The sequence below is a fragment of the Kordia sp. E genome (assembly GCF_056033805.1).
Map to the genome: position 1 here is coordinate 115,343 of NZ_JBRASR010000002.1, position 230,686 is coordinate 346,028.

General features: G+C 32.5%; 218 protein-coding genes and 17 tRNA genes (2 of these 235 cut by a window edge). 129 read left to right on the plus strand and 106 right to left on the minus strand.

Annotated elements, in window-relative coordinates:
• A protein-coding gene (locus tag ACUUYC_RS03290) for a helix-turn-helix domain-containing protein (protein ID WP_474263811.1) crosses the window boundary here: on the plus strand, positions 1 to 1,472 show its 3' portion. The gene continues 244 nt to the left of window position 1, outside the view; the window shows 1,472 of its 1,716 coding nt (coding positions 245–1,716); the start codon falls outside the window, past its left edge; the stop codon is at positions 1,470 to 1,472.
• A 96-nt stretch (positions 1,473 to 1,568) separates the two neighbouring features.
• Entirely contained in the window at positions 1,569 to 1,793 is a 225-nt protein-coding gene (locus tag ACUUYC_RS03295) for a hypothetical protein (RefSeq protein ID WP_474263813.1), read from the plus strand.
• A gap of 71 nt (positions 1,794 to 1,864) precedes the next feature.
• On the opposite strand, the gene ACUUYC_RS03300 is transcribed toward ACUUYC_RS03295, so the two are convergent.
• Positions 1,865 to 2,134 carry a hypothetical protein gene (locus ACUUYC_RS03300; RefSeq protein WP_474263814.1) on the minus strand — a complete coding sequence of 90 codons (270 nt, stop codon included), beginning with the start codon at positions 2,132 to 2,134 and terminating at the stop codon, positions 1,865 to 1,867.
• 206 nt (positions 2,135 to 2,340) lie between these two features.
• Between ACUUYC_RS03300 and ACUUYC_RS03305 the strand changes: the two genes are divergently transcribed.
• Positions 2,341 to 2,544: a hypothetical protein gene (locus ACUUYC_RS03305; protein ID WP_474263816.1), complete on the plus strand. Its 204-nt coding sequence runs from the start codon at positions 2,341 to 2,343 to the stop codon at positions 2,542 to 2,544.
• A gap of 22 nt (positions 2,545 to 2,566) precedes the next feature.
• Here the strand turns inward: ACUUYC_RS03305 and ACUUYC_RS03310 are convergent, their stop codons facing one another.
• Together ACUUYC_RS03310 and der are read right to left on the minus strand one after the other, a co-directional pair.
• Positions 2,567 to 3,163, minus strand: coding sequence for a hypothetical protein (locus ACUUYC_RS03310; protein WP_474263818.1), 597 nt, complete (start codon positions 3,161 to 3,163; stop codon positions 2,567 to 2,569).
• On the minus strand, positions 3,164 to 4,468 hold the full coding sequence (gene der, locus ACUUYC_RS03315; protein WP_474263819.1) for a ribosome biogenesis GTPase Der: 1,305 nt from the start codon (positions 4,466 to 4,468) through the stop codon (positions 3,164 to 3,166).
• A gap of 210 nt (positions 4,469 to 4,678) precedes the next feature.
• Here der and ACUUYC_RS03320 point away from each other — a divergent pair, with 210 nt between their 5' ends.
• Both ACUUYC_RS03320 and ACUUYC_RS03325 read left to right on the plus strand, forming a co-directional pair.
• A complete protein-coding gene (locus tag ACUUYC_RS03320) occupies positions 4,679 to 5,197 on the plus strand; it encodes a GTP-binding protein (protein ID WP_474263822.1) in 519 nt (172 codons plus the stop codon).
• A gap of 87 nt (positions 5,198 to 5,284) precedes the next feature.
• Entirely contained in the window at positions 5,285 to 6,844 is a 1,560-nt protein-coding gene (locus ACUUYC_RS03325) for a rhomboid family intramembrane serine protease (protein WP_474263824.1), read from the plus strand.
• Positions 6,845 to 6,972: 128 nt separating this feature from the next.
• On the opposite strand, the gene ACUUYC_RS03330 is transcribed toward ACUUYC_RS03325, so the two are convergent.
• On the minus strand, positions 6,973 to 8,466 hold the full coding sequence (locus ACUUYC_RS03330) for a choice-of-anchor I family protein (protein ID WP_474263826.1): 1,494 nt from the start codon (positions 8,464 to 8,466) through the stop codon (positions 6,973 to 6,975).
• Between the two features lie 6 nt (positions 8,467 to 8,472).
• Complete coding sequence (gene era / locus ACUUYC_RS03335) at positions 8,473 to 9,357, minus strand: GTPase Era (RefSeq protein WP_474263828.1); 885 nt, start codon at positions 9,355 to 9,357, stop codon at positions 8,473 to 8,475.
• A gap of 230 nt (positions 9,358 to 9,587) precedes the next feature.
• Here era and ACUUYC_RS03340 point away from each other — a divergent pair, with 230 nt between their 5' ends.
• The 8 genes from ACUUYC_RS03340 (at position 9,588) to ACUUYC_RS03375 (ending at position 15,236) form a co-directional block, all read left to right on the plus strand.
• Positions 9,588 to 10,256, plus strand: coding sequence for a TetR/AcrR family transcriptional regulator (locus ACUUYC_RS03340; protein WP_474263830.1), 669 nt, complete (start codon positions 9,588 to 9,590; stop codon positions 10,254 to 10,256).
• Positions 10,257 to 10,586: a hypothetical protein gene (locus ACUUYC_RS03345; RefSeq protein ID WP_474263833.1), complete on the plus strand. Its 330-nt coding sequence runs from the start codon at positions 10,257 to 10,259 to the stop codon at positions 10,584 to 10,586.
• 189 nt (positions 10,587 to 10,775) lie between these two features.
• Positions 10,776 to 12,335 (plus strand): SulP family inorganic anion transporter, encoded by a 1,560-nt coding sequence (locus ACUUYC_RS03350; RefSeq protein ID WP_474263834.1) that lies wholly within the window; start codon positions 10,776 to 10,778, stop codon positions 12,333 to 12,335.
• Between the two features lie 27 nt (positions 12,336 to 12,362).
• Positions 12,363 to 13,172 (plus strand): universal stress protein, encoded by an 810-nt coding sequence (locus ACUUYC_RS03355; protein WP_474263836.1) that lies wholly within the window; start codon positions 12,363 to 12,365, stop codon positions 13,170 to 13,172.
• 56 nt (positions 13,173 to 13,228) lie between these two features.
• Complete coding sequence (locus ACUUYC_RS03360; protein ID WP_474263838.1) at positions 13,229 to 13,855, plus strand: carbonic anhydrase family protein; 627 nt, start codon at positions 13,229 to 13,231, stop codon at positions 13,853 to 13,855.
• Between the two features lie 2 nt (positions 13,856 to 13,857).
• A complete protein-coding gene (locus ACUUYC_RS03365; protein WP_474263840.1) occupies positions 13,858 to 14,556 on the plus strand; it encodes a DUF2490 domain-containing protein in 699 nt (232 codons plus the stop codon).
• 223 nt (positions 14,557 to 14,779) lie between these two features.
• Positions 14,780 to 14,941: a Lacal_2735 family protein gene (locus ACUUYC_RS03370; RefSeq protein WP_474263842.1), complete on the plus strand. Its 162-nt coding sequence runs from the start codon at positions 14,780 to 14,782 to the stop codon at positions 14,939 to 14,941.
• A gap of 118 nt (positions 14,942 to 15,059) precedes the next feature.
• Positions 15,060 to 15,236, plus strand: coding sequence for a hypothetical protein (locus tag ACUUYC_RS03375; protein ID WP_474263844.1), 177 nt, complete (start codon positions 15,060 to 15,062; stop codon positions 15,234 to 15,236).
• A gap of 13 nt (positions 15,237 to 15,249) precedes the next feature.
• Here ACUUYC_RS03375 and ACUUYC_RS03380 read toward each other — a convergent pair whose 3' ends face one another.
• Positions 15,250 to 15,792 (minus strand): hypothetical protein, encoded by a 543-nt coding sequence (locus tag ACUUYC_RS03380; protein ID WP_474263846.1) that lies wholly within the window; start codon positions 15,790 to 15,792, stop codon positions 15,250 to 15,252.
• Positions 15,793 to 15,975: 183 nt separating this feature from the next.
• On the opposite strand from ACUUYC_RS03380, the gene ACUUYC_RS03385 reads away from it, so the two are divergent.
• The 4 genes from ACUUYC_RS03385 (at position 15,976) to ACUUYC_RS03400 (ending at position 19,550) form a co-directional block, all read left to right on the plus strand.
• The gene (locus ACUUYC_RS03385) at positions 15,976 to 16,611 is read left to right on the plus strand and encodes a Crp/Fnr family transcriptional regulator (protein ID WP_474263848.1); all 636 of its coding nucleotides are present in this window, start codon (positions 15,976 to 15,978) and stop codon (positions 16,609 to 16,611) included.
• 70 nt (positions 16,612 to 16,681) lie between these two features.
• Complete coding sequence (locus ACUUYC_RS03390; RefSeq protein ID WP_474263850.1) at positions 16,682 to 17,479, plus strand: sulfite exporter TauE/SafE family protein; 798 nt, start codon at positions 16,682 to 16,684, stop codon at positions 17,477 to 17,479.
• Positions 17,480 to 17,670: 191 nt separating this feature from the next.
• On the plus strand, positions 17,671 to 19,077 hold the full coding sequence (locus ACUUYC_RS03395; RefSeq protein ID WP_474263852.1) for an MBL fold metallo-hydrolase: 1,407 nt from the start codon (positions 17,671 to 17,673) through the stop codon (positions 19,075 to 19,077).
• Positions 19,078 to 19,205: 128 nt separating this feature from the next.
• Entirely contained in the window at positions 19,206 to 19,550 is a 345-nt protein-coding gene (locus tag ACUUYC_RS03400; protein ID WP_474263854.1) for a rhodanese-like domain-containing protein, read from the plus strand.
• Between the two features lie 2 nt (positions 19,551 to 19,552).
• Here ACUUYC_RS03400 and ACUUYC_RS03405 read toward each other — a convergent pair whose 3' ends face one another.
• Positions 19,553 to 20,149 (minus strand): class I SAM-dependent methyltransferase, encoded by a 597-nt coding sequence (locus tag ACUUYC_RS03405; protein WP_474263856.1) that lies wholly within the window; start codon positions 20,147 to 20,149, stop codon positions 19,553 to 19,555.
• Between the two features lie 224 nt (positions 20,150 to 20,373).
• Between ACUUYC_RS03405 and ACUUYC_RS03410 the strand changes: the two genes are divergently transcribed.
• From ACUUYC_RS03410 to ACUUYC_RS03425, 4 genes are all read left to right on the plus strand, one after another.
• Positions 20,374 to 21,759 (plus strand): cytochrome ubiquinol oxidase subunit I, encoded by a 1,386-nt coding sequence (locus tag ACUUYC_RS03410; protein WP_474263858.1) that lies wholly within the window; start codon positions 20,374 to 20,376, stop codon positions 21,757 to 21,759.
• 2 nt (positions 21,760 to 21,761) lie between these two features.
• Positions 21,762 to 22,799 (plus strand): cytochrome d ubiquinol oxidase subunit II, encoded by a 1,038-nt coding sequence (gene cydB / locus ACUUYC_RS03415; RefSeq protein WP_474263860.1) that lies wholly within the window; start codon positions 21,762 to 21,764, stop codon positions 22,797 to 22,799.
• 211 nt (positions 22,800 to 23,010) lie between these two features.
• Positions 23,011 to 23,970: a bifunctional Delta(1)-pyrroline-2-carboxylate/Delta(1)-piperideine-2-carboxylate reductase gene (lhpI, locus tag ACUUYC_RS03420; protein ID WP_474263862.1), complete on the plus strand. Its 960-nt coding sequence runs from the start codon at positions 23,011 to 23,013 to the stop codon at positions 23,968 to 23,970.
• Positions 23,963 to 25,033, plus strand: a complete 1,071-nt coding sequence (locus tag ACUUYC_RS03425) for a proline racemase family protein (protein ID WP_474263864.1) — start codon at positions 23,963 to 23,965, stop codon at positions 25,031 to 25,033. The genes lhpI and ACUUYC_RS03425 overlap by 8 nt, the downstream gene beginning before the upstream one ends.
• Here the strand turns inward: ACUUYC_RS03425 and ACUUYC_RS03430 are convergent.
• Positions 25,026 to 26,807 (minus strand): aminopeptidase P family protein, encoded by a 1,782-nt coding sequence (locus ACUUYC_RS03430; protein ID WP_474263866.1) that lies wholly within the window; start codon positions 26,805 to 26,807, stop codon positions 25,026 to 25,028. The two genes, ACUUYC_RS03425 and ACUUYC_RS03430, sit on opposite strands and share 8 nt — an antisense overlap.
• Positions 26,808 to 26,943: 136 nt before the next feature.
• Here ACUUYC_RS03430 and ACUUYC_RS03435 point away from each other — a divergent pair, with 136 nt between their 5' ends.
• From ACUUYC_RS03435 to ACUUYC_RS03445, 3 genes are all read left to right on the plus strand, one after another.
• On the plus strand, positions 26,944 to 27,501 hold the full coding sequence (locus ACUUYC_RS03435; RefSeq protein ID WP_474263868.1) for a YeeE/YedE family protein: 558 nt from the start codon (positions 26,944 to 26,946) through the stop codon (positions 27,499 to 27,501).
• 3 nt (positions 27,502 to 27,504) lie between these two features.
• A complete protein-coding gene (locus ACUUYC_RS03440) occupies positions 27,505 to 27,921 on the plus strand; it encodes a YeeE/YedE family protein (protein WP_474263870.1) in 417 nt (138 codons plus the stop codon).
• Positions 27,922 to 28,005: 84 nt separating this feature from the next.
• A complete protein-coding gene (locus ACUUYC_RS03445; protein WP_474263872.1) occupies positions 28,006 to 29,139 on the plus strand; it encodes a hypothetical protein in 1,134 nt (377 codons plus the stop codon).
• A gap of 38 nt (positions 29,140 to 29,177) precedes the next feature.
• Here ACUUYC_RS03445 and ACUUYC_RS03450 read toward each other — a convergent pair whose 3' ends face one another.
• The 7 genes from ACUUYC_RS03450 to ACUUYC_RS03480 form a co-directional block, all read right to left on the minus strand.
• The gene (locus tag ACUUYC_RS03450) at positions 29,178 to 29,828 is read right to left on the minus strand and encodes a response regulator (protein WP_474263874.1); all 651 of its coding nucleotides are present in this window, start codon (positions 29,826 to 29,828) and stop codon (positions 29,178 to 29,180) included.
• 65 nt (positions 29,829 to 29,893) lie between these two features.
• The gene (locus tag ACUUYC_RS03455; protein ID WP_474263876.1) at positions 29,894 to 31,762 is read right to left on the minus strand and encodes an ATP-binding protein; all 1,869 of its coding nucleotides are present in this window, start codon (positions 31,760 to 31,762) and stop codon (positions 29,894 to 29,896) included.
• A gap of 372 nt (positions 31,763 to 32,134) precedes the next feature.
• Positions 32,135 to 33,238: a hypothetical protein gene (locus ACUUYC_RS03460; protein ID WP_474263878.1), complete on the minus strand. Its 1,104-nt coding sequence runs from the start codon at positions 33,236 to 33,238 to the stop codon at positions 32,135 to 32,137.
• A 29-nt stretch (positions 33,239 to 33,267) separates the two neighbouring features.
• Complete coding sequence (locus ACUUYC_RS03465) at positions 33,268 to 33,885, minus strand: hypothetical protein (protein ID WP_474263880.1); 618 nt, start codon at positions 33,883 to 33,885, stop codon at positions 33,268 to 33,270.
• 27 nt (positions 33,886 to 33,912) lie between these two features.
• Positions 33,913 to 36,018, minus strand: coding sequence for an MORN repeat-containing protein (locus ACUUYC_RS03470; RefSeq protein ID WP_474263882.1), 2,106 nt, complete (start codon positions 36,016 to 36,018; stop codon positions 33,913 to 33,915).
• 15 nt (positions 36,019 to 36,033) lie between these two features.
• Positions 36,034 to 36,729: a hypothetical protein gene (locus ACUUYC_RS03475; RefSeq protein WP_474263884.1), complete on the minus strand. Its 696-nt coding sequence runs from the start codon at positions 36,727 to 36,729 to the stop codon at positions 36,034 to 36,036.
• 114 nt (positions 36,730 to 36,843) lie between these two features.
• Entirely contained in the window at positions 36,844 to 37,479 is a 636-nt protein-coding gene (locus ACUUYC_RS03480) for a tetratricopeptide repeat protein (RefSeq protein ID WP_474263886.1), read from the minus strand.
• A 116-nt stretch (positions 37,480 to 37,595) separates the two neighbouring features.
• Between ACUUYC_RS03480 and ACUUYC_RS03485 the strand changes: the two genes are divergently transcribed.
• Entirely contained in the window at positions 37,596 to 38,144 is a 549-nt protein-coding gene (locus ACUUYC_RS03485) for a hypothetical protein (protein WP_474263889.1), read from the plus strand.
• Between the two features lie 20 nt (positions 38,145 to 38,164).
• On the opposite strand, the gene ACUUYC_RS03490 is transcribed toward ACUUYC_RS03485, so the two are convergent.
• From ACUUYC_RS03490 to ACUUYC_RS03500, 3 genes are all read right to left on the minus strand, one after another.
• Entirely contained in the window at positions 38,165 to 38,869 is a 705-nt protein-coding gene (locus tag ACUUYC_RS03490) for a helix-turn-helix transcriptional regulator (RefSeq protein ID WP_474263890.1), read from the minus strand.
• A 49-nt stretch (positions 38,870 to 38,918) separates the two neighbouring features.
• Positions 38,919 to 39,296, minus strand: coding sequence for a VOC family protein (locus ACUUYC_RS03495; protein WP_474263892.1), 378 nt, complete (start codon positions 39,294 to 39,296; stop codon positions 38,919 to 38,921).
• Between the two features lie 73 nt (positions 39,297 to 39,369).
• Positions 39,370 to 40,314: an SAM-dependent methyltransferase gene (locus ACUUYC_RS03500; protein ID WP_474263894.1), complete on the minus strand. Its 945-nt coding sequence runs from the start codon at positions 40,312 to 40,314 to the stop codon at positions 39,370 to 39,372.
• A gap of 172 nt (positions 40,315 to 40,486) precedes the next feature.
• Here ACUUYC_RS03500 and ACUUYC_RS03505 point away from each other — a divergent pair, with 172 nt between their 5' ends.
• The gene (locus ACUUYC_RS03505) at positions 40,487 to 40,960 is read left to right on the plus strand and encodes a DinB family protein (RefSeq protein WP_474263896.1); all 474 of its coding nucleotides are present in this window, start codon (positions 40,487 to 40,489) and stop codon (positions 40,958 to 40,960) included.
• 65 nt (positions 40,961 to 41,025) lie between these two features.
• Complete coding sequence (locus ACUUYC_RS03510; protein WP_474263898.1) at positions 41,026 to 41,907, plus strand: DUF6268 family outer membrane beta-barrel protein; 882 nt, start codon at positions 41,026 to 41,028, stop codon at positions 41,905 to 41,907.
• A 52-nt stretch (positions 41,908 to 41,959) separates the two neighbouring features.
• On the opposite strand, the gene ACUUYC_RS03515 is transcribed toward ACUUYC_RS03510, so the two are convergent.
• Positions 41,960 to 42,187 carry a hypothetical protein gene (locus ACUUYC_RS03515; protein WP_474263901.1) on the minus strand — a complete coding sequence of 76 codons (228 nt, stop codon included), beginning with the start codon at positions 42,185 to 42,187 and terminating at the stop codon, positions 41,960 to 41,962.
• 124 nt (positions 42,188 to 42,311) lie between these two features.
• Positions 42,312 to 43,112, minus strand: coding sequence for a DNA alkylation repair protein (locus ACUUYC_RS03520; RefSeq protein WP_474263903.1), 801 nt, complete (start codon positions 43,110 to 43,112; stop codon positions 42,312 to 42,314).
• A 160-nt stretch (positions 43,113 to 43,272) separates the two neighbouring features.
• On the opposite strand from ACUUYC_RS03520, the gene ACUUYC_RS03525 reads away from it, so the two are divergent.
• The 4 genes from ACUUYC_RS03525 to ACUUYC_RS03540 all read left to right on the plus strand — a co-directional run bounded on the left by ACUUYC_RS03525 (position 43,273) and on the right by ACUUYC_RS03540 (position 47,639).
• Positions 43,273 to 44,496 (plus strand): PAS domain-containing sensor histidine kinase, encoded by a 1,224-nt coding sequence (locus ACUUYC_RS03525; protein WP_474263905.1) that lies wholly within the window; start codon positions 43,273 to 43,275, stop codon positions 44,494 to 44,496.
• Positions 44,493 to 45,548 carry a response regulator gene (locus ACUUYC_RS03530; RefSeq protein WP_474263907.1) on the plus strand — a complete coding sequence of 352 codons (1,056 nt, stop codon included), beginning with the start codon at positions 44,493 to 44,495 and terminating at the stop codon, positions 45,546 to 45,548. The genes ACUUYC_RS03525 and ACUUYC_RS03530 overlap by 4 nt, the downstream gene beginning before the upstream one ends.
• An 85-nt stretch (positions 45,549 to 45,633) precedes the next feature.
• The gene (locus ACUUYC_RS03535; protein ID WP_474263909.1) at positions 45,634 to 46,476 is read left to right on the plus strand and encodes a universal stress protein; all 843 of its coding nucleotides are present in this window, start codon (positions 45,634 to 45,636) and stop codon (positions 46,474 to 46,476) included.
• A gap of 128 nt (positions 46,477 to 46,604) precedes the next feature.
• Positions 46,605 to 47,639: an SIR2 family protein gene (locus tag ACUUYC_RS03540; RefSeq protein ID WP_474263911.1), complete on the plus strand. Its 1,035-nt coding sequence runs from the start codon at positions 46,605 to 46,607 to the stop codon at positions 47,637 to 47,639.
• 54 nt (positions 47,640 to 47,693) lie between these two features.
• Here the strand turns inward: ACUUYC_RS03540 and ACUUYC_RS03545 are convergent, their stop codons facing one another.
• The 6 genes from ACUUYC_RS03545 to ACUUYC_RS03570 all read right to left on the minus strand — a co-directional run bounded on the left by ACUUYC_RS03545 (position 47,694) and on the right by ACUUYC_RS03570 (position 52,665).
• Positions 47,694 to 47,861, minus strand: coding sequence for a hypothetical protein (locus ACUUYC_RS03545; RefSeq protein WP_474263914.1), 168 nt, complete (start codon positions 47,859 to 47,861; stop codon positions 47,694 to 47,696).
• Positions 47,862 to 48,088: 227 nt separating this feature from the next.
• The gene (locus ACUUYC_RS03550) at positions 48,089 to 48,313 is read right to left on the minus strand and encodes a hypothetical protein (RefSeq protein WP_474263916.1); all 225 of its coding nucleotides are present in this window, start codon (positions 48,311 to 48,313) and stop codon (positions 48,089 to 48,091) included.
• A gap of 180 nt (positions 48,314 to 48,493) precedes the next feature.
• Positions 48,494 to 49,225, minus strand: a complete 732-nt coding sequence (locus tag ACUUYC_RS03555) for a hypothetical protein (protein ID WP_474263917.1) — start codon at positions 49,223 to 49,225, stop codon at positions 48,494 to 48,496.
• Positions 49,226 to 49,418: 193 nt separating this feature from the next.
• Positions 49,419 to 50,453, minus strand: a complete 1,035-nt coding sequence (locus ACUUYC_RS03560; protein WP_474263919.1) for an OmpA family protein — start codon at positions 50,451 to 50,453, stop codon at positions 49,419 to 49,421.
• 39 nt (positions 50,454 to 50,492) lie between these two features.
• Positions 50,493 to 51,095, minus strand: coding sequence for a hypothetical protein (locus tag ACUUYC_RS03565; protein WP_474263921.1), 603 nt, complete (start codon positions 51,093 to 51,095; stop codon positions 50,493 to 50,495).
• 148 nt (positions 51,096 to 51,243) lie between these two features.
• Positions 51,244 to 52,665, minus strand: a complete 1,422-nt coding sequence (locus ACUUYC_RS03570) for a helix-turn-helix domain-containing protein (protein WP_474263923.1) — start codon at positions 52,663 to 52,665, stop codon at positions 51,244 to 51,246.
• 430 nt (positions 52,666 to 53,095) lie between these two features.
• On the opposite strand from ACUUYC_RS03570, the gene ACUUYC_RS03575 reads away from it, so the two are divergent.
• Positions 53,096 to 56,296, plus strand: a complete 3,201-nt coding sequence (locus ACUUYC_RS03575; protein WP_474263925.1) for an AsmA family protein — start codon at positions 53,096 to 53,098, stop codon at positions 56,294 to 56,296.
• 158 nt (positions 56,297 to 56,454) lie between these two features.
• Here the strand turns inward: ACUUYC_RS03575 and ACUUYC_RS03580 are convergent.
• The 3 genes from ACUUYC_RS03580 to abc-f all read right to left on the minus strand — a co-directional run bounded on the left by ACUUYC_RS03580 (position 56,455) and on the right by abc-f (position 58,683).
• Positions 56,455 to 56,527 (minus strand) — tRNA-Met (locus tag ACUUYC_RS03580).
• 58 nt (positions 56,528 to 56,585) lie between these two features.
• Complete coding sequence (locus ACUUYC_RS03585) at positions 56,586 to 56,768, minus strand: CPXCG motif-containing cysteine-rich protein (RefSeq protein WP_474263927.1); 183 nt, start codon at positions 56,766 to 56,768, stop codon at positions 56,586 to 56,588.
• A 1-nt stretch (position 56,769) separates the two neighbouring features.
• Positions 56,770 to 58,683 (minus strand): ribosomal protection-like ABC-F family protein, encoded by a 1,914-nt coding sequence (abc-f, locus tag ACUUYC_RS03590; protein WP_474263929.1) that lies wholly within the window; start codon positions 58,681 to 58,683, stop codon positions 56,770 to 56,772.
• Between the two features lie 81 nt (positions 58,684 to 58,764).
• Between abc-f and ACUUYC_RS03595 the strand changes: the two genes are divergently transcribed.
• On the plus strand, positions 58,765 to 59,154 hold the full coding sequence (locus tag ACUUYC_RS03595) for a DUF983 domain-containing protein (protein ID WP_474263931.1): 390 nt from the start codon (positions 58,765 to 58,767) through the stop codon (positions 59,152 to 59,154).
• On the opposite strand, the gene ACUUYC_RS03600 is transcribed toward ACUUYC_RS03595, so the two are convergent.
• The 11 genes from ACUUYC_RS03600 to ACUUYC_RS03650 form a co-directional block, all read right to left on the minus strand.
• Positions 59,151 to 60,221 (minus strand): NAD(P)/FAD-dependent oxidoreductase, encoded by a 1,071-nt coding sequence (locus ACUUYC_RS03600; RefSeq protein ID WP_474263934.1) that lies wholly within the window; start codon positions 60,219 to 60,221, stop codon positions 59,151 to 59,153. The genes ACUUYC_RS03595 and ACUUYC_RS03600 overlap by 4 nt on opposite strands.
• Before the next feature lie 148 nt (positions 60,222 to 60,369).
• On the minus strand, positions 60,370 to 61,263 hold the full coding sequence (porN, locus tag ACUUYC_RS03605) for a type IX secretion system ring subunit PorN/GldN (protein WP_474263936.1): 894 nt from the start codon (positions 61,261 to 61,263) through the stop codon (positions 60,370 to 60,372).
• A gap of 19 nt (positions 61,264 to 61,282) precedes the next feature.
• Complete coding sequence (porM, locus tag ACUUYC_RS03610; RefSeq protein ID WP_474263938.1) at positions 61,283 to 62,854, minus strand: type IX secretion system motor protein PorM/GldM; 1,572 nt, start codon at positions 62,852 to 62,854, stop codon at positions 61,283 to 61,285.
• A 49-nt stretch (positions 62,855 to 62,903) separates the two neighbouring features.
• Entirely contained in the window at positions 62,904 to 63,536 is a 633-nt protein-coding gene (porL, locus tag ACUUYC_RS03615; protein ID WP_474263940.1) for a type IX secretion system motor protein PorL/GldL, read from the minus strand.
• A gap of 81 nt (positions 63,537 to 63,617) precedes the next feature.
• Positions 63,618 to 64,991: a T9SS ring complex lipoprotein PorK/GldK gene (gene porK, locus ACUUYC_RS03620; protein ID WP_474263942.1), complete on the minus strand. Its 1,374-nt coding sequence runs from the start codon at positions 64,989 to 64,991 to the stop codon at positions 63,618 to 63,620.
• A gap of 151 nt (positions 64,992 to 65,142) precedes the next feature.
• Entirely contained in the window at positions 65,143 to 66,312 is a 1,170-nt protein-coding gene (locus ACUUYC_RS03625; protein WP_474263944.1) for a formimidoylglutamase, read from the minus strand.
• Positions 66,312 to 68,819 (minus strand): type I DNA topoisomerase, encoded by a 2,508-nt coding sequence (gene topA / locus ACUUYC_RS03630; protein ID WP_474263945.1) that lies wholly within the window; start codon positions 68,817 to 68,819, stop codon positions 66,312 to 66,314. The genes ACUUYC_RS03625 and topA overlap by 1 nt, the downstream gene beginning before the upstream one ends.
• Before the next feature lie 104 nt (positions 68,820 to 68,923).
• Positions 68,924 to 70,099, minus strand: a complete 1,176-nt coding sequence (locus ACUUYC_RS03635; protein ID WP_474263947.1) for a hypothetical protein — start codon at positions 70,097 to 70,099, stop codon at positions 68,924 to 68,926.
• Positions 70,086 to 70,682, minus strand: a complete 597-nt coding sequence (locus ACUUYC_RS03640; protein ID WP_474263949.1) for an RNA polymerase sigma factor — start codon at positions 70,680 to 70,682, stop codon at positions 70,086 to 70,088. Before ACUUYC_RS03640 ends, ACUUYC_RS03635 begins: the two co-directional genes overlap by 14 nt.
• Positions 70,676 to 71,740: a hypothetical protein gene (locus ACUUYC_RS03645; protein ID WP_474263951.1), complete on the minus strand. Its 1,065-nt coding sequence runs from the start codon at positions 71,738 to 71,740 to the stop codon at positions 70,676 to 70,678. Before ACUUYC_RS03645 ends, ACUUYC_RS03640 begins: the two co-directional genes overlap by 7 nt.
• Before the next feature lie 178 nt (positions 71,741 to 71,918).
• Positions 71,919 to 72,743 carry a hypothetical protein gene (locus ACUUYC_RS03650; protein WP_474263953.1) on the minus strand — a complete coding sequence of 275 codons (825 nt, stop codon included), beginning with the start codon at positions 72,741 to 72,743 and terminating at the stop codon, positions 71,919 to 71,921.
• Between the two features lie 171 nt (positions 72,744 to 72,914).
• Here ACUUYC_RS03650 and miaB point away from each other — a divergent pair, with 171 nt between their 5' ends.
• From miaB to ACUUYC_RS03705, 11 genes are all read left to right on the plus strand, one after another.
• Positions 72,915 to 74,360 carry a tRNA (N6-isopentenyl adenosine(37)-C2)-methylthiotransferase MiaB gene (miaB, locus tag ACUUYC_RS03655; RefSeq protein ID WP_474263956.1) on the plus strand — a complete coding sequence of 482 codons (1,446 nt, stop codon included), beginning with the start codon at positions 72,915 to 72,917 and terminating at the stop codon, positions 74,358 to 74,360.
• Between the two features lie 44 nt (positions 74,361 to 74,404).
• Positions 74,405 to 75,370, plus strand: coding sequence for a hypothetical protein (locus tag ACUUYC_RS03660; protein ID WP_474263958.1), 966 nt, complete (start codon positions 74,405 to 74,407; stop codon positions 75,368 to 75,370).
• 52 nt (positions 75,371 to 75,422) lie between these two features.
• Positions 75,423 to 76,409, plus strand: a complete 987-nt coding sequence (locus tag ACUUYC_RS03665; protein ID WP_474263960.1) for a hypothetical protein — start codon at positions 75,423 to 75,425, stop codon at positions 76,407 to 76,409.
• 18 nt (positions 76,410 to 76,427) lie between these two features.
• On the plus strand, positions 76,428 to 77,678 hold the full coding sequence (locus ACUUYC_RS03670; protein WP_474263962.1) for a sigma-54 interaction domain-containing protein: 1,251 nt from the start codon (positions 76,428 to 76,430) through the stop codon (positions 77,676 to 77,678).
• Between the two features lie 18 nt (positions 77,679 to 77,696).
• On the plus strand, positions 77,697 to 78,200 hold the full coding sequence (locus tag ACUUYC_RS03675) for an LptE family protein (protein WP_474263965.1): 504 nt from the start codon (positions 77,697 to 77,699) through the stop codon (positions 78,198 to 78,200).
• Positions 78,201 to 78,204: 4 nt separating this feature from the next.
• The gene (locus ACUUYC_RS03680; RefSeq protein ID WP_474263967.1) at positions 78,205 to 79,203 is read left to right on the plus strand and encodes a hypothetical protein; all 999 of its coding nucleotides are present in this window, start codon (positions 78,205 to 78,207) and stop codon (positions 79,201 to 79,203) included.
• A gap of 6 nt (positions 79,204 to 79,209) precedes the next feature.
• Positions 79,210 to 79,563 (plus strand): preprotein translocase subunit SecG, encoded by a 354-nt coding sequence (gene secG / locus ACUUYC_RS03685; RefSeq protein ID WP_474263969.1) that lies wholly within the window; start codon positions 79,210 to 79,212, stop codon positions 79,561 to 79,563.
• Between the two features lie 150 nt (positions 79,564 to 79,713).
• Positions 79,714 to 79,992 carry a co-chaperone GroES gene (locus ACUUYC_RS03690; RefSeq protein WP_474263971.1) on the plus strand — a complete coding sequence of 93 codons (279 nt, stop codon included), beginning with the start codon at positions 79,714 to 79,716 and terminating at the stop codon, positions 79,990 to 79,992.
• Between the two features lie 17 nt (positions 79,993 to 80,009).
• Positions 80,010 to 81,647 carry a chaperonin GroEL gene (gene groL / locus ACUUYC_RS03695; protein WP_474263973.1) on the plus strand — a complete coding sequence of 546 codons (1,638 nt, stop codon included), beginning with the start codon at positions 80,010 to 80,012 and terminating at the stop codon, positions 81,645 to 81,647.
• A gap of 126 nt (positions 81,648 to 81,773) precedes the next feature.
• The gene (locus tag ACUUYC_RS03700) at positions 81,774 to 84,185 is read left to right on the plus strand and encodes a hypothetical protein (protein WP_474263976.1); all 2,412 of its coding nucleotides are present in this window, start codon (positions 81,774 to 81,776) and stop codon (positions 84,183 to 84,185) included.
• A gap of 129 nt (positions 84,186 to 84,314) precedes the next feature.
• Positions 84,315 to 86,678, plus strand: a complete 2,364-nt coding sequence (locus tag ACUUYC_RS03705; RefSeq protein WP_474263978.1) for a hypothetical protein — start codon at positions 84,315 to 84,317, stop codon at positions 86,676 to 86,678.
• A 3-nt stretch (positions 86,679 to 86,681) separates the two neighbouring features.
• On the opposite strand, the gene ACUUYC_RS03710 is transcribed toward ACUUYC_RS03705, so the two are convergent.
• Positions 86,682 to 87,122 carry an exosortase F system-associated membrane protein gene (locus ACUUYC_RS03710; protein ID WP_474263980.1) on the minus strand — a complete coding sequence of 147 codons (441 nt, stop codon included), beginning with the start codon at positions 87,120 to 87,122 and terminating at the stop codon, positions 86,682 to 86,684.
• Positions 87,123 to 87,650 carry an exosortase family protein XrtF gene (xrtF, locus tag ACUUYC_RS03715; RefSeq protein ID WP_474263982.1) on the minus strand — a complete coding sequence of 176 codons (528 nt, stop codon included), beginning with the start codon at positions 87,648 to 87,650 and terminating at the stop codon, positions 87,123 to 87,125.
• Positions 87,651 to 87,821: 171 nt separating this feature from the next.
• Between xrtF and ACUUYC_RS03720 the strand changes: the two genes are divergently transcribed.
• From ACUUYC_RS03720 to ACUUYC_RS03765, 10 genes are all read left to right on the plus strand, one after another.
• Positions 87,822 to 88,280 (plus strand): GAF domain-containing protein, encoded by a 459-nt coding sequence (locus ACUUYC_RS03720; protein ID WP_474263984.1) that lies wholly within the window; start codon positions 87,822 to 87,824, stop codon positions 88,278 to 88,280.
• A gap of 68 nt (positions 88,281 to 88,348) precedes the next feature.
• A complete protein-coding gene (locus tag ACUUYC_RS03725) occupies positions 88,349 to 89,608 on the plus strand; it encodes a glycosyl hydrolase family 18 protein (protein ID WP_474263986.1) in 1,260 nt (419 codons plus the stop codon).
• Between the two features lie 186 nt (positions 89,609 to 89,794).
• Positions 89,795 to 91,327, plus strand: coding sequence for a bifunctional phosphoribosylaminoimidazolecarboxamide formyltransferase/IMP cyclohydrolase (purH, locus tag ACUUYC_RS03730; RefSeq protein ID WP_474263988.1), 1,533 nt, complete (start codon positions 89,795 to 89,797; stop codon positions 91,325 to 91,327).
• 67 nt (positions 91,328 to 91,394) lie between these two features.
• Positions 91,395 to 92,423 carry a rod shape-determining protein gene (locus ACUUYC_RS03735; RefSeq protein ID WP_474263991.1) on the plus strand — a complete coding sequence of 343 codons (1,029 nt, stop codon included), beginning with the start codon at positions 91,395 to 91,397 and terminating at the stop codon, positions 92,421 to 92,423.
• 15 nt (positions 92,424 to 92,438) lie between these two features.
• Entirely contained in the window at positions 92,439 to 93,260 is an 822-nt protein-coding gene (mreC, locus tag ACUUYC_RS03740; protein ID WP_474263993.1) for a rod shape-determining protein MreC, read from the plus strand.
• Positions 93,261 to 93,344: 84 nt separating this feature from the next.
• A complete protein-coding gene (locus ACUUYC_RS03745; RefSeq protein ID WP_474263995.1) occupies positions 93,345 to 93,767 on the plus strand; it encodes a rod shape-determining protein MreD in 423 nt (140 codons plus the stop codon).
• The gene (mrdA, locus tag ACUUYC_RS03750; protein ID WP_474263997.1) at positions 93,764 to 95,647 is read left to right on the plus strand and encodes a penicillin-binding protein 2; all 1,884 of its coding nucleotides are present in this window, start codon (positions 93,764 to 93,766) and stop codon (positions 95,645 to 95,647) included. The genes ACUUYC_RS03745 and mrdA overlap by 4 nt, the downstream gene beginning before the upstream one ends.
• Positions 95,640 to 96,932: a rod shape-determining protein RodA gene (rodA, locus tag ACUUYC_RS03755; protein ID WP_474264000.1), complete on the plus strand. Its 1,293-nt coding sequence runs from the start codon at positions 95,640 to 95,642 to the stop codon at positions 96,930 to 96,932. Before mrdA ends, rodA begins: the two co-directional genes overlap by 8 nt.
• 175 nt (positions 96,933 to 97,107) lie before the next feature.
• Positions 97,108 to 98,670: a vitamin K epoxide reductase family protein gene (locus ACUUYC_RS03760; protein ID WP_474264003.1), complete on the plus strand. Its 1,563-nt coding sequence runs from the start codon at positions 97,108 to 97,110 to the stop codon at positions 98,668 to 98,670.
• 30 nt (positions 98,671 to 98,700) lie between these two features.
• Positions 98,701 to 99,084 (plus strand): hypothetical protein, encoded by a 384-nt coding sequence (locus ACUUYC_RS03765; RefSeq protein ID WP_474264005.1) that lies wholly within the window; start codon positions 98,701 to 98,703, stop codon positions 99,082 to 99,084.
• A gap of 105 nt (positions 99,085 to 99,189) precedes the next feature.
• Here the strand turns inward: ACUUYC_RS03765 and ACUUYC_RS03770 are convergent, their stop codons facing one another.
• From ACUUYC_RS03770 to ACUUYC_RS03780, 3 genes are all read right to left on the minus strand, one after another.
• Positions 99,190 to 100,035 (minus strand): DNA/RNA non-specific endonuclease, encoded by an 846-nt coding sequence (locus ACUUYC_RS03770; protein WP_474264008.1) that lies wholly within the window; start codon positions 100,033 to 100,035, stop codon positions 99,190 to 99,192.
• A gap of 82 nt (positions 100,036 to 100,117) precedes the next feature.
• The gene (locus ACUUYC_RS03775) at positions 100,118 to 101,227 is read right to left on the minus strand and encodes an ABC transporter permease (protein ID WP_474264010.1); all 1,110 of its coding nucleotides are present in this window, start codon (positions 101,225 to 101,227) and stop codon (positions 100,118 to 100,120) included.
• 14 nt (positions 101,228 to 101,241) lie between these two features.
• Positions 101,242 to 103,368: a carboxy terminal-processing peptidase gene (locus ACUUYC_RS03780; protein WP_474266351.1), complete on the minus strand. Its 2,127-nt coding sequence runs from the start codon at positions 103,366 to 103,368 to the stop codon at positions 101,242 to 101,244.
• A 237-nt stretch (positions 103,369 to 103,605) separates the two neighbouring features.
• On the opposite strand from ACUUYC_RS03780, the gene surE reads away from it, so the two are divergent.
• The 5 genes from surE to ACUUYC_RS03805 all read left to right on the plus strand — a co-directional run bounded on the left by surE (position 103,606) and on the right by ACUUYC_RS03805 (position 108,546).
• Complete coding sequence (gene surE / locus ACUUYC_RS03785) at positions 103,606 to 104,385, plus strand: 5'/3'-nucleotidase SurE (protein WP_474264013.1); 780 nt, start codon at positions 103,606 to 103,608, stop codon at positions 104,383 to 104,385.
• The gene (locus ACUUYC_RS03790; RefSeq protein WP_474264016.1) at positions 104,375 to 104,668 is read left to right on the plus strand and encodes a hypothetical protein; all 294 of its coding nucleotides are present in this window, start codon (positions 104,375 to 104,377) and stop codon (positions 104,666 to 104,668) included. The genes surE and ACUUYC_RS03790 overlap by 11 nt, the downstream gene beginning before the upstream one ends.
• A 6-nt stretch (positions 104,669 to 104,674) precedes the next feature.
• Complete coding sequence (gene lpxB / locus ACUUYC_RS03795) at positions 104,675 to 105,781, plus strand: lipid-A-disaccharide synthase (RefSeq protein WP_474264018.1); 1,107 nt, start codon at positions 104,675 to 104,677, stop codon at positions 105,779 to 105,781.
• Between the two features lie 12 nt (positions 105,782 to 105,793).
• Entirely contained in the window at positions 105,794 to 106,309 is a 516-nt protein-coding gene (locus ACUUYC_RS03800) for a C40 family peptidase (RefSeq protein WP_474264021.1), read from the plus strand.
• A 188-nt stretch (positions 106,310 to 106,497) separates the two neighbouring features.
• The gene (locus ACUUYC_RS03805; RefSeq protein WP_474264023.1) at positions 106,498 to 108,546 is read left to right on the plus strand and encodes a ComEC/Rec2 family competence protein; all 2,049 of its coding nucleotides are present in this window, start codon (positions 106,498 to 106,500) and stop codon (positions 108,544 to 108,546) included.
• 2 nt (positions 108,547 to 108,548) lie between these two features.
• Here ACUUYC_RS03805 and ACUUYC_RS03810 read toward each other — a convergent pair whose 3' ends face one another.
• From ACUUYC_RS03810 to ACUUYC_RS03825, 4 genes are all read right to left on the minus strand, one after another.
• Positions 108,549 to 109,097, minus strand: coding sequence for a thioredoxin family protein (locus ACUUYC_RS03810; protein ID WP_474264025.1), 549 nt, complete (start codon positions 109,095 to 109,097; stop codon positions 108,549 to 108,551).
• A gap of 135 nt (positions 109,098 to 109,232) precedes the next feature.
• Complete coding sequence (locus ACUUYC_RS03815; RefSeq protein WP_474264027.1) at positions 109,233 to 110,828, minus strand: peptide MFS transporter; 1,596 nt, start codon at positions 110,826 to 110,828, stop codon at positions 109,233 to 109,235.
• Positions 110,829 to 110,842: 14 nt separating this feature from the next.
• Positions 110,843 to 112,252: a peptide MFS transporter gene (locus tag ACUUYC_RS03820; protein WP_474264029.1), complete on the minus strand. Its 1,410-nt coding sequence runs from the start codon at positions 112,250 to 112,252 to the stop codon at positions 110,843 to 110,845.
• Positions 112,253 to 112,288: 36 nt separating this feature from the next.
• Positions 112,289 to 114,460, minus strand: a complete 2,172-nt coding sequence (locus ACUUYC_RS03825) for a S9 family peptidase (RefSeq protein WP_474264031.1) — start codon at positions 114,458 to 114,460, stop codon at positions 112,289 to 112,291.
• A 314-nt stretch (positions 114,461 to 114,774) separates the two neighbouring features.
• Here ACUUYC_RS03825 and ACUUYC_RS03830 point away from each other — a divergent pair, with 314 nt between their 5' ends.
• Both ACUUYC_RS03830 and ACUUYC_RS03835 read left to right on the plus strand, forming a co-directional pair.
• Positions 114,775 to 116,100: a hydroxymethylglutaryl-CoA reductase, degradative gene (locus ACUUYC_RS03830; RefSeq protein WP_474264033.1), complete on the plus strand. Its 1,326-nt coding sequence runs from the start codon at positions 114,775 to 114,777 to the stop codon at positions 116,098 to 116,100.
• Positions 116,100 to 117,002 carry a GYDIA family GHMP kinase gene (locus ACUUYC_RS03835; RefSeq protein WP_474264035.1) on the plus strand — a complete coding sequence of 301 codons (903 nt, stop codon included), beginning with the start codon at positions 116,100 to 116,102 and terminating at the stop codon, positions 117,000 to 117,002. Before ACUUYC_RS03830 ends, ACUUYC_RS03835 begins: the two co-directional genes overlap by 1 nt.
• Positions 117,003 to 117,398: 396 nt before the next feature.
• Here ACUUYC_RS03835 and ACUUYC_RS03840 read toward each other — a convergent pair whose 3' ends face one another.
• The 6 genes from ACUUYC_RS03840 to ACUUYC_RS03865 form a co-directional block, all read right to left on the minus strand.
• On the minus strand, positions 117,399 to 119,510 hold the full coding sequence (locus tag ACUUYC_RS03840; protein WP_474264037.1) for a peptidylprolyl isomerase: 2,112 nt from the start codon (positions 119,508 to 119,510) through the stop codon (positions 117,399 to 117,401).
• A gap of 96 nt (positions 119,511 to 119,606) precedes the next feature.
• Positions 119,607 to 120,884 carry a hemolysin family protein gene (locus ACUUYC_RS03845; protein WP_474264039.1) on the minus strand — a complete coding sequence of 426 codons (1,278 nt, stop codon included), beginning with the start codon at positions 120,882 to 120,884 and terminating at the stop codon, positions 119,607 to 119,609.
• Positions 120,885 to 121,103: 219 nt separating this feature from the next.
• Positions 121,104 to 121,679, minus strand: a complete 576-nt coding sequence (lptC, locus tag ACUUYC_RS03850; protein ID WP_474264041.1) for an LPS export ABC transporter periplasmic protein LptC — start codon at positions 121,677 to 121,679, stop codon at positions 121,104 to 121,106.
• 5 nt (positions 121,680 to 121,684) lie between these two features.
• Positions 121,685 to 123,058, minus strand: a complete 1,374-nt coding sequence (locus ACUUYC_RS03855; RefSeq protein WP_474264043.1) for a hypothetical protein — start codon at positions 123,056 to 123,058, stop codon at positions 121,685 to 121,687.
• A gap of 18 nt (positions 123,059 to 123,076) precedes the next feature.
• On the minus strand, positions 123,077 to 124,390 hold the full coding sequence (gene bamG, locus ACUUYC_RS03860) for a BamG family beta-barrel-assembly machinery protein (protein WP_474264045.1): 1,314 nt from the start codon (positions 124,388 to 124,390) through the stop codon (positions 123,077 to 123,079).
• Positions 124,383 to 125,120: a type III pantothenate kinase gene (locus ACUUYC_RS03865; protein WP_474264047.1), complete on the minus strand. Its 738-nt coding sequence runs from the start codon at positions 125,118 to 125,120 to the stop codon at positions 124,383 to 124,385. The genes bamG and ACUUYC_RS03865 overlap by 8 nt, the downstream gene beginning before the upstream one ends.
• A 98-nt stretch (positions 125,121 to 125,218) precedes the next feature.
• Here ACUUYC_RS03865 and ACUUYC_RS03870 point away from each other — a divergent pair.
• A tRNA-Phe gene (locus ACUUYC_RS03870) sits at positions 125,219 to 125,291 on the plus strand.
• 73 nt (positions 125,292 to 125,364) lie between these two features.
• Here ACUUYC_RS03870 and ACUUYC_RS03875 read toward each other — a convergent pair.
• From ACUUYC_RS03875 to ACUUYC_RS03890, 4 genes are all read right to left on the minus strand, one after another.
• Complete coding sequence (locus ACUUYC_RS03875) at positions 125,365 to 126,444, minus strand: hypothetical protein (protein ID WP_474264049.1); 1,080 nt, start codon at positions 126,442 to 126,444, stop codon at positions 125,365 to 125,367.
• Between the two features lie 154 nt (positions 126,445 to 126,598).
• On the minus strand, positions 126,599 to 127,423 hold the full coding sequence (locus ACUUYC_RS03880) for a T9SS type A sorting domain-containing protein (protein ID WP_474264051.1): 825 nt from the start codon (positions 127,421 to 127,423) through the stop codon (positions 126,599 to 126,601).
• Positions 127,424 to 127,447: 24 nt separating this feature from the next.
• Entirely contained in the window at positions 127,448 to 129,688 is a 2,241-nt protein-coding gene (locus tag ACUUYC_RS03885; RefSeq protein ID WP_474264053.1) for an endonuclease/exonuclease/phosphatase family protein, read from the minus strand.
• A gap of 57 nt (positions 129,689 to 129,745) precedes the next feature.
• On the minus strand, positions 129,746 to 130,759 hold the full coding sequence (locus ACUUYC_RS03890; RefSeq protein WP_474264055.1) for a helix-turn-helix transcriptional regulator: 1,014 nt from the start codon (positions 130,757 to 130,759) through the stop codon (positions 129,746 to 129,748).
• A 234-nt stretch (positions 130,760 to 130,993) separates the two neighbouring features.
• Between ACUUYC_RS03890 and ACUUYC_RS03895 the strand changes: the two genes are divergently transcribed.
• The 3 genes from ACUUYC_RS03895 to ACUUYC_RS03905 all read left to right on the plus strand — a co-directional run bounded on the left by ACUUYC_RS03895 (position 130,994) and on the right by ACUUYC_RS03905 (position 132,665).
• Positions 130,994 to 131,545 carry a 3'-5' exonuclease gene (locus ACUUYC_RS03895; protein WP_474264057.1) on the plus strand — a complete coding sequence of 184 codons (552 nt, stop codon included), beginning with the start codon at positions 130,994 to 130,996 and terminating at the stop codon, positions 131,543 to 131,545.
• 118 nt (positions 131,546 to 131,663) lie between these two features.
• Positions 131,664 to 132,293 (plus strand): hypothetical protein, encoded by a 630-nt coding sequence (locus tag ACUUYC_RS03900; protein ID WP_474264059.1) that lies wholly within the window; start codon positions 131,664 to 131,666, stop codon positions 132,291 to 132,293.
• A 75-nt stretch (positions 132,294 to 132,368) separates the two neighbouring features.
• Positions 132,369 to 132,665: a hypothetical protein gene (locus ACUUYC_RS03905; RefSeq protein ID WP_474264061.1), complete on the plus strand. Its 297-nt coding sequence runs from the start codon at positions 132,369 to 132,371 to the stop codon at positions 132,663 to 132,665.
• 14 nt (positions 132,666 to 132,679) lie between these two features.
• On the opposite strand, the gene ACUUYC_RS03910 is transcribed toward ACUUYC_RS03905, so the two are convergent.
• A complete protein-coding gene (locus ACUUYC_RS03910; protein ID WP_474264063.1) occupies positions 132,680 to 133,294 on the minus strand; it encodes a rhodanese-like domain-containing protein in 615 nt (204 codons plus the stop codon).
• 229 nt (positions 133,295 to 133,523) lie between these two features.
• Here ACUUYC_RS03910 and ACUUYC_RS03915 point away from each other — a divergent pair, with 229 nt between their 5' ends.
• The 45 genes from ACUUYC_RS03915 to ACUUYC_RS04135 all read left to right on the plus strand — a co-directional run bounded on the left by ACUUYC_RS03915 (position 133,524) and on the right by ACUUYC_RS04135 (position 167,844).
• Positions 133,524 to 134,912: an RtcB family protein gene (locus ACUUYC_RS03915; protein WP_474264065.1), complete on the plus strand. Its 1,389-nt coding sequence runs from the start codon at positions 133,524 to 133,526 to the stop codon at positions 134,910 to 134,912.
• The gene (locus tag ACUUYC_RS03920; protein ID WP_474264067.1) at positions 134,909 to 135,391 is read left to right on the plus strand and encodes a hypothetical protein; all 483 of its coding nucleotides are present in this window, start codon (positions 134,909 to 134,911) and stop codon (positions 135,389 to 135,391) included. The genes ACUUYC_RS03915 and ACUUYC_RS03920 overlap by 4 nt, the downstream gene beginning before the upstream one ends.
• Before the next feature lie 28 nt (positions 135,392 to 135,419).
• Positions 135,420 to 136,295 (plus strand): hypothetical protein, encoded by an 876-nt coding sequence (locus ACUUYC_RS03925; RefSeq protein ID WP_474264069.1) that lies wholly within the window; start codon positions 135,420 to 135,422, stop codon positions 136,293 to 136,295.
• A 6-nt stretch (positions 136,296 to 136,301) separates the two neighbouring features.
• Entirely contained in the window at positions 136,302 to 137,024 is a 723-nt protein-coding gene (locus ACUUYC_RS03930) for a DUF434 domain-containing protein (RefSeq protein ID WP_474264071.1), read from the plus strand.
• Positions 137,025 to 137,224: 200 nt separating this feature from the next.
• The gene (locus ACUUYC_RS03935; RefSeq protein ID WP_474264073.1) at positions 137,225 to 137,785 is read left to right on the plus strand and encodes a 3'-5' exonuclease; all 561 of its coding nucleotides are present in this window, start codon (positions 137,225 to 137,227) and stop codon (positions 137,783 to 137,785) included.
• A 48-nt stretch (positions 137,786 to 137,833) separates the two neighbouring features.
• Positions 137,834 to 138,580, plus strand: coding sequence for a nucleotidyltransferase domain-containing protein (locus ACUUYC_RS03940; protein WP_474264075.1), 747 nt, complete (start codon positions 137,834 to 137,836; stop codon positions 138,578 to 138,580).
• Positions 138,577 to 139,635, plus strand: a complete 1,059-nt coding sequence (locus ACUUYC_RS03945) for a nucleotidyltransferase domain-containing protein (protein WP_474264077.1) — start codon at positions 138,577 to 138,579, stop codon at positions 139,633 to 139,635. Before ACUUYC_RS03940 ends, ACUUYC_RS03945 begins: the two co-directional genes overlap by 4 nt.
• A gap of 268 nt (positions 139,636 to 139,903) precedes the next feature.
• Positions 139,904 to 140,614: a hypothetical protein gene (locus ACUUYC_RS03950; RefSeq protein ID WP_474264079.1), complete on the plus strand. Its 711-nt coding sequence runs from the start codon at positions 139,904 to 139,906 to the stop codon at positions 140,612 to 140,614.
• A complete protein-coding gene (locus ACUUYC_RS03955) occupies positions 140,601 to 141,971 on the plus strand; it encodes an SDR family oxidoreductase (protein WP_474264081.1) in 1,371 nt (456 codons plus the stop codon). The genes ACUUYC_RS03950 and ACUUYC_RS03955 overlap by 14 nt, the downstream gene beginning before the upstream one ends.
• Before the next feature lie 14 nt (positions 141,972 to 141,985).
• Positions 141,986 to 142,058: transfer RNA gene (locus ACUUYC_RS03960), tRNA-Val, on the plus strand.
• A 37-nt stretch (positions 142,059 to 142,095) separates the two neighbouring features.
• Positions 142,096 to 142,167: transfer RNA gene (locus ACUUYC_RS03965), tRNA-OTHER, on the plus strand.
• Between the two features lie 13 nt (positions 142,168 to 142,180).
• A tRNA-Asp gene (locus tag ACUUYC_RS03970) sits at positions 142,181 to 142,253 on the plus strand.
• Positions 142,254 to 142,983: 730 nt separating this feature from the next.
• Positions 142,984 to 143,116: transfer RNA gene (locus ACUUYC_RS03975), tRNA-OTHER, on the plus strand.
• Between the two features lie 96 nt (positions 143,117 to 143,212).
• A tRNA-Asn gene (locus ACUUYC_RS03980) sits at positions 143,213 to 143,284 on the plus strand.
• Positions 143,285 to 143,288: 4 nt separating this feature from the next.
• Positions 143,289 to 143,361: transfer RNA gene (locus tag ACUUYC_RS03985), tRNA-Cys, on the plus strand.
• Between the two features lie 146 nt (positions 143,362 to 143,507).
• Positions 143,508 to 143,580, plus strand: a tRNA-Asp gene (locus ACUUYC_RS03990).
• 4 nt (positions 143,581 to 143,584) lie between these two features.
• Positions 143,585 to 143,657 (plus strand) — tRNA-Pro (locus ACUUYC_RS03995).
• Positions 143,658 to 143,753: 96 nt separating this feature from the next.
• Positions 143,754 to 143,825 (plus strand) — tRNA-Glu (locus tag ACUUYC_RS04000).
• A 4-nt stretch (positions 143,826 to 143,829) separates the two neighbouring features.
• Positions 143,830 to 143,903: transfer RNA gene (locus ACUUYC_RS04005), tRNA-Leu, on the plus strand.
• Positions 143,904 to 143,930: 27 nt separating this feature from the next.
• Positions 143,931 to 144,002 (plus strand) — tRNA-Arg (locus tag ACUUYC_RS04010).
• Positions 144,003 to 144,135: 133 nt separating this feature from the next.
• Positions 144,136 to 144,208 (plus strand) — tRNA-Met (locus tag ACUUYC_RS04015).
• 8 nt (positions 144,209 to 144,216) lie between these two features.
• A tRNA-Ile gene (locus ACUUYC_RS04020) sits at positions 144,217 to 144,289 on the plus strand.
• A 7-nt stretch (positions 144,290 to 144,296) separates the two neighbouring features.
• Positions 144,297 to 144,367, plus strand: a tRNA-His gene (locus ACUUYC_RS04025).
• A gap of 6 nt (positions 144,368 to 144,373) precedes the next feature.
• Positions 144,374 to 144,446: transfer RNA gene (locus ACUUYC_RS04030), tRNA-Phe, on the plus strand.
• A gap of 1,120 nt (positions 144,447 to 145,566) precedes the next feature.
• Positions 145,567 to 146,667, plus strand: a complete 1,101-nt coding sequence (locus ACUUYC_RS04035; RefSeq protein WP_474264083.1) for a slipin family protein — start codon at positions 145,567 to 145,569, stop codon at positions 146,665 to 146,667.
• Between the two features lie 120 nt (positions 146,668 to 146,787).
• Positions 146,788 to 147,225, plus strand: coding sequence for a helix-turn-helix domain-containing protein (locus tag ACUUYC_RS04040; RefSeq protein WP_474264085.1), 438 nt, complete (start codon positions 146,788 to 146,790; stop codon positions 147,223 to 147,225).
• A 285-nt stretch (positions 147,226 to 147,510) separates the two neighbouring features.
• A complete protein-coding gene (locus ACUUYC_RS04045; protein WP_474264087.1) occupies positions 147,511 to 149,043 on the plus strand; it encodes a S53 family peptidase in 1,533 nt (510 codons plus the stop codon).
• 35 nt (positions 149,044 to 149,078) lie between these two features.
• A complete protein-coding gene (locus ACUUYC_RS04050; RefSeq protein WP_474264089.1) occupies positions 149,079 to 149,492 on the plus strand; it encodes a hypothetical protein in 414 nt (137 codons plus the stop codon).
• A gap of 81 nt (positions 149,493 to 149,573) precedes the next feature.
• Positions 149,574 to 151,169 (plus strand): hypothetical protein, encoded by a 1,596-nt coding sequence (locus ACUUYC_RS04055; protein ID WP_474264091.1) that lies wholly within the window; start codon positions 149,574 to 149,576, stop codon positions 151,167 to 151,169.
• 91 nt (positions 151,170 to 151,260) lie between these two features.
• Positions 151,261 to 152,340, plus strand: a complete 1,080-nt coding sequence (locus ACUUYC_RS04060) for a phosphotransferase family protein (RefSeq protein ID WP_474264093.1) — start codon at positions 151,261 to 151,263, stop codon at positions 152,338 to 152,340.
• Between the two features lie 4 nt (positions 152,341 to 152,344).
• A complete protein-coding gene (locus tag ACUUYC_RS04065; protein ID WP_474264095.1) occupies positions 152,345 to 153,400 on the plus strand; it encodes a T3SS effector HopA1 family protein in 1,056 nt (351 codons plus the stop codon).
• On the plus strand, positions 153,393 to 154,658 hold the full coding sequence (locus ACUUYC_RS04070; protein WP_474264097.1) for a lanthionine synthetase LanC family protein: 1,266 nt from the start codon (positions 153,393 to 153,395) through the stop codon (positions 154,656 to 154,658). Before ACUUYC_RS04065 ends, ACUUYC_RS04070 begins: the two co-directional genes overlap by 8 nt.
• Positions 154,659 to 154,846: 188 nt before the next feature.
• Positions 154,847 to 156,835, plus strand: coding sequence for a NosD domain-containing protein (locus tag ACUUYC_RS04075; RefSeq protein WP_474264099.1), 1,989 nt, complete (start codon positions 154,847 to 154,849; stop codon positions 156,833 to 156,835).
• 391 nt (positions 156,836 to 157,226) lie between these two features.
• The gene (locus tag ACUUYC_RS04080; protein ID WP_474264101.1) at positions 157,227 to 157,562 is read left to right on the plus strand and encodes an arsenosugar biosynthesis-associated peroxidase-like protein; all 336 of its coding nucleotides are present in this window, start codon (positions 157,227 to 157,229) and stop codon (positions 157,560 to 157,562) included.
• Between the two features lie 135 nt (positions 157,563 to 157,697).
• Positions 157,698 to 158,753 (plus strand): arsenosugar biosynthesis radical SAM (seleno)protein ArsS, encoded by a 1,056-nt coding sequence (arsS, locus tag ACUUYC_RS04085; protein WP_474264103.1) that lies wholly within the window; start codon positions 157,698 to 157,700, stop codon positions 158,751 to 158,753.
• A gap of 292 nt (positions 158,754 to 159,045) precedes the next feature.
• Positions 159,046 to 159,567 carry a rhodanese-like domain-containing protein gene (locus ACUUYC_RS04090; RefSeq protein WP_474264105.1) on the plus strand — a complete coding sequence of 174 codons (522 nt, stop codon included), beginning with the start codon at positions 159,046 to 159,048 and terminating at the stop codon, positions 159,565 to 159,567.
• Between the two features lies 1 nt (position 159,568).
• Positions 159,569 to 160,177, plus strand: coding sequence for a TIGR04282 family arsenosugar biosynthesis glycosyltransferase (locus tag ACUUYC_RS04095; protein ID WP_474264107.1), 609 nt, complete (start codon positions 159,569 to 159,571; stop codon positions 160,175 to 160,177).
• A 272-nt stretch (positions 160,178 to 160,449) separates the two neighbouring features.
• Positions 160,450 to 161,178: a T9SS type A sorting domain-containing protein gene (locus ACUUYC_RS04100; protein WP_474264109.1), complete on the plus strand. Its 729-nt coding sequence runs from the start codon at positions 160,450 to 160,452 to the stop codon at positions 161,176 to 161,178.
• Between the two features lie 16 nt (positions 161,179 to 161,194).
• Entirely contained in the window at positions 161,195 to 162,007 is an 813-nt protein-coding gene (locus ACUUYC_RS04105) for a purine-nucleoside phosphorylase (RefSeq protein ID WP_474264111.1), read from the plus strand.
• Positions 162,008 to 162,316: 309 nt separating this feature from the next.
• Positions 162,317 to 162,730 carry a DoxX family membrane protein gene (locus ACUUYC_RS04110; protein WP_474264113.1) on the plus strand — a complete coding sequence of 138 codons (414 nt, stop codon included), beginning with the start codon at positions 162,317 to 162,319 and terminating at the stop codon, positions 162,728 to 162,730.
• A 14-nt stretch (positions 162,731 to 162,744) separates the two neighbouring features.
• A complete protein-coding gene (arsM, locus tag ACUUYC_RS04115) occupies positions 162,745 to 163,713 on the plus strand; it encodes an arsenosugar biosynthesis arsenite methyltransferase ArsM (RefSeq protein ID WP_474264115.1) in 969 nt (322 codons plus the stop codon).
• 354 nt (positions 163,714 to 164,067) lie between these two features.
• The gene (locus ACUUYC_RS04120) at positions 164,068 to 165,177 is read left to right on the plus strand and encodes an inorganic phosphate transporter (RefSeq protein WP_474264117.1); all 1,110 of its coding nucleotides are present in this window, start codon (positions 164,068 to 164,070) and stop codon (positions 165,175 to 165,177) included.
• An 81-nt stretch (positions 165,178 to 165,258) separates the two neighbouring features.
• A complete protein-coding gene (locus tag ACUUYC_RS04125; RefSeq protein WP_474264119.1) occupies positions 165,259 to 166,140 on the plus strand; it encodes a sterol desaturase family protein in 882 nt (293 codons plus the stop codon).
• Between the two features lie 5 nt (positions 166,141 to 166,145).
• Entirely contained in the window at positions 166,146 to 167,081 is a 936-nt protein-coding gene (locus ACUUYC_RS04130) for a DUF547 domain-containing protein (RefSeq protein ID WP_474264121.1), read from the plus strand.
• Complete coding sequence (locus ACUUYC_RS04135; RefSeq protein WP_474264123.1) at positions 167,074 to 167,844, plus strand: TIGR04283 family arsenosugar biosynthesis glycosyltransferase; 771 nt, start codon at positions 167,074 to 167,076, stop codon at positions 167,842 to 167,844. Before ACUUYC_RS04130 ends, ACUUYC_RS04135 begins: the two co-directional genes overlap by 8 nt.
• A gap of 130 nt (positions 167,845 to 167,974) precedes the next feature.
• On the opposite strand, the gene ACUUYC_RS04140 is transcribed toward ACUUYC_RS04135, so the two are convergent.
• From ACUUYC_RS04140 to ACUUYC_RS04175, 8 genes are all read right to left on the minus strand, one after another.
• Entirely contained in the window at positions 167,975 to 168,490 is a 516-nt protein-coding gene (locus ACUUYC_RS04140) for a DinB family protein (protein ID WP_474264125.1), read from the minus strand.
• Positions 168,491 to 168,627: 137 nt separating this feature from the next.
• Positions 168,628 to 168,837 carry a hypothetical protein gene (locus ACUUYC_RS04145; protein ID WP_474264127.1) on the minus strand — a complete coding sequence of 70 codons (210 nt, stop codon included), beginning with the start codon at positions 168,835 to 168,837 and terminating at the stop codon, positions 168,628 to 168,630.
• Positions 168,838 to 168,892: 55 nt separating this feature from the next.
• Complete coding sequence (locus tag ACUUYC_RS04150) at positions 168,893 to 169,129, minus strand: hypothetical protein (RefSeq protein ID WP_474264129.1); 237 nt, start codon at positions 169,127 to 169,129, stop codon at positions 168,893 to 168,895.
• A gap of 186 nt (positions 169,130 to 169,315) precedes the next feature.
• Complete coding sequence (gene gwsS / locus ACUUYC_RS04155) at positions 169,316 to 170,407, minus strand: grasp-with-spasm system SPASM domain peptide maturase (RefSeq protein ID WP_474264131.1); 1,092 nt, start codon at positions 170,405 to 170,407, stop codon at positions 169,316 to 169,318.
• 2 nt (positions 170,408 to 170,409) lie between these two features.
• Positions 170,410 to 170,577 (minus strand): hypothetical protein, encoded by a 168-nt coding sequence (locus ACUUYC_RS04160; RefSeq protein ID WP_430411129.1) that lies wholly within the window; start codon positions 170,575 to 170,577, stop codon positions 170,410 to 170,412.
• Entirely contained in the window at positions 170,567 to 171,496 is a 930-nt protein-coding gene (locus ACUUYC_RS04165; protein ID WP_474264133.1) for an ATP-grasp domain-containing protein, read from the minus strand. The genes ACUUYC_RS04160 and ACUUYC_RS04165 overlap by 11 nt, the downstream gene beginning before the upstream one ends.
• An 80-nt stretch (positions 171,497 to 171,576) precedes the next feature.
• Positions 171,577 to 171,816: a hypothetical protein gene (locus ACUUYC_RS04170; RefSeq protein ID WP_474264135.1), complete on the minus strand. Its 240-nt coding sequence runs from the start codon at positions 171,814 to 171,816 to the stop codon at positions 171,577 to 171,579.
• A 220-nt stretch (positions 171,817 to 172,036) separates the two neighbouring features.
• Positions 172,037 to 172,240: a hypothetical protein gene (locus ACUUYC_RS04175; protein WP_474264137.1), complete on the minus strand. Its 204-nt coding sequence runs from the start codon at positions 172,238 to 172,240 to the stop codon at positions 172,037 to 172,039.
• A 393-nt stretch (positions 172,241 to 172,633) separates the two neighbouring features.
• Here ACUUYC_RS04175 and ACUUYC_RS04180 point away from each other — a divergent pair, with 393 nt between their 5' ends.
• The 3 genes from ACUUYC_RS04180 (at position 172,634) to ACUUYC_RS04190 (ending at position 179,246) form a co-directional block, all read left to right on the plus strand.
• Positions 172,634 to 175,555, plus strand: a complete 2,922-nt coding sequence (locus tag ACUUYC_RS04180) for a sensor histidine kinase (protein WP_474264139.1) — start codon at positions 172,634 to 172,636, stop codon at positions 175,553 to 175,555.
• Positions 175,556 to 175,641: 86 nt separating this feature from the next.
• Positions 175,642 to 176,376: a LytR/AlgR family response regulator transcription factor gene (locus ACUUYC_RS04185; protein WP_474264141.1), complete on the plus strand. Its 735-nt coding sequence runs from the start codon at positions 175,642 to 175,644 to the stop codon at positions 176,374 to 176,376.
• Between the two features lie 146 nt (positions 176,377 to 176,522).
• A complete protein-coding gene (locus tag ACUUYC_RS04190; protein WP_474264143.1) occupies positions 176,523 to 179,246 on the plus strand; it encodes a T9SS type A sorting domain-containing protein in 2,724 nt (907 codons plus the stop codon).
• Positions 179,247 to 179,591: 345 nt separating this feature from the next.
• Here ACUUYC_RS04190 and ACUUYC_RS04195 read toward each other — a convergent pair whose 3' ends face one another.
• From ACUUYC_RS04195 to ACUUYC_RS04205, 3 genes are read right to left on the minus strand one after another with little or no spacing between them, the layout of a single operon-like run.
• Positions 179,592 to 180,215, minus strand: coding sequence for a hypothetical protein (locus ACUUYC_RS04195; RefSeq protein WP_474264145.1), 624 nt, complete (start codon positions 180,213 to 180,215; stop codon positions 179,592 to 179,594).
• A complete protein-coding gene (locus tag ACUUYC_RS04200; RefSeq protein WP_474264147.1) occupies positions 180,205 to 180,708 on the minus strand; it encodes an RNA polymerase sigma factor in 504 nt (167 codons plus the stop codon). Before ACUUYC_RS04200 ends, ACUUYC_RS04195 begins: the two co-directional genes overlap by 11 nt.
• Positions 180,709 to 180,719: 11 nt before the next feature.
• On the minus strand, positions 180,720 to 181,571 hold the full coding sequence (locus ACUUYC_RS04205; protein WP_474264149.1) for a TraB/GumN family protein: 852 nt from the start codon (positions 181,569 to 181,571) through the stop codon (positions 180,720 to 180,722).
• 256 nt (positions 181,572 to 181,827) lie between these two features.
• On the opposite strand from ACUUYC_RS04205, the gene ACUUYC_RS04210 reads away from it, so the two are divergent.
• Positions 181,828 to 182,034 (plus strand): hypothetical protein, encoded by a 207-nt coding sequence (locus ACUUYC_RS04210; protein ID WP_474264151.1) that lies wholly within the window; start codon positions 181,828 to 181,830, stop codon positions 182,032 to 182,034.
• 82 nt (positions 182,035 to 182,116) lie between these two features.
• On the opposite strand, the gene ACUUYC_RS04215 is transcribed toward ACUUYC_RS04210, so the two are convergent.
• The gene (locus tag ACUUYC_RS04215; protein ID WP_474264153.1) at positions 182,117 to 182,560 is read right to left on the minus strand and encodes a RidA family protein; all 444 of its coding nucleotides are present in this window, start codon (positions 182,558 to 182,560) and stop codon (positions 182,117 to 182,119) included.
• A gap of 66 nt (positions 182,561 to 182,626) precedes the next feature.
• Between ACUUYC_RS04215 and ACUUYC_RS04220 the strand changes: the two genes are divergently transcribed.
• Positions 182,627 to 183,298, plus strand: a complete 672-nt coding sequence (locus ACUUYC_RS04220; RefSeq protein ID WP_474264155.1) for a hypothetical protein — start codon at positions 182,627 to 182,629, stop codon at positions 183,296 to 183,298.
• Positions 183,299 to 183,342: 44 nt separating this feature from the next.
• Complete coding sequence (locus tag ACUUYC_RS04225) at positions 183,343 to 184,329, plus strand: NAD-dependent epimerase/dehydratase family protein (RefSeq protein ID WP_474264157.1); 987 nt, start codon at positions 183,343 to 183,345, stop codon at positions 184,327 to 184,329.
• Positions 184,330 to 184,421: 92 nt separating this feature from the next.
• Here the strand turns inward: ACUUYC_RS04225 and ACUUYC_RS04230 are convergent, their stop codons facing one another.
• The 5 genes from ACUUYC_RS04230 to ACUUYC_RS04250 all read right to left on the minus strand — a co-directional run bounded on the left by ACUUYC_RS04230 (position 184,422) and on the right by ACUUYC_RS04250 (position 189,330).
• Positions 184,422 to 185,684 (minus strand): BamA/TamA family outer membrane protein, encoded by a 1,263-nt coding sequence (locus ACUUYC_RS04230; protein ID WP_474264159.1) that lies wholly within the window; start codon positions 185,682 to 185,684, stop codon positions 184,422 to 184,424.
• 96 nt (positions 185,685 to 185,780) lie between these two features.
• Positions 185,781 to 186,539: a hypothetical protein gene (locus ACUUYC_RS04235; protein ID WP_474264161.1), complete on the minus strand. Its 759-nt coding sequence runs from the start codon at positions 186,537 to 186,539 to the stop codon at positions 185,781 to 185,783.
• Positions 186,540 to 186,549: 10 nt separating this feature from the next.
• Positions 186,550 to 187,554, minus strand: coding sequence for a glycoside hydrolase family 113 (locus tag ACUUYC_RS04240; protein ID WP_474264163.1), 1,005 nt, complete (start codon positions 187,552 to 187,554; stop codon positions 186,550 to 186,552).
• Positions 187,555 to 187,591: 37 nt separating this feature from the next.
• Positions 187,592 to 188,512, minus strand: coding sequence for a hypothetical protein (locus tag ACUUYC_RS04245; protein ID WP_474264165.1), 921 nt, complete (start codon positions 188,510 to 188,512; stop codon positions 187,592 to 187,594).
• Positions 188,513 to 188,613: 101 nt separating this feature from the next.
• Positions 188,614 to 189,330: a DUF547 domain-containing protein gene (locus tag ACUUYC_RS04250; protein WP_474264167.1), complete on the minus strand. Its 717-nt coding sequence runs from the start codon at positions 189,328 to 189,330 to the stop codon at positions 188,614 to 188,616.
• Between the two features lie 282 nt (positions 189,331 to 189,612).
• Here ACUUYC_RS04250 and ACUUYC_RS04255 point away from each other — a divergent pair, with 282 nt between their 5' ends.
• From ACUUYC_RS04255 to ACUUYC_RS04285, 7 genes are all read left to right on the plus strand, one after another.
• Entirely contained in the window at positions 189,613 to 190,953 is a 1,341-nt protein-coding gene (locus ACUUYC_RS04255; protein ID WP_474264169.1) for an NAD(P)/FAD-dependent oxidoreductase, read from the plus strand.
• A 24-nt stretch (positions 190,954 to 190,977) separates the two neighbouring features.
• Positions 190,978 to 192,831: a 4Fe-4S binding protein gene (locus ACUUYC_RS04260; protein WP_474264171.1), complete on the plus strand. Its 1,854-nt coding sequence runs from the start codon at positions 190,978 to 190,980 to the stop codon at positions 192,829 to 192,831.
• A 128-nt stretch (positions 192,832 to 192,959) separates the two neighbouring features.
• On the plus strand, positions 192,960 to 193,436 hold the full coding sequence (locus ACUUYC_RS04265; protein WP_474264173.1) for a toxin-antitoxin system YwqK family antitoxin: 477 nt from the start codon (positions 192,960 to 192,962) through the stop codon (positions 193,434 to 193,436).
• A gap of 175 nt (positions 193,437 to 193,611) precedes the next feature.
• Positions 193,612 to 194,298, plus strand: coding sequence for a glycosyltransferase family 2 protein (locus tag ACUUYC_RS04270; RefSeq protein WP_474264175.1), 687 nt, complete (start codon positions 193,612 to 193,614; stop codon positions 194,296 to 194,298).
• Positions 194,299 to 195,804, plus strand: coding sequence for a cellulose synthase family protein (locus tag ACUUYC_RS04275; protein ID WP_474264177.1), 1,506 nt, complete (start codon positions 194,299 to 194,301; stop codon positions 195,802 to 195,804).
• On the plus strand, positions 195,801 to 197,204 hold the full coding sequence (locus ACUUYC_RS04280; protein WP_474264179.1) for an MptA/MptB family glycosyltransferase: 1,404 nt from the start codon (positions 195,801 to 195,803) through the stop codon (positions 197,202 to 197,204). Before ACUUYC_RS04275 ends, ACUUYC_RS04280 begins: the two co-directional genes overlap by 4 nt.
• Before the next feature lie 88 nt (positions 197,205 to 197,292).
• Positions 197,293 to 198,018: a hypothetical protein gene (locus tag ACUUYC_RS04285; RefSeq protein ID WP_474264181.1), complete on the plus strand. Its 726-nt coding sequence runs from the start codon at positions 197,293 to 197,295 to the stop codon at positions 198,016 to 198,018.
• A 200-nt stretch (positions 198,019 to 198,218) separates the two neighbouring features.
• Here the strand turns inward: ACUUYC_RS04285 and ACUUYC_RS04290 are convergent, their stop codons facing one another.
• From ACUUYC_RS04290 to ACUUYC_RS04300, 3 genes are all read right to left on the minus strand, one after another.
• Entirely contained in the window at positions 198,219 to 198,884 is a 666-nt protein-coding gene (locus ACUUYC_RS04290) for a response regulator (RefSeq protein ID WP_474264183.1), read from the minus strand.
• A 6-nt stretch (positions 198,885 to 198,890) separates the two neighbouring features.
• Complete coding sequence (locus tag ACUUYC_RS04295; RefSeq protein WP_474264185.1) at positions 198,891 to 200,720, minus strand: sensor histidine kinase; 1,830 nt, start codon at positions 200,718 to 200,720, stop codon at positions 198,891 to 198,893.
• A 156-nt stretch (positions 200,721 to 200,876) separates the two neighbouring features.
• Positions 200,877 to 201,047, minus strand: a complete 171-nt coding sequence (locus ACUUYC_RS04300; protein WP_474264187.1) for a hypothetical protein — start codon at positions 201,045 to 201,047, stop codon at positions 200,877 to 200,879.
• A 387-nt stretch (positions 201,048 to 201,434) separates the two neighbouring features.
• On the opposite strand from ACUUYC_RS04300, the gene ACUUYC_RS04305 reads away from it, so the two are divergent.
• The gene (locus ACUUYC_RS04305) at positions 201,435 to 202,202 is read left to right on the plus strand and encodes a hypothetical protein (protein ID WP_474264189.1); all 768 of its coding nucleotides are present in this window, start codon (positions 201,435 to 201,437) and stop codon (positions 202,200 to 202,202) included.
• A gap of 36 nt (positions 202,203 to 202,238) precedes the next feature.
• Here the strand turns inward: ACUUYC_RS04305 and ACUUYC_RS04310 are convergent, their stop codons facing one another.
• The 6 genes from ACUUYC_RS04310 to ACUUYC_RS04335 all read right to left on the minus strand — a co-directional run bounded on the left by ACUUYC_RS04310 (position 202,239) and on the right by ACUUYC_RS04335 (position 208,844).
• The gene (locus tag ACUUYC_RS04310) at positions 202,239 to 203,153 is read right to left on the minus strand and encodes a pseudouridine synthase (protein WP_474264191.1); all 915 of its coding nucleotides are present in this window, start codon (positions 203,151 to 203,153) and stop codon (positions 202,239 to 202,241) included.
• A 120-nt stretch (positions 203,154 to 203,273) separates the two neighbouring features.
• A complete protein-coding gene (locus ACUUYC_RS04315; protein WP_474264193.1) occupies positions 203,274 to 204,230 on the minus strand; it encodes a carbon-nitrogen hydrolase family protein in 957 nt (318 codons plus the stop codon).
• A 91-nt stretch (positions 204,231 to 204,321) separates the two neighbouring features.
• Positions 204,322 to 205,236: a geranylgeranylglycerol-phosphate geranylgeranyltransferase gene (locus tag ACUUYC_RS04320; protein WP_474264195.1), complete on the minus strand. Its 915-nt coding sequence runs from the start codon at positions 205,234 to 205,236 to the stop codon at positions 204,322 to 204,324.
• Between the two features lie 13 nt (positions 205,237 to 205,249).
• Positions 205,250 to 206,179 (minus strand): mevalonate kinase family protein, encoded by a 930-nt coding sequence (locus tag ACUUYC_RS04325; RefSeq protein WP_474264197.1) that lies wholly within the window; start codon positions 206,177 to 206,179, stop codon positions 205,250 to 205,252.
• 35 nt (positions 206,180 to 206,214) lie between these two features.
• Entirely contained in the window at positions 206,215 to 207,297 is a 1,083-nt protein-coding gene (locus ACUUYC_RS04330) for a diphosphomevalonate decarboxylase (RefSeq protein WP_474264199.1), read from the minus strand.
• 335 nt (positions 207,298 to 207,632) lie between these two features.
• On the minus strand, positions 207,633 to 208,844 hold the full coding sequence (locus tag ACUUYC_RS04335) for a BaiN/RdsA family NAD(P)/FAD-dependent oxidoreductase (protein WP_474264201.1): 1,212 nt from the start codon (positions 208,842 to 208,844) through the stop codon (positions 207,633 to 207,635).
• A gap of 188 nt (positions 208,845 to 209,032) precedes the next feature.
• On the opposite strand from ACUUYC_RS04335, the gene ACUUYC_RS04340 reads away from it, so the two are divergent.
• The 3 genes from ACUUYC_RS04340 to rluF all read left to right on the plus strand — a co-directional run bounded on the left by ACUUYC_RS04340 (position 209,033) and on the right by rluF (position 211,418).
• Positions 209,033 to 209,890: a hypothetical protein gene (locus ACUUYC_RS04340; protein WP_474264203.1), complete on the plus strand. Its 858-nt coding sequence runs from the start codon at positions 209,033 to 209,035 to the stop codon at positions 209,888 to 209,890.
• Positions 209,891 to 209,966: 76 nt separating this feature from the next.
• On the plus strand, positions 209,967 to 210,599 hold the full coding sequence (locus ACUUYC_RS04345; RefSeq protein ID WP_474264205.1) for a glycoside hydrolase family 25 protein: 633 nt from the start codon (positions 209,967 to 209,969) through the stop codon (positions 210,597 to 210,599).
• Between the two features lie 78 nt (positions 210,600 to 210,677).
• Positions 210,678 to 211,418, plus strand: coding sequence for a 23S rRNA pseudouridine(2604) synthase RluF (rluF, locus tag ACUUYC_RS04350; RefSeq protein ID WP_474264207.1), 741 nt, complete (start codon positions 210,678 to 210,680; stop codon positions 211,416 to 211,418).
• A 45-nt stretch (positions 211,419 to 211,463) separates the two neighbouring features.
• Here rluF and ACUUYC_RS04355 read toward each other — a convergent pair whose 3' ends face one another.
• The 3 genes from ACUUYC_RS04355 to ACUUYC_RS04365 all read right to left on the minus strand — a co-directional run bounded on the left by ACUUYC_RS04355 (position 211,464) and on the right by ACUUYC_RS04365 (position 214,749).
• The gene (locus ACUUYC_RS04355) at positions 211,464 to 212,186 is read right to left on the minus strand and encodes a LytR/AlgR family response regulator transcription factor (protein ID WP_474264209.1); all 723 of its coding nucleotides are present in this window, start codon (positions 212,184 to 212,186) and stop codon (positions 211,464 to 211,466) included.
• Between the two features lie 2 nt (positions 212,187 to 212,188).
• Positions 212,189 to 213,250, minus strand: coding sequence for a sensor histidine kinase (locus tag ACUUYC_RS04360; protein ID WP_474264211.1), 1,062 nt, complete (start codon positions 213,248 to 213,250; stop codon positions 212,189 to 212,191).
• Between the two features lie 104 nt (positions 213,251 to 213,354).
• A complete protein-coding gene (locus ACUUYC_RS04365; RefSeq protein ID WP_474264213.1) occupies positions 213,355 to 214,749 on the minus strand; it encodes an alpha/beta hydrolase family protein in 1,395 nt (464 codons plus the stop codon).
• Positions 214,750 to 215,033: 284 nt separating this feature from the next.
• Between ACUUYC_RS04365 and ACUUYC_RS04370 the strand changes: the two genes are divergently transcribed.
• Positions 215,034 to 216,752 carry a helix-turn-helix domain-containing protein gene (locus ACUUYC_RS04370; protein WP_474264215.1) on the plus strand — a complete coding sequence of 573 codons (1,719 nt, stop codon included), beginning with the start codon at positions 215,034 to 215,036 and terminating at the stop codon, positions 216,750 to 216,752.
• A 116-nt stretch (positions 216,753 to 216,868) separates the two neighbouring features.
• Positions 216,869 to 217,018 (plus strand): hypothetical protein, encoded by a 150-nt coding sequence (locus ACUUYC_RS04375; RefSeq protein ID WP_474264217.1) that lies wholly within the window; start codon positions 216,869 to 216,871, stop codon positions 217,016 to 217,018.
• A gap of 351 nt (positions 217,019 to 217,369) precedes the next feature.
• Here ACUUYC_RS04375 and ACUUYC_RS04380 read toward each other — a convergent pair whose 3' ends face one another.
• The 17 genes from ACUUYC_RS04380 to ACUUYC_RS04460 form a co-directional block, all read right to left on the minus strand.
• Positions 217,370 to 218,047: a DUF6090 family protein gene (locus ACUUYC_RS04380; protein ID WP_474264219.1), complete on the minus strand. Its 678-nt coding sequence runs from the start codon at positions 218,045 to 218,047 to the stop codon at positions 217,370 to 217,372.
• Between the two features lie 44 nt (positions 218,048 to 218,091).
• Positions 218,092 to 221,781, minus strand: a complete 3,690-nt coding sequence (locus tag ACUUYC_RS04385) for a metallophosphoesterase (RefSeq protein ID WP_474264221.1) — start codon at positions 221,779 to 221,781, stop codon at positions 218,092 to 218,094.
• Between the two features lie 50 nt (positions 221,782 to 221,831).
• Positions 221,832 to 222,101: a hypothetical protein gene (locus ACUUYC_RS04390; protein WP_474264223.1), complete on the minus strand. Its 270-nt coding sequence runs from the start codon at positions 222,099 to 222,101 to the stop codon at positions 221,832 to 221,834.
• Positions 222,102 to 222,121: 20 nt separating this feature from the next.
• Positions 222,122 to 222,373 carry a peptide methionine sulfoxide reductase gene (locus ACUUYC_RS04395; protein ID WP_474264225.1) on the minus strand — a complete coding sequence of 84 codons (252 nt, stop codon included), beginning with the start codon at positions 222,371 to 222,373 and terminating at the stop codon, positions 222,122 to 222,124.
• A gap of 8 nt (positions 222,374 to 222,381) precedes the next feature.
• Positions 222,382 to 222,735, minus strand: a complete 354-nt coding sequence (locus ACUUYC_RS04400) for a DM13 domain-containing protein (protein ID WP_474264227.1) — start codon at positions 222,733 to 222,735, stop codon at positions 222,382 to 222,384.
• Between the two features lie 27 nt (positions 222,736 to 222,762).
• Positions 222,763 to 223,206 carry a heme-binding domain-containing protein gene (locus ACUUYC_RS04405; protein WP_474264229.1) on the minus strand — a complete coding sequence of 148 codons (444 nt, stop codon included), beginning with the start codon at positions 223,204 to 223,206 and terminating at the stop codon, positions 222,763 to 222,765.
• A gap of 10 nt (positions 223,207 to 223,216) precedes the next feature.
• Entirely contained in the window at positions 223,217 to 223,747 is a 531-nt protein-coding gene (locus tag ACUUYC_RS04410) for an N-acetyltransferase (protein ID WP_474264231.1), read from the minus strand.
• A complete protein-coding gene (locus ACUUYC_RS04415) occupies positions 223,740 to 224,237 on the minus strand; it encodes a peroxiredoxin family protein (RefSeq protein ID WP_474264233.1) in 498 nt (165 codons plus the stop codon). Before ACUUYC_RS04415 ends, ACUUYC_RS04410 begins: the two co-directional genes overlap by 8 nt.
• Positions 224,238 to 224,262: 25 nt before the next feature.
• A complete protein-coding gene (locus ACUUYC_RS04420; RefSeq protein ID WP_474264235.1) occupies positions 224,263 to 225,699 on the minus strand; it encodes an FAD-dependent oxidoreductase in 1,437 nt (478 codons plus the stop codon).
• A gap of 31 nt (positions 225,700 to 225,730) precedes the next feature.
• Complete coding sequence (msrA, locus tag ACUUYC_RS04425) at positions 225,731 to 226,270, minus strand: peptide-methionine (S)-S-oxide reductase MsrA (RefSeq protein WP_474264237.1); 540 nt, start codon at positions 226,268 to 226,270, stop codon at positions 225,731 to 225,733.
• Complete coding sequence (gene msrB, locus ACUUYC_RS04430; protein ID WP_474264239.1) at positions 226,260 to 226,721, minus strand: peptide-methionine (R)-S-oxide reductase MsrB; 462 nt, start codon at positions 226,719 to 226,721, stop codon at positions 226,260 to 226,262. Before msrB ends, msrA begins: the two co-directional genes overlap by 11 nt.
• A 176-nt stretch (positions 226,722 to 226,897) precedes the next feature.
• Positions 226,898 to 227,392: a hypothetical protein gene (locus ACUUYC_RS04435; protein WP_474264241.1), complete on the minus strand. Its 495-nt coding sequence runs from the start codon at positions 227,390 to 227,392 to the stop codon at positions 226,898 to 226,900.
• 104 nt (positions 227,393 to 227,496) lie between these two features.
• Entirely contained in the window at positions 227,497 to 228,126 is a 630-nt protein-coding gene (locus ACUUYC_RS04440; RefSeq protein WP_474264243.1) for a cytochrome P460 family protein, read from the minus strand.
• Between the two features lie 19 nt (positions 228,127 to 228,145).
• Positions 228,146 to 229,261, minus strand: coding sequence for a cytochrome P460 family protein (locus ACUUYC_RS04445; protein ID WP_474264245.1), 1,116 nt, complete (start codon positions 229,259 to 229,261; stop codon positions 228,146 to 228,148).
• Between the two features lie 23 nt (positions 229,262 to 229,284).
• The gene (locus ACUUYC_RS04450) at positions 229,285 to 229,653 is read right to left on the minus strand and encodes a hypothetical protein (protein WP_474264247.1); all 369 of its coding nucleotides are present in this window, start codon (positions 229,651 to 229,653) and stop codon (positions 229,285 to 229,287) included.
• Between the two features lie 34 nt (positions 229,654 to 229,687).
• The gene (locus ACUUYC_RS04455; protein WP_474264249.1) at positions 229,688 to 230,479 is read right to left on the minus strand and encodes a helix-turn-helix domain-containing protein; all 792 of its coding nucleotides are present in this window, start codon (positions 230,477 to 230,479) and stop codon (positions 229,688 to 229,690) included.
• Positions 230,480 to 230,575: 96 nt separating this feature from the next.
• Positions 230,576 to 230,686, minus strand: partial view of a helix-turn-helix domain-containing protein gene (locus ACUUYC_RS04460; RefSeq protein WP_474264251.1) — the final stretch only. The gene runs 723 nt beyond the window's last position; the window shows 111 of its 834 coding nt (coding positions 724–834); its start codon lies off the right edge, out of view; its stop codon occupies positions 230,576 to 230,578.

Here is a 230,686-nt window from a genome sequence, read left to right on the forward strand (position 1 = left end):
TTTATGGAACTCCAAAGAAAGCATTTACCTATGTTGATGCTGCAATTTCATTAGCGAAAACTGAACAAAATCCATCGTTATTGGGCAAAGCGTACGAACGAAAAGGATTTATTTTTTATTATAAGGAGAAAGATTATAATACTGCATCGGACTTTTATTTGAAAGCATTGAATCTTGCAAAAAAAAATCAAGATGAATTATTAATGATTACTGTGAATCATAAGATTGCTGCGTTGTATTTTATGATTGATAACACAGAAGTTGCTTTACAAAAGTATCGTACTTTGTATGCGCAAACGTATGATAAAACAGCGATTCCGTATGCGGTAAAGATTCCAATTTTAAAGAGTTTGAGTAATGTGTATTTTAAAAAGTATTCACTTGATCCTACTAAGAAAATATTACTAGATTCATCTTCATTCTTTGGTGAAAAAGGGTTAAAACTCGCTTTGGCAGAAAAGAATCAAAAAGATATTACTTATTTGACAAATTTGTTAGGAATTGCATCTTTTACGAATAAAGAATACGACAAGGCTTTGAAATATCTAGCGAAAGCGGAAACAACAGCTACTAAAATTAGTTTGAATGAACGCTTGAAATCTGTATATCATTATAAAGGAATGGTGTTTTTAGCACAAGAGAAATCAGATTCTGCCATTTATTATTTTCAGAAGAATGCTGTGCATTTAGCAGATACTTCCAAATTGTTTGTATATCCGAATACTTATGCACTTTTATCAGAAAGCTACGAACAGCAAAATGATTTGAAAAAAGCGTTACAGTATGCACAACTCGCCATTGATTACACAAATAACACGTATTCTAAAAGAGCCACATTGCAACGAACATTGGAGACAAAGTATGATCTTCCAATGTTAAAAGAGAAATCGCAACAATTACAACGAGAATTACAACAGACTTCTTACACGAAAAATGTTTGGATTGTTTTAGCATTACTTTTAGTGATGATCCTGATTGGCAGTTTTGTGTTTTTTAAACGAAAAGAACGTTTGAATCGAAAGAATTTTGAGCAAACATTAGCTAATTTATCAAAGATAGAAACAGAAATTTCGGTCCCTAAAAATTCAGCTACAACACATGTTTCAGAAGCACAAACAGAAACTATTTTGAAAGCTTTGGAACGTTTTGAACAAAGTACATTGTTTGTAAATCCTGATTGTACATTGTCGTTTTTAGCGCAAGAATTAGGCACAAACACAACTTATCTTTCCAAAATTATTAATACGCATAAAGAACAGAGTTATACTGAGTATTTGGTAAATTTACGAATCTCATATGCGCTGAAACGATTGAAAAACGAGAAACGTTTTAGAGCATATTCTATAGCGTCTATAGCAAATGAATGTGGTTTTAAAAGCGCAAAATCATTCTCAAGAGCTTTTAAAAAGAATACAGGAATTTACCCTTCCTATTATATTAAAAATATAGCTGTCGAAATTGTCCCAGAATAATTTGTTTGTGATCAATTTATAAATGGGCACTAGTACTTTTGTTACTATGAATCTTTAACTAGTACATTTGAAAACACATATAAAAACATTGATATTATGAAAAGAAAACTTGTATTAAAAAAATGTTCTATCTCTAATTTGAATATTTTTAAGTTAACTGGTGGAACTGGAAATTCACTTGATGATGAAACCAACACTGCACCACCAACAAACTATTGTGGCCCTACACAAAATCAAAATACCTGTGTATACACAGAATGTCATGATACTTGTAGCGTAGATCCTATGCGATGTATGATGGAACCGCCAACACATCCATAAACTATTTTATGCTGAGAAATAATTCCATTGCCATTAGAATACATAAAATGACAATGGAATTATTCAATGAATTATGGTCCCATTGGCTCACACATTCCATTGAAACAAGATTCTGCACAACTGATAGCTGTTGGGCAGTTGTTTGAAGGACATGTTACCGTACAGTTTACTGTGCAACCTGCCGAAGGACAATTTGCCACACTTAGACATACAAATATTTGCGACGTATCACAATTAACTTGTGCAGTAAATGCAGTTCCTCCTTTTACTTTTGATGCTTTAAAGTTAGACACCGTACTTTTGGTTAATAAAAGTTTTGCTTTAAGATTTCTTTTTTTCATGGTATTATTTTTAAATTCCTGTACTTTGAATGGTAGTTGCAGTCAAAGTTTCTGCAGTTGAATTGTGTTGATTCTGAACTAAAATTAACCATTTGCTTTATGCATAAAAAGAAAAAGGTATGCCCATTTATAAATGGGCATACCTTTTTCTTTAAAAAGTCTGCTTATATAGTACATTTGAATAAATCGTAAAAACATTTTATATCATGAAGAAAAAACTTGTATTGAAGAAAATTTTAGTTTCAAATTTGAATGCTCAAAAATTGCTTGGAGGAACAGGCGGTGGAAATTCTTTAGATGATGAGACCAACACAAATCCGACATATCTTAATTGTCCAGATTCGGAACAACCTAATTGTAGTGCAGATCCAAGGAAGTGCATGGTAGATCCACTAACACATCCGTACTAAAAAGTATCGTAATTTTTACTAATTATTTTACAAATAGAAGCGCTATAGCTTTTTGTTTTGTTTTAATAGTTGCTTCCATAGCGGTTAATCGTGTGTAATTAGCAATAGCTGGGAAGTCTTTAAAGTTATATACTAACCAATCTTCATTGTTGCTTGTATTACGTAGTTTTGATGATGACGTTTTCGTCTTAGGAAATTCTATGTGTACAATAGCGAGTATATTTTCGTATGTTTCAATTTTTGCGATAAACTGTTTGCCTTTTTCAGCATATACATTTGAGTTATTACTGAAGAGAATGTCATTTTTATGTGCATCCATTTCTTCATAATTACCGCTATCTGCTATATAGTCTTCTTTTAAAGCTTTTATATGTTGCAATAATTCTTCAGATGCCTTTTGATATTTCTGTATAATTTCGGGATACTTTTCAATAGAAGTTTTAAGTTCTTCTTGTTTCAAATCTTCTTCAAGAGAACTTTCTGTATTTTTGAATTCTTGTTCTATTTTAGAAAAATCATCCAATATAGAGTTACTTCTCATACCTGCTACCAATAACATCAATCCAATTAATAGTAGACTGACAATGAGTACAGCTATGAGAAATACTTTTTTTGTCATTTATTTTTTCCTGAAATATACCGTTACGGGAACTCCATTAAAATCAAATTGTTCTCGCAGCTTGTTTTCTACAAAACGCTTATATGGTTCACGCACATATTGTGGTAAGTTAGCAAAGAAGGCAAATTGCGGATATCCTGTTGGTAATTGTGTACAGAATTTGATTTTTACATATTTTCCTTTGTATGCTGGCGGTGGTGTACGTTCTATAATGTTTAACATAACATCGTTTAGCTTACTTGTAGAAATTCTGTTCGATCTGTTTTTGTAGACTTGAACAGCAGTTTCTATCGCTTTGTAGATACGTTGTTTTGTTAATACCGAAATAAATACAATTGGCACATCGGTAAACGGTTCTATTTGTTGACGAATGTGTTGTTCAAATTCTTTTACTGTAGATGTATCTTTTTCAACTAAATCCCACTTATTAACTAAGATTACAATTCCTTTGTTATTTTTTTCTGCCAACCAGAATATGTTCTGCACTTGAGCATCAAATCCACGTGTAGCATCTACGACTAATAAACATACATCACTGTGTTCTATAGCACGAATAGAACGCATTACAGAGTAAAACTCTAAGTCTTCTTTTACTTTCGCTTTTCTACGAATTCCAGCAGTATCCACTAGGTTGAATTCAAATCCGAAACGATTGTATTTTGTATCAATGGAATCACGTGTTGTTCCTGCAATATCAGTTACGATATAACGATCTTTACCAATTAAGGCATTAATCAACGATGATTTCCCTGCGTTTGGTCGTCCAACTACTGCAAAACGTGGTAAATTTTCTTCTTCAACTTCTTCTACTTCTGGCAAAGCTTCAATAAGTGCATCCAACATATCTCCTGTACCACTTCCGTTGATACTTGCTATTGGGAAATACTCACCTAATCCTAACGAATAGAATTCGGCAGCATCATGCAAACGATTTGCTGCATCTACTTTATTTACAACTAATAATACAGGTTTGTCAACTCTACGAAGTAGTTTTGCTACATCTTCGTCCATTCCTGTAATTCCAGATTCTACATCTACTACAAAAAGAATTGCATCAGCTTCATCAATTGCCAATTCTACTTGTTTATCAATCTCTTTTTCAAAAACATCATCACTTCCAACAACATATCCACCAGTATCAATTAGTGAAAATTCTTTTCCATTCCAATCTGATTTCCCGTAATGTCTATCTCTTGTTACACCACTTACGGCATCAACAATCGCTTCTCTACGCTTGATCATTCGATTAAACAAGGTTGATTTTCCAACATTTGGACGTCCAACTATGGCTACTATATTACTCATTTCATTCTTTTTGTGCCTGCAAAGGTACGTTTTCTGTTTATGAGTAAAAAGTAAAATTGAGTAAGTCTTTGTATGAAGTTTGAATTTTAATATTCTTGTTTTGAGTTCTATGCGGTTTGATTGTATCTTCACTGCGCTCGACATGACAAAAAAGATTCATAATTAGTAACATGATATTTATCAGTACACGTTTAAACAAAAGCTAGTATTTTGGAATCATTAAAAAAACCAGCAATGAGTTTAGGAGAAGAAATTGTATTACGTCCACGGTTTAAACGAACAATTCCACATGCTAGTGAAGGCGTACTTAATCGTTTGGAAGCTTCAAAAAAGACACAAACTGATTTTATTGTTTCACGAATAGACAATCATGTTTTTATTCGGATTCCAAAAAGCAAACAACATTTTTGGTCTCCACAATTGCATGTAGAAATAGATGAAATTGACGATCAAAGTTGTGAGTTACATGGTTTGTTTGGCCCAAGTCCGACTGTTTGGACATTTTTTATGTTCCTTCATTTTTTAGTCGTTTGTTTATTTATCGGGTTTGGTATTTGGGCATATACCAATGCTGCTTTGAAAAACTCGTATGGTATTCAAATCGGTTTGATGGTTTTGATGATGTTTGTATGGTTTGTGCTTTATTTTGGTGGACGAATGGGAAAAGCTACTGGAAAACCTGAGATGATTGAACTGTATCAGTTTTTGAATAAGACAATTAACTTTTAGCAATTTCTTTATATTTACCATCAGCTAAAGTGTAACAAATCTATTTGTATTTACACACATATTATATATAAACATGATCCCTACACATTGCAAAACATTAAAACCAAACTTCAAAAAATATACATTCCATTTTTATTAGTTTCTATAGGAACTATACTGTTTTACTATGGTTTTCGTTGGCTATTCGATATTAAACTTGGTATTATTCCACTAAAAGAAGACGTATTAAATATTTGGATTCCAATTGCCTTATCTTGGGTTCCCATACTTGTCTGGCTTCGCAGACGCATCCGAATTGTAAATTTGCGCGGAAAAAATGGTGATGGTCATTTTCTTGTGCAACTACTGATGTGTGTAGTAATTACCATTCCAATGGTTATCAGTCAGAAATATTTAGAAAAGAGCGCTTACAGTCTAAATGAAGTTGAAACAAGTTTTGAGCTAGAAAAACTTCATAATGAAAAGTATTTTAAGATTAATCAGTTTGACATAACTTCTACTTTACATCATTTTTATGTATCGAGGCGCACTTCTGGTAGACATAATGAAGATTTAAACGTTTCCATATATATTGCTTGTCCTTTTAACAACTCAACTCTTACTTGGTACGGCGTTCAATATGATATACGACTCAGAAACAAAGACAGTGAAGCGAAAAAAAGACAAGCTTATCAGCAGTTTTTAAGTGCTTCCAGAAAAGATTTTGAATCTTATGATTTTAAAGATGTTACCTATTTTGAAAAGCTTGGCTATTCTGATGATAAAGACGGATTTATAAGAGCAATTAAAAAAAACATTCCTATTATCGATGAAAAGGAAGAAATTATTTTAATTCCGAAAAGGAAGCCTTTTGAAGATCGATTTGGAAGCTCACTTTCAGCTGCTTTTATCATTTTTGGAGTTGGTTCATTAATTATCTTATTGTTCGTATTAATTCCAAAGATTGATAAAAAAGAATTAGCCAATTTCAAAAAAAATAAACCGTTAAAAGATGATGACATAAGAGATATACTAAATTATCTCAATCCATTAGGCAAACACAAAGCTACCGCTATTTTACTGCTTTTAAACTTGTTAGCATTTTTAATTATGATTTTTAATGGTATCAGTATTATTTCTCCTACTGCATATGAATTGTTAGAAATTGGCGGAAATAGGAAATTTGAAGTATTGTTTCATGGTGAAGTTTGGAGATTACTTACATCTATATTTATTCATGGTGGAATAATGCATTTGGCATTAAATTTATTCGGAATTGCTGTCTACAATAGCTTTTTAGAAAAGATTCTGAGTCCTGCAAAATTAATTATTGCCTTTATAATTTGCGGATGCCTTTCTAGTGTTTCCAGTATATTTTGGTATGATAACACAGTGAGCATTGGTGCTTCTGGCGCTATTTTTGGAATCTCTGGTATTATCTTAGCTTTTATGGTTTTTAAAATTTATCCGAAGTCTATGAGAAGTATGATTTGGTCAGTACTTATATTTTTTGGTGGCCTTAATCTTTTGCTAGGGTTTATTACAAGTGGAATTGACAATGTCGCGCATGTTGGTGGACTAGTATGCGGATTTGTTTTAGGGATTCTTTTTATCGCAAAGGATAAGGAAGGATTAATAGCGAAAGTAAAACATGGTCTATATAAATAAGGGAAACTATATGATGGAACAAACTGAAAACATCATTTCATTAGAAGAACAAATTAAGTCAATTCGTTTTACGTGAACTTTTAATATTACTTCTTAATTACAGAAAATCACATAACCTTATGAATTTCTTACTTCACTTCAAACAAACTTATGGTTCCACTAATTTCATTAGAAACTACCAAAATGTTTTCTTTCGTTGGACTTTCTGCAGCCGGAATCACAAATAATCCTTCTGGAGAAATGTCGCCTTCATGATTAATCCACTCTAAGAATACAGGTTGTTTTGGGTTAGAAATATCATACATCAATACACCGCTTGTGCGTTCCAAACCAACAAAAAGTAATGTTTTTCCTTTTAGTTTTAATGTTGCTAAGGCTTCTGGTTCCGAACCTTTATCATCACTTCGTGTATCATTTTGATTGAATGCTTTTGCATTTATCTGTGTTTGCCTTGCGATATCATTTCCACTATCATACACTAAATTACCTTTAGTATTCCAAATAGAAAATGAACGTGTTCCAAACATGTACAATTCATCATAATCGCCATCATTATCAATATCACCTTTTGTAATTGTTACTTTTAAACGACCTAACTGATCATTTTTTTGTAATACTGCGGCATTAGGAAATGCGGTAGGATCTAGTTTTATTTCAGAGACACGCACTTCTTCTGAAAACCCAGCATAGTCTCTTGAATCGCCTTCATTTGCAGTAATAATATACGTGGCACCATCTATTTTAGTATTTGTAACTGCATCTGGCAAATAAAACCCTTTTAGATTTTTCCATGTTCTAAACTGTATTTTACCATCTTGATCACTAACATCTAAGGCATTTTCAGGCAAGCTAAAATCTTTTACACCTAATGGAAATACATCGGTAAGTTCTGCATTGATGATATCTACTTCAGCAATTGCATTATTTTCTTGTAAAATTACCCAAGCAGTTGTTCCGTCTTTTGAAATCGTTAAATACTCAGGTTCAGCATCTTTTGAAAACGTTGCATTTTTACCAAAACTTCGCAATCCTTTTTCTTCTAGTTCCTTTATTTTATCATCATATAATTCAAAACCTAAAGTGGTAACTATATTATTTTTTTTATCAATGATTGTAACCGAACCGTTTGGATCAATAGAATAATCATCATTTGGCTCTCCTTCATTTGCTGAAATAATATAATTTCCGTCTGGTGAATATGCTACCATATCTGGCAAAGCATCTGCAAAATGAACTTCTACTTCTTTCAATTTCTCTGTATCATACACAACAATAAAACCATGTTCTTGTCGATTAGTATTTTCTACAGCCATCGCAACATTTCCATTATTAGTTGCCACGCTATTTACATTTCCTCCATATTGAGAAATATCAATAGTTGCTATTTTTTGGGGATTACTAACATCGGTTATATCATAAACTAATACACCTTTATGCAACGTACTTGCGGAAAATAAACGCTTTGTTTTTGCACAATACGCAGTAATTTCGACAGCATTTATTCCACCAGCATTAATGGTATTTACATAAGAAACTTTAGTAGTTTCAGAGGTTTTATTTGTTGGTTTTGAGGCACAACCAATTATCAAAAGTGTAAAAAATAGACCGAGTACTTTTTGCATTATGTATTATTTATTATTGTAACCAAAACGACGTAATTGCTTCGCATTGCTACGCCAGTTTTTATTTACTTTTACGTAAAGTTCAATATGAATTTGTTTTCCAAAGAATTTCTCTAAGTCTTTTCGAGCCTGTATTCCAACCGTTTTTAATGCGCTTCCTTTGTGCCCAATAATAATTCCTTTTTGGGTTTCACGCTCTACCATAATTACGGAACGAATACGAATGATATTTTCTTCTTCAAAAAATTCTTCTGTTTCTACCTCAACAGCATATGGAATCTCTTTTTTGTAGTTGACAAGGATTTTTTCACGAATAGATTCGTTAACGAAGAAACGTTCAGGTTTGTCTGTCAATTGATCTTTCGGATAAAATGCAGGCGACATTGGAAGCAACTCTAAGATTCTTGAAAAGACTTCGGTTACATTGAAGTTTTCCAATGCTGAGATTGGATAAATTTCTGCAGTTGGCACTTTTTCTTTCCACAATTCCATTTGTGTTTCCAATTCTTCTTGCGAAGATTTATCTATCTTATTTAAAAGTAATAATACTGGAATTTTAGAGTTGATAATTTTATCGAAGAATGCTTCGTCTTTTAGACTTTTTTCACCAATTTCAACCATATAAATTAACACATCTGCATCTTCAAATGCCGATTTCACAAACCCCATCATCGATGATTGTAATTCGTAAGCTGGTTTTATAATTCCTGGTGTATCTGATAGTATTACTTGAAAATCATCTCCGTTGACAATTCCTAAAATTCGATGGCGTGTTGTTTGCGCCTTCGAAGTAATAATTGAAAGTTTTTCACCAATAAAGGCGTTCATCAATGTTGATTTTCCAACATTTGGGTTTCCAATGATGTTTACAAATCCTGCTTTGTGTGTCATGTATTTTTATGGTCATCAAGTATAAATAATTGCATTATTGCATTTTTACACTTGTCATTCGGTGGCAAAAGTACGTATTATTTCATAATAATTGCAGTTGTTATCGTTTTAAAAGCATTGTGTTTTAAGGCTTTCCATAGTACTTCAGCATACATTCTTTCCTTTTTTCTAAAAAAATAGTTAAACTTTTATTTTTTAATAGTATTACTATTATATTTGCATTAAGTAGTATGGAAAACTTACAGATACATATTGTCATAAATAAAGAGCTTTACACTAAAAATCCTGAATCTTCGGAACTAGGGAAGAAAATTGTATCGCGAAGTATTGAAATGATTGATGAATTAGGATTTGAATGTTTTACATTTAAAAAATTAGGACAATCCATTGGTTCTAACGAAAGTTCTATTTATCGTTATTTTGAAAGCAAACACATGCTTTTAGTGTATTTAAATTGCTGGTATTGGAGTTGGGTTGAATACAAATTAGTTTTTGCTACAACCAATGTACAATCGAAAGAAGAAAAGCTTTCTTCAGCAATTAATATTTTAACTAGAAAAGTAAATGTTGACAATTCGTTCTCATATATCAATGAAGTAATCTTGAATAGAATTATCATCGCAGAATCTTCAAAAGCGTATCATACAAAAAAGGTTGATTCTGAAAATGAAAAAGGATATTATAAAGTATACAAACGTGTTGTAGAACGTGTCAGTAATTTTGTTACCGATATTAATCCAAGTTTTGAATTTCCTCATATGTTAATTTCAACAGTTATTGAAGGAGCTCACAACCAACGTTATTTTTCAGAACATTTACCGGCTTTAACAGATGTAAAAGAAGGCGAAAATGTTATTGTAAAGTTTTATACTGATTTAGTTTTTAAAGTAATCAAATAAATGTCATACAAAGATTCACACATATTCAATATTTTTAAACACATTTCTTTTGTGTTGGTTTTGTGTGTAATGATATTACAACCAATTTCAGAGATTTTTTCTGATTCTTCCACATCAAACTATGAAATGGTAGATATTGATTGGGAAGATGATGCTGACAAAGAAGATACAGAAGAAAATACTGAAGAAGGTAAAAAAGTAAAACCATATGCAACTAGTTTCTCATTAGTTGATACAGATTTCAATAATTACAATGTACATTTTTATGTACCCAAATCAAGTGTTAGTCATAACCTTGAAATATTAATTCCACCGCCTGAATTAATATAATATATAATACTCACCATATAACGTACTTGATTATAAAAAGTACGTTAAGAATTGTTCTCCATTCATTATAAAAATAGTGATGGAGCATACTTCTTACATTTTCATATAAAAAACAAAAAAATAGCTAACAACGAATTGAAATCGTGCATTTTGTGCGTTTTCTTTTCAATTGAACAAATTATTATTATCATGAATAGTTCCAATCCTTTTAAAAATTTAAAAGCGGATTTCCCCGCAAGTATTGTCGTATTCTTTGTTGCACTTCCATTATGTTTAGGAATTGCTGTAGCCAGTGGGGCATCTCCTTTTTCTGGTTTAATCTCTGGTATTATTGGAGGAGTTGTTGTAGGAATTATTAGCAAATCTCAAATTGGAGTGAGTGGTCCTGCAGCAGGGTTAGCAGTTATTGTCTTAACAGCTATTGGTTCACTTGGTTTTGAAAACTTTTTAGTTGCAGTTGTATTAGGTGGAGTTATTCAAATGCTATTGGGTATACTGAGAGCTGGAATTATTGGATACTTTTTCCCTTCTTCCGTTATTAAAGGAATGCTTACAGGTATTGGTATAATTATTATTTTAAAACAAATACCTTACTTCTTTGGATATATTCCTCCAAAAGGCCAAGGTACATTTACAGCAATAGCTAAAACGTTTAATGAAATCAGTTTAGGAAATACACTTATTGCTGTAATCGGATTAGTAATCTTGATTGCCTGGACTTTTTTAATGAAAAAAGCAAAGTTTTTCTCATTGGTTCAAGGACCTTTAGTTGCTGTAGTAGTCGGAATTTTATTTTATGTATTTCTTGGAGATTCAGAAACCTTTGCTATTGCCGATAAAAACATAGTAAATGTTCCTGTACCAGAAAGTATGAACTCCTTTTTAGGTCAATTTCAATTTCCAAATTGGTCAGCTATTACAAATCCTGAAGTACTCATTACTGCGTTTACTATCGCTTTAGTTGCAAGTTTAGAGACTTTATTGTGTGTAGAAGCAACTGATAAAATAGATCCTTTAAAACGTGTAACACCTACGAATAGAGAATTAGTAGCACAAGGTGCAGGAAACGTAATTTCTGGATTAATTGGAGGATTACCAATTACACAAGTAATTGTGCGAAGCTCTGCAAATATTCAATCAGGTGGACGTACCAAAATGTCAGCGATTATTCACGGTTTTTTCTTGTTAATTTCAGTGATTTTAATTCCTACAATCCTTAATAAAATTCCACTTTCTGTATTAGCCGCTGTATTACTTATTGTTGGATACAAATTAGCTAAACCGTCTACTTTTATAAATATATGGAATGCTGGATGGAAACAATTTGTACCTTTTATCGTAACTGTTTTAGGAATTGTTTTTATCAATTTATTATGGGGAATTGGATTAGGTTTAGCAGTTGGAATTGTAGTAATCTTAATTAAAAGTTTCCAAAATTCACACTTCTTACATATTGAAGATAAAAGTAACGGAAAACATAAAATTAAAATGACTTTCGCTGAAGAAGTAACTTTCTTTAACAAAGGAGCTATTTTAAAAGAATTAGACAGTTTACCAAGAGAGACATTCCTAGAATTGGATGTACGTAAAACACGTTTCTTAGATAGTGATATTATTGAAATATTGGAAGATTTCTCAGAAAAAGCACGTAACAGAAACATTGACATTCGATTGATTTCTGAGCGCGGAACAGTAGAAAACCCAAAGAGTTTCATTGAATTTTTCAAACTTAGGCCAAAAAGTGCCTAACATTTTTTAACTTTAAAATTGAGCATCATGCACAACCAAAAATATAAATTACTTGTTTTAACTGACCTATCTAAATCAGCTGCAGAAGCTATAGATAACGCTGTAAATCTTGCAAAGATTGTCAACGGAAGTATTGACGTTTTCCATGTATTAAAACCTTCAGAGGTCGTTGAATCTGATAATCAACATTCAGCAATCCGAACAATTGATGAAGAACGCAGTAAAGCGAAACATAAATTAAAAACGTTGGTTCGTGAAATTTCTCAAAAAGAAAACATCAAAATAAACGCAAATTTTCGCTTGGGTAACTTAAAAAGTGAAGTACTTGACGAAATTGAAAACTTGAACCCTGATATTATTGTACTTGGGAAACGCACACCAAAATTCGTGCGGTTTTTAGGAGATAGTTTTACTAAATTTATTTTGAAAAACTTTAATGGATCTGTATTAATTTCTGGAAAAGAGAACACTATTCAAACTACAGAAACAATGTCTTTAGGGTTGTTAAATACTACCACAGCCGATTTACCACAAGGTATTACTACAGAGCTGCAAAGACATATTAAAAACCCTATTAAGCAATTTCATGTAGGCACTGCGCCAAATAAAAAATCAGAAAATGTTATAACTTACGAATTCGAAAGCACTTCTAATGTTATGGACAATATTGCAGCCTATGTTTCCAAAAATAATATTGGTTTGTTGTGTGTAAACCATCAAACAAAGGAAAATTCGCTCTTTAAAAATATTACATCAAATATAAAAGAAGCCATCCATAAAATTAATGTACCAATTTTAATTGTAAAGAATTCACCTGCTATACAATTACAATCATAAACGGTATAGATTAATATAAATATTAACAACAAAAATCTAGAATTAAACAAAACTATATGAAAGCACAAACAAAAGAAACACAAGCGGTAATGACTCCTGATTCGTCTATACAAGCATTAATAGATGGAAACGAAAGGTTTATGCAAAATACACAAGTAACTCGCGATCTATTAGATCAAGTTTCAGACACAAGTACAGGACAATATCCATTTGCTACGATATTGAGTTGTATTGATTCTAGAGTTTCTTCAGAATTAATTTTTGATCAAGGAATTGGAGATATTTTTAGTGTTCGTGTTGCTGGAAACTTTGTCAATGAAGACATTTTAGGAAGCATGGAATTTGCTTGTAAACTAGCTGGAACAAAATTAGTAGTTGTACTTGGACATACTGCATGTGGAGCTGTAAAAGGAGCTTGTGATCATGCACGACTTGGAAACTTAACAGCATTGATTAACAAAATTGAACCTGCTGTAGAAGCTGTAACTGAGCCAACAGACGAAAGTATTCGTAATTCTAAAAACATAGATTTTGTAAACAATGTAGCTGTTAAAAATGTAGAAATGACAATTGAAAACATTCGCAAGCAAAGTCCTGTTTTAGCTGAACAAGAAGAAAATGGGGAAATTAAAATTGTTGGTGGAATGTATGATATCAGCAATGGTAAAGTAACATTTTTATAGAAATGAAATTTAGTATAAAACAGAAAATCATTGTACTAATGCTTTTCATGATTCCACTAATGAGCTGGAGTCAAGATGAAACAGGAAATTGGCTCATGTATTTTGGGTCAAACCGCATTAGCGAAAAATTTAGTATTCATACGGAAGTACAATTTCGTAATCATACTGTTTTTCCAAATAATACGGAACAATGGTTATTACGTACTGGGTTGAATTATCACTTTGCAAAAAATGCCTTTGCAACTGCTGGTTATGCATACATTGGTAGTTTTGCGTACGACAGTGAACGTGATAGTCCAGAAACGGAAGAACACCGTATTTGGCAGCAGTTAATTACAAATAATAAACTAGGACGTGTAAAATTTGAACATCGCTACAGAGCCGAACAACGTTGGGTTGAAGATGATTTTAAAACTCGTTTTCGTTACCGATTGATGTTATTTATTCCTGTAAACAAACCTGTCATAGAAACTGGAACGTTTTTCTTTGGTGTATACAATGAAATTTTTGTTAATGGACAAGAAGAATTATTCGATAGAAATCGTTTGTATGGCGGCATTGGATATCAGCTAAATAAAAACCTAAACCTTCAATCTGGAATGCTCTATCAACGTGTGCGTACCACTGGAAAAGGATATTTACAATTTAGTGTTGTGTACAATACAGATTTGCGTAAAAAACAAAAAGAGATAAAGAAATAAAGACAGTTAGTTTATTTCTTTAGTATTACAAAAATGCACAAAAAACCATATCAATACGATATGGTTTTTTGCTCTATATAATTTTATAACGTATTAATTTAAAATATTTTAACAGTTGCTGTTAAAATAATAATAAACTATGGCGTCAACAAAGCCATATGCTAGTAAACGCAGCTTTTAAGTCGTATCTTTACAGTGCTTAAAAACTAAGAAAAAGAAAATTATGTTCGGGATATTTAAGAAAAAATCAGTAAAAGAAAAACTCTACGATCAATATAAAAAATTGACAAAGCAAGCATTCAACCTTTCCTCTTCAAACAGAAAGCTCAGTGATCAAAAAACGGCCGAAGCAGAAGCTGTTATGAAACAAATTGAAGCGTTGTAAATACTTCAACAACAAATCATAATACAAAAAACTCCAACACTTCAGTTAACTATTTTGTGTTAAAATAGAAATAGCTATATTTATGTAAGAAAATTAACTACTAAATTTACTTATAAACATGAGTTTTGATAAAGAAGATAAGTCAGAAGAATTAAAAGAAACTAAAAAAGAGGAGGATTTTTTTCCAGAATTCCCTCAAAGTGAAGCGTCTGAAGGCGATAACACTGTTGATCCTAAAACTAAATTCCCAGACTTCCCAGAAAGCGAAGAATCTATAAAACCTGGTGGTTTTTAAAAAGAAATAAAACTTAACTAATTAATAAAAAAGCTATAATCAAGTATATAGGTAACAATATTACAATTGCATACATTACATTTTTCATCTTATTTCCTAATTTTCTATTTTGTTTAAGATTAAAATCTATTTTGATTTGAGAGTTTTCAATTTCTTGTATAATGAACATGAGATAACTTTCTTTTTCACTTAACTCTGGGATGATTAAGAAGCGTTCCTGAGCCAACTCTCTAGGCAATCTTCCTTTGACCATTATTTTTTTAGGAAATATAATTAACGATAAATAAATGATTAGAAACGTGATTGTAAAAATAAAAAAGAAGTTAATATAAATAATATTAGTTAATTCATTATTTATAACTTTATCAAAACTATATCCTACAATAGCAGATAACAAAGTGATTAAAATAAGAATCAAAAAAGATGACCTATTCGTAATTTTTTCAGATGCCTTTAAGGTATAATCAACATACTCCTTACTTTCATTTAAAATAAACTCTGCTGATTTTACAGGTATCGATTTCCAATTTTCTTTAGGAATTTTAAACTTACTCATGGTCTAGTTGTTTTGTTCCACTAAAAATAAGAAATAATTTATTTAAAAGATATTTCTTACAAAACAATACTACTTAAAATGTAACCTTTGTTACTGACCCTTTTTAATAAAAACAATAATTTTGCAACATCAATACTTTTAGTATTTTTAAGGGAACTGTTTTAAAAATTCAAATCGCATTTCATGATTCAAGAACTTAAAGACAATTATGGACATCTTTTTGAAGATGATTTATTGAACGAAATTGCACAAGTAGGAACCTACAAAGAAGTTCCTGCTGGGTTTACTATGATGGCAATTGGTGATTATGTTCGTGGAATGCCGCTGCTTATTTCTGGAGCTATTAAAGTACTTCGAGAAGATAAAGAAGGTGACGAATTATTATTGTATTATTTAGAACAAGGAGAAACTTGCTCCATGACGATGAATTGCTGCATGGGACAAACCAAAAGTGAAATAAAAGCCGTTGCCGAACGCGATACAACGCTTATTATGGTTCCAGTACAAAAAATGGAAGAATGGACAGCCAAATACAAATCGTGGCGAAATTTCGTCTTTCAGAGCTATCACACACGACTTAATGAAGTATTGCATATTCTGGATAGTGTTGCGTTTGAAAAAATGGATCAACGGTTGCTCAATTATCTAAAAGAAAAAGTTCGTATCAATAAAACTAACACAATTCATAATACGCATCAAGAAATTGCTTATGATTTACACAGCTCGAGAGTAGTAATTTCAAGACTTCTAAAAAAATTAGAGCAAATGGGTCGCATAGAATTGCATAGAAATCATATTAAAATTATAAATTTAGCCTGAATATGTAACTTTTGTTACTGCACAGTCATTACATGAACTGTACTTTGCACTAACAAATATTTAAACAACTATGGAAATACTTGGCTATGTTAGCGCCTTAGTTATTGGAATCTCACTTGGTCTTATTGGCGGCGGCGGCTCTATATTAGCAGTTCCTGTACTCGCATATTTATTTTCAGTAAACGAAAAAGTGGCTACTGCATATTCTCTATTTATTGTTGGCACAAGTGCTTTTGTTGGTGGACTCAAACAACATTTAAAAGGATTTGTTGACTGGCGTACCGCAATCGTTTTCGGAATTCCGGCAATAATAGGTGTTACACTAGTTCGTTACTATGTTGTTCCTGCTTTACCAGATGTATTATTTACAGTTGGCACTTTCAACTTTACACGGCGAATGGGAATGTTTGGTTTATTTGCCATACTAATGATTCCAGCTGCATTTTCTATGCTAAAAGAACGCAAACAAAAAATAGCATCAGGAACAATTCAATACAATTATCCATTAATATTAATTGAAGGATTAGTTGTTGGCGCAGTTACAGGAATGATTGGTGCTGGCGGCGGATTTCTTATTATTCCTGCATTAGTTTTATTAGCAAATGTAGACATGAAAGTTGCCGTTGGAACTTCTTTAATCATCATTGCATTTAAATCTCTATTAGGCTTCTTTTTGGGCGATGCATTAACCATGAAAATTGATTGGCAATTCTTAGCGATATTCACTAGTATTTCACTCATTGGAATCTTTATTGGAAGTTATTTAGGGAATTTTATCGACGGAAAAAAACTCAAAAAAGGTTTTGGCTATTTCATCTTTATTATGGCAATCTTCATCTTCTATATGGAGTTTTTTGTAAAACAATAACAACCTCTTAGTTACATAGTTATCATTTACATCGTAGTTGAAAAGCATGTGAACTTCTTCATTCTTTCACTAAATATTTATAACATCCATGAAGCAATAAATATCTTCAAAAAAAGAGTTTATCTGTAACTCTAGTTACTGTGTACAAACTTGTCTCTTCGTAATTTTATATCAAATTAAAATTACACATTATGAACATAGAACAAATATATACAGGTTGCCTTGCTCAAGGCGCATATTACATAGAAAATAACGGTGAAGTAGCTATTATTGATCCATTACGAGAAGTACAACCATATCTCGACAAAGCACAACAGCAAAATGCTTCTATAAAATATATTTTTGAAACGCATTTTCATGCAGATTTTGTCAGCGGACATGTAACGCTTGCTAAAAAAACTGGCGCTCCTATTGTTTATGGACCAAACGCAAAACCTTCGTTTAAAGCAATAATTGCAGAAGACAATCAAGAGTTTCGTTTAGGAGACATTACTATTATTGCATTACATACGCCAGGTCATACAATGGAAAGCACTTCATATCTATTACGTGATAAAAATGGAAAAAATCATGCGTTATTTAGTGGTGACACTTTGTTTTTAGGAGATGTTGGAAGACCAGATTTAGCTCAAAAGATAGGTGAAATAACTGTAGAAGATTTAGCAAGTCATTTATATGATAGCTTACGCGAAAAAATAATGCCCTTAGCAGATGATGTGATTGTATATCCTGCGCATGGTGCTGGCTCTGCTTGTGGGAAAAACATGATGAAAGAAACGATTGACACACTTGGAAACCAAAAGAAAGTCAATTATGCATTAAGATCAGATATGACACGAGCAGAATTTATCAAAGAAGTGACTGATGGCTTATTACCACCGCCAAATTATTTCCCTGAAAATGTAAGGCTCAACAAAGAAGGTTATGATGACATATCAGAAATTATAAAACGTGGTACAACATCTTTATCTCCAACAGAATTTGAAGTTATTGCTAACGATACAAATGCAATCGTTTTAGATGTTCGTCATCAGGATGATTTTGTAAAAGGGCACATTCCGCGTTCAATTTTCATAGGACTAGACGGAAGTTTTGCTCCTTGGGTTGGCGCGTTAATTGCAGATATTCAACAACCAATTCTATTAATAACTCCTAAAGGTCGTGAAGAAGAAGCAGTCACACGATTATCGAGAGTAGGTTTTGATCATACACTTGGTTATTTACAAGGCGGATTTGATACTTGGAAAAAAGCTTCTAAAGAATATGATACAATGAGTTCGGTCGCAGCCGAAAAATTCAATGAAGATTTTCATGACGAACTCCCAATTTTTGATGTGCGAAAAGAAAGTGAATTCAATGCAGAACATATTCTGAATGCAAAAAACACACCTTTGGATTACATCAATAATCACCTTGCTGAATTTCCAAAAGAGAAAACATTCTACCTGCATTGTGCTGGCGGATATAGAAGTGTTATTGCTGCTTCAATTATAAAAAGTAGAGGCATTCATAATGTTATCAATGTAGAAGGCGGTTTTAAGGCTATCAAAGAAACTAAAATTCCTGTTTCAGAATTTGCCTGTCCTTCAAGTTTATAAATTTAGGTATACATACACTAAAAAGAATACTTTTTAAGCTGTTTTTTTAGTGTATGTAACCAAAGTTACTTTATCAAAGAAAGAACAACATTATTTTTACGACTGAGATACTATCTTAAACCTAAAATATGTCTTTTATAAACACTTTATTTGGCAAAAAAGCCGCGTCTTCAGACACTATAGAAATTTTAGATGCCACAGCATTTAAAGAGGCTATTACAGTTGAAAAGGTACAATTAGCAGATGTCCGAACAGGATTAGAATACAAAGGTGGACACATTGAAAATGCTGTAAATATTGACTTTTTTGATCGTGCCAACTTCAATGAAAACTTTGCAGGGTTTGACAGAGAAAGACCTGTATATTTATATTGTCGTTCAGGAAATCGAAGCCAACGAACTGCGAAGAAATTACTCAAAATAGGTTTTAAAAAAATATATGATCTCAAAGGTGGTTTTAAAGCTTGGAAGTAATATTACTTTGATAAAACTAGCGTAGTCATACTTCGTAAATCGTTCACATTTGTGCTTTTTACATTTTCTAAGAATGAAAGTTGATGTGTTTCCATGAGTTCATTTAACAAACTACGAGTTAATAAGAAACGTTTGGATTCATCAGGCAAAAAATAAACTCCTTCTTGCAAAAGCGTTCCTCTACCTTCAACACCAATATCAGAAGTCATGCGTATAAATAAACTTCCTCCTTTTTTTAATACACGAACCAACTCAGAAAACATTGCTTTAAAATGTATTTCGCTTTGCGCGAAATGTAACACGGCATTACACAAAATATGATCAAAAGTATTGCCTGAAAACGATATTTTTTCTAATGCAGCAACCTTGAAATTCTTAGACAATTTTGGATAACGCATTTGAAGATTTTCAATATATGTCTCGTTTGTATCAATTGCATAAAATGTAAAACCACTTTCGTGGAAATAGTGCAAGTTTCGTCCAGTTCCACAACCTGCATCTAAAATAAGATCGTTCGTTTGATAACGACCTTTTAAAATTTGATCGATCAAATAAATATCTGCATTCCCTAAAATTTCGGTTAATACCTGCTGTTTCATCTCATAAAAAATTTAAACCAAGATATCATTTTTATATCGACAAAAATAATTCCTTTTGCGTTATAAATACTTCTCAAAAAAACAGACCTTATTCATTAAAATTCACTATTTTATATAGTATAATATACGTAAAAAATAATTATTAAAAAAATGTTTTATGTAACTCAAATCGCCTGTAAATCTGGGCTTTGTAATGTATCTTTGTAATATCAAAACTCTCCTTTATGGATACAGAAATTCTTGCTCGAATCCAATTTGCCTTCACTATTGCATTTCATTACATTTATCCACCTTTAAGTATCGGCTTAGGACTTTTAATGGTCATTTTTGAAAGCGCTTACATGCGTACCAAAAACAAGCAATACCATATTTTAGCAAAGTTCTGGACAAAAATCTTTGCGCTTACTTTTGGTATTGGTGTTGTCACCGGAATAGTCATGGAATTCGAATTCGGAACCAACTGGGCGGTTTATTCACGATATGTTGGTGATGTCTTTGGAAGTGCTTTAGCAGCAGAAGGAATTTTTGCTTTTGCCTTAGAAAGTGGATTTCTTGGAGTTTTATTATTCGGTTGGAATCGTGTTAAACCTTGGGTACATTTAGTATCAACTATTGGTGTATTTCTAGGCTCTATGTTTTCTGCTGTTTGGATTGTTGTTGCAAACAGTTGGCAACAAACACCTGCAGGTTATCATATTGTTGGCGAAGGATTGAATGCACGTGCTGAAATCACAGATTTTTGGGCAATGGTTTTTAATCCATCAAGTGTAGATAGAATATCACATGTGTGGCTTGGCGCATTGTTGGCTGGTGCTTTCTTAGTGTTAAGTGTACATGCGTATTATATAATTAAAAATAAATTTGTAGAAATATCAAAACCTGCTTTTAAAATTGCATTGACAGTTGCAGCAATATTTTCATTAGCGCAATTGTTTACAGGACACAGATCTGCAGATGGAGTTGCCGTGAATCAACCTGCAAAGCTAGCCGCTATGGAAGGACATTTTGAAGCAAGTGCGCCCGCAGACATGTACTTGTTTGGTTGGGTTGATAAAGAATCGCAAGAAGTTACAGGTATAAAAATTCCTGGCGGACTTTCGTTCTTATTACACTATGATACAGAAGCTCCTGTAACAGGTTTAAATGCTTTTCCGGAAGAAGACAGACCTGGACAAATTAACGCTGTATTTCAGTTTTATCATATTATGATTGCAATTGGAATGATGCTGATTGCTTTATCACTATACGGTGTGTTTTTATGGTGGAAAGGAAAACTCTTTGAAAAAAAGTGGGTACTGTGGACGTTTGTTTTTGCTGCAATTTTACCACAAATTGCGAATCAAACAGGATGGTTTGCAGCCGAAATGGGACGACAACCTTGGGTTGTATATGGGCATTTACGAACCAATCAAGCGTTTTCACAAGCAGTTACTGATAATCAAATATTGTTTTCGTTGATTCTATTCTTGATTGTGTATAGCATGTTATTCTTACTGTTCATTTATCTTCTGAATAAAAAAATTCAACACGGACCATATGAAACTTCAGAAGATGAAGAAAATGACAGACCTTTAACTAAAGAAATCACACAAGTAGTAACAGGAAATTAGATATGGAAACTTTTTTAGGCTTAGATTATCCCACATGGTGGTTTTTAGTAATTGGAGGTTTATTCTCTGGTTATGCAATTTTAGACGGTTTCGATTTTGGAGCTGGCGCTTGGCATTTGTTTTTCAAAAAAGATCATAGTAGACGTATTGCTATGAATGCCGTTGGACCTGTTTGGGATGGAAACGAGGTTTGGCTTGTTATTGGTGGTGGCGCCTTATTTGCTGGTTTCCCTGTAATGTACGCAACGTTTCTTTCAGGAATGTACATTCCGTTTATGTTGTTTTTAGTCTTCTTAATTCTCAGAGGAATTTCTATAGAAGTTCGTGGAAAAGAAGAATGGACTTGGTGGCGAACAATGTTTGATGTTATTTATAGTGTTTCGAGTATTATGCTAGCATTTTTACTTGGAGTTGTTCTCGGAAATGTATTGCAAGGAATCGCAGTTGGTGAAAACTATCAATATCAAGGTGCAGGATTTTTTGAGTTCCTAAATCCATACTCACTACTTACAGGTTTTACAACTTTGTTTCTATTTATGACACATGGTGCGATTTATTTATTATTAAAAACTGAAGGAAGATTATTTGCAAAATTGACCATTTTGATGAAAAAAGGAATGATATTATTTATGGTATTTTTTGGAATTACAACCTTATACACTTTATTATACATTCCACACTTATCAGATGATTTTAAAGCAAATCCAATTTTATTTATAGCGCCATTAATTACATTTTTATCTATTGCCAATGTACCACGATTAGCAAATAAAAAAAGATACAAACGCGCGTTTATTTTTTCAACAATTACAATTGCTTCCATGCTAGTTTTAGTTGCCATAGAATTGTATCCAACTTTATTATTTTCAACAGTAGATGCCAAATACAATATTGACATTTATAATGCGGCTTCTTCACAGAATTCTATGAAAAACATGTTAATTATTGTTGCCATTGGAACGCCGTTAGTATTAGGCTACACTTATTTCGTATATCGAACATTTAGAGGAAAAGTACTGTTAGATGAAACCAGTTATTGATTAAAACCTGCTTTACAATTATTTTTTATGCCTTTGTGATTAAAGTTAGTAGTCGTTATGTTGAATTTAAAAAATATACGATCTCATAGACGAAGTGATTTTTCACAATACTAAACAGATATTATCTCAAATAGATACTATATTATCCTAATTATGTAATATTTTTTCTTTTTTGGAATAAATTTTAAGATTTCACTATCTTCCACTTTGTATGGAAAAAATTGCTCAAATAGATAGTTCTTTTATAAATTCTAATACTTCATTTAAAGAATTAATCAGCACAATACAACAAGCTTTCGCATCTAAAAACACTATTGTTCCACTAAGACATCATCACGATTTCCCGAATCCTAAGATGAATACTGATACTACATTATTGTTAATGCCTGCATGGAATCCTAGTAAAGATGCAGGTGTGAAAATTGTTACGGTTAGTCCAGAAAACAGTCAGTTTGATTTACCTTCTATTAATGGAACTTATATTTATTTAGACGCAACCAAAGGAACAATCAAAGCTATTTTTGAAGCTAAGAGTTTAACTGCCAAACGTACAGCAGCAGCTTCTGCTTTGGCTTCATCATATCTATCAAAAAAAGATGCTTCATCTTTACTTATGATTGGCACAGGTGCATTATCTACAAACTTAATTTTGGCTCATGCTTCTGTACGACCTATTAAAGAAGTATTTGTTTGGGGAAGAAACTATGCAAAAGCAGCATCCATTTGCGAAGAATTAAAAAATGAACGCTTTACTATTTTGCCTATAAAAACAATTGAAGAAAAAATCTCAGATGTAGCTATTATTTCGTGTGCAACTTTATCTAAAACGCCACTTGTTTTAGGCAAAAATCTTCGCGCTGGTCAGCATATTGATTTAGTAGGTGCATACCGAACTGACATGAGAGAGTCTGATGATTTGGCAATACAAAAGGCTTCAGTTTTTGTAGATACTTTTCAAGGTGGATTAAAAGAAAGTGGAGATATTGTTCAACCATTACAAGCCAAAATCCTAAAAGAAGAAGATATCAAAGCAGATTTATTTGAACTATGTGCTAATGAAAAAACAGGAAGATTGTCTGACACTGAGATTACATTGTTTAAATCTGTTGGACATGCTTTGGAAGATTTAGCTGCAGCTACTTATTATTTTAAAAAATTCTCAAATGTCTAAAAAAACGTATCAAACTATTTTAAAAAACACTGATTTTAAACCACCAGAAAATTGGTTGCAAATTAAAACCATTGACATGCATACTGGAGGCGAGCCATTACGCGTAATTGTGGATGGTTTTCCTGAATTACAAGGAAACTCAGTATTGGAATATAGAAGGTATTGTAAAGAGCATTATGATCATTTGCGTACTGCACTTATGTTTGAACCTCGCGGTCATGCAGATATGTACGGTTGTATACTAACGCCTCCAAACGATGATGAAGGTGATTTTGGAATTCTTTTTTTACATAATGAAGGATATTCGACCATGTGTGGTCATGCTATTATCGCTATATCTACATTGGTTGCAGAAATGAATTGGATTGATATCAAAGAAGGAGAAAATATTTTAAAAATTGATGCGCCATGTGGTCGTATTACTTCATATATTCAAATACAAAATAACAACGTTGTAGGCGTGAAATTTCATTGCGTACCAAGCTTTGTCGTTGGACTTGATAGAACTGTAGAAATTGACGAACTTGGAACAATAACGTATGATCTAGCTTATGGTGGAGCATTTTATGCATATGTAGATATGGCTAAAAATAATTTTGATTTCGATCTTTCTTCTGATTCATACCGTAAGTTAATATCTAATGGAATGATTATTAAAAATGCGGTTATGGAACAAGACAAGGAAATTCTTCATCCGTTTGAAAACGACTTAAGTTTTTTATACGGTACTATATTTATAGATAATAACAAACAAGCATCTGGAAATAATAGTAAGAATGTATGTGTTTTTGCAGAAGGAGAAGTTGATCGCTGTCCAACTGGATCAGGCGTTTCTGGAAGAATGGCTATCCATAAAAAAAGAAACGAAATAGACTATGGAGAAACCATGACAATTGAAAGTATTACTGGATCTATTTTTAAAGGATCAATAGTTACGGAAAAAGAGTATGGACCTTATGCTGCAGTGATTCCGCAAGTAGAAGGAACAGCACATATCACAGGAATTCAAACTTTTATAATTGATCCTAATGATCCGATGAAAGATGGGTTTATTTTTAGATAGGCTTGCATTTAGTTTTCAACCATAAAACTTCTTGCTCGTTCAAATGTGGAGAAAGTTTTGTTACTACTTGTTGATGATAAGTGTTTAACCATTCTTTTTCAGTAATAGTTAGCATACGCACATCTATCAATTGTACATCAATGTAACATAGCGTTAGTGGTATAAATTCGAGAAACTTTCCGAAATCAGTTTCTGTAGCAATTTTTGATATTACAATATTTTCAACTCTAATACCAAATTCATCGGTTACATAGCAACCAGGTTCAATAGTAGTTAATTGATTTGGAAGATGTTCTGTAGTTCCTCGAGATGTAGTAGCACCCGTAGCAAAACCTTGTTCTGGCTCATGCACCATACCAAAACTTCCTATTCCATGACCAGTTCCGTGTGAATAATTAAGTCCATTTTTCCATAAATGCATTCGGGCAAAAGCGTCTAGTTGTACTCCAATAGTTCCTAACGGAAATTGAAGTTGTTCTAATTCAATATATCCTTTTAAGACCGAAGTGTATACTGTTCTAATTTTTTGTGGCACTTCGCCTCCTAGCCATAATGTTCTCGTAATATCTGTTGTACCATTTTTGTATTGCGCTCCACTATCAATCAGTATAATTCCATTTTGAGAAACCATTGCTGATCCTTTTTCGGGAGCAGTATAATGAATGATTGCTCCATTTCCTTTATATCCCACAATGGCAGCAAAAGATTCTCCTACATAATGATCTTGAAGTTTTCGAAAACTTTCTAGCTTTTGCCCTATTTCATACTCAGAAATAGTACGTTGTTTTAACTCTTCTTCTAACCATATAAAAAATTGAGTAAGCGCTACTCCATCCTTTATCATACATTCTTTTGCTCCTTCAATTTCAATATTATTTTTTATAGCTTTTAACTCTTTTACTATTGAATTTTGAAACACCCATTTTCCGAGAGAACTTTTAAAAATTGCATAATTCATTGAACTTGCATCCGCAATAATCGTTTTATCCTTTGTAATTACTGGCAATTCATCAAAAGCAGCAGCATAGTTTTCAACTATAATATCTAACATCGAAAGTGTTTCTATTGCTTCTTTTGAGAAACGATTTTTATCACAAAACAACAATGTTTTAGTCTTTCCAACAAAAGCATAAGCAGTTACCAAAGGTGTAAAATCTACATCTTGAGAGCGAATGTTAAAAAGCCAAGCAATTTCATCTAATGCAGAAAAAAAGTAATAATCAGCAGTATGCTTGCTTATTTCGTATTGTACTTTTTTTAGTTTAGATGCTGTTGATTCTCCACTAAACTCTAGTGGATGCATAACAACTGGAAAGTTTGGTAAATTGGGTCTGTCTTTCCAAATTTCACCTGCAAAATCTTTTTGATGCTGTAATTGAATATTTTTAGGTTCGGCATGTGCGATTAAATAATCGATCTGAGATTTAGAAAATTGACAAAAATCCAATCCAATTACTGCATTTTCAGGCAATATATCACATAGCCAAGGAATATGTTCTGGCGCATGCGGAATAGATTGTTTATGTAACATTACTTCAGTATCCTTACATTCAAATTCTACTTGCAAAAAATAACGTGAATCTGTCCACAATGCTGCATCTACAGAAGTAATTACTAACGTTCCTGCTGATCCTGTAAAGCCCGAAAAATAAGCTCGCAACTTCCAATGATCTGCTACATATTCGGATTGATGTGGATCTGCTGATGGAATAATTACAGCATCTAACTGTTTTAATTCCATATAATTCCTTAGTAAGTCTATTGGTTGCTTCATTGCTTAGATTTTCATGTTTCAAACTACCAGTTTATTAACTAAAAACAAAGTTTTTTAACGCTGTTTTTCTCTCTCTGTAACCAAAGTTACTTTAGAAACAATTTGATTTTCTTTTTTTTGTTGAAAATGATAAAGTATGGAATGGTTTTATGAACCTTGGCCGTGGTATGTTTCGGGTTTTATGATTGCATTGGTTATGTTTTTATTAATCATGATTGGAAAGAACTTTGGAATGTCTGGAAATCTCAGAACAATTTGTAGTATTTGCGGCGGTGGATGTAAAACAGCTTTTTTTCGGTTTGATTGGAAAGCACAACGTTGGAATTTGGTTGTTGTCTCAGGCGCAATTATTGGTGGATTTATTGCAAATCAATTTTTAACAATTGATACTTCTGTCGCGTTAAACCCAAAAACGATTACTAGTTTACAGCAACTAGGTTTTGAAAACGTTGGAGAAACGTATGTACCTGAACAATTATTTTCTACAAGTGTTTTTTCAGATATAAAAAACCTTGTATTGCTAGTAATTGGAGGTTTTTTCGTTGGTTTTGGTGCTCGTTATGCTGGTGGTTGTACTTCTGGACATGCCATTTCTGGATTGAGTGATTTACAATTATCCTCTTTAATTTCTGTGATAGGCTTCTTCATTGGTGGCTTGATCATGATTCATTTAATTTTCCCTTTACTTTTTTAAACTATGAAAAGAACACTTATTTATTTATTGATAGGAATTGTATTCGGAATTACCATGTTTAAATCAGAAGCAGCTTCTTGGTATCGTATTTATGAAATGTTCCGATTTGATTCATTTCACATGTATGGAATTATAGGAACTGCATTATTTTTAGGAGTTATTGGTATTCAATTAATTAAACATTTCAAGATAAAATCATTTTATGGTGAGCCGATTACGTTTCCACCAAAACAAAAAAGCTTCGCCCGTTATGCTTTTGGCGGAATATTGTTTGGTTTCGGTTGGGCTTTAGCTGGCGCATGTCCTGGACCTATGTTTACACTTATAGGCGCTGGGTATTCTCCAATTATTATTACAATTCTCGCTTCACTTTTAGGAACATTTGTGTATGGTTTATTGAAAGATAAATTGCCGCATTAAATAGGTTTAAAGTTTTATTCGAAAGATAGAATACTATAAAAGAAAAGCATTCGTTTCTTAGTTAGATTATCAAATAACCTACGCATGAAACAAACTTTACTTCTTCTCTTTTTGATTATACATACTATTGGTTTCACACAAAATCAAGAAACTTTTAAGGTACTAATTGATGCAAATGTTGAGAATGCTAATGACCCTAACGAACAAGAAATTATAGCACTTTGGACTGCATATTTACAATCTGGCGAATATGAAAATGCAGAAACTACTTATTGGGATACAAGTCAACATAGAATTCCCGATAATTTTTTGTGGATGGTTAACATCAAAACAGTACGTACTAGAACTCCAAAAGTTCAATGTACAATACTTGGTGTATTTGCTGTGGAAAACGGTCATTATGCAATAAAAACTTCTTTAGCACATTTAGATGAAGAAAATAAAATTGTATTGGAAGCTATTCTTTCAGTATACGCCAAAAAAGTGAATGGCAAATATTTGTTGGTAAATAGTTCGCAGTATCACGAAGATATTTGGCAACAAAAACAAATAGGTACTATAAGTTATTATATACATCCAATGCATCAATTTGATGAAAAGGATGCTGCTAGAATGAACGTCTTTAATGAAGAAATTGCAAAGATATTTAAAACCAACCCTATTCCATTTGATTATTTTCTGAGTAGTTATTCTAGAGAAATTGTTCGTTTGTTAGGATACGACTATATGTCTAAAATTTACATTCCCGGGCAAACTGGTGGCGTGGCAGATATACGTAATCGCACTGTGTATGCAGGAAATAATTCAGCATATTATGCGCACGAATTAGTTCATATTTACACACACGAACTTTTCCCTGATGCAAATCATTTTTGGTTAAATGAAGGTTTTGCAACTTATATGGGCGGAAGCGGCGGCAATGATTTAGATTGGCATATTAAAAAACTAAAAGCATATATTTTGAAGAATCCAGATTTTGAGATTTCATTATCTGAATTACGTGGTTATATTCCAAATGGTGAACATCATACAGAATTCCGCTATGTTATTGGCGGTCTTATCTGCAAAAAAGTATTTGAAAAACATGAAATGAAAGGAATCATTGACGGTTTACGAACTGTTGACACCGATGAAGATTTCTTTAATTTTGTCAAAGAAAAATTAGGCATAAGCCAAAAGGACTTTTCAAACTATATAAAGAAAATTGCTGTTGAATAAAGTTTCAAAACTACAACTATCTTCTAAGAAGTCTAAAACTATATCAGCTTCTGAGATTTTGCTTTTTGTACCGCTTCCATTTTGTTATGAACTTTGAGTTTACGATACGTATTTTCAACATGTTTCCGAATGGTTCCTGAAGATATAAATAGATTTTCTGCAATTTCGTTATAATTCAACCCTTTACTCAATTGCAATAAAACATCCGTTTCACGCTTGGTCAATTTTACTTTCTCAATAGCTTCATCTTCTGTAATTGTTAGTGGATTTCGGAGTAAATTCAATGCTTTTAATGCGATACTTGGTGACATTGGCGCGCCATTATTGACAACTTCTAAGATAGATTTATGAATGTTTTCTGCGTTGATTTCTTTTAGTAAATAACCATCAGCACCAGCTTGAATCGCTTTGAATATATTTTCTTCATCATCAAAAACCGTCAACATAATAATTTTGATTTGCGGATGTTTTTCTTTGATAATTTCTGTTGCTTTTATTCCATCCATTTCTGGCATTTGAATGTCCATCAAAATCACATCAATATTATGATTTGCTTCTAACTTTCCAATCATTTCTGCGCCATTTGCAGCTTTAAACTTGAATATAAAATCATCAAAAAATGATAGTTTTTCTATCACGGCTTTCGCCAAAAAATGATTGTCTTCTGCAATGGCTATTTTAAGTTTCATGGTTGTATTTTATTTTTAAAATATATCTCAAATGTGCTCGATATGACAATTGTTTTTATTAAAATTTAGATGTGATATTTTACTGTAATTGTTGTTCCTTTTTTAAGCTCGGAATCAATATCAATATGTGCGTTTATTTCATCCATTCGCTTTTGCATATTGTACAATCCGTTTCCAAGTTGAACTGTTTCTTTTTCAAACCCGATTCCGTCATCTTGAATTTTTAATAACAATACGTTTTCGTTTTCTGAAAAATCAACTTTTACAACTGTTGACTTCGCATATTTTAATGCATTATTTACAGCTTCTTGAATGACTCTGAATAAATGCATTCCTTGAATTGCTGTAAACACAACTGGCGTTTTCACATCACTATTAAATTCAAACTTCACATTTTGCTTAGCTACTTTTGCTTTTTCAATAAATGCCAGCGTTCTACTTTGCAAATCGATAATTGAGATTTCATCTTTATTCATTGCCCAAATCGTATCGCGCAATTGATCAATAGTTGCTGACGTAAATTCGCTGATGTAACTCAGTTTGTCCTTAAATTCATTTGAAGTTTCTTTGGAAGCATATTTTAAGTTATCAATTGATGAAATGATAAATGATAATTGTGCACCAATATTATCATGTAAATCACGTGAAATTCGCAAACGTTGTTCTTGTAATTTATTTTGTGTTTCTATTTCTTTCAATGTAACTTTTAACTGATTCTCTTTCACTAATTGTCTATTTTTCAGCTTTTGCTGATTGTAAAATAGATAACCTAAAACAAAGATTAACAATGCCAATCCTAACGCGCCATATATTTGATATTGACGATCTTTTAATAATAATTCTTTATCCTTAAGTGCTAGATTTTGTTTGAAGATTTCACGTTCTTTTTCAGCAGTTTTATATTTGGTTCGCATTTCCGAAATACCATCTGCAAAACGCTTGTTATATTGTGTTATTGCTAAGCCATAAATTGAATCTCCTAGTTCATTTGCTACTTCATACCTTTCTGTCTTCACCAGCATTTTTTTCTTCTCTCCATACGCGTATAATAGTAAAGGAATATCGTTACTATTTTTGTATATTTCAACGGCTTTATTGAATGCTATTTCAGCTTGTTTGCGTTGCTTACGCTCAAAAAGCAAGTTTCCTTTTTTTATGAGTGCAAAACCTTCTTCTAGTAGGTTTTCTCCTTTTTTAGCAAAGTAAATTGAACTGTCTAATAACTGAATTGCGCGTTCTTTATCTCCAAGCTGATTTTCACTCTCGGCAAATAAGCTATAGTTAGAAGCTAATTTACCATAATCCATATTTTTTTGATTAATGGAAATCGCTTTTTTAAATCGTTGATTCGCGTCTTGAAATAAAGAATTGTCTTTTTGTTGCATGCCCAATTCAATATTCATTGCGCCTACCTTTTCGAGTGCTATTACGGCTAAATCTTCACTAACATATTGCTCATTCTCCAAGATTTCCAACATTATTTCCTTGGTATCTTCTCGCCTATTTACATAGTAATAACAGTTTCCTATTTTATAACGTCCACGATAGTAATTTTTGTAATCTTTTTGTAACCTAAAAAACTCCGTAGCATTTAGCAATACTTTCATTGCTTCATCTGATTGCGTCATGCGTATTAAAACGGAACCACGAACTAAATCGGCTCTGTAATTATAAGATGAATCTTGAATTTTGGGAAGTAATGCATCTAACTTTTTCAAGTAGACTTGCATGGAGTCGAGTTCGCGTATTTCGTTGAAAACGTTACTTTTTCGTTCATATTCTTCAAATAATAAAATGGCTTCTTTTTTGGCTTCCGCCGAAATAGACACTGCATTTTGCGCAACAAGTACCACAGAAAATAATAGTAAGAATATAAGTATGCGTTGTTTCATCTTTATAAAGATAGAAAAGTTTTTGATTGATTTGTTTTGCATGATTTTATCACACTAACAATATTCTCTCTTTTTTGATGATTTTCCTATACGATGAGTTGCGTATATTTTTTGAATTGAAAGATTTAATGATTAAAAAAGTGAAACTTAAAAATGATTACTCCTTTTCTTTAAAACCATACCTGATTAAAGAAATGGTCGCTATTAACACAAAAATAAAAGCAGCAAAACCGCCAATTAAGCTTCTAATTATTGAGAATAATATTCCTATAATCAAAGCTAAACCTATAAAAATGAAAAAATTCTTTATCGCTTTTAAATGTAACATACATAATATGTAGACAATTTAGAAGAAAAGTTACAAGAAAACGCCATTTCGAACTTGATTTAGTATAATGGAATTGACCGTTACTATTACTTTTTAGCACATAGTTTTTTAAACAGAAAATCTATCAAAATTGAAAAAGTTACATAGTATAAAATGTATTTTGGCGCGTATAAAAAACCAAAGAATGCGCCATAACTTTCGCGTCCGCTTACGTATGGTTCGCCAATAGAAGCATCAATCCAAAGTGTAGTGAGTATTAGTCCAAAAATAAACATAAACGGAATTAAGAATGCGCCAATAAATGCAGGTGTAGAAAATTTATGTTTTGGATATTTTTTTCGGTAACGAAACATTTGCCACACATGATATAATACAATGAAACTTATTAAAATGATTGCCAACCAAAATGATTCTATTTTCATAAGAAATTTGGTAAAACCACCTAAAGTTGGTATTCGGGTAATTTGTAATACATCTACTGGTAATTTATCAAATGTATAGCTAGAAACTCCATTGACCTCACCACTTTTTGGTGCTCCAACATTCATAAAAACAGCATCTTTTACTTTACTTGCATCTATTGTAACATTTAATGTTCCGAATGATTTCCAGTATTTTGCAGGTGCTAACGCATAACGAAAACTGTCTTCGTTGAGTCGGTTGTGTTTGTAACGCCAATTGGTTGCCGTATACGTAACTTTTATAGTATGATTTCCTTCTGAAAGATCGGTTTCAAAGTATAAGAAATCATTTAGATAGATCCGATCATTTCTTCCATATTTGAATTGATTTTCAATTTCAGAAACTGCTTTTCTATCGTTATTGTATAAATAATGAAAGTTGGTTAGTTTTTCTTTTTCAGGTCCATATGCATTCCAAAAATCTTCTTGTCGCGCTAGTGTAACTTCTTTTCCGTCAATGGTTACTTTGAAGTTTTCATAGTACGAAGATGCATAGAATAGTAACGGAATTTGTGTACCGCTTTTTTCTGCATGAATGTCATATTCGACCACAAAATCAGCATATTCAAAGTTTTCATCAATGGTTATGTGTAAGTTTTCATGTAAGATGTTCACATATTGACTGATGAAAGGTCGCGTACCAAATGTTCCTTCATTGACTGGAGAAGCCATGTTTGCATTGAGCAATAATGAATTTAATATGCAGATTAAGAAGAGTTTGATTCGCATAACGTTTATTTAAACTATAATATGAGGAATTATTTTAAGTATTTAAAAGATTGCCAAACTTTAGAAATGCTTAGTTTGTCTTTGAAATCTTCGTGAGTTGCTATGTTTTGATCGTCTCTTGCTGCCATTAACATAACAATATGCGTGTTTCCGTATGGATTTGGTTTGGCGATAACATTAAAAAGATATCTTCCCACAAATAAATCACTGAGTCCTTCTTTCATCGTTCCAACTGTTTGAAGTGAAAGATATTCTTTACCATCAAAATTTAAGATTCCAATGTTATCATCTTCTAATTCATATCCTCCACTTTTGAGCATGCTTCTAATTTGCTTCATGAAAGACAAACCATCTTTGTGTAATGACATTCCATCTAAAGAAACGTATCCAAAAGAGTACATTTCGGTAACGATACTATCTTTTCCAATTTCTTGAATCATTCCGTATGAATATGTCTTTTTGCCTTCTACAGGTTTTTCAAGCTTTAACGTTTTAGGAATGTCTACCGTAAAATGAACTTCTGGTTTGTCTATTTTTTTGGCAAATTCAGGAGTTACTTCATAGGTTTCTACTTCTACTTTAGTTTCACATTGCACAAAACAAAATTGTACAAAAAGAGCGAATGCAATTAGTTTGATCTTATTCATTGGTAACTTTATTTGTTATTTTTTTTATTAGTAATCTTTGACTTTTGCGCCATCTTTGTTGAATACACCTTGTACAGTATTGCCTGTTTTCTTGTATTTCATAACGCCAAGCCCATTGATACGATCATCTTTATAGATTCCTTTGAATACCGAGCGATCTACATACGTGTATATTCCATATCCATTTCTTTTTCCATCTTTAGTATATCCTCCTGTGTATACACTTTTGTTTTTCCATAGATATGTTCCAACTCCGTAACGTTTGTTCTCTTTGAAGAATCCCCAATAAGTATCGCCATTGCTGTAAGTATACTTTCCAAATCCGTCAGCACAATTTCCTGTACAATTTCCAGTTGTTTTTCCATCTTTGTAATCATCCGCTAACTCTTTAATGAGTTTTCCATTTTCAAACATTCCACCACTTGTGATCTGACTTTCCTTGTTCATCGTGTACCCTAAACCATGTTGTTTTCCATCTTTCCAACCTCCAATATATGTGGTTCCGCTTGACCATTTGTAATAACCAACTCCTTCACGTTGATTGTTTACATATTGCCCATGATAATATGCGCCTCCTGGATATGATATATATGCAACTCCATCAATAGTGCCATCTTTGAAGGTAGCATCTGTAATGATTCCGTCTACAGTAACGCGTCCCCAACCATCTACACAATTACCTTTTACACAATTAAAATCAGTACTTTTTTTAGTTGTATCCGTTGTTTTTGTTGTCGCGCTTTTTGTTTGTTTTTGACCTAATTCACCGTTATAAATACGTCCTTCTAATACTTCTTCATTTTTGGCAGCTTTAAAACCTGTTAGAATGTATAAAGGTTCGTCTTCAATAAAAATGACAGGATCGCCATTTGTTAAGTATTCAAACCGAGCTTTTTTGTAATCGATATGTTTTCCGTTTACTACTATAAAAAAGTTGTCTTTTGTTAACTCGCGCGAATATAGAATTGAAGTCGCATTCGTTGTAAGTAACTTCATTTCCTTAACCGCTTGAGTTTTTAAGTTTTTATAGTTGTATATAATATATGTTCTTCCTGTACTTTTTTCTACACGATAATCAACCATATGCGATCCCATAAAAGCAAAATCACGCGCTTTCACTTTGTTTTGTCCTTCTACATAGTTGATAAATTTTCCATCATGTGCGTAGTTAATCATTGGTTTTCCTTTCGAAATAACATTCGTTATAGGAATACGTGTATCCACCGTATGGGTTGTTTTATCTTGTACATTCGCTAACGCATAGTATGTTTTTGTTAAGCCATCATATATTACTTTTTCATTTGGCTTTACTCCTTTACTAATCACAATATCTGAAGCTCGTTTATTATTGATAAAGACAGCTTCTATTTTTTTCTCTGTTATTTTTCCATTAGGAATGTAATATCCAAACTCAAGCTTTGAAGGTTTGTTAATATCACTGTAATATCGATTGTATTTTTTGTAATGCTTTGCATTTGGATCATTTGCCATGTAGAAATCAATTCTATTTCCATTGGCATCTGTATCAACCTGATAATCGTAAGTCCCAGAAGTTAGCTTTTCTTGTACTAAAAAACCATTTTTGTAATGATATCTACCGATGAAATCTAACTCATGATTTGATTTTATGTATCGTACAAAAACGACAACTAAGTTTCCTTTTTTTTCATAACTAAAATCACGTTGTCGATGAAAAACACCTTTTTTATTTAAGACCATTTTTACAACTCTATCTTGCGAATCGTATGTATATGTCTTCTCTTCTCCGTAGGTGTTTTTCTCAAATATCAACAAGTCTTTATTGTTGAATGAATAGTTGCTAGTACTTCCACTTTTGTATTGAAACATAATTATATTTCCACGCGAATCGTATTCAATTATATCACCATAATTATTCCCGATCATTTTCCCATTATCATCATAATAGTAACGCGTTCCGTAGTTATACAGTAGGTTTCCGTTTTCGTCAAATATTTTTCCACTTGACGTATAGATATCACCACGCAACAAGAAATGTTCCTTTTTGTGTTTGAAACCCAATGGATTTCTTGGTGCATTAGTTATGTCTATTTTTTGTGCAATTGTCAATTGACACATGAAACAGAAAAGTAAAAGTAGTAACGTATTTTTCATTGTTTTTTGTGATTATTATTCTGCAACTTTCACGGTATTCATAAGTTCATCACACATATGAACTTTTAGTGGTTTATTGTCAAAAACTGTTTTAGATATTTCGCCTCCAAATAGTTTTAATAAGGTAACTGTTGATTCGTTTTTAAGTCTTTCTTCATTTAGTACCATTTTAAAAATGTAGGTATCGTTTTCCTTATCAAGTTCAACCGTCTTAGGATTGGCATCATCTGAAAATCCATAAGAGATTAAGTGGTCTTTTAGCTTTTCTACTTCTTCAAGTGTCACGTTCTTAGTATACCGAATTTCTGTAGCTTTCGCCATTACTATTTTTCGAGCATCTTCTAGTTTGTGTACACGTAATGTATTAAATGAATCATCACATAAATGTAAATCGACAGGCAAATCCATATAATCTGATATTTCTTTTGGAAAGAAATTGAAGACACTTTTTAAGGATTCGTCATTTAAAAATTCTTCTTTGATGACCATCTTAAATAGATAAACATCTCCATCTTTTACAAATTGAACCGACTTTACATCTCCATCTGCAAAACCTGATGTTATTAAACTTTCGCCTAGTTTGTCTGCGATTTCTTCTGTAACTCCATCTTTATAATAGACTTCTGTACCGTTGTAAACTTTCTTTTCTCCATAGTTGGCACATGAAACAAACAGTGCAGCGGCAGCAATTAATGTGATTATTTTTTTCATTGTATTGTTGTTATTGATTTTTAAAGATATTTTAACTTACTACAAAAATCTTCCTTTTCGAATGTTTTCACAATACGACGTATTACGTATTTTTATACGTATAACACTGTATTACTATTGTTTGCATTTTGCTTCATAACGTCTTTGATTCGCCATATATCCTAGCGTTATTGCCTTTTTCCAGTTTTCGCATGCTTTTGTCCGTTCATTTTTCATATCGTATATATTTCCCACATTAGAATATGCTTTTGCATACTTGGTATCTATTTCAATAGCTTTTTCAAAATGTGTTAATGCCAACATCAACTTTCCTTTTTTCGCATAGCAAACGCCCATACTATTGTAAACTTCAGGTTGGTTTTTATCAATTACAATTGAATTCGTATAATCAAGGAATGCTTCATCTAAAAACCCCATAGCATCATGTGCGCCACCTCTGAAGAAAAATGCTTCTGCATGTTTTGGCTGTAACTCAATAACCTTAGTATAGTTTGTAATAGCTGCTTTGTAGTTTGCATAATCTTCTCCTGCATTTCTTTTCTTGATTAATGCAGTATGAAAACCAGCTTTATAGAAATACGGATCTGACAATGTACTATCTAAAGCAATTGCTTGTTCACATAATTTTATGCCTTCAGTAAACTTTAGTTGTTCTTTTTTCACCAAAGCACTATCTAATAAAGCTTTTGTGGTTTGCGCTTTCGCGAAAGAAAACACACTTAGAAATAGAAAAACGTATATAGACTTCATGAGTAATAAATTAGAGTTTAAAATTCTATTTTTTTACGACTCGAAACAATACGATGAATTGCGTATTTTAATGTTTTTTGTTGAATGATTTCATTAAAAATATGTACATTCCTTTTATGAAATCAAATATTATTTATATCGCCAGTTTTTTAAGTTTACTTTTATTTGTGAATTGTACTGAAACAGAAAAGAAGAAAACACCTGACACTACCAATATAGAAGCAGAAAAGCAATCAACTCCAAAAGATACAATTGCTGATACAATTACGTTGGAAGATATAGAAAACGCCAAAAACAATATTCCTTATCATTATATTTGCTATACCAATGATGGTAATACATCTGTGCAATTTTCTATTGCTTTCAATGCAGCTTCAAATGCATTATTTGTAAAATATAAAGGGCAAAAAGATTCTATTCCGTTGGTAAATGTAAAGGAAGATTTTCAAGAAGGTGGTGCATATCCAACGATTACACAATTTTATGATGAAATGCTAAACGGAAAGAAAAACGGAACTTACGAATTAACACATTCTGGAAATTGGGATTACGCAAAATATAGACCTGTACAAAAAGATACTATATACAAGTTTACCATTGATCATGATGCATCTATTGTTGGTGGCGCTTATAGAAAAACACCTTGTTTTAGTGATTCAAAATAATCACAAAACTCGTTTTACTTTTAATTTTTGTAGTTATGAGTTGTATACGGATGAGTCGCAAAATAATCGCTGATATTAAATTTTCGATCTTCAAACTTTTCTTCTAATATTTTAAAACTTTGAATTCTGTCTATCCGAAATGCTCTGACTTCATTACGCAAATGACACCATGCAATTAAAATCCATTTGTTGTCTGTAGAATACATGGCGCATGGTTCTATTTTTCTTGTAGAAATTTGATAATCGTTTGCCTTTTTATAGTTGATTTCCATCACATTAAAATTCGTAATTGCTACTTGAATTTCCGAAAGCGCATTGCTTGTAGTATCTTCTAATTTCCAATTGAACACATGAATTTTATCATTCAGAATTTCACTTTTTTCCTGAATAGATGTTTTAAAAACCGATTTTATTTTAATCAATGCTTCTTTAAAATCATTCACAAACGAAACATCTTTAGACTGATTAATTATATGCTCGGCAGTAATTAACGCATTGGCTTGCTTTTCTGTAAATTGCACAGGTGCAATTGTGTACGTATCTGTTAAGCTATAACCACGTCCTTCTATCGTATACACTGGCACGCCAGCTTCTTCTAACTTTCGAATATCTCTATAAATAGTGCGTACGCTAACATCGTATTTCTCTGCCAGTTCGGTTGCTGTTAACAATCGTTTTGACCGTAATAGTGTTAGTATTGATATGAGTCTTGCAAGTTGTGTCATCTTATATATGCGTAGCGAACCTCAACGGAGATTCGCTACTTTTGTGTTCTTATGTCATTGAATGAAATGCTACGCGATTTCCTTCTGTATCTATAAATTGTGCAATAAATCCATTCTCTTGAATGTCAGTTTTTGGCATAATTATTTTTCCGCCAGCAGCTTCCACTCTTCCCAAAGGAATATTTAAATCATCTCCTCCATTTAAGTACACTGTAGAACCATGTTGAGACGGATCAGTTCCTTCCATTTGCATGATAGCTCCGCCAACTTTATGACTTTCCATATCGTACGGAAAAATTCCGTATTTCATATTTTTGTCTTCCATATGATGATCTACAATTTTTTCTCCTAATATTTCAGAATAGAATTTCTTTGCTCTTTCGTAGTTTGCTACTGGAATTTCAAACCAATTTACCGCGTTTTTCATGTTGTTGTATTTTTTTAAATTATTAATACCACAAATGTATCTGCGTCCTTGACAGATGATGTCAGAGGTGTTTTTATTTTTTAAAAATTAATGTCCCTCGTTGGTATTTACAAACGTCTTCTACATTTTGAAGTGACTTATATTTCTTAAGTACGTCTTCATGAATTAATGTTTTTGGAAGCGGATGATGCGCTCTGTAATTTTCTCCTTTAAAGTCAATTACAGTTAAATTATTCGTCTCACACAATTCCAAATAATATATATATGACAAGCGGTTTGTGTAAGCAATATCATTTCCCGCCCAAAAGTTCCAAGTTTTATCATCGTACTTTAGAAAGTTGAATTCTGAAATACTTTTATCTTGAAAAAATCCCGGGTTTGCAAAATGATCTATAAAATTTATGGTGTGAACTCCAACACCATCTTTTGTCAGCCAAGTTTTCATCTTTTTGAATAGTTGTTCTAAAAATTCTGGTGGAATGTGCTCAAAAACTACTTGCGAACAGATATAATCAAATGAATTACTTTCTCTTTCTATTGCTACTAAAGTGTATTTTGGAATGTATACAATATTGCAAAATGCAAACAAATCCTCTAACGTTTCACACGATTGTATTTGTTGTAATTTCTGTTTAATTTCAGTCAAGCTGAATATACCTCTTTCAGCAATTTTGACTAAAAAACCTTCTTTTTCAATGTGTTGAATTTGCTTTTGAAATGTTTTAATAGAAACATCTTTTGAAATATCAACCGTTACAATCTTATCAAACCCAAGTAAATACAAAACTACAGGAGAAATTAGTGAATATCCTGTTCCAATTTCCAACGCAATCATTTCTTTTTCAGCATTGAATGTAATTGTTGTTTCATCAAACTTTCGCAGACATTCATGTGCTTGATAAATCATTACGTTTTTGTGATAGTTTTTTTTCAACGTAGCCGGAATGTGATTGAGCTTATCGCCAATCTTTGTAAAATGCAGTACTTTTTGCAAGCTTGCTTTTAGTTTCCAGTTCATGTTTCTATTTGTCTGGTATGCAAATTCCAAAATTTATTACAAACTGCCAATAAACTTTGAAAATCATTTTTTAAAACATTTCAAAATATACTTTACAAATAATAATTCGCAGTAGTGATTTGCTAATTTATACAGTTTTTTTACTAATTTGAAATCAAAATATGCTTAACTCATGAAAATCACAACAGCGATTGCCAAACATTTTAGGGAAATTCATTTTGGTGGAAATTGGGCAGGAACAAGTTTCAAAGAAGCTTTGGAAGGTGTAACTTTTGAACAAGCCACGACCAAAGTGTACGATTTAAATACGATTCATACACTTGCGTTTCATATCAATTATTACATTGCCGCTGTGTTGAAAGTTTTTGAAGGTGAACCACTGAATGCAAAAGATGCATATAGTTTTGATCATCCTGAGATTCATTCACAAGCCGAATGGGAAGCTTTTGTTTCTAAACTTTGGGAAGATGCAGAGTTGTTTGCAAATGAAATAGAGAAACTACCTGAAGATTGTTTTGACAAACCTTTTACGGATAAAAAGTATGGAAGTTATTACCGAAATATTCACGGAATTATTGAACATACACATTATCATGTTGGACAAATTTCTTTGATTAAGAAGATTTTGAATAATAGATCCATATAGATTATTAAAATCAAATTTTCTGTACTTAATTAATGTATCTTTCACACAAAATTCAAACCATCTGAATGCACGTTTTTGTTCGTTTTATTATCATATGCACACTGCTTTTCTCTTCTTTCGCACATGGCCAATTGAGTGATTTGGCACGTGTGGATTACACCTATATTCCTAAAGCAAAATCAGACGTAGAATATACGCGTTTGCGTGTGCTATTTAATTATCCTATTAAATTAAAAAAAGAAGGAACGTATTTATTTTTAGGCTTAGATTATAGTAATATTCATTTAAAATCAGATCGTGAATTTCCTTTTGTCACTAGAGATTTGAACGATTTTCAATTACTTGATTTTGCTTTTAGTTATACAACTCCATTAAAGAATGATTGGCGTTTAGGGCTTCGTTTCAGACCTGGGTTTAGCACAAATTTAGCCGCGAATGCATTGAGCTTGGAAGATGTAATTCTTTCAGGAGATATTATTTTCATTAAACAAGGTGAAATGCACTATGGAAAACGACAAAGGTGGGTTTTAGGTGTATATTATTCTGGAAATTCCGGATTTAATTTTCCATTACCATACATTACATATTATAAAAAATTTGCACCAAATTGGTCTATGAGTTTAGGAGTTCCTAAAACAAATGTACAATATTTCATTTCCTCTAAAAATCGTTTAAAAGCCTATGCTCAGTTAGATGGTTTTACGTCTAATTTACAACGCGATGTTCCTGTTATTGAAGGAGAAGCTGCTAAAAGCATTAACATGTCTTTGATTTTATCAGGACTTCAATATGAATATCATTTTACAAAACAATTACAATTTTATGCGCGTGCTGCGTATATTTTAGCAATTGATAATGAATTGAGAAATGAACAAAGAGAAACTATTTTTTCTTTAGATAGCAAAGCAAAAATATATTTAAGAACTGGTATAAAGTTTAAGATCTAAAGCAAAAAAATGAGCCGAAACTCATTTTCTCTATATTAACATGTGTTTTGTATCATGGGCAAATAGGCTGTGTACCATCTGCACATGTACTATTACAAGGAACTTGTACAAGTCCTCTAAATGTAAAACAATAGCATGGCATCGGATCGTTGTTTCCACCGTTTCCGCCACCGCCACCTGGACCTGTAATTGGATCTGGACTAAGTCCACCTTGCATAGCACTTTGCTTTTCTTTACTTAATGATTTTGTTCCATCAATTTTTAAAATCTTTTTTAACATCGTATAAAGTTTTTGGTTAATGATCTCAAGGTAGGGAACATCTATTGGCTTTTGAAAAGAATGTACTCGCGCTTTATAAATTGTGAGTATAAAAAACTAACTTTCATAAAGCTTCATTTTTCAATCACTTATTAATAGTTCGTAATCCTCTTTTTACAATATATGCTGTTTGTTTTGTAGGTGAATCTTTTTCCCAGTTTGCACACATAGTTTGTACCCAAGTTGGTTGTGACTTACTAGCATCATTTAGCCAATTCCCGACAGCATCTCTAACATATTTTGAAGTATCAGATTGTAAAGGCTTCAGAATTGACAATGCTTTTGCTGGATTTTCTTGAAAAGCGGCAATTTTCTTTGTCCAAACACCAACAGGTCGTAATGCTTCTACTGCAAAACGACGAATATTTTCATCTTTATCTTTTGTCCAAGTTGCTAAAATATTGATTGCTGTATCCAAATCTTCGATCATGCGTTCTTTACTAGCAAATATGACAACTTCACGTACGCCAAAATGTGAATCGGCGGCATATGGTTTCATCGTTGCAAGTAAACTTGGTAATTCATCATGATGTGTACTTTCTGCCCAACATGCCCAACAACGAACCAAATCGGAAGTATGTTTTTTAAAATGATCGTACACTTCTTTATTTCTAGTTAAGACTCCTAGTGTTTCACCAATAACTTTGGTATTGCTATTTGCTGTTGGTTTTTTTTGAGCATTCACAGCAACTTCTATAGTTTCAAGCCATGCTTCTTTTCCAATATCTTTCAACACCAATTTTAGTAAACCTACTTGATCCGTTGCTAACCATTCCATCAAATTTTTAGTTTCTACTAATCCTTTATTTAAATATTCAATTGCTTCAGGATTTATATCTTTTAGACTTCGTGCGCCTTTTCGATTTAATATATGTTCAGGAATCATGATGGTTTATTTTTTATCAGTCATCCAAAATTATAGAAATTAACAATAGTTCATCAACAAAATTTAAAATAATTATTATTTCATTTTTACGAATGAACTGTGAAACTGGTACAATTGTTCTCTATTTTTTTTCTAATTTTAAGGATTCCAAAAAAACACTATGTTTCAACAAGATCAAAATATTTTTAATGTGCTTTTAGGCTCAGTTTCTGAAGGTGTTATTATTGTTGATGAGCATAAGAAAGTAGTAGAAGTTAACGTTGCTGCCGAAAAAATGTTTGGGTATTCCAAGGATGAGCTTATTAAACAACATTTAAACGTATTGATTCCAAAAAATTATCGTGCCAACCATGATGCGCATTTTAATGGTTTTATGAAGGCCAAACAACGACGTCAAATGGGACATGGTCGTGATGTGTATGGCGCACATAAAGATGGAAGTATTTTTCCTGTAGAAGCTGGTCTGAATCCTTTTTCTATATATGGAAAAAACTATGTAATGGCATTGGTTATTGATATTTCAATTCGAAAAGAACAGGAAAGGAAGATTCAGGAATTGAATGCTGAACTGGAGAAAAAAGTATTGGTAAGAACGCAAGAATTAAGTGAAACCATTCAACAATTGGAAGTAGAAAATGCCAAACGTTTAGAAGCGGAAGAAGATGCTAAAACTGCTTTGAAAAGAGAACAAGAACTCAACGAATTGAAGACAAAATTTTTATCATTGGTTTCACATGAGTTTAAAACACCTTTGAGTGGAATTTTGACTTCTACGATATTGTTAAGCAAATACAAGCTTACCGAACAACAACAGAAGCGCGATAAGCATATTAAAACCATTACTGACAAAGTACATTACCTTAATAATATTTTGAATGATTTTCTTTCAATCGAAAAATTACAGAAAGGGAAAGTCAATTATAAGTTTTCAACTTTTAAAGTGAGTAAGGTTGTAAATGAAGTTGTCTATAATGCAAATATGTTATTGAAAGATGGACAACAGATTAATTATCCTGAAAATATTGATAGTTTTTCGTTGCATCAAGATGAAAAAATTGTAGAGTTAGCTTTATCTAATTTGGTGAATAATGCCATTAAGTATTCTTCTGAAAATACCATTATTGATATTAGTATTATACAAGATAAAAATATCACAACGCTTCAAGTAAAAGATAATGGAATTGGAATTCCTGAAAAGGATCAAAAGAATATTTTTAATCGTTATTTTAGAGCTGAAAATGCCTTGTTAACACAAGGAACAGGTATTGGATTAAATATTGTAAAAGATCATTTAGAACATTTACACGGAAGTATTGCATTTGAAAGTATTGAAAACGAAGGAACTATTTTTACGATTACAATTCCTAATAAAGCTGAACTATGAAGAAAGTATTACTAATAGAAGATGATGCCGTTTTACGCGAAAATACTGCCGAATTGTTAGAACTTTCCGAGTATGATGTTACAACTGCTCAGAATGGGAAAATTGGTATTGAAACTGCAAAAAAATTGTTGCCCGATATTGTTGTATGCGATATTATGATGCCAGAATTGGATGGTTATGGTGTTTTAGAGTTTTTGTCAAAAGAAGAAAGCACCAAACATATTCCATTTATCTTTTTATCTGCAAAAACCGAGCGTAAAGATGTTCGTAAAGGAATGGATATGGGCGCAGACGATTATATTACAAAACCATTTTCGGAAGATGAATTGATCAGCGCCATTGAAAGTCGAATTGCAAAAGCATTGATTTTAAAAGAAGAGCGCGAAAAGTATCAGCAAAATATTCAGGTTGAAGATGAAAGCGAACTACGAACGCTTAACGACCTAAAGAACTTTTTTGATGATAATGGTACTATTTTCACTTATAAAAAGGATGAAGTTATTTATGATGAAGGACAAAATTCAAACTTCATTTATTTGATTTTAAAAGGTGTTGTAAAGTGTCATAAATTAGATGAACAGGGAAAAGAATTAACGACAGCTTTACATAAAGAAGATGATTTTTTTGGTTATACTTCATTTACACAAAACATGGCATATCAGGAAACTGCAACTACAATTAAAGAAGTTGAAATTGTTGGTTTGTCTAAAAATGAATTGAAAAATGTGTTGAATAAAAATCATAAAGTGACACTGGAATTGATTCAATTATTGACTGATAATCTTTCTGTAGTAAAAGATCAATTGTTACAAATGGCGTACAGTTCAGTACATAAAAAAACAGCAATGACTATTTTAAAATTTGCAGAAAAATTGAATCGTAAACCTAATGATCCTATTAAGATTTCTAGAAACGATTTGGCAAGTGTTGCCGGAATTGCCACAGAAACTTTAATCCGAACAATGTCGAGCTTTAAAAAACAAGGATTAATTGCTATTGAAGGACGAAATATTAAAATTTTAGATCTTCAAAAACTACAACATATTTGCTAGTTTCTCTGTAAAAACACTAAACATGACGAATATCATGTTGTAACTGATTTCTACCATTTAGATTTGCTATTAAAGTGTCATCTAGATGAAAAACATATTATTACCAACAGACTTTTCTGAAAATTCATGGAACGCCATTGTATATGGGCTCCAATTTCTAAAAGATTACAACTGTAACTTTTATCTTCTCAATGTTAATAGACTTACCAATCTTATTGATGAAGAAGTTAAATATACGCCAACGTTAGATGTCATTGAAGATGTGTATATAAAACCTGCAAAGAAGGAATTACAACGTGTTTTGAAACGAATTACAACGACGCTTCCAGCAAATAATAAGCATCATTTTTATACGCTTACAGATCATAATTTTTTTATTGAATCGATTCGAAATCATGTGGAAGATAAAAAGATTGACATGATTGTGATGGGAACCAAAGGTGCTTCAGGCTTGACAGAATACATTACGGGAAGTAACACAGGCGCTGTGATTACGAAAGTAAAATGTAAAACATTGGTAATTCCTGAAAATGCTCAGTATAAAGATATTAAAGAAATTGCATTTCCGACGGATTTCATTTTGTCATATAACATGCAAACTTTATCTCCCATTCTAGCTATTTTAGATCGCACAAATGCTTCGTTACGTATTCCACACATTGCAAAAGAGAACGAAGCGTTAAATATAAACCAGCGAGCAAATAAAGAGTTGTTAGAAGACTTTCTTGATAATTACAAACATAGTTATCACTTTTTAACTAATCGTAATGTGGAAGATGCAGTACAAGATTTTACTGAAAGCAGGCATATTGATTTGATGGTGATGGTTGCTAAAAATCTAAATTATTTTCAACAGATATTATTTCACACGAAAGTGGAAAAGATTAGTTATCATACAGATATTCCTTTTTTGGTGTTGCACGAATAAGTGTAGCAAATTTCCGCGCTAGTTACAGCTACAGTTCCTTTGTTTTATTATCCTATTTATACATACGTTTGAAAGAAATATCATATATTTAAAATCAATACGAATGTTACTATTAATATCTTAGAAGAATGAAAGCAGCTGATCAATTTAAAAAGTATGCCGACCAATGGTTGGCGAATAATTCTGAATATGTTGTTCCAATTATTGGCAGTGGCGTTAACATGCAAGCTGCTGCTATGGAAGGCGATACAGAACGATTGGATTGGGATAAATTGATTTCTGATATTGTTAAAGAATGTGGCGTTACTGATCCAAAACTATTAGAACTACCTGAATCATTTATTAGAATGTGGGAAACAGTTTTAAGAGTTGTTGCTGTAAATACTAGAGGTTATATGCCTTATAAAACAGAAAATGATTTACAGAAAAAGGTGCAAAAAATCTTAAATGCATATGAAGATCGCAGTAAAAATTATGGTTTGTATAAAACGATATTAGATAGTGGTTTTAAAGATATTATTTCTTTAAATTTTGATCGTTGTTTGTCTTTAGCAGGAAATGCAAAGGCTATACAATCATCTCCTAAAGAAGATAGTAAAGACGCTATGCCATTGTATCGACATAGTGTTGTAAAGAATGCTCAAAAAACGCGTATATGGTATCCGCATGGTGATACAAAACGATTTGACACCATTAAGTTAGGCATTCGGAAATACGGAATGTATATTAATTGGGTTGAAAATCTTCGCGGAACGTATATGAATAGGTGGTTTGAAGAAGATACAATTTATTGTAACCGACATAGAAGAGATTGGATTCCGCCAACTGAGTGGGACAAAATTGTTAGAACGTGGAATACACCTTCGAGTTGGGTAAATGTATTTAAAAGCGCGCCATTATTGTTTATTGGTTGTAGTTTATTGAATGATGAATGGCCGTTGTGGTATTTGTTGAATCAAAGAGCGCGACAAACTGCTTTTTTAGATCAAACTGGTTCACCTGACAACAGACCAGAGACAATTGTTTTATCTGCTGGAAAAACAAAACCTGCACATTTACAGAAAGAACCTGAATATATTATTAATATTCATTTTGACACCTATGATGAAATGTGGGAAACTGTATTAACCTTTTTTGAAGACAGTCGTTTGGCAAATAGTTAGTCAAAAAAAAGCGAACCGAAGTTCGCTTTGCTAAGTTATTGTTTCAATATTATTTTATAAGAAAACACAAATACCGTTTACACATCTAGATGCTCTATCAATAAAGAAGCAGTCCGATCTACGAACACATCCTATTGGAAATCTGATTCCTCCGTTAATGTCTCCTTGCTGTTTTTTGTTAAGCTCTTGTACTCCTTTTACATTTAAAATTGTTTTTAACATGATCTATTTTTTTTGGTTAAGTTTATAAATTATAAAATTCACCTTTCAAACACGTACGGTAAAGCCGTAATTCTCAACAGATTATCATCACGCCAAAAAAAAAACAGCTAAAATGCAAAGATCGTTTCCTATTTTAAGTTTATGAATAAAAATAAAGAGCAGAAAAAAAGCTCCTGATTTCACAGAAGCTTTACTTGTTTAATAAGCTTACGCTATTAGTTTATTTGTTAAATAGAATCATCACATGTTCTATTACCGTAAGTTAATACAGTTGTTCCCCAACAATCTATTAATTCACTTCCTTCAGAAGGTGCTTGTTCAGTTCCTGCACACTCCAAAGAACTACATAGGTAGTGAAACCCAGATATACCTCCTTTAATTTCTGTTGGAAGATTCAAGTTTGAAATAGATTTTTTGTTAAGTTTTAAATTTTTTAGACCTCTTTTTTTCATAATATAGTTTGTTATATGAGATTAATAATGATCTAATATTCAAAAAAAGACATCCGGAAAACAAGGAACTATATTGACCATTTATGAATCATCAACAAGTTCGCTTGCTAAACTCCTGTTTCATAAAAAAACCTTCTTGATCTCTCAAGAAGGTTTCGTTTATTTTATAATTCTGTATTCTTAATTTTCTAAGAAATCCTTTAAAACCTCTTTCAAAACTATGGTGTCATTTTCTGTATTTCGAACCAATTTATCAGTTTCATTACATTCAAATTGAGCATAATTGATTTTCATATAACGAAAACTTTTGTTGAGCACAGCTTCTTTTTTAAGCGTGTCATAGTATTTTATTTGCGTAACACGTGCTTGTTCTTTTTCGTCTAATTTTTCAAAGTCCTTCTCTTTCTGAAAGAACTCAATCACCAACTTTAAGTCTTTGTAATACGCATCTAGAGGTAGTTTTGTGCGTCCTTTTCCTCTTTTATGAAGATTTCCTACTAAGGTATCAAACGTGTGTTTTCTTGAAGCTTTTTGCTCTAGTAATTCATCACACAAATCTAATAGGTAATTTTCATCACTATTTTTAATATCTAGTATATGTTGTTGCTTTTTAGAAATCTCAGGAATTGCCTCTTTTGGAGTATATTCTTTCCCTTCTCTTACCAAATACCAATACGTATTTTCCGTTCTTCTTTCTGCATGTACAGCAGGTATTTTAGTAAGTTCCGACTTCTGATCTAATTTGCGAAGTACTTTACGAAATGGAAATCCTTTTTTTACATCTTTTTCAAATACACCAGCTTCTACTAATGCAGGCATTATTGTTTTTACAGGAATCCAATCAACAGCAGTATTTGTATCGAAATACTGAGCTATTGCTTCATTAACTTTTTTTATATTTTCATCAGTCATACGATTGCATTTTACCTCTTGATATATACATTGAATTCATATTTTTAGAATGCTGGTTACACGCATTTCTAACTTCAATACTCCTTAATGTTTTACAAGGCGACAAATATAGGTTAATAAATCATAAGCTGATATCTATTTTATTTTTTTGAAAAGAATTTAGTTTCCACAAATACATCAATTTAGCGTCGATTTATTTTAAAACAATTTCTACACGTCTGTTTAATGCTCTTCCCTGTTCTGTAGTATTTATAGCTAAAGGTGATAATTGCCCAACTCCATGCGCTGAAATTTGAGATGATTTAACACCATATTTTGTTTTTAAGGCTGTTAAAACTGCTTTTGCTCTTTTCTCTGAAAGTGTTTGATTTGCTGCTAATGACCCAACATTATCTGTATGCCCAACGATATAGTAATTTTGGTTTGGATTGGCTTTTAAATATTCGGACAGCGTTTTAATAACTGCGTATGATTCTTTTGTCAAATTATCACTTCCAAAATCAAATAAAATATTATGAAATACTTCTTTTCCTTCGTTCTTAATTTTTTCATCAATTGAAGCAGCAGATACTTGACCTGTTTCCATATCTTCCCTTTCAACAATAATAGCTTGAACAAAAATATTGTTTGTTAAACCTTCCCAATTAGATGTACTTTTATGTATTAATAAAGCAATAATGAAGGCTTTTCCATCACGTTTTCCTCTAGCCACGAAAAAAGCATCATCTGCATCAACATTTTTCCCAGTAGAACTAAAAGCGAAGCGGAAATAGCTTTTCGACTTTTTGTATTGGTAACTGTCTAGAGCTTCTTGATTTGCAAATATTTTATAAGAACGTCCAATTTTTGAGTTTCCAGCAATGTTCTTTTTACCAAAAGCTGAGTATACTATTTCAAAATCTCCATTTTTTAATGCTTGCTCATAATTTCGCTGAACTTCAAGTACCGTTGCTCTTCCTGTATTTTCAATTCCATAAATAATACTCGTTACTTTTCCTTCTTCTGTAATTTCCTTATCAGCTTTCCATTCTCCTTTTTTATATTTTATTAATGATATAGGAAATGTTACTTGATTAAATTTAGATTCATCATAAGCAACTATACAACTGTTTTTATATTTACTAAGTAGTGAATGCTCAACTGCGCCTTCTACATCGGGACAAATAGTTCGTTGAGAGAATGCAAAACTGGAAATACAAGTGAATACAATAGCACAAATAAATTTCATAGGTAAATTATTTTGAGAATGAATTGAGATTAAAACAAGTTATTTTTTTACTTGGTTTATAAGTAGATTGGCAAATTTTGTAAGTTCATCATTTGATAATATACAAGGATTTGTTTTGTGAATTCCTTCAACTTGAATAGCGATTACAACATTCCCCATTCGTATATGCAAACTTTTTTGTTTATGTTCTTTATGATGACCAAAGTAAGCTGCATCTTCAATATCAACATCTGTTGTACTTGTAAATATATAAGCACTTTCACGACTTTTCAGGAAAGCTTGTTCATGAATATTCTTTGCCATTTCTGGATCGTTATAAATGCTTTTTTCATAGTTATTATACTTAACTAACACATATATTTCCGTTCCAAATTCTTCTAAAAGCATTTTGTATTGACAGTTATCTCCCGAACCGTTTTTTGCTTTTTGAATCTTTGGTGTTTTGTCTGAAGTAAAACAAAGCGAGGAAAAATCTATAGATTGATAAAATGTCTCGCAATCTAATTTTGGCGTATAGGTTTTACCCTTTTTACTTTCAGATGTTTCTTGAGTAGTTTTGGGTATTTCTGGAGTATTTTTAGATGTTTCTTTGCAACTATAAAAAAGTGCTAAACAAGCTACTATGAGAATTGTGTTTTTCATTTCAGTTGAGTTTTGGGCAGAACTATACTGTAGTATTTTTTCTATCTCAAATTTATTAAAAACAGAAAAGAGAAGTACCAATTAAGGAATATGATTTCATGACTTGTTGCGTCATTTCGCGAATTGACGCTATACAAATATTTTTAAATCAACCAGTTAGCCTCGAAATGAGCTTGAATGGCGTTTCGTTGTATTTAGAAGAAAATGCACGTTCAAAACTTTTTTTAGATCCAAATCCGCAGGCTTTTGCGATTTCTTCAATTTTATAGCTTCGGAATTTCTTATCATTTTGAATACGATTGTAAGCATATTCAATTCTTAAATCATTTATAAAAACAGAAAATGATTTCTTAGAGTTTTCATTAATGTATTGACTGAGGTAACGTTCAGATTTTATATTGCTGTCCGAACAAAACGATTTTCTAGTAATATTAGGCGTTAAAAACAGTTGTTTTTCTTTTAACTGATCGATTGCAATTTTTATTTTTTCAACTTCACTATCACTGATACTAATTTTTTTGCCTGGTGTTTTTTCTGGAGCAGTATCCGAAACCTTCTTTTTACTTTTTAAGTAATAATGCGCAGCTAAGAAAATTAGCAATAAAAAGATAGAACCGAAAATTAGATACTTTCTAGAGTTTGCTGCTTTAATACTATTTAATTCTCTGCTTTTTTCAATATCGTATAAGTCTCTATATTTCTCTACAGAAAAGCTTAACGAATCGTTTTTAGCTTCATTATAGATTTTGTGATATGCATTTGCCTTTTCTTGGTTGCCTAATGTTTCGTATACTTCAATAAGCTTATTTGCAGCAACTTTTATTTGTTCTGGATCTTTGGTTTCAAAGGTTAGTTTTAAAAATTCATCAAAATATGTAGTAGCTTCTTGTAAAGAATCCTGTTTCACTAAACAATCGCCAATCATAGCATACGCATAGCTTTTAGCATTTAAAAAACTAGTTGAATCTTTTATGGTTTTAAAGTTTAGCTGCTTACAAACCTCATAGTTTTTATTGAAAAAATTATACTGCATGGCAACATGATCGCTCATTTTAACATTCACAGCTGAATTTGCAGTTATTTTGTATGCTTTCGTAAGAGATTTTCCAGCATTTACAGAGTCTTTTTTTCCTAAATATAGATCTGATAATAAAAGATGTGTTTGAACTGCTAAAGATGGATTTTCGTCATTCGCAACTACTAAATTAAAATATTCTATCGATTTATCGTAGTCAGAGATTGCAGAATATATAGCGCCAATCATGAAATTAAATTTCACTTTTTGTGTTTCATCATCAATTAAGTCTAGTGAGTTAAAAGCTTGTTTCAAAGCTTTGTCATAAGATGATTGTATAAACAACACTTTTACCAATTGATAATTGAGCGCAGTTTTATCTTCCTGTTTATGTAGTGTTTTAAGATTGGATTCAATATATATTTTAGCAGAATCTAATTGTGCTTGTGAGATATGGTAATTTACTTTTTGCTGAATAGAATCTATATTTTGCGCATTGATCGTAGTAACAATCAAACCAAGAACAATAAGCTGTATTAGTTTAAATGTCTTCATCTGCGTATTAAAATATATAATATTCATTTCAAAGGATTCTACTAAATTATCTTTTACAATTATTGCTTTTTAATACGATATCAACAATAACTATTTTCTGTTTAAAACTCTGTTGACTATAAAAGTATGTATTCTATCGTTTAAAATATACATGCTAGACTATTAGTTTTGAATAAGAGATGAATTGAATTGATACTTGTGTGTCTTTTAAACAAAAAAAGCCTTGGATTATGAGTTCGCTCCTAAAAATTAATCATTGATTCTTAAATAGTTAACTATTATTTTTCTGCTTAAATTCTCAAATCGTATTCAGAACTGTATTCAATTTTCTGATTATTAATTGGTCAAATATAACTAAACAAGGTTTTTTTCATACTAATTCGTTACTTTTAAAGTCAAACACTTTTTCTAACTCTAAAAGGCATCTACTTTGAAGATTAAAAAATTATGGAAACGAATTTTATTAGGACTAATATTAGTTCCAATTTTAGTAGTAGGAAGTGTTATACTCTATATCCAGAGCAGTCAAAATGAAATTATTAAAGGTGAGATCCAAAAACTAAACAAAGAACACAAAGGTCTTATTACTATTGGTGAAAGTGATTTATCCCTTTTTGGCGATTTCCCATATATCTCTGTAAAAGTATACGATGTCAAAGTTTTTGAAACTAAAGAAGACAATGCACCTGTAATCATGGATGTAGAAGATATCTATGTTGGCTTTAACTTATGGGATATTGTAAATGGAAATTATGACATTCAATCTTTAATTGTAGAAGAAGGTGTTTTTAACCTTGTTATTCATGAAAACAATACGACGAATATTGAAAACTCTTTAGCAAGTACGTCTGAAACAACAAGTTCATCCACCAATGTACATTTCAAAAAAATTGAATTTAAAAATTTAGATATTCACACCTTAGATGAAGCCACCAATACAGATGTGGAAAATTTTATATACTCAGGTAAAGGTAGTTTTAGTGTAAAAGATAATATCATCGCTGGACATGTAGATACAGATTTTGAATTAAACGTGATCTCAGAAGCTATTGTTCCAGATTTTATGAAAAAAAAGCATTTTGAAATTCATACAGATGTTGTATTTAACGAACATACAGGCATTCTTGACATACAACCTTCTGGTGTTAAAATGGAAAATGCCGATTTTGAGTTAAAAGGCTCCATAGATACAAAGAATGATGTAGATCTTGATCTTTATATAAAAGGAGCAAAGCCCAATTTTGACATGCTCATTGCTTTTGCTCCGTCCGATATGATTCCCTTCTTAGAGAAATATAACAACTCTGGTGATATCTATTTTAATGCGACCATCAAAGGAGCTTCAAACAAAGGAAATAGACCTGCTATCAATGCTGAGTTTGGAGCTGGAAAAGCCTTTTTAGAAAATCCTGCAAGAAGAAAGAAGATTGACAATGTCGGCTTCAAAGGACATTTTTCCAATGGAGCCAATAGAGATACCGACACCATGGAGTTTTCACTTACCGATATGACGGCATCTTTGGAGAAAGGAAAATTTAAAGGTTCGTTATTTGTCAAAAATTTTAAATCTCCAGAAGTGGATATGCAAATAAACTCGAACTTCAATCTCGATTTTATTGCTGATTTTTTTGAACTAGAGCAAGTACAAAATGCCTCCGGACAAGTTTCGCTGAAAATGAATTTTCACGATATTATTGATATTGATAACCCCGAAAAGGCATTACAAAAACTGAATCAAGCATACTCTGCAGAATTAATTGTAAAAGATTTAAGTTTAGTTGCCAAAGAACTTCCTGTTCCTTTGGACAGTTTAAATGTACATCTAGTAATGAATGGCAAGGAAGCAACCCTCAACCAGTTTGAATTGTTGATGGGAAATTCAGATCTATCGGTAAGTGGTTTTCTTTCGGACTTACCCGCCATTGTACATCATACTAACATTCCAGTAGAAGCTCATTTAGACATTACCTCTAATTACTTAGATATTGCCCAATTAACTGGTTTTTCAAAACAGGACACGATTCAAACTGGTTTCGATGAACAAATAAAAGACCTAAGCTTGGGACTTTCTTTTAAAGCTTCTGCTAAAGATTTTACTGAATCTAAGTATTTACCGAAAGGTGAATTTTTTATCGATAGTTTATATGCAGAGTTAAAACATTATCCGCATAAACTGCATGATTTCCATGTCGATGTGTTAATCGATAGCGTAGATTTGCAACTAGTAGATTTTACAGGATATATAGATAATAGTAATTTTCATTTTGATGGGCTCATACATGATTATGCCTTTTGGATGCAGCCCGAACTTAACGGAGATGTAGACTTAGATATAAATCTTACTTCTAACAAGTTAAGACTGGAAGATGTTTTTTCGTATAAGGGAGAAAATTATGTTCCAGAAGAATACAGACATGAAGAATTTGATGATTTGGCATTACATTTTGCGGCTAGTATGCATTATAAAGATTCTGCTTTACATTCCATCGATCTAGCTTTAGATAAATTAGACACAAAAATGAAATTGCATCCGCTACGCTTTCACGATTTTAAAGGAAATATACATTACGAAGATCAACATGTGGTGATAAAAGACTTTCATGGAGAAATAGGAACTACCAATTTTAATTTTGATTTAAATTATTATTTAGGGAAAAATCAAGAAATCAAGAAACGAGACAATTATCTCTTCGTAAAAGCAAATTATATCGATTATGATGCACTTTTTAATTTTGATTTAAGTCCACCAAAATCAACAGAAGTTGTTGCATCAAAAACTGCAGATGTAAAAGAACACGCAGATGCTTTCAATTTATATGAGCTGCCATTTACAGACATGCAATTTAAGGTAGATATCGCTCATTTTATTTATCATAGAATTGATCTTAAAAAGATTAAAGCTAACTTAAGAACAACACCCAATCATTACATTTATGTAGATACGTTACATATGGATGCTGCAGGAGGAAATATTCAATTAAGCGGATATTTTAATGGTAGTGATCCAAAACACATTTATCTACAGCCAGATTTGGTTATGAATAATGTTGACTTGGATAAATTGCTGTTCAAATTCGAAAATTTCGGGCAAGACCATCTCGTTTCAGAAAACTTACAAGGAAAACTCACCTCTAGAATTAAAGGAAAGATTAGAGTATACCCAGATATGGTGCCAGATTTGGACCAATCTACTATAGAAATGGATGTAAAAGTATTAAATGGAAGATTAAAAAATTACGATCCAATGCTAGCACTTTCAGATTATATGGGAAATAAAAACCTGCGAAACATTCGGTTTGACACCTTACAGAATAGCTTAGATATACAGAAAGGAAAGATTCATATTCCTTCTATGACGATTGAATCTACTTTGGGGCATATAGAATTGTCTGGCACACATGATAAAGATCAAAATATCGATTATTATTTACGTATTCCATGGAAAACTGTAAGAAAAGCTGCTTGGCGAAAATTATTTGGACGCAAGAAAGATACTATTACTAATCAAGATCAAGAAGAAGAGATTGTAGAAATAGATCCTAACAAACGAACAAGATATCTCAATATAAAGGTCAAAGGGAACATAAATGACTATAAGATTTCATTGGGTAAAAAGAAGAAGAAAAAATAAAAGTATATCACACTAGTAATCGTTGCATAAGTGTATTTCAAACAATTACAACGTAAAAACTCTAGATAGTTCAACAAAACTATATTCAATTTTGTATTTATTTTGAAGAAAATTGTCGAATAAAAAAAAGCTTCACATTTCTGTGAAGCTTTGCTTAGTAGCGGGAACTGGACTCGAACCAGTGACCTTCGGGTTATGAGCCCGACGAGCTACCTACTGCTCTATCCCGCGCTATTGGATTGCAAATATACAAGGTTTTTTAATTCTACCAACAAAAAAATAATTTTTTTTATTGTTCTATGTTTCTTGCCTGAAATCCGCTTATTTCCCCATCTTCACTAACAACCTCTAACTCAATCGGATTGCAGCAAACTTCGCAGTCTTCAATGTATTTTTGAGAGTACACAGAAGTATCAATTAACATAGAAATTTCTTCCCAACAGTAGGGACATTGAAAGAAATGTTCGTTCATATTAGCTTAATTCGTCCATTTGTTCTTGCAATTCTTCCCAATCTTCCATCAAAGTTTCTAAAGTTTTCTTTTTTCCTTGATATGTATCAAAGAAATCTGGCTTTGCAATGGTTTCTTCATAATTTATCGCCAATTCCATGTCAATGTCTTTGATTTCTTTTTCTAGATCAGAAATAGTACGTTCAACTTTATTGAGTTTGTTATTGAGTGATTTTAACTTTTTCTGCGCTTCGTACGATTGCTTTGTGTCTTCACTTTTTACAACTTCTTGCTTTATAACTGTGCGTTTTTCAACTTCACGCATATCAGCCACTTTTCGCTCATCTAAGTAATAATTAATATCACCTAAATATTCTTTTATCTTTTGATCTTTGAATTCATATACTTTATTGGTTAATCCTTGTAAAAAGTCACGATCATGCGACACTAAGATTAATGTTCCTTCAAAGTTTTGTAATGCCGTTTTTAGAACGTTTTTGGATTTAATGTCTAAGTGATTTGTTGGCTCATCCATCACCAATACATTGAAAGGCTGCAACAACATTTTACATAATGCCAATCGATTTCGTTCACCTCCAGAAAGTACTTTTACTTTTTTTTCTGCTTCTTCTCCTCTAAACAAGAAGGCACCAAGCATGTCGCGTACTTTTGGTCGTGTTTTTTCATCCGCAGCTTCAATCATCGTTTCTTCAGCAGTCAATTCGCCATCCAAATATTCTGCTTGATTTTGCGCAAAGTATCCGATTTGAACATTGTGTCCTAATTCGAACCTTCCTTCATGTGGAATTTCATTGACAATTATTTTTGCCAAAGTAGATTTTCCTTGACCATTTTGACCAACAAACGCAATTTTACTGTTTCTTTCTACAAATAAATCAACATTTGATAGTACTTGCTTTTCACCATAGTGTTTGGACACATTTTCACCTTCCAAAACTACTTTTCCTGGTTGAATTGATACAGGGAATTTAATCGTCATTACACTGTTATCATCTTCATCTACCGCAATACGATCAATTTTCTCCAGCTTTTTAATCAGTGATTGTGCCATCGTAGCTTTTGACGCTTTCGCGCGAAATTTCTCGATAAGCTTTTCTGTATGTTGAATGTGCTTTTCTTGATTTTTCTGTGTTGCCAATTGCTGTTCGCGAATTTCTTGTCGTAAGACTAAGTATTTCGTATATGGCTTATTGTAATCATAGATTCTACCTAACGAAATTTCAATAGTTCTGTTTGTTACATTATCCAAAAACATTTTATCATGCGAAACAATGATGACAACACCTGTAAACGATTTTAAGAACTGTTCTAACCAAATGATAGATTCTATATCTAAATGGTTTGTTGGCTCATCTAGAAGCAAGATATCGTTCTTTTGCAGTAAGAGTTTTGCCAATTCAATTCGCATACGCCAACCTCCAGAAAATGTTTCTGTTTTTTTATCAAAATCTTCTCGCTTGAATCCTAAACCTTGTAATACTCTTTCCGTATCACCTTTGTAATTGTAACCACCTAATATTTCATATCGCGATGTAAACTCACTCAAGTCTACAATCAATTGATTATATGATTCACTATCATAATCTGTTCGTTCTGATAGTTGATGATTTATTTGATCAATTTTGAGTTCTAACTCACGAATTTCTTCAAATGCTTCATAGCTTTCTTCTAAAACCGTTCTTCCTTGTACAAACTCAATATCCTGTTTTAGAAAACCGATGGCAATATCTTTGTCTGTAGCAATTTCGCCTTCATCAGGTTCATTTTCTTTAGCAAGAATTTTTAAGAGTGTCGATTTCCCTGCGCCATTTTTCCCGATCAAACCAACACGATCACCTGCATTTAAACGAAAAGCAATGTCTTTAAATAAGTATGTTCCGCCAAAGGCAACAGCGATGTTATGAATATTTATCATATGTGTGACAAAAGTTACAATGTTTCTAAATTGGAAGTCTTATTTTTGTTTTTCGTAAGACTCGCTATAAATATTTTACAAATGTTAAAAAAAGGATCGAAATTATATAGTATTTTAACGGGAAGTTGCCCAAAATGTCATAATGAACGCATGTACGAAGAGAAAAATCCGTATAAGCTTGCTAGAACTTTGAAAATGCACGAAAAATGTTCGCATTGTGGAACTCGTTATAAGATTGAACCTTCTTTTTTTTACGGCGCTATGTATGTGAGTTATGGAGTTGGAATTGGGTTTGCATTTGTTGCCTTTATGGTTTCTCGATGGCTTTTAGGAACTAGCTTATTGACTTCCTTTTTTGCTATTATGGGTACATTAATTGGTTTTATGCCTGTAATTATGCGCGTGTCTCGAAATATTTGGATCAATCTTTTTATGTCTTACGACAAGAATTTAGATAAAAAACATTCTTAGCTTATTTCCACTTTTGATGCTTTCTGAAGGTGTTCAAAGCGCTTGATATTGATATCATCTGGTAATTCAACTTGATGCTCTAGATGCGCATACAACTGTTTTGCCACTGTTGGTCCAACCATAACGCCACGCGTTCCCAAACCATTTAATACACCTAATTGTGAATACTTTGAATGTGTTCCAATTAACGGTCTTCTATCGACTACAGTTGGACGAATTCCTGCTACTTGATCAATAATTTCATAATCACATGTAATAAGCTTAGAGAGTTTTTCTATGAGTTCCTGTTTTGCTTCTTCTGTTATTGTATGCGTTTTGTCTTTCCAATCATACGTTGCACCAACCGTGTAGATGTCATTTCCTTGTGGAATGATAAAGACAGAAGATTTTAATACATACTCCATTTTTAAATCTGGAGCTTTTATGAATAGTAATTCGCCTTTGGTTCCTTTTAGTGGTAAATAACTAAAGTATGGATTGAATTTGACTCCGAAACCTTCACAGAAAATAATTTTCTTGGCTTTTATTGTTTGATAACGTACTGAATCTTCTTCAATAATGAGATCAGCATACTGGAAACGTTCACTTAGTATTGCATTTTTTTCTTTTAGATATTCGCGATACGCTTCTAATAATTTACCTGTACGAACTCTTCCTGTTTTCATTACTTTTCCTAATGAGAAAGGCGCATTTACAGCTTCATTTGTATTTTGAATGAGAGTTGCATCTAAGTATTGTGAAAGCTTTGGTTTATCGGAAGCTTCAAACCACATATTTTGTTCTTCAATAGCAGAAAACCTTCTCACTACTGAAATTTTTTCATCAAACGTTTTTGCTAATTTTTCCTCTAACTTATCATAGAAAGGCAATGCAACTGCTAATTGTTCATCCGCATTCCAAACTGGCGTGAATCTTTTTAGTATAACTGGATTGTATAGTCCACCAGCAACTGTAGATGCATGTTGTGAATTGTCTTCATATACAACAAATTCTTTTCCTGCTGCTTCTAGTTCTTCACAAAAAGCAATTCCTGCCAAACCTAATCCGACAATTATATAATCTACCATAGTGCAAAAGTAAAAGGTATTGATTCTTAGTACAAGTTCAGAGCTAAAATAATTCAGATAAAAAAAATAATAACTCTAATTGAGTTTCTCTAAAACAAAAAACGCTCACTATAATAGTGAGCGTTTATATTGTTATGTTATGAATGTGTTAGTAATTCCACATGTCTTGTTCTCTTCCTCTGATCTTATCTTTGATACGTTCAGATTCTAATAACTGCATCAATGAGTTTTCACGAACATAGTCTTTGACACGCCTATCGCCTTGTACATTTTCTTCTTTATAGATCAATCCGTTAAAACGTCGTGCGTTTAATACGTGATCAAAAGATAATGGTTTGGCAGCATTACGGTCATTGAATGCTTTTGCTTCATGAAGTATTTCTCTAGCGTCTGGATAGAATACCCAAAATAGTTCAACTAAATCTTGTTGACCTTCGAGATCAATAAAGTTTACGTCTGGCGCAACTGGTGCGATAGCTAATAATCTAAATTTTAATTCTCCTTGACGTTTGTCAAAATACCATACACCTTTGACTCTGTATTCTTCAATATCTGCAGAAGTTAAATCTCTAACATTGATATACTCATCTGATAGTTTTTCACCAGCATTTAACTGTTCTTTACCAACATCAGTTGTATCAACTTTTCTAAGTGTAGCTTTAATATCATCGTATGATCTTTCAGATGTAAAATTCCCATCACCATATACTTTCTTGATGTTTCCATTTTTTACATTCGTCAATAATACATCATATAGAGAACGTCTGTCATTACGTATTCCAATGGTATCTATTGGATAGTACAATGGAAAGTTTACTCTTTCATCAAGATCTATGATTTCCCATGTTGTAGCTGACCAAAGAATATCTCTATCATCTACATATCCATAAGGTAATGGACCATCGTTATCTGCATCTTTTTGTGCTTGCGTTTTCACTCCAATTTCACCTGGATCTTTAGCATTCAATAGATTTGCCTGCCCAAGAACTGTTCCTGAAATTAGTAGCGTAATTGCTGCAGTAAATAAACCTCTCCAATTCATAACAAATGTTTTTTTTAATTTAGTTTGTAATCTCAATAATTACAGGCGAAACTTTTTTAACGAAATACCCTGAGTTTGTAGCAAGTTTTGCATTAATGTCAAAAACTTGAACGCTTTGTCCTCTTTTTGCTCTAGATAAAGCTGCTTTAGCTCTACTATCTAATCGACTTCCATTTACTTTGATTGTTGGTTGTCCTGGTACTTTGAAACTAAATCCATTGACTTTAAGTTTTAAATCAAAATCAAAGTCTTCAAGGATAGCTCCTACAGTAACCTTAGATAAGTTGTTTTTACTCATTTTTAAGCTTCCGAATTCTCCTCTTACTGTTCCAGTTGGACGAGGAATATCTTTTATTCTAAATACTGCTTTATCAGGTGCTGTACTTCCATCGTCTAATTTTGCAGTTACATTAATTGTAACTTCTCTTCCAGCTCCAGGCTTCATTGTATACTTTCCGTTTCCAACTTTAGTTAATCCAGGTGCATTCGCCGTAACTTTGTTATCAGAAACTCCTGCAAAAGAAATTGTCATTGGATTCACAACCCCACGATATACAACGTTCATCTTATCAGCAGAAATTGTTGCCGAGTTAGGACGTGGTACAACTACGTAGTTTGCTTCGATAGGAATTTTTAAGTTCTCTCCGTTTTCAATAAACGTAAATTCTCCATCAATAGTATGCTCTCCTACATTACCTACGTTAAAATCTAATTTTACAGCACCTAATGAATCAATTGATTCACCGATGTTGATATCATTTCCTTTTACCGTAAGTTTTGTTGGTGTTACATTTTCGTATTTACCGATTACTACTTTTCCTTTGAATGATTCACCTGCGAAAAATGCTGATTTTTCAGCAAGTACAATTGCTTTGTACTTTCTTAATGTAATTGCATCTTCTAATGAGTTTCCTAAGAATAAGTTGTATGCTGCAGATTCAGATACTTTAACATCATTTTGCATTGCTGTTAGTTTCGTATATGAAGCAATTGATGGATATCCATTAAAGTTATACTCTAACCAGTTTAATTTTTTACCATCTTTATTTTCAACATCACTTAAATCGAAACGATTGTTGAAATTTTCTTGAACTTTTAAATACGATTTATCTTTATCAAAGATTTCATTCATATCAGCTTTGTAAGCTTCGATACGTGCAACAATTGCTTGACCTCTTTTAGATAATCTATCTCCAGTAAACCAATATTCGTTAAGAAAATCACTTTTTTCCATTGATTGAAAAGGCAAAACTCCTCTATCATCAGCTTTAAATTTTCCTCTATCAAGAATATCTTTTTCTTTTACTTCTGCTAAGAATGCATAGAAATCATTAGATATTCTACTTACATCTTGTGCTAATGCATAAGGTACAGCGAATTTCTCTTTCTTTTCTTTTGCTTTTTCTTTTAATCCTTCAAGCATATTATTGTTAGTCTCAGACGCCGTAACGTTAGAAACAGCAAACTTTTGTTCCATTTGCCCAAATGCTGATAATACTTCTTTTGACATTTGCATTGCCATCATTGCGATGAAAACCAAATACATCAAGTTAATCATTTTCTGCCTTGCAGATGCTTTTCCTCCTGCCATGTCTAATTAGCTTTTAGTTAATTTTTGTTGAATTAAGTTATATTACTAATTAGTTTTTGTTCATCGCTGATAACATTCCACCGTATACACCATTTAATGATGAAAGGTTAGATGCTAGAGATTGCATTTGCTCTTTTAATTTCGTTGCATTTTCAACAGCTTCTTCGTTGATTGTTGCTTGACGATTAGCGCTTTCCATTTGTACTTTGTAAAGGCTATTTAAAGATTCCATTTGTGCAGCAGCTAAAGACATTTGCTCTCCATATTTCTTAGTAGAAGAAATTGCGTCAACTGTTGGAGAAATGCTTTTTGCAGCTCCTTCAAAGTTACGTATACTTGATCCTAAGCTTGTCATTAACTCACTGTCAATTTTAGCATCTTTTAATAAGTTATCTAATTTCTTAGATAATAATCCTTCTGCATCTGTAGCTTCTTGCTTTTTAGCTTTTGCTTTTGCAGATCCTCCAGATAATTCTGGATATACTAGAGACCAATCAAGGTCATCTTGTTGTCTTTCAAAGGCTGAATATGTAAATACTAGTGCTTCTACAATCATTCCAAGCGTTAAAATCTCACTTCCGTAAGGCCAGTGTTGAATTTTAAATAATGCTCCTACAATTACAATTGCCGCTCCAAGTCCATAAACCATGTTCGTTAGCGTGATCTTGCCATTCTTTGCCATAATAATCTAATTTTAGTTTAGTGTTTAGTTAATAAAATTTAAGTGTTGGGTTTACCTAATATTTTTTTGTTGAATTATGAATTATCTTTTTCCGGTACCTACAACATCAGTTCCCATGTAGCTTTGTACTGTTCTGAACCCGATGTAACTTCTTGCTGAGTCTCTGTATTCGAAATCTCTAGTGTTTACTTGTAAGAAGTATTCAACGTCTTTCCACGATCCACCACGAATTACTTTACGTGCATTTAGTGTATCGTTTACGTTAGGACTCATTGTAGACATGTACTCATATGAACTAGGATCGTAAGATGATGCTGTCCATTCTGCTACATTTCCAGCCATGTTGTATAGGTTAAAATCATTTGGCTCATAAGCATCAGCTTCTACGGTGTATAATGCTTGATCTGCCGCGTAATTACCTCTTAATGGCTTAAAGTTCGCCAAGAAACATCCTCTATCATTCATTGTGTAAGGTCCTCCCCAAGGATAGGTAGCTCCTTCTAAACCACCTCTTGCAGCATATTCCCATTCTGCTTCAGATGGTAATCTGAATTTGTTGATTTGATGACGTTTTCTTTCTCTTCTGTAGATGTTCTTTTTTAGTGTTCTCCACTCACAAAATGCTTTTGCTTGTTTCCAAGTAACACCTACTACTGGGTAGTCATTGTATGCATCATGCCAAAAGTAGTCATTATGCATAGGCTCGTTATACGAGTATTCGAAATCTCTGATCCATACTGTAGTATCAGGATATATTTCTAAGTTTTCTCTTTTGATAAAATCTGAACGCTTTAAACCAGTATTTCTAGTGTTTTTAGCAGCACTTTCGATATCCATCCAAGTGTATTGGAATCTCACCTTTGTCCAATCTATAGTACGTTGTCCGTTGTATGCTTCTGCTTCAGGAATTAACATAGAATCCATTACTTCTGCATAAAACTCGTCTGGAATTTCTGAATAGTCCCAAATTAGATCTATATCTTGGTTTAGACGTCTACCTTCATAACCAGTAGGTCCCATTCCGGCATAGTTATCTATATTATACTTTTCCCATGCAGTTATGTCTGTAGTGTCTGCATCTTTAAAAATATATTTTGCAATTCCATCTTCGTCAGGATCTGTTTTCCCTTCTTCATCAGCTAGTATTGCTAATTTAGTACGGATTATAGAATCCCTAACCCAATATACGAATTCTCTGTATTCACTGTTTGTGATTTCAGTTTCATCCATGTAAAATGAAGGAACGGTAACTGTTTTTGTGGGTGCATTTTTGGTTTGAGCAATGTCGTCATCGGATTTACCCATGATGAAGGATCCACCTGGGACTAGCGTCATCCCATAAGGTTTTTCGGGATGCCATTTTTTACCTTTGACACCGACTAGCTCACCTCTATCTTTAGAACCACAGCTATAAAGAAATGCTAAAACGGCTGTTAATACAACAATCTTTTTCATACGGAAATATTGAGGTTAATACGTTTTTTATAGATTTTAAGGGCGTAAACCTATCTATTTATTTTCAAAAAAACAATTTTTTATTCTAAAAACTAATGGTTTTGAATTGCTTTTTTTAAATATCATTTTAAGGTTTTCTTAACACGCTTATTTAATTTATACTTTTTTTATACGCCATCCACCATCTTTCAGGGATTATTTGGTTGCATGCATTCAAATAATCTTGGTGTGTGCAAGGTAATAACGTATGTCTTTTTAATTTATTATTCAAACTTGAAATAAATGGTATTTCTATCCACCATCTTTCAGTTCTATTACTTTTATAGAAAATCATCTCTTCTCTATCATTTGGCACAATATACTTTAAATAGTCGTCTTTTGAGGCAAAAGGGTAATCATTAACACGATAATTTACACCTTCAATGAAATACCAGATCATTTGCGCCACCAACATTGCTGTTATTTCTTCATCTTTTGAGTTTTTATATTCAAAAATTCCAAATGACGAAACTTTGTCACTTATTCCCGCATAACGACTGATAGCACATATTTCTTTTCCATCTAAACCATTTGGTGATGTGTTTTGATTTCCGCTTACTTCTGAAGCTTTTACGGCTGATAAATCAATTCCGACAATATCGGCATCACGTGTAATTGGTTCTACAATACTGATATCATTTGAAACTTGTCCTAAACGATATGCATCAAAAAATAGTTTTTGCATTAAATCTATTTCTTCTTGTGAATTGAAATAGGTTTGATATCCAATATTACTGTAATTAAATAGATTGTGCGGCGCTTCCATGATAATTTTTCCCATGTACGTATGATTACTTACCGTTTGGGTAACAGCGCCAAAATCAAATTTACTATCTACATTTACAATATTCACCATTTGCTCAAGGTTATCATATGCTCTATACATAGCATACATTAAATCCTGACTTCCACCAATGATGATAGGAATAATATTCTTTTTTAATAACGGCTCCATAATTGTTTTTAAAGCTGCGTATGTATCGTTTACTGACGCACCTTTGTATAGATTTCCTAAATCCACAATTTTTTCACTCCAGTTTCCTGGAAATAGGCCGTATAATGCTTTACGAATTTCTAATATATTAAGTTCTTCACCTAAGTAATTGATGTCACTACGGTTTTCTAATACTCCTATAATAGCGAATTTTGCATCTGCAATCGCTTCAGGAATTCCGTTTTTAGATGTATGTACTGTTATTTGATTCCCAAATGCTTGATTTGACAATAACTCATTATGAGCCATTAATAAATCGTTGACAGGAGATAAAAATTGCAACTCCATTATTTTTTAGCTTTTGCTTTTGCCTTTGGTTTCGCCTTTGCTTTTGCTTTCGTTTTTTTCTTTGGAGCTTTGTCCTCTATCATTTTCTGAACTTCTTCTAAGGTTAATTTTGTAGCATCAACCGTTTTTGGAAGTTCTATTTTTATTTTTCCTTTGAGAATATTGCTTCTTCCCCAACGTGCTTTTTCTACGCGGATTCCTTCTGCTTCCCAATTATGAATTACTTTATCGCGTTCTTTCTGCTTTTTATCTTCTATCAATTCTTCAATATCAGCTTGTGAAAGATTATCAAAATCGTATTTTTTGTTTACGTTGATAAAGATTCCGTTCCATTTTAAGAAAGGTCCAAAACGTCCAACACCTTTTGTTACACCAAGACCTTCATATTCAGCAATTGGTGCATCTGCTAATTCACGTGCTTTGATTAGCTCTAACGCTCTATCCATTTCTACACTTAGTGGATCTTCGCCTTTATCTAAGGAAATGAATTTTTTACCAAGCTTCACATATGGACCAAAACGACCATTATTTACCTCAACCGTCTCTCCTTTGTATTCTCCTAATGTTTTTGGCAATTGGAATAAATCCATTGCTTGCTCAAAAGTGATTGTATTTAATTGTTGATCTGGACTTAAACTTGCAAATTTTGGTTTGTCTTCATCGTCTACAGTTCCAATTTGAACCATTGGTCCAAATTTCCCCAAACGCACACTTACTTGTTTTCCACTTTCAGGATCTTTCCCTAAGATACGCTCTCCAGATTCTCGTTCTGCATTTTCTTTTACATCTTCTACTTTTGGATGGAAATCGCTGTAGAAACTTTTCATCATCACTTTCCATTCTTCATTTCCAGATGCAATATCATCAAAGTCTTGCTCTACTTTTGCCGTAAAGTTATAATCTAAGATTGAAGAGAAGTTTTTTACTAAGAAATCATTTACAATCATCCCAATATCCGTTGGAACTAATTTCCCTTTGTCCGAACCAACTTTTTCAGTAAGTTCTTTTTCAATGATTTTATCACTTTTTAATAAAAGTTGTTCATATTGTCTCTCTACACCTTCAACAGTTCCTTTTTCAATATATCCTCTGTTCTGAATGGTAGAAATTGTTGGCGCGTATGTTGACGGACGTCCAATTCCTAACTCTTCTAATTGCTTTACCAAAGAAGCTTCCGTAAATCTGTATGGTGCTTTTGTATAGCGTTGCGTAGCCGAAATGAACTCGTTTGTCAGTTGTTCACCAACTTTTAATGCTGGCAACATTCCATCTTGCTCTTCTTCGTCATCATCTTTTCCTTCAAGGTATACTTTTAGGAAACCTTCAAATTTTAACACTTCTCCGTTTGCTGTAAAACGCTCTCCGTGTGTATTTGCTTCTATTTTTGCGTTGGTACGCTCTAATTTTGCATCACTCATTTGAGAAGCCAACGTACGTTTCCATATTAATTCATACAAACGAACTTGATCATATTCCGCACTTACCGTATGGTTTTCCATATTGGTAGGACGAATTGCCTCGTGTGCCTCTTGTGCTCCTTTTGCTTTACTTTTATAGTTTCTTGGGTGACTGTATTCTTCTCCATATGAACGAATGATTTCTTCTTGCGCTGCATTTTTTGCATCGTTAGAAAGGTTCACACTATCCGTTCTCATATATGTAATGTAACCAGCTTCATATAAACGTTGCGCCAATGTCATCGTTTTACTTACTGAGAAATATAGCTTTCGCGATGCTTCTTGTTGTAAGGTTGATGTTGTAAATGGTGCCGCTGGTGATTTTTTAGCTGGCTTAGTTTCTAGGTTTGCAATTTTGAAGTCTGCACCTACATTTTTAGCTAAGAAATCTTTTGCTTCTTGATGTGTTGGAAATGTTTTATTAAGTCTGGCTTTGAATTTTTTCCCTTGTGAGTTTAAAAATTCTGCAGCTACTTTAAAAGATACTTGTGGTTTAAAGTCTTGAATACTTCGTTCACGTTCTACAATTAAACGAACAGAAACTGACTGCACTCTTCCGGCAGATAATCCACCTTTTACTTTTCTCCAGAGTACTGGCGACAATTCGTATCCAACCAATCTATCTAAGATTCTTCGGGCTTGTTGCGCATTTACTAAGTTATAATCAATATCTCTAGGATTATCAATTGCTTTAAGAATGGCAGTTTTTGTAATTTCATGAAAAACAATTCGCTTTGTACGTTCTGGCGTAAGCTTTAATGTCTCAGCTAAATGCCATGCAATTGCTTCTCCTTCACGATCCTCATCACTTGCGAGCCAAACCATTTCTGCTTTTTTCGCTAAGTCTTTTAATTTTTTTACTACTGCTTTTTTGTCATCAGAGACTATATATTGAGGCTCAAAATCACCCTCTACATTCACACCTAATTCTTTGGATGGTAAGTCAGCAATATGCCCAAAACTCGATTCTACTTTGAATTCTTTTCCAAGAAATTTTTCAATCGTTTTCGCTTTTGCAGGTGACTCAACAATTACCAGATTCTTTGCCATATATTGTTATTTCAGAGTACAAAAGTATGTAGATTTTTAAAAACGGACACATTTTTTTGTGTTTATACTTTTTGCGCACCTTCTAAAATTCACTTTTTTGGCGTTTAAAAATCATATTTTAAACCTATGATGAAACCGCCGTATTTCTTGTCCCCAAGGTAATTTACGTATGGTGAAAGTTCATATTTAAAAATAAGTCCAACATTTTTATAATTTATCCCTGTACTTAATCCGTAATTGACCTTTTGATCAAAAAAGCTCTTTACTTTATTGTTAAAAAATTCATTATTTGGCGAATAAATCTCATATCCCAAATACGCACCAGCTTCTATACTATAGTCTCCATACTTTTTTTCAATGTTAGAAAATAGGTTTAAACTCAGCTCTCCACTATTGAAACGAATGCTGTCTTTTTTGAAGCGCAAGTTTCTGAACTGTAATCCTGCTCCATAATTAAATGAGAAGTCGTTTTTAAGTTTTCTTTTTACTTCATATGAAATTTCAATAACATACGATTCAAACACTTGGTAATCATTTGGCGTAAAGAATCCGTTGAGTCCAACCATTACATCCATGTTTTTATATAATGGCTCAAGTTTTATTGATTTTTTACGTTTTTTACGTTTCTTCTTCTTCAATACTTCTGGCGAAATTAGTTCCCAAGCATATAATTGTAAACCTTTTGTTTCCGCAGAAATTTCTTCATCTGCCGCTATCTCGATTTCACTTTCAGTGCCCGATTGATCATTTTGCAAGTTTTCATCACCATTATATATAGTATTGTTTTTTGTATCGCTTGCGCTAGAATTTACTTTCGACTCTGCACTTGTGATCCTTCTTTCACTTCCATGTATTGTATTTATAGCTTGATGATTGATTTGTGTTCCATCATCATTTTTCCTTAACGCGTCTTTTTCAGCTTGACTGATATTAGCTGAAATAGAATCTGAATTTGAATCTGAAATCGAAGTCGAAAGCTCATTACCTTCTACATTTAACTTTTTAGTTCCATCAGAATTAGTTGTATTTTCAGATTTTATGTGTTCTGTATTTGTATTGGTTACCGAATTTACATCTATTCCTGAGTCAAAATTGATTGCTTGATAGATTCCAACAGAACTCATTACCACAAACAAAAGCAATAAAAAGAATAGTCTTCGCTTTTTCTTTTTGCGTTGTAGTTTTTCTTGAACAATGTTCCAACCATCACTGGAAGGCATTGCTTCACGACTCGAAAGTTCACTTTTTGCAAGTGAATCTATGTAATCAAAATCTTCCATTGGACTTTTTTGTTGTTAATAATTGTTCTTTTAATAATTGTCGCGCTCTAAATAATCGCGTTTTAGAGGTAGCTTCAGGGATTTTTAGTAATTCTGAGATTTCTTTGTGTGAATATCCTTCTACCGCATATAGATTGAAAACCAATTTGAATTCTACTGGAAGCTGCATTACCAAACGTTGTATTTGCGAAACTTCTTTTACTGGTTTTTGATATGTTTTTTGATGCTCTAGTATGGTATCACTTTGATCTGAGATTAGGAATTTCTTTTTCCGCAGAAATGATAGACTTTCGCGAATCATAATTTTACGAACCCAACCTTCAAAGCTTCCTTCTTGTTTGTATTTTTTGATATTGAAAAAGACTTTTACAAAACCATTGTTCATGACTTCTTCTGCCATGGACCGATCAGAAATAAAGTTAAGACAAGCTCCTAACATTTTGGGAGCGAGCGCTTCGTAAACTGCTTTTTGCACCAGTTCATCATTAGCTCGCAACCCATCAATGTTATGTATTTGTTTCTCAGCTTTTCCCAAAAATGGTTGACCTATTTTAGTGTTTTGTATTTTGATTGCTTTTAACAACTTATCGACTGAATTTCTATTGGAATTAATATAAACTCCGTACTCATAGCATAGTCAAAACGAACATATATAATTTGTACGCTCGATGTATTTTGATACGAACTTAAAGATAACGGATTTGTTTGATTGTTAGCATCTTCTTCAGTTTCATAAAAAGCAACAGTATCATCCATTGTTAATTCATCCAAATCTTTTATTTCAATGATACAAGGTATGTATTCTTCAAATACAAATTCGGAAATTTCAGAACCATCAATATCTTCACATTCTACAAAGACCAATTCTGTACAATAATCTTCTTCGTCACATTCTTGGACAAGCGTAAATACAATATTATCAGTATTTGTAAAAACCATCTCATTATCTGGCAATATTTCTGTTTTCCAATCAAAACTCCAAGCGTCTGCAGTTTCGCTTGGTTCGTCAAATGCAATGTTGATGTGCAATTCATCTTCAATAAAATATACAATTCGAGTTCCTTCAAATAGTTCGCCGTTGTTGTAGAATTTAAAAGTTCCATCTTCTGCAATATCAAATACAGCGTTTTCATACGTATCTACTGTATCATCTTCATGTGTTACAACCCAAACACATTCTTGCAATAGCTGACGACAATTCCCTGCAACTTGTGTTTGTTGTACTAAAACACAATCGTCAATAGCTTGTTTGAGCTCATCTTTATTTTGAATTAAAAACTCTTCTCCATTTTCTAGTTCACTTTGAATTGGAAAACTGATTCCAATACTATTTCCATCTTCAATACCTTCTAGTATAGAACTAAATTGTGCATCGCTTGAAACTACATGCTGCGCAACAACTCCTACAGCATCATTAAATTCTAACATTGTAAATGAATAAATGAATTTGATACAGGTAATTTCCTTATCAGAATCTTCATCTGCCACACGTGATATGAGATCAAATAACTCTGATTCTTTTTCAATTAGATTTACGAGATCAACTGTTCCAATTTCTTCGTTATCATCTAAATCGGAACAAGAAAAAGTAATAATTCCGAGTAGTGCGCAGAGCCCTGTTTTTAAAAATTTTGTTTTCATAGTAAAGTTATTGTTAATATTCTTGTATCCTATAGATGCATGAATTGTGAAAAGGTTTCAAAGAAACATGATAAAAAACTCAATTAAATTGATTTCTCATGTTGACTGCTTCTGTAACCGCCTCTATAACAATAGACGTAAACTTTTAAAAGAAGGTTCCCGAAAAAGTAAAAAGTTTTTAGTTTTTTCCTGTAGGTCTTTTGTATTCGTGTAATTTTTGAATGATTAAATCTGTTTTTTCTTGATATGAATCAACAGGTTTTTCATCATCAAAACCGAAGATAGATTTATAGATAAAGTATAGTGGTAGGTTTATAAACGTCATCGTAAAAATAAATCCGAATCCACAAAGAATGAATCCTAAAATCATAGAAATAAATCCAAAGAATAGTATAAACCCAATAGAAATTCCCCATTTTTCAGTTCCAAGCTTAAAACCAACACTAATAATATCTTTTGCACTCATTTCCGGATTGAAGGCAAGTATTACAATAAAAAAATAGATTGGAACAGCAAGGTATACTAAAGGAATATATGATAAGTACTCAACTGAAGGAACAATGATTGCCACAGATAGCAATGCTACAACTATGAGTTTTGAAAAATATTTTTTCTTTAAGAAGAAATAATAATCATGATAACCATCTCTATTGTGGTCTTTCATTTTACAAACTCTACAAAATGCGGCTGATACGGCAATAAAAATAGCGCCTACAGCAACCGAAAACATACCTCCAAACAAGTATGATAAAATACGAACTCTTTCATCGTTTGAAACGTGAAAATCCATAGTCTCAGAAGTAAGTCCAAAAAACACTAATGAAATCGTGTAGGGAATAAAAAATATAATTCCAGCGACAATACTAAATAATACAATTAGCAAACTACTTAAAAAAGCTTGTCCCCAAACTTTTGAAAATAAAGTTCCCGATTCACTCGCTATATTTTGAAAAGATAAATCATCTGCTTCTTCTATTTTTTCTAATAGTATTTCTTTATTCATAAAATGCATTCGTTTCAATTGCACACAAAAATAATAGAATTATTGTAAGTGTTACAAATTGGGTAGAACAGATCACAAAGTTATTTAACATGTCATTATGTCATATATTTTGAAATAATCCTATCTTTGCATCTTAATTGATAGTAAACTACCGTTCAGATTACAGCATACATGGAGAAGATTATAGACGAAAGTAAACAAGGAGAAAGCATTGTTTTAGACCAAAAACTTGAAAACAAGCGCAAACTTTATATTGAAAGTTACGGTTGCCAAATGAATTTTGCAGATAGTGAAGTTGTTGCTTCTATTCTTGCAAAAGAAGGTTTCAATACTACAAATCGTTTGGAAGAAGCAGATTTGGTATTGGTAAACACATGCTCTATTCGTGACAAAGCCGAACAAACCGTTCGTAAACGTCTTGAAAAATACAATGCCGTAAAACGAATCAATCCAAAAATGAAAGTTGGCGTATTGGGTTGTATGGCAGAACGCTTAAAAAGTAAATTTTTAGAAGAAGAAAAAATTGTAGATATGGTTGTCGGACCTGATGCATACAAAGACTTACCAAATTTACTACAAGAAATTGACGAAGGACGCGATGCAATAAATGTAGTGCTATCTAAAGATGAAACTTACGGCGATATTGCTCCTGTACGATTAAATACAAACGGAATTACTGCACTCGTTTCCATCACAAGAGGTTGCGATAACATGTGTACTTTTTGTGTAGTTCCTTTTACACGTGGACGTGAACGTAGTCGTGATCCACAATCAATTTTAGAGGAAATACAAGATCTTTCAGATAAAAATTTTAAAGAAGTAACCTTACTAGGTCAAAATGTAGATAGCTTTTTATGGTATGGCGGCGGCTTGAAAAAAGATTTTGAAAGAGCTTCTGAAATGCAAAAAGCAACTGCTGTAGATTTTGCAAAGTTATTGGATATGGTAGCAACCAAATTCCCAAAGTTGCGAGTTCGATTCTCTACATCAAATCCGCAAGACATGCATGAAAATGTATTTCATATCATGGCAAAACACAGAAATATTTGTAAACATATACATTTACCTGTACAAAGTGGAAGTAATCGTATTTTAAAAGAAATGAATCGTTTGCATACGCGTGAAGAATATTTTGCGTTAATTGATAAGATTCGTGAAATATTACCAAATTGCGGAATATCACAAGATTTAATTGCTGGTTTTCCAACAGAAACAGAACAAGATCATAAAGACACACTTTCATTAATGGAATATGTAAAGTATGATTTTGGATATATGTTTACGTATTCTGAACGTCCAGGAACAATGGCTGGAAGAAAAATGGACGATGATATTCCAGAAGCAACAAAAAAACAAAGACTTGCAGAAATCATTGAACTGCAACGAAATCATAGTGCTTACAGAACACAATCGCATCTAAATACAGTAAAAGAAGTACTTGTTGAAGGAACTTCTAAAAAATCAGACACACATTGGATGGGAAGAAGTTCTCAAAATACAGTAGTGGTATTTCCAAAAGAACACTATAAACTTGGAGATTTCGTAAATGTAAAAATTCACAATTGCACTTCTGCAACGTTAATCGGAGAAGCAATTGATCATTCAGACAATAATTAAAAAGCACATAACTTTTATTCAATCAACCATCAAAAAATAATATTATGAAAAAAACACTTTTAGTAACCTCAATCATACTAGCATTTTTTTGCTTCTCATGTGATGATGAGCCTATAGATTTTGATGTTGAAGTAACAAATCCTACTACACCAACAGATCCGACGGATCCTACAGATCCAACGGACCCAACTGATCCGACAGACCCAACCGATCCGACTAATCCGACAACAACATTAACGGCTTATTCTTATGACATAAATTCTACATTGCCAATTTTTGGAACTGTTATTACAAATACCGATTTTATCATTGGTCAAGGGCAAATAACAGGCGCAATGATTGAGCTAACTACGTTAGGTATTACATCAAACGGAACAAGTACAATTACCAGAAATACTTCTGGAAACATTACCGAAATAGCAAATAGTTCTGGCGGAACAATTCAGAACACCACCACGTTGACATATACAGGATCAAACATTACGCAACTTGTATTTAACGATTTAGAAGATGCTACTGAAAACTATACGTATACATTTACATATAGTGGAAATACAATTACACGTACAAATGCTGGAGCAAATGAATCAGCAATATTCACATTTGACGCAAGCACAAGTTTATTGACTCAAATGGAGTCTTTAAGCGGCGGAACAACTACACAAACAGAAACTCTTTCGTATGCAAGCGGGAATTGTACAGGCTCTATTGTTACTGGTGCAAACCCTGCAACAAATTCATACGAACATGATGGCTTTGTAAATCCTTTAAAAACTGTATTTAACGATCAATACTTATTGAGCATTTTAGATCATGACAATGAAGATGAAATAGGAAGTAACTTAACTCATTTTTACAGTACCAATAACTGGACACGTATTGAATCGACTGGAGGTACATTTGATTTCACAATTACATACAATGCAGATAACAACATTACAAGTAGAAGTGGAAACTTTGATTTAGGAGATGGCATTACCATTATGCAATCAGAAATGTTCCAATACTAATAGTAAGATATCAGTATCAAAAAAAACATGTTTAACTCATAAAAATAGTCTAATGAAAAAAACCTTTTTACTGACAACAATTATTTTGGCATTTTTATGTTTCTCATGTGATAATGAACCTGTTGATTTTGAAATTGTAGTAGAAACTCCTATTGACGGAAACCCGACGGATCCTACAGATCCAACGGATCCCAATCCTACAGACCCGACGGATCCTGACCCAGGAAATAGCAATCAACTATCTAACTATAGTTATTTAAAAGAATTTACAGCTACTGGAAGTGATACATCATTTGATACAGATTTCAATATTAATAATCAAAATCAGTTCACCTCGCAAGACACAAGTCTTATGCTTTTTGGAACAACCATAAATGCTAATGCTGCTGTCATAAGAGATCAAAACACCAGAGTTATAGGCGTAATTACTAGAGTTGACGGAATTATCATCAACAGAGCATCAGTAACTTATAATATTGGGAAAATTGCAGAGATTGCATATGAAGATCTACAAGATGCTTCTGAAGATTACACATTCTCCTTTATACATTTAAACAATGAAGTAACGCGTACAAAAGAAGGAACTATTTACAGTACGAAATTTACATTTAGTAGCACTAGCAGTAGACTCATCAAAAGAGAAACGATGGAAAATGGTACTATTGTTAAAACCGAAGATATTACCTACGATACTAATGGAAATCTAACTATGTCAGTAATTACAGGACAAAATCCAAATACGTACACATACACACATGACAGTAATGTAAATCCGTTAAGTTTGACTATGAATGATTTATATAGTTTCTCAATATTTTATGATGAATATGACGATCAATACGAACATTGGCAAGCTATGGTGTACAGTAATAACAATGTAACTGCTGTAACAACTTCGCAAGGAGCTTCAAACTTGGACATTCAGTACGATACAAGTAACAGAATAACAAGCAGAACTGGAACCATATTCTCATCATTGCCAAATATTTCAAATGATGTAACCATTACCATAAGTGAAAACTTTCAATACATAAATTAAAAACAACGCACAAAAAACATGGAATCCATACAAGCTATAAAACAACGTTTTGGAATCATCGGAAATGATGCTGGACTGAATCGTGCTATTGAAAAAGCGATTCAGGTAGCGCCAACAGATATTTCAGTACTTGTAACTGGTGAAAGTGGTGTTGGAAAAGAAAGTATTCCAAAAATCATTCATTCACTATCACATAGAAAACACGGAAAATACATTGCGGTAAACTGTGGAGCAATTCCTGAAGGAACTATTGACAGTGAACTATTTGGCCACGAAAAAGGAGCATTTACTGGTGCAACACAAACTAGAAATGGTTATTTTGAAGTTGCTGATAACGGAACTATTTTCTTAGATGAAGTTGGTGAATTACCATTAACAACACAAGTTAGACTGTTACGTGTACTTGAAAATGGAGAGTTCATAAAAGTAGGTTCATCTAAAGTGCAAAAGACGAACGTTCGTATTGTTGCCGCTACAAACGTAAACATGTTTGAAGCCATAAAAAAAGGAAAATTCAGAGAAGATTTATACTATCGTTTAAGTACGGTTGAAATATTACTTCCGCCTTTGCGAGCGCGAAAAGAAGACATTCATTTGTTATTCAGAAAATTTGCTTCCGACTTTGCAATGAAGTATAAAATGCCTTCTATTCGTTTGGATGAAAATGCTACTGAAATGTTGACAAAATATCGCTGGAGCGGAAATATTCGTCAATTACGAAACGTAGCAGAACAAATTTCTGTTCTAGAAGAAAACAGAGCAATCACTGCCGAAATACTACATCAATATTTACCAAATACTACAGGAAATTTACCTGCTGTTATAGAAACGTCTAAAAGCGAAAGTGACTTTAGTTCGGAACGTGAAATATTGTACAAGGTACTTTTTGATATGAAGAGTGATTTAAATGACTTAAAAAAGCTCACCATGGAACTCATGCAAAATGGAGCTTCGCAAAAAGTACAGGAAGACAATGAAAGCTTAATCGAAAAAATATATGGTAATGAAAATGAGGAAGTTTTTCACCAAGAAGAAGAAAGCGTAAAATTATTACCAGTTTCGCCTGAAGTTACCGTTGTTCAAGAAGCAGATAAATATCATTTTGCAGAAGAAATTGAAGAAGAAGAAACACTTTCACTTCATGACAAAGAACTTGAGTTAATCAAAAAAGCATTAGAACGCAACAAAGGAAAACGTAAAGCCGCAGCTAGTGAGCTTGGTATTTCTGAACGTACTCTATACAGAAAAATCAAACAATTCGATTTATAATTATATACAATAAAACCGATGAAACCTATAAAAATATATACTACCTCTATTATTATATTACTCCTGTTTACAAACTGTAAATTTTACAACTTTACAGGAACTGGAGATTTAAATGCTTCAACATATCAAGTAAGCTTTTTTCAAAATAACGCTCCTATTATTGAACCTGGATTGGATAGAGATTTTACAAATGCTTTGCAAGATCTAATTCAAAATCAAACGAGTCTTACTTTAGTTAGATCGAATGCAGACTTAATATACGAAGGTGAAATTGTAGAATATAGAGTTTCACCAATGAGTGCAACTGCTAACAATACTGCAGCTCAAAACCGTTTAACAATTAGTGTTCAAGTGCGTTTTACACACAACAACAGACCAGACGACGACTTTGACCAACGTTTCTCATTTTTCTTTGATTATCCAGCAACTTCGCAATTATCAGCTGTAAAAAGCACCGCTTTTGACGAGATATTTGAACGTTTAACACAAGATATTTTCAACGCAAGTTTAGCAAATTGGTAAGCACATGAATATCTCTGATTTTACATACATATTAAAAAATCCTGCGTATATCAATGCTTCGCAAACGAAAGCTATAGCTGACATTACGAAAGAGTTTCCATACTTTCAAGCTGCACGTATTGTACACTTAAAAGGATTAAAAAATCAAGATAGTTTTAAGTATAATCAAAATCTAAAAACGGCAGCAGCATACACTACAGATCGCAGTATTCTATTCGATTTCATTACCTCTGAAATATTTGAACAACACCAAATATCAAGTATTATTAAAGAAGCACAAAGTAATCCAGATGCTGTTAACATTAATGAAATTTCGATTGAAGTTGAAGAAGTAAAAATTGATAAAAATCTTCGTATGGAAGATGCTATCAAGACAAAAATACAAGAGGCAAACGCCATTCTTGATCCAGATTTATTTCAACCTAAAGTTGATCTAACTTCAGTTATAGAAACAATTTCTAGTACAGATAAAAAAGAAAATAGTAGTATTGAAGAAGAAGTAATTTTAGAAGAAACTTCCTCCGAGAAATCACCTGAAGAGACACTACAACTAGGCAAACCATTATCTTTTGAGAAAAAAGAAAAACACTCTTTCTCAGAATGGCTACAACTCGCAAGTTTCAAGCCTATTGATCGTAGTAACGAAACAGAAATTGTTGAAAAAGAAGTAGAAACAGAAACGCAGCACGCAGAAACTGAGTCAAACTCTACTGTAGCAGAAACCGAAAAAGACAAAAGATTTGATCTTATAGATAAGTTTATAGCAACAAATCCAAAAATAAAACCGAAGCCAACACTTGAAAAAACAACAAACTTAGCAAGCTCTTCAACCGTTGATCAGTCTATCCTCATGACGGAAACGCTAGCCAAAGTTTACCTAGAACAAAAGAAATATAAAAAAGCAATTAAAGCTTATAATATTTTAATTTTGAAATATCCAGAAAAAAGTGGTTTCTTTGCAGACCAAATTCGAGCAATAAAAAAATTACAACAAAATAATTAGTACAAAATGAGTTCAACTTATTACATATTTATAATCTTAATCCTTATCGTAGCATTTTTATTAATGTTAGTAATAATGGTACAAAATCCAAAAGGTGGAGGATTATCTTCTTCTTTCGGAGGTGGTGGAAGTCAACAAATTGGTGGTGTTCAAAAAACAACCGATTTCCTTGATAAAAGTACATGGGCTTTAGCTACAATTTTAATTGGTTTAATTTTAGTAACAAACTTCACCAACTTAAGCAGTGCAAATAGCAAGTCTAAAGTTGCAGGTGACAATGTTCCAACAACAGAACAAACTACGCCACCAGCAGACACAAACACTAATACAACAGACGGAACAAAGACTGACGGACAGTAATTTTTCCATCTCAACATATAAAAAAATGCCAGCTTGTCAGAAGCTGGCATTTTTTGTTTCAATTTGTCAGTATTCGTACAATGGCATAGTTTCTGACTATTTCCTACACGTAAAAAATAACATAATTAATCAAATAAAATAATTAACAAAATGAGCAAAGTCAACATCAAACCACTAGCGGATAGAGTTTTGATTGCCCCATTGCCAGCAGCAACAAAAACTGCTTCAGGGCTTTACATTCCAGATTCAGCACAAGAAAAGCAACAACGTGGAACTGTTGTCGCAGTTGGATCAGGTAAAAAAGACGAGCCTATGACGGTAAAAGTTGGTGATACAGTTCTTTATGGAAAGTTTTCTGGATCTGAAATCAAGTTCGATGGAACTGATTACATCATCATGAGAGAAGAAGACATTTTAGCAATTATTTAATTTTAATACGAAAGAACATGGCAAAAGATATAAAATTTGATATTGAAGCACGCGACGGACTAAAACGTGGTGTGGATGCATTAGCAAATGCAGTAAAAGTAACATTAGGACCAAAAGGAAGAAACGTAATTATTAGTAAATCATTTGGTGCGCCATCAGTAACAAAAGACGGTGTTACAGTTGCAAAAGAAATTGAATTAGAGAATCCATTAGAAAACATGGGAGCTCAAATGGTAAAAGAAGTTGCTTCTAGAACGAATGACTTAGCAGGAGATGGAACAACAACTGCAACAGTTTTAGCACAAGCAATCGTAAAAGAAGGTTTGAAGAATGTTGCAGCTGGCGCAAATCCAATGGATTTAAAAAGAGGAATTGACAAAGCAGTTATCGCTATTGTTGATGACTTAAACAAGCAAGCTAAAAAAGTTGGTGATTCTTCTGAAAAAATAAAACAAATTGCATCTATTTCTGCAAATAATGATGAAGTTGTTGGTGATTTAATTGCCAAAGCATTCGGAAAAGTTGGAAAAGAAGGTGTAATAACTGTTGAAGAAGCTAAAGGAACAGAAACATACGTTGACGTTGTAGAAGGAATGCAGTTTGACAGAGGATTTTTATCTCCATATTTTGTAACGAACTCTGAAAAGATGGAAGCAGAATTGGAAAGTCCTTATATCTTATTATTTGATAAGAAAATTTCTTCAATGAAAGACTTAATGCCAGTTTTAGAACCCGTAGCACAAACTGGAAAGCCATTATTAATTATTGCTGAAGATGTTGATGGTGAAGCATTGGCTACGTTAGTAGTAAACAAATTAAGAGGAGCTTTAAAAATTGCTGCTGTAAAGGCACCAGGGTTTGGTGACCGTAGAAAAGCAATGTTAGAAGATATCGCAATCTTAACTGGCGGAACTGTAATTTCTGAAGAAAGAGGTTTTACGTTAGAAAACGCGACAATCGATATGCTAGGAACTGCTGAAAAAATCACGATTGATAAAGACAACTCAACAGTTGTAAATGGTGCTGGAGATGCAGATATGATTAAAGCACGTGTTGGACAAATAAAAGCACAAATAGAGTCTACAACTTCTGATTACGACAAAGAAAAACTACAAGAACGCTTAGCTAAATTAGCTGGTGGAGTTGCAGTTTTATATGTTGGAGCAGCTTCTGAAGTAGAAATGAAGGAGAAAAAAGACAGAGTTGATGATGCATTACACGCTACAAGAGCAGCCGTTGAAGAAGGAATTGTTGCTGGTGGTGGAGTTGCTTTAGTAAGAGCTAAAGGTGTATTAGAAAAAATCACTACGAATAACTTAGATGAAGTAACTGGAATCAAAATTATTGCACGTGCAATTGAAGAGCCATTACGTACAATTGTTTCTAACGCTGGTGGCGAAGGAAGTGTTGTTGTTTCTAAAGTAATGGAAGGTAAAAAAGACTTCGGATACAATGCAAAAACAGATGAATATGTAGATATGTTGAAAGCTGGAATCATCGATCCTAAAAAAGTAACGCGTATCGCATTAGAAAATGCTGCGTCTGTTTCAGGAATGATCTTAACAACAGAATGTGCATTAATCGACATTAAAGAAGAAGCTCCTGCAGGAGGCGGAATGCCACCAATGGGCGGAGGAATGCCTGGAATGATGTAAGAATCTTTCACAAATACAATATAGATTTTAAAACTCCGGAAGTAAATTTTCGGAGTTTTTTCATACACTATTATCATAACTTGGTATCTTTTTTGATGCACTATTAGTACATTAAAACCAATTACTATGATTAAAAACTACATTTTTCTATCCCTATTTTTATTGTCTTCTCTTGGCTTATTTGGTCAAAAAAATCAAAAAATTGAAGATAATTATACTACTTATTTTAATCTTCCTAGAGAAACATTACACCTTCATTTAAACAAAACCACCTATGTTTCTGGAGAAGAAATTTGGTTTAAAGGCTATGCCTATGACCAAAAAAATCAATTAACGTCAAAAGCAACTACAAATTTCAATATTGGGCTGTATGATGCTACTGGAAAACAAGTTAAAAAAGCATTATTTAAAGGTGAAAATGGCGCTGCAAAAGGAAATTTTTTAATTGACTCTACATTTGTTTCTGGAATCTACTACGTAAAAGCATCCACTAATTGGATGAAAAACTTCAATGATGATGGTGCATACATTCAAAAAATTGAGGTATACGCAGATGAGAATACCAATAAAGATGTAAGTCAAAAAATTGATACAAGCAATACTGAAAAATTAGTTACTATTGAAGAAACTACACAAAACTCATATGATTTTCAGTTTTTACCAGAAGGTGGACATATTGTTTCAAACACTAAAAATAACATTGGTTTCAAAGTCACAAACGCTAATGGAAAAGGTGTTAAAGCTTCAGGAAGTATATACAATGAAAAAAATGAAGAAATCACGAAGTTTGAAAGTAATGCGTTAGGCATTGGGAAGTTTCTATTTCAACCTAAATCCAATCAAAAATATACTTCAAAAATTACGATTGATTCAAGAGAAACGATTACGCAAGAGTTGCCAATGATAAAAAATCAAGGGATTTCTGTGATCATTAATAATTTATTTCCAGAAAAAGTAATTGTAAAATTAAACACAAATGCAAAAACTTTAAAGAAGATAGAGAGTTCAAATTACAAATTATTGATTCATCAAAGTGGCAAACTAAAAACAATCAATTTCACGTTTGACGAAGGAACTTCAAAAACAATTAGCATTCCTAAAACAGATATATTTAAAGGAGTAAATATCATTACATTATTTGATGAAAATGAACAACCTATATTAGAACGTTTGTTTTTTAACGCACTCGCAATTAAAAAAACTGATATTGCAATATCGGCTTTAAACACAATTAACGACACTATATTACTTTCTGCAAAACAATTCAATACAAATACAGAGACAAATATTAGCATTTCTATCTTGCCAGAAGAAACCGAAAGTTATCGTCCTGATCACAGTATTATCTCAAGTTTTTTCTTAAAACCGTATCTAAAAGGAACTATAGAAAATCCATCATATTACTTCACAAAACTAGATCGCAAACGACAGTACGAGCTTGATGTTTTACTACTTACACAAGGTTGGAGCAAATACAGTTGGAATGATATCTTTAAAAGTCATCCACAAAACAATCATGCTTTTGAAAATGGAATTACCATACGAGGAAAGGTAAATTTACCAGCTTCGGGCGTTGACAAACTGTTTGTATACGCTACTAAAAATCATCCTGCACAGTTTATTGACTTAAAAAAAGATCAATCATTTATCATTAAAAACTTATACTTAGAAGAAGAAGAATCAATTCGTTTTTCATACTTAAATAAAAAAGGTGCTTTTAAAAAACCTTCTATGTATGTTGCTTTCAATATAACGAACAATCAAGAATCAATTGTTGGTTTAGAAAATGAAATCCCAACCAAACTAAACACTACTAATTTTAGCATTTTAGAAGATTTCCTTGCGCCTGACTCTGAACAACTTAATGCGATCGTTATTGAAGCCAAAAAAGAAAAAGAAGATGAGGACAAACCAATTGTGCTTTTTGGAAAATATCAAAAAGTAACGATAGATACTTACACTCGATACCCATTTGTAACAGATTACATAGAAAGTAATGGATATAGAGTTATTGAGAGTTTTGGAGGCTTAACTATTCTAACACGAAATCCTTTTAGCACTGGTGCCGCTTCACCTTTGATTGTATTTGATGGTGTTCCGTTAAGTAATGCAGATATTTTATATAAATTCTCGATGGCAAACGTAGAAAAAATTATCATCGACAAACTTGGCTCTGAATTTGGATCACGCGGCGCAGGCGGTGTAATCAAAATTTATTCAAGAATAACTCCACTTATTGATGAAGCAGACTACGAAACGCAACTATTTAGCGAAAACACAGCTCCGCATGCTTTTAATACAGCCAAAGAATTTTACACACCTAAATACAATAGTTATTCTAGTAATTTATTTAAGAAATATGGTGTAATCTCATGGATTCCTGAAATAAATTTAACAAAAGATGAAGTGAGTGTATTTAAAATTCCAGATACAAAAACAAAATTTATCACGTTATATATTGAAGGTGTCACCAAAGAAGGATACTTAATTTCCCAGAAAAAAACTATCGGTTTTAGTACGCCTCATCTAAAAAAATAGACATTATAAAAAGTTCCTTATAATTTTCAAAACTCCAAAAAATACTTTTGGAGTTTTTGTTTTATTTAACACTTTCATAATTTTTTTATGGTATTTTTAATACCAAAAATTAAAACCGATCATTTTAGTATGAAACGCTTATTACCACTACTACCCATTTTTATGTTACTATTTTCATTTGCTATGTTTTCCCAAACGGAAACCAAAGCCGAAAATAAGTATACAGAATACTTCAAATTACCACGTGAAACAATATTTCTCCACCTTAATAAAACGACGTATTTATCTGGCGAAGAAATTTGGTTTAAAGGCTATGCATATGACCAAAAAAATCAATTAACGTCAAAAGCATCTACAAATTTCAATGTTGGGATTTATGACGCCAATGGAAAACAAGTTAAAAAAGCATTATTTAAAGGTGAAAATGGCTTCACTAAAGGAAACTTATTAATTGATTCTACTTTTGTTTCTGGAACATACTATGTTAAAGCAGCTACCAATTGGATGAAAAACTTCAATGATGATGGCGCTTACATTCAAAAAATTGAAATCTTTGGAAGTAAAATTATAGGTAATACTGAGGACGCAATTACTGAAAACACTCATGATTTTCAATTTTTACCAGAAGGTGGACATATTGTTGCAAATACAAAAAATACGATTGGATTTAAGGTCACCGATGTCAATGGAAAAGGTGTTGCTGCTACAGGAAGTATTTTTAACGCAGCGAATGAAGAAGTCACAAAATTTAAAAGTAACTCGTTAGGACTTGGGAAATTTTTATTTCAACCAGAAGCCAATCAAAAGTACACTTCAAAAATTACACTAGCTTCTGGCGGAACAATTGAACAAGCACTTCCAACGATTAAAAATCAAGGAATCACGATTATCATGAATAATCTTTTTCCTGATAGAGCAATCATTACACTAAATACGAATGCTAAAACATTGGAACGATTTAGTAGCTCGAAATACAAATTACTAATTCACCAAAGTGGAAAACTTAAAACAGTGAATTTCACATTTGATGAAGGAATGGCAAAAACAATCACAATTCCAAAAAAAGAATTGTTCAAAGGAATTAATACCATTACATTATTTAATGAAAATGAAGAACCAATTTTAGAACGCTTATTTTTCAATGCTTCCGAAATGAAAGAAGCTTCAGTTACTGTATCTAAATTGAATACTATAAACGATTCTATCATTTTATCTGTAAAAGAATTAAATCTAGATGCAGACGCAAACATTAGTATTTCTATGTTGCCAGAAGAAACGGAAAGTTATGCGCCAAATAATACTATTATTTCAAGTTTTTTATTAAAACCGTACGTAAAAGGAATCATTGAAAATCCTGAATATTATTTTACAAAGTTCGATAGAAAACGTGCATATGAATTAGATATTTTATTGCTTACACAAGGTTGGAGTAAATACAATTGGAATGCAATTTTTAGCAACCCACCAAAACAAAGACATCAATTTGAAAGCGGAATTACAATCAAAGGAAAAGTAAACTCTCCAAACTCTGGCATTGATCGATTATTTTTATATGCTACTAAAAATCATCAAGCACAATTTATCACTCTTGGCGATGATCAGTCGTTTATACTTCGAAATTTCTTTTTAGAAAAAGACGAAAAAATTCGTTTCTCTTATCAAGATAAACGTGGTATTTTCAAAAAACCAGGCATGTATATTTCATTTAGCATCACTAATATTGAAGACATTGTTAATACTACTATTGAAGATGCAAAAACGCTAGACACAAAGTTTGTAATGCCAAATCTTGACCTTTCAAAAGACTTTTTCTATGAAGATTCTGTAGAGTTAGATGAAATTGTATTGGAAGCAAAAAAGAAAGAAAAAGAAAAAGATCCTATCGCTATAAATGGAAAGTTTAAAAAAGTAGATGTAGAAACCTATGCACAGTATCCTTTTGTTTCAGATTACATTCAAAATAATGGATACCGTGTTTTTGAGCGTGATGGAAATGTAACTATTACAACTCGAAATAGATTGAGTATTCAAGGATCAACATCACCTTTGGTATTTTTTGATGATGTCCCACTGACTAATTTTAATATTTTATACAGTTATTCTATGGGAAATGTTGAGAAAATTTTAATAGACAAAAGTGGATTTGGTTACGGACTTCGTAGTGCAGGTGGTGTTATTAAAATTTACACGCGTACCACAGCATTATATAAAGATGAAGGAGAAAGTGCTTCAATTTCAAATGCGAGTGTAGCACCTTTCGCATTTTCAACAACAAAAGAATATTATGCTCCAAAATACGCTAGTTACACTGGAAGTACATTCAAAAAATATGGTGTTGTTTCATGGATTCCTGAAATTATGCTAACTAAAAACGAAACAGCAACATTCAAAATTTTCAATACACGTACAAAGTATGTTACGCTATTTATAGAAGGAATTACAAAAGATGGAAATCCAATTTCTCAGAAGCAAACAATTGATCTAAGAAATTAAGAACTATACTTCTTCATTTTTAATTTTACGCTGATAATAAAAAGCAGGTAATAGAATTAACACAAAAAGTGGTTGAATTAAAAAGCGACGTACGTAAAAAGTTAATAAGTAATCGTCTGCTAAATTGTGTTGAATAAAATAAAAATACAACGCAATCAAAATTACAAAAGCAACTGCGTACAATCCAGCGCATAACTTAAGCACATGTTTATTTTGAAACGCTACATATATAATTCCTAATGAAATAATCATATTGAGCGCATATCGAAATACATGATTTACAAAAAGTAGCCACGCATTATACTCAGGAATATTTGCTTGTAAATAGTCATCCTTGAAGAAATTCAAAAATGGATCGTAAAAAAGTTGGTTTTCAAAAGCTCTTATCAGAACTAAAATTCCGAAAAGCAACCCTGCAATGCTATATTTCCAAATCTTTTTCATCTACTTTTTCGAAAATTTCTTTACCCAAAACATCCACAACAAAAATACCATTCCGTAAATAATTGTTGGAAAAACAATATGATGTAATATATTTTCATACTCTGGAAAACGGTATAATCCAATTCCTAATATAACAATTCGCAATAGATTTGCGGTATACACACAAACACTTCCGATAAGTGTAAACAACAGTGTATTCTTAAAACTTCCTGTAAAGGCAATCACAAATGTGATAAATAAAATAAGTACACTAATAGAATTACAACCTTCTACAATTCGTCCTACATATGTATCATTGACAAGCAATTTCATAGTAGGTTCTGTTTCATGCTGTGTTACATTAGCATTGTACCCAAATATATCAATAATAGACGCTGTTTGATCAGCAACAACACATGTAATTCCATCAGGTTCACCATCAAAATTTGACAAATACAAACTGTATACAAACGTTAAAACGATGTATACAATGAAGAATTTTATAATAAATCCTAATGCTGATTTATATCGAAGAATACTTTCTAACACAATTCTAATTAAAGTTCGAACTCCTACAAACTTACTGCAAAAGCTATTGAAAATCTCACAAATTCAATAAATTTTGTTCGATTCGTTTTTCAAACAACTTTATTCAAGGATTGAAGAAAGATTTTTATACTTTTTTCGACTATTTTTGCAAGCATTAAAAATTTAGAATACATGACATTTGCAACATATAAACCACAAGTAATCGAAATCTTATCAAATGAAACACTTTCTGTAGATGATCGTATGACAAAAGTATGCGAATTATTACAGGAAAACTTTAACCATTATGACTGGGTTGGCTTTTACTTCAAAAACGGAGACAAGCCTGAATTGAAACTAAGAGCATTTGCAGGTGAGCCAACAGATCATACCATTATTCCATTTGGAAAAGGAATCTGTGGACAAGTAGCGGTTTCTAATGAAAACTTTTTAGTTCCTGATGTAAAAGCGCAAAATAACTACATCGCGTGTAGCATTTATGTAAAAGCCGAAATTGTAATTCCATTATTTGTAAATGGTGAAAATATTGGGCAAATAGATATTGATTCGCACACACCAGATCCGTTCACAAAAGAAGACGAAGAATTCTTAGAATTCATCAACGTGAAAGTTGCTGAGATTTTGAGTTAGTCATCACATAGCATAAAGTTAGCGAAATTTCTTATCTTGACTTTTAAGATTCATCTTAAAAAAATCAAATGAAAAGAGTACTCATAACGCTTATTTCACTCATCATTCTAACAAGTTGTAATGTTGATAAAAAGTCAACTATAAAGGAGAAAGATGCTACAAATTTGAGCACTAACGATACGTTTATAAGTCAACGTCATTTGCATGATCTCAAGTATGGAAAATTCAATTTTAAAACAGAACAACAATGGGATAGTCTAAACAATATCTCTCATAAAAAAACACTTTACACAAAAGGGGAAATTCATCCTGATGTACGCACATTTGGATGGCATCTATATTCCAATGGTTCTTCCTATAAAAATTACAATTTTTCCATGTTATGGGGACTTTCGTACTTTTCATACACTGTTGAACCAAAAACTGGAAATTACAAAAATATTCATCAATGGAAAACGACTTCTTTAATTGATAGTGCAAAAGCAAAAGATTGTAAAATCTTTTTATCGGTTTCAAATTTTGGAGGTAAAAACAATGCTACTTTTTTAGAAAACCCTAAAGCGCAAAAAACACTCATAGATAGTTTATCTAATTTATTAGCGCTTAGAGCTGCTGATGGAATAAACATTGATTTTGAAGGCGTTTCAAAAAACAATAAGAACGATTTTACAAAATTTATTATTCAGGTATCTAAGAAGCTAAAACAAGACAATCCAAAATATATGGTTTCTTTATGCTTATATGCTATTGACTGGCATGATATTTTTGACATAGAAGCTATCAACTCACATGTAGATTTTTATACTTTAATGGGATATGATTATTATGGGAGTTTTAGCAAAACTACTGGGCCAGTTACTCCATTTAAAACCAGCACAGAATTTGGAAAAGGTTTAGAGTCATCCGTAAATTACTATAAAAACAAAGGCGTTCTTTTTGATAAATTAATTGTTGGATTACCATATTATGGAGCAGAATGGCATACGCAAAATGCTAAAATGGGCGCAAAAGTAACAAAATTCAAATCACATCCACCGTACAAATCAATACGAGAATTCTATATTGATTCTTTAAAAATTCCACTCCAATTTGATTCTAAAAGTGCTTCAAGCTATCTTGTTATTAAAGATGGAAACAACAAGTATCGACAACTATTTTTTGAAGATGTAAAATCATTATCAATTAAATACGATTGGATAAAAAGTAATAACATCAGTGGCGTCGGAATTTGGGCGTTGGGATATGATGATGGTTATCCTGAACTATGGAATTTATTAGCTGAAAAATTTTCACAAGAACAAAATTCAACAATGACCAACAACAAATAAGATGTCATTAAAACAGGCATTTACTCAAAAAAGTCATCAAATTTTATCTATGTAAAATTCAGAATACTACAAGCAAAGATTAAAATTTGTATTTGATGGTTTTTTTATCTCTATAAAAGGCTGTTTTTGGGTGTTAATTATTACTTTTGCAGCTTCACAACAACACAATTAACAACTTACACTCGAATGAATTCCCAGAAACAAGCAAAATCAGCTTTAATTTCGGTCTTCAGCAAAGATGGATTAGCTCCAATTGTTGAAAAACTGCATGCATTAAACATCACTATTTATTCCACTGGTGGAACAGAAAAGTTCATAAAAGACCTTGGAATTCCTGTGGTTCCTGTTGAAGATGTAACTTCATATCCTTCAATTCTTGGCGGACGTGTAAAAACATTACATCCTAAAGTATTTGGCGGAATTCTAAATCGTCAAAATAACGAAAGTGATGTTGCTGAATTAGCTGAGTATGAAATTCCACAAATTGATATTGTCATTGTAGATTTATATCCATTTGAAAAAACAGTTGCATCTGGCGCAAGCGAACAAGATATTATTGAAAAAATTGATATTGGAGGAATTTCTCTAATTAGAGCTGCCGCTAAAAACTTTGCAGATGTACTTTGTGTATCTTCTGTAGATGATTACGAAAGCTTTTTACAGTTATTAACAGCACAAGAAGGTACTTTCTCTGTTGAAGATAGAAAAGCGTTTGCCGCGAAAGCATTCAATGTATCTTCACACTATGATACTGCAATTTTCAACTACTTCAATCAAGATCATGCGATTCCTGCATTGAAAGTGAGCGAAACTAAAGGAAAAGTATTGCGTTATGGCGAAAATCCACATCAAAAAGGGTTCTTCTTTGGGAATTTTGATGAAATGTTTGATAAGCTTCACGGGAAAGAATTAAGTTATAACAACTTATTAGATGTTGATGCTGCTGTAAACTTAATGAGTGAGTTTACAAATGACGATCCAACATTTGCCATTTTAAAACACAACAATGCTTGTGGTTTTGCAACACGTCCTACAATTCATCAAGCGTATGTAGATGCATTAGCTGGTGATCCAGTTTCTGCTTTTGGTGGAATTTTGATTTCAAACAAAAAAATTGACAAAGCTACCGCTGAAGAAATTCATAAACTATTCTGTGAAGTTGTAATTGCTCCAGAATATGATACGGATGCATTAGAAACTTTAAAAGGAAAGAAAAATAGAATTATTTTAATTCAAAACGAAATAGCTTTACCAGAAACACTAGTTCGCACCTGTTTAAACGGTGTATTAGTGCAAGATAAAGATGGTAAAACAGATTCGCTAGAAGGTTTAACATATGCTACTGAGAATAAACCGACAGACGCACAGTTAGAAGATTTACTATTCGCTTCTAAATTGTGTAAGCATACAAAATCAAATACAATTGTATTAGTTAAGAATAAACAATTGTGCGCAAGTGGAACAGGACAAACAAGTAGAGTTGATGCATTAAATCAATCTATTGTAAAGGCAAACAGCTTTAATTTTGATCTCAATGGAGCAGTGATGGCAAGTGATGCATTTTTCCCGTTTCCAGATTGTGTAGAAATAGCTGGCAACGCTGGAATTAATGCCGTAATTCAGCCTGGCGGATCTATAAAAGATCAATTAAGCATCGATTATTGCAATTCAGCTAATATTGCGATGGTATTTACAGGCACAAGACACTTTAAACATTAAAAATTTTATACCTTTGTATTTCATTATTAGTGACTTACAAAACGTATTCAAACAGCAGATATAACACATGGGATTTTTTGATTTCTTAGTAGAGGAAATAGCAATAGATTTAGGAACCGCTAACACATTGATCATTCACAATGACAAGGTCGTTGTAGACAGTCCATCTATTGTCGCCAGGGACAGGATTTCTAATAAAATCATTGCCGTCGGACAGGAAGCTGCTCGTATGCAAGGAAAAACCCATGAGAACATCAAAACGATTCGTCCATTGAAAGATGGTGTAATCGCAGATTTTGATGCATCTGAAAAAATGATCAGTCTGTTTATAAAAAATATCCCTGCGCTTAAAAAGAAACTTTTTCCACCTTCACTTCGTATGGTTATTTGTATTCCATCAGGAATTACAGAAGTAGAAATGCGAGCGGTAAAAGAATCAGCAGAGCGTGTAAATGCAAAAGAAGTTTATTTGATACACGAACCAATGGCAGCAGCCATTGGTATCGGTGTCGATATTATGCAACCAAAAGGAAACATGATTGTTGATATTGGTGGTGGAACTACTGAAATTGCCGTAATCGCTTTAGGCGGAATTGTCTGTGACAAATCTGTAAAAGTAGCTGGTGATGTATTTACCAACGATATTGTATACTACATGCGTACACAACACAACTTATATGTTGGAGAACGTACTGCAGAAAAAATTAAGATTCAAATTGGAGCAGCAACCGAAGATTTAGAGGTTCCGCCAGAAGAAATGTCGGTTCAAGGACGTGATTTATTAACTGGAAAACCGAAGCAAGTTCAAATTTCATATCGTGAAGTTGCTAAAGCGTTGGACAAATCTATCTTACGTATTGAAGATGCGGTTATGGAAACATTATCTCAAACGCCTCCAGAATTAGCGGCTGATATTTACAACACAGGAATTTACCTTGCTGGTGGAGGATCTATGTTACGTGGATTAGACAAGCGTCTTTCTCAAAAAACAGATTTACCTGTATATATTGCCGAAGATCCATTACGTGCCGTTGTACGTGGAACAGGAATTACCCTGAAAAACCTTAGCAAATTCAAAAGTGTATTGATCAAATAAGAACATATATAGTACATGCAACAGATTCTTAATTTTCTGATAAAGAATAAAAACTTTATTCTCTTCATGCTGTTGCTATTTATATCACTTGTTTTTACGATTCAATCGCATTCATATCACAAAAGCAAATTTATAAACTCTGCCAATTGGCTTACAGGTGGAATTTACGAACAGTCGAATAGTGTTTCTACTTATTTTTCACTCAAATCTGAAAATGAAAAACTAGTTGAAGAGAATCGTAGATTAAAAGGTTTGGTATACAGTAAGAAAGATAGCCTACACAACATGCAATTTATTGACAGTAGTTCGTTTGCTACTAATTATTTATTTCGTGCTGGAAAAATCATTAAAAACAGTTATTCAAAGCCTGATAATATAATTTTAATCAACAAAGGAAGCTCGGATAGTATTAAAACAGATATGGGCGTTGTAACACCTAACGGAATTATTGGTATTGTTGATAGAGTTGGTGGAAGTCATGCAACAGTGATTAGTATTTTGAATTCAATTTCAAAAATTAATGCACAATTAAAGAACACTAATTACTTTGGAACATTAATTTGGAATGGCGAAAATCCAAATATTGTTCAATTGATCGATTTAGAAAAACTAGCTACATTTAAAGTAAATGATACGATTACCACTGGAGGACATTCTACGTTATTTCCAAAAGGAATTCCAATTGGTACGGTAAAAGATTTTAAGTTAGATACAAAACAAAATTTGTACACAGTGAACGTACAATTATTCAATGACATGACTAATTTGGAAAATGTATATATCATTGAAAATTTACACAGAGAAGAAATAGATAATTTATTAGCACCTAAAAATTAAATGAGTTCCGTTGTTTTTTGGAATACAGTTCGGTTTATTATAGCTGTTTTGGTACAAGTTTTAATTTGTAACCATATCGACTTCATGGGATATATTAACCCAATGGTGTATATCTATTTTATTTTATTATTTCCTTTTAATTCCAACAGAAGTTTATTTTTGGTTTTAGCATTTGTGTTAGGTCTAACTGTAGATATGTTCTCTGATTCTGGTGGCGCTAATGCAGCTGCTTGCGTTATTATTGCATACATAAGACCGTTTGTATTACGCTTTGCTTTTGGTATTAGTTACGAACACCAATCTATTAAGTTAGAGAATACCGCTTTTGGGCAACGTATCGTGTATATTGTTATTCTTACGTTCATACATCATCTTTTCATGTTTTTATTAGAAATTTTTAACATTTCAAGCATACTTCTTGTATTGAGAAACACGTTATTCTTTGGTATCTTTACAACTATAGTCATCACTTTATCAATAACTCTTTTTAGTCGAAAAAAATCATGAGGAAACTTTTGCTATATCTTGTTGTCATTTCTGTTGGAGTCATTTACACAGGAAGGCTCTCGTATTTGCAATTGTTTAATGAAAATGTAGTTGCGACTGATCTTACAAATGATAGCGCTATAAAAACTGTATATGATTATCCACAGCGTGGTTATGTATACGATAGAAACGGAATTTTGCTCGTTGCAAATCAACCTTCATATGATGTAATGGTCATTCCACGTGAAGTAAAAGAATTTGATATTCCTGAATTTTGCAAGCTTTTAAAAATCACCGAAGAAGATTATACCAAGTTGCTAAAAAAAGCAAAGAAACACTCTTGGCGAATTCCGTCTGTATTTGTGGCGCAAATGGCAAAGAAAGACTATGCGTTTCTTCAAGAAAAAATGCATCGTTTTAAAGGTTTTTACATTCAAAAACGTTCTATTAGAAATTATCAAACTACTGTTGGAGCCAATGTTTTGGGTTCTATTGGTGAAGTAAATAATGCTGATTTAAAAAAGAATCCATACTACCAATCTGGTGAATTGATTGGTAAAACAGGTATTGAAAAATCGTATGAAGACGAATTACGTGGAATTAAAGGAGTAAAATATATTCAAAAAGATATCCACAATAAAGTATTAGGATCTTATGAAGACGGACGTAATGATACACTTGCCGTGAATGGAAAAGATATTCAAATTACGATTGATAGTAAATTACAAGAATACGGCGAAAAGTTAATGATTAACAAACGTGGTGGAATTGTCGCTATAGAACCTTCATCTGGAGAAATACTAGCTTTAATTACTGCTCCGAGTTACAATCCAAATTTATTAGTTGGCCGAAAACGTTCTAAAAATTACAACAAATTACATTACGATTCTATCAATAAACCATTATATGACAGAGGCTTATTAGCTATGTATCCACCAGGCTCTCCATTTAAAACACTAAATGCTTTAGTTGCTTTACAAGAAGATGTCATCACAACTGAGACTACTTTTAGATGTCGTCATGGATATGTATATGGACGTAGTGGACGAAAAATGGGTTGCCATTGTGGAGGCGGAAATCGTAGGTTAATAGATGGTGTTGCCAAATCGTGTAATGCATATTTTGCAAACACATATCGACAAGTTATTAGTAAATATGATTCTCCACGCGAAGGAATGAATGTTTGGAGTAATCATATTAAAAGTTTTGGCTTAGGTGAATACTTTAATAATGATTTATCTACTGGACGAAAAGGTAGAATTCCAACAGGCGATTATTACACAAATAATTATTTTAAACATGATAGATGGCATGTTTTAAATACGATTTCTAATGCTATTGGACAAGGGCAAGTAGAAATGACGCCAATTCAATTAGCGCACATGACAGCTACAATTTCTAACAGAGGTCATTATTACACACCACATATCATCAAATCAATTGGCGGAAATCCTCTTGAAAATGATCACTTTACCAAACCAAAATACACAACGATTGACAAAGAACATTTTGAGCCAGTAATTCAAGGTATGCACGATGTTTTTAGCATGAAAAAAGGTGGAACAGCAAAATGGTTAAATGTGCCTGGTATTGAAATTTGTGGAAAAACAGGAACAGCCGAAAATTTCACCAAAATTGATGGAGAAAGAAAACAGCTAACCGATCATTCTATATTTATAGCATTTGCACCAAAAGATAATCCAAAAATAGCTATTGCAGTTTTTGTTGAAAATGGATATTACGGTGCGCGTTGGGCAGGAAAGATATCTAGTTTAATGATTGAAAAGTACTTGAATGGTGAAATCACCTTGAAAGCAATGGAAAAACTAGTATTAGAAAAGAGTTTAGAAGAAGAATATGCAAAGCCTTTGAGCGGGAAACCTTTTACCATTAATGAGTAGAGAAGTAAAATTTATAAAAAAAATTGATTGGCTTTCCATTCTTCTGTACTTTATGTTAGTCGGAATTGGTTGGATTAATATTTACTCAGCCTCTGTTACAGATGCTTCTACAGGTTTTTTTGATATGAGCGAACTCTACGGAAAACAGCTCGTATTCATTACCACAAGCATTTTTCTTATTATTCTAATTCTTTCCATAGAAGCTAAGTTCTATGAACGGTTTTCTAGTATTATTTATATTATTGGCTTACTGGCTTTAATGGGTGTCGTCGTTTTTGGTAAAAATATCAATGGCGCCACTTCTTGGTATGCTATTGGAAGTTTCACGCTTCAACCTTCTGAATTCGCGAAAGCAGCAACCGTATTAGCATTAGCAAAGTTTTTGAGTGATATTCAAACGAATATCAACAACTTCAAACATCAATTGATTTCATTTGCTATCATACTTGCGCCACCAGTGCTCATCATGCTACAACCTGATGCCGGAAGTGCTATGGTATATATGGCATTCTTTTTTGTATTGTATCGTGAAGGTTTACCAGCAATTTATTTAGGGATTGGCTTTATTTTGGTTTTACTATTTATCATCACACTGAAATTAGGGTATCTCATTACAATTATTGCTACGTTAATTATTGGGCTAGCATGTATTTTTATATTCTTTCGAAAGAAATTAAAACGACAACGTCACACATCTTTAGCTATTACTTCATTAGTTACAGCTGTTATGTTTATTCTTGCCGTAAACTATATTTTTTACAATGTATTTCAACAACATCATCGTGATCGTTTCACCTTAGTTTTAGGTTTAGAAAAAGATCCTATAAAGCTTGAACAGATGCGAAAAACGTTTGGTTTTAATACAAATCAATCTGAAATTGCTATTGGTTCAGGAGGATTTTTCGGAAAAGGTTGGCTTAAAGGAACACGTACACGCGGAGATTTTGTCCCAGAACAAGATACAGACTACATCTTTACAACTGTTGGTGAAGAATGGGGATTTATAGGAAGTTTTGCGGTCATTTTTATTTTCGTCGCCTTACTCCTGCGAATTCTCAGTAGAGCCGAACAACAGAAAAACAAATTCAGTCGTGTGTATGGTTATAGTGTCGCCGCCATACTATTTTTCCACTTTGCTATTAACATAGGAATGGTGATTGGTTTATTTCCTACGGTTGGAATTCCACTACCTTTCTTTAGTTATGGTGGTTCTGGACTTTGGGGATTTACTATTTTACTCTTTATTTTTATCAAGCTTGACGCGAATCGAATTAATGAGTGGTAAGCCAATTATTAAGTAATTTCAGACATAATCAACTTCACCTTTCTCCATTTTATAAATTGAACAGAATCAACTCTTAAAAAGACCTATTCATACTTCTTACTTCCAAAATACTTTCTATCTTTAGCTAACTATAACCAAGATTTTAATTTCCCCTACCAAAATTGAAATAAATTAGATGGAACATATTATCCTTTCTTTACTAAGAACCAATGGCTATTTAACTATTGATAGCGAACGACTCAACTTGCAATTATTATCACATCCTGAATATCCAAGTTTAAAATCAATTACTGATACGTTAGATTATTTTGAAATTGACAACTTAGCAGCTACAGTGCCTAAAGAAGCGCTTTCAGAAATGCCAAAATCATTCTTAGCCTTAGTGAATTCTGAAAAAGGTGACGATGTAGTATTAATTGAAAAGAAACGTGGCATGATTCATATGTCATTATCTGATGACACTAAAGAAAAACTAACTGAAGAAACATTCACAAATCGCTGGACAGGAACTATTATTGCAGTTGAAGAAGTTGAAAAAGTAGTCGATACACAATCAATCAAAGCAGCACTTCCCTACTTTATTGTGGCCATTGTTGCTGCTGTAAATGTATCACTAAACTTTAGCTTTGAATACCTATTATATACATCACTTACACTTGTTGGCTTATATATTAGCGTGTTGATTATTAGAGAAGATCTAGGAATTAAAAGTAAAGCCGTTGCCAAAGTTTGTGGTGCTATATCTAAAAATAGTGATTGTGGCGACGTTATTACCACAAAAGGAAATTTACTCTTCGGATTCATTACCTTGAGTGATGCATCTTTTGTGTTTTTCTCAGCATTATTTTTAATATTATCATCTATTGGATTTCATCAAAGTACACTATTTGGTTTGTCTTTAGCAGGAATTCCAATTGTGCTATATGCCATTTACAGACAAGGAATTGTACTTAAAAAATGGTGTGCATTATGTTTATTAATTGCAGGAATCTTAGTGTTACAAACTGGATTATTAGCTGCTACATTTTCATATAACTGGATACTTGACTGGGCATATATTGCCAAAGCAGCAGGGATTTTTGGCTTACTATATATTGCATGGAATTATTGTAAAACTTATTGGGAAAGTCATGAAAAACTTGGAAATGCTGAACGTGATTTCTTAAAGTTTAAACGAAACCCTGAGTTATTTAAAACGATGCTTCAAGAACAATCTGTGCTAAATCCGAATGTGATTCCAGCACCTTTGCGTATTGTTTTTGGGAATCCAAATGGTGCAATTCAATTGCAAGGCGTTACAAATCCACTATGTGGCTTTTGTACAGCTGCTTTTGAATCGTATGATAAATTATTAAGTACATATGGAGATGATATTCGTTTAGAGTTTATTTTTAATGTTCCCAAGAATGCTGAAAATAAGAGTACACAAATCGCTTCTCGATTAGTTGATTTGTATTTACAAGATCCTAAAAAATCATACACAGCTTTAAAAGAATGGTTTGCCAACAGAAACATTGACGAATGGCATAAAAACTTTGGATTTTCAGAAAATAAAATGGTTTCAGACGTATTAGACGCACATAATCAATGGTCAAATATTAATGATGTACACTATACACCTGCAAGCATCTTGAATAATAATTTCTTCCCAAAAACTTATGAAATAAAAGATTTACCATTGTTTATTCAAGATATGATTTTGGAAACACAACAAGATTCTGAAGCAACTGTTTCGTAATATTTTTAACCTAATAAAATAATAATAAATATGGAAAACTTAAACAAAGAAAGACATGGATGTGTTACTGCATGGTTGGTTTTTATAATCATCGCAAATTCAATTACTGCAGTTTTATATCTTTTTGCTGGAGATTTGGTTTCTAACAACATTCCTGGTGGAATTTCAACTTCAATGATGATTCTTTTAGGAATACTAGGAGTAGCAAACATCGTTTTTGCGATTCTCCTATTAAGTTGGAACAAAATTGGATTTTGGGGATTTTTATTTGTAAGCATTATCGCATTAGTAGTTAATCTAAATATTGGATTAGGTATTGGACAATCATTATTTGGATTAGTTGGAATAGCAATCTTATATGGAGTTTTACAAATTAAGAAAGATGATGTAAGTGCATGGGACAACTTAGATTAAAAATACGATACAACCAATCGTCATAATCTACTGCATTGACAAAGATTTATATAGTGTAAAAATTCACAACGGAATTATTCTGTTGTGAATTTTTAAATTAAAGAACTACCTAAAACTCCATTGCTTATAATTCGTAGAAGCTTCAAGCTCGTTTTCTTTTGAATCCTCTAACTCAGGAAAGAAGTCAATTCCTGTGCGTTTTTCTATTTCGTCAACAGGTACTACAAATTCGTATAAAGGCTTGTCTATATCTTTGTGTGGCATCAAAAAAGCAATGATTTTAGTTTCTCCTCCAGAAGTATCTAATAATATTTTATAAAAATAATTAGGCACAGCTACTTCTTCGTTTCCAATCGTTTTTAACCCTTTTTCTAAAATTCCGCCTGTAACGACATATATACCATCATATTTTTTTGCCCAGTACCGAACTTTTTGTTCTAATGTATTCCAAATACCAGCATTAAATCCATGCTTTTGTGGTGAAATATTACTTGTTAGAAACGTTTCTGTAAAGACTGCTTTGGTATATTTACGATCCGCTGCAGGACACAAATGTCCACGGTCATATCCTGATTTTTTGTAGTTTCGCCAATGCGCAGATTCGCTTCCTACAGCATTATCTTGTTCAAAATAAGGACGTTTAAAGTCTGTATATACTACTTGATTCTTCTTTAATTCATACGCAACCCATTCAGCTTGCTCATAAGCTTCATGATATGATAATGAATACCCTTCATGATGAATTATTTGCCCTGTTGTAGAACTTGGCAAATAGTATGTATTTGTTAATTCCTTCGGATTACTATTGGTCGTTTGTGTTTTACTTCCGTGAACATCATTATTTGGGTTGTACTTTGTTTTTCCTTTTAATTGATCTCCATATTGTTCATATACAATAAAAGCAGCTCCAATAAATAGTACTAATAGCGGATATATTTTTTTTCGTTTCAATTCTTTAAGGTTTTCGGTTTATATCAATGTTATTCGCGGTTCTAATTTTCAAATTCAAGTTCGTCTTCAATTTCAAAAAACATTAATTCTTCACATCCAATGCATCTCGCAATGCATTACCAACTAACATAAAAGCCATTACTAAACTCATAATAGCAATTCCTGGAATGATAGCCAAATATGGTTTTCCAAGAATGATATAACTATAATGGTCTTTAATCATTGCTCCCCAACTTGGCATTGGCGGTTGCGCTCCAATTCCTAAGAAACTTAGTCCACTTTCAATTAAGATTGCTGCGGCAAAGTTTGCAGCGGAAATGACAATAACTGGCGCCATGATGTTTGGCAAAATATGTTTGATGATAATTCTAAAATCGTGATAACCCAAAGCACGTGCCGCAGTTACATATTGCATTCGTTTTACACTTAAGACTTGCCCACGGACAATTCTGGCAACTTCAACCCACATGGTTAATCCTACTGCAACAAATACTTGCCAAAAACCTTTTCCTAAGGTTAGTGTAATTGCAATTACCAATAATAAGGTTGGAATTGACCAAGTTACATTGATGATCCACATAATCACTGCATCTACTTTCCCTTCAAAATAACCAGCCAAAGCTCCTAATGAAATACCAATTAATAATGATATAAATACTGCTACAAAGCCAATAGTAAATGATATTCGCATTCCAATTAACATTCTACTCAGTACATCTCTCCCATATTTATCCGTTCCTAAACGAAATGTTTTTTGTTGGATGAATTGTGCTGGAACTTCACTAGCATTTGTCAGTTTGGGGAATGAAGTTAGTGGAATTTCTTTTTCGATTCCAGCAACGACTCCATCTGAATATTCTGTGACAAAAAGTGCATTCTTTTCTATTCTGTAGTTTGAAATTGGAATTTCAGTAGCTGTGTTTTCTTTCCCAAAAAAAAGTGTACTCAGAAAACTTTCCTCAACTTCTTCAGCTGGTGGAATTGTTAGCATTTGAACCGAAAATCCAGGTCTTTTAGAATGAATTGATAAATGCATTTGATTTGCATTTTTCGTATCATCAGGTGTAAAAAGATAAGCAAAGATTACAATGAATGCGCAAAGTACAATAAAACCAAAACTCAAAACGCCCCAAAAATTCTTTTTGAATTTCTGGAGCGCTAATTGTGCTAATGAATTTGAGTTTCTACTCATTAATATCTTTTATATTATCCTTTTACAACAGCTCTTTTTCTTTTTTTGATGTTGTTGATTTGGATATCACTTAATACGTTAATTGCTTCTTCTACGTAAACATCTTTAGCTAAATCTTCATGCCAAGCTTTACGTTTTCTTTGCAATGAAGAATCTTTTTCCATTAATAATTCTTCATAAGGCAATGATGTGAATACTAATTTTGTATCATAATCAGAAAGTGCTTTAAAACGTTTTGCATAGTCCTCATCTGCTTCTGCTTCTTTTCTATACACTGCATAATTTAATGGATACTCGTTGTCATCACGACGCTTACGAATCCATTTTGCATTTTCTTCAATCAATTTCAATTGCGCATTATTTGACATACGCGCTTTACTCTTTTCGATAGTTTCTTCGTATCCTATATATCCATCCCAAACATCATACGATGCAGGATCAATTCGATCCCAAGGTAATGGATTTTCTTGATCTTTTTCACCGATGTCAATAAAACTATATTTATCAACCACAACAACATCACTTTTCACACCTTCTAATTGTGTTGAACCACCATCAATTCTATAGAATTTTTGAGTTGTTAATTTTAAAGCACCAACATTACTATCGCCACCTCTAATGAATCTGTTTAAGTCAACTACATTCTGTACTGTTCCTTTTCCATAAGTTTGCTTACTTCCAATTACAACAGCTCTTTTGTAATCTTGTAATGCTGCCGCTAGAATTTCTGAGGCTGAAGCTGATAATTCATTTACTAAGATCACTAAAGGTCCGTCCCATTGTATGCGACTGTCTTCATCACTTAGCACTTCTTTTCCATCTATAGAACTTTTCACTTGAACAATTGGTCCGTCTTTAATAAAGAAACCTGCCATATCTACTACAGTTTTCAATGATCCACCGCCATTATTACGAAGATCAATAACTAAACCTTCCATGCCTTCTTTTTTCAAACGCTCAATTTCTTTTTTCACGTCACTTGCGGCATTTCTGTTGTTATAATCTTGAAAGTCTACATAGAATTTTGGCAAATTAATAACTCCAAATGTTCTTTGATTTTTCTTAACAACTGCTGATTTAGCATAAGTTTCTTCAATCTCTACTAAATCTCTTTTGATTGTAATTACATCTATTGAACCATCAACCTTTTTCATTGTTAAGGTTACTTTTGTTCCTTTTGGTCCTTTGATAAGTTTTACAGCATCATCTAAACGCATTCCCACAATATCAATCGGTTCTTCACCTTCTTGTGCAACTTTTAGAATGATATCTCCAGCTTCTATTTTTTTACTTCTCCAAGCTGGTCCACCAGAAATTACTTCAAATATTTTTGCACCTTCTGTACGTTTTTGTAATCGTGCTCCAATTCCTTCTAAGGTTCCAGACATGCTCATATCGAAACGATCTTTGTCTTCTGGTGCTAAGTAAGAAGTATGCGGATCAAATTCTTCTACAATTGTATTTACATAAATGCTAAACCAATCTTTACGTTCTAAATCGCCCATTAAGTCAAAAAACTCAACGTATGTTTTTGTTGTAGATTCACGTGCTTCTTTTTCTAAAGCAACATCATCTTTGATTGCATATGACTTGTCTTCTTTCTTTTTGTTTTGCTCAATTTCAAGTTTGATGTCGTAATTCGCTAAGGTTGAGAATTTCAACTCTTTTCTCCAACGCTCTTTCAATTCTTTCACGTTTGCAGCAAAAGGTAATTTTTCATAATCACGATTAATCGTTTCATCAACTGTAAAATCGAAAGGTGAACCTAGTAATTCTTTTTGAAACTCCTTGGCTTCTGCCATTCGTTTTTCCAATCGTGTATGCACTAAATTGAAGAACTTTACGCCTGGTTCTTTGATTTCATCATCAATTTTATCTTTGTACGCTGCAAACTCTTCAATATCTGACGCTAAGAAATAACGTTTCATTGGATCAACTGATCCTATAAAATCGTTGTATACATTCTCAGAAAATTCATCATTAATATCTTGCGGATCAAAGTGCCATCTATTCAACACATAAGAAATCAAGTCTACTAAAGTTTTATCCTTTTCTGGATCATCAAATGACTTTTTCGCAAAGCCGCATGACACCATTGCAAATACTAATAGTGCCACTAAGTATATTTTATTCCTTCTCATAAACGCTCGGATTTTCACACATTTTATTTTTTTCATTCGCATTAATTAGCGTGTTATTCTTTTTCAACTTGAGTACTTTAGGAGTAATCAATGCTAATCATTTTAATATTCCACTAAAATAATGAAAAAACCATGCCATTTTTTAACAATCTTACTAATTTTTTGTTAAAGATAAAATGCTATGTATGTAATAAGTAAAATGCGTACTTTAGCAGTCGAAAATGAAGTACTTTTTATATGAAAGATAAACCGTTAATTTTAGTTACCAACGACGATGGTATTACCGCGCCAGGTTTGCGCGCATTAATCGATGTTATGAATGAGTTAGGCGATGTATTCGTTGTTGCTCCTGATAGTCCACAAAGTGGTATGGGACACGCTATTACTGTAAACTCAACTATTTACTGCAATGCCATCACTATTGATGATGGACCACAAATTGAATATTCTAGCTCTGGAACACCTGTTGATTGTGTGAAGTTAGCCGTGAATGAAATTTTGAATCGTAAACCTGACATTTGTGTTTCAGGAATTAATCATGGTTCAAACTCGTCTATTAATGTAATTTATTCAGGAACGATGAGTGCTGCCGTAGAAGCTGGTATTGAAGGAATTCCTGCTATTGGTTTTTCGCTACTTGATTATGATTGGGAAGCCAATTTTGAAGCGACTAAGAAATACGTAAAGACAATTACTAAAAAAGTGCTAGAGCACGGTTTGCCCGAAGGTGTTGTGTTGAACGTGAATTTCCCTAAATTGAAAGAGAAAGAAATTAAAGGAATTCGTATTTGCAGACAAGCAAAAGCATACTGGGCAGAAGATTTTGATAAACGCACCAATCCGCATGGGCGCCAATATTACTGGCTTTCTGGAAAACTTGTAAGTCAGGATAAAGGTGAAGATACTGATGAATGGGCATTGGCAAATGGATATGTTTCCTTAGTTCCTGTTCAGTTTGATTTAACAGCACATCATGCTTTTCAAAAACTTAATAGTATAGGATTTAATGAAAAATAAAGAGATCATTATCGGAATTATTGTTGGATTGATTTCAACAAGTATTGGAACACTTTTTTATTTACTATACATAGGAAATCAACGAAATGCTTCTTTTGATGCCATTTGGGATTTTGCAATTTCTACTGGTCAAATTAGTTCGGTAGTTGTGTATGGAGCTGCATTGAACTTTTTAGCATTTTTTGGTTTTTTAAAGTTTAATAAAGAAGCCAGCGCCAAAGGCGTTTTGATTGTTACAATTGTTACCGCTGTATTAGTTTTATCGCATAAGTTATTGTTTTAAAAAGTTATGAAGTATTACATTGTTGCAGGAGAAGCTTCGGGAGATTTACATGGTTCTAACTTGATGAAAGCCATTGTAAAGGAAGATCCAAATGCCGATTTTAGGTTTTGGGGCGGAGATTTAATGCAAGCAGTTGGTGGTACTTTGGTAAAACATTATAAAGAACGTGCTTTTATGGGATTCATTGAAATTATCATGAATCTTCGTAAAATTTTGGGCATGATGTCTTTTTGCAAAAAAGATATTGCCGCATTTCAACCAGATGTTATTATTTTAATTGACAATTCGGGCTTCAATCTTCCTATTGCTAAATGGGCAAAGAATGAAGGTTTTACAACAAATTATTATATTTCTCCACAGGTTTGGGCAAGCAGAGCTAGCAGAGTGAAGAATATTAAAAAGTACGTTGATAAAATGCTTGTGATTCTTCCTTTTGAAAAAGAATTCTACAAGAAATATGACTGCGATGTACATTTTGTTGGACATCCATTGTTAGATGCAATCGCAGACAGACCACAAATAAATGATGCCGAATTTAGAGCTACACATCAACTTGATGATAGAAATATTATTGCATTATTGCCCGGAAGTAGAAAGCAAGAAATTAAAAAAATGTTGTCTGTAATGCTGTCTGTTGTGAATGATTTCCCTGAATATCAGTTTGTAATTGCTGGCGCGCCAAGTCAAGAAAAAGCATTTTACAATCAATTTATAAATGATTCGAATGTAAAATTTATAGATAATAAAACCTATGATTTGTTGAGTGTTTCCCATGCAGCTTTGGTTACTTCTGGAACAGCTACACTTGAAACTGCTTTGTATAAAGTACCGCAAGTTGTGTGTTATAAAGCGAGTAACATTTCATATCAAATTGCAAAACGAATTATTACGCTAGCATATATTTCTTTGGTGAATTTAATTATGGATAAAGAAGTTGTAAAGGAACTTATTCAAAACGATCTTAACACTAAAAATCTAAAAGTTGAATTAACTAAGATTCTAGATGCAGCTACTCGTAAACAATTATTTTCTGACTACTATGATTTAGAGCAAAAATTAGGTGGAAAAGGCGCAAGTGCTAACGCAGCAAAGTTGATTGTTGAAAAAAATTAAGTACATTACCGCATGATTAAAAAACTACTATTCCTTCTTCTTGCTTTTTCTGTATTGTCTTGTGGTTCTTCAAAGAAAACTACATCTAAACGAACCGTAAAGACAAAAACGACCAAAACACGTTCCAATAACAAACGATCTTCTAGTAAATCAAACGCAATTGTTGCTACAGCTTTAAAATACAAAGGAACACGTTATAAGTATGGTGGAACTACGAAAAAAGGAATGGATTGTTCTGGCTTAATGTATGTCACTTTTAAAAAGCATCAAGTTGAGTTGCCAAGAGTTTCTTATCAACAAGCTAAACGCGGTAAAAAAATTGGAAAATCGTCTGTTAAGAAAGGTGATTTACTTTTCTTTAAAACGAACAAAAACAAAAATCGAATCAATCATGTTGGTTTGGTTGTTGAGTCCAAAAGAGGCGTTATCCGATTTATACATTCTACCACTTCAAAAGGTGTATTAGTTTCTACTTTGGATGAACGTTATTGGAAAAATGCTTTTGCCGAAGCAAGAAGAGTTCTTTAAGGTTTAAGAAAATAATTCAACATTAACTTTCTTTATTCTTTTATTAAAATTACAATCTAAATACTCAATACTAACTTCTCAGAACTCTTTTTACAACGCTTATTAATTTTACACTACGCTTATACAAAATATAACCTATAAGCTCTTTTTATTACCTACTTTATTCAAGTAATTGATAAATGTTTGTAATGAAATTATTCGACTTTTTGATCACTAAAGTTACATTGTACCTGATTATTGGAATTATAATTGGTTATCATTTTTCTATTCCTATAAATTTTAATCTTGCATGTTTTAGTGTTGGATTTTTCTTATCATGTATTTTCTTTTGGAAAGCACAAAAGCAGTTTTTACAAACAACATATTTTGGAATTATTGCTTTTTTGACTGCAATTAGTTTGGGAATTCTGATTGAAAATTTTCATCAAGAAAAAAATCATTCCACACATTACACTCAACTTTCATTACAACAACTAGAAACTTCAAATAGCACCATTCAAGTTCGAGAAGTTTTAAAGTCTACCAACTATTATCATCGCTATATAGGTGAAGTTTTACTAAACGATAGTTTGCACGTTTCTGGAAAATTATTGATTCATGTGCAAAAAGATAGTGTTTCCAAGTTGCTTCACGTAGATGACATTTTATATACATACTCTACCTTAAAAGAAGTTCGCACACCATTAAATCCTACCAATTTTAATTATAAAACATATTTAAACGATCGTTATATTTTTCATCAATTGTATTTGAAAACTGACGATTTTATTATTGCAAAAAATACTCCAAAGACTATTTATGGATATGCAGAAACAATTCGAAATCGGATTCATGAAAGCTTAGTTGCGAATCATTTTTCAGCAGATGAATTAGCTGTTATAGAAGCACTTTTATTAGGACAACGCCAACATATTTCTAAAGAGTTACAAAGTAATTATGCAAATGCTGGCGCTATTCACATTTTGGCAATTTCTGGATTACACATTGGAATTATTGTATTATTATTAAATTTTTTATTGAAACCCATAATACGTTTTAAGTATGGGGAAATCATAAAATTACTCTTAATGCTTTCTATTTTATGGAGTTTTGCAGTCGTCTCAGGATTGTCCGCTTCTGTCGTTAGAGCTGTAACAATGTTTACAGCCATTGTCGTTGCAACATATTTCCGAAGGCAAACAAATACGTTTCAGGTATTAATGATTTCCATGTTTTTCTTATTGGTTTGCAAACCGCATTTTATTTTTGATGTTGGTTTTCAATTGAGTTATGCCGCCGTTTTTGCTATTGTTTGGCTACAACCTTTGTGGAAGAAACTCTGGAATCCGAAATCATGGTTTTTTAAATCGTTTTGGAGTTTACTTACTGTAAGTCTATCGGCTCAGTTAGGCGTTTTACCATTGAGTTTGTATTATTTTCATCAGTTCCCTGGATTGTTCTTCGTGGCAAATTTGACCATTATTCCTGTACTTGGGATTATTTTGATTACTGGAATTTTAGTCATTATACTCGCCTATTTTGAAATATTGCCTGCATTTTTGAGCACAATATATAGTTATATCATTCAGCAAATGAATCATTTTATTGCATGGATTGCTTCACATGAACAGTTTTTATTTGACGATATTTTTATCAGTTTATTTCAAATGATTGGTTGCTATTTGGTGATTATTGCGTTTGCAAATTATTTCCATCTTCCGAAAGGGAAGCACTTAAAAATTGCATTAATGAGTATTTTAATGTGTCAAGGTTTATGGTTTTTAGACCGTTTTCAATATGCACCAAAAAATACTTCTTTCACCGTATTTCATCAACATAGAAGTTCTGTTTTAGCATTTCAACACAAAACAGATTTACATATTTTTCATGAATTGGACAGTATCGCTTTCGCGAAGAATTATATCATACGACAACAAATGTCACAACGATTTTTAACTTCCACAACAGTTGACAGTATTCAAAATGTATATCAATTAGAAGATGATTATGTGTTACGAATTGATAGTTTGGGCGTGTATGAATCATTAAACTTTACACCAAAATATGTATTGTTGACAAATTCGCCAAAGATTAATTTTGAGCGCATGCTTGAAACGCTTCAACCCAAATTCATTATAGCAGATGGAAGTAATTATAAAAGTTATGTAGCACGTTGGAAAGTTGCTGCTGCAAAACAAAAAATCCCTTTTCATGCTACATATGAAAAAGGATTTCTGTTTATTTATTTGAAAAAGTAAACTTAGCTTTTGAATTCGTATTTAAATGTTTCTTGATATTTAGCCCAGTCTTCTTTAGAGACTACTTCTTTATATTTATCTGTTTTGAAAAGCTTTAAGTATACTTCAATTTGTTTTGGCAACAAGTACCCAGATATTGGCGCAATGAGTTTAAAATCTTCATCAAAGAATACCATTGTTGGATATGCACGAACACTTAAATAACGAGCAAATTGATGTTGTGCATTTCGTCTGTTTTTCTTTGCAGGATCATAGTTTGGATTTGTAAATGTATTTCCTTCATAAATCATACTTGAATCGCCTTCTGCATTGAATTTGATTGCATAATAGTTTTCGTTGATATACTTAGCTACATCAGGATTCCCGAATGTGTTTTTGTCTAACATTTTACAAGGTCCGCACCAAGTTGTATATACATCCATGATCACTTTTCGCGGTTCTTTCTTCATTAATTCTTGTGCTTCTTCCATCGTTACCCAATTGATTTTTTGGGCGTTCACCGTCGTAATACTTACTAAAAGTACTGCAACTATAGCTATTATATTTTTCATTTGTTTCATCTTTTCTTTTTGTCAGTCGCAAAGTTTGTGCCTTCTTTACGAATGCTATACAATTTACAAATTGCAATGTATTAAAAAAGCGTTTCTCAGAGAAAAACGCTTTTTTAATATATATGTTGTTTTTATTTATCGAACACCATGCATTAGTTTTTTAACTACTGGCGTTAATGCCATTACTAATAATCCTGCTCCGATTGGTACTGCTGTGAATATTAAGAAGAATGTACTCATATCGTATTGTTCTGTAATAGAGTCAATCATTCCTCCCATAGAACCTGCTGCTTTGTTTCCTAAACCAATAGCGATGTACCATAATCCGAACATCATTCCGATTTTGGCTGCTGGTACTAGTTTAGATACATAAGACAATCCTACTGGTGATAAACTCAACTCACCTAACGTATGGAATAAATAGGCTAAGATTAACCAAATCATACTTACAGAAGCGGTTGTTGCTCCTTGTGGAATTGACGCTGAACCATATGCTAATATTGCAAATCCGACTCCAAGTAATACTAATCCCATTCCGAACTTAACAGTTGCTGGCGGATTGTATTTACTTTCCCAAATTTTAGAAAATAAAGGCGCCAACGTAATGATAAAGAATGAATTTAAAATAGAGAACCAAGATGCTGGCACTTCCGTTTTTACTTCACTAAATTGATTGTTTAGCATCCAAAGAACAATTATCCATATAATTACGAAACTTGTTCCAAGAAATATGTTTGAGAGTGCATATTTGCTAAATGTGATTTGAAATAGCTTGAATAATACATAGGTAATTATGAGTAGTGGAACTACTGTGAGTAATGTATTTGCAACTCTAAAGATATTGGCGGCATTTCCTTCTAATATTCTTTCTGTATAATCGGCTGCAAAGATAGTCATAGAACCACCTGCTTGCTCAAAAGCTGCCCAAAAGAATACTGTAAAGAACGCGAGTATCCCAACTACAATGTAACGATCACGTTGAACATTAGCTGGTGTTACTTCTTTTTCAAATTTCTCAATTTCAGTTTCTTCTTCAGTTGTATTTCTGTCTTCAATTGCATCTTCATAGTCAACTGCTTCCGATGGCGATAATCCTACTTTTCCAAATATTTTTTGTGCAAACCAGAATTGTAACATTCCAAAGAACATAAAAACTCCTGCTAATCCGAATCCATAATGCCAACCAACATTTTCTCCAATGTATCCACATAGTAAAATTCCGATAAACGCTCCTGCATTTACACCCATGTAGAAAATTGTGAATGCTCCATCTTTTTTATCTTGTGCATTTACATAAATTCCACTGATTATAGAAGTAATATTCGGTTTAAATAAACCATTACCAGCTACTAAAAGTCCTATTCCTGCGTATAATCCCCAAGGTGTATCAAAAGCCATTGCGGCATGTCCTAAGGTCATTATTGCAGCTCCAATAGCAACTGCTTTACGGTATCCTAAAAATTTATCTGCTAGAAGTCCACCTATTATTGGTGAGAAGTATACTAACATTGTATATGTTCCGTATAATCCTAAGGCATCTGCTCTAGCCCATCCCCAACCGCCTTCCATCAAAGACCTTGTTAAGAATAATACTAAGATAGCACGCATTCCGTAGTACGAAAAGCGCTCCCACATTTCTGTAAAGAATAATACAAATAATCCTGATGGATGTCCCATCAATAACTTTCGGTTCATTTCAGAACCTTCAAATCTATATTTACTAGTACTCATATAGTCTTTATATTTTAGTTATCAGCTAATTCAAAACCTTCTGCTTCTTCATGCATGGTTCTTTCATTGTCTTCAGCACCATGTGTCAATGTTTCCAGTTTCTTTCTAAATAACATAACTAATAATCCAAATACTACACAGAATACTGCAATCCCTGTAAAGATTGTATATTCTCCTAAGCTTTCAGAAGCTTCTCCTAGAATTCCCGCTAATTTGTTTCCAAATCCTGTCATCGCAAAATATACACCCATCATTAACGATGCGTACTTAAGTGGTGCCAGTTTTGTAATGTATGATAATGCAACTGGAGAGATACATAATTCTCCAACCGTATGGAATAAATATGCTAATACTAACCAGTACATTGCAGAACCTCCAACACCGTCAACAATTGGTCCATTAGAATTAAATTCTGCTGCTGCAGCTGTCATAAAGAAGAATCCTGCTCCCATAATGATTAACCCAAGAATCATTTTGAATAATGAGGTAGAAATTTTTCCTTTTAACTTTCTTGATGCCCAATATCCCGCAACTAACGTTCCTAAGAAGATGATAAACATTGCATTTAATGACTGGAACCATGAAGCTGGCACTTCCCAACCCATTAACAATCTGTTTGTTTTATCAGCAGCATAAAGATTCATTAATCCACCTGCTTGCTCAAAAGCTCCCCAAAATACAATTACCAATAAGAATGATATAAATAATACTATAATTCTATCTTTCTCAATTTTTGTTAATGGTTTTTTCATTGCTTCTTTTTCAGCAGCATTTTCAGAAGTCCCTAAGAAGTTTCCAACATGTGATAAGTATTTTTGACCTACTAAGTATTGTAATAATCCTAATGCCATTCCTATTCCGGCTAATCCGAAACCATAGTGCCATCCGTGAACTTCACCAACATATCCTACAATTAAACTTGATAAGAAAGCTCCAACATTAATTCCTATGTAGAATATTGTAAATCCTTTGTCTCTTCGGATATCTCCTTGTTTGTACAATCCACCAACCATCGTTGAGATATTTGGCTTTAACATTCCTACACCAGCGATGATTAATCCTAAACCTGTGTAAAACGCCCATAACTCTTCAACAGCTAAGATACTGTGACCAGCAACTAGTAAAATTCCTCCGTAGAGTACAGATTTCTTTTGTCCTAAAAATTTATCTGCAATCCATCCACCTGGAATCGACATTACATATACTAACATTGTATATGTTCCATAAAGCGATAATGCTTCTCCATTTGTCCAGCCAAGTCCAGCATTATCTCCTTGCGTTTGTGCTACAAGATATAATACTAAGATTGCTCGCATTCCATAATACGAAAAACGTTCCCACATTTCTGTGAAAAACAACACGTATAATCCTACTGGATGTCCAAATAGCTCTTTTTGATGAGCTTGTTTTACTGAGTTTGTCATTATTTTAAATAGTTTGGGTTAGTATATTGTTAGAAATTATTTTTTAAGTAACGTATTCTCTATGAATTTTGTCATTTTCGTATATAAGTGTAAACGTGTATAACCACCATAGATTCCATGATTTTTATCAGGATAAACCATCCAGTCAAATTGTTTGTTTGCTTTGATTAAGGCATCAATCATACGCATTGTGTTTTGTACATGTACGTTATCATCACCTGTTCCGTGAACAATTAAGTAATCTCCTTTTAATTTTTCCACGTGATTGATTGGCGAATTGTCATCATATCCACTTGCATTTTCTTGTGGTGTTTGCATGTAACGTTCTGTATATATTGTATCATAAAAACGCCAGCTAGTTACTGGTGCTACTGCAATTGCCATACTAAATACATCATTTCCTTTTAAGAGACAGTTACTTGACATGAATCCTCCGTAACTCCATCCCCAAATTCCGATACGATCTTTATCAACATACGAACGTTTTCCTAATTCTATAGCTGCATCAATTTGATCTTCTACTTCGTATTTTCCTAATTCTTTATAAGTTACTTTTTTAAAGTCTGCTCCTTTAAAACCTGTTCCACGTCCATCAACACACACAATAATTACACCTCTTTGTGCTAACATTTGAAACCAATAATCATTACTACCATTCCAACTATTCTTCACTTGCTGCGAACCTGGACCTGAATATTGGTACATGAATACAGGATGTTTTTTTGAAGCGTCAAAGTTTGCAGGTTTTATCATCCAAGCATTTAACTCATGACCTTTTGCTGTTGTTAATGTAAAGAATTCTTTTTTAGACATTTTATAGTTGTCTAATTTTTCTTTTACGTTCGCATTGTTTTTAATTTCTTTCACCAATTTACCATTCTTTGCTAGATGCAATGAATATTCTGGTGGTGTTGTTGCACTTGAAAACGTATTGATATAATATGTGAAGTCTGCACTAAATTTAGCAGCATTTGTTCCGTCTTTTGCAGAGAGTCTTTTCTTTTTCTTTCCATTAATTTTAATAGCATAAATATCTCTGTTAACAGAACCATTTTCTACAGATTGATAATATATAATATCATCTTTTTCATTGTATCCATAGTATCTAGTTATTTCCCAATTACCTTTGGTTACTTGGTTGATCAGTGTTCCGTCTTTTTTGTAGTGATAAATATGGTTGAATCCATCTTTTTCACTTGTCCAGATGAAACTATTGTCTGCCAAAAACGTTAAGTTATCGGTAATATCAACATATGCTTTATCTGTTTCTTTGATTGCGATTGCTGTTTGATTTGTAGCTGCATTGTACATAATCAAATCCAATTCATTTTGATGTCTATTGATTACTTGTACACTTAATACAGCTGGATCATTTGTCCATTTAATTCTTGGAATGTAGAAATCAGTATAGTTCCCTAGATTGATTTCAGATGTTTTTCCAGAATTTAAACTGTATAAATGCAATGAAACGTCTGCATTTTTCTCTCCAGCTTTAGGATATTTAAACACATGTTGTTTAGGATATAATTGACTTCCATACACGTCCATTGAAAACTCAGGAACGGCTGTTTCGTCAAAACGAATAAATGCAATATGATCACTTGCTGCGTTCCACTGAAAAGCTCTTACAAAACCAAATTCTTCTTCATACACCCAATCCGTAACTCCATTGATGATTTTATTATTAACACCATCTGTTGTGATTTGTTTTTCCGTTCCGGACATTAAATCTTTTACATAGATATTGTTTTCATAAACGTAAGCAACCTTTTTTCCGTTAGGAGAAAAGGTTGGCTCTTGTATTTTTTTATCTGAAATCTTTGTTGCTTTTTTTGATGCAATATCATACACGTAAAAAATCCCTAATGTAGACCTTCTAAATACTGCTTCTACGTTTGTTGCTAATAACAATTTACTTTCGTCATCACTGAAACTATAAGAAGAAAATGAATTAATTTCCGAAAGATCGCCAGCACTTACAATGGTTTCAACTTTCTGAAGCGTTTTGTAATCGTATTTGTCAACAGAACCCGACCTTCTATTGAGTATCGTATATTGTTGTCCGTTGTTCATTGAATGCAACACGTCCATTCCACGAGTTCTAAAAGCACCACTCCAAATTTCTTCTAATGTAATTTCTTTTTGCTGTGCTATTGTAAAGTTCGTTAGCCCCAAAAAGACAAAAAGAAAAATATATTTTAATTTCATTCGTGTTAAGTTTTTAAGAATATGCTTATTGAAAGCCTATTATTTTGAGTAATTTTTAATTCTAAGGCTGACAATATACAAATATCAAGCAAGTACCACAAAAATCAAACCTTAAATTATAATTCAAAGAAAATGATTCTTTTTAGCCATCATTAGCAGTTAATTTGCATTAAACACGCTATAAAATATTCACTTTGAATCACTTTTGATGCTAAAAGCTTTGTTTTTCATCTATATTTTAGCGCATTGGAAGTAAAATTGTACTTTTTCATTGTGTATCTTTGCGACATCTAACGGATATTAAACCCTTTTTTATGATTGCTCCCATTGCTGGATTTTCAAAACTTTCCAAAAGCGAAAAAATTGAATGGCTTGCTACTACCTATTTTCAAAACAACGAAACAGTTATTGATACGTTGCAGAAATACTGGAATTCAGATGAGATATTACAAAAGTTACACGATGAGTTTATAGAAAATACCATCTCTAACTTTTATCTTCCGTTAGGAATTGCGCCTAATTTTTTGATTAATGATCAATTATATGCTATTCCAATGGCAATTGAGGAAAGCTCGGTAGTTGCTGCTGCAAGTAAAGCTGCAAAGTTTTGGCTTGACCGTGGTGGATTTAAAACTACAGTAGTAAGTACAGAAAAAGTTGGACAAGTTCACTTTATGTATTTCGGCTCGACCGAAAAACTACAAGCATATTTTAATTCCGTTAAAGCTGAATTATTTGCTTCCACACAACATATTACACAAAATATGGAAAAACGTGGTGGTGGAATTACGGATATAGAATTACGAGATAAGACAACAGAACTCGACGGATATTTTCAGCTGCACTGCACTTTTGAAACAGTTGATTCTATGGGCGCAAACTTTATAAATTCATGTTTAGAACAGTTTGCCAAAACATTTAAAGATACCGCACAGTCATTTGACGCTTTTTCAGAACAAGAAAAATCGATTCAGATTGTGATGAGTATTCTTTCTAATTATGTTCCAAATTGTATTGTAAAAGCTGAAGTGAGTTGTCCTGTAAGTTCTTTAACCGAAGGAGAAACAATGGACGCTGATGAGTTTGCTGCTAAGTTTGTTCGTGCGATTCAAATTGCGAAAGTAGAACCATATCGTGCTGTGACACATAATAAAGGAATTATGAACGGAATTGATGCCGTTGTGTTAGCTACCGGAAATGATTTTAGAGCTGTAGAAGCCGGAATTCATGCATATGCTGCAAAAGATGGACGTTATTCGAGCTTAACACACGCTGAAGTAACTAATGGTATTTTCAAATTCTGGATAGAAATTCCATTGTCGTTAGGAACTGTTGGTGGATTGACTTCTTTACATCCATTGGTGAAATTAGCTTTAGAAATGCTAGGAAAACCAAATGCAAAGGAATTGATGCAAGTTGTTGCCGTTGCTGGATTGGCGCAAAATTTTGCTGCGATTCGTTCATTGGTTACAACAGGAATCCAAAAAGGACATATGAAAATGCATTTGGTGAATATTCTAAACCAATTGAAAGCTACAGAAACAGAGAAAAAACATTTTATTGAGTTCTTCAAAGATAAAACCGTTACGCATAGTGCCGTTGTAAATGCATTTAACGCGTATAAAGTAGCTCAAGCCTAATGAATTTCTATAGCAACGGAAAACTATTGTTAACAGGCGAATACGTCGTGTTAGATGGCGCAAAAGCTTTGGCAATTCCGACAACATACGGACAATCATTAATGGTAACACCAATTGAAGCTTCAAAATTAGTTTGGGAAAGCGCAGACACCAATGGAGTTGTTTGGTTTCAGAATGATTTTGACTTGAATTCTATTGCTCCTGATACACAATATACTGACGAAGTTTCTCAAACTTTAAATAATCTTCTGGCGGAAGCCAAACGCTTGAATCTTGAATTTTTAAATAACACAACAGGTTTTCATATAAAAACCACCTTAACATTTCCTCAAAATTGGGGATTAGGTTCTTCATCTACGTTAATTCATAATATAGCGCTTTGGGCAAATGTGAATCCGTTTACACTACTTTGGAACGCTTTTAAAGGAAGTGGTTATGATATTGCTGCTGCAAAGCATAATACTCCAATTGTGTATCAACTTGAAAAGAAGAAACCAATTGTTACCGAAGTTAATTTTAATCCTTCTTTTAGCGATCAATTATACTTTGTGCATTTAAACAAAAAACAAAATAGTAGAAATGCTATCAATAATTATAATAATCGAAAAGGAAAGATTGCTAATGAAATTAAAATCGTTAACGCGATTACTTCTGAAATGATTACAAGTTCGTCTTTGGTTGATTTTAATTTATTATTGAAAGAACACGAAGCTATTATTGCAGATATCATTCAAGAAATTTCTGTGCAAGAACGTTTGTTTCCAGATTACTTTGGACAAACTAAGAGTTTAGGCGCTTGGGGCGGCGATTTTATTTTGGCAACAGGAAATGCTGATACTCCAAATTATTTTCAATCGAAAGGATATGAAACGATTGTCCCTTTTGATGAGATGATGCTTTAATGAACCTGACTTCTACTTAAGTCCAAAATTACACAAGAATCTTTCAGTAACGCTCATTTTTGTCTTGACACAAAAACGAGCCAAAAAAGTCAAGACGATCTATAGGAAATTGCTATGCAACATTCGCTCATGCGTTTCATGCTTGAAGCTTTGCTTCGCAGTTCCACTTTTCCCTCATTATTTCTGAAGATCGTCGCACAAACAAGCATTCACCAATTTAGAAAAGAACTCTACTTGTTTATACATATTGAAGAGAAGGTAATCAAATTAATATATTATTAAAGAGTGTGATTCCGAAATAAATACAAAATAACAAATAGCACTATAAAAAAAGCCTGTAAATTACTTTACAGGCTTTTTAGCATTCTATGATTAGAATGTTATTTTATATATTTCTTAGTAGAAAATAGATCTGTTATCTTCAATTTCAGAAGCACTTTTCAACGCATTGAAAACTGTTCCTGTTGCGCTTGAAGCTCTCTGATTTCTTAACATATTCATTTCTGCTAAGTAACTATCTTTTGCTGCTGCTGGCGTATTTTTTACAACTTCAATCATGTACACACCTTTTTTCCCAGCGATTAGTTTTGATGTTGTTCCTTCAGCTAATGCAAATGCTGCTCCAACTACTTTTTTCTCTTCTCCTGCTCCTGGAATTACAGGTGCACTCATTGATAAAGAAGTTGCTGTTTGAACTTGCAAACCGTTCGCTGACGCTAAGTCTGTTAATGTAGTTGCCGTATTGTTAGATTTGATCATTTCAGCTTTTTTGTCATCTCTTAAGTACTGAATAACACGTGCAGAAGCATCTTCTACAGTTGCTAATCCTTCAGCATGTTTTTGAGTTAACTGAACTACTACAAATCCGTTTCCAACAGAAAAACGCTTGATATCTCCTGTTTTTGTTCCAGGCTCAAATGTCCAACGTACAATTTGACGTTGATCTGTTACGATTCCAGAAATTCTTGAATCTAACGTTTTCATTTTATTTACAGGCTTTACTTCGTAGTTGTTTGCTTTAGAAACTTCTACAAAAGCATTATCGCTTTTTCCTGCATCTGCTTCAAATTTTGAAGAAGTTGTGAATAAATCACTTAATGATTTTTCAGAAGACTCTACTAGTTTTGTAACTGTTACTAGTTTTATAGCTTTTTGCTGATTTTTTTGTTCTTGAATTTCAATGATGTGGAATCCGAAAGGAGATTCTACAACATCCATATCACCAGTTTTATTTCCAAAGATGTATTCTTTGTATGCTGGCGTTAATCCTGAAAGGTTAGAATACCAACCTAAATCTCCACCTTTATCTTTAGAACTGTCATCTGACATTTCTTTTGCGATACTAGCAAATTTAGATTTGTTTCTTTTTACGATTGCCAAGATACTGTCAGCTTGTTTTTTAGCTTCATCTTTAGTTTTCTTTAAATCAGGATCTGCTCCAGCCGAACCTTGAAAACGAATTAAGATATGTCTGTTCTTTACAGAATCAGGCATTTGCTGTGCTTCAACAACTTTAGAAATTTTGTATAAGTCTCCAACTTTGTATGGGCCGAATACTTTTCCAACTTCAGTTGCATATAAATTTTCCGCTACATCTTTAGGCAATTGATTTTTGTATAAAAATGTACTAGCTTCATTCGTATCTGTGTTTTCAATTGCATATCCTTCGGCTTCAGTTGAAGCTTCAAAAGCTGTAATCATATCAGCGATTTCAGATTTTGCATTGTCTTCATCTTCTTTAGAAGGCTTTTCTTCAAAATATACATATTGAATATCTCTTGAAGCATCTTCTTCAAACAAAGATTTATGATTGTTGATATAGTTTTTGATATCACTTTTCTTAATCTCTACATCTTCATTCTTTACCGTATTGTAAGGAATTTGAACATATTTGAAAGTTACTTTATCATTTTCTAAACGATATGCTAACTCTCCTTCTTTTACCGTTGCAATTGAACCTGATTTTACTAAGTTGTAGTAAAGGTTTTGTTTTGCTTGACTGATAAAGAATTCCTCTGTTGCTAACCAGCTTTGATACTGTGCAGCTTTTGTAGGATCATCTTTGTCATTTTTTGTAGCTTCAAGTGTATTAATATATTCTCTTAGCTTTCCTTCTACAAAAACTCCTGCTTCATCTTGAAATTGAGGATTGTTTGTGAAGTTTGGATTGGTAATCATTAAGTTCCAGATTTCATCTTTCTCAATAGTGATTCCTAATTCGTCTAATTGCTGAGAGATTAACTCAGTTCGTAGTTGTTGATCCCAAACATTATTTACCACTTGAATAGTAGACTGGCTACCTCTAGCTTGGTTTAATACATTTTCTACATTGTTACTAAAGCTTCTGTATGGAATGCTTTCTCCGTTTACTAATCCTATTTCGCTTGGTTGCTTTGCTCCGTTATCTGAGTTTGTAAATACGTCTGAGATTACGAAAGCAAATAGCGCTAATCCAATGATTAAGATTAAAACTAATGTACGTTGTCTAATTTTTGCAAGAATTGCCATTTATCTTCAATTTTATGAAATTCAGTGGGCGAAAATACAATTTCCTACTAAATAATAAAAGAAGAACCGCGTATTAATTCGTTTATTTAATGGATTTTAATCTTCTGAAAGAATTTGTAGTTGAATTGTATCAATTTTTGTATTGGAAACTTCTAGGATTGTGAACTTTACATTGTTGATAATGATGACTTCATCTTTTTGAGGAATTTCTTCAGTTTCGCTCACAATAAGTCCTCCAAGTGTCTCGTAATTTTCATTTTCTGGAAGGTTTAGCTTGTAGGTTTCATTGATGTAATCAACTTCCAATCGGGCAGAAAACATGTATTCGTATTCTCCTATTCTTTTTTCGAGCAATTCCGTAACATCATGTTCATCTTCAATTTCACCAAATAGTTCTTCTACGATATCTTCAACCGTAATGATTCCGGATGTTCCACCATATTCATCTAAAACGACAGCAATACTTTTATGTTTTTTTGTGAGCACATTTAGCACATCGTTTGCCAACATTGCTTCAGGCACAAACACAACAGGTATTACTATGTTTTTGATTGTTTTTGGTTTTTTAAACAATTCAAACGAATGCACATATCCAATGATATCATCAATACTGCTTTTATAAACTAGAATTTTAGAATATCCAGTTTCAGAGAAGAGTTTTGCTAAACTTTTGGTTGTTTCGCGTAATTCGATTGCTACAATTTCCGTTCTTGGAATCATAACTTCTCTCGATTTTACCGCAGAAAATTCTAATGCGTTTTGAAATATTTGAATTTCGGAATCTACATCTTCATCATGATGCGTTGCTTCCATTTGTTCTGTAATATAGTCTCCTAATTCAACTTTACTAAATTCTAATTGTACTTCATCTCCTTCTGTTTTGAAGAATTTTTTTAGCACAACATTCGATATCCACATTACAAATTCTGAGATCAACCAAAATAGTTGATAGAACATGTACGCTGGAATTGCTAAGAATTTCAAGAACTTGTTAGCATATACTTGAAAGAATACTTTTGGAAGAAATTCTGCTGTAAATAAGATAACTAGTGTTGATATGATTGTTTGAAAAAGCAACTCATATTCGGAAGTTATGTATTGATTGAGCCAAGCAGTTTCATGTACCCAACTTAGCAACAGTTTCCCCATAAAAATACCATAGATTACTAATGCTATATTGTTTCCAACTAGCATTGTTGCTATGAATTTAGAAGGTTTTAATGTAAGTCGAGTTAATACTTTTGCAAGAATTCCCTCTTGCTTTTTTTCGAGTTCAATGTGAATTTTATTCGCAGAAACGTATGCGATTTCCATTCCGGAGAAGAAAGCTGAAAACAGTAATGCCGTTATGATAATGAGCAACTGTGGTTCCATTTATTTTTGATTTTTTCGCTCTTCAAATTTTTTCCCGTAGTGTCTTCTAAAGAGAAACATAAGAAATGATATTACTGCAAACGCAATGAATATATATGATTCTGTTCCTACATTCCACAATTCTATTGCTTTATATGTAGCTAATACGGCTACTATAAGGTACAAATATTTTGTATAACTTAATATTTTCACGGCTTTTAGGTTTTGTTAGTATCGTATTTATTTGTCTTTTTCGTCAATAGGAATTGTACTGTCATAGATTTCATGTGCCTCCATAACGCTAAGATCTCTATTAAAATCTATTCCATTTGTTCCTTGTAGCAACACGCCATACTCATTACTTATTTTGAATTTTCCTTCTGTAAAAATCCATTCCCTGTCTTGATCCCAAAATAATTGAGGTGCTTCTAAAACATCTCCTTTATGCGTAGTAAGCGTTACATTCCCTTGTAAATCTACTAATCTTGTAGCACTATACAAAATTGCATATTCAGCAGTTATTGTGTTTTCATTGTTTTGTTCGTCAAAAAACTTTACTTCAACTCCATTTGGAAATTCTGAAAAAGGGAATTTTTGATTGGAAAAATCTTTATTATAAGGACTTCTTAGCGTAGATTTTACTCTTCCTGAATCTGTATATACTAAAAACATGTTTTCAGCTTCACCAGCTGGAAAACGCTTTGTATACGATAGCTTTTGAATTTCACTATTGTAACTGCCTTGACATGAAAAAAGCATTGTCACAGCGAATGCTGTGACAATGCAATATAAAATATGTTTTGTATATATATTCATTTGTTTTATAAACTTGGAACTCTAACGCTTCCGCCAATCCAACAGTTTAATGGAACTGATTCTCCACCTTTGTATCCTTTGTTAAAGATATCTGACTTACTTGGTGCTGATTTCATGTATGAGTTTACAGTTCTTGAAGCGATACTTTTTAATGATGGATCTACTTGCCCAGCTTTTCTAGCCATTTCTGCAGCTTTCCAGTATCCTGCTCTTTTTGAGAACTCATCTTTTCCACATTGGTTTACACTTGAAGCGTATAGTTGTGCAATTTTCAAATATGCACTTCCTAATGATGGATTGTTTTGTACAGCATCTAAGTAATACTTTCTAGCTTTTGATTTCTGACCTCTTTTCTTAGCCTTGTCAGCAATTTTGTATAATAACTTTCCTTTTCTAATTGGATCAGTTTCCATACTTAATGATTGCTTTAAGTACTCTTCAGCTTTTGCTGCATTTCCTTTTCTTGCATAGATTCCAGATAAATATCTTTTAGAGTTTGCAGATGGCTCTAATGCATCTACTGCTTCTACTAATTCTACGAATAATGGATCTTCATCACATCCTTTAGCATCTAATCTTCCGGCTGCTCTTTTTAACCAAAGTGCATTACTTCTGTTAGCGTCAAAGTTTTTTCTAAATAACGGAATTAACGTTTCACATGTAGATACTTTTTCGATTAAAGATTCCATGTTACCAGAGAAAATTGCAATTGCTTTTACATTTGTATCTGCAATTCTTTCTTTTCTTTTTTCTTTAGACGTTAAGTCTTGTCCAGCATCTTTTTTAGCGATCAACCCATTTTTAGTTTTTGCTAATCTTTCACTTTCAGATTCAAACTTTTCGTTTAATTCTTCATACTTCTGGATTAAGTTTTCTAAAGCGATACCTTGATTTCCTCCTTTATACATGTTATAGTATAATTCGAAATACTGGTATAATGATTTTGGATTCTTGAAGTTTGCCAAGTCTGTCTTGAACGCTTCATCGAATATATCATATTGGCTTTTAGTAGTTCCTATTTTGTGATCTACCATTAATGTTCCTATTTTCCCAAGGATATCTCCTTTTTTAGTTTTAGCTGGAACATTAGCCATTCTGTCTTTATATAATTGAATCAATTCTTCAACAGCAGCTTTCTTATCTCCGCCAGTTTTGATTTTATTTTTATAAATTCTTTCACCGTACGCATACAATGCAGAGCTTATTGTTGGACAATCTTTTCTTAATTCGTTTAATTGTGTTTCTGCTTCAGCATAGTTCTTAGCTTTAGCGTTTTCAGCAAATAGGGATAACTTTGTTTTGCAATCTTGAGCATTTAAAGTTGTGAAGCTTGTTATCGTAAACAATCCTGTTACTAATAATGTAAAAATCTTCTTCATTTCTCTAATTTTATTCGGTTAATTATACTTTCTTTTTATGAACCATCTATCATTAAGTGATAAACTTAAGTGGAAATTTACGTAGTTTTCTTTAATTAATCCTGCGTTTGTTGTTCCTCTCTTTCCGAACTCTACACCAAGGTTCAAGTTTGATATTGTTCGTCCTACTGGTAATCCTACTCCAAAAGATATGCCAAAATCATTTAAGTCTTCATTTCGAATCGTAATTCCTGTATGCTCATAGCGAATTCCAGCTCTATAAGTTACTCTCTCCCAGTAACTTGTAAATGAATTGTATTTTGGAATATAAAATCCTCCAACTGCTAACTTTGAAGAGTTTTCATATGAAACATTTTCAATCGTTGTTAAACTGTTTCCAAAGTTACTACTATTTAGAAAAGTATACTCTACACCAGCAAACCATTTATTTTGTTCTCCTAAACCAGCACCAAGCGATGTTTTTGTTGGCAATGTTAGTTCTGTTGTTTGTTTGCTTCCTAAATCAACAACATCTAATTGACCTGGACTTACAATTTCTCCACCAGTTCCTGATACGTTTAACGCTAGTAGCTCACGTTTGTTATCTGAATTAATATCTGATTGTGGCGAGAAAGTTAACGAAGTTGTGAGTGATAGTTTCTCGTTGAATTTTGTTTTGTAGTAAGCACCTATGTTATAACTTAGTCCACTTAACTTTGATTCGTCTTTAGAACGCGTACCATAATTTAGTGTTCTACTAAAGTTTCCATCTGCATCAAGTTCACCTAAAAATTCTGTGTTTTGATTTTTGATGTTTCCAAAGTTGTAGTTTACAGTTGCTCCTACTGAAAAGCTTTTTGTGATTTTGTATCCTAATGAAAGAAATACAGAGTTCAATCCTCCTTCACCTTCGTATTGTGCAAATTTGTTTGGAGTTGAAGCGATTCCTGTTTCTCCAATTCCTTCAAAGTTGTATCCTACCGAACTAAAAGGTAAGATTCCAAATCCAATTCCCATTTTTTTACTAAGTGGAAAACCGACTGCTAAGTAGTCTAATGCGGTGGATGAACCTTTATCAGTTCCTGATGGACCTTCGAGCTTTAATTGCCCGTAACTTGCTCCTAATGTATATGTTGTGAATTTTAAACTTCCAAATGCCGCTGGATTTTGCAAGTTTAAATGTAGACTATCTGAATAGACACTCATTCCTCCCATACTTCTATTTTCCGTTGTTCCCTTAAACTTCAAGTCTCCAATTCCTAAGAACGAATACGGCGAAGCTGTTCCTTGCTGTGCAATACTTGCTTGGCAGATAAACAACAAAATTGATAATACTAAAAACTTTCTAATCATTGTATCTATTATATTCTAAAACATTATTCAATCCTTGTAACAAGAATTTTGAATTCGCAAATATGGTATTTTTTAACCTTTTAGCCAAGAAATTAGTGTCGCCGCCTGTTAAAATAACTGTTAAATGTGCAAATTGTTCTTTATAACGCTCAATTATCCCATCAATTTCGGTAATTACTCCTAAACTTACTCCTGAGTGAATTGCACTTTCTGTGGAATCTCCAATGTAATTTTCGGGCATTTTGGGTTCGAGTAACGGAAGATTTGCAGTTAACATATTTAATGTCTTATATCTAAGTTGTATTCCAGGTGATATACCGCCACCTAAATATATTTCTTTATCTGTTTTAAAATCATAGGTTATACAAGTTCCTGCGTCAATAACAAGTACATTTTGTTTTGGGTACTGCATTACTGCCGCAACAATCAATGCAATTCTATCTACACCAAGCGTTGATGGCGTTGTATAATTATTTTGAAAAGGCACATTTGTTTCATGCGTCAATTTCATCACTTTCAAATCAAGTTTAGACAAGAACTCTTTTGTTTCTTTTCGCAACTTTGTCACCGAAGAAGTGATCATTTGATCTACTTCTGGAAACTTTTTTAAAGTTTTTTTAATTTTTTTTTGAAATACTTCTTTCTTGAAGCTTTCATGAGACAACATTTTATCTCCCTGAAAGACAGCAACTTTTACGAACGTATTTCCTGCATCTACAATTAAATTCATAATATCTTTTCAACGCTGCTAATTTAAGAAACGTTTTTTTTGCAAAATAGTTTTGTCAAGTTTAAAAAACACTTATATTTGCATCCGCATTTGGCACTGGTGCCTTAGCTCAGTTGGTAGAGCAAAGGACTGAAAATCCTTGTGTCCCTGGTTCGATTCCTGGAGGCACCACTAGAAATGTTAACCCGATCATATTTATGATCGGGTTTTTTGTTTTAAGTACAGAAAGTGGGATGAAAATAAATTATTTTAAAAAAACAGGAATATTATTAATAAGGTGCTTCTTGGAATGGTAATTAAAAATCTCTTTAACCCACGGATATCTTTCCCAATGCTCAAACATACCATATTCACGCTCACTACTTAGTAAAATCGGTTGGATAGTTAATGATGGATAATTTGGAATAATATGACTTAACTCTTGAGGAATACTTTTTGGATCTGTAATATCTGCAATAACCATTTTAGCCATATTAGCTATCAATTGTATAGTTTCCGTTAAATCTCTATTTGAGGAAGGAGAAAAAGTAAATAGTATTGGAACATGGCCATTTTTTGTAACTTCATCTTTTACTGCTTCTAAAACATTCAATCTATCTTCTGTAAAACGACCGAGAATTAAAACTACTTTGGATGTAAGAGATGTAACAATATTTCTAATTTTCTTGTTATCAATTAACATATAGATAAACTGAGCTATTTCAATATTATCTACCGAAACTTCTGAATCACCTTTCCTCGTTATGATTAAATTTCTAGTTTCTGATTTATCTAAGTTAACACTCCAAATCGAAGCTCCATATATTCTTGATCGACTAATAATTGTCTCAAAAAAGTATGTTTCAATTAATTTAGACATCATCAAATTAGTATCTTTTAAGCTACATTTATGATATTCTGTACGATATTGCTCTGATCGACTTAAATTTGAATTAATGAATACACAGTCTTTAAATTTACTCAGATTGAGATTAGCATTGATAAACTGAGTTTTTTCAATTCGACAACTTTTAAACGTGCAATTTCTAAATATTGAATCATTAAATTGAGTTCTATAAAATTTACACTCTATAAAAGTAACATTATAAAACTCTGAAGAGTGAATAATTATCCTTGAGAAATTAAAACTATTAAATATGTTACCAGAAAAATTTAATATAGGGAAAGTTGCTATTGTAAATGAAATTTTTGGTCGCTTATAATCTCTTAAAGTATTATCTGAGCGTAGTTCTATTTTAGGTGTATTCCTTGTTTTATCTTCTACCCATTTATTCCACACTTTTGCCCCTTGATCTATTAAATCTAAAATTTCTTCTCTTGTCATAATTAAAAAATAAATTCACCAATACTTAAAAGTAAGCATTTATTTATATTTCATTAAGATTATTCCACTACACACCCATGTTTTAGAAACGAAAAAGAACAAAAAAAGCCATTCAAATTAATGAATGGCTTCGTTTATATTGTATGCAAAGAAATTACTCTTTAATAAGCTTTACAGTTTTTGATCCTGAAGTTGCTTTTATTTTTGCAAAATAGATTCCTGATGGTAATCCACTCATGTCAATTGTTTCAAGGTTTGATGTTTTGTTTAAAACACGTTGTCCGTTTATATTTGTAACCTCAACAGCTTCTAAATCACTTACACCAGATATAGTAGTAATATTCTTTACTGGGTTAGGAAACACACTCACACCTGTTAATTCTACTTCATTCGTACTTAACGTTGAAAAATCAAATAATGCTGGGGCTGATACTGCAGAAGCATTCGGATCAACTACATTAACAAATTCTGCCATTCCATTATCAATCATATCAGCTTGCATAAAAGATTTTAAAGGCGTAACTGTATTCGCTAAAGCTGAGTTATTTTCTAAAATATAAATAAGCCCTGACGTAGGACTTCCTTGTACTGAAAAACTGTACATAATAGAGTTCATTCCTGCTGAAGGAGCAGGTAAAGTAGCTGGACTCCCTAATGTTTCTGTAATTAAGTATCCATCAAGTGTTGGTTGTGCTACATTAGTTCCATCAAAGAAAGTAGCGCCTGCAGCACCACCTAAAGAAGTTGCAGCACCTGTATTAATTGTTACACCATCAGGTAGTATAATTGTAAACCCGTAACTCTGTACAGAAGTAGCAAAGTTACTAGCACTTGCGTTTGGCACTGCTTGTATTGTAAAATCATAGACATTCATAGGATCCTGCACTAATGAATACGTGTAACCGTCTTGCGCATTTACATTGCTTGTAAATAGCGAAAAAGCAGTAAAAAGTAATAAAATAAAAGTAGTTTTTTTCATGTCGATTTGTTTGATAAATTAGTTTTAATTCCCTGGTAATTGTTCTTGTATAAAATAAGTAGCAAAGTTAAGAAAATTTCCCGGATGTGCTAATATATTTTGTAAGACGAAAGGAGTATCTGGCGATGTTCCACTGTATTGAGTAATTCCATTCATATTTACATCTTGGTTATTATATCCAATAATCTCATACGTTGGAAAGTTTAAAAAGTTTCCTGAATCATTCAATACTGCACTCAAAATGGTTGGTGTATCTGACATTGTTCCGGAATATTGCACAACAGTATCATTATTCACATTTCCTGCCCACATAGCAAATTTACCAGAAGGTACTAAGGTTGTTTGCGAATTACTTCCAAAAGTTATAGTATTAGAATCAAGCGAAAAATTGATTGAAACTGCACTACTAGATAATTGCACTTCACTAATAGTCATAATTCCTAAATGGTTTCGGTGACGAATAGCTACATAATAATCTGCAGGTGGCACATTTAGTTTTAGTGTAGAAACTCCATCAATATCAACCACATCACCATCACGTTGTAACAAAGCTGAACGCCCATATTTCACTTGTGTATTGTCGGAAGCATCTCGTAATTCTACATAAATCCAATCTACAATATCATTGTTTTCAGCTCCAATATTCGCATTAAAAACATTCACATTGCAAGTTATAGCATCTGCATATGGTGAAGTTGTTGGTAAAAGATTATTTCTGCGTAAATCGTCTCGCATGAGTTGTTCCTCTCCAACAATCGGGTTGATTCCTGCACCTTGCAAGTATACAATTGGAGACACCGTTGCAGTTTTAATTGAAAAATCAGTCACAACTGGAAAATGATCTGAAGCTGTTCCAGTATCTGTTTGCTGTAAATTATAGTTAGTCAATCGTGTTGTTGACATCAATTCTGTTTGTAAAACAAATGATTTTTCTGCTTTCAGCGTGAAATCTGAAAAAATGATAAAGTCTAACTTTCCTGGAGGAAATGCTTGTGTATCTGATCTCCATGTATAATTCATTCGCACATCAGTTTGAAGGCAATTTTCTTCTTTTAAATCTGTATCATTCCAGTCTAAAGATCCACCTTGTCCATAAGTTGCTGTATTTTGAATATCGCCTGTTTTTAGTGTTTCTAATTGTTGTGCAGAACCTACCAAATTTAAATCGCCGCCATATACAAAAGGTGTATTTTCAGGAAGATCAATTAATCCACCAGACGTTTTCGCATCTAATATAAATGCTGCATATTGATCTACCTGATCTTGTCGAGAAACATCCGCGCCGCAACAACTCAAATGTGCATTTGTAAATAATAAATCTGTATGATATAAAGTATCAGGGAGATCTATCAATACAGGAAACTGGCGCGTTAAATGATCCCATTGCTGTGTAATTTCCCATCGAGAAACTGTGACTTCTCCACCATGTTTCCTCACATACCAACCATCAACTGTTCCTAAAGGAAGCCACGTATCAAAAAGTCCTTTCACATACGTTTCCGAAGTTCCGGCGCTTTCAATAAAACCTATAATATCAGGATTTAACGACTTTATAATTCGCTCAAAATCATCCAAACGATTTACATCTAATAAGCCATCCAACAAGGTATTATACGCAACAATTCGTATTTGTTCAGCAACACTTTTATTAATATCAATCGGCGTATATACAGAAACTGGCGTTTCATCAAATGTATAGGTAAATACATTTCCTATATTGGGAACTCTATCAAAATTACTATCGTTTTTTATTAAGATTTTAATGGTTGATGATGGAAACAACGGATTACTTCCATCTGGAAGTACATGACGACCAATTGCAATTTCAAATTCACTGGAAGTTACAGTTGGTGCAGCTCTTAATTTTAAGTCTGAAAGACTAACTTGTGAATATGGCGTTACATTATAATGTGCATATAATCGTGTAAATAGCAATCCAAGTTCAGAACCGTATCCTTGTTGAATATCAAACCCTGTATTGGTATCATTATCAGTATCAATAAAAAGTCCTAATTCGTGCAGAATGGTATCGTCTGTTAAATCAAACTCTTGATCTGCTTTAATTTTGATAAACAAAAACTCATCATCATTTGTTATTTGAATCTCTAACAAATCTATTCCAGTAATTGTTTCGTTCGTATCTACATATGTAGTTAAACTTGAATTCCAATCATCAAAAATACCATCAATAGTTATGGCTGTCGATTGTGAACATACAAATTGAAGATTCAACAAAAAAAATGCAAAAATGTATCTCAATTTCATAAGAAGATTTGATTGAATGATATCGCATATAAGGTTTCTCATCATTCTTAAATTTAATCAATTATTATATTTACTGACCGCAGCTTCTAATTTTTTACGAATTCGCTTGCGCAATAATCGCGGTTGCATTACTTCAATAGCATCACCAAAACCAAGAATTAAACGTTCCAATTCAAAATTAATATGCACTTGAAGTTTTATAGTTACACTACCATCTCGGTCTTTTTCTAAAATTTCTTGTGTTGTATGAAATGGTTTTGTAATCACATAAGGTGCATTACTTTTATCTATCTTTAAGATGATTTCCTGAATGTGTTTTTCATCCAAAACTGTCACTCCAACTGTATTTTTATAATATGTATCTCCATTGAAGTTTTCATTTCTATACGGAATGTCCAAATCATAATCTACTTTGATAATTCTATCCAATGCAAAAGTGGAAATCTGTGACTTATTTCCTGTAACACCAACCAAAAACCATCGATTGTTAAATTCTTTCAAGATAAATGGATGGAAAATAATTTCAGAAGCATGTCGCGCTTTAAATGATTGATACGTTAGCCGCAATACTATTTTTTTCAGAATAGCTTGATACAATAAATCCAGATGCTCCAAACCTTTTAAGTTTTCATTTTTGTCTAAATGAATAATTGAAGCTTGATGTGTTTTTTCTGTATATACTTTGTCTTCCAATCGCTGAATAATGCCGCCTAATTCTGAAAACAGCGAAAAATCTTTAAACTGTTTCAACATTTCTACAGTTTCAGATAATACATTCATGTCATTTTCCGTCAGCGGAATATCTGTAATAGAATAGTCTTCATCTTCGTATTTATAAAACTTACGATCATACACAACAATCGGCGCATTATAACCCAACTTATCACTTCGCATCATTTGAATATCTAACTGCACTGTTCTTCTACTCACATTCACTTCGCGACCTTCATATTCATGTAAAGTATCAGAACACGCTTCAATCAAATCGTTCAACGTCCATTGACGATAACGGTTTTGCAAACACTTATCAATTGTTTTATAACGAATCAATGCGTTTTTATTAATTGCCATGTTTCTTTTATTTGGTGTGAAAATAGAAAAAAAATATGAAGTGCGTAAAAAGATTGCGTAGTTAAATAACATTCTTTGCACAAGTTCTTTACATAGTAGTTGTGCGTCGGCTTTCATCTGTCAACATTAAACATTAGGTCTCGTTCTTCAACGAGATTAATTCAACTTACAATTTTGAATGCGTCTTTAGACTTTTCAAAAAGTGAGTTTCATTAAATTAAAATCATTAAAAAGATGAAAACAACAAACAAAATCCTAGTGGTAGACTTAGAAGCTACATGCTGGGAACAAGATGGTGAATACCAACGAAATCATAGCGAGATTATCGAAATTGGTATTTGCGAATTGGATGTTCCTTCCGGGGAAATTTCCAATCGACGAGGAATTCTAGTAATTCCTGAACATTCCGAAATCAGTCGATTTTGCACAGAACTCACATCAATTACACCTGAAATGGTTGCGCAAGAAGGCGTTTCGTTTGAAAATGCAATTGATATACTCTTTGACGAGTATGATTCGTCTGCGTACACATGGGCCAGTTATGGTGCTTATGATCGCAACAAAGTAATCGAACAATGCAAACAGAAATATGTAGATTATCCTTTTGGAGATCAGCATATCAATGTCAAAGAAGAGTTTAGACGTTGCAATCGAATGCAACGTGGAATTGGAATGGCACGTGCATTAAAACAACTTCGAATTCCTTTAGAAGGAAAACATCACCGAGGAGTTGATGATGCCAATAACACCGCAAAAATCTTACATTGGTGTTTAAATAATCAATAAGATGAATTTTACAAATTTTTAATTTTGATTAGCCGAATGGCTAATTTTTTTGTTTTAATTTTAAACTACGCATAACTATTGCGTACAATGTTAACATATTTGCTTCAAAGATAATATCATGGAAACATTACAATTAAAAATATATAATACCATACTAGGAAAAATAACCATCCCTGAGTTTGAGCAATTTCTTTATACGAATGAAAACATCTTGAGGAACTTAGAAAGCAACCATTTTTTCTATAAAATAATGACCTTAAATTATAGATTAGAAAATAGTTTGTTTCATCTCCAAAATGAAGTTTGTTTAGAATATAGCGAGGATTTCAAGAAAGTATTAACTGTAGAACAATGCTGTGTTGAAATCACTCAAAAAACTAGTCTAGAAGAGTATTACAATATTTTAAAAAAAGTTATGATTGACTATGATTATGATCAAGACTCTATAGTGCTTTGGGACTTTTATGACTTGAATGAAAGACTTGGATTAATATTTTCTGGTTACGGCTATGAAAAAGAAGATATATATCACTTGAAAATTCAATCTTTTGCAGAAAAAACATTAAGCAAGTTACAAAGTTGTACTTCTTTCAAACAAAAGGAAGCAATTGTTTTTGAAGAACCAAAAATAACTTCTGAAAAAGAAGAAGTTCAACCTATAAAAATGCAAAAACCAATTACAAAAGAAAAAACATCACTACGTAAAAAGATTGCGCACTTCTTTTCTTCTTTTGTAAAAGTTCATTGAAAATACTTTTGAAACAGTTTTAAGAAAGATATGTGTGACAATAATGGCACATATAACTTTTAAAAACTAAAAACTATGAATTGGAAAATTCAAAAACTATTGGATGGAGAAACCATCATTTCAAAAGAACCTGGTAATTCTATGTTGCCACTTTTAAAATCGAAGCAACCTGTAAAGTTGCAACCCATTTCTTGGGAAGATTGTGAAGTTGGTGATATCGTTTTTTGTAAAGTTCGCGGAAATGTATTTACACATTTAGTGAAAGGAAAAAACGAAAAACGAGGATTGCAGATTGGAAACAATCGCGGTAGAATTAACGGATGGACAAAAAATGTATATGGTAAAGTAATAGAGATATTACCAATGTCATAGACATTCTTCAACTACTACTTTTCGGAAAAACTAGTTCCTTCAAACTGAATATAAGAAGCATCAACTCTTGATTTCATGATATCAATTACATCATTTAATTCGTATACATTTTTATAACCATAACCGTATAAGTTTATATACGTTGGAATATTCAAAGCTAACATTAGTGGTTGATTATTCTTTGGCAATGCAATTTTTGATGCAAAATGAATAGGATCATTTTGAATATTATTGTTACAATAAATCAAAATTCTAGTTTCTGGATTAGGTATCAAACGCATCAAATTCTGCTGCGTAAATTTTGTAAAAGGCAAATTAACAGCGCCTTTTATATGACTCCTTTTATAAAGGTCTTCAGCTCTTGCATCTAGGATAATAACATCTTCTTCTTGGTTCATTTTGACAAAAGTTTCTAAATCGACCATGCGTTCTTCTCGATGCTTTTCTACTTTACCAACCAATTCTTTAAAATCATCAAAACTGACCAGAGGTTTACTATCAGAAGAATTATTAAACTCTTGTGTAAAAACATCTATCCGTTCTAATTCATCTTTTGAAGTATCTGATTCTTGTGCTATCATATTACAAATAAAGACCATTGCTAAAAAAATAAAACTTGTAGTTCTCATGATATTTAATTTTTGAGCTAAACTAAACATTCAAAATGCATTATGTAACTTATAATGAGCGAACTGACCATATGAATTAGTGAACACAATTTTACTGCGCAAAATAATTGCGTAGTAGTGTAACACATTTGTACCGGAATCATAAATACGTCATTTGTAAATGACAAAGTAGAAATACTCCGTTGAATATTGAAGTCAACGGAGTTAGATTAAAAAAAATAGAGAAGTCATGAAAGAACAAATTCAAATTAACGGAAACACATTAATCGATTTAGGTTTTAAACCTAAAAAATGGTTTAAAGAAGCAATTGTATACATCAATGATAACCAATTGCAACGTGATGAAATGCTTACGTATTTGGAACAGTTCAAATCTGATCCTGAAATAGAATTACATGAAAATCCAGTTGCATTTGCAATTAATATAAAAGCAGAAAATGAAGTTGAAGAAGGCAATGTTGAATCGGTTATTAAAACGATGAATACTTTAATGAAAACACCAACTTTGGTCAATGGAGCTATTATGCCTGATGCTTGTCCTACAGGTCAAAATGGTGTCATTCCAGTTGGTGGAGTTGCGGTTGCAAAAAATGCCATTCATCCAGGAATGCATAGTGCTGATATTTGTTGTTCCGTAATGTTGACAGATTTTGGAGATGCAAATCCTAAAGACGTTTTAGATGCTGCGCATAGCATTACACATTTTGGTCCTGGCGGAAGAGATAGAGATTCACAATTTAGATTTCCAATGGATTTATTAGCCGAAATTGAAGCGAATTATTTTTTAAATGATCAAAAATGTATCTCAGCAGCACGTTCGCATTTAGGAACACAAGGTGATGGAAATCATTTCTTATTTATTGGAACATCTAAAAAAACTGGAAATACGATGATGGTTACGCATCACGGAAGTAGAGGTTTTGGTGCAAACTTGTATAAAAAAGGAATGAAAGTAGCAGAACAATTCAGAAAAGAATTATCACCACAAACGTTAAAGAATAACGCTTGGATTCCATATGATACAGAAGAAGGAAAAAACTATTGGGAAGCTTTACAGATTGTACGTAAGTGGACAAAGAAAAACCACGAAGTACTTCATGATGCAACCTTAGAAAAGTTAGGAATTGAAAAAGAAAACAGATACTGGAACGAACATAACTTCGTATTCAAAGATGGAGATTTATTCTACCATGCAAAAGGTGCAACGCCGTTGGATAAAAAGTTTATGCCAGATATTACGGGACCAAGATTAATTCCATTAAACATGTCCGAACCTGTATTAATTGTTGAAGGAAAAACGACTGAATCAAACTTAGGTTTTGCGCCACATGGAGCCGGAAGAAATGTAAGTAGAACGCAACATAGAAAAAGTAAAAGCGGAACGATTCAAGAAATTTTTAATGAAGAAACAAAAGGAATTGATGCACGTTTCTTTTCAAATGAAATTGATATTACCGAATTACCTTCTGCTTATAAAAATGCAGAAACAGTTCGTAACCAGATGACAGAATTTGGTTTAGGTGAAGTTATTGATGAAGTAATGCCATACGGTTGTATTATGGCTGGTGATGTTGGTAAAAACGCACCTTGGAAACGTAGAAAGAAGAATAGGAAATGAAATTAATAAAGAAAATATGTAACATCATTGGTTTTACTATATTTATAGTGCCATTAGGTATATTAATTTGTGTAATTGTAGGTCCATTTTATATAATTATATCGTTATATAAAGACATGTTCAAAGAACTCACATTAAACGAAGAAATAAAAATCAATGATGGTAACATATTTTTACTGTATACAGATCATAATAAGTTTGACTTTGACAATTATTTTAAAAAACATGATAAACCCATTTCATGTATTAAAATAACTGATGGTAAGGCGAAAAATGACTTTAGCAATTATTTAAGTAAAGATTGTATACCAACATCATTTCCTACTTTAGTGAAAGTTGACGGCAAAAACTTAATCCATAAAGACCTTAACAAAGCTTTCAAGCAATTAGTAAAAAGGAATGACAATCCATATAGTTTTTATAAGCAAATAAAGCTGTCAATTCGGAAGTTAAAAAAAGAAATATCCCAAGAAGTATAAAGTTGTGGAAAAATAAAATCATACTATAATGAATCAAAAAGATCTAAAAAAGAAAGTATATCAGCTACTCTTTGATAAAATCTCTAAAACAGACTTTAAAAAAGACATACAAGTATTAAATGATGTATACAAACCAGATTCAGGTTCATTATTACATGATTTAACACAAGTAGATTATGATTCTCATGATTACAAAAAGCAGATAATTGAAGTCATATCAAACTATACAACGAAAGAAGAATTGATCAGTCTTAAAATTTATCAAGATTGTATAAATATTGTTGAAACAACAGACAAAAAAATTGCTTTTCAGCATTCAGTAAACTTAGGGCAAGTATATATTAATAGTAAAAATCTATATCAAATTGTATATGATTTTTATAGGTTTAATGAAGGACTGTCATACATAAAAGACGATTTGGTAAAGGCTACGGAAGAAGATGTATATTTTAATATTAAAAAATGTGCACGAGCAATTGTAGAGCAATATAATATTTCTCAGAAAAAACAACAGTGGATAGAGTTTTTACAGACTTCTTTGGGAATTATTAAACACAAAGAATCACTCAAAAATAAGCAAAGAGAAGAAATAATTAATCAAGCTATCCATGAACTTGCCAACTTAGAATCCAAGTCAAAGATAAAACGCTTATTGAAAGAAAATGGTTTTACTGATACTGAAATTGAAGAAATAATGAAAGTATCGGGAAAAACTTCTATAAAAATAATGAAGAAAAAACTGCTTCCAACATTAATAATTGGAATTATACTCACTACATATAGCATTGTAATTCTAAGCAATGAAAACAACACCAGATATTATGGTGCTTTTACACTTTTAATTGGAATAGGACTTTTAATATCTTCCGGGCTAATGTTTTTGAAGGTCAAAAAGGAAAAATAACTCATCATGGCAACGCGAAGTAGAGGAAAAGAAGGAAGTGATGATCGATTGTTTGGCGATCCAAAAATGCAATCAAAAATGCGAGAAGCCATAAAAGATCAATCGTATTTATTGAGTAGAGGATTCTCTGAAAAATCATCGTTGCAATTGGTTGGTAATCGTTACAAACTCAACAATCGTCAACAACGTGCTGTACAAGGAATGAGTGAAGCTTCAGACAAACTCATCAAGCGTGCTGCAAATTGTTTACAACCAAATCAACTAGCAAACAAAGAAGTAATGCTAGATGGTTTTAATGTACTAATCATGTTAGAAAGTGCTTTATCAGGAGCTTTTCTTTTCAAAGGTTTAGATGGTTGCTTTCGCGATTTATCAAGCGTGCACGGAACCTACAAAAAAGTAAAACAAACAGGCAAAGCCATTGAATTAATTGCAGACTTTTTACAAAAAAACAACGTAAAAAAGGCAATATGGATATTTGACAAACCTGTTTCAAACAGTGGTCGATTAAAAACGATGTTACGTGAAATTGCAGAAACGAAGAATTACAATTGGGAAGTTTTATTAGACAATAATCCTGACAAATTCATTGCAGAAAGTGGAAATATTGCTATCAGTTCGGATGCTTGGATTTTAGACAATGCAACTTCTTGGTGCAATATGGTACGACACATTGTAGATGAAAAAGTTCCACAAAAAAATGTAGTGGAAAGTGACAACATTAATTAAACAACAGTGAGAAAATCTTTTATGCAGAATAGTAATAGATCTGCGTTAAAATTTTTTGAAGCCGTGGAGAAAAATTAGCATTTCTATTACGGTTTTAGTTCTTTCAAAAAAGAACTAAAAATTCCTCATAAAAGTGCCCTTTCTTTTGGTTTTTTTCTTTGGACAATCAAAGAAAACGAACAATTAAATAAATTAAAAAAATGAATCATACAAAAAATATAATCATCGTTGACTTAGAAGCAACTTGCTGGAATGGAAAAATTCCTGACGGACAAGTCAATGAAATCATAGAAATCGGAATTTGTGTCTTAGACACAGAAACTGGAAATATTACGCAAAACGAAGGCATTCTTGTCAAAAATGAACGTTCAGAAATCAGTGAATTTTGCACAGAATTAACAACAATAACACAAGAATTACTCGATTCAGAAGGAATTTCCTTTGAGGAAGCTTGTACAAAACTGCGCAAAGAATACGATCCAAAACACTATACGTGGGCAAGTTACGGTCAATATGATCTCAACATGCTAAAAAGGCAATGTCGCTTAAGAAATGTAGAATACCCTATGGGCACAAATCATATTAATGTAAAAACAACCTTTTCAGAAGTAAAAGGAATGCGTAAAAAAGTAGGTATGAAAGGTGCTTTGAGAATTCTAGACATTCCACTTGATGGAACACATCACAGAGGAATTGATGATGCGCGAAATATTGCCAAAATATTACATTGGTGTTTAAACAATAATAACTACGCAAAATAATTACGTAGTAACAATTCATCTTTGGGTATCGAAAGAAATTATACAGTGATGAAAACACGAATACTAGAAAAATTGAACGAAATAGAACGCGATAGAAATATCGAAATCTTATTCGCAGTAGAATCAGGAAGCAGAGCTTGGGGCTTTGCTTCTCCCGATTCTGATTATGATATCCGTTTTGTATACAAACACAATACAGAATGGTATTTAAGTTTATGGAAGCATAAAGATACGATTCAGTTCATGACTGAAGATGAATTAGACGGTTCAGGTTGGGACATTCGAAAAGCATTAAAATTGCTTTCAAAATCGAATGCCTCATTATTGGGTTGGCTCTTCTCGCCTATTGTATATCGAAGTTCTGGAACTTTCTTGGAAGAAATGAAAACGGTTGCCGTAGACAATTTCAATCCTGTTTCTGGATTTTTTCATTATCATAGTATGAATAAAAATTTTGAAGAGACTTTAGGTTCTGAAGAAATGACCTTGAAAAGTTATTTCTATGCAATTCGAACAGCTTTATGCGCCAATTGGATCTATAAAAACGGAAGCATTCCGCCAGTAGCATTCCGAGAAATGTATTCATTACTTGATGAAGATTCCTGTAAACTTTTGGATGAATTAATTCTGTTAAAAAGCAAGCACATTGAAAAAAGTGACGAACCTGTAGATATCCGTTTAATCAATTTAGTAAAGAAAATCGTTGCAGAGAATAATGAAGTTCGAAAAGATTTGAAAAATGTAAAAGCAAATCCAGATGATTTTAATAAACTATTTACAAAAACAATAGCATGACACTCCAAGAACTCAAAAAATCTGGGCATATTATATTTGAATGTATTAGCGGAAGTCGAGCGTACGGATTAGATACGCCGACTTCCGACACAGATATTCGAGGTGTTTTTGTATTGCCGAAATCTATATATTATTCACTTGATTACATTGACCAGATCAATGATGAAACGAATGACACTGTGTATTATGAATTGCAAAAGTTCATTTCATTGTGTTCAAAAAACAATCCAAATATTTTAGAATTACTGAATGTTTCTGAAGACTGTATCTTACAAAAAGATCCGCTATTTGATAAAATTAAATTAGACATCTTTCTATCCAAACAATGTGAAAAATCTTTTGCTAATTATGCGTTTACACAAATTAAAAAAGCGCGTGGACTCGAAAAGAAAATTGTCAATCCAATGGAAAAAGAACGAAAATCTGTATTGGATTTTTGTTTTATGTATGAAAATGGAACTTCGATTCCTTTGCAAACTTTTCTAACAGAAAAAAACATAAAACAAGAACATTGTGGAGTCACGAATATTCCACATTTAAAAGATTGTCACAATCTATACCACAATGAAAATATTCCCTATAGAGGAATTATGAAAAGGAAAAATGCAAATGAATTGTCACTGAGTTCTATCCCGAAAGGGGAAAAATCAATTGGACTATTATTTTTTAATAAAGACAGTTATTCTTCATATTGTAAAAAATACAAGGAATACTGGAATTGGGTTGAAAAACGAAATGACGAACGTTACAAAACAACCATTTCACATGGAAAAAATTACGATTCTAAAAACATGATGCATACGTTCCGATTATTACGCATGGCAAAAGAAATTGCTACGGAAAATACAATTCATGTAAAACGTCTAGATCGTGAATTCTTGTTAGACATAAAACATGGAAAATTTGAATATGATGAATTAGTAACTTGGGCTGCGGAATTGAAAGTGGAATTAGAAACATTATACGCAAATTCAAATTTACCAGAACGCCCTAATTTGGAAATAATCAACGAATTACTAATTGATATTAGAACTGAATTTTATAACAAAATATAAGTTTCATGTAAATTAGAGCGCGAAGTTTCTTTTTCCGAAGTATAACAAATGTTTTTCGTTAAAAATTTTTGAAGCCTTGGAGAAAATTTAGAAAAACATTTGTGGTTTTAGCTTTTTCAGCTAAAAATACCTCTGGAAAAGGCGCCTTTTCTTTTGTTTCTTTTCTTTGGGCGAACAAAGAAAAAGAAAATTGAAAACCATAAATGAAATACGAAACATATAAGTCATTGAATACTCTAAATTTAAATTGAACATAAGTTAAAAACGCATGAACGCTTTACTAGACATTGCATATTCCTGTAAAAGTTTCCTTTCGGATGAATGGAAAGAGCAATATGATGGGTTTTTACAAAACGAACATCTATCATTGCTTGCGCGAAATGTCTATGCATTATATCGAAATGATTTTACTAAAATTCATGGAAAACCACATTTTGAAGAAGAAATCATTCCCGATATTCAGGAAGTATTTTCTATCTTCAAAACACAATTCCATATCCTCAAAAAATATAATTTTGAATGGAATGTAATTACGCGAAAGGCGTTTGCTACTGCATTGGAGCAAACGCCTTTCGCATATACGCTAATTTTAGCTGGCCAACGATTAACCTCAGCGAGTATTCAAAATGAACAAGCAATTCCTAGTTTGCGAAAAGAATTGTTAAAACGCAGTTTTGAAGCACATAATAATCAAATTTCAAAAGCTGTTCGTGCTTGGGAAAAACATGCGCAACGTTCTTCGGATAATTTTTGGGGAACCATCAAAGGAAACAATCAAGAAAAAGAAGAAAACGTGCAAAAACTCATAAAACATATGCTGAAGCATAAAACCTGGTGGAATGTATTTACACATTACAAACACGAATTGGTATATGAAGTTCGCATTGCAAGTGGTCACGGAATTCGTTGGAGAAAAGACACAAATGAACTTATTGGATTTTTAGAACCTTTTGAAAGCTATGATTATGACAGAAAATGATCAGACATATAATTTTTCACAACAAGAATGGGAAACGTGCCTAAAGGTTTTGCATGCGCTGAAAGAAAATCCATTAGAGAATCCAGACAATCAACAGTTTGGAACACTCATTACGAAAATTCATAAAAAAGCGAAAAAATCAAATCGGAAAGAAAGCTATTCCGCTAAAAAAATAGCAGATTTAGAAACAATTCTAAACAGTGAAATTTCAAAAAAAGCATTAAAAAACACAACGGTTTATCAAACAGCCGAAACAGAAACTCCGCAATCATTCACAAAGTTGAATGTTCCAAAAAATTGTTATTGTTGTAGTATTTCCTATTCATTTGCACATTCATTCTACAATCGTTTATGTCCGTCTTGCGCGGAAATGAACTATGAAAATCGATTCAAAAATCTTGAATTATCAGGTAGAAACGTAATCTTAACTGGTGGACGCGTAAAAATTGGGTATGCAACTGCGTTGAAAATGTTACGTTCCAACGCACATGTAACAGTAACAACTCGCTTTCCAGGAAGTGCTTTGGATCAATTTCGACAAGAAAAAGATTATGAATACTGGAAAAGTAATTTAGTAGTTTATGGATTAGACTTACGAAATCTGAAATCGGTTGAAAACTTCATCAGTTACTATAAAAACAACCACGAAACGCTCGATATTCTAATCAATAATGCAGCGCAAACCATAAAATATACAGATCAATATTACACACCATTAATTACAAAAGAACAGCAATTGGCTGTTGGTTTTTCTGGTCAACAAAACTTTATTGCGAATGAAACGCCTGTAGCAAATGTAAAACTCCTAGAAAATCATGTAGAAAAAAGTTATTTAGAACTCAATCGATTTGGGCAACCTATAGATAATAGAACTAAAAATAGTTGGAATGCTACCTTGGAAGAAATCTCTATGCAGGAATTAATTGAAGTAAACTTAATCAATCAGATTTCTCCATATTTCTTAATTAAAGAATTATTACCATTATTGAAGAATTCAACATTTGAGAAAAAACATATTATCAATGTAACTTCTTCGGAAGGGCAATTTAGCTACAACAACAAAACCATGTTTCATCCACATACAAATATGACCAAAGCAGCATTAAATATGATGACGCGAACTTCAGCAATGACTTTTGAAAAAGATAGCATTTATATGAATGCAGTTGATGTTGGTTGGATTTCTACTGGTGCAAGAGAAACATTACGTAAAAAACAATTTGAAAAAGGATACATTCCACCGCTTGATCCTGTAGATGGCGCAGCAAGAATCGTACATCCTATTTATGAAAATGAAAAAAACAATGCTATATTTACAGGGCAGTTACTGAAAAACTATACTGTTGTAGATTGGTGAAAAAGACAAAAGATGCAGCAGTAGTTCAGTTGGAAGAACACTATCACTACACGATGGAGGTCGCGGGTTCGAATCCCGTCTGTTGCTCTTTTAAAATAATATAATAAGAAATTTTGATACACAAAGATTGATAGTTTAATTGGAAGAATATCTGGCATCATCTCTGGAGGTGCGAGTTCAAGTCTCGCTCAGTCTTTGTAAAAACGGCAACGGTAGTAGCTCAATTGGAAGAGTGTCTGCCCGTCACGCAGGAAGTTGTGGGTTCGAATCTCACCTATCGTTGCTTATTTTTAATATAAAAACAAACTAGATTCAGTATAAATAATCCTTCTAATTTGGAAGTAATCGTATAAAAATCACATATTTGCCGCACTAATGACAAGATATTATATACATATAGCCTCTATTTGCCTGAAAAGTCAGGACAGAAATCGCGGAATGGTTGAACCATTTTTGCGAAACGGGACGCTTTATGTAGATTTTTATCAGTGAAACATACTATGAAATAACACAAAAACTATAAAAACAACAAGCGTCTAAGAAATTAGACGCTTTTTTTATGAAAAAAAATTAAAAAATGTTCAAAGCATAACCAAATAGAAAAATAAAAGATTGAAACGAAAAACAATTGAGAGACAGCCAGTTGCTAAAAAGTTTAGTATCCGTTAAAAAACGGACAGGAATTCTTATGCATAAAATAAAACATAACCAACTGATTATCAGTTAAATAAATTCAAAAAAACTTGTGTAATCAAAAAATGATTTTCATATTTGCAACGTCGAAAACAAAAAGAGACATCATGAAATTTACTATACATCACATATCCGATTTAGCCATTTGCCTTCGTTCGCCGAAGAATTGGGAACAGTTTTTACAAGAACTGACAGGAGATAGTATGTATATACACAAACGGGAGAATTATAAAGGTATGTTACGCTGACAGTAACTATATATGAACTTTATAAAAGCATCTCCCGAAAAAAGAGATGCTTTTTTTGTGGTTTATATTTTGGAAGAGCAATTGGCGGTGGCCACGGTCTTAAAATAAGCTTGCGAATTCAATGAGACAAAACTGGAAATAGAGTGCGGAATTAAAACCGTTCGGAGTTAATGACTCGTGTGGGTTCGACTCCCACTTCTTCCACAACAGATCAAAATTTTGGGGATATAGTTTACCAAGCGAAAATAGTGGGTTTGCATCCCGCAGCACGGAGTGCAAGTCTCCGTATCTCCACAAAATGATATTGTAGCTCAATGGCAGAGCAAGAAGCTGTTAACTTCTAGGTTGAAGGTTCAAATCCTTCCAATATCGCAATGACAAGGTGGCTGAATGGTGAAAGCAACAGTCTGCAAAACTGTTTTTTACGAGTTCGACTCTCGTCCTTGTCTCTAATATGGAAGTATTGAGTAATTGGTGGCTCGCCTGACTGTAAATCAGGTCTTTTAAAGCGTGTAGGTTCGAAATGCTAGCATTCACGAACACCAATTTATCAAATGGAAAAGTAGTGAGCTAATCCTACTACTTCCACAAATATAGTATCGTGACTCAATGGCTAGAGTGCTCGACTGTCTCTCGAGAAGTTGCGGGTTCGAATCCCGTCGGTACTGCAAACTGAGAATAGAACAATTGGCTGTTTACTCGCCTTGGACGCGAGAGGATGTAGGTTCGAATCCTGCTTCTCAGACGAAAGAATCAAAACAAGTGTACTTGAATTTGATTTGCAATGAGATATTGCAGGAACACTTTGTGAGTCCTGATTCTCAGACGAAATAATTAAAATGCTCCGTTCGTCTAACGGCTAGGACACCTGCCTTTCGAGCAGATAACAAGGGTTCGATTCCCTTACGGAGTACTAAACAGGAATGGCGGAACCGGCATACGCGGCTGTCTTAGAAACAGTCTTTTGAGAGTTCGAATCTCTCTTCCTGTACAAATGCAATCTTGAAAAGAGTGCAACAAGTTTATGGTGTAACGGATAGTACATTAGCCTACGAAGCTAAGAGTATAGGTTCGAATCCTATTAAACTTACATATTGATCTGTTGTGTAACGGCTAGCACACGAGATTTTAGCTCATGCGTTCATATTCCATTAATTAGGAATTCGTGAATGCATAGCATTTGATTCTCGGAGAAGAGGTTCGATTCCTCTCAGATCTACTATAGCGATATAGCTTAACTGGTAAAGCACTGGTCTCATAAGCCAGAAGTTGAAAGTTCAAATCTTTCTATCGCCACTAAAAATAGTGATATAGCTTAATTGGTAAAGCGTCAATCTGATAAGTTGGCAGATGAAAGTTCAAGTCTTTCTATCACTACAAAATGGTGACTTTAGTTTATTTGGTAAAACGCCTCACTGTGAATGAGAAGAACAGGGTTCGAATCCCGAAGTCACCCAAAAAGGAATAGTAGCAAAGTTGGTCAATGCGCTGGATTGAAGTCCCAGAAATATAGGTTCGAATCCTATTTATTCCACAAAAAGAATGTAGTTTAAATTTTAAAATAGTGAGTGTATATCTCAAAGATGCAAGTGCAACACTTGCCATTCTATAATTAGTAAATCACTGGTAACATATTATGACCTAAGCCTCTTAATGTTCAAAATATAGTATCAGAAAAAATAAATTTTAACTACGCAAAATGAATGCGCAGTAATGTAAAATATTTGTTCCAGAAAGAAAAACAGTTGCTAATCAATATACTGTTTAGTTAGTCATCCTCGCTATACGTGGGTTGTAGCGAGGAAAAAGCCTCTTTAGCATAAAAGGAAGTCCTGTGGTAAAAGATTAGACGTAACCACGGAGTGATTGGAAGATGTCGTTAGTGATACGCTTACTAATGAATAGAATTTGCAGAAGCACCGAAACAAACAAAATTTAAAGTAGGGAAGCGCATTTATAGCCAATCTGTTCGTATTAACGAAAGTACCAGTTCGAATCTGGTAAGAGGTACTATTAAAATATCAAGCGAGTCTTGTTGCGTGTTTCTGTATAGCACGATTGTATAAAACGTTGCAGCGATGCATCATGTTTTTATATCCAACTCGATTTGAAGGCTTCGGGTTATTAGCCAAATAATAATCTTCCATAAGGGGAACATGGGTCATGGGTTCGAATCCCATTCTCGCAAGAGATAGTTCAGCGGTTAGAACAATGTTTTTTGGATGTTGCCGGTTCGAGTCCGGTCAGTAGCTCCGAAAGGTTGGCTATTGTAACTCAATTGGTAGAGTACTACACTGTTAATGTAGATTGAAGTTAGGTTTCTTCTAAAAAAATCACCAGCCTGTCACGCTGTTAAAATTGACGAAAACGATGACGTATCAATCTGCTGAAGTTTTACTAAAACGAACAGCAATTTTGAAACTACTTTGACATATTGAATGTGTACAGATAGAAACTAGGATTTCTTGACAATCAAATCAAACTAAAAAAAATACAATAAAAGTGTTTTGCTTAGCGCGATTCCATTCTCAAAAAAGAACTATCGAAAACCTGTAGACATCAATATTTCCGTAAAGGATGAATGATTGATACGAATCGTTTTTACTAAAAAAATGTATAAATCGCCAGTAATGGCACTTATTAATAATAGAGAAATGAAACGAGTACGAATTAACACAGGAATGGTAGGTTTGGTTTTCAAAAACGGAAACTATCAAAAAGTAATTACTGCAGGAACGTATTGGCTAAAATATAGTCAACATGTAACCGTGTACAATCTTACTGAAAAATTTCATGCTCAAATTGCTAGTGAAATTTTATTGCAAGATGAAACATTAGCAAATATGCTAGAAGTAATTGACATTAAGGATACTGAAATTGTATTGATGTTTCAAAAAGGAAACTTCAAAGCAGTATTAGAAGCAGGACAACATTTGTTTTGGAAAGGCTTGGTAGAAAGAACTTTTACACGTATTGACTTAAGCAAAATTGAAGTTACCGAAATCAAAGACAAAAACTTACTCGGTAATTACAAATTGGCAAACTATTTAAAAGCATTTGAAATACTTGAATACGAAAAAGCAATCTTATTGATTGATGACAAATTTGAAAGAATTTTAGAATCAGGAATGTATCGCTTTTGGCGAAACGCTACAAGTATCAAAATTTCAAAAGTAGATATGCGTCAATTGCAATTAGAAATTGCTGGTCAAGAATTACTGACAAAAGATAAAGCTGCAATCCGAATTAACTTTTATACACAATATAAAGTTGTAGATATTAAAAAAGCAGTTTTAGACAATAAAGACTTTGAAAAGCAACTATACATTGCTATGCAATTAAAGTTACGTGCATTTGTTGGAAACTACACATTGGATGAATTGTTAGACCAAAAGGAAAACATCGCCAATGCAGTATTTGAAAACATCAAAGATACTGTTCAAACGCTTGGAATACAGGTATTGTATTGTGGTATTCGCGATGTGATTTTAACGGGAGAAATGAAAGATATCATGAATCAAGTTTTAATTGCACAGAAAAAAGCACAAGCAAACATCATTACGCGACGTGAAGAAACTGCTTCTACTAGAAGTTTGTTAAACACAGCAAAATTGATGGAGGAAAACGAAATGCTATATCAGTTGAAAGAGATGGAATATGTTGAAAAAATCGCAGATAAAATCGGCGAAATTACAGTCGCTGGAAACGGTGGCGTTGTAAAACAATTGAAAGATATATTTTCAGTCAGCAAATAACGATTGATATATACTAAAAATACATAATCACTATGTTTTTAATCCAAGTCTCATGACCGTTCTACCAAAACGGTTTTGAGACTATTTTTTACTATTAATACAAATTTTACCTATTGTAAAATGTCACGCTTACTAAACAAACTAAGTCACTTCTTTGAATACTTTTTTAAAAAAGAAGAACCCAAAAATACAAAGCTTGAAATCAATGAAGATGTTATCTTGAACATAATGGACAAGCTTTCTAACTTTGAGAACAATAAAGGTTTTTTGAAACCAGTTTCTTTACATTCATTAGCAAAGAAATTTCAAACAAACCCAAAATACTTATCTAAAATCATCAATATTAATTATGAAAAAAATTTCAGCTCGTACATTAATGATTTACGTATAAAACATCTTTTAAAAGAGTTACAAAAAGATGATTTACTAAAAACATATACTGTAAAAGCATTAGCAAAAAAGTTTGGGTTTACGAGTACAGAAGTATTTTCTAAAACATTCAAAAAACATACTGGAATTAATCCGTCAAGCTATTTGAATAATTTACATCATAATTAATTTGCCTAAAAGCAAGCTCTTTTAGAGTTGTCAATTAATTTTCTTGAGCTAACAAGTTCCTTCATCTTACTAATTATAGATGTTGGAACTTTTCTTTTTTACAATTCTACAAAACAAACAACTAAACTACTGATAATCAAATAAAAAAGTCACCACTAAAACATCATTAGGTGTTTATTACGGGCATAAAAGTGATAATACTCAATCTCAAAACCAAGTAAAAACACGCATCTATAATAGGGCTGTAATTTGCAACTTTGAGAACCTTATAAACCTTATCATCTTATGGAAGCTACTCAAGACAACACTACACACGAAGACGTATTGGAAATTAAAGTATACGTACCAATCAATGAAATTACGAAACGACAACAAGGAATGATCAATAATGCGATTGACAAACATCCTAAAGATCGTAAATACTTATCAAATACTTCACACTCTAAAATCTTCGCTCCTAGCAAAGACGATGCAGACGAAATAATTGAACACGCCAAAGCACATAATTGGGAAGTAGATTATGATAAAAAGGCGCGTGAAATTACCATCAAAATAAAATCTAATGATATTTCTGATGAAGAAAGCCCTGTAAACATTGAAGCATTAAAATTTTTAAGCTCACAAGGAGACATTCATTTAGATGCAGAAGGTGAAGAAAAGCAAGAAAGTGCAAGTGCAGAAGATATTGTGAATCCTTCCCAAAAAACTGGGTTTGTAAAAACCAATCAAGAAAAAAGAGTTGGTGACGGACATACAGTTCCAATTCAAGAACCAGCACATGGACATAGTGCAATTGAAATTGCTGATGTTTATAACTTTCCTGAAGGTGACGGAACTAAGCAAACAATTGGAATTATAGAATTAGGTGGAAAATTTGAACAAAGTGACTTAGAAACATATTTTGAAACGTATGATTTAGAAGTTCCAGAAATTCAAGTTGTTGGTGAGCCAGCTTCAACTCCAATAAATGATAATGTGGAAGTAACTGCCGACATTCAAGTACTTGGAGCATTAGCGCCAAAAGCAAAGTTAGTAGTCTACTATGGAACTACTATTTTGAATGCAATGAAGGTTGCTTTAGCAGATACGAAAAATAAATTAACGGTTATTTCTATCAGTTGGGCAGGATCAGAATTAGGATATTCTCAACAAGAAATTATAGAATTAAACAACGTCTTTCACGAAGCAGCTTTAAAAGGAATTACGGTTTTGGGTGCTTCTGGTGACAATGGAGCTCTAAACAATAAACCTTATGCGAATGTAAATGTTCCTGTAAATTTTGAATATGTTTTAGGTTGTGGAGGAACGCGACTTGAAATTTATGAGGAAAGAATTATCTCTGAAACTGTTTGGAATGAAACTACTAGTCAGACACAAATAGGTTCTGGTGGCGGTTTTAGTCAACGAGTAGCAGAAGCTTCCTATCAAGTAGAAGCTATTCAAGAATATTTAGAAAAATTCCCGCAATTTGAACCCTATCACAAAGCAGGAGGAACTGGTATTCCTGATGTTGCTGCAAATGCTGCAGATGCAACTGGTTATGCTATTTTCTTTGAAGGAAATTGGGCTAAGATTGGTGGTACAAGTTTAGCAACACCGCTTTGGGCAGCACTAATTGCTCGTATGAACCAAAACTTAGGTTACAGACTAGGGTTCATCAATCAACACTTATATGCTTTAATGAATTCAGAAGCATTTCATCAAATTTTAGAAGGTAACAACAATTTATATCTAGCAGCTTCTGGCTGGAATCCTTGCACTGGTTTAGGATCTCCTGATGGGAAAAAGTTAATGGAAGCCATTAATGCCTTAGACTAAACTAGGATACTTAACTACACTAAAAATATAAAATCATGGCAAAAAAATTAGCATTAGATGAACTTCCTAAACGCTTAATCATAGATGGTGAAAAAATAGAAGATGTAATTATGATATATGGTTTTGTTGCTGAAGGTACTGAGGAAGATAACATTACATTTTACCTAGATACATTGTTAAAAACTTCAGTTATAATAAAAGATGAAGATATCATACACGATGTAAATATTACCAAAACGCATAGTGCCATTGGCGGAACCATCATTTGGGTTAAAAACGCAGCAACATATTTACAAGGAAATTCTGCTACACAACCTCAACAAGATGCAGAACAATTCTTCCAAGGAGACATTTATCAACAATATGCAAATACCGCACAAGGAAATACAGCTACACAACCACATGGAGCACAAGCTTCTATTTGTGGATGCGGACAGTGCGGGAAATAAATAATTCAATAAGATCAATATTACAGTCTATTACCTATAAGGAATTAAAGATCATATTATTAACCTTTAAATTTAATTATTATGTTTACATTTTTTCACGGATGTGGAATACCTCCTATTACCCTTACTTGTGGTAATGGTGGTGGCGCACATGCACAAAATGTTGGACCCACAGGAACACAAGGTTGCACACAACCTGGTCACTGTCTTGGTCCAACTGGAACGCAAGGATGCACACAGCCACAAACTATTTTGGGGCCAACTGGTACACAAGGATGTACGACGCCTCCACATTGTTTAATTGGACCAACTGGAACACAAGGTTGCACACAACCAGGTCATTGTGTTGGACCAACTGGTACGCAAGGTTGCACAATTGTTGGACCAACAGGGACACAAGGTTGCACACAGCCACAAACTATTTTACCTCCAACTATTGGATGTATAACAGTAACTACTACAATTGCAACTACTGTTGGAGCACAGGCGCAAAATGTAGTACCAAATACTATTGGATGTACAGCAATTACACCATGTGTTACTATTCCTCCACAAACGGTACCGCCTAAATGTGTACCAAACACAGTAGGTTGTACAGCAATTACACCATGTATTACTATTCCTCCAACAGGAACACCACCTGCTACTGTTTGTCCTAATGACGGAAACGCACAAGCACAAACGCTTGGGCCAACTGCATATCCAGGGTGTACAATTGTTGGACCAACTGGAACACAAGGTTGTACACAACCAGGTCATTGTGTTGGACCAACTGGTACGCAAGGTTGCACACAGCCACAAACTATTTTACCTCCTACATTACCACCAGCATGTGTACCACACACAATCGGATGTACGGCAATTACACCATGCCCAACAATTAATCCTCCATGTGATGGAAATGCACAAGCACAAAATGTTGGAATTACAGGATGGCAAGGTTGTATTCAACCAACTGGCACGCCTCCAGCAACTGTTTGCCCACAACCAACTTATCTATTAGGATGCACAGGATACCAAGGATGTCTTACACCAACAGGAACACCACCTGCTACAGTTTGTCCTGGTAATGGAAATGCGCAAGCACAAACGATTTTCCCAACAGAAATTTGTCCAACATTAATAGCATGTCCAGGAGCACATGCACAAAATGTAGGACCAACTGGAACACAAGGTTGCACAATTGTTGGGCCAACAGGAACGCAAGGATGCACACAACCAGGTCACTGTGTTGGAGAAACTGCATATCCAGGATGTATTATAGGACCTACAGGTTACGAAGGATGTGGACAAGGTGATGCGCAAGCACAGACACTTGGACATACTGCATACCTAGGATGTGGAGAGCATGGAACTGCTGCTACACTTTGCACACAACCAAGTATGTGTGGTGGTGGAGATGCGCAAGCACAAACGCTTGGACATACTGCATACCCAGGATGTGGAGATCATGGAACTGCTGCTACACTTTGCACACAACCAAGTATGTGTGGTGGACCAACTCATCTTTTAGGATGTACAGGATACGAAGGATGTCACCAAGCAGGAACTGCCGCTACAGTATGTACGCAAGTAGGATGCGATGGTGGAGGAAATGCGCAAGCACAAATCCATAGTATTCCAGTTGCTGATTGTATTCCAACACGTAGTTGTACAGGAGCATGGCCAGTATGTTAATAATAGCTTATCTTACTTAGATACAGTTATTTTTTTATAAAAAGCTGCCTGTATTTACAGGCAGCTTTCAAAAAACTTAAAAATTATTTTTATGCGCTTAACAAAGAAAAATATTACTCATTACCTCCTAGACAAAGGGTTTTTAGAACCTACTTCATTCATGTCAGGAGATTATATGCTTACACAAATTCAAAGTAGAAATTCTATCTTCAAAATTCAACAACAACAAGCACACGGATTATTTGTTAAGCAACTCATTGCGCAAGATTCAACAAATAGCTACTTAATGCAGAAAGATGCTACAAGTCACTATTTAATTCATCAATCAGATTTATACAAAGAAACAGCAACTCATATTCCAGATTACTATGGATACGATCCGTATCATAACATCTTAGTCACAGAATATTTTGCCAATACTAAAAACGTTCATGAAGTAACGTATAGAGATAAAAAATTATCAAAATCACATGCAGTTAAAATGGCGCATATTTTAGCTTCTTTTCATTTTGATATCACAGAAAAAATTAAGGACAATAGTTCATTACAGTTTTTCAGTAAGCAATTACCTTGGATTTTAAACACAGGACAATTGTTAAATGCAAATTCAAATGGTATTACAAACACGGTCATAGCCGAAATTCACAAACACCAAGACCTAGTAAAAAAAATAGAAAAAATAGCAGCTCAGTGGGAAACTACAAGTTTGATTCATGGCGACATCAAGTGGATGAATTTTATTGTAATGCCCAATAATGAAGATGTAAAATTAGTTGATTGGGAAATTGCTGATTTAGGTGATCCTTTGTGGGATGTTGCTGGTGTTTTTCAATCATATTTTAGTGCTTGGGTTTTAAGCTTCAACAATCAAAATATAAAACAACATGAGCAAGTACAAGGAAACGAATTTATATCTATAGAAACCATTACTCCAGTTGTAAAACTACTTTGGAACACATATGCAGAGAAGCAAGAATTTACACCTGCCGAATCAAAAGACAAACTACTCAAAGCACTTTCATATATGTCAATTAGAATGATTCAAACTGCTTTTGAAAATAATGTTGCACAAAAACAATTGCATCCAAATTCAGTACGCATATTACAATTCTGCAATCATATTTTAGGGGATGCAGAAGGAATTGCTAAACAATGGAATTTAATAGACTAAGGAGATGAAAGATACTATACACACAAAGCAAATAAAAGAAATTACCAAAGCCATTGAAATTACTTCACTAAGTACATACAAAGTGCATGGAGAAGAAGAATATGTAAAAAATCAAATGCCATATCAAACATTTGCAGAAGATTTTAAATCGTTTGGAAGCAACTCTACAGTTGATGCACAACAACAACGTTCCAATCTTATAAATGCATTGACAAATACAATTTATGCAAAATTCTATTGTGGTATAAAAAACGGTGATCACACATCAAAAATTCCACCGAAAGGAGAACGAGAAGCTTTTATGGAGCAACTTTCGCAAGCAAATACTTCCACAAATGGACTTGATTATCATTGGAATATTTATAACGTAGATGCTTCCACAGGAAATGCATACGTTCAAAAAAATGGAGAACTACGTTGGTTGCAACCAAAAGGATATCAATTTGTAAATCCACAACAAAAACAAGCTGCAGTAAATACAAAAGTTAATATTTCACGTCAAAAAGAAAATAGAAACATTCAACCTGTATTCTATCATGTATTTAGCAATGAAATGTTTCCACAAGAAGTAGAACTGGGAAGAATATACTGGAATGTAACTCCCGAAGGTGCTGCAACGTTAATTAACTTAATAACGACAACACTAAATGAATACAAAATTCCATTTCAATTTAAATGTTTAAATCATCCTGAATTATATGTTAGATCTGACTCTGCAGTTTTATATCTAAGTAAAAATCACATACAAATTGTAGCAATTATATTAAAAAATGTAATTCCAAATTTAGAACCGTATCTTGTAGACGAAATTCCGATGTTTACCAAACAAATACATAAAGGTGTTAGTTACGCGGAAGATCCAGGGAAAGGACAAAGTTTTGGAATGAGCAGATCATCAACCATTGCAGAAGCATTAGTTGATGCTTTTCAGCAAGAAAAAAATAAAAAGGAAACTCTTAATAATGTAATCAACTTTCTATCCAGAAAAGGAATGACATTAGATCGTTTACACCTCAACAAACATACATCACTAACGCCAACGTTCCCAACTTATGAATAATATTGAAACCACTCCAAAAACAGCTATACATATGTATGTGAAAACAGCACACAACATTGGAAAATATTTAGCAAAAGAAGCTATCTGGTATAAAGATATGTGCAATTGGGCAGGACATGAAGTAACTGTCGTTGGCGACAAATACGAAACTGCTTTAAAAGCATGTAGTATTGATTTATATAGCGGACTTACAGGAATTGCGCTATTCCTAACAGAATTATACAACAAAACGCAAGATCCTATCATATTGCACACGCTACATGGCGCATTAAACACAATTCAATTCAACCTAGAAGGCGATAAAGTAAATAATTTCGGGTATTACTCTGGTAAAATTGGTGTTGGATATACCTTATGGAGCATTGGAAAAAAATTAGGAGACAATGAACTTTCTGCTAAAGGATTGGCATATGTGAAATCTGTAAAAGACAAAGAAATAACAGCACATGAAGTAGATATTATTTCGGGCGCAGCCGGATCAATTTCTGTATTGCTAAAATTACACTATGCTGAACAAGATGACGAATGCTTAGAAATCGCCAAAAAATGCGGGGAATTCTTAGTAAATAGAATGATCAAAAATGAAGATACATGTGCTTGGATGACTGTCGATAAATCCAATGCTTTAACAGGATATTCGCATGGAGCTTCAGGAATTGCTTCTGCATTAATGGAACTATATGCAACTACCAAAAGTGAAGAATATTGGCATGCAGCTATGGGCGGATTCAACTACGAAAAAAAGTGGTATAATGACCAAACGCAAAACTGGCCAGACTTACGTGAATACACAGGTAAAAAACCATTAAACTACGGAACAATGTGGTGTCATGGTGCGCCAGGGATTGCCATTGCAAACCTAAAAGCGTATGAAATGACAAAGCATGAATACTTCTTACAAGAAGCAAAAATTGCGCTAGAAACTACAAAAAGAAGTGTAATCAGAGATACACAGATCAACTCAAAAGCAAACTTCTCATTATGTCACGGATTGGCTGGAAATGCTGATATACTCTTATATGGACACCAAATACTAAACATTCCTGAATATGCAGAAATTGCACAAAAAGCAGGTGATTTTGGTATTTCACAATACGATGCAACTGGCGTTGTATTTCCTAGTGGTGTAAATGATCCTAGCGGATTGACCATTGGACAACAAGAAAATCAAGGACTTATGTTAGGAATGTCAGGAACTGGAATGTTCTATTTACGTTTGGCAGATATGAATACGATTCCTTCTGCATTGGTTCCTTAAGATATTAATCTAAAAGAGTTTGGTATAAGTCAAAAGTATATCAAACTCTTATTCACAATCACAATTCACTGATTACCAACACCTCTATACCTATTATTTCATTCTACAATTAGACAATCATAGCTTACATTTCTTTGATCTAAGTTTTTTTTTTCGAATATTAGACTTGATTATTAATTAAAAAAGTAATGATGAAAAAAGCAATCTTAATTCTAGTATTCATCTCATTATTTTCTTGTCAGAATGATGAAACAACAAATGAATCAAAAACTGCTCAAACGGAAACAGAAGAAATATCTATCAAAAGTTTAGACCTTCCTGAAGGTTGTCCGTATTCGTATGATACTTACACTACTGAAGATGCAGATTTTATTGTATATAATGTTGCCGAATTGAAAACAGCTATTACCAATTCTATAAACGGAAATGTAATATACCTAGATGATAATTCTGATTTTATTCCAGTCGAAAGTGATATGCCTATCATCATCGATAAATCTATAAAAATTGTGAGTAATAGAGGTCTTAAAGGCTCAGAAGGAGCAAAACTTTACAGTAGCTTTTCCTCTAATACAACAATGTTCAAAGTAGAAGCTGATGAAGTTACTTTTAGCGGAGTTAGAATCATAGGACATAGTACTGAAGTTTTACCTGCAGTTGGTGAAACAAGAGGTATTGACATAAACGATCATGATAAATTAGTAGTAGAAAACTGTGAAATTTCAGGTTGGTTCTTAGCTGGAATAAGAATCTATAACTCCAAGGAAAATAGAATCATTAGCAACTATATTCATTACAATAGAAGGTATAGTTTAGGTTATGGAATTGCAGTATATAATGACGCCATTAAACAAACAGATGTATTAATTTCATGTAATCGTTTTGAATATAACAGACATGACATCGCCGCTAGCGGTGGAGAAAATCAATCGTATGAAGCTTCTTATAATGTCATAGGAGAACCTGGTCGTATTGGAACAACTAGAACACACAGATTTGATGTACATGGAAAAAATGGCGGCACTGAAGAAGTTGCTGGAAAATACTTTAACATCCACAATAATACTTTTTTATTTGACAGAGAAGAAGACGCCGCTATTAGAATTGGAGGAATTCCCCAAATAGGTGTCGATATTTACAATAATACTTTTGCTAAAAAATGCAAAAAATATGCTATAGAACAAAGAAAACTAAACACAGTACTAAATCAAGAAAATTGGGTTTCCATGAGTGTATCTGATAATAACTATTCAGGAGAAACAATAAATAATATAGATCTTGATAATTACTTTTTAGCGATCAATGAAGCCTATGAATTTCAACGATATGAATTTGGAAATGAATGTAACTGTTACAATGAAAAAGTAAAAGTTGCACATACCAGTCCAAGTATATACAAAAAATTCTACGTTGGAAACTGGACAGGAAACGGAACTGATGATGTTATTGGCTTAACTCATAGTGGGGATTTTATCTTACTGCCATACGACAACAATACTTTTTATGGACAAGGAGGTCCTATTCAAGTTGCACACATAAACCCAACTACGTACCTGGATTTCTATGTTGGAAATTGGACAGACAACGGAACTGATGATCTCATAGGACTAACAAATACTGGACAATTCATTTTATTGCCTTTTAACGGAACTTCTTTTGGCGGTTCAAGTTATGGTGATATTGTTGGAAGTGTTAGCACAAGTACATATGCAAAATTCTATTCAGGAAATTGGACAGGTAATGGAACAAATGATCTCATTGGTTTAACTAATAGTGGGGATTTCTATCTATTACCTTTTGACGACAGTCCTACTTTAGGTTTTGGTAGTGAAACACTCGTGGGAAGTACTGCTCCAGACCTGTATCAAGATTTCTATGTTGGAGACTTTAAAGCTAATGGCACTGATGATTTAGTAGGCTGGAGAAATGATAACAAAATTGTCTTATTCCCTTTTGATTCTAATATCTTTCAACCAAGTTCAGTAATTAGTGGAAGCTTCATTCATTACAAAGATTTTATCGTTCATAAAAAAAGTAGCGGACTAGATGGATTTATTTTTGTTACAAAAAACAATCGCCTAGAATCATTTCAACTTAGTAGTACTGTATTATACAATAAACAATTTATTGGTTGTGTAAAAGAATACGAATTATTTTTAGATGGACTGTGGAAATAAAAACACACTAAATTCCTACAACCCAAACTTCATAACTAGGGTTATTTTCCCGTATAATTTTATGGTATTACCTATGGAAGAAACATACGGAAGACAGTAATTTTACCAATTCAAAATTCGAAAACATATACATGTGTTTATGAATAGAGGTTGTAGTCATTCATAATTAGTGAAACACATGAAAGCATTGAGTTTTGGAAAATCCTAAGGCTTGTACTTAGGATTTTTATTTCAATGAAACTCCACTTTTTAAATACAGGACTTATTACAAAGTTCAATATCTTTTATTTTCTTCTACTTACATGTAAAGTTTTGAAAAAATTCTCGTCTGAATGTAGACTGTTTGATTTTGCGTATTTTAGCAAATCTCAAATACAAACAAGCACAAAACATGGATAAATCATACTACAACCCAAGAGATTTAAAGAAATTCGGAGCAATAACAGAATGGAGTGAAGAACTGGGTAATAAATTCTTTGACTATTATGGTAAAGTCTTTGAAGAAGGCGCATTAACACCACGTGAAAAAGCATTAATCGCTTTAGCAGTATCACACACAGAGCAATGTCCGTACTGTATTGATGCCTATACAAAAGATAGTCTACAACGCGGGATTACAAAAGAAGAAATGATGGAAGCCATTCATGTTGGAGCCGCTATCAAAAGTGGTGCAACTTTAGTGCATGGTGTACAAATGATGAACAAAGTGAATAAATTAGAGATGTGAACAGACTGTTGATTTTGCAAAGCAAAATGTTACAGATCGCTCATTCTGATGAAAATCAGGATCTGATTATCACAAATGTAAAATCCTAAAGCATACAAATTGCTTACACATTTAGGAACAAAATAAAATTGATCAATGGCGACAAAGTCCCTACAAAAAAGAGAAAGCGAACTTGCAAATAGCAATCGACAATTGGAAATTCTGTCTAACGGAATCTTTCAAAGTGGCGAATTGCCAACATTTGCAAATAAAATAAAAGAAACAAATCAGTTTCCTCTGAAGCCTAAAAGTATTGAAATATTACAAATCAATGTTGGATATATGTGCAATCAGGTTTGTTCACATTGTCATGTAGATGCAGGACCAGATAGAAAGGAAATCATGACGCGCGAAACCATGCAACAATGTTTAGATGTCATTGAAAAAACAGGCGCGCATACACTCGATCTTACAGGTGGCGCTCCAGAAATGAATCCACACTTTCGTTGGTTTGTAGAAGAAGCTTCAAAAGTTGGTGTAAAAGATTTCATTGTTCGATCAAACTTAACAATCATTCGCGCGAATAAAAAATATTACGATTTGCCTGAATTCTTCAAAAAACACAATGTTCATGTAGTTTCGTCAATGCCACATTGGACACGAGGAAAAACAGACAAACAACGTGGAGATGGAGTTTTTGACAAATCAATCAAAGCACTACAAGAATTAAATGCCGTTGGATACGGAATGCCCGATAGCGATTTACGATTAGACTTGGTATATAATCCGTCAGGAGCATTTTTACCAGGCGATCAAGTTGCCATGGAAAAAGATTTCAAAAAAGCATTATTGGACGATTTCAACATTCAATTCCACAACTTATTTGCCATTACAAACTTACCAATTAGTCGTTTCTTAGATTATCTAATTGCTTCTGAAAACTACGAAGATTATATGTATTCGTTGGTAGAAGCGTTCAATCCTGGTGCAGTTGCTAATGTAATGTGTACCAATACAATATCTGTAAGTTGGGATGGTTGGTTGTATGATTGCGATTTTAATCAAATGCTCGATTTAAAAGTCGCTAGCAAATCACAACACATATCTGAATACAACGAAGAAGACTTAAGCAAACGAAATATTATCATTTCACAACACTGTTACGGTTGTACAGCTGGTGCAGGAAGTAGTTGTCAAGGAACTGTTGCTTAAATACCTATTAATTAGTATCCAAATTAACATCGTTTTGTTTTTTTACGTGATGTTTCAAGAATTACTATCGACGATCTTAAGAAATAAAGAGTGAAAAACGGAATTGCGATGCAAAGCATCAAGCATGAAGTGCATGAACGAATGATGCATAGCAATTTCCTATAGATCGTCTTGACTTTTTTGGTTCGTTTTTGTGTCAAGACAAAAATGAACGTTATAAAAATCGCTGTAATACTATTTCAAATTTTGAATATTTCACTATTTTTATTTGAAGGAATTAAATCGAAATAAAATGAAAAATATTCTTTATATACTAAGTTTTCTAAGTTTCGCTTTCGCGAATGGACAAACGGCACTCGACAGTCTATTACAAAAAGAAAACAAAGAATCAATTCCATACATTACGGTAGAAGAATTAATCAAAAAAGAAAATATTGTTCTGCTTGATAGTCGCGAAAAAATAGAATTTGAAACGAGTCATATCAAAAACGCAACATTTGTAGGCTATGATAAATTCAAGCTAAAAAAAATAAAAAAACTTCTTCCAAAAGACAAAAACGAACCTATTGTTGTGTATTGTTCATTAGGAATTCGTTCTGAAGATGTTGCCGAAAAACTCAAAAAAGCAGGATATACAAATGTCTACAATCTATACGGCGGAATTTTTGAGTGGAAAAACAAAAACAATCCAGTCATTGACATCAAAGGAGAAGAAACTGAAAAAGTACACACCTTCAATGAAGATTGGAGTATTTGGTTAAAAAAAGGAATCAAAATCTTCGAAAAGAAAAAAACTACAAAAGAGAAGCAATAACATGCAAAAAAACTCAACGCTCCTCATGACGTTTACACGAAATCCTGAACTAGGAAAAGTAAAAACGCGCTTAGCAAAAGGTATTGGAGAAAAAGCAGCTTTAGAAGTTTACATCAAGCTTTTGGAACATACAGAAAGTGTTCTTCAAAAAATAAATACGGATAAATGTGTATGGTATTCTGTTTCTGTTCGACAGAACGACATATGGCCCGATGATTCATATCAGAAGAAGGCTCAATTCGGTAATGATTTAGGAGAACGCATGTTACATGCGTTTCAAGATGCTTTTGAAAACAATTATGAAAAAGTAATTATCATAGGAAGTGATTTGTACGATTTACAACCAAAACACATTGAAGAAGCAATTGTAGCTTTAGACAATAATGATGTTGTAATCGGTCCTGCACAAGATGGCGGATATTATTTATTAGGCATGAAAACACTTCATAAAAAAGCGTTTGCGCCTAAAAACTGGGGAACAGAAACCGTATTAGCAGACACGCTAAGCGATTTAAATACTCAAACAATTCAGCTACTAGAAACATTAAACGATATTGACCACGCAGAAGATTTAGAACCATACGAGGCTTTTAAAAACTATTTACTATAAACTATGTAACGTGAATTTGTCATAGCAGTATTTTTTTAGACAAAGAGTGTTTTTTTCCGCAGTTTAATAATTGTTTTTCGTTAAAAATTCTCGAATCCTTGGAGAAAATTTAGGAAAACAATTGCGGTTTTAGTTTTCGATAGAAAAACTAAAAATACCTCTGGAAAAATTCCCTTTCTTTTGTTTCTTTTCTTTGGGAAAGCAAAGAAAACGAAAGTAAAAGTCAGAAAATAAAGTTATATCAAATTCTTGTTATTCTTAAAAAGCTTACTATGAAAACAAAATTACTCGTAATCTTATGCGCAGCATTTGGCGCACTACAAATGAATGCACAATGTTCACGATCAGGAAGTTTCGTTCAAAGCGATCCTGCATACAGTATCTCTGGAACTGCAAATATTACATTTCAAACAAATGGTGCAAAAGATGTAGTATTTGATTCAAACTTCATGACGGTTCAAGGTGTTGACTTAAGAGTATATCTATCAAAAGAAGACGATATCAATACAGCTGGAGCAGATCCAATTGAAATTACTACTTCTCCGCTACTTGGAGACAACGGAATGACATCTCCAGTGTTATCTCCTATCACAGGAATGAAAACATTTGCCATCAATCAAACACTATATCCAAACGTAAACTTAAGCACATATGATCATATTGTGATTCAATGTATTGGAATCAATGAACGTTGGGGATATGTAAACTTGGGTGTTGCAAATGGACCAGATTGCAATGTCTTAAGCGTTGATGAAAAAAGTTTAAAAGAAGCCGTAAGCTTATATCCTAACCCTACAAATGACAAGTTTGAAATCAATAACGATTCTCAATCTGCATTAGCTGTAAATATTTATGACATCTTAGGAAACAGAGTTATTGCTTCAGAAGCTTCACGATTAAAAAAGCAATCGTTTTCTTTAGCAAGCTTAAATTCTGGCGTATATTTAGTCGAATTAAAAAGCGACAATCAAAAACTAGTTAAAAAACTGATTAAGCGCTAAAAATGCACACATATTTATGTTAAAACAGATTATAGAAACAACTGAATACTTAGTAAATAAAGGATTTGATAATCCTGAAATTGGAATCGTTCTCGGAACTGGTTTAGGAAAACTAATTGATGAAATCGAAATCATCGCGGAAGCACATTACAATAACATTCCATACTTTCCATTAGCAACGGTAGAATTCCACACAGGAAAACTCGTTTATGGAACATTGGCAGGAAAAAAAGTAGTAGTAATGCAAGGGCGTTTTCATCTATATGAAGGATATGACTTTGTAGATATTACGTATCCAATTCGCATCATGCATCAACTAGGAATCAAAAAACTATTGGTTTCAAACGCTGCCGGAGCTATCAACCTTAATTACAAAAAAGGTGACATCATGATAATTGATGATCATATCAACTTACAAGGCGGATCGCCATTAGCATTTAAAGGCGTTAGTGAATTTGGAGAGCGTTTTGCAGACATGAGCGCACCGTATGATGCAGGCATGATTGCAAAAGTGGAACAAATTGCCACAGACCAAAACATCAAAATTCAAAAAGGTGTTTATGCAAGTGTCGTTGGTCCACAATTAGAAACACGTGCTGAATACAGAATGCTGAAAATAATTGGCGCAGATGCTGTCGGGATGAGTACAGTTCCTGAAGTTATTGTTGCAAATCATTTAAGTGTTCCTTGTTTGGCAGTCTCTGTATTAACTGATGAATGTGACCCTGATAATTTAGCTCCTGTAAACATTGCAGAAATCATTGAAATTGCAGGAAAAACAGAACCAAAAATGATTACGCTCTTTAGCGAACTCATTAAAACACTATAAATTTGGGCGTGTCCAAAAGACTATTTAAAAAGTCTAATTTTCGTCAAACCAAACTTGATTTGGTTTCTCATAATCATAAGAAATAATATGATGAGATTCTGAAATAAATTCAGAATGACGTTTTCAAAACTTTTTAAATAGTCTTTTCGTCGTGCTCTCGCTAGTCGCTTTTAAAAAGAGCTCCAACAATAACTCCATCGCTCACGCGAAATAGTGCTGAGATGTTAGTATTGAGAATTGAGAAAACAAAAAAGTGCGGTCTGAGACTCTCAAAGACCAAAGCGACAAACCACAACAGACAACAACACCATGAATACAAACAAAAAAATTGCTTTACTTACGGCTAGACTCTTACTTGGTTTTATCTTCTTCTTTCAAGGATTTGGTAAAATATTCAAATTCGGAGTAGACAATGTATACAACAACTTTTTTGCAAAAACCTATGATGGTATATTACCAGACTTTTTGCTACAAGCAACTGCATATTACACATCCTATATAGAATTTTTTGGTGGTATTTTGTTAATTATTGGTCTAAAGCGCGACTACACATTGTATGCTTTGGCATCTGTGTTAATAATCGTAACTTTCGGGCATGGTTTAGTAGAGCCTATTTGGGATTTATCACATGTAATGTATAGAGCTATTTTATTGTTGGCCTTGCTCCTATTACCAAAAGAATGGGATCAATATCGACTAGACACATTATTCAAAAAAAAATAAACACATATTATTAAATGAGTTATTTAGAAACTACACACGACGTATACAAAGAAGCTGCTTTGACTCCTGATGTTGGACTTTGTTGTACAACGAACCCAATTTGGGAATTACCAGGACTAAAAATTCCTATAATCATGCAGGAAATGAATTATGGTTGTGGAAGCACAGTACATGCGCGTGACTTAACTAACAATCCAACAATGTTATATGTTGGTGTTGGTGGTGGAATGGAATTATTGCAATTCTCCTACTTCAATCGTCAAAAAGGCGGTGTTATTGGTTTAGATGTTGTAGACGAAATGTTAGAAGCTTCTCGTAAAAATTTCGAGGAAGCAGAAGCACAAAACGATTGGTTCAAAAGTGAGTTTGTTGACTTGCGAAAAGGTGATGCCTTAAACTTACCTGTTGAAGATAATAGTATTGATGTTGCAGCACAAAACTGTTTATTCAACATCTTTAAAACGGAAGATTTAAAAAAGGCTATTGCCGAAATGTATCGTGTATTAAAGCCAAATGGAAAACTTGTAATGAGCGATCCAACATGTGAGCAACCAATGAACGAAACACTTCGTAACGACGAGCGTTTGCGTGCTTTATGTTTAAGCGGAAGCTTGCCAATTGCAGAATATGTAAAAATGTTGACAGACGCAGGATTTGGAACGATTGAAATTCGCGCTAGAAAACCATATCGTATTTTAGATCCAAAGAATTATCCAACAGAAGAATTAATCTATATAGAATCTATTGAAGTTGCGGCAATCAAAGATCCAATGCCAGCTGATGGACCTTGTATCTTTACAGGAAAAGCAGCAATTTACTTTGGTTCGGAAAACCATTTTGATGATGAAAAAGGACATATTCTATTGAAGAATCAACCAATTGCTATTTGTGATAAAACAGCTGGAGATTTAGCTGATTTAGGAAGAGATGATATTTATATTTCAGATTCCACATATCACTACGATGGCGGCGGATGTTGCTAAATAAAAAAAGTAATGAGAATTGAGAGATTAGTATTCAGAATTTTTCAATTATAGCATTATAAAACGTCACTTCGAGTGATTTTCAACAGAAAATAGTATCGAGAAGTATTAGGAAAACAAATTTCAAATTATACAAACACCACATTTCAATATATGAAATGTGGTGTTTGCGTATTGGGTATTTTGTAACCTGCATTCAAACAAAAAAAGTACTTAAATCTGTAATATGCAGAAAAAACGTCTCCTAATTTCAAGGTTAAAAGGTATATACATTTAAATATCACTCTTAAATGTTAAACTTGGTAAGTTATGTGATTCATTAGCGTCAAATTCATCATACTTATTTTTAACACTATGATTTTAATTCTCTTATTTATCTCTGCTTGTTTTTTAGCATACAGTAATGGCGCAAATGACAACTTTAAAGGAGTAGCTACCTTATTTGGAAGCGGAACTACCAATTACAAAAAAGCTATTAATTGGGCAACTGTAACTACATTTTTAGGTTCTGTAACCGCAATTTTCTTAGCTAATGAATTGGTTAAAAACTTCTCTGGTAAAGGACTTGTTCCTGATGAACTTATCACCTTACCAATTTTTGCAATTTCAATAGCATTAGGCGCAGCGTTAACTGTTTTTATTGCTACTAAAATAGGTATGCCAATTTCTACAACGCATAGTTTAGTTGGAGGATTATTTGGTGCTGGAGTTATGGCTGTTGGTGCTCAGTTTAATTTCGATAAATTAATAGACAAGTTTCTATTTCCTCTAATTGCTAGTCCATTAATGGCGGCGGTTGTGAGTTTCGTTATATATCTCATATTTAAATTTGTCAGGAGACAACTAGGTATTACCAAAACGACTAGTCTAGATTTACATAAATCACAAACACCAGAACTTTCAACGTTAAACATGGATAACACCATAACCTTGAAGACTGAAGTTAAAGCTACAATTAAAGATGAAATAGAATCTTATGAAGGTAAAATTTTAGGATTGAGTTCTCAAAAGGTTTTAGATAGTTTACATTACATAAGTGCTGGAGTTGTTAGTTTTGCTCGTGGACTAAATGATACACCAAAAATTGTTGGTTTACTTTTAATTATTAATGCTATTGATATCAAATGGAGCATGATTATCATTGCACTGATTATGGCTATTGGTGGATTGCTAAATGCTAAAAAAGTAGGAACGACAATGAGTAAAAAAATTACACCTATGAACTCTGGTCAAGGATTTACAGCAAATCTTGTTACAGGATTATTAGTCACAACAGCAAGTATACATGGAATGCCTGTTTCAACAACACATGTTTCTGTAGGTTCTATATTTGGAATTGGTACAGTAACTAAAAAAGCCAATTATAAAATGATTGGTAAAATATTATTATCGTGGCTTTTAACACTTCCTTTGGCTGCTATTATTAGTGCGTTATTGTTTAAAGTGCTGGAAGTTAGTTTTTAGATTTACATCTATTTTTAATTGACAAACGAAAAGAAATATTCGTTAGATAGAAACGAAAAAGAATATTTAAATTTGTAATCTATGGAAAGGTATCTAGAAATCATCAAACAATCATATAGCGACTATTGGAATTACTTTCAAGGGCAAGTATTTTTTCAAAATTTGGAAAACTATTTTTATGGTTTGATTGTGATTTCGTTGATTGTTTGGGTTTTGGAAATTATCTTTCCTTGGCGTAAAAACCAATCCATTTTTCGTAAAGATTTTTGGTTGGATACATTCTACATGTTTTTCAACTTTTTTATCTTCAACCTCATCATTTTTATAGCTCTTTCCAATACAGCCGCTACCTTTTTCAATGATATTTTAGGATTGATTGGCTTATCTATTGATAGTTTTCAATTGTTCGATGTAGACAACTTACCAACATGGCTAAGTTTGATTGTTTTCTTTGTTGTAGCAGACTTTGTACAATGGAATACACATCGTATGTTACACAGAATTGACTTTCTCTGGAACTTCCACAAAGTACATCATTCTGTAAAAGAAATGGGCTTTGCGGCGCATTTGCGTTATCATTGGATGGAGACAGTTGTATACAAATCAATGTTATACATTCCAATGGCGATTATTGGTGGATTTAGCGTGAATCATGTTGCTTTTGTATACTTTTTTACGATTGCTGTCGGACATTTAAATCATGCTAATTTAGGTTGGGATTATGGTTTCTTAAAGTACATTTTCAACAATCCAAAAATGCACATTTGGCATCATAGTAAAGAGCTTCCTGTAAGGTTTGGCGTGAATTTTGGACTAACTTTAAGTGTTTGGGATTATGTATTTAAAACAAATTACATTCCTAAAAACGGACGCGATATTGAATTGGGCTTTACCAATGACGAATCGTTTCCTCAAGATTTTTTACAACAAGAAATCTATCCTATCAATCTAAAAAAAGAATAACTTTTATGATCCGATCTATTTCTATACTGTTAGTTTCCATACTATTTATTGCTTGCGGAACACAGCAAAAAGTTGTTAAAAACACTCCTGAAGAGACAACAACTTCGACTGTAAATTCAGCCGTGATAGATTCTGTAAATGCGCAACATGATAAAATTGCACCTAGCGATTCATTAAATACAATTAAGAATAAAAAAGTTGGTTCCACAAAAGTAAAAAAAGGAGATACCGATGGTTATATTACTGATGATGGAGAAACGGTAACTGTAGAAACTGTCTTAGATGAAAAAGAAAAAACAGCTTTCAGTCACAAGGTTTTTAATACATTACTCCAAAAACATGTTACCAAAGACGGAATCGTAAATTATAAAGGATTCAAAAAAGATCGTGCACAATTACAAACATATATTACTTCATTAAGTGAAAATATGCCAACTGATAATTGGTCTAAAAACGACAAATTAGCCTATTGGATTAATGCATACAATGTCTTTACAGTAGATTTAATTCTGCGAAATTATCCAACAAAAAGTATCAAAGATATCAGTAAACCTTGGAATCAACGTTTATGGAAATTAGGAGATAAATGGTATAATTTAGATGAAATAGAACATAAAATTCTGCGTAAAATGAACGAACCCAGAATTCATTTCGCCATCAATTGTGCTTCGTTTTCGTGTCCACCATTATTGAATGAAGCTTTTTCCGAAGAAAATTTAGAAGCACAACTTACGCAAGTTACCAAAACCTTTTTAGCGGATTCACAACGAAATACAATTACAAAAGACAAGCTTGAAATTTCAAAAATTTTCAAATGGTTTTCAAAAGATTTTAAACAAAATGGTTCATTGATTGACTTTTTAAATCAATACAGCGATGTTAAAATAAACGCAAACACAAAAAAGAAATACAAAGATTACAACTGGAATTTGAATGAATAGTATTTCCATTATCATACCAATTTTCAATGAAGCAACAACCATTGTTTCATTACTTAAACATATCCTGAAATCACTAAAATATCAACAACACGAAATTTTACTGATTGATGGCGGAAGCACTGACAACACCGTACATACAGTAACTTCTTTTATTTCAGAATTTCACAAACAACACAATGCTACCAAAAAAAGATGTGTTGATTCATTGTTTGAAACGGAAAAATTAAACGTTCAAATTCAACTATTTCAATCTGAAAAAGGTCGTGCAAAACAAATGAATTTTGGTGTCCAAAAAGCAATAGGAAGTATTTTATATTTCTTGCACGCTGATACATTTCCGCCAAAACATTTTGACGAACTTATTCTTCAAAAAGTACATGAAGGACATAAGGCTGGTTGTTTCCGAATGAAGTTTGATTATCCACATCCAGTATTGCTAGTTTCACAATTTTTTACACGTTTTAATGTTTCTTGGTGTCGTGGCGGCGATCAATCATTATTCATTGAAAAATCACTTTTTGAATCTCTAAATGGTTATAATGAGGCATATCCTATTTATGAAGATTGTGAATTTATCAATCGTTTATACGAAAAAGAACAGTTTACCATTATTCCAAAAAGTGTAAAAACTTCTGCCAGAAAATACAAAGTAAACGGAACTTGGAAACTGCAATATCATTTTGCTATAATTCACATTAAAAAATCAAAAGGCGCAACACCTGAAGAGTTGTATGCGTATTATAAAAAACATGTTGCTTCTTAGCTTAATTGGACGCGCTTCGCTTTTAGAAGGATTTAAACACCAAGAGCTTTCTTTGTGATAATTCTTAAAGAATTCAAAAAAATAAATCACTTTTCTGAGAAAAAGAAACAATTAATAATCGATTGTTAATTTATTGAGGTAATCTTTTCAAAATCAATTTGATTTGACCTTGATGACAGAGTTCATCATGCATAATGTGTCTAAGCTCGTAGTGATGATTCATTATAAGCTGTTGATTCGGTAAAACGATCTTTTTTTCTAACCATTGATCACTTAGTTTTTTCATTTCATTTAGCGTGGTGCTTCTAACCTCCTTCAACGTATCTATATAATATTCTAAGGGATTACTATCAACAAGTCTTTTATCCATATTAAAAGGAAAGCCTCCTCCGAATTTTTTGATTTCTTTTTCAGAAAAAGATCTGTCAAAAAAATAATCCAATTGAAATTTGAGTTCTAAGGCTGCAATATGAAGAAGCAAAGTACCAATACTATTACTTTGATCATCAAAATTGTAATCTAGAGACTTAACAGATAAATCTTTAGCTAATCGAAAGGTTTCATTTCTTATTGATATCATTTCTGAGACTATATATCCTAAATGAGGACTATAATCTTCATGAGAGTTTATTTCGTTATTGACCATAACTGTTTTCTTTAAAATGATTTGTTTTCTAAAAACGAACAATTCCTTTTTTTATTAGAAAAAGAAATTGTTCTATTTTACAAATAGCAGCATTATTTTCCACTATTATAAGATAATTTTGATAAAATTCTTAAGTCTTAACGAGGTGAATCATTAGAATTCGTATGATAAGACCATCCACATTGCCCTGGAAGATCTGACTTAAAGCAAATCCAGTCAGAGTAAGGACATGTAGGATCTTCTGAAATAGGAAGACCTAGATGATTTTGACCTCCAACGATTTTCTTTTCGTTCAATTTGGAAACAACTTGCTTGTTTAAGCTTAGTTTGAAATTGTTTTTACTCATAATTTAAATAATTTTAAGTTAATAATAATAGTGCCTACTTCTAAAGTTTCGGATACTATTGCGTATTTGGTCCAGACCAAGGACATTGATAATTAGCTGAAGGACAGTTATTATCAGCTGAAAAACATTTATCTGTTCTAAAGCAAATCCAGTCAGAGTAAGGACATGTAGGATCTTCTGAAATACCTAGACCTAGATGATTTTGATTTTGTTGACCTCCTACGATTTTCTTTTCGTTCAATTTGGAAACAACTTGCTTGTTTAAGTTTAGTTTAAAATTGTTTTTTCTCATGATTTAAATAATTTTAAAGTTAATAATCATCAATGATACCCGTTTTTAAGTTTAAATCATATAAGAGGTTCTTCAGATTTATGAATTCAGAGTAACTTATAAACATTTTTACGAAGCTATTAATAACCATGTGCTGGATCTGAGATGTAAAAAATATCTTTCTTAATTTTATAAAAAGGGAAAAGTTTAATCATTCTTTTTTACTAATTCTTGCATTCCATAATACTCAATCGCCTTTTGCTTTAATGGGTTTTCACTCCATTCTTCCCATTCATTAGTATATGGACTATAACCACATTTTAAAGGTTTAGAATAGTTGTCTTTTGGGTTTTCAGTATAAGCGCGACAATCTGTACAAATATGTCTAAACTCACAATCTTGACATACCTTTATATCATCTTTTTTAATGTTCCAAAACTTCTTAAAATTGGAATGATTAAGTGCTTCTTCTAACTTAGTATTCTTAATATTACCATAGCTTTGAGGCATTGATGGACAATTTTTAATACTACCCTGTTTATCAACTGAAATTTTTCGATTAAGACAAGTATTAAATTGTTGAGATTCGGTAAAAAGCTTAATATTAGAATAAAAATAATCGTCTTTTATAATACCACAGTGTTTTTCATTTAATATATTTTTAGTGACGTAAATTAAATAACCCATATCTCTTCTAATTGGGTCGAAATTTTTATTCTCTAAAGCATTATATATAATAATTGAATGTATTCTTGGGTTTTGTTTTAAAAGATCTTCTAATTCTAATTTAGTAAACTTTACGCTTGAAGGCATTATAAAACTTACAGACGCTATTCTTGATTTTTGCTCTTTTATAAACTGAGCCATTCGTGAAACATTCTCTATTGTCGTTTCTTTAAAAAAACGTATTTGTAAATAGGAACATTTAAGTTTTTCTAACTGTAAAATTATAGACTCAAAATCATGGTTTATTGTGTCATAATCTATAACCATATTAGTGATTTGAGATGGAGAATCCCATTTTAAATTCATTCTAGGAAAAAATTCAGGATTTTCATCAAAAAAAATGAAGTTATTTAAAATAAGAAAGTTAAAATACTCGTCTATAATATCATTATATTTATTCTTAAACTCCTGCTTAATAAAGTCAATAGACTTACCATTATAGTTTTCTAAAATATCACATAACCCATTTGGTATAAAAAAATATTTATTGTTTTGAAGGTCACACAAAGTGCTTCTGCTTGCACCTTTTACAGGTATTATATTTGAAAAAAGAATGAAGTTTTTTTTGTTCAATTTTAGAAAATTTTTGTAATAGGTTTAACAAATGGCTTCGAAAGGTTTGATGAGTTTTTATAAGCTTTCATTGCTACTAAATGTGATGGAATGGATTGTTCTTTAGGCTTAGAACTTTCATGCTTAAATTTTAAACCATTATATATATTTACAGGATCTTTATGCTTCATTTTGTAATAGGTTTGCTAATTTGTTTTCTATGTAATAATTACAAGCATTATTAAAAAAACTAACTTGTCCTGTAGGGTTTATTTCTAAAAAATAGAAATCACCATTTTTATACATTAAGTCTGCAGAACCATAGTTTAAATTGAATTTTTCAAATACTTTTTCTAGTTTATTCTCTATGTCTTTTGGCAGTTTGAAAGATGTTGTTCGCATGTTTTTCAATGAACCAAATTTTGTTCTATAATCAATTTCGTTGTCAAACGTGTGTATACTCATGGCATAAAAAAAACCTTTAATATATACAACTCTAATCTCAAAATCTGCTACTATTTTCTCTTGAAATAAAGAGATTGCGAATTGATTAGGTATTTTATCTAAAATTTCTGAGTCAATTGAAAATGTTAAGTTAAAATCGCACCAAAAGTCATCTGTTTCATAAATATATTGATCTGTTATTCTTTTACTGATAATGCCATTTTTAGTAATATGTTTATTATAAAATGCTACTAATGTGTTTTTGTTTCCTGTTATTAGTGCTTCAGGAACTTTAAAACCTTGTTTTTTTGCTTCTAGTGGTACATCTAGTTTATTAACTTCAAAATCACTTCTTAACCGTCCTATTTTAAGCCCTGTTTTGTAGTTTAAAAAAGAATCTATAACCATAGACAAACAACTATTTTCATAACTGCTACCAATAGTGTTAGCAAAACCACCATTAAACCAAATAGATGTTACAGTATTAAAGTCTGTTGCTTTAAAATAGGCATTGCTAACATTAAGTTCGTTTTGTGATTTGTTTATACTAAAATCTTCAATTATAAGAGCATCATTTTCGCCTCCTATTCTTATAAAATTTGTATTTAAACAATCTATTACCTGATTTACAAAATCGTCTATATCTTTACTATATATTAAAATCATATTTATGTAGTTGGTTTTTAATAAAAAACCGGCATGGTAGAATACCATAACCAGTTTTTATTGCTAAACTTCTACTTGTATTAGATTAATGGACATGAAGGTCCGGCCATATATGTTCTATCATGGTAGGTTTTTACTCCATTACCTCTATCAGAATCATAACCATAAGTATAATGACCTCTAGGATCACCTGGATCAGCTCTACATCCGCCAGGAGTTACGGTTCCAACTTGTGCTTTCCCTCCATTTAATTTAGACATCACTCCTTTTTTAAGTGTATCTTTTTTAAATTTGTTTAATTCTAAACTTTCTAATTTCATAATAATAAATTGTTTAATTAATAGTACCTACTCTATTTTAAAGGCTTTTCGGTTTCCGCCTAAAACCGTTGTGGACGTTCTTTCATAAATTCACAAAATTGATCCTCCGAGAAAAACAATCCAAAGCATCTATCTTATCAAAAAAAGATAAACACATGAATATCGAGCGTTTATTTTCTATGCTCACAACGAATTGGCCTTTTTTCTAAAGTTTCAGATGCTATTGCGTATTTGGTCCAGACCAAGGGCATTGATAATCATCTGAATGACATTTATTCGAAGGACATTTATCTGTCTTAATGCAAATCCATTTAGACCAACAATCATCATATGTTTGATCTTGGCGACCTCCTATGATTTTTTTTTCGTTCAACTTGGAAACAACTTGTTTGTTTAAGCTTAGTTTGAAATTGTTTTTTCTCATAATAATGTTTTTATAAAAATTAATAATTACAAGACGAAATAATGACTAAAAAGAACATGTTACAAACATTGTAAGTCGTAATTATCGAATTGAGGGTTCTTCAAACTTAGAGATCCAGTGTAATTTAATTTCCTTGAAACCCTTAATAAGACTGGGTGTTCTTTCATAAATTCACTAATTGCATTTCTAATACTGAATCAAGAAAGTTCGACTGTAGAAACCTTGAAGTTATGGAATGTGATAAATTAACATTATTCTTTAATAGAAATCCAAACCTGAGATTTTTTGAACTAAAAAGATAGCATCGCTACTTAATTAGAAAATTATTATTTTAGTTGATGGAAGCTTGAAACAAAAATTGCTACGAGCAGAATAAATTATTCATAAAACCTCTTGATTAAAAAAACACTTTCGTTAATATTTATTTGCACTTCGTTTTTGATGTTAGCACAAGAGTCTGTTGCTATACATCTTACAGAAGTAGACAACTTACCAGATACCGAGTTTTACGATATTATTGAAGATGAAAAGGGCTTTATATGGCTGGCTGCTAATAATGGTTTGTATAGGTATGATGGTAAAACATTTAAAAATTATACCAATTCCGAAAAACGTGGACATTCAGTTTTTGAATTGTTTGAAGATTCACAAGGAAGAATTTGGTGTGTTAATATTTCAGGGCAATTTTTTTATGTAGAGAATGAGAAGCTTGTTACATTCATTGATTTATCTAGTCAATTAAAAGGAAGTTTACCAAACTACAAATTGCTAGGCAACACAATGTCTGTGTTTACAAGAACTAGATGTTTCCAAGTATCTTTAAATACAAAAAAAATTACCGATTTATACACAAGTGCATCTGTAGGCGTACCAATAGAAAAAGAGTCTACAGTTTTGGTTACTATCAATGATAAATTATTAGAATTAAAAAAAGACGCAACACCAAAGCAAAAGCTTAATATTAATTCATTATACAGTACTCATGAAAAGCAGCTTTCTCTTTTTTCAGGACCTACTATACTTATAAGTATTGATGATGATCTTTATTTATCACAGTTAATAGGAACAAATCATCATTTTTTCTTTTGCGATACAATTAATAATACCGTTAAGCAATATCCTTTACCAGAAAAATTAAAAGACAAACATATCTCTAACATTAATGTTACAGATACTGATGTATGGTTTTGCACGCAAGATGGAGTGTTTCATTACAAATATGAAAACAAGAAATTTGTTTATCAAAAAATATATTTTGAAAACTTATTTGTCACAAAAGTGATGTCCGACAAAGACAATAATTATTGGTTTACAACAAAAGATAACGGTGTTTTTGTAATCCCAAATATTAATATAGAAAAGTATCCAGGTATTGTTAATAACCAAAATATAGCTTGTGTTCAAAAAATAAACGATTCAACACTAATCTTTGGTACAACAAAAGGAATTTTTGGTATTTATAATTTGAAAAATAAAAAAGTAAAGACCGTAGCATTAAATACGACAAGTAGTATTTCTTCATTGCTATACAATTCGTTCTATAAAAAAGTAATTATTTCTCAAGATAATGCGTCCAATATTTTAGATTTAGAAAGTTTTGAGCTTATAAATAAAGGACCATTTATAGGCGCAAAAGAACTCTCTATAACATCAAATAATGAAATAGTTGTATCCAGTTATAATAAAAATAGTTTGATAACATGGGAAGGCAAAAAAGAAAATAATCCGTTATTTTTAGAAAAGACACTTACTAATAAAAGAGGATATCATAATTACTACAGTCAAAATTCAAAAGCTACATATGTATCAATGGTAGATGATTTTGTTCGGTATGATTCCTTATTTACACCTCGTAAAATACGATTTAAAGACAAGCCCATTTTTGCGCTAGATATTACTGAAACAAATGATAGTATTATATGGGTAACTACTTTTAAACAAGGAATTTTAGGCATTAAAAATGATTCTGTAATAATTAATTATTTAGAGAAAGATGGTTTAGCATCAAACCAAACAACGAAACTAAAAAAAGATGGAAATGATTTATGGATTGCCACTAGGAGAGGTTTGCAATTTTTAAATAGAAATAATAATACCTTTAAGACGCTTACTAAAAAAGATGGATTGCCGCCTCTTAAGGTTTCTGAAATTTCTGTTTTTGACGAGCATGTTATTTTTTCTAGTAACAATGGTCTTTTTGGAGTAGAAAAGAGCAAAGCATTCAAGCAAGAATCGATACCAAGCGCTTATATCACAAACGTCACTATTAAAGGTAAAGAAACCACACTACAACCTACATATAGTTTAGCATACAATCAAAATCAAATAAGTTTTTATTTTAGAGCACGAAGTTTTCAAGCAGATAATAATATTAATTATCAATACAGATTACATGAAAATGATCAATGGATTACGCTAGCCAATGGTGTTGATAATGTTCAGTTAAGCAACTTAGCATATGGCAAATACACGTTTGAATTAAGAGCTAAAAATACGTTTGGCAAAAACATTTCAGAAGTCAAAAAAGTAGGATTTACTATAGCAGCTCCTTTTTGGAAACAATGGTGGTTTTATGTTGCCATTATCATGTTGCTATTGTGTGGTGTTTATATTTATTTTAGATCTAAGATTGAACGGATTAAAGAGCAAGATCAGCAAAAACTATATCAACAAGAATTAGAAACCAGTTTGGCGCATTCTGAGTTAAAATCTTTAAAATCACAAATGAATCCGCATTTTATGTTTAATGCTTTAAATGCAATTCAATCATTAATCATAAAAGATAAAAAGGAAGAAGCTTACATTTATCTCACAAAATTTTCGTCGTTAATTAGAAACAACTTAAACATGAGTGAAAAATCTTTTGTAAACTTCAATGAAGAATACACCTTACTAAAAACGTATTTAGAGTTAGAAAAATTACGCTTTAATAAAGATTTGAACTATACATTTATAGATGTTGAAACAATAGCAGATATAAAAATTCCTTCTATGATTATCCAACCTTTTGTAGAGAATGCGATCAAACACGGTTTACTACATAAAACTGGAGAAAAATTAATATCTATAAAATTTAAGCAAGAAAAAGTATTTAAGTGTATCATTACGGACAATGGAATTGGTAGAAAAGCTTCAGAAGCTATAAATAAACACGATGGCGGTAAACCAAACTCTTTTTCTACAACGACCATTAAAAATAGATTTAATCTACTAAGAGAATATTACAAATTAGATATTGGATTTGAATATATAGACCTAGAAACTGATGGCGTTTCCTCAGGAACAACAGTAATCATCAATATTCCATATTTATAACTTGAAAGCTTTTTTGTAGTATTCGGAAACTTTTTAATTGAAAAACGATAATAATAACGCTATTTTATGTCAAATTATTTTTTTAGATGAAACAGAAAGTAACAGCAATATTAATAGATGATGAGCAAAGTGCTCGTGATAATTTAAAATACTTATTAGACAATTATTGTCCAAATATTACCATTGTTTCTGAGGCTAATAGTGTAGATACTGCAAAAGTTGAAATAGAAAAACACGCTCCAGATGTTATTTTTTTAGATATAGAGATGCCGCAAAAAAATGGGTTTCAATTATTAGAAACCTTTACTAAAATTCCTTTTCAAGTAGTCTTTGTAACTGCTTACGATAAATATGCAATAAAAGCCTTTGAGGTAGCTGCATTAGACTATTTACTAAAACCGATAGATATTGACCGATTGAAAGAGGTTGCTCAAAAAATAAAAAACACTTTAGAAAGTGCAGATAATCGTTTACTACTTTTAAAAGAAAATAATAAAGTGTTAAGTAAAATTGCAGTGCCTTATAAAAGTGATTATGTTATTTTAAATATTGAAGATATCATTTGTATAGAAGCTGACAGAATGTATTCCATCATACATTTAAACAATACAAAGAAATACATAACAGCTAAGAAGCTCAGTCATTACGAATCTTTATTATCTGAAAACAATAAATTTATACGAACACATCGTTCTTGGTTGCTTAATACTAATCATGACATTTCATACTCAAAAAAAGAAAGAATGCTTACAGTAGAAGGTTTTAAAATTCCAGTAAGTAAAGGCTATAAAGCACAATTTGAAGCTATTTACATAAGCTAAAACTCAACATTAAATTTTTTCTAACGACCTCATAATAAATCGTTTTCCCTTCTCGGAAACAAAAATAGTTCATTCGGAAACTAATTTTGAATAACACAAAAAATACATCTTTTATTTGCTTTCATAAATTATAAAAAATCTATTTCATGAAAACAAAATTACTGTTAAAGTCAATAATTATATGCTTTATATTAATTCCATATATAGGAATTGCACAAATACAAATTGGGCAAGATATTGATGGAGAAGCAGCAGGAGACGAAAGTGGTTATAGTGTGTCATCGTCATCTGATGGTACTATAGTCGCAATTGGAGCTCCTACCAATGATGGTGTTAATGGAGGTGATTCAGGACATGTTAGAGTGTATAAAAACATAAGTGGTATTTCTTGGACACAGATTGGTCAAGATATTGATGGAGAAGCAACAGATGATCGTAGTGGTCAAAATATTTCACTTTCTTCAGATGGAAATATCGTTGCTATAGGAGCTGAATTTAATGATGGTAATGGCAGTAATTCAGGTCACGTTAGAGTATATGAAAATATAAGTGGTACTTGGACGCAAATAGGCCAAGATATTGATGGCGAAGCAACAGATGATCGTAGTGGTAGTGCAGTATCACTATCTGCAGATGGTACTATAGTTGCTATTGGTGCAGGACGTAATGATGGTACTGGCGGTGGTGCAGGTCATGTAAGAGTATATCAAAATATAAGTAGTACTTGGACACAAATAGGTCAAGATATTGATGGAGAAGGGTCAGGTGATGCTAGTGGTAAAAGTGTATCATTATCATCTGATGGTAGTATAGTTGCTATAGGAGCTGAATGGAATAATAATCTTAATGGAAATAATTCAGGTCATGTAAGAGTATATCAAAATATAAGTGGTACTTGGACACAAATAGGTCAAGATATAGATGGTAAATTTGCTAGCGATCGTAGTGGGTCAAGTGTATCATTATCGTCAAATGGTACCATAGTTGCCATTGGAGCTCCTTTTTATAATGGTAATGGAGTTAATTCTGGTCACGTTAGGGTATTTGAAAATATAAGTGGTACTTGGACGCAAGTAGGCCAAGATATTAATGGGGAAGCAGCAGGTAACTTTAGTGGTGATAGAGGTACTGTGTCATTGTCTTCAGATGGTGCTATAGTTGCAATTGGAGCTGTTCAAAATTCTGCTAATGGAGTTAGTTCTGGCCATGTAAGAGTCTATCAAAATGCAAGTGGAATTTGGACACAATTTTCTTCAGATATCGATTCAGAAGCAGCAGGTGACTTTAGTGGTTTTAGCACATCTTTATCTTCAGATGGAAGTATCGTTTCTATAGGAGCTGTAAGAAATGATGGAAATGGAACTAGCGCAGGTCATGTTAGAGTTTTTAGTTTATCTAATCCTGTAAAAAGAGTAATCTATGTAGATAAAGATGCTACAGGAAGTAATGATGGAACTTCTTGGGCAAATGCTTTTACAGATTTAAAGGATGCATTGCTTACAACACCAGATAATGAAATATGGGTTGCAGATGGTATTTATGCACCACATGCATCAGATAGAAATATTTCATTTTTAGTTGGTAATAGTAGTGAAATATATGGCGGATTTAATGGAACAGAAACTGATTTATTTCAAAGAGATTTTACTATGAATGAAACCATATTATCTGGAGATTTATTAGGGAATGATACAAATCTTGCAGCTTTTAATCATGGTATTAAAACTGATAATACCTTGCATATAGTCAAGGTAACTTCAGAGAATGTTATTTTGGATGGAATTACAATAACGAATGGCTATGCATCAGTAACTTCGCCTGCAATAGATAGCGATGGTGCAGCTATATTGAAATCAGATGTTGTAAATAATTTGACAATTAAGAACTGTACGATTAAAAACAATGTATCATATACGAGAGGAAATGTTTTAGCAAATTTTAATGGCAATGGTAATTTGACAATAGAGAATACCATTTTTGATAACAATTTAGCACTTTATGCAGCTGGAATATATAGTTTTACAAATACTAGCTCAGTAACAACAACAAATATTACAAATTGTTTATTTACCAATAATGCCACAAAAGATAATGGACCACCAAATGCTATTGCAGGAAGTTCAATGTGGTTAAGAGCCGTAGGAAGTGGATCTACATATAACGCAAATATTACCAATTGCACATTTGCAAACAATCAAGATTCCACGACTAGAAATATCGTAAAATCTACAGTAGCACTTAGTCAGAGAAATGGATTTGGAATAATGAATACCGCAGTTGCTAATTCTATTTTTTATAACAATTTTATTATAGGTGGTACACCACCATCTATAACTCCGTTAAGTGATAACATTCCTAGTACAATTAGCATAGTCAATTCAATAGGAGCCGATAACTTCTCAAATATTAGCGCAACAAGTTTAACAAATACAAGCAATGCAAATCCGTTATTTACCGATTCAATAAATAATGATTTTACACTACAATCTGGTTCACCAGCTATAGATTCGGGCGATAACACGAAAGTGCCTTCTAGTATCCTTGCAGATTTATTAGGAAACCAACGTATTTTTAATACAACTGTAGATATGGGCGTCTATGAATTTGGCGCACCAATGCTGGGCATAGATGATGTTTATGCTAAAACAAAAGATATTAAACTCTATCCTAATCCTGTAAGAAACACACTAAATATTCTACTAGACGACACATTAGAAAAAGTAGAAATCTATACCATACAAGGTCAAAAAGTATTAGAAAACAACACTTCTAATACCATAAGCGCTGTAAATCTGTCAAAAGGATTATACATTTTAAAAGCACAAACTACATCTGGTAAATTAATGATGAAGCGTTTTATCAAAGAGTAATCGTTCTAATAACCCTAAAACTGTACCTACCATGTTTAATCAGTGAATTTCTTTAAAACTCTATCCAGAGATAGCCAGAAAATAAGCGATTAAATGTCTATGAATTATGGAAATAAGAGTGTAGAAGTATCTTTTTATAAACTTTCATAAACATCAGAACTACTAAAAAGTAATTCACTATATATTAGTGAGTTACTTTTTTTATTAAATAGTTTTAATGAACTCAAAATGCTCAGAAAAGAAGTAATTAAGTATATAAAATTTAGCCTGAAAATGTCATTCCGCACTTATTACGAAATTCACTATGGAATGAAATAGATTACTGCCTTCGCAGGAATGACACTATCACGCTTCCATTTGCTTCAAAATCTCTTCTAATTTCCGTACATGTACGCCATACAATTTATCAGCCCATAGTACTGTAATATAATAGATAAATACTACAGAAAGTAAATATCCTACGATCACTAAGAGCAATGTTGATGCTGGCATTTGTAATAAAAACCATTCTGAAAACCGATCCGTTCCAAGAAGCACAGTTCCTCTAAAAATAGCAGTTGTAGAAATTGGTAATAATAAGGAACCCGCAATAATTGCTGTTTTATATACTTCCATCGTGAGTTTTATATCATGGATGAAACGTAAAATTGTCTCCTTTGTTTCTTGTCCAACATTAGATGTTCTTTTTAAAAACCAACCCATTTTTGCCAAATATCCTAATGTTATTAAAGCCATCACAAACATAAGAATAAAGTAAACTGCTCGTGGTAATGTGTACATTTCTATGACAAATGGAAACGCAAAAAAGATAACGATTACGATCAACTGTATCACAATTTCACCTTTCATCGTTTTGCGGATTTTTGCAATTGGCATTTGACTTTCTTTTAAGTTTTCTAAACTCGTTGGTAACTGAAAATCATCTTGATTTTCATCGTCCATTAATTCTTTTATTTTATCAAAATCCATATGATTGATTTTTTATAATTTCTTGTAATTTTTTCTTTGTTCTGTTTAGCTTTACGCGAACATTTACAGATGACATTCCTAAATTTTCTGCAATTTCATCTCCTGAAAATCCTTCAATAAATTGAAATATGAGTGCTTTTTCTATCTTATTTAATTCCTGAACTGCTTTGTAAAAAGATGCTAACTGTTGTTCTTTTTCATCCGAATAATCTTCTTGTTGCAATTGTATATGCTCGGGCATTTTATAACTATCTGGCTTTCGTTTTTCTTTCTTAAAAAATACAATCGCAGTGTTTAATGCTACACGATACATCCAACTTGAAAATTGACTTTTTCCATTGAATGATTTTAAAGACTTCCAAAGCTGCAAAATAATTTCCTGTACCAAATCCTCACGGTCAATCGCATCTTCAAAATAGATGCGAGAAACCTTATGGATAATCCCTTTATGGGCAGCAATCGCTTTTAGAAATTCTTGTTCGGTTAGTTTCAATGAATGTGTTTTTATAATACAGGAGTTACTTTATATCCTTGCTTTCGTAATAATTCAATAACGCCGTTCTCTCCTACCAAATGTGCCGTTCCAACTGCAAATAAGTTTGATTGTTTTTTCATCATATTTGGCATTAATTTCACCCAATTCGTATTGCGATATGTTAACATCCAATATTCTGCATTTTTATTTAAAAAACGTTCATCTTTCATCTCATCAAACAAAGCGCTTATGTCTTCATTTTTATAGCATCTAATCATGTTTTGAAACGCAACTTTATATTCTTGATACAATTCAATTTGTTGCCATAAAAAGTCTTTTGGATACGCTTTCGCAAAGAAATCAACTTGACCGTTGAAGGTTTCTAAACCTTGAATATTTTTATGTTTCGCTTTCGCCATTGTGGTTAATTCAAACTCATACATCTTTTTCGTAGTGCACGGTAAACTTTGTTGAATTAAGAGTGAATAAATGGTCATTAAACTATAATTGTCAACCATTTTCAACGACATCTTCATTTCATTTTTCAGTAGATTGTCTAAATATTCTTGTCGTTCTTTAGATAATGTTTCGCTCAATTTTTCTTTAGAAACCATTGATTTTTGCATTTCCATCAAAGCTGCTGTATCTGAAAAATCTACTTCTAAAACTAAATTTTCAGTTTCATTAAACGCTTTGTTTACTTTTTCAGGAATGGAAAAATCGTCTTCACATAAAATATGAATCGTTCCTAAAAGATAGGAAGGTTTTCCCAAATCTTTGTGTTCAATTTTCCATAACACAGAATTTTCAAGTATTGCATTTTGTGCGTTTCCAACGAAACTACAAGTAATAAAGCATATAAGTACAATTAATTTTTTCATGTTTTTGTTTTAGTAACAAAAGATTCTTTCAGCGCTGATTTGTAATCTCAATGTTCGATTTATAATCTATTTGCTCCGTAAGTATCAACTTTGGAAATATGTTACAAAAAAAATGAAATTGTTTTTCATAATTCCATTCAAGAGGGATATTTCCCCAAATAAAAAGGTGTTTATATCTTCATAAATCAGCATTTTAACTATTCCATAAAATCCTGTTCGTCTGTTTCTTTGCACTGAAACTTAAAATAGAAAAATAATGAAAAAACAAAGTATTACTTCAGGATTACAATTAAAAAAATCAACAATTTCTGATTTACACACAAGTCAAGTAAAAGGTGGTTTACCAACTACGTTACAATCAACAGTTCTTACGATACCGGACATTCCGTTGCCAGATCCAAGACCAATGACAATTAGTTATTCCAATTGTGATAATTGCACTTCTTGGAAACCAACTTGCTAAGACGCAATTTTTAATCTTAAAAAATAAAAACAGCATGACGAATTTAATTCATCGTGCTGTTTTACTTTATATTAAATACTGCTTACTTCGCAGCAATTACATCAATTTCAATTTTTGCTCCTATCGCTAATCCACCAGCTGCAAATGTTGTACGTGCAGGTTTGTTAGGAAAATACTGTACATATACGCTATTGAAATCCTTAAAATCATTTATATCAGCTAAAATTACCGTGCATTTTACGACACGATCTAAAGAAGAATTATGTTGTGCCAAAACTGCTTTTATATTTTCTAATGCTTGTTTGGTTTCTGCTTTGATTCCGCCAGAAACTAAAACTCCTTTTTTATGATCTTTCCCTATTTGACCAGATAAGAATAATAAATTTTCAGTTTCGACAGCTGCACTAAAAGGTGTGTTTTGTCGTTCAGATAAGTGTGAAGGATGAAAAGTGATGTCTTTTTTCCCTGATTCACAACCGAAGAAACTTAGTAATAATAGAATATATAAACAGTTGATTGGTTTCATAGTAAAAGAGTTTAGGTTTTAACAAATTTAAGGAATAATAGTATGCGATATCTGATCGTTTTTTTATTGATTATTTTTTTGGGTTGTAATGAAAAAGTAGCGGAAACAGGAACTTTAGAGATTACTTATAATTATTGCAAATACAAACCTGAATATAAATTTCCTATTTCTGGAAGCTGCAAACTCTTCAAAAACACAGGAGAAGAAGTCAAATCTTCAGAAAAAAACAAACTCATTTTCAAAAATTTATCTTTTGGCGATTATTATATAGAATACACTACCATTTATAATGAACGTAAGCGTTTAGATTTTAAAATGAATGAAACGATAAAAAACATTCACTTATGTGTAGATACTATTTCATATGATAATGATCAAAATATACTCTTGATAGATGAATTAAAAACTAATGAAACACTTCAACTGCATTATAAAATACGTGGCTGTTTTCACGGTGGAAAAGAAGATTTAAAAATTATAAAAACAGAAACAACATACATTTTATCTTATGTAGATAAAAACTATACGCTATCAGAAAAACAGATTCAATTATTTAGAGAATTTGAAATTGAGTTGTATAAAAATCATTCAAGTATATGTTCAACAATAGATACTTATAATATAGGAATTTTAGCAAATAATAAGAATTTTGAAAGATTTAAAGCGTATAAAATTGTTGATGGAAGTTGTGCTTGGCGAGGTTTCCCTAATTTGATAGCATTGTTGAATCTTGAATAAGTATCTTTATGTTATCATAGATAAACTTCCATAATTTATTTTGAATGAAAAAAATGCTTATCCTTGGCGGAACACAGTTTATAGGACGTACACTTGTTGAACAATTACTAAAATTAAACAAGTTTGATATTACATTATTTAACAGGCAGCGAACACAAGCTGATTTATTTCCGACTGTAAAGAAAATAAAAGGCGATAGAGAAACTGACGATATTCGTCAAATTGAAAATGAAGATTGGGAGTATGTAATTGATGTTTCTTGTTATTATCCTGAATCGCTTTTAAATGTATTAAATTCTATAAAAGGAAAAGTAAAGAAATACATTCTCATCTCTACATGTTCTGTGTATGATGATACTGACAATCATGTTGATATGAGAGATGAAACAGCACCGATACTAAATTGTACTAAGGAGGAACGCATAGATCGTACACCAGCAACCTACGGAAAGCGAAAGGCGGAATGTGAGCGTATTTTAGTGAATTCTGGACAAGCGTATTGCATGTTTCGTCCAGCACTTGTTTATGGCGCTTATGATCATACAGATCGTTTTTATTATTGGTTGTATCAAGTAAAAAACAATGAAACTTTATTACTACCTAATAATGGAAAAAATGTATTTTCTATCACGTATGTAAATGATCTTGTACATGCTATTATTGGTTCAATAGAAACACCTTTTACTGGTGTTTATAATATCATGACAACTCCAAAAACGTCTATAAAGCAGATTGTTGAATTTGCAGAAAAACTACTTAATAAAACAGTTAATAAAATAAATGCAACGCCCGATTTTTTGTATCAAAACAATATTAAACAATGGACAGATATGCCATTATGGGAAGATGGAGATTATTTTACATACAGCACTCAAAAACTAAAAAATGATTTTAATATTCAGCTTACTGACTTCGAAAAAAGTATAGAAAATACTATTTCATATTACAATTCGCTTGGTTGGAAAGAACCGAAATATGGAATATCTGAAGAAACTAGATTAAATCTATTAGCAAAAATAGATGCTACCTAAGGTTAAAAAAATTAGTAATTCAACATATAGATTCCTGCCTACGCAGGAATGACAGAAAGATAATTATGATGAGATTTCCGTTTTCACGAGAATTAGAAATATTGACCAATTCCAAAAACAATTCCATTACTTGAATCTTTAGTAATTCCGTAACCGTAATCGATTCGGAAAATTGCATTAAAAATTCGTTTGTGGATGAAACGCAATCCAACTCCTGGATAAATTCGGAAGTTACTACTATCTGTAAAATCGCTAAAACTTCCACCTGGATTTCTCCATGTTCCAGCATCTACAAATCCATTTCCTTGTAGAATAAACCAACCTTTTTCGTATAATGTATAGCGATATTCAGTATTTAACACCATACTTGCCGTTCCGCGATCAATAATGTTTCCTACACCACGAATGTTTAAATTATTGTCAACTGAAAAAGGCGCAAATGGACTTGCACTGTTAGATGCAACTCCAAATCGGAAGCGGTTTGCCCAATTTCCTTTTTCTCCAACACGTTTGAAATACATAAAGTCACTCCAGCCAATTAAAAAGTTATCTTGAAAATCGTTTTCAGTCGTTACATATTGTAAATACAAGGTGTTTTTGATTCCTTCAATGTATTGATAATCATAATTCAAGTTGTCATATTCGTATACTAACTTAAACATGAGTTTGTCTAGTTCTAAGTTTTGCGGAATGGCGTCAGATGTTACTCCGTTAAGATAACTATATTCTTCTGTAAATATATTTGCGCCAAATTGCAAGCGATGTTTAAAGTTGATTTGATACAGTAATAATGCTTCAAACGATGTGTTACTGTATTTATAATTTGCCGAACCTTCATCAAAGTATAGTGGTTCTTCACTTGTCCAATTTTGATGATTTAGCGCAATTCCGAAGTTTCGTGCAAACAAATTCGGTGCACGCAAATTGATTCCGTATGAGTCAAATCCGTTATTTTGGTAAAATCCGCCAAAAGCGATATTCCGACCTAAAAAATTATAATCATACAATCCTATTTTGTACGCAACTTGCTCATTTGTAGTTGTCCAAACATTTAAATTTGGAATTAGCGTAAAGTTTTCTTCTATATTAAAAAATACATTATACAAGTTATCATGCGAAACAAACACTTGATAATACGCATGTGAAACTCCTGCCAAACGTTTTAACAAAATGACATCTTGATCCAACTTAAGTGAATCTAATACGTCTCCATTTCGAACGCTTACATACTTTTTCAGAAAGCCAATTTTGTTCTTTTTCTGTCCTTGAAACTTTACATCATACACAATTTTATCTTGTGCAATTCCTTGAAAGACAAATCCAAAAAATACGATAAGGAAAATTATTTTTTTCATCTGTTCTTGTTATTTTCCAAATTTGGTCAGATGGAATTCGTCGATAATCATATTGATTGGAAGCAATTAAATTATTTGTTGGGACTCATTTCATAGCTATTGAACTACAAAGATATCTTGAATTACTGTATTTACCCAATTATCTTCACTAACATCCATCAATGTAAATTTATATGAATTACCTGTAGTTAAGTCTTGTGGAGTTCCATCTGTAATATTTAAAACAACATTTGAAGTATTGTAATACTGGAACTGATTTTCATACGTATAGGTTCCGGAAAGCAATTCATAATCAATTGTTGAAACTACTTGAAAGTAAATTGCGTTGTCACCATTGGCATTATCAATCCAAGAAAATTTAGGCATTTGAGAAACTTGCTGATCAATCACAACTTCATTTGTCCAAATAGTAGGTTTGGTTACATTTTTAATTCTGATCGGGTTTGAAATTTTCACTTCTCCATTCAATTCGTATGTTACAATAATCCACTTTTCATGTGCAGAAATACGTGTAAACTGTCGTAAATAACCATTAAAAAAAGGTTCAGAAGTAATTTCTAATTGCTGGTAATTTTCGTAATTATTGGAATCAACATCAACAGTATTTGTTTCAAAAAATTTAATATTTGTTGCGCCATTTTCTGGAAAGAAATAAATTTGTACACTATCAGAATCCGTTGCATTACTTGCTGCACAAGCAATCACAGCGCCAGCTTCTATGGTTCGATTCAGAATAACTTCTGATAATTTTGTAGTGTTTTCTATGTTGATTGAATCATCAGATTCACAAGATATGATTGCAAAAAACAATACTAAAGATGTAATTAAATATAGAATTGTCTTTTTTGCTTTCATGATTTTTTAGTTATTGATATAACTTATAATTTTCCCTAACTATATTTTCAGCAGGTTTATTCTGTGGCGTAAATTGGGTGTTTTCCAAACCACCTGATTTTTCATAATTGTGAAACCATTTCCAAATGAATCCGCCAGCAAACCATTCTTCTTTCCAAAACTCGTTATACATTGCTTGCAAAGCAACCTCCTGTACTTTTAAGTTGAGTGTTTTTCCTTTTCTACTAGAATCCCAAGGTTCTTTTCCTGTGAATTCCATACTACGATAACCGTATTCTGTAAACAGGATTTTTCTGTCTAACTTTTTTGTTAACGCAATAATTTTTTCTTTGTGTGGTTGCCATCCTTTTTGCAAACTTTCTAAAGAAGGTGTTTTTTCTTCACTTAATGGAAAGTATGCATCAACTCCAATAAAATCTAGTTGTTCCCAAAATGGTACTTTATCAAACGAGTCCCAATTTTCAGCATAGGTGAGTTTTCCTTTGTAAACTGTTTTTACTTTCGTGATAAGTGCTTTCCAAAATTCTGGTCGTGCTGCTACAAACTTGTGCAATTCGGTTCCGATACAAAATATTTCAGCATTAATTTCTTCCGCTAACGCTGCATATTCTAGAATAAAACTTTCATAAGAAGTCTCAAATGCTTTCCAATCTTCTTCATTTTCCATTGCAATAAAACCTGTAAACTCACCATTCCAAACCCAAATCTGTGGCTTTATCATGATTTTAATATTGTTCTTTTGCAAAAGTTCGGAATATTGCTTTGCTCCTTTTCTGGTTTCACCAAACCATTGTCGGTCTGTATTGTGAATAACTTCAGTAGCAGTCAATTTTTTGAGAAAGCCAAAAGGCATAATTGCTGCATAGTTTGCGTGGAGCTTTACAACAGGATCTACATTTGTTTGATCAATTGCTTGTGGAGCAGCTACAAAGCTAACTCCATTCATTTTTTGAGTCTGACTCGTACATGAAAACTGCAATAATCCAAAGAATATACAAAGGAGTCTAAATTTCATCAGTGATTTTTTTTAGACTCCTAAAATACTATATTTCTTAAAATAGCGCTCTTAAACCTATGCTAAAAGTTTGTCCTAATCCTTGAAAATTGTTTCCTCTAACAAACTTGTCAAAAGATGCTTCAACGTTTAAGACATCATTTAATTGGTATTTACTTCCAATTCCTACAGATGTAGAATTTTGCGAAAAGTTATTTCCTAAATCAATTAAGAAAGCTTGTTTCGTATTTACATATACTGTTGATTTATCCGTTGGAAAGTAGCTTAAAAATACGCCTAATGGTAAAAATAAACTGTTGTTTGCAAAACGCTCACCTACATTAGAATCTGCATCTGCATCTTCACTTTTTTCTCCAAAGTTAAATCCGAAATCAGCTTGTGTAAACACTTGCCATTTGTCTTGTCCGAATGTTTTATCGTAGAAAAACTTAGTTTCCCAAAAAACACTTCTCTTATCTAAATACGGTGCATTTGCTTTGTCTTTAAATATTGGTAAATAGATAGAACTCGTAAATGAGAAGTTTGAAATATTTTTGAAAGGTTGTACACGAATAGAAGGTGCAATTGTTGTTAAACCACTTCTTGAACTTGGGCCATCTTCAAATTTGAATACATCTAAAGCACCAGCTCCACCAAATGTATTAGATCGTACTTGAAAAATAAACCCAATGTTGATTCTTCTATTATCGCTAATTCCTGTGTAAATTTCTGTTGTATTTGTAAAAAACGTTTCTCTCGGAATTGTTACAGATGTACTTCCTGCATCAGTTCGTTCGGTTTGTGTATAAATACTATTGAAGAATTTAATATCCCATTGTCCTTTTTTCAACAATTTTGAAGGTGTATATTCTTGAACATTACTCTTTTCATCAGTTGATTCATCATCTTGATCTTGAGCAAAAGAGAAGCTTACAAATAATACTGCAAGCATTGTTAAAATTAGATTGTTTTTTTTCATTTTAGTGTAATTTAGTATTGTGTATTTAGTTCTTTATATTAAATGTTAAATATTGAATTATAAATTATTTATAACTCGTCATATCGAGCGCAGTCGAGATGTTATTTTGTTTGATTCAATTTCCAGTTATACGGATAGTAACTGATTTTAGATTTTTCTGCGATTTTTTCTTTTCTATATTTATTAATAAAATCGATTTCATTTCCGTTTTGAGTAAAATCTTCTTTGTACCATTTCATAATTTCAGAAAGTTGCACACGCTTTTTCTTTGCATTTACTTTGATGAAATTATCATTATTTAAGGCAATTCGCGTTTGTGTATCTAATTGTTTATCAAGTGTATTTGGCATGTAGGCTTCGGCAATAATTGGGGGACAACCCAAGCCTGCACATACCAATACAAAGTGAAAACGTGCATCATTAAAATTCCCACGTAATAACTTGTGCTCTATATCATTCAAAGTAATTTTCTTTCCGCCAACCGAATGTTTTGTTTTATCGAAGAAACCTTTAATATCTAAAGGCGATTTTACAGGATATTTTTTCACAATTCCTTTAATTACTGACAAATTGTAAATATTTATCCAATATGCTTGATACGTATTTGCATCACTTTTAGCAACTTTAATACTATTTGTTGAAGCTAAAATTTCATCTAATCCAGCCATATTCTTTTTAACAGCTTTATAATTTACACGTCCATCTTTCACATATGCTGCAAAAAAAGCATCCGAAGCTTTAAAAAATGTATCCGTATTTTGCGCAAAACCTAAAGAGGTAATAAATACAGCAATGATGGTGATTGTTATATGTTTCATAGCAATTGTTTTCAATTTAATTTCAATTCGTAATGATGCTTAAGTCCACAAAACTTTTAGGAACTTACAAACTTTCTTAAAAAAGTTGAAGTCATATATACATTTGATTTTCAAGTATAAAACACGTGTTGCTTTTTTAAAATCCTTACATAAAATTTTTAATTTATAATTATTCTAAATTCTATGTCCCAATATAAGTTCTTAACTTTAATGTCGACAGAATCCCCGACACGAACCATTTTTTGCGTAAGCAGAAAATATTAAAACACAATCAACATTCTTATGGAACACATTGTAATTATAGGTAATGGAATTTCTGGAGTTACGGCTGCTAGACATATTCGAAAACTTTCCGATAAAAAAATTACTATCGTATCTGCTGAAACTGACTATTTCTTCTCTCGTACTGCTTTAATGTATGTATACATGGGACATATGAAGTTTGAACATACACAACCATATGAGAATTGGTTTTGGAAAAAGAATCGCATCGAACTCAAAAAAGGCTATGTAGAACAAGTAAAAGATGCTTCTAAAGAATTGGTTTTTACAAGTGGAGAAACCATGAAATATGACAAACTCATCATTGCTACAGGTTCAAAACCAAACAAATTTGGTTGGCCAGGACAAGATTTAGATGGTGTCATGGGTATGTATCACAAGCAAGATTTAGAAAATCTGGAAAAATATGCGCCAAACAATAAAGTATGTAATCGTGCAGTAATTGTTGGTGGTGGATTGATTGGAATTGAATTGGCTGAAATGCTTCAAAGTAGAGATATTCCTGTAACTTTTTTAGTTCGTGAAGAGAGTTTTTGGAGTGGCGTGTTGCCAGCTGGCGAATCAGAAATGATTAACAGACATATAAAAGAACATCATATTGATTTACGCTTAGGCGTGAATTTACAAGAAATAAAAGCGGATGAAAACGGAAAAGTAAAATCTGTAATCATTAAAGAAACTGGCGAAGAAATTCCATGTACAGTTGTTGGATTAACAGCTGGAGTTTCTCCAAATGTAGCGTTCTTAAAAAATTCAAATATTGAACTCGGACGTGGTGTCAAAGTGAATCGAAGGTTAGAAACAAATATTCCAGATATTTATGCAATTGGTGATTGTGCCGAACAACATGAAGCTATTGGACAACGCAGACCTATTGAAGCTGTTTGGTATACTGGACGAATGATGGGAGAAACTTTAGCGCAAACGTTGTGCGGAAATCCTAGAGATTACAATCCAGGACACTGGTTTAATTCTGCCAAATTTTTAGACATTGAATATCAAACTTACGGTTGGGTTTGGGCGCAACCAAAAGAAAACGAAGCACGTTTTTATTGGGAACATTCAGGCGGAAAAAAATGCATTAACATCAACTTTGATAAAAATACCAAAGAATTTATAGGAATCAACACCTTCGGAATTCGCATGCGTCATCATAGTTTTGATACATGGTTAAACGAAAAGCGCTCGGTTGAATATGTTTTAGAACATTTAGCAGACGCTAATTTTGATCCAGAATTCTACAAGTTGCACGAAAAAGAAATCGTAGCAAAATTCAATCAAGAAAACAACACCAATATCCAACTAAAAAAGAGAAGTTGGAAACGTATTTTCAGTTACTAATCACCTCATTTTAAAAATTACATTATGAAATTCATACGAATTGCAGGACTCTATATATTTATTGCTTCGGTGTTGTTATTTATTGCAACGCTTTTTATGGGGAATTATACCTTATCCGAAACTTCTATTCAACAATCTTTTAGTGGAAAAGATGCAAGAGTAACTGAAACTTTTACCGCTGTTGCAAAAGAAAATGGCGTTTTAGACAAAACTTACAATAGTCAATTTTCTTTTATGAACGATGTAAAAGGACTATTTGACAAGCACAATAAAAGTGTTTCTAATGCTGTTGCAGAAGAAACAGGAATCTCAACTGCTGAAACTGATAAAATTGTAGCAGCAGCTTCGCAAGGCGGAAAAGTAACGTATACAAAAGAGCTTTTACAAAAAAACTTATCGGAAGCAAAAGTCAACTTATTAGATGGTGCCACAGGTTGGATGTACAGCCCTGGAAAAACATATGATTCGGTTGATGCTTTCAAAAATGATTTAAACAATAAAATCTCAGAAATCAATCGCAGTCAAGCTGGAGCATTTTTATTATACGATAACAAATATTCACGTTTTGACATTACTGAACGTGCAGCAACAGGAATTATAGCTGATAATAAAGGACTCTTTTTATTCTTAACCTTCGGATTGGGAATTCTAGGTTCGTTGATGTTTATCATTACTGGATTGTTCTTAAAGCCAATTCCAGGAATTAAAAACAACGGAATTTATTTACACAATGCAACCAATCGTGGTTGGGTTGGAATTGCTGTCTTCGGATTCTTAGTAGCATTTTATGTATTGCTATACTTTCATCCGTACATTATTGCCAATTGGACCAATATTGTCGATCCACTGAAAAGTATGTTTATTAAAAACGGTTCGGCTTCACAATGGTTTTTATACGGAATCTTATATTGTGTATCCATGATTGTAATGGGAATTCGTATGTTCATTAAATATCGTCACAATCAATATCAAGTTGTTAGAACAGCAAGTGTATTATTCTTTCAAATCATATTTGCCTTTTTATTAGTAGAGATTTTACCATTATTTGATTTACCTGGTGTTGATTTAAAAAATGCATGGCCATTGGATTATAATTTCTTGACCGATTGGAATGTATCAAATTATTTAAATGCTGGACATTTAGGAAAGTTCATGTTCTTTTGGGGATTCATACTTTCTATTGTTGTAGTACCAACTTTAGTATATTTCTACGGAAAGCGTTGGTATTGTTCATGGGTTTGTGGTTGTGGTGGATTGGCTGAAACACTTGGAGATCCGTATCGTCAATTATCTGACAAACGCTTGATTGCTTGGAAAATAGAGCGTTGGATGATTTATCCAATCTTAATTTTTGCAATTATCATGACTATTGTTGTTGGTGATAACACGTATCATATTATTGCAGCGCCAGAACTTGCAAACGATCATACTTTTTTAGGTATCAACGCTTATAAAATTAATGAATGGTACGGGTTTTTCATAGGATCTATTTTTGCAGGTGTTATTGGAACAGGATTTTATCCAATTCTTGGGAATAGAACTTGGTGTCGTTTTGGTTGTCCATTAGCTGCATACATGGGAATTGTACAACGTTTTAAGTCTAAGTTTAGAATTACGACTAATGGAGGACAATGTATTTCATGTGGAAACTGTTCTACCTATTGTGAACAAGGAATTGACGTTAGAGCATATGCGCAAAAAGGACAAAATATTGTACGTTCATCATGTGTAGGTTGCGGAGTTTGTAGTGCCGTTTGCCCAAGAGGTGTTTTAAAATTAGAAAACGGAAGCGACGATGGAGCAACACGTCACGAAATTCCTGAAGTAATTTTAGGAAACGATGTCAATTTATTTGAAATGTTAGAAGAGAATAAATAAGTCATGAGATATTAGTATTGAGAATTGAGTTAAGATTGTCATTCCAACGTAGGCAGGAATCTATTATGATTCAATATGGATTCCGCAACTAATGCGGAATGACAAAATAATAAACACAAAAAGAAAAAATGAAGTATCTATTTATCATTATTTGTTTCAGTGTCACATTCAGCGTAAGCGCACAAAAAGAATATCAAAAAACATATTATGATAGTGGTCAGCTCAAAGAAGAAGGCTGGATAAAGAATGATGTAAAAACAAAATATTGGAAATTTTACCATCCAAATGGTGTTGTTCAAAAAGAAGGTCGCTTCAAAAATGGGAAACCAACGAAATATTGGTACTTTTATCGCGAAAATAAAACCAAAGAGAAAGAAGGTCATTATATAAAAGGCGTAAAAAGTAAATGGTGGCTTTTTTATGATATAAATGAAAAGGTAAATCATAAATGCCAACTAAAAAATAATCAAAAAAATGGTTATTGTTTACGCTATAAAGATGAAGAACTTGTACGTGCCGAAAAGTATAAAAACGGCAAAAAAATTGGCGAATGGACCGATTTAAAAAGCTTTAAAAAAGAAAATAGCATTTGGGATTTACAGTAAAAATCAAAAGATCATTTTTTGTCATTCCACACTTGTTGCGGAATCCATTATAAAGTAAAAGCTAATTAAAAATTAAATTATAGATTCCTGTCCAAGTTTATCTTGAGCATAGTCGAAAGGCAGGAATGACAATACAAAAAGCCAAAGGCAATAGCCAAAAGCTAAATAAAAATATATGATTATAAAAGTCATCATTCCTGCATATAATGAAGAGGATTCTATTGCGAATGTTATTCAGGAAATCCCCAAAACTGTAACCGAAGTTATTGTCGTAAGCAATAATTCCACAGATCAGACAGAAGTAAACGCAAAAGCGGCTGGCGCAACGGTTTTAAAAGAACCTAGAAAAGGATACGGCTATGCGTGCTTGAAAGGAATGGAATACATTGCTAATCAAGAAGAAAAACCTAATATTTTAGTATTTTTGGACGGTGATTATTCAGATTACCCAGAAGAATTAACAAAAATAGTTGCTCCAATTATAAAGGATGATATTGATTTTGTGATTGGTTCAAGAGTAAAATCATTACGTGAAGATGGTTCTATGACGCCGCAACAAATATTTGGAAATTGGTTGGCAACATTTTTAATGAAGTTATTCTTTGGTGCAAAATTCACAGACTTAGGACCTTTTAGAGCCGTCAAATATGATAAGCTTCTAAAACTGAATATGGAAGACAAAACCTATGGTTGGACCGTAGAAATGCAGCTCAAAGCATTGAAACAGAAACTATCGTATGTAGAAGTTCCTGTAAAATATAAAAAGAGAATTGGTGTCTCAAAAGTTTCAGGAACCGTAAAAGGTTCTATATTTGCGGGCGTAAAAATTTTAGGTTGGATTTTTAAATATAGTTTTAAATAAATGGGATTTGATGCAGAATTTTATAAACTAGCGTTGTCTTTCTTTGTAATGGCAATATATTCTATTGCGCTTATACTTATTTTAATGTATAGCTTGGCGCAATTGAACTTATTGATCAATTATCTAAAAGCAAAGAAGAAAAAAGACACATGTTCAAAGTTTGATTTAAACAATCCAAACGAAGTTCCGTATGTAACAATTCAGCTTCCTGTATACAATGAATTGTATGTAATGGAGCGTTTGTTAGATAATATTGCGGAAATTGATTATCCAAAAGATAGACTTGAAATTCAGGTATTGGATGACTCTACAGATGAATCTGTCGCTTCTACAGCAGCACAAATTAAAGAATTAAAAAAACAAGGTTTAGACATTTCACACATTCGTCGTGAAGATAGAACAGGTTTTAAAGCTGGTGCGCTAAAAGAAGGTTTGATTGATGCAAAAGGTGATTTTATTGCCATATTTGACGCAGATTTCTTGCCGAAAAAAGATTGGCTCAAACAAACAATTCCATATTTCAAGAATGAAGAAATCGGCGTTGTGCAAACACGCTGGGGACATATTAACCGCGATTATTCATTGTTAACTAAGATTCAGGCATTCGCGCTTGACGCACATTTTACACTAGAACAAGTTGGACGAAATTCTAAAGGACATTTTATCAACTTTAATGGAACTGCCGGAATTTGGCGTAAAACGTGTATTATAGATGCCGGAAACTGGGAAGGTGATACACTAACCGAAGATTTAGATTTAAGCTACCGTGCACAGTTAAAAAACTGGAAATTCAAATACTTAGAAGATGTAGAAACGCCTGCCGAATTACCTGTAGTTATTAGTGCTGCACGTTCGCAACAATTCCGTTGGAATAAAGGTGGCGCGGAGAATTTCAGAAAAATGTTTAAGCGTGTTATTTTCTCTAAAAACATATCATTCAAAACAAAAATTCACGGAATATTACACTTACTAAACAGTACCATGTTTTTAAATGTTTTGATTGTCGGAATCTTAAGTATTCCAATGTTATACATCAAAAACACATACGGACATTTAGAAATTTACTTTACAATTTCGAGTTTCTTTATCATCAGTACCATCATATTTTTTGTGTGTTTTTGGTTTCCGTTCAAACGTGTACAAGGTGGCGGATTCATGAATTTTATAGATTATATAAAGATGTTTTTTACGTTTTTTTCTGTCGCAATGGGATTTTCAGTACACAACTCAGTTGCCGTTATGGAAGGACATTTAGGGAAACGAAGTGAGTTTGTGCGTACGCCAAAATTCAACATCAAAAACTTGAAAGATTCTTGGAAGAATAATAAATATATCAAAAAGAAAATTTCAGCAAATACTATCATTGAAGCCATTTTAATGGTGTATTTCTTATTTGGAATGTATAGCGCATATCCGTTAAATGACTTCGGATTATTTCCGTTTCACTTAATGTTATTCTTAGGTTTCGCTTTTGTATTTTTTAATTCAATTCGATCTAAAGTGTGATCGCTTCCATCGGGAAATATCATAAATTCTCTATCATACTTGTGCTTATTAGTGCCTTTGTATATTACTACATTGGCTATCCATTAGTACGAACTGATGTTACACTTTTGATTTCATTGTATGGAATTGCTTTCCTAAGTTTTTTTGGTTTAATCAAATTAGAAAAGAATAATTTTTATATCCTTACGGGAATTGCCATCGTTTTCCGATTGGTTTTTTTGGGAAGCATTCCAAATTTATCACAAGACTTTTACCGCTTCATTTGGGATGGAAGAATGCTTATAGAAGGCTGGAACCCGTATTTATATTTACCAAATGATTTAATGACTGCTGGAACTGCTCCAATTGCAGAAGCGCAAGAATTGTTTAATGGAATGGGCAATTTAAGTGCGTCACATTACACAAATTATCCACCAATAAATCAGTTGTGTTTTGCTATTGCAGGATTATTTTCAGGAAACAGTATTCTAGGTTCAGTAGTTATCTTACGAGTTTTGATCATTCTAGCTGATTTGGGAACGTTATATTTTGGAAAAAAACTACTTGAAAATTTAGGTTTACCTATCAAAAATATTTGGCTCTACATTTTAAATCCATTTATCATTATGGAGCTTACAGGAAATCTACATTTTGAAGGTGTTATGATTTTCTTTTTCGTTTGGAGTTTATATTTATTACACAAAGGATATTGGAAATGGGCAGCTGTATTACTCGCTTTCTCTGTTTCTGTAAAATTGATTCCATTGATTTTTCTGCCAATCTTTTTTCAATGGTTTACAAAACATAAAGCTTCCGAACTTTCTAAAAATACGTTTCCAACAATTTGGAAAGGCGTTTTAAAACTGATTGCTTTTTACGGAATTGTTCTTGGTACAATTGCACTTTTGTTTTTACCATTTATATCAAATCAATTCATTGAAAACTATAAAGCAACTGTCGGATTGTGGTTTCAAAATTTTGAATTCAACGCAAGTATATATTACATCGCACGCTGGATTGGTTATAAAATTATTGGTTGGAATATGATTGCTACTATTGGTAAAATTACACCAATAATTGTGTTAGTTTTTGTAACAGGAATTAGTTTTTTCAGAAATAATAAAGATTTTAAAAAAACAATTGCAGCCTTACTTTTTGGGCTTTCATTTTACTTTTTCACTACAACAACCATGCATCCTTGGTATTTGGCTACATTGCTTATTTTAAGTGTGTTTACTAACTATCGATTTACCGTTGTTTGGTCATTTATGATCATTCTTAGTTATACGGCGTATCGCAATGAAGGATATGCTGAAAACTTAGGTTTTGTAGCGTTGGAATATAGTATTGTATATGGCTTTTTGATTTATGAATTGTACAATCAATATAAAAACAAGTTGCATTTTAAGACTTCTGTGTAATCTCGTTTGATCACTTTCTTCGATCAGTAGCCGAAAAATCTCATTTTTTTTCAGTATTTTTAAGTTCAAAACCAATACATTAACTACTATGAAAAAATTACGCATGTTACCTGTCGCACTTTTATTTTTATACAGTGCATCATTATTTGCTCAAATGAGTGGCGCTCCAAGAGAGTTTGAAAGTACTTCACAAGTGTATGACGCACTTATGAAATTTATTAATACAAAACAAAAAGATCCTTACGAAATAGACTGGGAAAATGTAAAAGGAAGCCCATATTTATACGAACAATATAAAGTTGGGACGTTTTTTGTTGGTGATAAATCGTTTGGAAATGTTTTGATGCGATTAAATACGTATACGGATGAAGTTGAGTTGTTACCTGAAGATGACACAAAGGAAACAGAAGCGTTAATGAAAGTTACCAATTCAAAAGTTATATTTGAAAATAAAACATTAAAAGTATATACATACAACGACGAAGATGGATACGAAAAAGAAGGTTATTTCTTAGTCTTAAGCGATCAAAAAAATGCTTCTTTATTACTTCGAAAAAAATGTGTGTTTTCTCCAAATGAAAAGGCATTAACTGCTAATCAAGCAAATAGAGCTGCAAAATTCTCACAATATGATCGTTATTATATTGTGAAAGATGGAAATAAACCTGTGCAGGTTGACCCTAAGAAGAAATCAGTTTTAAAGTTATTTCCAGAGAAAGCAGACGAAATTAAAAAGTATATCAAATCGGAAAAGTTGAAACTAAAAAGAAATGAAGACTTTGCGAAATTAATCACATATGTTGCTTCTATTTAAATAGCATACAACTCAATATAAAAATCCACTACGTAAAATCATTAGATGAAAGTAGTGGATTTTTTATGTCAAAACATTCCTCCATTTTATTGGAGTGAAAAACATATAAAGCACTTTATTGTAGTAAAATGGATTCTATTATGGATAAAATTGTGGTACACTACAAATGCAATTATTGCTTGGAGAAATGCTCTGTTTTTCTATATCAAACCTAAATCTTTTGCATTTGCTATTAAGTGAACAGCATTGTGTGCTTTGAAATAAATTTTAAGCTTACTCAGTCGTTTTTCTATAGAACTTAAGCTATTGGGAGAAATACTTCTTCCTTTTAAGTCTTCAGCAATTTCATCTTGATTCAATCCTTTGGATAGTAATTTTAGCAAACCAATGTCATAATCATCAATTTCCATATCTTTTTTGTTGCTGAGTGCCATTTTCACTTCTGGTGACAAATGTGTTTTACCACCCGAAACTACTTTGATGGCTTTAATGAGCTCTCTCAAACTTTTTCGACCTTTGCATACATACGCATCAATTTTATGATTATTAAAAAGTCTACGTACTTGTTGCAACTTATCTTCTACAGAATACACAATTACTTTTAGATCGGGTTGATCACTTTTTAATTTAGCGAGCAATTCTTCTCCAGAGTTCAACTTTTGTTCTCTGTGATCTTTTTTAAATGATAAATCTGTAATTAACAGCTCATAAGGCACATTATCCTTGCGTGCTTTTCTGGCTTTTAAATCTGCATCATCACAATATTGAGCTTGATCTATTATGGCAATTTCCAACTCGGAAAGTGCTGTCAAGACACCTGCGTTGATGTCATCCATATCTTCTGCAATTAATACTTTTTGAAACATAGGCTATCATACTGGAACGTTAATACTGAACTTACAACCTTTCTGAAGTTCTGTATCAAAAGTAAGCGATCCATCAATTGCGTGAATACGGTTTTCCGCATTTTGGAGTCCGTTTTTTGAAATTTCCTCAGAAAATCCTTTCCCGTTATCGATATATTGGATGAATAATTTTTTATTGGCTTTTTCTATGGAAACCACTACCAATACTGCATTGCTATGCTTTTTCATATTGGTTAATAATTCTTGTAATACACGATATACTGTCGTTTTTACGTGAGAAGAAATATCTTTCCAAATTTCTATTTCATAACGTTTTAATAAAACATTCACATCATCAGATTGGTAACTTCGGAGTAAATTATTGAGTTCGTCTGCAAATCCTTTTCCAGTATCTACATTTTGAATTTGCTTAGAAATATCGCGCGCATTGTTATAAATAGAATCTAATTTATCCAACACCATTTCCCTGTTTGGCTTAGAAGTTTCAAGTTGCGTCATCAATTTATATACATCATTGGCAAGTTCGTCATGTACTTTTGAAGAAATCCGTGCTTCTGTAGTATGCACCGTTTTTACTTTTTCAATCCTATGACTGCGTTTTATTTTTTGGTAGATGAAATAAACAGTAATTGATAAAATTATAAGTACTAGTGCTAATATTAATGTAGTTACTCTATTTCGTGCAGCAGTTCTACTTGCTAATAATTCTTTCCGTTCAGCTTCAATTCTCTTCTTTTCTGATAAATCAAAATCAAACTTATTATTATTATACAAAAAATTCAATCCTCTTTGTTTTGCTTCAAGATCTTGCTTCACTTCAAAAAAATCATTCTTAAAGCCAAGGCTTACAAAATCTTGTGTTTGGAATTTCATTTCCATTGCTTCATAAATTGATGATAAATTGTCTAACTTTTTTGCCTTTAGGATTGCTTCATCAATATATTCTAATGAAATACGTTGATCTTTTTTGCTGTATAAATCAGCCAATTTTTGATTTATACCTAACTGTAATGATATATTACCTTTTTGTTTAACAGTATGAAGTGCTTTTTTTAATAATGAATCTGAGACTAAATTAAAACCATTTTTCAACAAAATAGCATTCGCCATATTTCCTTCAATACGAGCTATTTCAATACTATTTTTTTCTTCTTCCAATAGCGCTTGGTAGATACCTATAGCTTCACCATATTTTTCCTGTGCAGTTAAAATATTAGCATGAGTGTTTTTGTAAACATTAATGTCACTTGCAGAGGGATTCTTTTTATAAGTAGAATCTAAAGCTATCGTTAATGCTTTTCTATTTTTTTCCAAAGCCTTTTCATATTCTCCATTCTCTTTTAATATAACCGAAATAATATGGTTCAATGAACTCTTTGTTATTCCATCACTTGAAGATTCATGATAACCTAATCCTTCTTGAGCTGCATCCAAACTTGTATTAAAATTTCCTACTTTTTTTTGTAAATAGGCGATATCTAACAATACACTTCCTGCTCTCAAAGTGTCTTTAATTTTTAAAAATATATCTTTTGATTTTGAGTAATTGATTTGAGAACTATCTAATTCTTTAATTCTTCTAAATGCCTTTCCTTTTTTCCGAAGTGCTATACCCATACTTGTACTATCCTTCAACTTTTTAGAAATCGCATACCATTTTTCTATGTATAGAAATACAGAGTCATATTTTTCTTGTTGTTGGTATAAATGATTTAAGTTGGAATATGAAAATTGTATAGAAACAGAATCTTTAAGCCTTATCGCTTCTTGTAATGCAACACGTCGATACATTTTTGACGTTTCGTACTCTCTCTCTTTTAGGCAAATTGCTGCCATATTTTCGTTTTCAGTGATCAACGGAGAGTATATTATTTTTTTCGCCTTTTCAGTTTCACAAGAAATTATTAACATAGCTGCTAATAAAATCAAAAAGAAGGATGTCACCGATAGTAGTTTCATCCTTCAAAAATAGTAAAAATATAATTACAATTATTATCCATTCCCTTTTGTAGGTGGATCACCATCATCAGAAACTTCTCCGTCATCACCTTCCGTGGCTTGTTGTTCATATTGTATCTCATCCTCGGCTAAAGAGTTAGGTGTACAAGAAAATATTGCTCCATTGAGGAAAACCGTAAGTATTATTAAGCTGAATTTTTTCATTTTGTTATTATTAAAAATTGGACATACGTGTTGCTGTCCGAGGAATACTCAGATGTTCATTTTCAGCAACACAGTGAAATAGAAAAGGCGCCGTTTTCTTGTGTTTTGGGAAGTGTAGAGACAAGTGCAAATAATTTGACTACTTCCAGGAGCCGTCCTATTGCTTCTTATCTCAAGAATAAACCGAGCATTAAATGCAAGAGATCAAATTGATTTAAACCTCAGTTTGAGAAATGTTACTGAAGCAAATTAACTGCGGAATTGTGGAAATGAATGGAAGGTTTAAGGAAGAGTGTGGGAAAGTTTAGGGAAAGTTATTTCCCTTGATTTTTCTTATGCGATTCTAAGTAACGCTTTGTTGTAAAAGGAAACCTAAAACTAAAAGTAATGCATAAACAATTAGTATTAAGTGCTTTTAAAAAAGCCAAAGAAGATGCCAAAGCAGCGACAGGAGTAAACATGTCTATTACTGCATTGTCCAAAAAAATTTCCGATTATATGTTGGAAGAATGCCGTTTTCAATATCATGAAAAAAGCTTACGAAATAAGTATAATTTAGCATCAAAAGAAGATGAAGCTTTAGAACTAAAAAGCGCTGTAGCCAATTGCCTCTGTTGCTATTTGGATTATAAAAATTATGAAGAGTTTGTGATAAAAAATGGTGTGAAGAAAGAAACGTTTTCAATTACAGAACATAAGATTGATAGTCCTGTAAAAACTTCTAAAAGAATAAAAAGTGAGTCAACGTCGTCTATTGGAGAGAAATTAAAGATTGTGATTCATAAGAATAAAGTAACATTGATTTTCTGTTCTTTATTCTTTTTACTGTCCGTTAGTTTGTATACAATTGACCGGCAACGCTGGATGATTTGGAATGATGATCATTATGTTGAAGTATCTTTTGATGTTGAGCAATATGATATATCTAGTTTGAAGTTATATAAACATGAGCGGATAAAAGATTTTAAGAAAGTAAAACCCGATTGTAGTTATGCTTTTTTTAAACCTGATGGAAGTGAAAATTTATGGTATCAGAAATCAACTGATAGAGAACTACAATTTTTCACTTCTTTTGGATTACATCCAGAAACTGGAAAAACATTGAAGAAGATTACGCCTTATATGATTAGAAAATATATTTGCGAATCGTATTAAAACAAAAAAACCTCCCAAGATTGAGAGGCTTTATTTTTATAAGTTTTTTAAATTTATGACTTCCTGAGCAGTTAGATGTCGCCATTGACTTCGTGGTAAATCTTTCTTTGTTAATCCTGCAAAAACGACTCTATCCAAACGAACAACACTATATGATAAGTGTTCAAATATCGCTTTTACCAAACCATTACTTCCAGTACTTACTTTGATCCCAACTTCGCGTTTTGAAGCTCCTTGAATCCAAGAAATTTCATCAATTTCATGTCTATCTCCTCGAATGTTTACACCATCTTTGATTTTATTGAAATCAGTTTGGGTCACATTTTTGTCCAATTCTACATGGTAGATTTTACGAACTTTTTGATGTGGATCCGTTAATTTTCTAGCTAATTGACCATCATTAGTAAATAATAATAATCCTGTTGATTGACGTTCCAGACGACCTACAGGAACAATTCTAGATTTTGTAGCAGTCGCCACTAAATCCATCACCGTTTTGCGATCTTTCTCGTCTTTTGTAGTTACTAAGAAACCTTTTGGTTTGTTTAGTAAAACGTATTCTGTCTTTTCAGGAGAAATAACTCTTCCATCAAAACGAACTTCATCACTTAGCTGAACTTTATAGCCCATTTCTGCGACTACTTTTCCATTAACAGTGACACTTCCAACAGAAATATGCATATCTGCTTCACGACGTGAACAAATACCTGAATTTGCAATATATTTATTTAAACGAATCTCATTTGGATTGCTTGGAGATTTAGGTTTTGATGCTGCTCTTTTTCTATAAACTGGCTTTTTTCCATCAAAAGGCTTCTTCCCTTCAACAGCTTGTTTTTCACCAGAAGGTTTTTTTCCTTCAGAAGATTTTTTCTTATTGAAAGGCTTTTTTCCTCCATGATCTTTACCGCCTGACTTCACTTTGCTCTTTCCGTGTCGTTCTTTTGCCATTGTACTAAATGCTATAAATTTTGCGCAAAGATACTTTTTAATTTATCATAAACGAATCTTGAATCAATTATTCGTTTTCATCTTTTGAAACAAATAACGTATTCATAATCAAACAATAAACTAATCTTGAATCTTAATGGTACTTTGACGTTCTCTGTTTACAGTTAATTGCGTTACGTCTGGACGCGAATAATGTCCGACAGCATCAAAGTTCTGCCGTTCTTCTAAAACTTTATTAAAATCGAGCGTAGCGATAATTAAACCTTCTTTGTGTAGTACTGGCGGAATTAACCATTCGCCATCTGGACTTGCAATACACGATCCACCATTAGCTATTTCATTAGGAGTATTGTTTAAGATTTCTTCCACATGTGGAATATCGGAAGGAATATCATTTTTGTTCATCAAACTAGAAACAGAAATAACATATGAACGTGATTCGCGTGCAATGAATCGTGTAATATCTTTTGTATTGACTTCACTTCCTGGCCAAACTGCAATGTGCAAATTTTCGCCCATTCCGTATAAAGCTGCTCTTGGCAATGGCATCCAATTTTCCCAACAATTGAGCCCACCAACTGTAAAGTCTTTTAACGGATGAACTTTTAAACCATTTCCATCACCACTTGCCCACGTTAACCGTTCTTCATAGGTTGGCATTAACTTTCTGTGCATCGATTCAATACTACCTTCTTGATTTATATATGCTAATGAACAGTAAATACTATGTCCGCCTCTATCAGCTGCGCGTTCCATTAAACCCAAATAAATAGCAATATTGTGTTGTTTTGCTAAATTGCAAACTTCATCTAAATCACCTTTTTCAACCTGAATTGAGTTTTGCACATAATGTGAATGAATTTCTTTTTGTGTAATAGAATTAAATGCAGCACCATTTGTATTGGCAACCCAAAACGGATATCCTGGTAATAACGCTTCTCCGAAAACAATAAGTTCACAATTCTCCTGGCTTGCATCAAGAATTTGTCGTTTTATTTTTTCTAGTGTTTTCGATTTATCTAACCAAACAGGAGATATTTGCGCCAAAGCGACTTTTAATTCATGTGAAGATGACATAGCTTTATTTTTGTTACAAATTACCAATTTTCAAGAAGAAAAACATACTTCTAAATCGCTTTAACAATTTTGAATCGTTTGTAAACTTTTATCACAAAACCGTCGTAATTTTATTCAGAATGGCATCAATGTTTAATAATGGAATGCTAAAAACACCAGCGACAATGATAAATTTTAGAATGTTATGAAGTAACAAATATTGTGGTTTTGAAGTAGCTCTATACAATATTACAACAGAGAAGATTAGTAAAATGATACTTCCACAAAAGTAAAATTTCATGTAACCAGTATCGTATTGAGAAATTAAAAAAATTGTAACTAAAATAGCAATCGTAGCAAAAAGCGTAATAAATCCTTTGGATACTTTTTCACCATAAATGATTGGAATGGTTTTATAATCTTGTGCTAAATCACCCTTGATGTTTTCTAAGTCTTTAATGAATTCACGGATTAGAATGAGCAAGAATAGAAATGCGGCATGTACAAAAATGACACTGTTTAAATTTCTATAGTAGATAAATACCGCAAAAAAGGGTGTAATCGCTAACATGGCTGAAGTCAGATTTCCTAAAAATGGAATCTTTTTCATTTTATGCGAATAGAACCAGATTCCGAAAATGTATGCTGAAAAAAAGATGACAGCATTTATTGACACAAAACTTGCAATACCAACAGAGATAAAGTTTAACGTAAAATATACTGCAATTTTTGTACGCTGACTCACCAAACGATCTAACATTGACTTTTTGGGTCTATTGATTAAATCTTTCTCGGCATCGTAAAAGTTATTAATAATATATCCAGCAGCGATTGCTACAGCAGATGCCAAAATTAACCCAAATAAATGTCCGTCACAAACAACTTCCATAAAGCTTGTTTTTGGCGCTAGTATAAACTTAGCTGCCAAATATTGTGCTATTACGATAATGAGAATATTATAGCCTCTTACAACAGAAAACAAGCTGAAGAGTTTGTAATAAAATAGCTTGTGTTTTCTAGATAACATGTGTGCCCAAACTTTAGAAGTTATAGACTACTTCAAGTTTGTAATCTTTTAATGTTTCTTTTGTCTTATTAATATTTTGAGTGAATCCAAGAATGTATCCACCTCCACCAGAACCACACAGTTTTAAGTAGTAATCATTTGTTTCAATTCCTTGTTTCCAAAGTGAATGAAATTGTTGTGGAATCATTGGTTTGAAGTTATTAAAAACAACTTTTGATAATGATTTTAAGTTCCCAAATAATGATTTCACATCTCCATTTAAGAAATCTTCCACACACGAATCTGTATGTTTAATGAACTGATCTTTTAGCATTTTACGGAAACCTTCTTGCTTCATGTTTTCCATAAAAATGTTTACCATTGGAGCCGTTTCTCCAATAATTCCGCTATCTAATAAAAATACAGCACCATTTCCAGCTTCATTCTGCGAAGGAATTCCTGTTGGTTCAATATTATCTTTTGAATTGATTAAGATTGGTAAACTTAAATAACTATTTAATGGATCTAAACCAGAACTTTTTCCATGAAAAAATGATTCCATTGCACCAAAAATCGCTTTTAGTTTTAACAACTTTTCTCGCGTTAAGTTTTCTAAAACTGTAATTTTATCAAATGCATATTTATCATAGATAGAAGCAACTAACGCTCCTGAACTTCCAACTCCATAGCCCTGTGGAATTGAAGAATCAAAGTACATTCCTTTTGCTAAATCACTTTTTAACAATGCTGTATCAAACTTTACTAAAGTGTCTTCTAAAGCATCTAAATGATCTGCAAATTTTACTAAACTTTCGTTTGAATGTATAGCTTCTTGTGAAGGATTTTCGTCAATTTTCAATGCTCCTTTGTAAAAATTATAAGGAATAGATAATCCTTTAGAATCTTTGATGATTCCATATTCTCCAAAGAGTAAAATCTTAGAATAGAAAAGAGGTCCTTTCATTATTACTTATTTTGAGGCTGTTTATTACTGTAAAATTACGCTTTTTTTGCTCCAAAACCTATTCTGTCACAAATGTGATGTCCATTTTGGCAAAATTTTACCAGTTCTTTTTGAATGAACGGATATATTTTATCTTTTTCATTTTCAGGATATAATATGTGAACATTTGCGCCTGCATCTAACGTAAAACAAATATGCGTTCCAGATTCTTGACGGAATTTCCATATACGATTGATGATTTCCAACGTGTTTGGCTTCATTAAAATAAAATATGGCATCGAAGTCATCATCATTGCATGAAGCGTTAAAGCTTCACTTTCAACGATAGCAATGAATTCATCCAAATCGCCATCAGCTAAAACCGATTGTATTTTCGTTAAATTTTCATGTGCTTGCGCGAAACGTTGCTCAGCAAACGGATGATTGTGCATTAAATTATGTCCAACCGTGCTACTCACTTGCTTTTCTCCTTTATCAACAAGTAAAATAGTGTCATGAAAATTTTTGAAAACTTCGTGTACTTTATAAGGATATTTTATAGCATACAAATCGTTACTTCCAACAGTATCTTCATGATTTCCCCAAACGATTAAATCACCTTCTATGCTTCTACTTGCACTTCCAGAACCCAAACGTGCTAAAAACGATGCTTTTGTATTAAACTCTTCATCGTTCATTGTTGGATTTAACTCTCTTTCCAAACTCATTAAGCATAATGCTAATGCGCTCATTCCTGAGGCTGAAGAAGCAATTCCACTACTGTGTGGAAATGAATTTGAAGTTTCAATTGTAAAATCATATGCTTTTAAAAATGGAAGATACTTTTCAATTCTGTTGAGAAATGTATTGATTTTTGGTTTGAAATCGTCCTTTTGTTTTCCTTCAAAATATAACTCAAAAGAGAAATCATCGTTTGCATTTTCACGTTTTTCATAGGTCAATGTGGTCGTTGTTGCACACGCATCAAGTGTAAAACTGATTGAAGGATTTTGTGGAATTTGATCCTCTTTTTTGCCCCAATATTTTATGAGTGCAATATTACTTGGTGATTTCCAAGTGACGCTTCCGTTGTCAATATTTTCCGTATAATTCTTCGGTAGAAATGTAGTTATTTCCATGGACGATTTTAAAATTTAGGCAAAGATACAATTCTTAGTAGATTTGTTTAGACTTCTTGAATTTTTAGATTGTTAGAATTGAAACTTAGTTTGTTTGTGGCACGCGTTACAAACGCGCACTAGCAAATAATTATATTAGTTGACGTCATTCTGAACTTGATTCAGAATCTCACACAAATTGATACATGCTCTTATACGAAGCTGAATCAAGTTTAGCTTGACGAAAAATTTTGAAAATTGAATTCTGAGTTTTGAAGTATTTCTCGATACAAATTTGCAAAGAAAATTCACTCGAAATGACGTTTTGAGGAACTTATGAGCGAAGTGATCCTAACCTATAACTCAATACTATTTGCTATGATATAACTTCCTGTCCAAGCATTTTGAAAGTTAAATCCGCCAGTAATGGCATCAATATTAAGAATTTCACCAGCAAAGTATAGATTTTTTTGCTTGCGACTTTCAAAAGTTTTGAAGTTGACTTCTTTAAGATCAATTCCGCCAGCCGTGACAAATTCTTCTTTAAAGGTACTTTTTCCTTTTACGTTGAAAATTGCTTCTGTGAGTTGACTCGCCAATTGTTCGGTTTGTTGCTTGTTTAGATCTGCCCAACGCGTATCTTCTTTAATTCCAGAAGCATTGATGATTCGATGCCACAAACGTTTTGGCAATTCAAATGGATTGTTTTTTTGAACTGTTTTTTTCGCCAATTCTATTTTATATTCTTTGATACTTGCCAAACAATCTTCTTTTGAAACATCATCTAACCAATTGACTTCTATTTGAAAGTTATAGTTTTTGTCTGCCAATATTCGTGCGCCCCAAGCTGAAAGTTTTAAGATTCCAGGTCCGCTCATTCCCCAATGTGTTATGAGTAATGGTCCATTAGATTCTAGTTTTGTATCTACAACTTTTATACTTGCTTGTGTAGCAATTCCAAGTAAATCTTTAATTCTTGGATCTTTGATATTAAAGGTAAATAATGATGGAACTGCAGGAATTATTGAATGTCCAAGTGTTTCGAGTTCCTTCCACATTTTCGGATTGCTTCCAGTGGTGAATACAATATTTGTTGCTTCTAATAGTCCTTGACTTGTTTCCACTTGCCACAAATCGTTCACTTTTGACACTTTTTGTACTGCATGGTTTTTTCTAAAATCCACTTTGTACATTTGCGCTTGACGCAAAAAACAATCAATAATCGTTTGCGAAGAATTCGTTACTGGAAATATTCTTCCATCGTCTTCTATTTTGAGTTCTACGCCGCGTTCTTCAAACCAACCCATTGTATCTCCACAACAGAATTGGTGAAAAGGTCCCAACAATTCTTTTTCGCCTCTTGGATAGTAGTTTACTAATTCTTTCGGATCAAAACACGCATGCGTTACATTGCAACGTCCGCCACCAGATATACGAACTTTGGTTAAAAATTCTTTTCCTCTTTCGAGAATGACCACAGATGTTGAAGGATGTTTTTCTGCAATGTTTATTGCTGTGAAAAATCCGGCTGCGCCACCGCCAATGATAAGTACGTCTATAGGTTGCATGAGTATGTTTTGAAGCTGCAAATGTACTATTAAAAAGAGTAAAGACAATAGAATCAAGAGACAAGACTTTTTAATTTAAAATTTAGCATTTGACATTTCTAATTTCAAAAATCCTAAAGTATTCATAATACATAATCAAAATTTTATGTTCCGTAATGAAAGTTCTATTTTTACAGAAATACCTATATATGCTATTCAAATTTCTGAAACGATTTTCATTGATACTGCTTTTTACAAATTGTGCTGTAAATTATGGCCAATTGAACTATGCTGGAAAATTATCAAGTGACTTAAAAGAAGTTTCTGGGATGGAAAGTATTCCTGATTCTGATGAGTTTTGGATGATTAATGATAGTGGAAATAAGCCGAGAGTTTATATCGTAAATACCAAAGGAAAGACTCAAAAAACACTTTATATAGAAGCAAAGAATAGAGATTGGGAAGATTTAACCCTAGACAAAGAAGGCAATTTATATATTGGTGATTTTGGAAATAACGCCAACGATCGAAAGCATTTAAAAATCTATAAGCTTTACGCGAACGATTTGAATCATGGGAAAAGCATTGTTCCAGTTAAGATTGAGTTTTCTTTTCCAAATCAAAAGAAGTTTCCGCCAAAGAAGAAAGACAAACATTTTGATGTAGAATCATTTTTCCATCATAATGGATTTTTATACCTATTTACAAAAAGTCGCACAAAGAAAGATTATGGTAGAACTGATTTGTATAAAATTCCGGCTGTAGCAGGAAAACACAAAGCTCAATTTATCAATACTTTCAATACCTGTAGTGATATGAATTGCTGGGTAACTTCTGCTGATATCAGTCCTAATGGAAAGAAAGTTGTATTGTTATCACATGAAACAATTTGGCAGTTTACTGATTTTAAAGGCGATGATTTTTTTAGCGGCAAGCTGACAAAATTCGATTTAGATCATACATCTCAAAAGGAAGGAATTTGTTTTAAAGACAATACTACTGTTTATATTACAGATGAACGAGCGCATGGAAATGGTGGAAATTTATACGTATTTACACTTGATTAATCGTCGTTTTTTTGCAGCAGATTAATTTTTCTGTAACTTGATTGTTATTCTAACTAATTAATCAAAATTTACTACCATGTCTACACAAGCCAAAGGAATTGACATTTCTTATAATCAAGGAAATTTAATTGATTCTATTGATACTACTAACACCGATTTATCATTTGTGATTTGCAAAGCCACAGGAGGAATTACCATTCAAGATCCTGATTTTGCACATAATTGGGAAACAATTCCTCAGAAAGGTTTTATCAGAGGAACGTACCACTTTTATTACACCAACGATGCGCCACAATCACAAGCAGATAACTTTTTTAATGTTGTGGGAGATAGTTTTCCTTCTGATGCATTACCACCTGTTGTCGATTTTGAAAATGGAAGTATTAAAACAAGTGATCATGCGCAAATAATTACTGATTTACTAGATTTTCTTGATTTGATAGAACAAAAATACGGTCGTACTCCTATTATTTACACCAATCAAAGTACTGGCGATAGTTACTTAAATGATGCTCGATTTGCTAAATATCCTCTTTGGGTTGCGAGTTATGCTTCATCTCCAAAAATTCCTAGCACATGGACAGACTGGACTTTATGGCAATATAGCGAGAGCGGAAATATTAACGGAACTGCTGTTGATGAAGATTATTTTAATGGTGATGTGAACGATATGAAACAATTTATTAGACAAAGTATGGTTTCTAGTTAAAAAAAGATCGTTACGCTTCTAGCGTAAAGAATATAGACAATTTATTTTCCTTAGCTTTGCACTTTGAAAGGATTTTAGATGAGTGATACACAATTGACAAGAATCAATAAGTTTTTAAGTGAAGCTGGTTACTGTTCGCGCAGAGCCGCTGATAAATTAATTGAACAACGACGCGTTACTATTAATGGCGTTGTTCCAGCTATGGGAACTAAAATTGCGCCAGGCGATGAAGTTCATGTTGATGGTAAATTGATTTCTGATCCAAAGGAAAAACCTGTGTATTTAGCTTTTAATAAACCAATCGGAATTGTCTGTACAACGGATACAAAGGTTGAGAAGGATAATATTATTGATTATATTAATTATCCTACGCGTATTTTTCCAATTGGACGTTTAGATAAACCCAGTGAAGGTTTAATTTTCTTGACAAGTGATGGCGATATCGTGAATAAGATTTTACGTGCGAGAAATAATCATGAGAAAGAATATGAAGTAACTGTAAATCATCCGATTACAAGTGATTTTATTCAGAAAATGGGCGATGGAATTCCAATTTTAGGAACGCTTACAAGACAGTGTAAGGTAGAACAACTTACAAAGTATTCGTTTACAATTGTTTTAACTCAAGGTCTAAACCGTCAAATTCGTAGAATGTGTGAGTATTTGGATTATAGAGTTGTAAAACTAAAACGTACACGTATTATGCATATTCCGTTGGATGTTCCTGTTGGACAATGGCGTGATTTGACAGAAGAAGAACTACAAGGAATTTACGATTCAACAAATCATTCTTCTAAAACGCATCTCGATAAAACATAATTTTGTATTTCAGTACTTTTATACAAATGTCAAAAAGCATGGATTTTAAAATCCAAAAACTTCTTTAAACTTGTACGATTGTCTACGAGAAACTTCTATTTCTTGTCCTGAATTTTTCATCACAGCTTTGAGTTTTCCGTTAAACCAAGGAACTACTTTTTCTATATACTGCAAATTGATGATTTGTTGGCGATTTGCTCTAAAAAACGTTTCTTCCGGTAACTTCGCTTCTATTTGATTGAGCGATTTGTAGATTAACGGTTTGTTGTCTTCAAAATATACACGTGTATAATTGCCTACAATTTCAAATATTGCAATTTCAGAAATCTTTATTAACCAACAGTTTTCACCATCTTTTATAAAAATTTGACGATGCAACTCAAATGGTTTTTCTTCTGATGTTTCTTTTTCAATCGTTGTGATGACTTTTTCTATGGTTTTAGAAAATCGATCTTGATTGATAGGTTTCAGTAAGTAATCAAACGCATTGTATTCAAATGATTTTATAGCGTATTCATCATATGCTGTTGTGAAAATTGTGAGTGGAACATTTTCTAACATTTCTAACAATTCAAAACCATTTTTTTCGGGCATGTTAATGTCTAAAAACAATACTTTTGGTTGCACTTCATTAATTAAATCATACGCTTTGTCTACATTTTCAGCTTCGCCAAGCAATTCAATTTGCGGATGTTTTTTTAGGAGTTCTTTTAATTCATTTCGCGCCAAGCGTGAATCTTCTACAATAACTGCTGTGATTTTTTCCATAACTACGATACAGGTATTTGAATGATGGCATGTACTTCATTTTCAACTTCTTTTAGCATAAAACTCGCTTCATTTCCATAGAGTAATTCCAATCGTTTTTTGATGTTGTTTAATCCAATTCGGGTAGAATCTGTTTCCGTTTTTAACGTTCCAGTATTATTTACTTGTAAAATAATTTTTTCGTGATCATCCTTCACTATCAATGTTATTTTTCCACCATTTTTCTGATTGGAAACACCGTGTTTTATTGCATTTTCCACCAACATTTGTAATACCATTGGAGGAATTTTTATTTGTGTGAGTTCTTTTTTCACATCTTGTTCATATACTAAACGATCTTCCAATTGTATTTTGGATAAAGCAATATAATTGTCTACAATTTCAAGTTCTTCCGAGATATGAATTGCATCAACTTTGTTCATATTTAGCGAGTAGCGCAACATTTCCGAAAGTCGTGTTAACATATCTCTGGCTTTGTCTACATCTTCTAACATGAGTCCGCGAATATTGTTTAGACTATTAAACATAAAGTGCGGATTGAGTTGTCCTTTAAGCGTATTTAACTGTGATTCTTTTAGAGAAGCTTCTAAACTTAAATGATCTATTCTATTCTTTCGAATTCGTGCTGCAGATTTTACAACTACATAAATAACTCCCCAAATAAATATAAAGATTGTAATATTTAGGAATGTTGATAAAACACTAAGAATTGACCATTCATTTACTCTTCCATTAAAATGCAGAAACATAAAATCTGCACAAATCATCAGTATTAAAGAAAAAGTAAGCGATATAACAGCTAGTACAAGAAAAGCTTTTAGATAGCTTTTTGAGTTTTGATTGGCGACAAAGTCATTTTTTTTAAGATAATATCTAAACAATGTTGTAAGTCCTATTCCTAAAAAGAGAAAAATTAGTCCTTCAAAAAAAAAGTAAATTGCTGTGCTTTTACTTTCTGGCACAAGAAATATCTTTGCCCAAATATTTGCAGCTGTTATAAATCCCCAACCTAAAAATTGTAAGATCCAAAAGATAACTGTATTTACTTTTTTTGACACTGCCATGAAATGTAGATTCTAAGTAACGTTAAAAATATGCACTTTTTGACGTTTTTGTATTAAGTCTAGAAGTGCATATTGTTTTTTGATTGATTCGATTGATGATTCGATTAAAATCTTTCTTTGATCCAACTAGATACAAAGTTAAGCGCAACTGGTGCAAATGTTTCTTCTATTTTTGCATATTCTGAAAACGCTCCTGTTTCTGAAGTTTGAAATAAATGATTTAAGTCTTTAAACTCTTTTATAGTAACGTCTTTATTATGTTTTAATCCTTTTTCTATGGCATCAAGATTTAGTTTTGAAATTACTTGAAAATCTTTTTCTCCATTTACTGCTAACACTGGACAATTTACTTTTGGCAATGATGTTTGCGGATCGTATCCTAAGAATTTTAACATCCAAGGTGATGTAATCATTTTCACTTGTGCACTGATGGCTTCGTCAGTAAGTTCTTTTTGTGATTTTTCTGAGGTCATTTTCGTTTTCATTTCTTCATATAAAGCTTTGATTTCTTTTTTAGAACTTTCACCTTTATAATTTGCACAAATATCATAGATCTTCCCTGAAAATTTTTGAGAAACTTCAACCTCATCCGCTGGATATCCTTCTAATTCAGATGCTTTTTTTCCTTGTGTTAATAGTACTTCTTTTCCTGAAACTCCAGGTCCTGCAAGCAAAACACAAAAGGCTACATCTTTATTTCTTGCTGCAATTATCGGTGCAATAAGTCCTCCTTCACTATGTCCTACAAATCCAATTTTCTTTACATCTACATCAGTACGCGTTTTTAAATATTTCATTGCTGCTTCTGCATCATCTGCAAAGTCAAAAGAAGTTGCATCTTCAAATTTCCCTTCAGATTTTGCAACACCTCTATCATCATAACGTAGTACTGCAATTCCTTGACGTGTTAGATAATCAGCTAATACTAAAAATGGTTTGTGCCCTAATAATTCTTCATTACGGTTTTGTGGTCCAGATCCGCTAATTAAAATCGCAACAGGAGGATTTTTCACATCTTTTGGAAGAGTTAATGTTCCTGCTAACTTAATTCCTCCAGCTTTTGAATTTTCAAAAGTTACATCTTCTGAAGCGTATGGAAATGGTTCTTTAGGATCTTGTGGCTTCCCTTTTTTTACGACTTCTCCTTTTGTTAAGATCAGTGGAAATTCTTGTCCTGCTTGTTTGAATGTCCCTTTTAAAGAACCTTCTACTAAAGTTGCTGTATATTCTATTCGTGCTTTACTAAACACTATAGTCAATACATTATCTTTAAAAGTTGCACTATCCATTGGAATTCCAAATGCTCCTTGTTGTGGACTGTCCATGGTAGCTGAAAATGCTCCATTGTCTTCAGAAACATTAAAGGCTAACGGAAGTTCTGAAGATTGTACTTTTAAGTCTCCTTTCCAAGTTCCTGAAATGCCTTGAGCAGAAGCCACTACCGTGGCTAAGAAGAACGCTAATTTGAAAATGATTTTGTATAGTGTTAATGATTGCATGTCTGTTGTTTTTTGATTACGATGTAAAAGTATATGGTTATACGTCCTTAGACAACGAGATTATGACGAACGGGAAATTGAATGTGCTGAACGGTTCATCTCCATATTTCTACTATAAGTTTAGAGGTAATCTGTACCAAGAAACATTGTTTTTTTTGATAATGCAAAATATATGGAATTTTTCATACTCAAACACCGACAACAATTGAAACTTACTATCTTAAAGGAAGGAAAATAATTATTAATATATTTGAATCCCTAAAAAATAGTATAAGTTGTTGTGTATGGTATCTAAGAAAAGGATGTTTGTTTTTTTGTTATATTTTTTAGTTGCTCATGTACATTATATTGGTTTTTCTCAAGAATATCTCCATCAAAAAGATTCATTAAACGACTATACTATAGAGGAGATTAATACTTTATTTATCAAGTATAAGTATTCTGATCCTTCACTAGCAAAAGTATATGCTGAAACTTTATTGAAACGTGCCGAAAAAGAAAATGACTCACAAAATAAGTACAAAGCCTATTCATATTTAGGCGAAATTGAAACGATTAAAGGTGATTATAAATCAGCAATTATTTATTATGACCAAGCAATTTCGCATATAAAAAACACAGGGAAAACAGATAAGATATGTGAAGAGTTGCTCAAAAAAGTAAGTGCATATTTAGATCTTGGCAATCAAAAAGAAGCGCTTAAAATCTATAATGAAGCAACCGCGTTGTATACTGATGCATATAAGCTTGTGCAAAAAGAAAACGATTTGGAGTATGAACTTTTTTTCTCTTCTTCGCTGGCTGCTATAAAATATAGGCTTGGAAAATATGAAGAGGCGAAAGAAATATTTTTACGAAATCTACATTTAGCTAAGGGGAAAAAATTTAAAAACAAGTACATCCATATTAATTTATTACTAAATGTCGGTGTTAGTTATTTAGATTTAAATCAACTCGATTCTTCTTTATATTATAATAAAATAGGTCTTAAGAAAAGTATTATTGCTGATGATATTGATGGATCAAGTTATTTCTTGCTGAATATGGGTGTGGCTCATTATAAAAAGAAAAATTATTCGGAAGCTATCGAAGTATTCCAAAAAGCAGAAAAAGTTATTATTGGCCTAAAGAATGAAACACGTTTAACATTTGTACATTTTTATATTGGGAAGTGTTTTATGGCAATGCAACAGTATGACACAGCTATAACTTCTTTTATGGATGTCATTGCAATTGTAGAGAAACATTCTTTTATACCTTCTGAATTGAAAGATACTTATAAGTTATTGGCCGATTGTTATACCGTAAGAGGAGATACAGAAGAAGCCACTCAGTTTTATCAAAAACATATACAGTTAAGCAAAGAAGCTGTAGATCATAAAGAAGAAGCCGTTGAGTTACTACACAAAGATGAAGTTGGAGGTTTAGAACAGGAAATTATTGTCAAAGAAAAGATTAAATCGCAACAGCAATTTTATATTTTAATCCTTATTGGACTTATAGGAGTCGTTATTGGCATTTTATTTTTCTTGATCCATATGCATAAAAAACAAAAGCTTCTATTTGAAAAAATTATTGATCAGCAAAATTCCCATACCCAAAAAGAGGTTGCTATAAAACCCATCATTACTGATGAAAAGATACAAGATATTTTAGTGCGATTAGAAAAGTTAGAGCAACAGGAATATTTTTTAAAGCAAGAATGTAATCTGAAAAATCTGGCTACTAAAGCAAAAACCAACTCTACTTATTTGACAAGAATATTAAAAGAATACAAAGGAAAAGTCTTTTACGATTATATTAATGAACTACGAATAACCTATGCAATAGAACGGTTAAAAACAGATAAGAAGTTTAGATCGTATACTATAAAATACATTGCAAAAGAGCTGGGTTATAAGAGTTCGGATTCTTTTTTGAAACATTTTAAAGCGCAAACAAAGTTGTATCCTTCCTATTTTATTAAAAATTTGAATAAGCTTTCACAACAAAAAGATAACTAGAAAGCACTACCTATTTTGCACAAAATAGGTAGCATACTTTTGATTATCTACATTGTTTTTTCAACCTTAGATACTTCATTAAGTAATTCACATTTTTAACTCTTAAAACAACTACAATGAAAAAAGTAAAGCACAAGAAATTCTACTTCAACAAAGCTGTCATCACAAAAATTAATTTTCCTACTCTTTCTAAAATAAATGGTGGTGGTGATGGTGCAAATGGTCAGATGAGAACCATTTTAGGATATAAATGTCAGCATGATTGATATGAAAATAGAATAGTAAAAGCGTTCCCTATTTTGCATGATATTGGGAACTGTTGTTTTTTTTTAGCATGCTTCTAAAATACTTTTATCTCATCAAAATTTACCAATAGAATTATGTATTGATTGTTTTGTAGGGAGAAAGCCAAAAAGCCCTTTTTACTAGAGTAGGCGTATTTAACAATCTTAATTATCATGAAAAACAACAAGCCAAAATCTAAATTAACCGTTAACAAAAAAGTGATTTCTAATTTCGAAATTCATCAAATTAAAGGTGGATTCTTTTCACGCTATTGCTCACTTTATCTTAAGTGTGCACATCATTAATATTCATAAAAAAGAGAGTGGTTTAAATCACTCTCTTTTTTTTATTTCTTCAAGGATGACTTTTGCTCGTTTCTTAAATATTTCTAATTCTGGCAAGAATACTTTATAGGTTATAAAGTAGATCGTTGCAATTCTATTTTTATAGTCAGCATCGTTTAATGCATAATCAACAAATTCTTTATTTGGTTTAAAAGAGATTAAGTCTGCCCACCATTCATAATTTTTTTTGAAGTGTGAATAGTTTTCTCTAAAGTCAGAAGCGCGCATATCATCGTCAATTTTTATTTCGCGCAAGCGTTCCGTATAAAATTCTATAATCTGTGTTGGTAGACTGTCTTTATAACTATCTGTATTAAAATCCGTTAATTGATTGTACCCACGTTTATTGAATGTAATTTCTGGAAATCCAATGGTTAAATACGCATATTGCGGCTTCAACACATAATCTATACGTCGCACAGAATCGTTGAGAACTTTTGTAAATAAAGGATCAGCTGTTTTATAGAAGTCTTGAATTTTTTCTATTTCTTTTAGATCATTTTCTAAATCGTCCTGAATAATGCTATAAATATTGAGTAGTTTTTGTTTTTCCTTTCTATTTTCATTCCAATTGTTGAGCGAAACTGCAATCAATATTCCAATTACAACCAAAATAATTTCACCTATTGCATACCCAAAATATTTTCCTATTTTTTGATTTTTCAAAAGCTTGTTTCTTTGATTCCTAAATAGTTTCATGTGTGTTTCAATTAAAACCCAAATCCTACTCCAAATGCAAAACGTCCTCCGTCATCTGAACTGAACAATGAGAATCGTGCGCTTATAAGGTTTGCTCCAGTTACCCAAATTCCACCACCGAGCGATGTATTCCATTTGCGAGAAGCATCATTTTCTATCCAAACTCTACCATAATCAAATCCTCCAAAAACACCAATGTTTATTGGTAATACACCAGTTTTTATTCGTCTTAAGTTTAAGCGTATATCTGTTGTTTGTACAAAAGCACGTTTTCCTGTAAATCGCTCATTTCTAAATCCACGCAATCCTGTATTGGCTCCTAGAGTAGCTCCTTGATAGAATTCAAAACCATCACCAAGGTTTAAGTGTCCTCTAAGTTTCGTTGCCAACACCAATTGTCCACTTGGGATTAGTTTGTGATCAATGGAAAATTCTGGAATTATGTATCCAAACCCTTTAGAGGTACTTACATTGTTTTTGTATCCAGTTTGCAAACTTACTTCCATTCCCATTGTTGGGAATGCTTCATTGTCTACATTTTTGAAATGATATTTTGCGTCAACTCCATAGAAATCTTGTTGATCAAACACTGTAGAATTTGCAGGTAAACTTAAATCTAAGAATCGCGCTGATGTACGTTCTACCTCATTGCTTTCGTAGAAAACTCCAGCTGCAAAACTTCCACCAAGTTGTCCTCTCCAAACAAGTGAAGGCGCTACTTTGAACGTTCTTACTTTTACTCTATTGAAATCTAAGTCTGCGTCAACTCCATCATCATCATCTGCTTCAAAGTTTGGTGTTTCATTTCCAAATCCAAAGAAATTTATAGCGTAGTTTGGACTGTTGAATTGTGCTTGCACTTGAAGATTAAAATTCCCAACTACATTGGCAAATTCGCCTGTATATCCTAAATCAAAACCATTTGTTGCAAAGTAATATGCTGCCGAAATGGTATGTTTTGATGTAAATGGATTGCGTTCAAAACCATAGTTTGTAAATGTGTTTGATACACCAATTTTGAAACCATCATCAGGATTGGACCCAATTGTTGGAATTAGTTGATTGGTATTGTTTTTTAGTTTTTTATAATCATACACATTTGTTTCGTAATCATCCGTAAGTTTTTTGCTTCCTTTGTTGGTTACAAATTCACTTTTCTTTGATTTGTAATCGTATATTTTTACTTGTGTACCATTTTGAATGTCGTATATATCTTTGTTTTGTCCGCCAATCAATCGAATTTTAGTTTTACATTTTCCATCACCAAATACATGAAATTTATCATCATCATCTAAACCATAAATCCAGATTTCTTTTGTTTCCGTATTCGTATAGCTACGTTCGTGAAACTTTTTGCCTCTTTCACCTTTTTTGATTCGATATGCCGTTACTTTCGTTTGTCCATTAGCCAAACGTTCAACATCAAACCAATCGTCTTTGTTTGTTCCTTTTATGATTGCAAACTTGTTCACTAACGCATAATATCTATCGGCTATTTTTTGAAGATTTGCACGTCGTGCTTTTAGCTTCTTTTTTATATCATCTACAGCTGCGTCACGTACTTCTTTTGGAAATTCTAAGAATGCTTTTTCAATTACCTCATCTGTTAGTCCTTCTTGAATTGATTGTACTTGTGCGTCCCAAACTGCTTTATCTGATTGCTGAATAAGTTCCATATCTAGCGGATATGGCTCTACATTTACACCTTTTACATCAACTAAATCATCATCATATTCACGCAATAATCGGGCAGTTGGCATTATTCTTACAGCTGTTCCAAGTAAGAAACCATCAGACATTATTGAGAAAGCCTGATCGCGATCACGTGGCATCGGGCGATATACTTTTTTACCGTTTTCTTTGAATTCTATCCAACGCCATTGATCTTGATGACGATCCCAATCACCAATTAACATGTCAAATAAACGTGCTCTAATGTATGAAGCTTCGTCTACAATGATATCTTCATCTTTGTGAATTTTCTTCATCATGTCTTCCGTACTGATCAATTTATCCTGAAAACCAAAACTTGCTAATTTGCTATGTCCTTCAGAAGTATGTTCTTCAATCATGTATAATTCGCCTCCAAATTCATCATTGTATTGTCCTAATGCATTTTGTTTTGGCACATAGTATAGTACTGGATTCGTATGATAAATACCTACAGCATCCGCCAATGTTCCTATGGCAAAAGGTGCATATGGATGTGCTCCTGTAAATACATCTAAGATTAAATCTTCCGTAGCCGTATCATTAAATTGCCCTTCTATGTATTGATCTTTAAATAGTACTGATTGTAAGTATTGCAATGCTTGTTTACGAAGTGCACGCATTACATATTGCGCTCCATTTTTATCTTTTAATCGTAATGATTTTGATTGATTTCCTCCACCTTTTCTAACAGGAGTTAGTCCACCGTATAAAGTATCTAAATTTACTGTTGGTGCGGTTACTTTTGTACTGTATTGTTTTCGATAGCGATCTCCCCATAGAAATTTACCAAATCCTGATGTTTTTGTTTCTTCTTCTGTATAGATTGATGCTGCTTTTTCTTTTGGAAATTGAACAGGATAATTTTGAGCTATTATTTTTTCAGTTGCTGCCAATACTTCTGTTTCAAAAACAACTTTGTTTTCTTCTGCTGAATAGAAACGTACATGTGACGAACCATCTTTGAATACATCTAATCGTGCATATCCTGGTGTTCCATATGAGAATTGTCCGCCTTCAACATTGCGTGTTCCAGATGTTTTTGCTCCTGAACCACTTACAATTTGGCGTAAATTATCTTGAATTAAATATTGTAAACTATGTTCGTGTCCTGAAACAAATATGACTTTATCATTGTGTTGTGCAATTGTTACCATTCGTTTTTTGAACTCATTGTAACGTTTGTTAGACAAATCGACATTTGCAACACCACTCGTACTTCGTATGATGTTTTTTAAGGACCCAAGTATTGGAATTGGAGACATGTGACTTTTAAACGTGTATTGTCCGCCATGAGATCCATTTGTATACATTGGATGATGTAGTGCTACAATTGTTGTTTTTCCTCTTGATTTTTTCACCAAACTACTGAATTCATCAAAAAATCGGGTTCTTGTTTTTATATCACAATCGTCATTCATTGTTGGATGATTGTCCCAATTCGTAATATACCATTGACTATCAACCAAGATTAGTTCGATGTCTTTACCGATGTGAATTTTTTCTATTGGACAACCATTTTCTGGTAAGAATGTATTTTTCCCTAGTTTCTTTTCTATGAATTTTTCTTGACGTTTTAGTCCTTTTAAACCATTACTATACCAATCATGATTCCCAGGAATAAAGATTGTTTCTCCTTTAAAATCTTTTACAATTCCTGTTTGAACTTCTAGTTGATGTTCTGCAAAGGCACGATCTTCATGATTTTTTTTAGGCAATCCTGCAGGATATACATTATCACCCAAAAATATAGCTGTACTATTTTTAGATGCTTTTTGGAGTTCTTTTTCAAACATTTGCAATGCTTCAGAAGTTTTTCCTATTGGAGAGTTTCCTGCATCACCTATTAGATAGAAAGAATGTTTTATTTCTTTATCGGCTGGAAATGAATTCACATTCATTGTTTCTTTGTATTGTGCTTTGAAGGTAGCACAAGCACTTACAAAAAAGATACAAATGATTACTATGAACGATTGTAATGATTTTATCATTGGTTGGTTTTTTAATGATTTAAAGATACTCATTCAATTTAAAAAATGAATTACTTTTTATAACTGAGTTGACATGTTTCGCAGCTATATGTATCTTTTTTTAATGTTATCTTATCAAGTTTGCTAACAACTTCATGAATAAAGTTGTTGTATTCATTATGTTCTGGGGTAATATTATTTGCTTTTAGTTTTTTGTAAAACTGACCTTCCCACTCTTGTTTTCCCCAACAGTTAGGACAAATTCCTTCTGGTGCTTTTGCAGTAGTTTTATCTTCTGCTTTTTTGCTAAAATATTGCTTTACACTTTCTAAAATGTTCATACTACGATCCTATTTATAAGTTATTTTACTATTTCATAATTAGTTAAAAAATGAATCACTTTTTGTTCTGGCATTTCACAAGGTTTTAAAAGCTCATCTTTTGTTGTAATATAGTAATTTAGACTTATAAAGTCATTACCGCCTAACTCTTCTGCATAGATTTTATAGCTATTTCCATTGTTGAATTCACTTTTTGTAATACCATATTTCTTAGCATTGTAAGTCACTTCTGAATATCCTAAAGCTATCGCATCAATTCTTTCTTTAATCATGCTGGTTTTTATTTCAGATCAATTCCTCCCCAAACTACTGAATATTTTTCACAAAGAATGACAATAGATTTGTAGGTTGAAAGTGTTTCAGCGTTTGGCAAATTATATTGTTGTTTTCCTTTTATTGCTTTTAATTCATCAATGTACAATCCATCAATATTAACAGCTTCATTTACACCAATGTTTGCCATTTCTTTTTTTCCTAAAAAGATTTTTAAATCTGGACCATCTGGCGTTTCAAAATTGTCATCTAGTATGAAAAAATTGCCTTTTTTGGTTTTTAGCACAGTCCAATTTCCTATGGTGATTTCATCTTTGTTAATCCAAGTTTTTCCTTTTTCTTCTGAAAGTATATGATTCATTTTTGTTTGCTTTTTATTTTAGTTTATTTATAAGCTAGATAACCATGCTATTATTTGCTTTTTTTCTGCGTCTGATAGTTTAGCATCAGAATGAATCATTGTGTATGATGATAATGGCATTTTATTTTCTTGAATGTTTACTGCTATTTCAGAAATTAAACCATTTCTATCTCTTTCATCTATTGTTGCCCAATTTGAAAAATTGAGTATTGCCTTTCCATTTTTTATATGACTGTCCACATACCAAGATGCTGGAGCAATGTTATCATACCAATAGTATTTTGTATAGTTGGAATGACAGTTGTAACAAGATGTTTTTAGTAAAGAACTTATATGATTTGGTGCTTTTTCCGTGATTAAGAAATCATCTGTAGTCGTTTCTTTTTGTTCATTTTTATTCGGTCTATAAAACTGAATTGCAATTACTATTAAAAGTATAACTAATCCGACTTTTTTTAATTTCTTTGACATCGCACTTTTTTTATTTAATGATATTCCGCCATTTTTCACTTCGTTTTGCAACCGCTTTTACATAACTGCATACAGCAATAGCCTTGTAACCTTCGTTTGTTAGTTTTTCAAATGTTTTTTCTACCAATACTTTCCCAATACCTTGACCTCTTAAGTTGTATGGAACTTCAGAGTGCACTAAATACATTTTATCATTTCGTAATTGGTAAGTGACCTTAGCCAGTTCGCCGTTAATATTTAATGTGTATTGATTGTTTTCTTTGTCATGAACAATTTTCAAACGACTCGGAATTAGCTTGTTTAACCATTTTTCTAACTCTTCTTTGTATGGATTCCTTAATTTCTTTTTTCCGATTGTAATCGTTGGAAAATTGAGTTTTCTATTTTCATATAGATTTCTTAATTCTTCGGCATGATCTTCATTCTCTTCTACATCTAAAAATTGATATGGCAACTTTGTTTCATCTAGCAAAAGTTTGTAATAATGTGTTTTATGACAACCTTCAGCACCATATAATTTTATTTCAGGAATGTTATTCATAGTTGAGTCCTTTTAAAAAATCAATTGCTGCATCTGTATTTAGATGAAAATCTGCAAATACTATATTATCATGCTTATCTATGAATATAAACCAAGGCGTTCCTCCTGTTTGATAGTTTTTCATGATGTTCGATGTTGATTTCCCATCATCGCCAGCATCATGTCCAAAAGGAATTTTTAATTCATATTGCTTTTGTGTTTCTACCATTTTTTCATAGGTATTCTTCTCAAATCCTTCAAAAACAGTTTGAATTGCTAAGAATGTAATTTTAGGATTATCCTGAAGCGCTTCTACCATTTTTTTAAGACTTGGCAAACCTCTACTATGGCAACCTGGACACCAGTTTTGAAAACAGTATATGATTTTAAAGTTTCCTTTATAGTCTGAAAGTTTTATAGGAGTTGTGACATTCCCATTAGCATCAATCCATTGATTGACGTTAAATTCTGGCGCTTTGAAAATTTTGTTTTCTTCTGTTTGATTTGACATTTTATGTCCTTTCTTTTTTTACTGTTTATTTTAAATAACTTCTAATACCATAACTTGCTAAAACACCTTCTCCAGTGGCTGCAGCTACTTGCGCTATTGCGCCTTCTCTACAATCTCCAGCGGCAAATATTCCTTCTACAGAAGTTTCAGCCAATCCTGTTGTTTGAATAAATCCTCTATTATCCAACGCCACAACATTTTTAAATGATTTTGTATTTGGAATTAGTCCAATAAAGATAAATACGCCATCTGCTTCTAAAATTGATTCTTCATTCGTTTCATTATCTTTTATTCTTAAACCATTAAATAATTCGTTTTCATCCGAAATAAATTCTAAAGACGTTTTATTCATATAGGTTGAAATATTCTCTATAGTGTTTAGTTTTTCTACATAGGTTTCTGAAGCCGTGAAGCTTTCAGATCTGTGTACAATTTTGACACTTTTACAAAAACCAGCTAAAAATATACCTTCTTCTAAAGCTGAATTTCCACCTCCAATTACAATGATATCTTTATCTCGATAGAAAGCACCATCACAAGTTGCGCAAAAATGAATTCCAGAACCTATTAGTTCTTCTTCATTAGGAATGCCCAATTTTCGATAGGTTGAACCTGTAGATAATACTACTGATTTCCCTAAATACGTTGTGCTTTTCGTTTGAATTGAAAATATGTCATCGCTTTTTTCTATCGCTACAACTTCTTCGCCTGTTTTGATCACAGCTCCGTACGTTTTGGCTTGCTCTTCCATTTTCTCCATTAGTTTTGGACCAGAAATAGATTGAAACCCTGGATAGTTTTCAATTTTTTCCGTTAGAAATGCATTTCCACCAATAGTAGATTTCTCCAAGATTAGCGTATCAAAGCGATCTCTTTGTGCATAAATAGAAGTCGTTAATCCGGCAGCTCCACCACCAATAATAATGGTATCAAAGATTTTATGTTCTTTCTCAATATTTATAGAAAGTAGTTCTGTTAATTTTACATTATCTGGATTCGTATGCGGAACATCATCTATTAAAATTGTTGGGATGATTCGTTTTCCATTATTTATCTCTTCCACTTTAGTGGTAGCCCAATCGTATTTGTCAACATCAATAAATTCAAAGTTAATTCCATTATCTCTTAGGAAACTTTTAGCTCTTCTACAATCTGGACACCAATCTGCTCCAAATAATTGGACTCTTCCTACTTCATTGATTCCTAATATTGAAGCTAATTCAACATTATCAGGATTTGTATATGATTTTCCTTTAATAATAAGCGTTGGAATAATTCGTTTTCCATTGTTAATTGCTTCTACTTTAGCAGTAGCTTCTTTATCCAAATCAACATCTACAAACGTATATGTTATGTTGTTTTCTTTTAGATATGCTTTAGCTCTTCTGCAATCTGGGCACCAATCGGCACCATATAATAAAATATCTGTCATTCTTTTTATGTTTTTAAAACAGGCTTCCAAATTGTTCGCATTTGGAAACCTTGTTTTGTTTTTATTTTAATTTATCTCCGTGAAGTTTGCGAAGCTTTGTGAGTTTTGGTGTAATTACAAAACTACAATAGCCTTGTGCTTGATTGTTTTTGTAATAATCTTGATGTTCTTTTTCTGCTTCATAGAAAATATCTAATGGAGATATTTCTGTTACAATCGGATCTTCGTAATATTTAGCAACTTGATCTAACACAAGTGCTGCGCTCTCTTTTTGCTTTTCATCATGGTAATAAATTACAGATCGATATTGCGTTCCTCTATCAGCTCCTTGACGATTTAAGCTTGTAGGATCATGCGTTGTCATAAATATGAGCAAGATATATTCGTATGAAATTATACTTGGATCATATGTTATTTGAATCACTTCTGCATGTCCAGTAAGTCCAGAGCATATTTCTCTGTACGTTGGTTTCCCTGGAGCATTTCCTCCTGAATACCCAGAAATCACTTTTTCTACTCCTTTAACTTCTTGAAATACGGCTTCTGTACACCAAAAACAGCCGCCACCAAAAGTTGCTAATTTTAAGTTGTTAGTTTCCATTTGTTTCCTCCTTTTTTAGTTCCATTGATTCAGAGTTGATACAGTATCTCAGTCCACTAGGTTCTGGTCCATCAGGAAATACATGTCCAAGATGTCCGTCACAGGTATTACACATTACCTCAACCCGAATTATACCAAAAGCAGTATCTTTTTCATACTTGATAGCATTTTCTTTGATTGGCTGTGTAAAACTTGGCCATCCAGTTCCTGAACTAAATTTGATTGTAGAATCGAATAAAGGTGTATTACAACATACACAATTATATTTTCCTGCATCATGAATACTACAAAGTGCTCCACTATGTGGACGCTCAGTGCCTTTTAATCTTGTAATTCTGTATTGTTCTGGCGTTAATTGTTCAATCCATTCAGATTCTGTTTTTTCAACACGATTGTCTGGAGTTGGATTTCCATTTACGGAGAAGCTAATTACATCTTTCCAAGTAAGCATATTATTATTCCTTTCTTTAATTATTAATAACACAAAGATACACCGTACGCATCCTATTTAGAATATCTATAATTCCTCTGAAATTGTACTTTTTTCTAAAAAACGGTCATTGTATTATACCTTCTTGTTTCTAGTCGTTTTTTTAAGTTTTAACTTTCAATAGATTGGTGACAGAATTAGAACTCATAACTCAGATGAAATCCTCCAAAAAGCCTGAATTCTTTTCCCGCAAGCATTCCCAACGTTGGTCCAACATGAAGGTTTCCAATTTTGAAAGCAAATTCACTTTCTATGTATGCAGCTATTTCTGTGTCTTTATGTGCGTTTGGTAATGAAAAACTTGGTCCTGCGTTGATGGTTAGAAAAGACCATCGTTTGTGACTTATTAAAGCTGCTAATTCGTGTCCAATTCTTTTATCGTCTTCAAATAACATTGTATAGCCAACTCCAAACGCCCATTTATGGGAAGTCCAATAGGTAAGATGAACTTCTGTTGCGAAATCCGAATGACTGTGTTCTGGCGTATAAATTAGTAATCCTGAAACTACAAGTTCTAGTCCAGGATCTTTTTCTGTATTGTTTTCTGAAGTATGATTGTGTTGTTCTTGCGCAATACATATTGTACTACATACAATACTAAACAATATATATAATAGTAGTTGTTTTGTCATTTGTTTCATTTTAAAAAAACCTAAAAAGGTAAATTATATGTATATAAAATTTATTTCCTTTTTAGGCTTACTATAAACAATCGAGTGAAAAATAATTTCCTTCTTTATTTTGCAGCAGTTCTTTTAGCTACATTTTCTGGAGCTGTTTTTTCTCCAACTCCTTTTGCTACTGACAATACAGGATAGTATTGTGTAAATACAAAGTCGTCTCCAGCACTTGCGTTATGACAAGCATTACATTGTTGTGTTTCAAAAGCCTTTCCTGTAGCTGCTAATGTTCCTTCCGTTGGATTTGTAAAACTATAGTATGCCCAATTTCCAGGTTCATTTGGGAAATGTTTTTTACTTTTTATGGTAGCTTCTAATCCAATAAATTCTCCCATAAAATATCCTTTACCACTTACAGCAGCTTTGCTTCCAACACTTACTAATTCTTTAATTAGAATTGTTCCTTCTCTCCATGTTCCCGTTTTTTTATAGTGTTTGTAACTTGCTGGATCTATGTATACATTATGAAATTCAGGGAACGCAGCTTTTCCATCGTTCATATCATTTGGAGTTAGTGGCGTACCAACATATACCCAACTTCTGTAGTTCGTTGGACGTATTAGATCACCTTCATTATTCATTTCAAAAAAGGTTACGTCTCCATATTCTTCGTTGTTTCCACTAGAACAAGCGATGAGCATTATTGATGCAAATACGGCGGTTATTATAATTTTTATTGTTTTCATTTGTTTCTTTTTAGTTATTTTATTTTAAAGGATATGTAGTTCTAACCATGTCATTTCCTATGGTATGACAACCAACGCAACCTTCTACACCATTACCAATTGCGGCAAGTTTATTAGCATCTTTAGGATCAGTAACTTCATACCAAAACCATCCATTTCCACCATCTGATTTTTCATGCGTTTTAGCCATTACTGCCCAACCAGAAAGTGTATTATCTGCGTTAAACATTTCTTTTACAATTACAGACCCTAGTGGATGTTCATCATTTCCTTTTTCTAGAGATGCTGCAATAATATCATTGATAAAAACACGAACTGGCAATCCCAATTTTTGATGCGGTCCTAAAGACGGATGTGCTTCTTTTTCTTTGTTTGTATATGTTTTGTATTTCCCCGCTGCTAGGTATGCAAATAATTGGTCTTTAGACAGTGGGATATCTAATGTCAATCCATCTGGTGTTGGTGCTGACGCTTCCCACTTCCCTACTTTTTTAACTTCTTTTTTTGCTGCTGCGGCTGTTCTTCTTGCTGCATTTTCAGGAGTTATATTTTCTCCAACACCTTTTGCTGCTGATAATACTGGATAATATTGCGTAAATACAAAATCATCTCCTGCGCTTGCATTATGGCAAGCATTACATTGTTGTGTTTCAAAAGCTTTTGCAGTTTCTGCTAACGTGCCTTTTGCAGGATTGGTAAAACTAAAGTATGCCCAGTTTCCAGGTTCATTTGGAAAATGTTTTTTACTTTTTATGGTAGCTTCCAAACCAATAAATTCTCCCATGAAGTATCCATTTCCGCTTACGGCTGCTTTTGAACCAACACTTACTAATTCTTTTATTAGTATAGTACCTTCTCTCCAAGTCCCCGTTTTTTTCCAGTATTTGTAGCTTATAGGATCTATATATACATTGTGCAATTCTGGAAAAGCAGCTTTGCCATTATTCATATCATTTGGCGTAACTGGCGTTCCTACATAAATCCAGGTTCTATAGTCTGTTGGACGTATTAAATCTCCTGTTGCATCCATTGTGAAATAAGATATCTCTTCATATATATCTTTGCTATTTTCACAAGCAAAAAATGGTATTATCAGTACAAACAACAGGTACATTTTGTTAATTTTTCTTCGCATAATTCTATTGTATTTTAAGTTGGTTAGTGACTCGTTAATTTATATGTAGTTTTATGTATGCTTTTGTTTTTCCATTTATTATTCATGGCTACTTCTGTGAAAAATAAATTCCCTTTAAGATTTTTACATATAATGTGAATCTTAAATGAGATATTATTATTCAAGGTTTCTATTTCGCTTATATTGAATTGCATTACTTTAACAGATGAATTCAATAAGTTTCTTCGCAAGTACTTAAGCCAGCTACTTTTTCGTACAGTTCTTTCTTTTTGATTGTAACTAATGACCAAATTTTGATTCATATATGTACGGATTGCTTCCTCCACTTTTTTATGTTTTAATAGTGTGATGAATTGCAATGATTCAAGATGACTTTCGCTAGTATTATTCATATTATCGAGTTAATTTACTATTTATCAAAATCAATTACTTGGACATTTTTCCTTTTTTAATTTCCGTTTGCTTTCTAAAACAAAGCGCAGTGATACCTTCATTTTTTTTGAAGAATCTTGCAAAGTATGCTGGATCATCAAAACCTAGTTCGTAACAAATTTCCTTTATTGGCTTGCTTGTGTATAGCAATAACTTTTTTGCTTCCATCAGCAGCCTTTTCTTTATAATATTATGTGGTTTGTCAATGCCTTGTTTTCCTAGTTTAATAAGCAATTGCTTTGGAGGAATATTTAGTTTACTCGCATAGTTTGCGACTAAATGATCTGTTTTGTAGTAACTAAAAACTAGTTCATTAAAAGCCAATACCGTTTTATATTGTTTTTCAATTTTAGCATTTAATACTTTTAAAAAAATTGCGTTGATATGATGATCTATTTCACAACGTTCTTGTTCATTATTTTGAAATAATGTTATGATATTTGCTACAAGCCTATTTATTAAAGTTGCATCAGTTCCTCTAAATTCTACGATAGAATTATTAAAGTGATTACTCGTGATCCAAGGATTGAAATGTATTTTTAAAATTGCACTAGGTAAGCTCTTTACTTCTAGTATTACAAAAGCATTTTCTTGTTTAGACGAAGCATAAAACACTTGATCTGGATTAAGAATTAGAATAGAATTTGCTTTGGCTTTTTTTTCTTCAAAATCTAGATTGTATAAACATGCATCCTTTTTAATCCAAACAATTTTATAATGACTAACATCATTAATTAAAATGTTTGAACCAATTTGAATGTCAAAAATATTTTCGGAAGTTATCATAAGTGTACCTCTTATTTTTCGAGGTAAAATTAACTCATGATGTAGTTAGATAGAATGGCTATTCCACCTATATAATTGTAGATTTTTCTTTTGAGGTTACTTTAAATTATGTTTAAAAGCAGATGGAGAATATCCTGTATGTTTTTTAAAGAATTTTGAAAAGTGTGAAGCTTCAGAGAACCCTAATTCTTCTGTTATTTCGTTCAT

Bases quoted from the DNA above. Each gene is read 5' to 3' on its own strand.
- ACUUYC_RS03295 (WP_474263813.1), top strand. From the start codon at position 1,569: ATGAAAAGAAAACTTGTATTAAAAAAATGTTCTATCTCTAATTTGAAT.
- ACUUYC_RS03300 (WP_474263814.1), bottom strand. From the start codon at position 2,134: ATGAAAAAAAGAAATCTTAAAGCAAAACTTTTATTAACCAAAAGTACG.
- ACUUYC_RS03305 (WP_474263816.1), top strand. From the start codon at position 2,341: ATGAAGAAAAAACTTGTATTGAAGAAAATTTTAGTTTCAAATTTGAAT.
- ACUUYC_RS03310 (WP_474263818.1), bottom strand. From the start codon at position 3,163: ATGACAAAAAAAGTATTTCTCATAGCTGTACTCATTGTCAGTCTACTA.
- der (WP_474263819.1), bottom strand. From the start codon at position 4,468: ATGAGTAATATAGTAGCCATAGTTGGACGTCCAAATGTTGGAAAATCA.
- ACUUYC_RS03330 (WP_474263826.1), bottom strand. From the start codon at position 8,466: ATGCAAAAAGTACTCGGTCTATTTTTTACACTTTTGATAATTGGTTGT.
- era (WP_474263828.1), bottom strand. From the start codon at position 9,357: ATGACACACAAAGCAGGATTTGTAAACATCATTGGAAACCCAAATGTT.
- ACUUYC_RS03340 (WP_474263830.1), top strand. From the start codon at position 9,588: ATGGAAAACTTACAGATACATATTGTCATAAATAAAGAGCTTTACACT.
- ACUUYC_RS03345 (WP_474263833.1), top strand. From the start codon at position 10,257: ATGTCATACAAAGATTCACACATATTCAATATTTTTAAACACATTTCT.
- ACUUYC_RS03350 (WP_474263834.1), top strand. From the start codon at position 10,776: ATGAATAGTTCCAATCCTTTTAAAAATTTAAAAGCGGATTTCCCCGCA.
- ACUUYC_RS03355 (WP_474263836.1), top strand. From the start codon at position 12,363: ATGCACAACCAAAAATATAAATTACTTGTTTTAACTGACCTATCTAAA.
- ACUUYC_RS03360 (WP_474263838.1), top strand. From the start codon at position 13,229: ATGAAAGCACAAACAAAAGAAACACAAGCGGTAATGACTCCTGATTCG.
- ACUUYC_RS03365 (WP_474263840.1), top strand. From the start codon at position 13,858: ATGAAATTTAGTATAAAACAGAAAATCATTGTACTAATGCTTTTCATG.
- ACUUYC_RS03370 (WP_474263842.1), top strand. From the start codon at position 14,780: ATGTTCGGGATATTTAAGAAAAAATCAGTAAAAGAAAAACTCTACGAT.
- ACUUYC_RS03375 (WP_474263844.1), top strand. From the start codon at position 15,060: ATGAGTTTTGATAAAGAAGATAAGTCAGAAGAATTAAAAGAAACTAAA.
- ACUUYC_RS03380 (WP_474263846.1), bottom strand. From the start codon at position 15,792: ATGAGTAAGTTTAAAATTCCTAAAGAAAATTGGAAATCGATACCTGTA.
- ACUUYC_RS03385 (WP_474263848.1), top strand. From the start codon at position 15,976: ATGATTCAAGAACTTAAAGACAATTATGGACATCTTTTTGAAGATGAT.
- ACUUYC_RS03390 (WP_474263850.1), top strand. From the start codon at position 16,682: ATGGAAATACTTGGCTATGTTAGCGCCTTAGTTATTGGAATCTCACTT.
- ACUUYC_RS03395 (WP_474263852.1), top strand. From the start codon at position 17,671: ATGAACATAGAACAAATATATACAGGTTGCCTTGCTCAAGGCGCATAT.
- ACUUYC_RS03400 (WP_474263854.1), top strand. From the start codon at position 19,206: ATGTCTTTTATAAACACTTTATTTGGCAAAAAAGCCGCGTCTTCAGAC.
- ACUUYC_RS03405 (WP_474263856.1), bottom strand. From the start codon at position 20,149: ATGAAACAGCAGGTATTAACCGAAATTTTAGGGAATGCAGATATTTAT.
- ACUUYC_RS03410 (WP_474263858.1), top strand. From the start codon at position 20,374: ATGGATACAGAAATTCTTGCTCGAATCCAATTTGCCTTCACTATTGCA.
- cydB (WP_474263860.1), top strand. From the start codon at position 21,762: ATGGAAACTTTTTTAGGCTTAGATTATCCCACATGGTGGTTTTTAGTA.
- lhpI (WP_474263862.1), top strand. From the start codon at position 23,011: ATGGAAAAAATTGCTCAAATAGATAGTTCTTTTATAAATTCTAATACT.
- ACUUYC_RS03425 (WP_474263864.1), top strand. From the start codon at position 23,963: ATGTCTAAAAAAACGTATCAAACTATTTTAAAAAACACTGATTTTAAA.
- ACUUYC_RS03430 (WP_474263866.1), bottom strand. From the start codon at position 26,807: ATGAAGCAACCAATAGACTTACTAAGGAATTATATGGAATTAAAACAG.
- ACUUYC_RS03435 (WP_474263868.1), top strand. From the start codon at position 26,944: ATGGAATGGTTTTATGAACCTTGGCCGTGGTATGTTTCGGGTTTTATG.
- ACUUYC_RS03440 (WP_474263870.1), top strand. From the start codon at position 27,505: ATGAAAAGAACACTTATTTATTTATTGATAGGAATTGTATTCGGAATT.
- ACUUYC_RS03445 (WP_474263872.1), top strand. From the start codon at position 28,006: ATGAAACAAACTTTACTTCTTCTCTTTTTGATTATACATACTATTGGT.
- ACUUYC_RS03450 (WP_474263874.1), bottom strand. From the start codon at position 29,828: ATGAAACTTAAAATAGCCATTGCAGAAGACAATCATTTTTTGGCGAAA.
- ACUUYC_RS03455 (WP_474263876.1), bottom strand. From the start codon at position 31,762: ATGCAAAACAAATCAATCAAAAACTTTTCTATCTTTATAAAGATGAAA.
- ACUUYC_RS03460 (WP_474263878.1), bottom strand. From the start codon at position 33,238: ATGCGAATCAAACTCTTCTTAATCTGCATATTAAATTCATTATTGCTC.
- ACUUYC_RS03465 (WP_474263880.1), bottom strand. From the start codon at position 33,885: ATGAATAAGATCAAACTAATTGCATTCGCTCTTTTTGTACAATTTTGT.
- ACUUYC_RS03470 (WP_474263882.1), bottom strand. From the start codon at position 36,018: ATGAAAAATACGTTACTACTTTTACTTTTCTGTTTCATGTGTCAATTG.
- ACUUYC_RS03475 (WP_474263884.1), bottom strand. From the start codon at position 36,729: ATGAAAAAAATAATCACATTAATTGCTGCCGCTGCACTGTTTGTTTCA.
- ACUUYC_RS03480 (WP_474263886.1), bottom strand. From the start codon at position 37,479: ATGAAGTCTATATACGTTTTTCTATTTCTAAGTGTGTTTTCTTTCGCG.
- ACUUYC_RS03485 (WP_474263889.1), top strand. From the start codon at position 37,596: ATGAAATCAAATATTATTTATATCGCCAGTTTTTTAAGTTTACTTTTA.
- ACUUYC_RS03490 (WP_474263890.1), bottom strand. From the start codon at position 38,869: ATGACACAACTTGCAAGACTCATATCAATACTAACACTATTACGGTCA.
- ACUUYC_RS03495 (WP_474263892.1), bottom strand. From the start codon at position 39,296: ATGAAAAACGCGGTAAATTGGTTTGAAATTCCAGTAGCAAACTACGAA.
- ACUUYC_RS03500 (WP_474263894.1), bottom strand. From the start codon at position 40,314: ATGAACTGGAAACTAAAAGCAAGCTTGCAAAAAGTACTGCATTTTACA.
- ACUUYC_RS03505 (WP_474263896.1), top strand. From the start codon at position 40,487: ATGAAAATCACAACAGCGATTGCCAAACATTTTAGGGAAATTCATTTT.
- ACUUYC_RS03510 (WP_474263898.1), top strand. From the start codon at position 41,026: ATGCACGTTTTTGTTCGTTTTATTATCATATGCACACTGCTTTTCTCT.
- ACUUYC_RS03515 (WP_474263901.1), bottom strand. From the start codon at position 42,187: ATGTTAAAAAAGATTTTAAAAATTGATGGAACAAAATCATTAAGTAAA.
- ACUUYC_RS03520 (WP_474263903.1), bottom strand. From the start codon at position 43,112: ATGATTCCTGAACATATATTAAATCGAAAAGGCGCACGAAGTCTAAAA.
- ACUUYC_RS03525 (WP_474263905.1), top strand. From the start codon at position 43,273: ATGTTTCAACAAGATCAAAATATTTTTAATGTGCTTTTAGGCTCAGTT.
- ACUUYC_RS03530 (WP_474263907.1), top strand. From the start codon at position 44,493: ATGAAGAAAGTATTACTAATAGAAGATGATGCCGTTTTACGCGAAAAT.
- ACUUYC_RS03535 (WP_474263909.1), top strand. From the start codon at position 45,634: ATGAAAAACATATTATTACCAACAGACTTTTCTGAAAATTCATGGAAC.
- ACUUYC_RS03540 (WP_474263911.1), top strand. From the start codon at position 46,605: ATGAAAGCAGCTGATCAATTTAAAAAGTATGCCGACCAATGGTTGGCG.
- ACUUYC_RS03545 (WP_474263914.1), bottom strand. From the start codon at position 47,861: ATGTTAAAAACAATTTTAAATGTAAAAGGAGTACAAGAGCTTAACAAA.
- ACUUYC_RS03550 (WP_474263916.1), bottom strand. From the start codon at position 48,313: ATGAAAAAAAGAGGTCTAAAAAATTTAAAACTTAACAAAAAATCTATT.
- ACUUYC_RS03555 (WP_474263917.1), bottom strand. From the start codon at position 49,225: ATGACTGATGAAAATATAAAAAAAGTTAATGAAGCAATAGCTCAGTAT.
- ACUUYC_RS03560 (WP_474263919.1), bottom strand. From the start codon at position 50,453: ATGAAATTTATTTGTGCTATTGTATTCACTTGTATTTCCAGTTTTGCA.
- ACUUYC_RS03565 (WP_474263921.1), bottom strand. From the start codon at position 51,095: ATGAAAAACACAATTCTCATAGTAGCTTGTTTAGCACTTTTTTATAGT.
- ACUUYC_RS03570 (WP_474263923.1), bottom strand. From the start codon at position 52,665: ATGAAGACATTTAAACTAATACAGCTTATTGTTCTTGGTTTGATTGTT.
- ACUUYC_RS03585 (WP_474263927.1), bottom strand. From the start codon at position 56,768: ATGAACGAACATTTCTTTCAATGTCCCTACTGTTGGGAAGAAATTTCT.
- abc-f (WP_474263929.1), bottom strand. From the start codon at position 58,683: ATGATAAATATTCATAACATCGCTGTTGCCTTTGGCGGAACATACTTA.
- ACUUYC_RS03595 (WP_474263931.1), top strand. From the start codon at position 58,765: ATGTTAAAAAAAGGATCGAAATTATATAGTATTTTAACGGGAAGTTGC.
- ACUUYC_RS03600 (WP_474263934.1), bottom strand. From the start codon at position 60,221: ATGGTAGATTATATAATTGTCGGATTAGGTTTGGCAGGAATTGCTTTT.
- porN (WP_474263936.1), bottom strand. From the start codon at position 61,263: ATGAATTGGAGAGGTTTATTTACTGCAGCAATTACGCTACTAATTTCA.
- porM (WP_474263938.1), bottom strand. From the start codon at position 62,854: ATGGCAGGAGGAAAAGCATCTGCAAGGCAGAAAATGATTAACTTGATG.
- porL (WP_474263940.1), bottom strand. From the start codon at position 63,536: ATGGCAAAGAATGGCAAGATCACGCTAACGAACATGGTTTATGGACTT.
- porK (WP_474263942.1), bottom strand. From the start codon at position 64,991: ATGAAAAAGATTGTTGTATTAACAGCCGTTTTAGCATTTCTTTATAGC.
- ACUUYC_RS03625 (WP_474263944.1), bottom strand. From the start codon at position 66,312: ATGGAGTTGCAATTTTTATCTCCTGTCAACGATTTATTAATGGCTCAT.
- topA (WP_474263945.1), bottom strand. From the start codon at position 68,819: ATGGCAAAGAATCTGGTAATTGTTGAGTCACCTGCAAAAGCGAAAACG.
- ACUUYC_RS03635 (WP_474263947.1), bottom strand. From the start codon at position 70,099: ATGGAAGATTTTGATTACATAGATTCACTTGCAAAAAGTGAACTTTCG.
- ACUUYC_RS03645 (WP_474263951.1), bottom strand. From the start codon at position 71,740: ATGAAAACAAAATTTTTAAAAACAGGGCTCTGCGCACTACTCGGAATT.
- ACUUYC_RS03650 (WP_474263953.1), bottom strand. From the start codon at position 72,743: ATGAATAAAGAAATACTATTAGAAAAAATAGAAGAAGCAGATGATTTA.
- miaB (WP_474263956.1), top strand. From the start codon at position 72,915: ATGGAGAAGATTATAGACGAAAGTAAACAAGGAGAAAGCATTGTTTTA.
- ACUUYC_RS03660 (WP_474263958.1), top strand. From the start codon at position 74,405: ATGAAAAAAACACTTTTAGTAACCTCAATCATACTAGCATTTTTTTGC.
- ACUUYC_RS03665 (WP_474263960.1), top strand. From the start codon at position 75,423: ATGAAAAAAACCTTTTTACTGACAACAATTATTTTGGCATTTTTATGT.
- ACUUYC_RS03670 (WP_474263962.1), top strand. From the start codon at position 76,428: ATGGAATCCATACAAGCTATAAAACAACGTTTTGGAATCATCGGAAAT.
- ACUUYC_RS03675 (WP_474263965.1), top strand. From the start codon at position 77,697: ATGAAACCTATAAAAATATATACTACCTCTATTATTATATTACTCCTG.
- ACUUYC_RS03680 (WP_474263967.1), top strand. From the start codon at position 78,205: ATGAATATCTCTGATTTTACATACATATTAAAAAATCCTGCGTATATC.
- secG (WP_474263969.1), top strand. From the start codon at position 79,210: ATGAGTTCAACTTATTACATATTTATAATCTTAATCCTTATCGTAGCA.
- ACUUYC_RS03690 (WP_474263971.1), top strand. From the start codon at position 79,714: ATGAGCAAAGTCAACATCAAACCACTAGCGGATAGAGTTTTGATTGCC.
- groL (WP_474263973.1), top strand. From the start codon at position 80,010: ATGGCAAAAGATATAAAATTTGATATTGAAGCACGCGACGGACTAAAA.
- ACUUYC_RS03700 (WP_474263976.1), top strand. From the start codon at position 81,774: ATGATTAAAAACTACATTTTTCTATCCCTATTTTTATTGTCTTCTCTT.
- ACUUYC_RS03705 (WP_474263978.1), top strand. From the start codon at position 84,315: ATGAAACGCTTATTACCACTACTACCCATTTTTATGTTACTATTTTCA.
- ACUUYC_RS03710 (WP_474263980.1), bottom strand. From the start codon at position 87,122: ATGAAAAAGATTTGGAAATATAGCATTGCAGGGTTGCTTTTCGGAATT.
- ACUUYC_RS03720 (WP_474263984.1), top strand. From the start codon at position 87,822: ATGACATTTGCAACATATAAACCACAAGTAATCGAAATCTTATCAAAT.
- ACUUYC_RS03725 (WP_474263986.1), top strand. From the start codon at position 88,349: ATGAAAAGAGTACTCATAACGCTTATTTCACTCATCATTCTAACAAGT.
- purH (WP_474263988.1), top strand. From the start codon at position 89,795: ATGAATTCCCAGAAACAAGCAAAATCAGCTTTAATTTCGGTCTTCAGC.
- ACUUYC_RS03735 (WP_474263991.1), top strand. From the start codon at position 91,395: ATGGGATTTTTTGATTTCTTAGTAGAGGAAATAGCAATAGATTTAGGA.
- mreC (WP_474263993.1), top strand. From the start codon at position 92,439: ATGCAACAGATTCTTAATTTTCTGATAAAGAATAAAAACTTTATTCTC.
- ACUUYC_RS03745 (WP_474263995.1), top strand. From the start codon at position 93,345: ATGGGATATATTAACCCAATGGTGTATATCTATTTTATTTTATTATTT.
- mrdA (WP_474263997.1), top strand. From the start codon at position 93,764: ATGAGGAAACTTTTGCTATATCTTGTTGTCATTTCTGTTGGAGTCATT.
- rodA (WP_474264000.1), top strand. From the start codon at position 95,640: ATGAGTAGAGAAGTAAAATTTATAAAAAAAATTGATTGGCTTTCCATT.
- ACUUYC_RS03760 (WP_474264003.1), top strand. From the start codon at position 97,108: ATGGAACATATTATCCTTTCTTTACTAAGAACCAATGGCTATTTAACT.
- ACUUYC_RS03765 (WP_474264005.1), top strand. From the start codon at position 98,701: ATGGAAAACTTAAACAAAGAAAGACATGGATGTGTTACTGCATGGTTG.
- ACUUYC_RS03775 (WP_474264010.1), bottom strand. From the start codon at position 101,227: ATGAGTAGAAACTCAAATTCATTAGCACAATTAGCGCTCCAGAAATTC.
- ACUUYC_RS03780 (WP_474266351.1), bottom strand. From the start codon at position 103,368: ATGAGAAGGAATAAAATATACTTAGTGGCACTATTAGTATTTGCAATG.
- surE (WP_474264013.1), top strand. From the start codon at position 103,606: ATGAAAGATAAACCGTTAATTTTAGTTACCAACGACGATGGTATTACC.
- ACUUYC_RS03790 (WP_474264016.1), top strand. From the start codon at position 104,375: ATGAAAAATAAAGAGATCATTATCGGAATTATTGTTGGATTGATTTCA.
- lpxB (WP_474264018.1), top strand. From the start codon at position 104,675: ATGAAGTATTACATTGTTGCAGGAGAAGCTTCGGGAGATTTACATGGT.
- ACUUYC_RS03800 (WP_474264021.1), top strand. From the start codon at position 105,794: ATGATTAAAAAACTACTATTCCTTCTTCTTGCTTTTTCTGTATTGTCT.
- ACUUYC_RS03805 (WP_474264023.1), top strand. From the start codon at position 106,498: ATGAAATTATTCGACTTTTTGATCACTAAAGTTACATTGTACCTGATT.
- ACUUYC_RS03810 (WP_474264025.1), bottom strand. From the start codon at position 109,097: ATGAAAAATATAATAGCTATAGTTGCAGTACTTTTAGTAAGTATTACG.
- ACUUYC_RS03815 (WP_474264027.1), bottom strand. From the start codon at position 110,828: ATGAGTACTAGTAAATATAGATTTGAAGGTTCTGAAATGAACCGAAAG.
- ACUUYC_RS03820 (WP_474264029.1), bottom strand. From the start codon at position 112,252: ATGACAAACTCAGTAAAACAAGCTCATCAAAAAGAGCTATTTGGACAT.
- ACUUYC_RS03825 (WP_474264031.1), bottom strand. From the start codon at position 114,460: ATGAAATTAAAATATATTTTTCTTTTTGTCTTTTTGGGGCTAACGAAC.
- ACUUYC_RS03830 (WP_474264033.1), top strand. From the start codon at position 114,775: ATGATTGCTCCCATTGCTGGATTTTCAAAACTTTCCAAAAGCGAAAAA.
- ACUUYC_RS03835 (WP_474264035.1), top strand. From the start codon at position 116,100: ATGAATTTCTATAGCAACGGAAAACTATTGTTAACAGGCGAATACGTC.
- ACUUYC_RS03840 (WP_474264037.1), bottom strand. From the start codon at position 119,510: ATGGCAATTCTTGCAAAAATTAGACAACGTACATTAGTTTTAATCTTA.
- ACUUYC_RS03845 (WP_474264039.1), bottom strand. From the start codon at position 120,884: ATGGAACCACAGTTGCTCATTATCATAACGGCATTACTGTTTTCAGCT.
- lptC (WP_474264041.1), bottom strand. From the start codon at position 121,679: ATGAATATATATACAAAACATATTTTATATTGCATTGTCACAGCATTC.
- ACUUYC_RS03855 (WP_474264043.1), bottom strand. From the start codon at position 123,058: ATGAAGAAGATTTTTACATTATTAGTAACAGGATTGTTTACGATAACA.
- bamG (WP_474264045.1), bottom strand. From the start codon at position 124,390: ATGATTAGAAAGTTTTTAGTATTATCAATTTTGTTGTTTATCTGCCAA.
- ACUUYC_RS03865 (WP_474264047.1), bottom strand. From the start codon at position 125,120: ATGAATTTAATTGTAGATGCAGGAAATACGTTCGTAAAAGTTGCTGTC.
- ACUUYC_RS03875 (WP_474264049.1), bottom strand. From the start codon at position 126,444: ATGACAAGAGAAGAAATTTTAGATTTAATAGATCAAGGGGCAAAAGTG.
- ACUUYC_RS03880 (WP_474264051.1), bottom strand. From the start codon at position 127,423: ATGAAAAAAACTACTTTTATTTTATTACTTTTTACTGCTTTTTCGCTA.
- ACUUYC_RS03885 (WP_474264053.1), bottom strand. From the start codon at position 129,688: ATGAAATTGAGATACATTTTTGCATTTTTTTTGTTGAATCTTCAATTT.
- ACUUYC_RS03890 (WP_474264055.1), bottom strand. From the start codon at position 130,759: ATGGCAATTAATAAAAACGCATTGATTCGTTATAAAACAATTGATAAG.
- ACUUYC_RS03895 (WP_474264057.1), top strand. From the start codon at position 130,994: ATGAAAACAACAAACAAAATCCTAGTGGTAGACTTAGAAGCTACATGC.
- ACUUYC_RS03900 (WP_474264059.1), top strand. From the start codon at position 131,664: ATGGAAACATTACAATTAAAAATATATAATACCATACTAGGAAAAATA.
- ACUUYC_RS03905 (WP_474264061.1), top strand. From the start codon at position 132,369: ATGAATTGGAAAATTCAAAAACTATTGGATGGAGAAACCATCATTTCA.
- ACUUYC_RS03910 (WP_474264063.1), bottom strand. From the start codon at position 133,294: ATGAGAACTACAAGTTTTATTTTTTTAGCAATGGTCTTTATTTGTAAT.
- ACUUYC_RS03915 (WP_474264065.1), top strand. From the start codon at position 133,524: ATGAAAGAACAAATTCAAATTAACGGAAACACATTAATCGATTTAGGT.
- ACUUYC_RS03920 (WP_474264067.1), top strand. From the start codon at position 134,909: ATGAAATTAATAAAGAAAATATGTAACATCATTGGTTTTACTATATTT.
- ACUUYC_RS03925 (WP_474264069.1), top strand. From the start codon at position 135,420: ATGAATCAAAAAGATCTAAAAAAGAAAGTATATCAGCTACTCTTTGAT.
- ACUUYC_RS03930 (WP_474264071.1), top strand. From the start codon at position 136,302: ATGGCAACGCGAAGTAGAGGAAAAGAAGGAAGTGATGATCGATTGTTT.
- ACUUYC_RS03935 (WP_474264073.1), top strand. From the start codon at position 137,225: ATGAATCATACAAAAAATATAATCATCGTTGACTTAGAAGCAACTTGC.
- ACUUYC_RS03940 (WP_474264075.1), top strand. From the start codon at position 137,834: ATGAAAACACGAATACTAGAAAAATTGAACGAAATAGAACGCGATAGA.
- ACUUYC_RS03945 (WP_474264077.1), top strand. From the start codon at position 138,577: ATGACACTCCAAGAACTCAAAAAATCTGGGCATATTATATTTGAATGT.
- ACUUYC_RS03950 (WP_474264079.1), top strand. From the start codon at position 139,904: ATGAACGCTTTACTAGACATTGCATATTCCTGTAAAAGTTTCCTTTCG.
- ACUUYC_RS03955 (WP_474264081.1), top strand. From the start codon at position 140,601: ATGACAGAAAATGATCAGACATATAATTTTTCACAACAAGAATGGGAA.
- ACUUYC_RS04035 (WP_474264083.1), top strand. From the start codon at position 145,567: ATGAAACGAGTACGAATTAACACAGGAATGGTAGGTTTGGTTTTCAAA.
- ACUUYC_RS04040 (WP_474264085.1), top strand. From the start codon at position 146,788: ATGTCACGCTTACTAAACAAACTAAGTCACTTCTTTGAATACTTTTTT.
- ACUUYC_RS04045 (WP_474264087.1), top strand. From the start codon at position 147,511: ATGGAAGCTACTCAAGACAACACTACACACGAAGACGTATTGGAAATT.
- ACUUYC_RS04050 (WP_474264089.1), top strand. From the start codon at position 149,079: ATGGCAAAAAAATTAGCATTAGATGAACTTCCTAAACGCTTAATCATA.
- ACUUYC_RS04055 (WP_474264091.1), top strand. From the start codon at position 149,574: ATGTTTACATTTTTTCACGGATGTGGAATACCTCCTATTACCCTTACT.
- ACUUYC_RS04060 (WP_474264093.1), top strand. From the start codon at position 151,261: ATGCGCTTAACAAAGAAAAATATTACTCATTACCTCCTAGACAAAGGG.
- ACUUYC_RS04065 (WP_474264095.1), top strand. From the start codon at position 152,345: ATGAAAGATACTATACACACAAAGCAAATAAAAGAAATTACCAAAGCC.
- ACUUYC_RS04070 (WP_474264097.1), top strand. From the start codon at position 153,393: ATGAATAATATTGAAACCACTCCAAAAACAGCTATACATATGTATGTG.
- ACUUYC_RS04075 (WP_474264099.1), top strand. From the start codon at position 154,847: ATGATGAAAAAAGCAATCTTAATTCTAGTATTCATCTCATTATTTTCT.
- ACUUYC_RS04080 (WP_474264101.1), top strand. From the start codon at position 157,227: ATGGATAAATCATACTACAACCCAAGAGATTTAAAGAAATTCGGAGCA.
- arsS (WP_474264103.1), top strand. From the start codon at position 157,698: ATGGCGACAAAGTCCCTACAAAAAAGAGAAAGCGAACTTGCAAATAGC.
- ACUUYC_RS04090 (WP_474264105.1), top strand. From the start codon at position 159,046: ATGAAAAATATTCTTTATATACTAAGTTTTCTAAGTTTCGCTTTCGCG.
- ACUUYC_RS04095 (WP_474264107.1), top strand. From the start codon at position 159,569: ATGCAAAAAAACTCAACGCTCCTCATGACGTTTACACGAAATCCTGAA.
- ACUUYC_RS04100 (WP_474264109.1), top strand. From the start codon at position 160,450: ATGAAAACAAAATTACTCGTAATCTTATGCGCAGCATTTGGCGCACTA.
- ACUUYC_RS04105 (WP_474264111.1), top strand. From the start codon at position 161,195: ATGTTAAAACAGATTATAGAAACAACTGAATACTTAGTAAATAAAGGA.
- ACUUYC_RS04110 (WP_474264113.1), top strand. From the start codon at position 162,317: ATGAATACAAACAAAAAAATTGCTTTACTTACGGCTAGACTCTTACTT.
- arsM (WP_474264115.1), top strand. From the start codon at position 162,745: ATGAGTTATTTAGAAACTACACACGACGTATACAAAGAAGCTGCTTTG.
- ACUUYC_RS04120 (WP_474264117.1), top strand. From the start codon at position 164,068: ATGATTTTAATTCTCTTATTTATCTCTGCTTGTTTTTTAGCATACAGT.
- ACUUYC_RS04125 (WP_474264119.1), top strand. From the start codon at position 165,259: ATGGAAAGGTATCTAGAAATCATCAAACAATCATATAGCGACTATTGG.
- ACUUYC_RS04130 (WP_474264121.1), top strand. From the start codon at position 166,146: ATGATCCGATCTATTTCTATACTGTTAGTTTCCATACTATTTATTGCT.
- ACUUYC_RS04135 (WP_474264123.1), top strand. From the start codon at position 167,074: ATGAATAGTATTTCCATTATCATACCAATTTTCAATGAAGCAACAACC.
- ACUUYC_RS04140 (WP_474264125.1), bottom strand. From the start codon at position 168,490: ATGGTCAATAACGAAATAAACTCTCATGAAGATTATAGTCCTCATTTA.
- ACUUYC_RS04145 (WP_474264127.1), bottom strand. From the start codon at position 168,837: ATGAGTAAAAACAATTTCAAACTAAGCTTAAACAAGCAAGTTGTTTCC.
- ACUUYC_RS04150 (WP_474264129.1), bottom strand. From the start codon at position 169,129: ATGAGAAAAAACAATTTTAAACTAAACTTAAACAAGCAAGTTGTTTCC.
- ACUUYC_RS04160 (WP_430411129.1), bottom strand. From the start codon at position 170,577: ATGAAGCATAAAGATCCTGTAAATATATATAATGGTTTAAAATTTAAG.
- ACUUYC_RS04165 (WP_474264133.1), bottom strand. From the start codon at position 171,496: ATGATTTTAATATATAGTAAAGATATAGACGATTTTGTAAATCAGGTA.
- ACUUYC_RS04170 (WP_474264135.1), bottom strand. From the start codon at position 171,816: ATGAAATTAGAAAGTTTAGAATTAAACAAATTTAAAAAAGATACACTT.
- ACUUYC_RS04175 (WP_474264137.1), bottom strand. From the start codon at position 172,240: ATGAGAAAAAACAATTTCAAACTAAGCTTAAACAAACAAGTTGTTTCC.
- ACUUYC_RS04185 (WP_474264141.1), top strand. From the start codon at position 175,642: ATGAAACAGAAAGTAACAGCAATATTAATAGATGATGAGCAAAGTGCT.
- ACUUYC_RS04190 (WP_474264143.1), top strand. From the start codon at position 176,523: ATGAAAACAAAATTACTGTTAAAGTCAATAATTATATGCTTTATATTA.
- ACUUYC_RS04195 (WP_474264145.1), bottom strand. From the start codon at position 180,215: ATGGATTTTGATAAAATAAAAGAATTAATGGACGATGAAAATCAAGAT.
- ACUUYC_RS04205 (WP_474264149.1), bottom strand. From the start codon at position 181,571: ATGAAAAAATTAATTGTACTTATATGCTTTATTACTTGTAGTTTCGTT.
- ACUUYC_RS04210 (WP_474264151.1), top strand. From the start codon at position 181,828: ATGAAAAAACAAAGTATTACTTCAGGATTACAATTAAAAAAATCAACA.
- ACUUYC_RS04215 (WP_474264153.1), bottom strand. From the start codon at position 182,560: ATGAAACCAATCAACTGTTTATATATTCTATTATTACTAAGTTTCTTC.
- ACUUYC_RS04225 (WP_474264157.1), top strand. From the start codon at position 183,343: ATGAAAAAAATGCTTATCCTTGGCGGAACACAGTTTATAGGACGTACA.
- ACUUYC_RS04230 (WP_474264159.1), bottom strand. From the start codon at position 185,684: ATGAAAAAAATAATTTTCCTTATCGTATTTTTTGGATTTGTCTTTCAA.
- ACUUYC_RS04235 (WP_474264161.1), bottom strand. From the start codon at position 186,539: ATGAAAGCAAAAAAGACAATTCTATATTTAATTACATCTTTAGTATTG.
- ACUUYC_RS04240 (WP_474264163.1), bottom strand. From the start codon at position 187,554: ATGAAATTTAGACTCCTTTGTATATTCTTTGGATTATTGCAGTTTTCA.
- ACUUYC_RS04245 (WP_474264165.1), bottom strand. From the start codon at position 188,512: ATGAAAAAAAACAATCTAATTTTAACAATGCTTGCAGTATTATTTGTA.
- ACUUYC_RS04250 (WP_474264167.1), bottom strand. From the start codon at position 189,330: ATGAAACATATAACAATCACCATCATTGCTGTATTTATTACCTCTTTA.
- ACUUYC_RS04255 (WP_474264169.1), top strand. From the start codon at position 189,613: ATGGAACACATTGTAATTATAGGTAATGGAATTTCTGGAGTTACGGCT.
- ACUUYC_RS04260 (WP_474264171.1), top strand. From the start codon at position 190,978: ATGAAATTCATACGAATTGCAGGACTCTATATATTTATTGCTTCGGTG.
- ACUUYC_RS04265 (WP_474264173.1), top strand. From the start codon at position 192,960: ATGAAGTATCTATTTATCATTATTTGTTTCAGTGTCACATTCAGCGTA.
- ACUUYC_RS04270 (WP_474264175.1), top strand. From the start codon at position 193,612: ATGATTATAAAAGTCATCATTCCTGCATATAATGAAGAGGATTCTATT.
- ACUUYC_RS04275 (WP_474264177.1), top strand. From the start codon at position 194,299: ATGGGATTTGATGCAGAATTTTATAAACTAGCGTTGTCTTTCTTTGTA.
- ACUUYC_RS04285 (WP_474264181.1), top strand. From the start codon at position 197,293: ATGAAAAAATTACGCATGTTACCTGTCGCACTTTTATTTTTATACAGT.
- ACUUYC_RS04290 (WP_474264183.1), bottom strand. From the start codon at position 198,884: ATGTTTCAAAAAGTATTAATTGCAGAAGATATGGATGACATCAACGCA.
- ACUUYC_RS04295 (WP_474264185.1), bottom strand. From the start codon at position 200,720: ATGGCAGCAATTTGCCTAAAAGAGAGAGAGTACGAAACGTCAAAAATG.
- ACUUYC_RS04300 (WP_474264187.1), bottom strand. From the start codon at position 201,047: ATGAAAAAATTCAGCTTAATAATACTTACGGTTTTCCTCAATGGAGCA.
- ACUUYC_RS04305 (WP_474264189.1), top strand. From the start codon at position 201,435: ATGCATAAACAATTAGTATTAAGTGCTTTTAAAAAAGCCAAAGAAGAT.
- ACUUYC_RS04310 (WP_474264191.1), bottom strand. From the start codon at position 203,153: ATGGCAAAAGAACGACACGGAAAGAGCAAAGTGAAGTCAGGCGGTAAA.
- ACUUYC_RS04315 (WP_474264193.1), bottom strand. From the start codon at position 204,230: ATGTCATCTTCACATGAATTAAAAGTCGCTTTGGCGCAAATATCTCCT.
- ACUUYC_RS04320 (WP_474264195.1), bottom strand. From the start codon at position 205,236: ATGTTATCTAGAAAACACAAGCTATTTTATTACAAACTCTTCAGCTTG.
- ACUUYC_RS04325 (WP_474264197.1), bottom strand. From the start codon at position 206,179: ATGAAAGGACCTCTTTTCTATTCTAAGATTTTACTCTTTGGAGAATAT.
- ACUUYC_RS04330 (WP_474264199.1), bottom strand. From the start codon at position 207,297: ATGGAAATAACTACATTTCTACCGAAGAATTATACGGAAAATATTGAC.
- ACUUYC_RS04335 (WP_474264201.1), bottom strand. From the start codon at position 208,844: ATGCAACCTATAGACGTACTTATCATTGGCGGTGGCGCAGCCGGATTT.
- ACUUYC_RS04340 (WP_474264203.1), top strand. From the start codon at position 209,033: ATGCTATTCAAATTTCTGAAACGATTTTCATTGATACTGCTTTTTACA.
- ACUUYC_RS04345 (WP_474264205.1), top strand. From the start codon at position 209,967: ATGTCTACACAAGCCAAAGGAATTGACATTTCTTATAATCAAGGAAAT.
- rluF (WP_474264207.1), top strand. From the start codon at position 210,678: ATGAGTGATACACAATTGACAAGAATCAATAAGTTTTTAAGTGAAGCT.
- ACUUYC_RS04355 (WP_474264209.1), bottom strand. From the start codon at position 212,186: ATGGAAAAAATCACAGCAGTTATTGTAGAAGATTCACGCTTGGCGCGA.
- ACUUYC_RS04360 (WP_474264211.1), bottom strand. From the start codon at position 213,250: ATGGCAGTGTCAAAAAAAGTAAATACAGTTATCTTTTGGATCTTACAA.
- ACUUYC_RS04365 (WP_474264213.1), bottom strand. From the start codon at position 214,749: ATGCAATCATTAACACTATACAAAATCATTTTCAAATTAGCGTTCTTC.
- ACUUYC_RS04370 (WP_474264215.1), top strand. From the start codon at position 215,034: ATGGTATCTAAGAAAAGGATGTTTGTTTTTTTGTTATATTTTTTAGTT.
- ACUUYC_RS04375 (WP_474264217.1), top strand. From the start codon at position 216,869: ATGAAAAAAGTAAAGCACAAGAAATTCTACTTCAACAAAGCTGTCATC.
- ACUUYC_RS04385 (WP_474264221.1), bottom strand. From the start codon at position 221,781: ATGATAAAATCATTACAATCGTTCATAGTAATCATTTGTATCTTTTTT.
- ACUUYC_RS04390 (WP_474264223.1), bottom strand. From the start codon at position 222,101: ATGAACATTTTAGAAAGTGTAAAGCAATATTTTAGCAAAAAAGCAGAA.
- ACUUYC_RS04395 (WP_474264225.1), bottom strand. From the start codon at position 222,373: ATGATTAAAGAAAGAATTGATGCGATAGCTTTAGGATATTCAGAAGTG.
- ACUUYC_RS04400 (WP_474264227.1), bottom strand. From the start codon at position 222,735: ATGAATCATATACTTTCAGAAGAAAAAGGAAAAACTTGGATTAACAAA.
- ACUUYC_RS04405 (WP_474264229.1), bottom strand. From the start codon at position 223,206: ATGTCAAAGAAATTAAAAAAAGTCGGATTAGTTATACTTTTAATAGTA.
- ACUUYC_RS04410 (WP_474264231.1), bottom strand. From the start codon at position 223,747: ATGAATAACATTCCTGAAATAAAATTATATGGTGCTGAAGGTTGTCAT.
- ACUUYC_RS04415 (WP_474264233.1), bottom strand. From the start codon at position 224,237: ATGTCAAATCAAACAGAAGAAAACAAAATTTTCAAAGCGCCAGAATTT.
- msrA (WP_474264237.1), bottom strand. From the start codon at position 226,270: ATGGAAACTAACAACTTAAAATTAGCAACTTTTGGTGGCGGCTGTTTT.
- msrB (WP_474264239.1), bottom strand. From the start codon at position 226,721: ATGCTTACTTGGAAAGATGTAATTAGCTTCTCCGTAAATGGAAATCCA.
- ACUUYC_RS04435 (WP_474264241.1), bottom strand. From the start codon at position 227,392: ATGACAAAACAACTACTATTATATATATTGTTTAGTATTGTATGTAGT.
- ACUUYC_RS04440 (WP_474264243.1), bottom strand. From the start codon at position 228,126: ATGAAAACAATAAAAATTATAATAACCGCCGTATTTGCATCAATAATG.
- ACUUYC_RS04445 (WP_474264245.1), bottom strand. From the start codon at position 229,261: ATGCGAAGAAAAATTAACAAAATGTACCTGTTGTTTGTACTGATAATA.
- ACUUYC_RS04450 (WP_474264247.1), bottom strand. From the start codon at position 229,653: ATGAATAATACTAGCGAAAGTCATCTTGAATCATTGCAATTCATCACA.
- ACUUYC_RS04455 (WP_474264249.1), bottom strand. From the start codon at position 230,479: ATGATAACTTCCGAAAATATTTTTGACATTCAAATTGGTTCAAACATT.